Consider the following 223,771-nt stretch of genomic DNA (forward strand, 5'->3'; position numbering starts at 1 on the left):
TTTAATTTTTCAGTTAAAAAATAACAGTTAATTTAAAAAAAAGCTCATAAGGATTGCCTTATGAGCTTTTTTATTTTTTATTACTTAATTTACTAACATCGCGGATAACTATTTACTAAGCTCCATGTAAGTTGAATTTCAGTCCATCACGTTAAATCAAATTTAACCATGCTCGCCACAAATGCCGATAAACAAAAATTCCCGCGGCAGATCTGAGTTAACCCATCAGATTAACCACTGGCTAAACGTTTGACGGACTAAAGTCCGACCTACAAAAAAATCGCCACACGCTGCGCAATCACCCATAAATTTTATTTGGGCCTTTGTAGGTGCAATTTAACTGTACTCGCCACAAATGCCGATAAACAAATAATCGTTGCAGATCAGAGTTCATCCATCACGTTAACCAATGGCTAAACGTTTGACGGACTAAAGTCCGACCTACAAAACAATCGCCAAACGCTACGCAATCACCTGTAAGGTTTATGTTGGCATTTGTAGGGTGGACTTCAGTCCATCAGGTTAAATGCAATTTAACCGTGCTCGCCACAAATGCCGATAAACAGATAACCGTTGCAGATCAGAGTTCATCCATCACGTTAACCAATGGCTAAACGGTTGACGGACTAAAGTCCGACCTACAAAACAATCGCCCTTTAAGAATATACTTTATAACCTAACAACCCGGTTCTTGAGCAGAGCCATTTATTAATAGCTAAATAGTAACTAACCACTAGTCAGAAATTTTTGCCCAGGTATCACGTAAACCTACCGTACGGTTAAATACTAACTTACCTTGTTCTGCATCCTGTGCTGATATCTTATTGTCTAAACAGAAGTAACCTTGGCGCTCGAACTGAAATGCTTGCTCAGGCTTCGCCGTTGCCAAATATGGCTCTACTTTCGCGTTAGTAATAATAGTCAAGGAATCAGGGTTCATTACACTGTGAAAGTCTTCTGCTGCACCTGGATTTGGTACAGAAAACAAACGCTCATACAAACAAATTTCTGCATCAAGACTTTGCGCTGCCGCAACCCAATGAATAACACCTTTAGGCTTAGTGCCATCAGTGGGATTTTTACCTAAAGTTTCGCTGTCATATTGGCAATAAACTGTCGTTACCTTGCCGTCTTCATCTTTATCGCAACGCGTGGCGGTTACTACATAAGCACCACGTAAACGTACTGCTTTGTCTAGCACTAAACGTTTATATTTTTTATTAGCTTCTTCACGAAAATCTTCCGCTTCAATGTAAAGCTCTTTAGCAAATGGCACAATACGTGAACCAAAGCTCTCATCGCTAGGATGATTTTTAACATTAAGGTTTTCAACTGTATCAGCAGGATAGTTTTCAATGACTAACTTAATCGGGTCAAGCACTGCCATAGCACGTGGGGCATTGTCATTTAAGTCTTCACGAATACAAGCTTCTAAAACGCTCATTTCAACCGTGTTATCCATTTTCGTTACGCCAATGCGCTTAGCAAATTCACGTAACGAGCCAGGCGTAAAACCTTTACGACGAAAACCAGCGATGGTCGGCATACGAGGATCATCCCAACCACTGACTAATTTCTCTTCCACAAGGTTGTTTAGCTTGCGTTTACTCATCACGGTATATTCGAGATTTAAGCGTGAAAACTCATATTGACGAGGGGTAGTTTCAATTGAAATATTATCGATAACCCAATCATACAAACGACGATTGTCTTGAAATTCTAGCGTACATATTGAATGCGTAATGCCTTCAATGGCGTCTGAAATACAATGAGTAAAATCGTACATGGGATAAATGCACCACTTATCACCGGTTTGATGATGATGAGCAAATTTAACCCGATAAATAATAGGATCACGCATGCACATGAAGCTTGACGCCATGTCGATTTTAGCGCGCAGCGCACACTGTCCTTCTTTGAAATCACCTGCTTTCATTTTTTCAAATAAAGCCAAGTTCTCTTCAACTGAAGTTGCACGATAAGGGCTGTTTTTTCCAGCTTGCTTTAATGTGCCACGATATTCACGTGTTTCTTCAGCATTTAAAAAACAAACGTAGGCTAAACCTTTTTCGATAAGCTCAACGGCATAACCATATAAACGATCAAAATAATCTGAAGAATAATGAATATCACCGGCCCATTCAAAACCTAACCATTTAACGTCTGCTTGAATAGAATTTACATAATCAATATCTTCTTTTTCAGGGTTAGTGTCATCAAAACGCAAGTTACATAAACCTTGGTAATCTTGAGCAATACCAAAGTTTAAACAAATTGATTTCGCATGACCTATGTGTAAATAACCATTTGGCTCAGGTGGAAAACGAGTTTGTACTTGGCTATGCTTGCCACTAGCAAGATCGGCATCAATAATTTGACGAATAAAATTTGTTGGACGGTTTTCTACTTCCGACATCCACAGAACCCCTAAAAAATAAAGTTTAAATAATATAATTAACGATATTATATCAATAGAATTAACCAGAGCCCACCTAAAGAATATATATTCTGTGATGAAAGGGAAATATAATCGAACTTGTCCACTTAAAGGATGATTTTCACCCTAGCTCTCACTTAGTTAACACCAAGGCTTATACCCTGCTTAATATCATCAAAAGTGTAATACCTAGGCAAAATACATTCACATCCGATCAGTATGTTGCTATGTTATTTACAATTCTCCTTTATCGTTAACAATATTAATGTCTGAATGCTCATCTTTTGAAACAATGCTTTCATCTAACAGTTTACTACTTGAAAATACTCAACAATGGCAACAAAAATCTAACAGCGCAATGACAGTAAATGGTTATTATCGCGCGGGTGCTAAAGACGCTAAACGTATTCACTTGTTACACGGCACTGGCTTTTCAGCCATGACCTTAGCCGCCATGGCATCACAATTACCCAAAGACTGGTCAATTTGGTTAACCGATGTACCCGGTCATGGCTATTCAACACAGCCAACTACGCACATGCCCAACTGGCAAAAAATGGCCAATACCATCGCTGATGCCATTTATCTTCAGGCTAATGTTAAAGAAAATGGTCCTTTGGTGGGTATTGGACATTCAATGGGCGGTGTTATAACGCTACTAGCCGCCGTTAAATATCCAGATTTATTCAGCGAAATTATTTTACTCGATCCCGTGTTATTTCAAACTGAAATGATTATAGCGCAGCAACTCATGCGGGCAACTGGCGCATGGCGGAGAAGCTCATTAGTCAAATCGGTCGCTAATCGCACAGCAATATGGCCAAGCTTGACTAATATGAAAGAAAATATTGCTGGCAAATCTTTTTATAAAGCTTGGCATCCCCAAGTAATAAGTGATTATTGCGAGTTTTCTACTCATGTTAGTCATCAAGACTCAGTAACGCTCAGTTGTCAGCCAAGTTGGGAAGCGTCAATTTTTGGCTCTTATCCAAAGGGACTCTGGCGAGCGATATACAATATAAAGATACCCGTAGAGATATTAATGGCTAATAAAAGTTATTTCTTTATTCCAAAAGCAGTTAAAAGAGCAGCAAAAATCAATAAAAATATTCAATGGCAAAAATTTGGCCGACATCACTGTTTTCCTATGGAGCAGCCCTTAGAAACAGCAAAAGTTATTACTGATTTAATAACCTCAAAACACGGGTAGTTAACTTATTATCTTGCCTAATTTTTTCAATAGCTTAAGTGACAAAAATATATTTTGAAGATATCATCTTTGTGGTCACTTAACTTATATTATATATATACACGGATGTTCAAATGAAAAAAATTATTATTAAGTTCTTACCCGCCCTCTTACTTTGCAACAGCGCAGCCGCTATAGAGCTTTCTCAGCTTTTAAGTACCTCAACTGAACCCACGCCCAAAATTAGAGTTGAACCTAAATACCCAATTTCTGCTGCACGTAACGGTCGTGAAGGTTGGGCTACATTTAGCTTTGTCATCGAAAAAGATGGTAGTGTTTCCAACGTGATCACGCAAGAAACATCAGGCAGTAAAGATATTACCTTAGCGGCTAAAAAAGCAGTCATGAAGTGGCAGTATCAGCCAGCCATTGAAAATGGTGAACCAATACAGCAATGTGTTAATAGTGTGCAATTTGATTTTAGAATGCATAAAAATGGCACTAAAAAGGTCACCCGCCGATTTAACAGTTTGTATCACAAAACGAAAGCTGCCTTAGCAGAAAAGGATTATGTAAAAACAAAAGCGCTGCTGAGTAAGTTTACAAAGATAGAGTACATGCATTTATCAGAGCATAATTTCTTGCAATTATTAAATGCCGAATACGCAAAAGCGATAGGCAACGATGCTATGCAACTTGCTCATTTGAAAAAAATAAAAATTGCCACTGATGATAAAAATACTGAATACGAATTATCATTATTAGCTCAACGCTTTGTATTAGAACTCCAGCTAAATAAATTTAAAAATGCTTATGACATTTATAAAAGAATTGAAAAAAATTCCGTTGCAAAACCTTATTTAGCACATTATCAAGCATTGATTAAACAAGTTGATGAATTTATTCATTCAGAGAAAGAACTTATTGTTGACGCCGATATTCGCAGTGATGACTACTGGCATTATGCCTTAGTACGAAATGAATTTACCCTGACCAACATCAAGGGTAAGTTAAACAAAATTGATATTCGTTGTGCTAATAAACGTCATGTTTACTCCATTGAAAACAATAATACTTGGAAAATACCCGACGCTTGGCAACAATGTCATGTCTTTATTTTTGGCGAAAACAATACCAAATTTAACTTGATTGAGCATCCATTTAAAGTCTAAGTAAAATCAATACAGCTAGCGATGTTTTTGACATGGTTAGCTTATACGTGAACAAGCAATGTTGGATTACATCATCTAGCATTAACGGTAAAGGCCCAAGTATACATATGATGATTCGTGAGCCTAGCGGTAATCGCATCGAGTTTGCCTATAGCCCAGCAAAATAAAAGTAACACCAACAGAGTATTCAAATTTTTTAAACAAAAAAAGCGCAGATCATCTGCGCTTTTTAAAGAAGTTATTCGTTGCTAAGTGCTAAGTAAGGTTAACTAAAACTGAGCAACAACCTGTTCAATAACCATTTTAATGGCTTTACTTGGGTTGTCTTGTTCAGACGACTTAATGCGCTTAACTGCCCATCCGTGCCATACCGGTTGGTGACTTTTGACATCATATACATCTATTGCCAACTTTCCTTCAGTAATATTTCGCACGCGCGTGTCAGTACCCATGCCGCCGTAAAAACGACTGCCCCACATAAAGCTGGTGCGATACATCACGGGTAAAGAATCAACTTTTACTTTATCTCGACTACCCATGGTATATGAAATGGTGAAGTCAGCCTGCTCTACATCATTAACTAACTGATAGCCTTTAGCGATGAAAGCTTGTTCAATGGCATTATCAATTCTGACTTTCATCACAGGGTTAGCATCAACAGACTCCGCTAATATCTTGCTCTTGTTCAGCCAAGCAAATGTTTTATAATCTGTTGTAGTAATCTCACTATTACGATCAAAGTCAACTCTAGCTTGCTGGTTTGATACACAGCCAGCCATTGCACCAACAAGTGCTAACATTATGATTAGTTTATTTTTTAACATAAATCCTTCCAAATAACTTTGATGTATTTAAAACTTAAGATACAGCCTATCATAAAAATGTTAGTCCGCTGCTGAAAAATGTCATTACATTACTCTACTTACATAATAATAAAAAATAACCACTAATAACAGATCACTTACCAATAAAATTATTAATTTAACGATAAAGTATAGATAAAAAAATAATAGTATTTTAATAACTCAACCTAACTATTAATACCCGTTTTTTTAATTAGTTGCTCTACTTTGTATCCAGGAACAACAGCTAAACACAAGGCGTTTATTTAATAACTCGTTGTTCTAATTATTAAATAAATAACGCGCTAATAGGTTGTTTTAACGATGAGAAATAATCATAAAATTAGTGAGATTGCTATCAGTAACCTTGCACTATTAAGCAACGCAAACCTAATTATATGGCCAGATTAATTACAAATTAATGACCAAGTTTTATTTGTAATTCGTAAAAGTAGTAAATATTTATCAGAAATAATCAGAAATTATGAACTTTACATTGACACATCTAGACAAACCCCTTAAAACTGTAGTCATTACTTTTTACACAAATAATTTTTAACATGAACTTCGTCAATACGCTACTATCTCTCCTCATTCTCGTCTTGGTCTCAAAACCAAAGCGTGGGCGATATTGTGTGTAAAAATAAAGTAAAAAAAATAACAACAATAAACCCTCGCTCTGAAAAGAACGGGGGTTTTTTTATCGCTATTTATTTCAATTGATATTATTAACAACAGATTTTTTTTATTATAGGAATTACATATGACAAAAGAGCAATTCTCAGGTGCCGAACTAGTGGTGAAAACCCTAGCAGCACTTAAGGTAAAATATTTATTTGGCTATCCCGGAGGTACTGTATTAGATATTTATGATGCACTCTTTCGACAAGATGATGTTGAGCACATTCTTGTGCGCCATGAACAGGCTGCTACTCACATGGCAGACGGTTTTGCCCGCGCTACCGGTGAAGTAGGCTTTGTATTAGCTACATCAGGGCCAGGTGCTACTAATTGTATTACCGGCATTGCAACCGCGTATATGGACTCTATTCCTATGGTGGTACTTTCAGGCCAAGTGCCTACCGGACTGATTGGAGACGACGCCTTTCAAGAAACCGATATTGTTGGTTGCTCTCGCCCAATAGTAAAGCATAGCTTCAACTGTCGAAGTGTTGTCGACATACCTAACATTATTGCAAAAGCATTTTATATTGCCAGTACCGGTCGACCAGGTCCTGTGGTTATCGAGCTACCTAAAGATATTTTAATGCCACAACACACTGCAGAGTTTAAATTCAGCGCTGAAGTGAACATGCGCTCTTACAATCCAAACGTGAAAGGCCATCACCGTCAAATTAAGAAGGCGGTACAGGCAATAAGCCAAGCAAAACGTCTTGTGGTTTATGCTGGCGGCGGCGTAATCATAGCGAATGCAGCAGAGTTACTGACTGAATTAGTTGAAAAACTTAACGCACCTGTGACCAATACTTTAATGGGATTGGGTGCTATATCAGGTTTACATGAAAACTTTATTGGTATGTTAGGCATGCATGGTAGCTTAGAAGCGAATAGAGCCATGGCAAATGCCGATGTTATTCTCGCTTTAGGGGCAAGGTTTGATGACCGTGTTACTAACAATGTGAAGAAATTTTGTCCAGATGCCACCATTGTGCATGTTGATATTGATCCCACCTCGATATCTAAAACTATTAATGCTCATATCCCTGTTGTTGGCTTACTTGATATTGTGATTAAACAGTTGCTTGTTGAACTGGAAGAAAAGCAATTTAGTGTTAACAAAGAAGAAAACCAAACATGGTGGCAACAAATTGCACAATGGCGAGCAGTTAAAAGCTTTAGCTACGAACAAACTGATGGCGTAATAAAACCACAGCGTGTTATTGAATCCATGTATAAGGCAACACAAGGTGATGCCTACGTATGTTCTGATGTTGGACAGCACCAAATGTTTGCCGCGCAATACTATCCGTATGCGAAGCCACGTCAGTGGATAAATTCAGGTGGTCTAGGCACTATGGGCTTTGGCTTACCTGCTGCAATGGGCGTAAAACTAGCCTTTCCTGATAGCCATGTTATCTGTATTACCGGAGACGGTTCAATACAAATGAACATACAAGAGCTATCAACTTGTTTGCAGTATAATTTATCTGTGGTCATTATCTCATTGAACAACCGCTCTTTAGGCATGGTGCGTCAATGGCAAGATATGGTCTATGGTGGACGTCATTCCTCTTCTTATATGGAATCTTTACCCGACTTTGTTAAATTGGCTGAGTCCTATGGACATGTAGGCATGCAAATTAATAAGCTTGATGAATTAGACGAAAAAATTCAAGAGGCTTTTGCGATTAAAAACCGACTGGTTTTTGTCGATGTACTCGTTGATGAAAATGAGCATGTCTATCCGATGCAAATACGTACTGGTGCTATTGATGAAATGTGGATCAAAAAAGGAGTGAAAAGCTAATGCGCAGAATCTTAGCCGTATTATTAGAGAACGAAGCAGGATCACTTTCACGTATTGTCGGGTTGTTTTCTCAACGAGCATTTAATATTGAAAGCTTAACCGTTGCCCCCACTGATGATGATAGCTTATCTCGTATCACTATTGTCACCAAAGGTAATGACAAAATACTTGAGCAAATAGTTAAACAAGTAAATAAACTTATCGATGTTATTAAAGTAACTGACTTAACCGAGCGAAGTCATGTCGAGCGTGAATTACTACTGATTAAAGTCTTGGCAATGAACGAAAAGTCACGCAGTGAAGTAAAACGTATAACTGATATCTTTAGAGGCTCTATCATTGATATTGGTAAGCAAGTTTACACCGTTCAACTGACGGGTAATGCAGAGAAAATCAATGCTTTTATCTCCACACTCGCCAACGAAACAGAAATCATAGAATCAGTGAGATCTGGCTGTGTCGGTATTGCTCGCGGTGAAAAAGCATTGAGTGTGAAATAATAAGATACTTTGCTACATACACGATCTTAGGGGACTTTACATATCAAATATTTATATCAAATATTTGATATGTAATATAAAATTTAACTTGATGGACTAAAGTCCAACCTACATTGAACCTAAATAGACCCTACGAATGATCATGTAATCTTGGGCGATATTTTTTAGGTCGGACTTCATCCCGTAAACCCTTTAGGGAGCGCTCAATCTAATTAACCTACATAGGTCATAAATATTGTCTACATATCACCCAAATATGGCTTACGCGTGAACATGTAGCATTGGGGAATTTTTTTAAGATTCAGAACTAAAAAACCCGGTAACAAAATATGTTACCGGGTTTTTAAAAAGCCTAGGCTTATTTATTGCTTAAGCTTTCTCTTCCATGTCAATCTGCGCGCTAAACCGGCAAACGTTAACAATAAAATACTACTTAAACCAAAACCTGCACCTTGACGTTCTACTTTCTCTTCAACGGCACTACAATCTTCAAGCTCACCCGCTATAGGCTGCAAGGTTACTGCACGAACTACATCTTCAAGTAGCTGTTCGCCTTGCTCATCCAGCATTAACTCACCTTTTGAATCACGACGAGGCACTCTGATCAATGCGGTTGCTGAAACTTCATTGGCATCATTAATGTCACGTGCTTCAATAATCGTATAATCACTACCACAAGCTAAAAAGTCGTTAAGATCGGTAAAAGTTTCACTAGTAATATCATATAAAAAACCATGTGTTCTTCTCGGGGTACTAGTGTTGTCGTTATGCGTTTCAACCTCACCTTCACCTACTATTTTACCACTTTCATTAATAGCGCGAGCTGTACTCGAACTACCGTTGAAAAAATCTGTTGGTAAAATCATTTCCATCGTTTCAGCATTGGTATCAACATGATAAAACTTAGTTCTTTGATTACCATTAATAAAAGCATTGACATGCCCTATTGCTATACCGGCATCGTTAATGTCATAGGTACGCGAATCAAAGTACTTGCCGTGATCCTCAGTAAAGTCCATAACTTCACCGTTTTTATATACTACTGCATATATACTGCGGCGTTCTCTTGCACTGGGTTCAGTTACATTTTCATTAACCCAGCCATGAGCATAACCAACCGCTACACCTTGATTATTAATAGCTTGAGCATAGTTAGTATATTCACGTACATCATCAACATGAGGAGTAACTAACTGTCCTAATATTTCTGAGCTAATGATACCTTGTTCATCAATTGACCATTTTATTGCTTCAGTATTATAAACCTCAGCAATAATCTGCTGCACACAGACTTTAAACGGTAAATCAGCAAGTATGTCTGGATCAGCACAACCACCGGTTTCATCGTTGATAAAGTCAATGGCATTTTGATCAATACTCGTACTAGCATAGCCAACCGCAAAGTGAGATTCACTAATATCTAATATGGCTGATTCACCACCAAAACGTTGTTCTTCAGGTAAATCTGTCTCACTAGGAGGAATGACTTCGATGATACTGGCTCCACCGTCAGACGAGAAAAAACCACGGGTGGTAAATGCACGTAACCAGTGTGTTACTTCTTCAGCATCACTTTTAGTAAAATCAAGCGGTAAGTAAGGCGCTGAGGCATTGCCATATACCCAGCCTTCGTTGGTAATGCCACTAATAAATTCTTTTGTCGAACGGGTAAGAATATCTGTATTAGGAATATTTTCATCAAATACATTAAATAATTCTGTTTGACCATTAAAGTTAGTCATGGCAAAAACATCACCAACTTCTTGATAAAGGCTATTACCGGCTCTTGAACTTAAAAACCTTATAACCCATGAAAGATCATTAGCCGTTGGATTACCTGCGCGTAAAGCCACTTCATCTTCAATATTAACTAAGTCGTGCACACCTTCATGACTTCGCTCAGCTAAAAGAACGATAAAGTCATAGTCTTCTTCGTCAAGATATTGAAACTGCACGGGAAAGTTATAGATGTCAGTGCCAGAAATAGCAGCTTCACCGTTATTATTTTCCTGTTGTGAATAAGTGTATTTTAATGAAGAAACATTACCTTTATCAATAACTTGGTAAGTTGCAGCATTAACCGCGGATAGTCCTAATGCACTAGTGATACCTAATGCTAAAATTGATTTTACAAATTTGTTCATGTAACTACTAAACTCACTTTTGTTATTAATCATCTAATTCTTGCCATCTAGCGTAGGCAACTTCGAGTTTTGACTCATCTATAGCTAACTGGTTCAATATATTATTACTTTGCTCTTTGCTTTGACTAAAAAAGTCAGCGTGATTAACTTTTTCCTGCAAGTCAGCAATTGATGTTTCAAGTTCATCAATAATCCCAGGTAAGTTTTCTAACTCAGTTTTCTCTTTAAATGAGCGTTTTTTCTTAACCGGGGTATTAACCTTGCTATTGGCTTTTTCAGCCACGGCGACTTTAACAACGGCTTTAGTCGCTGTTTCACGTTGCTTCTCTTTATAAGCTAAGTAATCATCAACATCATCATAGCCACCAACGATTTGTGAAACGTGTCCGGTACCATCAAAATACAAGCAACTATTGACACAGTTATTAACAAAGTCGCGATCATGGCTAACTAAAATAACCGTTCCTGCGTAATTTGCAACGACTTCTTCCAATAGTTCTAAGGTTTCAATATCCAAATCATTGGTTGGCTCATCCAAAATCAATAGGTTACTGGGGCGTAAAAATAACCGAGCAAGTAACAAGCGATTTTTTTCACCTCCCGATAAGGCTCTAACCGGTGTTCGTGCCCGCTTAGGACTAAAAAGGAAGTCTTGCAGGTAACCTAATACATGTCGTGGTTTACCGTTTACCACAACTTCTTGCTTACCTTCACCCACAATTTCTTGCACGGTTTGGTTCAGATCTAAGGCTTCACGATGTTGATCAAAATAAGCAATATCTAAATTAACACCTGAGCGCATTTTACCGCTGGTAGCTTCAAGATTGCCCATAATCATTTTAATCAAGGTCGACTTACCCGTACCGTTAGCACCAATAAAGGCTATACGGTCATTTCGGGTGATCAATAAATCTAAATTTTTGATAATAACTTTATCATCAAAAGCGATAGTTATGTCTTCCGCTTCAAATACCAACTTACCTGAACGGTCACCTTGGGTGATATTCATCGTACTTTGATTGCGAACCTCGCGACGAGCTTGGCGTTCGCCTCTAAGTTTTTCAAGTGCTCTTACTCGGCCTTCATTGCGTGTACGACGCGCTTTTACACCTTGTCTGATCCACACTTCTTCTTCTGCTAGCTTCTTATCAAATAGCGAGTTTTGTTGTGATTCAACCTGCAAGTCATGCGCTTTTTGCTCTATGTAAAGATCATAATTGCCTGGGTAGCTTTTCAAAACACCACGATCAAGGTCAATAATACGTGTCGATACGCCACGAATAAATGCTCTATCATGACTAATAAAAAGTATCGTGCCAGCAAAGTCTTTTAAAAATGACTCTAACCATAAAACACTTTTAATATCTAAATGGTTAGTGGGTTCGTCAAGCAATAAAATATCAGGTGCGGTCACTAAGGCCTTAGCTAACGCGACCTTACGTAACCAACCACCTGAAAGGTCACAAATTTTATCATCCGGGTTCAGCGCCAAGGTTGTCATCACTTGCTCGATACGCTGTTCATCTTGCCAAGCGTTTGCCACTTCAAGTTGATCTTGAACATTGGCTAATTTATTAAGATTTTTGTCTGATGGGTCTTCAGTAACATCATGAATAATCGCATGATAACGCTTAATTAAATCTGCATTTTCCTTTACACCTTGTGCGATATGATCAAAAACACTGATATCTGAAGTTTCTGGAGGATCTTGCTCTAACATCGCGACTTGCATAGTGCTAGATTTAAGCACTTGGCCATCATCTAAGGTTTGAAAACCCATTAATACTTTCATTAATGTCGATTTTCCAGCACCATTTCTACCGACTAAACAAATTCGTTCGCCGGTTTGTACACTCAGATCCGCTTTATCTAAGACTTTGTCTTCGCCAAAGGCTAATTCACCTTGGGAAATACGAATTAATTCCATAAACTACAATAACTCCAAAACTTGTGCTTGTTCAAATGGCCAAAATAATTTTTCTTGGCTCGAAAGACGCTCTAATACAGGAATGTGAACACGATACAGCGTAACTAGCTTATCATCATCGAGTATATCGACCACGCAAATATCTGCTGCTGGCATCACGGCTAGGCATAATGCCAAAGCCTCTTCACATAAATGACAGCCTTCGCTGCCATAAAGATTAAATTTTACCGACATATTAACTCACCTTACACCTTACGTGTAATCAACCAACTGTTATGAATATGCTTGTTGCGTTGAAAGTCTTTATCTCGTGTTTTCTCGCTTATTTCTTGCACTTGTAAATTTAAGGCAGAAATAGCGTCAAAATCCATTTTAAAATTACGCTTATTATTGGTAAAAATTAACTCACCACCCGCAGCAAGTGATTTTACTCCATCAGTAATTAAACTGATGTGATCACGTTGCACGTCAAAACTTTCTCCCATGCGCTTTGAATTAGAGAAAGTGGGTGGGTCAATAAACACCAGATCAAATTTTTGCTCGTTTTTCTTCAACCATTGCAAACAATCCGCTTGAATAAAGTCATATTTATGACCACTGAGATTATTCAGTACAAAATTATCTTGTGCCCAACTTAAATAAGTTTTCGACATATCAACCGTGGTTACCGTATCCGCGCCATGCAATGCCGCTTGCAAAGAAACCGAACCTGTATAGGCAAACAAATTCAATAATGATTTACCCGCTGATTTTTTCGCCACAATTTGGCGGGTTTTACGGTGATCAAGAAACAGCCCGGTATCTAAATAATCCCAAAGGTTTACTTTTAATTTCGCGCCATATTCATGCACCACCATAGATTTTTTGGTTTGTTCAACCCGTTGGTACTGATCTTTGCCCTTTTGCTTTGCCCGCGTTTTAATAATAACTTTATCGGTAGGAACGCCAAGTACCTTAGGGGCAAAATAAACCACTTCTTGTAATCTTTTCGCCACTTTCTCAGGCTCAATAATGGCGGGCGCCGTGTACTCATGAATAACCAAGTGATCGCCATAAACATCAACCGCTACATTATACTCAGGAATATCGGCATCATATAAGCGATAACATTCTATGCCTTCTTGCTTAAGCCAGCCTTTCAAGTTTTTCTTATTCTTTAATAAGCGATTACCAAAGTCTGAGTCTTTACCATCAAATTCAGTATCAACATTACTGCTCGACACTTGCTTATCATCTAAATTATAAAGTGCAAATTGACAATCTAATGGGCCATTTTTAAACTTATAACGTTTTAAAGTCACCATTTTCATCATGGCTAACAATTCAGCATTGGCAGTTAGAACAGCCACTCGCCAGTTAACAAAATGAGATTTAAACTTCTGCCCTAATAAAGCAAAGCTTTCTACCAGTTCAGGTAATTCACCTATTCGTTCACCGTAGGGTGGGTTAAATAAGATAGTACCTTTAGGACCAAAGGCATTTTTTATGTCATTAGCATTTTTACACGAGAATTCAATAAATCTTTGCACGCCGGCATTTTTAGCATTTTGCTGGGCGGTTTGTAATACTCGGCTATCAAGGTCAAGACCAAATACTTTAGTTTTAAGCTGCGTTAAACCAACATGTGATTGTTCAATGGCAGCAGACCTTGCTGATTTCCAAGCGGCAGGCTGATGCCCTAACCAAAAATCAAAGCCCCATTGCGCTCTATCAATGCCAGGTGCATAACCCGCTGCCATTAATACCGCCTCTATCACTATAGTTCCTGAACCACACATAGGGTCAACTAAAGGCTTAGAGGTATCTTCTAACCAACCAGAACGAGTAATGATAGCGGCCGCTAAATGTTCTTTTAATGGCGCAGCACCCGAATGCTCTCGATAGCCCCTTTTAAATAAGCTACGGCCAGAGAAGTCTAAATAAATAACAACTTTTTGCTTTAACAAACGTGCTTGAAAACTTACCTGTGGCGCTGACTTATCAACTGAGGGACGTTCTTGGTTTAAATCGCGAAAATGGTCAACAACCGCATCTTTAACCGTTAAGGCACCAAATTGACTATTTCTGATTTCATCGCTTGTACCAACAAAATCAATCGCAAAGGTATTATCAACGGAGAACATTTCCGACCAAGTAATTGACTTTGCTACCGCATAAAGCTCATCTTTATTGCTGGCGTCACCTTCAGCCAATTTCAGCAGTATGCGAGTGGATAAGCGACAGCGTAAACAAATGTGATACGCATGTTCAATCGTTGAAGTGAAATAAACGCCCTCAGGCTTTTGAACAACTTGTTCGGCTTTCAAATCTTTAAGTTCTTGCGCCAGTAATATTTCTATACCTGGTGAGGTTAATGCTAAAAATTGCTGCATATAGGTTTCCCAATCTAATTTATGCCGCGATTATAAACAAAGACACGTGCTACTTATAGGTCTTTTACAAATTAGCGCAAACTATCTAACAATATCTGACAAGTTAAGCGCTGTTTATTTTAAATTCAGCCTAATTTCAACTAATCGTCTGAAATACGAGTCATTCACGCGTAAAAAAACAACAAGTCATAAATAAATGAAATTAATCGCTAAAAAAAGCATAAAACATGTTGCAAATAAGATGATGTATCCTTATTATACGCCTCGCTTTAAGGCAAGCAGTCAACCGCCACTTTAAAGCATTCTTAAGCTAGAATTAAAACAAGCTGTCTTGGCTAATGTATTAAGCCATTCGGACGCGGGATGGAGCAGTCTGGTAGCTCGTCGGGCTCATAACCCGAAGGTCGTAGGTTCAAATCCTGCTCCCGCAACCAATTCTTAAGTTTGAATTAAAACAACTTGGCTTGTTTAAGTGTTTACTTAAACCATTCGGACGCGGGATGGAGCAGTCTGGTAGCTCGTCGGGCTCATAACCCGAAGGTCGTAGGTTCAAATCCTGCTCCCGCAACCAATTTTATATACACCTCTAATATATCTATTTTATATACTCTTCTAGTTTATCTAAATTCGACGTTATTTTAATTTAACAACGATTAAAACTTCATATACGACTTAAATCTAATAGTAGCTAAATACAGCTAGATCAAAATCATCCTACTGATAACTTAAATTTAATACACTCACTGCAATTTTTAATAAATACTTTATTAATCACTTGATACTAATATCAAATCACTTTTCTTAATATAAATCACTAAATATACCTTCAGATAAGGTACTATAAACGGTGAATTTACATAAAGCTGAATAGCTAATAATTAAGAGAATATTTTTTGATGAGCGACGAATTTACTCATATCAATGCTAATGGTGATGCCCATATGGTTGATGTAACTGAAAAAATTGTTACTGAACGTACTGCCATTGCTCAAGCCTATATTGAAATGTCTGCGCAAACCCTGGCAATGATTGTCGAAGGAAAACATCATAAAGGTGACGTATTTGCCACCGCCAGAATTGCTGGCATTATGGCGGCAAAAAAAACCAGTGAGCTTATTCCGCTTTGTCACCCGCTTATGCTGACAAAAATAGAAGTCGACATAATCGCAGAGCCAAAGCAAAACCGGGTAAAAATCACTGCGCTCTGTAAGCTTTCAGGGAAAACAGGGGTAGAAATGGAAGCATTAACCGCCGCTTCAACCGCCGCCCTGACGATTTACGATATGTGTAAAGCGGTACAAAAAGACATGATTATTACCAATATCCATTTATGTGAAAAACAAGGTGGAAAATCAGGCAGCTATCTTCATACCCCTGCGACTCAAGAAAGGATCTAATCATGATAAAAGTTTTGTTTTTTGCTCGCCTACGCGAACAATTATCCACCGATAGCTTGCAAATATTGGCCAGTGAAAATATGACAACAGAGCTAATTCGACAACAACTCGCTAACACAGATGATTTATGGGCCAAAGTTATGTCGGCTGATAGCTTACTTGTTGCGGTTAATCAGCAGATCACCGATTGGTCACATAGTGTCAATGCCGGTGATGAAGTCGCTTTTTTCCCTCCTGTTACCGGAGGCTAATATGATCAACGTACAACAGAATGATTTTATTGTTGCAGATGAGTATCAAAAACTCGCAGATGACAACCAAGATGGCGCTGTAGTAACTTTTGTTGGTAAAGTTCGAGACTTTAATGAAGGGCTTGGAGTGCAAGGGTTATCGCTAGAGCACTACCCTGGCATGACAGAGAAGGTATTGAGTGAAATAGAGGCTGAAGCGCGCGACCACTGGCCGCTTAATAAGGTGACTATTATTCATCGCGTTGGCGATTTAACCCTTGGCGAACAAATTGTCTTTATTGGTGTCACGAGCCCACATCGAAGAGCGGCCTTTGCTGCTTGTGAATTTCTTATCGATTTTTTAAAAACCAAAGCCCCGTTTTGGAAAAAAGAGTTAACCAGTGAAGGCAGTAAATGGTTAGAAGCCAAAGCCAGTGACAGTAAAATTTCACAACAATGGTCGACAAAACTAACAAACTAGAAACAATGAGATTATTCATGCTAAAAATCGGACGTTATCAACATTTTAAAGGTAATTTTTACCAAGTACTACACTTAGCAACCCACAGTGAAACTGAAGAAACCATGGTGGTTTATCAACCTGAATACGGTGAAAGAGCGATTTGGGTTAGGCCACTTGCTATGTTTGATGAAATCATTGAAAGAGATGGAAAGCAGCTTAAACGCTTTCAATATGTTGGTTAAGATAGTTAAGATGGTTAACTAAAAATGTAGATTGTACTTTTATCCATCACGTTAAGTTAAATTTAACTTTCTTGCGCATCAATGCGAACGAGCAAAAAATAATACCTGCTGTAAATGTTTATTGATCCCGTCACGTTAATAGCCAGCTTAACAGTTGACAGACTAAAGTCCATCCTACAAAACACCGACAAAGCAATTGCCTAATGCTACATATCACCCGTAGGCTTTATGTGGATTCAATGTAGGTTGGACTTTAGTCCATCAGGTTAAATGAAATTTAACCTTCTTTAGCATTAATACGTACGAGCAAAAAATAATACCTGCTGCAAATCTTTGTTGGTCCCATCACGTTATTAGCCAGCTTAACATTTGACAGACTGAAGTCCGTCCTACAAAACACCGACAAAAACAAGTACCCAACATTACATTATCACCCGTAGGCTTTATGTGGATTCAATGTAGGTTGAACTTTAGTCCATCAGGTTAAATGAAATTTAACTGTGTTTGTTATAAATGCCGAGCGAAAAAATTCCTGCTGCAAATGTTTGTTGGTCCTATCTTGTTATTAGCCCGCTTAACAGTTGACGGACTAAAGTCCGACCTACAAAAAACCGACAGAAAAAATCACCCAACGCTAAATGAGGAAATCAAAGCCCTATTTGAAGGTAATTGTTGTTCTGTTATAGATGTTGGATAGACCACGCTAGTCCAAAGTGCTGGGTTTACGACACCTAGTACTTACTGTCTTGACTCTATTTATTTAGCCAGCATTTCCAAGATGTTAATAATATTGCCATTGAAGATGTTAGAGTTCATGATAGTTTGCTAATAGAGTTTGTCAGGCTAATTCATCTTTATAGGGATATATAATGTTTAAAGTAAGTAGGGTTGAAAATAGTAACAACGAACAAGTTCAGCGACTCAAACTATCGGCTTTTATACCGACATTTAAGCACTTTATAGCTTCAAAAAAATCATTATTAATCCCCGTATTATTTTTTCTGGCCTATTATAGCTATTATGTTATTTATCAAACCAATCGTGATCAACAACAAACCCGCCAAATAGTAGCAGCACCAAAAATCAATGATATTTATTTGTTTAATTTTCGTATAGTCAGCCATAACCTAAGACCCAATGAAAAATATCGTATTGCCAAAGTAGTTGATATCACAGGTGACATTATTACCTTAGTTTATGGCAGTTTTTATTATCCCAACCAACACGCGACAATCAATAGTATTTATTATGGCCAGCTAACTTATAAAGACTACTTTGAAGCTAAGCGCTTTGATTATAACCATCATGAAATTCAACAAAAATTGGCTTCCGGTGCTATTTATCAAGCGATGCGACCTATTAACGACAAACTTTTAGGACAGCGCGTAGGGCCTGAGCCAAGAAAATATCGTAGTAATATTTTTATTCAAGGTCGACGAGAGAATTTAACGGGTGAGGCTTTCCTTAACCAGCGGTTCAGTGAAACCAATTTAAAACAAGCATTTGAGTTATTTACTACCTCTGCAAACTACAACTTTGCACAAGGACAAGTGAACCTTGCACAAATGTATATTAATGGACAATACGTAGAAAAAAACCTCAGCAAAGCACTTTATTGGCTGAATCAGGCGGCACTGCAAAGTCACAAACCGGCCATTTTAAAGTATGAAATTATCTGTAAACAACTTTCATCCTGCCAAATTTATGACTTTTTTCAAAACCTAGTTACAACGGGGGTTAATATTAAAGTACGCAGTTTAAGCACTGAACTGACCGTCGAAAACTAATGCTAATAGCACTAATCTACAGTGAGTATTAGTTTACCGATATTTTCATTATTCAACATAACCTGATGGGCAACTTCTGCCTCATGCCAGCTATATTGTTGGTAAATAACTGGGCTGATTGAGCCCACATCAAGGCAATGATAAAAGTCTTGCGTAAATGCTTTAATTAACTGGGTTTTATATTCATTACTTCGGCTACGTAATGTGGTGGCATGAATATTTACACGCTTAGCAAGCATTTTAGCGACATCAATATTTTCCGCAAAACGGCCACCTAGCATGGACAAGATAACAATATGACCATCTAGCGCACATACCTTAATGTTTTTGTTAAGATACTCGCCGGCAACCACATCGATAATAACGTCATAGCTGTGTTTTTGTTGTACTGCCCAAGTCACAAAGTCAGTTTCGTGATAATTTATCGCTTCATCCGCGCCCAGTGCTTTACAAGCTGCTACTTTGTCTTCATGACCGACAGTAACGGTTACTGAGCAATTAAGCTGTTTAGCTAGTTGAATAGCCGCCGTGCCTACACCACTAGCGCCGGCATGAATAAGTACCTTAGCATTTGGCTGTAAGTTAGCGATGGAAAATAAACATTGATAAGCGGTTAAATAAACTTCGGCTATTGCCGCGCCTTGGGCATAGCTTAAGTTTTCAGGCAACTTTATTAAGTGATCGGTTTTGACTTTAACGTATTCTGAGTAGGCGCCACCAGGCACAATAGCAAAAACCTTATCGCCAACATTCCAACTAGTTTGTAGCCCGCCAATAGCCACAAGTTCACCACAAGCTTCAATGCCGAGTATGCTTGATTCACCAGGCGGAGGTGGATACTGGCCTTTTTTTTGCAAAATATCTGCGCGATTAACACCAATAGCCCTGACTTTGATTAAGCATTCATCGTCACCTATTGCTGGCTTGTCAGTTTCATCTAGACTTAACTGCTGTTGATCATTAATGGCTATATAACGCAATTTATTTCCTTTTATCCACGGTTTATTATAATAACTAGTTTGCCTTAATTAACCTTAAATACCAACGTGATAAAGGTAGAAGTTCAGCTAATCGAAAAAAAATTATGTTCCTGAAATGGTACTTGCTTAACGTCAACCTTCACCACTTGTGCTTCTGGAGGACCTTTTGCTAACCACTTTAGCATTTTATCAATATTTTTCTCTTCACCGCACAGTAGCACTTCTACATCGCCATTAGTTAAATTACGCGCGTAACCACTTAAACTATGCTCAATCGCAACCTGTTGGCTAGAAACCCGAAAGTAAACGCCTTGAACCTTGCCACTGACATGTGCCATGTAACTTACATCCATTATTTTTCACCTTAAATTAAGCTTATTGCTATTGTTATTGTTATTGTTAACTTTCATTCCCATCAAAGTTTTGAAATGAAAAATAGTTAAAATTGACCATTGCACCCTCGCCATGCATTGACTACACTCGCGCCATTATTATTGTAATTATAAGTATAGGCCTATGTCAGCAAGAATTTATTTAAAAGTTGCTCGTGAGAAATCATTACGCCGAAAACATCCTTGGATTTTTTCTCAAGCAATTAACAAAATTAAAGGTAACCCATTACTTGGTGACACGGTTGATGTCTATGACAACAAAGGCAACTGGCTCGCTAAAGGCGCATATTCTCCAGAATCTCAAATTAGAATTCGGGTTTGGAGTTTTGATATTGATGAGGAAATTGATAGCAGCTTTTTTCGTAATAAATTGTTAAGTGCGCAAAAAAGACGCGACTGGTTTATCGAAAGAGACGGTTTAACCGGCTATCGACTTATTGCTGGCGAGTCTGATGGCCTGCCCGGTATCACCATAGATAAATACGACAACTTAATTGTTTGCCAATTACTGAGCGCCGGAGCAGACTTGCACCGCTATACCTTAGTTGAATGCCTTAAAGAACTTTATCCGGGTTGCCATATTTATGAGCGTTCAGATGTTGATGTGCGCAAAAAAGAAGGTTTAGAGCCAGTAACAGGTTGGTTAACTGAACCACAAGCATCAACAGAGTGTATTATTGAAGAATACGGTATTAAAATTCATGTTGATGTGGCTAAAGGCCATAAAACAGGTTTTTATTTAGATCAACGTGAATCTCGTCTTGCTGCAGGTAAATATGCCCGTGATAAGAGTGTATTAAACTGTTTCTCTTATACCGGCACTTTTGCGCTACATTGTGCAGCGGGCGGCGCTAAAGAAGTCATTAATGTTGATGTGTCTGAATCAGCATTAGACTTAGCCAAGAAAAACGTTGAGCTTAATCAGTTAGAAGATAAAAACATCTCATTCGTTAAAGCGGATGTTTTTAAATTATTGCGTCAATACCGTGAAGAAAAACGTACCTTTGACATGATAATTCTCGACCCACCTAAGTTTGTTGAATCAAAGGCTCAACTAACAGGTGCATGTCGTGGCTACAAAGATATCAATATGTTAGCAATGCAGTTGCTTAACCCTAATGGTATTTTGTTAACTTTTTCTTGCTCTGGTTTAATGGAATCAAGTTTATTTCAAAAAGTGGTTGCTGATGGGGCATTAGACGCGAAAAGAAATGCTTACTTTGTTGATCGATTACACCAAGCCGCGGATCATCCGGTATCGTCAAATTACCCTGAAGGTTATTATCTTAAAGGTTTGGTCTGCCAAGTTGAGTAACTTGACTATATAAAGCAATATTTAGCCACTAGCTATTAGTGGCTAAATATTAGTAGCTTAATAAGAGCAGCTGGACTTTTTCTAGCTACTAATTTCCGCTGACTTAATCAATCTCAGTAATATTAACGCCAATCAAATAACAGTTTGCGCTATCTTCCGTTACTCTCACTACTTTGCCTGTAGCATTTAAGGGTAGCACAGCATTGTTGACCGACTGAACACTGATACGCACCGCTGTATTTATTTCTAATGGGTGCTGCATCTCAATCGCTATACCCGTTGCACTTAAATCACGACATGTGACTAAAGCCTTGCTATTAGCTTCATCGTCAATAATGGTCAAGGTTACTTCACTGTTTAACATCATGCGATAAAAGTTCCGTTTATCATCGTAATTAGCCATCACTACTCCATTGTATTTTTATCGTTAGTACACTTTCATTTATACTCATGGTAACGATAACTGTCAAATTATTGTACTAAAATTATGCATGTTCTTTGATGTAGTTCAATATTCTTTTAGCTGAAATTGGAAAAGGTGTTTTTAAATTTTGTGCAAAAAGTGATACCCGCAACTCTTCTATCATCCAATAACCTTGTATTAAGGCTTTACTTATTGGTTGACCCTTAGGTTGTTGAGCAATGACTGTATCTAATGATTTTTGCACTTTTTCAAGCTCTAACATTTTCAGTCGGTCTTGGTTAGAGTCTATTTGCAACTTTTCTAATCGTCGTAACATGGCGCTTAAATAACGGGCAATATCATCCAAACGCTGGTATCCCGCTTTAGTGATAAAGCCCTTAAAAACTAGGGCCTCTAATTGGCTTTTAATATCACCATGAGATTGCACAACATTTAACGACATTTTGCCTTTCATTTTTTTGCGTACATCATGTGCCAGACTTAATACTCGCTCGACTTTAATCGCCGCACTTAAGACACAATCTGCAATTTCTGCACGAACATGTTCTTTGCAGGCTTCAAACTCTGCTTGAGCACGAGGTAAGTCGCCGTATTCGTTAACTAAAAATTGACAGCCAGCAAGGATACAGTCATCTAACAAATCAGTTATCGAACCAAAGGGATTAAAATACAGCCCTAATTTAGCTTTATTGGGTAACTTTTCCTGCAAATATTTTATTGGCGACGGTATGCTCAGTAAAACAAGTCGACTGACCCCGTCAAGCATGGCTTGTTCAGCTAAACTTTCATGTTCAAATAACTCGATAGCAACAGACTTATTTTTATCCACCAAAGCTGGAAAGGCTTTTATGGTGATATTAGCGACTTTCTTTTCATAGCTTTTTGGCAAGCTTTTAAAGTCCCACTGGTCGATATTACTCCGTTCAATACCTTTGTCAGCGACCTTTTTAATCGACGCTTGCACCTTACCTTGTAAACTGTCTTTTAATTCGTCAAGCTTGCGACCTTGTTGGATCAATTTGCCATGTTCATTAACAATTTTAAAATTCATCGATAAATGCGGTACTAGCGCTAAACCTTGCCAAGCGTCTTCAGGTAGACGAGCACCGGTCATTCTTAACAACTGTTTTTCAATGGCGGTAGTTAATGCTACATCAGCGTTAGTTATTGCCGCTAAACAAGCTTCGGCGTAATTAGGCGCAGGCACGAAATTACGCCTTAATGCTTTAGGTAAAGCTCGAATTAATGCCGTAATAAGTTCAAGCCGTAAAGCGGGGATCAACCAATCAAAACCAATGTTTTCCACTTGATTTAATATCCCTAGCGGTATCAAAACACTGATACCGTCGTCGACATCCCCCGGGTTAAAATGATAACTCAGCGGTAAGGTTAAACTGCCTTGCTGCCAGGTTTCAGGATATTCAGTGGCCGATAACTTAACCGCACTTTCTTTTAACAAAAAGGCTTTGGTAAAGTTTAATAGTTTGGCGTCGGCTTGTTTTTGCTTTTTCCACCATGCTAAAAAGCTGCGTTGACAATTAACGTTCTCTGGTAGTTTTTCGGTATAAAAATCAACTAACTGTTGCTCTTCAATCAAAAAATCTCTGCGTCGAGCTTTTTGCTCTAATGCTTCAATTTCATTCACTAATTGACGATTATCTTTTAAAAATACCTCTTTAATCGTGCTTTCACCGTTAACTAACGCCTCGCGGATAAAAATTTCACGACAGGTATCAGGTTCAATTTGATTAAAGTGCACACTACGCTTAGCAACAATAATCAGGCCGTAGAGTGATACTTGCTCAAAGCCCATCACAGCGCCCTGCTTTTTCTCCCAATGCGGTTCACTGTAGCTGCGTTTAACTAAATGTTGAGCCAGGGGTTCAATCCACAAAGGGTCAATTTTCGCGGCCATACGGGCAAATAAACGGCTGGTTTCAACTAGCTCTGCCGCCATTAACCATTTAGGCGATTTTTTAGCTAAGGCAGAGCCTGGGAAAATAAAGAAGGTACTGCCACGTGCGCCTTTATATTCTCGGTTTTCATCTTGTTGACCTAGATGACTGAGTAAACCTGACAATATCGCTTGATGCACAATATCTACATTTGGATTAGTGGCGCTTTTTTCAGCTTCTTCTGATAAGTCTACTTCGATGCGGCTCATCGGAATTTTTAACTCGCGTAACGAATGCGTTAGCTGACTGTAGATGTCTTGCCACTCTCGAATACGCACATAGGACAAGAATTCTTTTTGACACATGCGACGAAATTGATTGTTGGTTAGTTGCTTTTGTTGTTCTTCAACATAACTCCACAGTTTTAATAAACCAACAAAATCAGATTCTTTGTTCTTAAAACGGCTATGTTTTTCATCTGCTGCTTGTTGCTTTTCGTGTGGGCGTTCACGTGGGTCTTGAATACTTAAGGCACTGACAATAATGAATATTTGTTCAATACAGCCTAAGTCTGACGCAGTTAAAATCATTTTAGCTAAACGGGGATCAATAGGGAATTTTGCTAAAGAGCGCCCTATTGGCGTTAAGGTCACTTTATTTGCCTTCGCGTCTATCGCGGCCAGCTCTTCTAATAACTTCACCCCATCAGTAATATTGCGATTATCTGGTGGTTGAACAAATGGAAAGTCAGCAATTTCGCCTAGATCTAAGGACAACATTTGCAATATAACGGTCGCTAAATTAGTGCGCAGTATTTCAGGGTCGGTAAATTCAGGGCGGTTTAAAAAGTCTTCTTCTGAATAAAGACGAATACAGACCCCTGACGATACACGGCCACAACGACCAGCACGCTGGTTAGCACTGGCTTGAGAAATAGCCTCTATCGGCAAGCGTTGCACTTTGGTGCGGTAACTATAGCGAGAAATTCTTGCGGTGCCTGGGTCAATAACATATTTAATACCCGGCACGGTTAAACTGGTTTCAGCAACGTTGGTGGCTAACACTATATTACGGCCAGTATGGGGTTTAAATATTAAATTTTGTTCGGCAACGGTTAAACGAGAATATAGCGGCAGCACATTAGTGTGGCGTAAGTTTGCTTTTTCTAATGAGCGTGCGGTATCTCGAATTTCTCGTTCACCGTTGAGAAACACTAATATATCGCCACTGTCATCGGCGCCTAACTCATCAACCGCATTAAGAATCCCTGAAATAATATCGCCATCATCATTGCTTTCATCACTTGCCTCGTTCAGGGGCCGATAACGCATTTCAACTGGAAAAGTTCGACCCGATACTTCAATAATGGGCGCAGGAACACCAGCAGCACTGGAAAAATGTTTGGCAAACTTTTCAGGGTCAATGGTTGCCGAAGTAATGATGATTTTTAGATCAGGACGTTTAGGGAGAATTTGGCGTAAATAACCGAGAATAAAATCAATGTTTAAACTACGTTCATGCGCTTCATCAATGATCAAGGTGTCGTATTGGCGTAACAAACGGTCTTTTTGCATCTCTGCCAACAAAATACCGTCAGTCATTAATTTGATATAGCTTTGCTTGCCCACTTGGTCATTAAAGCGCACTTTATAGCCAACGGCGTCACCTAATTTGGTGTTGAGTTCTTCTGCAATACGGTTTGCTACCGTTCTAGCAGCGATACGTCGGGGTTGAGTATGTCCAATAATACCGTCAATACCACGCCCAAGCTGCAAACATATTTTCGGAATTTGGGTGGTTTTACCTGAGCCAGTTTCGCCCGCAATAATAACCACTTGATTTTCATCAATAGCTTTAGCAATAACATCAACATTTTGTGAAACCGGTAAAGCTTCCGGGTAACTAAATTTAGGTACGTTAGCGAGACGAAGTTGTTTATTTTCTATCGATTGTTCAATCAATGCCGCTATTTGCTGTAAGCTTTTTTCTTGCTTACTCTGGTCAGTAATACTTTTAACACCCAATAAGCGCTTTTTAATGCGCGTTTTATCAGATAATTTAACCTGCTCTAAAAGGTTGAAAAGGGATTTTACGGTAACGTTTTTATTAGCTTTTTTAGTAGCAGTGGAAGTTGCGGTGATTGCAGTAGACAAGACAGACTCAAAACAGATAACAAAGAAGCTATATTAACAGGTAAGCAATGGCAAATGAATAAGTATATACCCGCTCTACTTGAAAATTGCCCGCTTAACGGTTGACGGAGTGAAGTTGGACCTAAAAAACAATTGCCCAACGCTATCTAATCACCTGTAGACCTGATGTAGGTTGAACTTCAGTCCATCAAGTTAAATGCAATTTAACCTTGCTCAACACATAGCCAAATAAAAATACCCGCGGCAGATCTGAGTTAACCTATCAGATTAACCGCTGGCTAAACGCTTGACGGACTAAAGTCCGACCTACAAAAAAATTGCCAAACGCTACGCAATTACCCGTAAGTTTTATCTGGGCCTTTGTAGGTTGGACTTTAGTCCATCAGGTTAAATGCAATTTAACTATCTTCGGCAAAATACTAAACGACACAAATCACACCTAGTTGCAGATATTTGTTAACCCATCGAGTTAATTGCCGGCTTAACCGTTGACGGACTAAAATCCGACCTACAAAAAATCGCCAAACGTTACGCAATTACCCGTAAGTTTTATCTGGGCCTTTGTAGGTTGGACTTCAGTCCATCAAGTTAAATGAAATTTAACTATCTTTGGCAAAATTCTAAACAACAAAAATCACACCTAGTTGCAGAGGTTTGTTAACCCATCGCGTTAATTGCCGGCTTAACCGTTGACGGACTAAAGTCCGACCTACAAAACAATTGCCAACGCTACGCAATTACCCGTAAGTTTTATCTGGGCCTTTGTAGGTTGGACTTTAGTCCATCAAGTTAAATGCAATTTAACTATCTTTAACAAAATTCTAAACAACAAAAATCACACCTAGTTGCAGAGGTTTGTTAACCCATCGCGTTAATTGCCGGCTTAACCGTTGACGGACTAAAATCCGACCTACAAAAAATCGCCAAACGCTACGCAATTACCCGTAAGTTTTATCTGGGCCTTTGTAGGTTGGACTTTAGTCCATCAAGTTAAATGCAATTTAACTATCTTTAACAAAATTCTAAACAACAGAAATCACACCTAGTTGCAGAGGTTTGTTAACCCATCGCGTTAATTGCCGGCTTAACCGTTGACGGACTAAAGTCCGACCTACAAAAGGTAAAAAATAGCTATACGTTAGATAAACCCCCATAAAAGCAATTTTGACTAAAGTACTAACTTTCTCTCTCCCCCTAAACCGTTGACTTCATAACCTAACAGCCCGGTCGTGCTATAGAGTCAAAACTTTTCACCTTTTTAGTTTTTTAGCTTTTGTAAATTATTCACTTACCAAAGCTAATAAGGCCGGTTGTGTCGTGCTTAAAAGTGATTGTTCAATGCTTTTATAAGCGTTAACAAAATCTTTTTTCAAATGTGACTTTAGATGGCCTTTAACATTTTTCATTGGCTCTTTTTTTAAAACGCAAAAAAGAGCCAATGCATATAAAGTTTCAGGTTCGGTTAATGCCGCTTGGCGGTTTAAACTGGCATTATTACAAGCGCCACAACCACCTTTAAATTGATAGGCTGTATTGGCAAAAATAACACCAAAGCCCATAAAACAAGCAACAAGATCTGTCGCTTGGGGTAAATATTCTTTACCTCCTGGCGGCATAACCTTGTTTGAAATCACCAAAATACTGGCCAGTGTTTGGCTAATAGCGGCAATTAAGTCTTGTGGTTGATTCACCTGGTTTGGCGTAAATCCCAGTATTAAGGCTCCATTGCCATTGCTTATGGCAACCTCAGCATGATCGCCTCGAATAATTGGCCCTAAACTCAAATCTTCAATGGCAGTATTTGATGCTGGTGTGGCTGATGAAAGTTGTATCGGCCACTTTTGCATGCCCGCATAGTTTTTGGTGTTGATGAACATAGCTTGAGCCATTTCATCAATACTGCTAACTTTGCCAGGATAAAACTCATTGGTCGGTAGTATTAAACGACTATCATTTTTAAGCACATTAATTTCAAAATTTTCAATGGCCCATGCAAAGGTATCAAATATCCAATTCTGGGTATTTTCATCAATAATTTCTTTCGGACTAAACAGTTTTGCTAACATAATTTATACTACTTTTTAAATCTTTACGCTTTGATTTTATGGGTTGTTAAGTAAACAACACTACAAATAAAATCAAAAGTTAACATGGGTTATATCCCACAAGTTAATGCTTCACTTTCATCAGTTAAAGGTCTTAAACATCTAGTTTTTCACATCTTGAGCCAAGGCCCATTGCCAAGCTTTAGTATTGTATAAAGGCACTGTTGATAATGAATGATGATGACTGCCAGACGACTCTTTCGTTGAATAAGACAGGTAAATAAGGCTTTTATTTTCAGCATCATAAATACGTCTGACTTTTAAGCTTTTAAATAAAATACTTTTTGACTCTTTAAAGACTACTTCACCATTTTTTGAACGATCAATTTTTGCTAAAGCTTGCGCGGATATTTCACCCGTTTGTCGACAAGCAATACTCATATCTGATGGATCAGAAAAATCTAAATCGGCTTCCACATGACTAATATGACATGTTACCCCAGTGACAATCGGGTCTTGCTTAGCGTTGATGACCACGTCTTTTGTGGTAAATAATCCTAGGCTAACTTTACCCACGTCATCTGAACAGCCAACAAGTACCATAGCGATAGATAAGCCTAGCAAGGTTTTCAAGTGGCTTATGTGAGGCCAATTAATAAAACGCCTTGAGGTAATTGAAGCTGTCGAAGTCACGCTATTTTTTGCAACGACTATTTTTTTTGAAGCCAATCTATTTTTTAAAACCAATCTGTTTTTTGAAATAAGTCTCGTATTCAAAATCATCAATTTTTTAATCATCTTTAAATATCCCAATAAATTCTGCACCATTTGACGATTTACTCGCGCGATACATACCTGTGCTATTAAATGGCATAGTAATATTACCCGCCGTATCAATCGCGATAATACCACCTGAGCCGCCAGCTTTAACTAAAACATCATTTATCACTACGTCTGCGGCTTTCTCAAGACTAATGCCCTGATACTGCATACGCGCACAGATATCTGCGGCGACATGATAGCGAATAAAATATTCACCGTGACCCGTTGCTGAAACAGCACAGCTGTCATTATTCGCGTATGTACCCGCACCAATAATGGGTGCGTCACCAATACGCCCAAAACGTTTCGCGGTCATGCCGCCTGTGCTAGTACCTGCTGTTAATGTACCTGATTTATCCAGTGCAACCGCGCCCACTGTGCCAAATTTATATTCATTACCTAGTGTTTGATGAGCAGCTTGAAAGTTTTCCAGCGTTTTTTCTTGCTCTACTAACTGCTTTTTAGCTTTTAATAACGACTGGTATCTTGCATCGGTATCAAAATAGCTATTTTCAACACTTGCTAAGCCTTGTTGTTGCGCAAAAACTTCCGCCCCTTCGCCACTGAGCATGACATGCACCGACTTTTCCATCACGGCTTCAGCTAACGCTATTGGGCTTTTGATGGTTTTCACTCCTGATACAGCGCCGGCATTTAAGGTTTTACCGTTCATTATAGAGGCATCAAGTTCATGCTCTCCATCAAAAGTGTAAACTGCGCCCTTGCCGGCATTGAACAATGGCGAATTTTCTAATATTTGAATAGCGGCAATAACAGCCGCTTGACTAGATTTTCCATCTGCTAACAGAGCATAACCGGCATCACGCGCTTGTTTTAACTTAGTTTCATAGGCGTTACGCTTTTCTGTAGTCATTTTACTTTTATTTATTGTGCCTGCGCCGCCGTGTATAGCGATAGCAAAAACCGGCTCTTGGTGAGCTTGCGCAGCAGCATGCATAAATAGCGGCACGCTTGCTAAGGTTAAAACAGTTGATAACAATAATTTGTTTTTCATGTGATTTCGCCGTAATGTTTGATGTAATATCGTTGCAACGCTTTGTATAATATTGCCACAATAATCAGGTGCTAAAAATATATGCTAACCCTATCGGCTAACCAGCTCAGCTAACAATGTGCGATAAATTCTCTACTTTTACAAGTTTTCAGCTTAGACAAAGCTAACTCAATGTAGACATTAATAAACGCTTTCGCTATGGTACTGGTCATACCATCAAATAACGTTAGCATAATATTTATAGCCTAATAGGCTATTGAGCTAGGACAGCCATGACTGAGCAACGCGTAAGTGTAGAGATCACCCATAATATTGCCCACGTTAAACTTAATCGTGCGGATAAGCTTAATGCCTTAGATATGCCAATGTTTATCGCCATTCGGCAGACGATAAAAACACTGCGTAAAAACCGTGACATTCGTGCGGTTATTTTATCAGGTAATGGCGACGACTTTTGCTCTGGCTTAGATGTTAAATCTATCATGAAATCGCCAATGAGCATGATCAAACTGCTATTTAAGGTCTTACCTTGGCATGCAAACTTAGCGCAAGTGGTGTCTACCGGTTGGCAGGATATTCCCGTACCCGTTATTTGCGCTATTCATGGCCGATGTTGGGGCGGCGGCTTACAAATAGCCTTAGGAGCAGATTTTAGGTTTGCTACACCAGACAGCTCATTATCTATCCTAGAAGGTAAATGGGGCTTAATACCTGATATGGGCGGCACAATAGCATTGCGCGACCTCCTCGCGATTGATCAAGCAAAAAAGCTCGCTATGACGGCAGAAGCGTTTACCGGCCAACAAGCGCTGGCCTTAAATTTAGTCACTGAAATCACAGCAAGTCCTCTAGCCGATGCACACACCTTCGCCCTTACTTTAATGCAACAATCACCTGACGCGATCGCAGCCAATAAAAAGCTTTATAACAAGAGTTGGCAAGGTAGCAAAGGTTGGGCGTTATTTCGTGAGTCTTATTATCAAATTAGAATTTTAATGGGTAAAAATGTTCATCGAAAAATTTATAATCAAACCCATAAAGCTGAACAGCACAAGCCATTTGTAGCGCGTAAAAAGTGGTAAAGTGCTGGCTGATTTTTTGTTATTTGGATTTCAATCCGTAAACTGTTAAACGAGTGATTAATCTGATGGACCAAAAAAATCTGCAGCTGTGTATTGTTTTATTGCTCAGTATCTATGCTAACAAGGTTAAATTTCATTTAACTTGATGGACTAAAGTCCACCCTACATAAGGCCTACGGGTGATAATGTCACGTTTAGTGATCATTTAGCGTTGGGTAATTTTTTGTAGGTCGGACTTTAGTCCGTCAATCGTTAAGCGAGTGATTAATCTGATGGACCAAAAAAATCTGCAGCTGTGTATTGTTTTATCGCTCAGTATCTATGCTAACAGGGTTAAATTTCATTTAACTTGATGGACTAAAGTCCACGCTACATAAGGCCTACGGGTGATAATGTCACGTTTAGTGATCATTTAGCGTTGGGTAATTTTTTGTAGGTCGGACTTTAGTCCGTCAATCGTTAAGCGAGTGATAAATCTGATGGACCAACAAAAATCTACAGTTGTGTATTGTTTTATCGCTCTGTACCTATGCCAACAGGGTTAAATTTCATTTAACTTGATGGACTAAAGTCCAACCTACATAGTACCTACGGGTGATGGTATCGCCTTGGGTACTATTTTGTAAGTCGTATTTAGTCGGTTTTAACCTTGCTAATTTTGTGCACATGTTAATAATTTATAGCTTATTATGAGCCACTATCAGTAACGCTATCCACAGCACTATCACCAACATTTTCAGGCGAGTTTTCTGTGCAATCAGCTAAATGAGTTTCAGCTTCTTTTTCTGCCACAGCCACACGGTCGGCCTTAGAAACATACTTAGGCTTGCTGGAGTTTTGCAACTTAGCATTCATTTTCTTAACTTTTGATTTTAAGGCTTGGTTAATTTTCTTTTTACGATTCATATAACTTGTTTGCTTCTCTATGACTATCAAGGATGTACTATAAAAAGTACTCTAAAAAATGTACTGTAAAAACGTTACGATGAACACGGCACTCATATCAAAGCCACTAATCTAAGCTAAGCATTATGCCCGCTAAGTTAGCGCCTGAGATAAATGCCTCGTTATTTCAGTAACGGATGATCTGCGGGTAACTGTTTGGCAATCCATAACGATAACTTATGTTTCATGCTGGCCAAGTCTTCAGCATCTTTTGGCAAAGGTTGAATAAGTTTATCATTGACCAATAATCGATATAAGCTTTCAATTTTGTCCTTTGCGGCGTTAGTGGTTGAAAAGCCTTTATAGCCACGATTTTTCGCATAACCTTCACCAATAACAATGGCTTTTTTCAATAATTCAGCTTCATTTTTTAACTTTTTCATTCGCGGTATATTTCCCTGTATTTTTATTCAATGACAAGCTCAGGTGTTAACCTTAAGATAAAAAATGAGCTTTGTTCATACTGAGTGATCATTTAATCAGTTCGTACAATTTACAGCACTGATATAAGAACCCTTACTATAAATTATGCTACGGCCTTATTAAGGTAAAAGGCTACTGTTTGGACTAGGTTATTGCGGCCTAAAGTAATCGAACCTCTCAGGGCATATCACTCACATGGGTATTTTAGTAATCTGCCAACAGTGATTTATTAAACTGATCGGTAGAGAGTGTTAAATTTTTATTTGCTATTCGCGTATTCAATTCACTAATATCTTTATCAAGTTTAGACATGGTTAAGGTGTTGTCATCTAATAAATAAATTTGCTTTAAACTGGCATAATAAAAATTTAAAATAATCAGTGCATTAACATTGTCATTGGCAGCGGCGGATTTTATTTTTTTCAGTTTACGATATATCGCGTTTTGTTGCTGCTTAATTTGCCAAACATAATACACTTCACTAAAAAATGCACTGGCTCGTAGGCGATGCAAAGCAAAAACACAGGTTAATAATGCCAATAATACCCCAATAAAATTATACCTAAAATTACTTTCTGATGCGGCGCCATCCTTTGTCAACTCACCTGCCGCTTTAACTGCCGGCTCCGGGGTTATATTGCCAACATCAGCAAATAGCATGATCAAAGCTTGTCCGTAAGCCAAAGCTAAAATAAGCAAACTAGCAATAAAGCTGACAATAATAATATTGAGGTGTTTACGGTAAACGGGTTTTTCAATGTCTTTTAATTTCATTTCTTAACTTACTTCTATAATTTCAATAAAGATGAACAATTAGGGTGATAAAAGCTAGTTTATTGCCAAGCCAGAATGGCGTTTAACTTGCTGACTTACGCCACTTTGCCAAACGCTCTGACTGCTAGCAATACTTAACTGCAGCTTAGCTCGAGTAATGCCAGTATATAATAATTCACGCGACAATAATCTATTGTCTTTTTGCTCAGGCAGCACCATAGCGACATGTTCAAACTCACTACCTTGAGTTTTATGGATAGTCATCGCATAAACCGTTTCAAATTTAGGCAAACGCGACGGCATTATCCAGTCATAACCACCCTGTGTATTCTCAAATACGGCCATTAAATGCCCTTGGCTATTACGCCATAGCAAGCCAATATCGCCATTGTATACACCTAAGCGATAGTCATTTTCACTGATCATTATCGGTTGACTGGCGTATAAGGTATTACTTGATTCAAAGCGATTAAAAGGAATTACCCCTTTATTACGCAATATATCAATCACTAAGGCATTTAGGCTTTCGACCCCTTGTGGGCCCTTACGCGTTGACGATAAAATTCTAAATTTAGCCAATAAGGCAAAAGCCTCTTCAACCTTGTCGCATTGACAAAGGCCTAGGTAATACTGCTCAACCAAGGGTGTAAGCCAAGTTTCAATAGTGCCCGATAATAAGGTGAGTTGTTTGTCGTTACTCGGTGGCTCGCTTGGTTGCAATAACTGCCAACTTTCTTGATATTGGCCTTTAATAACATAATTGGCGATTTTACCTATGCCACCTTCGCCATCAAAGCGACGACTTTTCATTAAAAAGGTGACGCAATCTCCGGCGCTGTATTGCTCATCTGCCGCTAATACGCTGCTATCTTTTGTCAGCGTTTGATAACCGGTTACCTGGGCTAAATATTGATGATTTAAAGCGCTGTAACCTAAGTGTGGACGCGGTGCAAAATCAGCTAAAACACTGCCAACCGCCACTGAAGGTAATTGATCAGCATCACCCAATAAAATGACTTTAGTGGTGGCTGGTAAGGCGCGAAAAATTCGCGTCATCATAGGTAAATCGACCATAGAGACTTCATCAATCAGTAAAATATCTATCGCGAGTTTATTTTCTTGATGATGGCGGAAATTGACCTGATCAGGAATAACGCCTAATAATCTATGTAGGGTTTGTGCTTGCTCTGGAATAAGGTCTAATACTTGATCAGCAATACTACCACGAAAACCTTGAACCGCATTGGTGATTGATTCTGATAAGCGTTGTGCCGCTTTACCTGTTGGCGCTACTAAGGCGATTCGTGGTGCCGTAAAACTTGCCCTATTTACGTTTATTTCGCTTGAGCTTTCATCCGTTAAGTTTTGGCTACCTTGACTTGAGTTTTCGCTATCTGCTATAGCTAACATGACCAAGGCAGCAAGCAGTTTAGTCACGGTATAAGTTTTGCCTGTACCCGGACCACCGGCAATAATGGCAAAGTCTTTATTCATCGCATTGGCTACGGCAACACCTTGCCAGTCAATCGCGCTACTGGGTAACTCATTCTGTGCGGCTAAGTCAGGAAATAAAGTACTGACAATGCTTTTGATGGTATCAAGTTCACATTTTGCTTGCTGGGTATTTCCAGCTGATTCAACTTGTCTTTCTCGACTGTTTCGTCGCTCTCGCACTAGCTGCTTTAGCTCTTGCTCAAATTGATAATAGCGCCGTAAATAAAGCCGTTCATGACTTAACACTATCGGTTGTTGCTCGGCCTCTATCTTTTGCTCCAAGTTTACTAAAGGAAGTTTTTCCATCAGCGCCGTAAAGGTTTTAAGGTCGGCAAATATAAAGCCCTTAGTATCTGTTGTTACCACTGTGGGGTTTTCGTTCACATCAGCACTTTGACTTGTGCCATCACTAAAGAGTCGTTTACCGGCGACTTGCGCTAAGGGTAAACAACTATGACCGTCTCGCAGACTCGCACTTAAAGCGATCAACAAATGAAACCATTGTTGTTGATTGGATAACAGTTGTTCATCACTTTGCATGTCATCAGTCTGTTTATCAGCTAAGTTATTAGTCAGGTAAAAACCCAGACATTGGCTGATTTCTTTAGCGAAAAAATAATCCACAGCAACCAAACCATCAAGTTGACTTGACGCATGTTGAAACGATGCATAAATATTTTCACTTTTTGCTTTATGGTTAATCATGACTTCAGGCATTAGTGGTTTCTCCAGCAAAAATATCATCAAGTTGATCTAATTCTGCGAGGGTAATTTGGCGATAATAAACACCACAATCTTGATGCTGAGTTTGGTTGCTCATACCACGTAAATACAAATAATAAATACCACCAAAATGCTGCTCGGGATCATAATCAGCCAAGGCATATTTTAGATGACGGTGTAATGCCAAAGCATAAATAAGATATTGTAAGTCGTAATGATTTTTCTCGATATTATGACGCATAGCCAGATCGTTATAATCACTATAGTGATCGCCTAAATGGCTAGACTTATAATCACAAACATAATATTTACCATCGGCCTGAAAAATCAAATCGATAAAACCATGCATCATACCTTTAAGTTGATGATAAGAAGGCAGATGCACTCGATGATTTTTAGCTATTTTGCTACTAGCATTACTATTTCTATGCTCGGTCAGCAGTTTTGTTAATAAACTACTACTTGCCGAGCGCATGGGGTAATAAAACTCGGTTTCTCGTAACGTATCTTGCAACTCAAGCTGAGCTAAAGACCAAGAGTTATTTACGTTAAGTGGCGTGTGTAATACCTCTTCTAACCATGTTATTAACCGTGTTTGGCCATGGTTTTGCGGCGTATTTTCGCCACTCTCTGCTGAACTCTCAATTGAACTATTTAAAGTGCTATCTGCCACACTTTCTATTACGCTATCTATAGCGCCATATTTTACCAGTGGCCAATGGCAGCTTTTTTGCCAATCAGGGGCTGAAAAGTCGGTTTGTTCTAAAATATCATGCAGTAAGTTACCGGTTTGTGCACCTTTGGTTAAGGTAAAACGTAACTCGTTAATATGACTTGATAGTGCGTTGTAGGTATTATCGCCTTGATCAGCAAGTTCGGTTTCTTGATTATCTCGATCAGGCGAAGAAACACCATTATGACGTAGATTTTTACTCAAAGCGGAGAATGAACTTAACCACCAATCACGCTCAATTTTACCCTCAAAACGCGCTACTTGAGCTTGTTTTTCAACGATAACCTTGGCATTGATTTCATCATTAGTGCTTTGGGTATTGATATTGGTATTGCCCGTGACTGAAATTTGCTTAGCTAAGGTTTCATTTGATAGCGTTTCTTTTGATAAGGTTTCTTGTGATAAGCTTTCTCCGGCTAAATAGTTGTCTAACACTGCAAGGGCTATTTCATCAGGATTGTCTTGCACTAATTGCTGCAAGCTGGTTGCCATATCAGTATCTGCCGACCATTTTAGTGTTTTACCTAAGGGAGAATTTTCATAATGGTCGAAAGCCGTGCTGAGAATATAACAGCGTTTTTCCGCGCGAGTAACCGCTACATATAACAGCCGAATAGCTTCAGCATAAGCTTCTGACGCCATGCGGGTTTTCGCATCGTCGTTACCGTCTAGGCTCTGTTGTAGCACGCCATTTTTATCATGAAATTCGATAAAACTGACCTGACGATTACCGAACTTAAGCGGGTCTTTATGACGCGTGGCAAACGGCACAAACACCACCGGATATTCCATACCCTTAGAGCCATGTTGCGTAATAATACGGATCAGGTTTTCGTCACTTTCTAAACGTAGCTCAGCTTCAACTTCTGGGTTGTCTATCTGGCTTTGTTGTTCAAACCAAAATAACAGCTCTTGCGGTTGACGATGTCGTTGACTTGCCCCTTGTAACAATTCAAACAAGTGCAATAAATTGGTTAATATTCTATCCGCATTATGCTTATCATCAGCGCTGTTATCTACAGCACTAATCTCAATATGAAAATGTTGATGCATTAACTGCAATGCCATACTGATAAAGCCTTTAAACTGCCATTCATTACGCAGTTTTTCAAAGCTAATTTTTAATGCTTGCCATTGTTGTTCGTCGTGCTGTAATTGCAATAACTTTTCACGATTAAAGCCCATTAATGGGCTGGCTAATGCGGCGGTATATAAACGGTCATTCTCTAAAAACAAAATACCTTTTAATAATTGCAGTAAATGCTTGGTTTCATCACTTTGCAATAAGTTGGCGCGATTACTCATAAACACGCTAGCTAACCCACATTGGTTTAAGGCAAATTTGATATCAGCCGCTTCGGCACCGTCGCGGACCAATAAAGCAATATCGCCACTCGCCATGTTAAGTTCAGGGCAAGCTAAGAGCCTGACAATTTCATTGGCACACCAAGCCGACATTTGCGTGCGATAGCCTTGTTTAACCGCTTTTTCTTTACCGTCTTTGCTTTTAGCATCCGCTTCAACATTAAAGTGAATAAACTGTAGGGCATTAAACTCGCGGTCTGGAAACACTTTTTCGTGCGCCTTGGCTGAGGCTTTAACCGGTAAATAAGGAATTTGATAACCAAAAACATCAACTGCATCGTCAGATAATTTATTACCGTAAAAGAAACGATTATAGCCGGTGATCATGGCAGCACTTGAGCGCCAATTGGTATCCATTAACCACTGATGGTCGCAGTCGTTTCGCGCTGAAAGGTAGGCAAAAATATCGCCACCACGAAAACCATAAATGGCTTGTTTAGGATCGCCTATCATGTAAAGTGCAGCACTTGGCTGATGATAATAAATTGCTTTTAATATCGAGAACTGTTGCGGGTCGGTATCTTGAAACTCATCAACCAGCGCGACAGGAAATTGAGCAAATATACTATTGGCCAACACCTGATCAGGCGCTTGCCCTGATTTAGGCGTCAAACAATCATTTAACGTGCTAATTAAATCGTCAAAGCCCATCACATTCGCTTGCAGTTTTTTTCGGGTGATTTCTGCGCGGATATGATAAATACCTTTTCTCACCACCAACAAAGCTTGTGCACGATTAATCTGTTTTGCTAAATCAGGATGTTGTTTTTTAACCCTATTGACCGCGGTAAAAATTTCAATTAATTCGCTTTTCACTTTCGAGCGACCGTAACGTCGACCATCAATAAAAGCATCAGGCATTTTGCCGTGCTTACCTGCAACATCAGCCGACAGCTCTGCTAACCAATGGAGTAATAGCGTTAACTCTTGTTGGCGCTTTTCTTGTTCTACGCCCTTTTTAACCTCAATGAGCGAGGTGGTTAACATGGTTATATTGGCATCTAAACTAGCAATGGCTTCCTCAACTAAGCCTTTAAATTCAACGCTAATATTTTCTGGGTCTTGCACGTTCAAGACGTTTTGTGTCGCTAACGCTTTAGAAAACTGATTAATAAAAGTAGCTGGCTCTGGCCAAAATTCGCTGACCAACTTAAAGGCTTGGCCGTTATTTTCGGCCCCTAATGCCAATACGCGATACCAGTCTTGGCAAGCTTCTAAGGTGATATCTTGGGTGTTAGTTTCCATTTGGGCATTAAAGCTAATACCGCTGGCAAAAGCATATTGGTTCAGTACACGCTTACAAAAACCATGAATGGTAAAAATAGCGGCTTCGTCGATATACAATAAGGCCTGGCTTAAGCGCGCTTTTACTTCACGACTACCAATATTTTTATCGACCAGGTTTTGGTTCAAGGTTTTAAAGTAAGCATCCTGAACAATTAATGTATCCCAGCTGTGCAGGCTTTCTCGAATAAAATCATCAATACGACCACGAATTTCTTCTGTCGCGTCTTTGGTGAAAGTCATCACCAAAATCTGTTCAATCGGTAATTCTCGCTCTAATAATAAGCGTAAAAATATTCGGGTGATATTATGCGTTTTACCTGTACCGGCACTGGCTTCAATTAAATGTTTGCCTTGCAGTTCAATAGTATTGGCGTTTAAATTTTTCATTTTTTAGCTCCCTGCCCTTTTGCTGCTACCTTTACTGACTGCAGGGCATCGAACATTGGCTGATACAAAGCAAGTAATCTGGGTGATATTTTTTGATAATCAGGACATTGTGGCCAAAAATATTGTACATAGGCTTCATCACCAAAGGCTTGAAAGCTATTACTGTCAGACCAAAACTGTTCAAACTGTGTTTGTTCAAAAACTTTGCTCTTGCGTATTTTTTCTGCAATATCACCATTAAGTAATAGTGGTTGCTGCTGGCCTAAATAAAACGTTACGATTAAGCGTAATAATTGCCCTTTGGCATCATCAATATCACTAAAGTAGAATTGGCTTGGCTTTTGGCTTTTGGTGTCAAAATAGTAGCCATGTGTAGCGGCCACATTGGCATATAATGCCGTTTTCGCTGGTGCTGACTTGCTTTGTAAAGCCTCAACTTGTGCAACTTGAACAATAAGTTGGTGTAAATACAAGGTAAATAAGTCTTTCGCTTTCGCACTACTGCTGCGATAAAACACCGCCTTGTTATCAACAATAGTTAATTTACTCTCAAGGGTTAAGCTTTTAGGTAACACAGTTTTTAAGCTGGCTAGTTCATTGCTTGAATATAGGCTGTCATCAAAAAGTACGTTATTGGTTAAAGCATCAGCTAAGTTCAGCGTGACGCTACAATCTATGGGCTCAAGGGTTAAGCCTTCATTTTGTGCTAATTCAGTGATAATGAATTGGCTGAAATCTTCGCTGTCTTTTTGCCAACCTTGTATTAGCTCATCAGTACTGGGTAAGTCGGGCAAGTTTCCTGACAGCTTAGCGCTAAGTAATATTTCATCACAGCTTTGTTTACTTTGCGCCGGTGCTAGGTAATAGCTCAGCAAGTCTTGTCTTAGCAAGTAGCTATCGAGTCGGTTAGGTACAAAAGGCTCTACGTCATTAATCAATGTATTGCTGTTGTCTAAATACAAATAAAGTGCTCGTTGAGCGTAATAACGCCCAGGATGCTGATAAAAGCGAATAACATCATTAGCTGATAAATTTTCAGGATTGCCGGCTGTATTGGCATCAACGGCTGTTATGGTGTTATTTTCTACGCTGCCTTCTAGGTTATGCTCTGTGCTATTTGTCGAAACATTTGCTGAAACATTTGTCGAAATATCTACAACACTATGTTCTGATGCATGGGTAACCGCATTGCCAAGTTCAGCTTTTGCTTGGCGCAAGTGTAACCAGTTGGCATCAAAGCTGGCAAATGCACCTAGGTAATTTTTCTCGCTAAACGCCTGCATAGGTAATTGTCTAACTTGGCCCTGTGCATTGCTTGCCGCTTCGGTATTTAAACCGAGTAACTGCCAACCATAACCGCGAGCAAGATATTCCATCAGCTCTTTTAATACCAACGACGGTTGACGGTCTTTATTGTTCTTAATATTTTTACCTTGATAGCTTAAATACAAAGCTTGGCGGGCAGAAATGATTGCCTCTAAAAATAAATATCGGTCGTCACCTCGGCGCGATCTGTCACCTAATTGCGCTGGTGTGGTGGTCATTAAATCAAAACTGAGTGGTTGGCGCTGGCGCGGAAATTCGCCATCGTTCAAGCCTAATACCGCAATTATTTTAAAGGGAATACTGCGCATAGGCAGCATAGAACAAAAGGTAACTTGCCCAATCATAAACTGTCGACCCGGATCGGGCTGACTGAAGTGACTATTTAAAAAATCACGAATAACCGCCAAACTAATCGCGCTGTCGTAAGCGCCATGCTGACAATATTCCACTAACGACTCAATGGCGGTGCGAATAATGTTCAAACCATTATCGCTTTCGTCGTCAAAAAGTTGTTGCAATAGATCAAACAAAAATTGCTGCCATTGCACGGCTGTGCGTGCTTTTGACATGCTAACAGCGGTTAGTTGTAACTGCTCAATAATCAACATGAGTTTGCCAAGTAGCTCACTGTCGCTGCCTTCGATAGTAGGCAATAACAGCTGATTTTGGTAAATCACACTATGGTCTGCAAAAGCAAAACCGCGCATTAAACGGCTTAAACCTTGTTGCCAAGTAAAACTGTTACTGGCGCTGTTGAGATCTGAAGCCACTGGTTCATTTTCTTGCTTATGAGGCTCTTCCCTCACGTCACCCGCTTGGCTTTGCGTTAACACTTGTTGTTTATGGGCTTTATCTAAACCCCAATGCACACAAGAAAGTTCAAGCCAATGGGTAATTTTTTCGATGTCGTCAAGGTTAATACCAAAACGAGATTGCATCGCCGGCAAGCGTAATAAAGCAATTAAACTTGACACTTGAAAGCGGCTATCGGGCAAGGTTAATAACTGGGCAAACGCCGCTACTAACGGCTCGGCGTCTTTACTAATGCGATCAGCAATCGAACAAGGTAGCGGTGGCACTTCGTCAGCAACATCTTGCCAGCCTCGCGTAAAAACGGCATTAACATAAGGTGCATATTGCTCAACTTGCGGGCACATTACTAATACGTCTTTTGGCGTTAAGCTTTTGTCTTGATTAAATTGATGTAATAACCAGTCGTGTAAACCCTGCACTTCACGCAACGCACTGTGAGCACTGGTGATCAAAATTGAGCCATCAACTTTTGGCGCTTGTTCAGGGCTTTGCGGCTCTTGATGACGAGCATCTGACAAAGATAAAATGTCTTGCTGAACACTCGCTAAAACATTGGCTTGTGACATGATTTTTGAAATGGCTTCAGGACTAGAGTTAGCTTGCTCAGCGCTATTTAAGTCTGCAACGGCTGATTCAAAAACCTCAATATTGATTGTGCTGTACTGGTATAAAAGCGCCATAAATTCTCGGCCTTGCTGGCCCAAGTTGGCTAATAGAGGATTACCTACTGGCTGGTTTATATCGGCTAAATCAGCATTAAGACTTTGCTTATCAACACTTTCATCACTCACCTCATTGACTTGTTCCGCCGAAAAGTCTGTGCCTTTGAGCCAAGCTTCAATGGCATTTTTTTCTGTCACCACATCGCCCCAATAAGCATAACAAGGGTTTAAATGGAAAAAATGCACATCAATTTTCTCACTTAAGGCATTAATAAACTCAAGCCAAAGTGGCGCCATGGCATTAATGCCAAAAAATGATAAGCGATGCGGTAACGCTTGTGCTGTTAATCGGTCAAGATTATTTAAGTTTTTTATCGCCAGTGCGACCAGTTCACGAGGATTATAAGGTTGTTCGCGCACCAATAAATGCCAGAGCTTGCCTTGCCAAATAGCATTACTTTCAATATCTTGTTGATTATCATCTGATATTGTTGAATGCTCACTCGCTTGTTGATCAAAAGCGCTAAATTCACCTTGGTGCCAAGCGTGGATCCATTCAGGACGAAATATTAAATATTGCTCATATAAATCAGCTAACTGACAAGCCAACTGATAACGTTTTAACTGCTCAGCATCACTGTAACTTTGACCAGCGGCGTTTTTATTAGCCGTCTTGTTAACATTTTCTGAGTTATTGGCTTTAGCTTGCCAATAATCACTAGCTACTTGAAACGAGACATCATCAATGACTTCATTTGAGGCTAATAAAGTGTCGATGCGCCAAGCAAGTACTTCTCGTGAATAAGGCGATTGCTCAGGCACGTCTTCATCGCTGGCTAAATTTCTAATTAAATTCCACAAAAATTGTGATGGTAAGGCATAACGCATATTCATGCTAATGCCTCGCTGCTCGGCCAGTGACATATTCAGCCAATGTTGCATACCGGCATTTTGCACAATAACAGTGTCTTGAGCGAAAACAGGAAGTGGGGAGAGTTGCTGAATTTTATCAAGCAGCACTAACAAATTTTCCATTTTGTTAGCGGGATAAAGATAGAACAAGTGCGCGCCTTTTTAGCCAGGTTTTTTTATAGTTAAATTTAACCACATCACGCACGATAACACTAGCGGTTGTTGTCTCATAGGTATTGAAAATCATTGAATAAAAAGCATATTAGATAAACTAAACACCTTTCGCTTCATTTGAAGTTAAAGCAAAGATATTATTTAAGAGCACTGTGATACTCAGGCCATTTTAAGGTGTAGTTTCAGCGTTAAACGAGGAAATAAGATCAAGTCGGGATACCATGATAATGGTTATTCTCTTCACAAAAATATCGGGGATATTTTGAACAGTTTTGGCTAGTCTATAGGCAAAAAGCATGATCGCCTGAAGTAATCCGTGCCTTCTGGCTAAACCTTTGTCGACTTGCAAAAGCCTGCTTCTTGAGGTGGAACGGGTATATATGCAGATCGGCGAATAACCTGCTTTAACAACAACGATTATTAGTAATTTGGCTCTGTTCCACAACACGGTTATTAGGTTATGAAGTCTAATTACAAAAGGTTATAAAAATGAGTATTGAACCAAGATTGCTTTTACCGATGATAGTCTAGCCTTTAAGCATTTTTTTGTAGATCTTTTATCGGTTTTTTGTCGGTTTTTGTAGGTCGGACTTCAGTCCGAAAAACGTTTAGCAGCCAATTAACATAATAGGTCAACCGACATCTGCAGCGGCATATTTTTTTATCAGCATTTATGCCAATAACCGTTAAATTTCATTTAACTTGATGGACTAAAGTCCAACCTACATGGAAAAAACGTTTAGTGGCCAATTAACATAATAGGTCATCCGACATCTGCAGCGGCATATTTTTTATCAGCATTTATGCCAATAACCGTTAAATTTCATTTAACCTGATGGACTGAAGTCCAACCTACATGGGACAAACGTTTAGTGATTTTTTTGTAGGTCGGACTTTAGTCCGTCAAGCTTACCGCGAATACAAAACGTAGTGGGATAAAGCCAAACAGAAAAATAAACTGAAAGCTATTTTTCTTTAAATCTGACAGCTCAAAACTTCAAACTGAGCGCTGTTTTTTTTAAAACCTGATGGACTGAAGTCCAGCCTACATGGAACAAAAAATTAGTAAAATTGGTGTTAGTCAGTGCCCGCTTTTAACTCTATAGAGATAACTTTTGGCCAGATATAAGAAAAAAGCCAATTTACGAAGAAATAAACCACAAGCAGTACAACAATACGAACGTCTGAGTCATAGCCGCTAAATTCTACCAGTTGCTTACCCGTAAGCATTAAAAATATTAATGTCGCTAAAAAAATAGCAAACCAGATACTTTTGGACTTTCCTGTTGAAACACAAAGGCTACCGCAGCTTTTACACTTTACCTCAGAGAGTCCAAACCGTTTAAGTGGTAATAACTTGTTTACATCACTTTTTGAAATAAGTGCATTTTGACAATTTGGACAAAGAATATTCATTTTAAACCTTACAGCTATTTCAGCAGGAAAATATAGCTGGCTAAAGTAAGCGACACAGCCGCAAAAAACAAATTTTATTTATCCTATTTTAGTCGATCATAGTTTTTAGCTGTAGATATCATCATTTTCTTACCACTCTCACTGCTTATTTCCGCTAATTCAAGTATCTTTAAAACCTCTACTGCATCAGCTGGATTAACTGGATTACAACCACCTAACTTTATAGCTTGAGCAATTTCTAAGTAGTATTGCTTGTAGCAACCCTGCTCAGTTTCTATCGCTGTACTCGAAAACTCAGAGTATAAACGACCATAGTTTTCCTCATTTTCGACACCATACAAGGAATTTATTGGGCTTATACCCTTTTTTAGTTGCTCTTCTTGCGGGTCAAAACCATATTTAATGAAACTTCCTTTTGTTCCTTCAATACGAAAGCGCATATTGGGAGCCGCTGAAAATGAACTTGCATGGAGAACAACTTCAAGATTTTCATAATGAAGTTGCACGTGAAAATAGTCCGTGGTTTGAGAGTTTGCTCTTAATGGTAAACATCTTGCCGTTAATGCTTCAGGCAGACCAAAAATATTGATGGCTTGATCCACTAAATGCGAGCCTAGATCAAACCATATTCCAGAGCCCTTTCCTGCTTGTTCTCTCCATCTTTGCCTAACGATAGGCCGAAAACGATCATAATGAGATTCAAAGTATCGAACATCTCCAAGTTGATTGTTTTTTAAAAGCTTTTTAACCGTTAAAAAATCGCCATCCCACCGCCTGTTATGAAAAACAGACAGTAATAACCCTTGCTTTTTAGCTAAGTCTACTAGCTCCTGCGCTTCTACACTGGTGGTAACCATAGGTTTTTCTATAACGACATTAATGCCATGTTCTAAGCACAATTTTGCCAATGAATAATGCACATTATTTGGCGCTGTGATGACAATTAATTCAAGGTTTCCACTCGTTATTAACGCTTGTGCCGTATCAAAAATGGCAATATTAGGATGTTGCTCCCTTACTAATTCTTTTTGAGAACTATTTATCGCGACTAACTCCATATATTCTGATGTTTCTATCAGGGGAATATGAAATGTTTTAGCTGAATATCCGTATCCTATTACACCCACTTTTATCATGTAAAAATAACCTGTTTTTATGACCCGATGAATTTATTGAAAACTAAGATTTTATTAAACATCATTCTAAAGTTTTTTGCCAAACTCAAGAGAAACGCCTTAGTACCAAGCCATTGATGATTCATAATAAAATAAGCGGAAAACCCATTAGACAGATTTCCCTTGTTATACACATAATTTTATCGACGGCCGTGCTCATCTATTTTGGCAGTACAGTGAAAAAATAAAATCGTTTATTTGGCCACAGTTTTTTGGTCTATGCGCTAACGAGACATAGCTTAAATCTTTTCAAATACTGTCACTCTGAGCTTTCGATCGACATTCTCATCAGGAAAGTCACACTCACTGGTAAAGCGATCAATCATTTTCAAGGTATGAGTCGATGCGGTAATAATTTCGGCATCTGACTGATCCCACGTTGCATCAAAGCGATGAAACATGCAAATCAACCAGCCTCCTGGGTTTAAAAGCTTTGAGCATAGACTGACCAATCTCGCAAAGTCTTGCCCTTTAGGTTGATGCTCTGAATGAGGTGACTTATACACTTTTGGCGGCGGATCTAAAATAATACCGTCGAAGGTCTGGCCACGCTTTATTGCTTTAGGCAAATGCTTATAGATATCACCCTGTATAAAGCTGCGCGTGCCAAGGTCAAGGCCATTTTTTTCGTAGCTTTTTTCGATACGGGGTAACAAGTCTTTCGACTTATCCAAATGAATAGCGGCTTTTGCACCACCTTTTAAAGCAGCAATACCTAGACTACCAGTAAATGAAAATAAGTTGAGAACACGGCGACCCTCACTATGATCAGCTAACCATTTTCGCACTGGACGCGCATCAAGATACAAACCGCAGTTATGCATAGCATCTGGTAGTAAACTGTAATAAACACCATATTCTTTAACAAATTCTGGAGCGTCGGAAAAATCACCATGTAGCGCAAACATTCTGTCCTTCAACCGTAATCCAAGTAATTGGTCACCTTTGGCTAGAATTAGTGTAAAGGGAAAGTGCTGTAGCAGTGCATCTTTAATCGCATCAAGATCGTCACGAATATCCTCTTTATATTCAACCACAGCCATAGTACCGAATTTTTCAATAACAACACTTTTTGCGCCTTCAGCGTAACCATGAAAAACACGCCAACAATCAAATTCATCAGACTCATGTAAAACTTTTCGATCATTCCATGCTTTTGCGATTAAATCATGCCAGTTAATTGTCAATTCTATGCCCTGCCCGTATGTGTTTTTTAGTCTTGATTCCCACCTGAAATAAAAGGATGCGGGGACTCTAACTTATTGAGCTAGCATTATAACGAACCATAGCTTGTGTTAATACTGATATCCACACAGAAACAAAGTTCCTGTAAAGGCTCCCTGTAAAAACCCTGCCAAAATACATAATTTTCACATACGTCTTACTAAACTAGTGATAATAACCTGTGATAAATAGTTGGCTATTCATATTTGGCCCATGACAGTAATCACTGGCTTTACGGTTGACGGACTAAAGTCCGACCTACAAAAAACGCCTAACGCTACATAATCACTCACAGGCACTATTTAGATTGGACTTCAGTCCATCAAGTTAAATGAAATTTAACGGTTATCAGCACAAATACCGAGCAACAAAAGTAATACACAGCTGCAAGTTCTTTTGGCCCATGACAGTAATCGCTCGCTAAACGGTTGACGGACTAAAGTCCGACCTACAAAAACGCCTAACGCTACATAGTCACTCGCAGGCACTATGTAGGTTGGACTTCAGTCCATCAAGTTAAATGAAATTTAACGGTTATCAGCACAGATACCGAGTGAGAAAAGTAATACACAGCTGCAAGTTTTTTTGGCCCATGACATTAATCACTGGCTTTACAGTTGACGGACTAAAGTCCGACCTACAAGAAACGCTTAACGCTATATAGTCACTCGCAGGCACTATTTAGGTTGGACTTGAGTCCATCAAGTTAAATGAAATTTAACGGTTATCAGCACAGATACCGAGTGAGAAAAGTAATACACAGCTGCAAATTTTTTTGGCCCATGACAGTAATCACTGGCTAAACGGTTGACGGACTAAAGTCCGACCTACAAAAAAACACCTAACGCTATATAGTCACTCACAGGCACTATGTAGGTTGGACTTCAGTCCATCAAGTTAAATGAAATTTAACGGTTATCAGCACAGATACCGAGTAACAGGGCTGCACAACAGCGCTATTTACAAATAGGTTTTTTCAGCTTTAGTTACCTTCTCTAAATAACGACGAGATTCTACCTTTGGGTGCTTTTTAGTGAGCAGATAATAAACAACTTTAGGCGATTTAGTATTGAGTACTTTCATCGCGGTTTTACGATTACCATGAAAGGTTTTTAATACATTGCCGCTGCCGCCATTATAAGCTGAAATAATGGCGTAATGACGACTGGTGTCATTGCTAACATCTTTCAAATAATTGTTATTGAGAATGTGTAAATAGGCTGAGCCAATATCAATATTAAACGCAGGATCAAAGAGTTGCTGCTTGCTTGGCATACCTTTTTTCTTTTTAATACGTTGAAAAACATCGGCTCCAGCGGTACTAGGCACAACTTGCATCAAACCATAGGCATTAGCGGTACTTACAGCAAATGGGTTAAAACTACTTTCGGTTTCAATGATGCCGTAGATCAACTCTGGTGATATTTGATAACGATTAGCCGCCGCAAGTACATGCTTACTGTATTTTTGTTCACGTAAGTGTTGATGTTTTTCAACCATTTTAATGCTAACAGCATAAATTTGTTTTCGATTTTTGTTGTATTTCTGTAAATTAAATTCTGTTAAGTACTTAGAAAATCGATTAGCACGCCATGAGTATTGAATAGGCTTATTGTCGCGATCAAGCACCTGTTGGTACAAATATGGTGTGCCGGAGAGTTGTGGCGCTTCGCTTGAAAATATATCAGTTTTTCGAGGATCTGATGTTGCTAATAAAGTAGTCACAATGGCACGCTGTAAATTGTGCAAGGTTTTAGCCTGAGACTGAGCCGCTAAAGTTTCGATTAAAATGCTGCCTTTTTCAAAATCAACAATGGCACGCGCTTGGTAGTCGTTAGTATATTTAACCAGTTTTTTATTGCTCGGTATTTGAGGCTTAGCTTCGCCCCACACATCACCTATATGCTTACTTAACTCTTTAAGCAGCACTTTGATATTATTGACATCTTGCTGAATAAGTCGATTAGTTTCAACCGCTTGATGAGCAATGGTAATAAAATCCGTATCGTTAGCATTTATTTGTTTAATTAAGCTTTCAGCACTACGAATTGAACTGAGGTTAGGTATGCTCTTACAACTGGTTAAACTTATGACTATAAATAACAACAACACTTTTTTAAACATTAAACAACGACCTTTAGTTTATTTGCTTGCCACATAGCACTATATAGATTCATCTGCTGTAAAGTACAAAATAGCTTAATAATATAAAGCGAATGCTTTGCACTCTGCTTTTTGTGACCTTTATCAAACGAGTTGGACTCACTGTACTAGCGGTAAATGCAACACTTATCGTAATGGGCTTCATTAAAATAATGCTGGTTAGTTCATGGTAATTAGACCAGGTCATTTAACCTTATTAAAAAATAATTTGCCACGATTAAACCAAGTGGCTCGCTATTATTAACCTTTGCTGTAAGTTGAAATCTAGAGCTGTGCTCTACCTCATGGCGTGTTGTTATGAGTTTTCAGACGCGCAATTCCAACATATTTCAAAAGACTGGGCATTTTTCTCTGAGCAGTTTGTGCAGGTCCAGTCCTCGCCATCAATGTCACTCTGTGATGAGTCTAATATTTCTGTCGCACGTTCCAAGTCGGCATCATCTGTAACCCAAACTTCAGGCCAAGAGTCGAAAGCGGAGATTTCTCCTATAGCGCCCTGAGAAAATTCATTTTTAATAAATGTGCTTATTCCTTGTGCTTCAATAAGGTTTTTAACATTACTAACCAGTAAAAGGCTTTCGTTGGAATATACTATTTTCATAATTAAATTCACCTAAGCATTTAATCAGAGAAACTTCCCTCTGATTTATTTTATATATTAATAACAAAACTTTGCCAGTATTACCAATGCTCGCTTATAGATAAACTAGCTATTTGTCTTATTTTTCACCTCAAAAAGAAATAATATGGCCAAGTAAATGTACCGCCAAAATTATGCAAAAAAATCTTGATACTTATATTTAGTAAATAGTAGCAAGGTGTTGTTTATAAAACACTAAAACAGTTTTTTCGTGCTACACTGCTTTAGTTTTTTTTATTGGTTAATCGCGTTTTTTGACCGCGCTTTATTAATGCTATTTTACTAGTGGCTAAGTCTAACGATGAGTATTCTTGCTGTTTTACCTCACTATAATTTTGTAACACACGCGCAGTGAGAAAATAGCTTCAAACTAGTGGCTGGCGCTTATATTGACCTAAGCATAAAAACTAGCAGACATGAGCAATGTCATAGATAATCTGTGTTAACAATAATATTTATGATCAAATATTATTGAAGTCAGATTTATTAAGCGTAATTATAAAAGGCTATTGAGTGAGTATTTTAACAGTTGAGCATATCAGTAAAAACTTTGGCGCACTGCAGGCGGTAGATAATGTTAGCTTTGAAATTAACCAAGGCGATATTGTTGGCTTTTTAGGTAAAAATGGCGCGGGTAAAACGACCTTAATGCGGATGATAACCGCTTTTCTTGCCCCCTCTTCTGGCAGAATTTTCATTGATGGCGACGACATCACTAAACACTCGTTAACTATCCGGAAAAAAATTGGTTACCTACCCGAAAATCCGCCTTTGTATACCAATATGACCGTATTGCAGTATGTAAAGTTTGCGGCCGAAATAAAAGGCGTTACCGCGAAAAAACAAGCCGTTCAGCTCGCTAAAGTATTAGAAGACTGTCAATTAGAGCAGGTTAAACACAAAACTATTTCAACCTTATCTAAAGGCTATAAACAAAGAGTGGGTATTGCTCAAGCGATTATTCATGAGCCTAAATTACTTATTTTAGATGAGCCCACCAGTGGCCTTGACCCCATGCAAGTTCAACAAGTGTTAGCACTTATTAACAACCAAAAAGAACAAAGAACCGTGTTACTGAGCACACATACCTTGCCTGAAATTGAAAAAATAGCCCAACGTATTTTAATGATTAAATCTGGGCAACTTATTATTGATCAGTCATTAAAAACCTTGCTAAAAGGCACCGATCAGCAAGCTAACATCGACAGCGATAATCTAGTTAAAGGCAATATAAATACCGCTGATGAAAACAGTGCCAAAGATGAAAATAGCCAAGCTCAAGCATTAACCTTAGAGCAAATATTTTTTAACCATCACCAAGAGTCAGCGCCTTTATCATCAAAAAAAACCATCCAAACACCCATACAAACACCAAACCAAAATGTAAGTAATTACTGATGAATAAAATTATCGCACTGACCAAAAAAGAGCTACATAGCTACTTCAGCAGCCCTGTGGCCTACATTATTCTCATTGCTTGTTTGTTGTTATTTAATGTGCTTTTTTTTATGCTGATAGAGCAAAATAGAGAAGTGTCATTACGAGACATCTTTCAAGTGATGGAGTTTATGTTTATTTTTATCATACCCTTATTAACCATGAAGTTATTTGCCGAAGAAAAAGCTAACGGCACCATGGAATTTTTGCTCACCGCTCCCTTAACACCGAGTATGATCGTGTTAGGTAAATACTTTAGTATGCTAATTTTTTACTCACTGTTAATTAGCATCACTGGCATTTATTATTTTATTGTTGAGTATTATGGCAATCCCGACCCTTACAGTATTTTATCGGGTTATGTGGGTATTTGGTTAGAAGGCGCACTTTTCATCGCCATAGGTTTACTGACTTCGTCGTGGACACGAAATCAAATTATTGCCGCGATGACCTCGTATCTGATCCTATTCTCACTGTATTTTTCAATCAGCTTTACCAAGTATTTCACCGGCTTTGCAGAAAACTTTTTGATCCAACTCAGCACTCGTAGCCATCTTGAAAATTTCGCTATGGGTATTATCACGGCCAGCGATGTTGTCTATTACTTAGCCGGCATTGTGCTCTGTTTGGTATTAACTGGCTTGAGCATCAACCATAGGTTGTGGCAATAAATGATGATTAAAAACAATAAAACTTTACTGCTTAAAAAGTTATTACCTACGTTGATTGGCGCAGCGCTCTTGCTATTTATATTAGGTTTAGCGTTATTTTATATCAATGCGCAATTTTCTTTGCTGTCATTAAGCCTTGCTAGTGGCCTTACATTAGGCGGCGGCATAGCATTTTTAGTTTTGCTCAAGCTTAACAGTCAGCTTAATCAGACTGACGCTAAGGCGATAAAGGCGGCATTCAATGCCACTAATTCACCTGATACTAATCAAGGCAAGGCTAAGCCCCGTTTTATTAGCCCACAAGGGAAAAAAGTCTGCCTTATTTTTACTATGATTATCGCGAGTATAGGTTTTCTGGCTATCAGTCATTATGCGGCCAATAGCATAACCACGCGATGGGATGTCACGGTAAGTCAACAACACACCTTAACTAAAAACACTATCGAGTTTATTAGCACACTGAAAGAAAAAGTTGAATTAACCGCGTTCTATGTCGGTTTGCCACCAAAATATTTACAAGATTTATTTAAGGAATATGAAAGGCTTTCTGCTGGCCTGATCAGCACGCAAATAATTGACCCAATAGAGAATATTTCATTCGCTGCTAAGTTTGGCAATGTAGTCAGTGGCGCCGAACGTAAGGTTATTGTCCAGTCAATTAATGGCCGCAAAGATGTTGATTTTAGCGATGACGCACTGACAGAAGAAAAACTCACTAATGCCATTGCCCGCGCTAGTAGCCCGCCAAGACAGCTTTACTTTCTCACTGGCCACGGTGAATATTCACTGGCAAACACCGACAATGTCGGTTTATCGACCTTTAAAAAATTATTGGCTGATAACAATATTAACAGTAAGCCACTGATGTTAGGTATAACTCAGTCGATCCCTGCTGATTGCGATGTGCTAGTTATTGCCGGTGCTCGCACTGAACTTACAACACAAGAAGATAAGTTAATCATTGATTATTTAAGCGCCGGTGGTGATGCCTTATTTCTGATTGAACATACCAGAGTTACCACGCCTGATAAGCCACTAACCGCAGAACAGCTACAGCAAAATCCGTCATTAAATAGCATTATTAATCAGTGGGGACTTAAGGTTAAATCCGACATTGTGGTTGATTTAACCAACCATGTCGGTAACGATGTTGGCAGTCCTGCCACCAAAAACTACCAAAAGCATAAAGCCATTACCCAAGGTTTAGATTATACCTTTTACGTTAGGCCGCGCTCCATTGAGATGTTAGCCCAACGTCGCCCAAGTATTAAGTTAGCGGTTATTGCCGCAACGGCATCAACAGAAAAAAGTTGGGCAGAAACTAACCGAAATTTAGCGATTCAATATGATCAAGGCATAGACACCCCTGGTCCAGTGCCCATTTCTTATGTGGTACTTGAAGAGCATAAAGAGATAACTGCTAGCCCGAATAAAGTGCAAGCGCCTCGTTCTGATACCCGAATGATTGTTTTTACCGATGCGGATTTCTTAACCAATGTTTATATTAATCAATACAGTAATGCCCAAATGGGGCTAAATATTGTCAACTGGTTAGCTGAGACAGATTATCAGACTTTTTTAAGTGCGAAGGTTATAAAAGTTGAACGCTTAGATTTAACCAGTAAACAAAAACGTCAGGTCATGGTAATATTATTTTTCAGCCTATTTTTCTTTGTTATTGTTGGCATAGTGGTTTGGTTAAAATCAAAACAGCATTAATATTAGCTATTGCCTTTTAACATTGCCCGTTAACATTAGCCGTTAACATTAGCCAATGAATACTAGTCAATGCCCAGCTTGGCTAGCCATAATTGCCAACGCAGTCGCCGATAGCTAAGTTGTAGTTTTATTAACTGCTTAGCATGCTCTTGTTGGCTAATATCATCAGCAAAATTTTGATAGCTTAGTTGTGCAAAGCCGTTTGATATAGCACAAAAGTTCGCTGACAACTCAGGTCGAGCTGTCGCAATAACATCAGCAAACTGTTGCGCGGTCATCGACCTTGCTTTTACCAATTGATGCTGCGCCATTAATTTTAGGGTTTTTAAATACAGGGCTTTAATTTTATCCTCAGCTTTCCCTTTAGCCTTGCCCTTAACAACTTTATAGCCATAAAACAGCAAGACGGCGCCAGCTAATATCAGCAAAAAATATAAAACATTTTTACCCTGCTTTAAACTCGCTAACAGCTGCGCCATAACACGCGATTGCTTTTGGCCAGTATAACCAATAACCCAACGTGTCCATTGGTAGTCAATGGCGTCAATTTGCATTTTAACTTGCTTATACCACCACATTGAACGTAACGCTTGCAGCGAAAAAAGTCCGGAAGATAAATCATCATACTCCTGCATTAAGCTAGTCGAAAATCCCCTTTCAACACGTTCTGGATCAACCGCTGCTGTTGGGTCAATGCGCTGCCAACCGTCGTTGGGTAACCAGACCTCAGACCAAGCATGGGCATTGCGCTGATAAACACTTAAATAATTTCCACTGAGATTGAACTCGCCGCCTAAGTAACCAACCACCATGCGAGCAGGAATGCCGGCAGCACGCATTAAATAAGTAAAGCTACTGGCATAATGCTCGCAAAATCCCGCCCGAGTGTCGAAATAAAACTGGTCTAAACTATTATTATTCAGCCGAGGCGGCTGCAAGGTGTAATAATAGTTTTCTTCATTAAGTTCAGTTAACACCTGATTAATTAACTGCCGGTCATCAGGATACTGCTGACGCAATTGTTGGCCTTTAGCGAGCAATTTAGGGTTGTTGTCAGTGCTTAATAGCAAATTTAAAGCACGGGTAGCATCAGGCAATGTCGCTGACATTTTGGCTGCTGGATAACTGGTGACTTGATAACTTAATGTTTGACTAATAATACCGCGATAAAACAAAGCAAAGTCATCACGCTGACCAATATTGCCTTGCTCACTAGTGGCAAAGTCGAGCGCAAATAACCAAGATTGAAAGCTAGGCTCAGCAATTACCTGATAGCTTAATCCTGTGCCACGTAATTCAATATCGGCTGAACTGTTCGCCTGCTCGAAGGTAGCTGAACCATAACTACTTTGAGCATTTTGACCACTTTGACTATTTTGACTATTTTGACTTAGGTCTCGACGGCTTTGTCGCCAAGTTACCCCGTCAAAATCATCTAATACCATCGCCCGCCAATACAGCTGAGCATGTTCAGGGTTACTATTTTGGAAACTGACACGAAACGCCAATTCATCCGACAAAGCTAATTGCGCAATATCACCAATTTTCACACTATCTGACAGCCCAACTTTTGCTGATTCAACACTTGGCACTTGCCAAAACGGACTTAGCTTGGGAAACCCGACAAATAACGCCACCGCTAAAGGCACTGAATATAAGCCGAGTTTAGCGACTAATTTAGCTTGTGCCAATACCGCCATTGTTGGTGCAAATAAGTTAAGTAGGATCATTAAATTGCCAAAAACTAAAACAATGACAGCCAATGAAAAATAAATAGATTGAATAAAAATTAATGAAGAGGTGGCAACAAAAATGCCTAATACCACCAGTTGATATAAATCTTTTCGCCTCGGTATTTCAAACATCTTTAAACTATAAGCGAAGCATAATAAATGCATCATGCTCAGCAAAAGCCCTAATGTTTGCCCCGCAACAGCGATAGCCACACTACCTGAAATAGCCAATAGTAGCATCAACCAAGGCGGTAATATTTTAGGTCTTACATAGCTTTTTATCGATTGGCTCAGCCTTGATACCAGAGCGCCTTTGCGAGCAATATTCAAATGCACAATAAACTGCAACGCCAAGGCAAAAGTGGCAAACAACAAATATAACAAGTGCAACTGTATAACTAAGGTTGCAAGGTTAAGTAGCTGAAAAATTAATAAACAAAAATACATTTGACTAGTAAGTTTTAGATCATTATTTTCACTAGGATTTTTACTTTTTCTGGGCTTAAATTTTTGTTTAAAACTGGGTTTAATTATGTTTTTCATCATGCACTCAATAACGTGCCAATGCGGTTAAGCATTTTAAGGTATGTTGTGCACTATGGTCATACTCAACCACTTGGTCGGGGAGTTTCAATGAAAAGGCAATTTGCTTAGTGCTACAGTCTTTAATTGCATAACTTAACCAACTTAAACGCTGTTCAAGTGTGCCGTTTGGCAGGCGCTCAAAGTCTAACTGCAACTTGCCTGATAGGGCTTGTTGATATTGTTTTGTTAACCAACCTTGTCCTTGTGCCACATGCTTCCATGCCACACGACTCAAGGGTTCACCCAGTTGATAATGTTGCAATTGGTGAAATTCATCTTGGCCCGGTTGAAAACTGTCTTGATAACTTTCAAGGTTATTTTCCGCCACTTCAATCGCCAGATTTTGTTGCTTAACGGTCCAAACATTGGCAATAGGCTTTGGATAAGCGGTAACTTGCTGAGCAAAATCTAATCGGGTCCAAGCTTTAAATAACCCAAAGCCAAATTCGCTGATAATTAACACTCGACCCAGTGGGTATTGGCCTCGTTGACAAACTCGATAAGGTATCCGAATGTTGTTTTCACCTATTTCGAGTTGTGCCAATGTTGTTTTGCTAAGCGCACTGTTGCTTGGTTTACTCTTGCTTGGTTTACGCTTGCTTGATTTATTTTCGTCCACGCTGTGATCAATTACTTGTTCGGTCTTTACCCTTGCTTGATCAAAAGAAAAACTAATAGTAAAGCGCACTTTTTTACTGGTGATCACCAGTGGAAAATACAGCGTTGAATCCACAAAACCTTGCAATGAATTTGTCGCTTTAAACTGTAAGCCAGAAAGATTAAAAAAACTATGGTGCAAAACCACAATGAAAAAACTAACTAGTAAATAGCTGATTAATATAATGACATTATTCTGATAATTGGTGCCCAGTAAAAACAGCAACAGCATAAACATTAACAAACCGGCACCAAAACGTGTGGGCATAATAAAAATATTACGATGATTAATTTGTTGTCGGCTGGCTTGTGGAATTCGACGAGTTAGCCAAGCATTAAAGTACTTATGCAGTACGCTTTTCAAGCTAGCGATTATCGAGCCTGTGCTTATCGAAGAGAACACGGTTTTTTTTCCTTTGCTTAACAACTAACGCCCCTTTTCACTCGATGGCAATCACTGAACTTAGTAACTAAAATTAATAACTTAACCTATTAATTTTAAAATATTACTAAACGCTGTGATTTAAAATACAGCCTTAAAGCAACGGGTTAGTCGGGTCAACCTGCGACAATATTTGCTGAGAAATTTCATCCGCTTGCTCAAACATATGATGATGTTGTGGCGCTAATCTATGTTCACATACTGGGGAGAATACCGCTTGAATATCTTCAGGGATAACATAATCACGATTTTGAATAAAAGCCCATGACTTTGCGGCTGCCAGCAATGATTTTCCTGCACGCGGCGATAACGCCTTAGCTTGGGATTCACTTTGTCGGCTCACTCTGCATAGTGCAATCACATAATCTACAATAGCAGGCGCAACACAAATAGTCGCAATATGCTGTTGTATTTCTCGTAATTGCTCAACACCAAGAAAAGGTTTAATAGCCATAACATCGCGGTGTGATGTTATTGATTGTAAAATTTTACGTTCGGCATCTATGCTAGGAAACCCTAAAGAAATTCGCATCATAAAACGGTCTAATTGCGACTCTGGCAATGGATAAGTGCCCGCATGTGACATGGGGTTTTGTGTCGCTATAACAAAAAATGGCTCAGGTAATAGATGGGTTACACCGTCGACACTCACTCGCCCTTCCTCCATAGCCTCTAGCAAAGCGCTTTGGGTTTTAGGACTGGCGCGGTTCACTTCATCAGCTAACACCACTTGATTAAATATTGCGCCCGGATGTAATTGAAATAACTTTGTCGCTTCATCAAAAATAGCAATACCAATAACATCGGCGGGCATCAAATCTGAAGTAAATTGAATACGTTGATATGACAAGCCTAAAGTTAAGGCTAAGGTGTTAGCTAAGGTAGTTTTGCCCATACCGGGTAAGTCTTCAATTAAAATATGGCCTTTAGCGAACAAACACGCCAAGGCTAATTTCACTTGATGGGGTTTGCCAATAACGACAGATTCAATTTGAGCCAAAACATTGGCAACCACAGTTTGCATACTTGTCGTTCCTTCTTATTGAAACATTAGCATAATTAATTATTCAACGAATACCAAGTAAAATAAAGCATCATTAGATTATGTGGACACTAGATACAGGAGTAAGTGAAGGAGTAAGTGCAGTAATAAAACCCTGAAAAATAGTATTGAAATCAAAAAATCTGTCATTGGCCAAAAAATAGCGCAAAAAAACGCCGCTTATTTGACCTTAGTCAACAAACGACAATATGGCCTTGTGGCATGCTAGCCAAATGTGTAAATCGAGACAGTAAATAAGCATGAACTTTCTCTTGATATATCGCTATTTTTTAGCTCAGTTGTGCTTTCACTCTCGAATATAGGTCGAGAATAGTGGCCTAATAATGGTCGAGTTTACCTTTATCATTAACAGCAACTGACTCAACAAACATGCGCGATTATAGATCGCATTTCGGAGATAAGTTATGGATGTCGATTTTAGCGAAATAAGCTATTTAGTTAACCCATCTAGTCTTACATTACATGCCGATCATCAGCAGTTTTTGTTATCGTTAATTGGACCTACCGTTATAGATATCCATGGCGAAAACAATAATGAATGGCGAGTTATTTCAACATTATTACAGGGTAATGAAGCGTCAGGGCTTATTGCCGTACATAGATGGCTCACCACAGGAAATAGATTACCTAGACCTAAAACGAATATTCGCATTATTATTTCATCTGTTGAAGCGGCTACTTATCAGCATTTATTTCATCACAGATACCTGCCTGAGGGGGTTGATTTAAATCGCTGTTTTAACGAAAAAGCCATTCGAGGCGGTATTGATGGAAAAAATAACAATATTGACGGCTATATTCAACGAGCGAAATTAATAGAAAATGCTATCCGCGAAGTTAACCCTACAGCCATTATTGATTTACATAATACTTCAGGTAATGGCCCTGCCTTTGCCGTCAGTACGCTGATAAATCCCAATGTGTTGTCGATTACGTCTTATTTTTGCGATACCTTGATTTTATCTGATATAAGCATTGGCGCTATGATGGAGCTGAATTTCTCCTGCCCTGTAGTTACGATTGAGTGTGGTGGTAGTTTTGATGACCAAGCGCATGATGTTGCTTATAATGGTATCAAAAAATTTACCCTTTGCGATGGCCATGCTACTTTACCACAAGATAAGGCCGTGCAAATTCTTTACAAACCTTTGCGTTTAGTCATTAAAGCAGAGCGCAAACTATCCTTTAGCAAACGTGACGAAGGCTATAGTGGCGTAACCTTGCGACAAAATATTGAACAATTTAACTATGGTGGATGCTGTGAGGGGCTGCTATTAGGCTGGCTTGATGATAAGGGTTTAGAAAACCTTGAAATGTTAAACGACCAAGGCGTAAACGTGATCGAACAGTACTTTAAAATGGTTGATAATAAATTGCTCTGTGCAACCAACTTGAAAATGTTCATGGCGTCAAATCAAAGCCATATTGTCCGTTCTGATTGCCTATTTTATGTTGTAAATAGCGTCAATAATTACCTTTCATAGCTAGCTTTATTAAAAATAAGGCAATAATCACTAGCCAATAACTTTCAAATAACGCTCAAATAACTATCAGTTTGATTAACACGATAAAAAGTCAGTTTAAGCTGGCTTCATGCAGCGCTATAAAGCCGTTAATGTTTGGCTTGATATTTTTTGATACGCTTAATTCTTTCGCGGCAACACTGATTTCATTTAACCCAAGAGAATAAAGCCTAGCTTACACTGGTTTATTTCTTTAGATTGAACATATCAACAACTCTGATCTTATTGATACTTACCCCATTGATAGACCATTTATATTTTGACCCCATTGATAGTAAAAAAAGCTGAGGGAACTAACTCATACTAAATGGTGCATCAGCTATCGCTTGTTCTAGGGCTATATTCTCTAAACCTAAGTCGCGTAGCGCGTGAATAAACTTCAAAGTTTTAAAACTATCAAACCATACCGTCAGTTGTTTGTTAAATTGTGCTTGCTTGTTCACTTTTTGCTTAGCCACAAAATTCAGTAAACCTATACTGATTAAAGCCTGCTGGCTATTTTTAGGTAAAAAAACTAGCCATAGTTCAGGTTGTTGTCGATATTGCCATAGGCATTCAAATGCTTGTAAACAGGCTTTTAATTGCACAAAAACGGCTGGATTATAGTATTGATAATCTAGCCCTTGTTCGACAAGTTGCATGATGTTTTGCACTGCTGGCCCAGTACCAAAAGGCACGCGCTGTGAAGGCCTAGCTTCTAATTTTATCGTTACGTCGGCTAAGTAAACCACCTCACCCAATTTAGCCAGCTTGTTTAACAGGTAAAAGTCTTCACCGGCATTGCGTTTAGGAAAACCTCGCGCCTGACAGTAGGCCAGCATATCAAAAGATAAAATACTGCCAATAGTAAAATAAGCATAAGGTGATTGCGCATAGTGCAAACCAGCAACGTAATAGCGTAAAGCGTTTTCGTAGCGTAAATTGGCTTGATGAATGGCTTGGTGTTCACTGTAATGATAAAAATTACAACAAGTAGCAACGGCATGCTTAAGCGCTACATTATTAACAGCATGGGCGGTAAAATAATTATCAGGTAAATAGGCGTCAGCGTCTGTTGAATGTACCCACGAAGCATTAATATGACCTTGAGTAAATAATGTTATCGCTAAGTCTGCGCCAATTTTTCTTGCTAAACCTACGCCTTGATCCTCAGGAATCGGTTGGCTGTAACGATTAACCATTAAGATTGACGCATTTACCTTTTTATAGCGACTCGAATGGCAAAGGTCAATTAAACTTAAATTACCTTGCTGCCAAATCAGTTCACCCCGTTCAGTAATACTCTGGGCTAAGTCACTTTGCGCTTGTTGATGCTGACGACCAAAATCGCTGTCGGGCTGATTAATTACGACGATTAACAAACACTGTTGCTCAACCAGTGTCGAGTCAATAAATCGGTCAATAAATTGCGCAGACTCTTCAAACGCTGGAATAACAAGCACGTGCTGATAGCTGCCCTGTTCTGGAAACGACGCCAGCAATAGTGCTTCTGGCTCAGCATAATGGGCTAAATATTTAGCGCATGTTTTATGCTGTTGTTGCGCAGCGCTGTTGTTAGTCATGGTGCTTATTACCTTAAAAGCTTACGTGCTTTTGTAGTACTTGAAGAAAAAATCAGTTTCAAGGCTATGACCTAAATGCCGCATTGCACATTAATGCAAGGCCGCACGAAAAGGTAGCGCCGCACAAATGTCTGCTTCAATGTCTAAAACTTCGGCTAAACGTTGATCAACGTCTGCTTTAGGAAAATATTCGTAAGCTAATTCAATAAATAAATTTTTATGCTTTTCTTCTGATTTAGCGATAGTTTGATAAAATTCTTTGTCTTTGCCTTCTGGTAGCGCTTGTGAAATCAAAAAAAATCGTTCATGACCACGGGCTTCAATTACGCCGCCCACGATTAATCTGTCCATAAAAAACACATCACTACCGTTACGAAAAACCTTTCTAATTTGGTTAATGTAAGGGTCTTTTTCATCCGCGCCTAATTGTCCGCCACGGGCATAAATTAATTTTAGTACCTGTTTAAAGTGAATAAGTTCTTCAATAGCTAAGTCCGCCATCGCTTTCACTACTGATTTTCGATCTGGATAATGAGAGATCATCGACATCGCCATACCTGAGGCTTTTTTTTCTGCTGCGGCATGATCAGTTAAGAAAGTGTCGAAGTCATTCAGCACTGCATCGGCCCAAGCTTTAGGGGTTTGATATTTTAATTCGAACATAGGTAAGTTTTACACAATAAACAAGAAAGAAATAATAGCGGTATTTTACACGGGTAAAAACAAGCGACAAGAAAAATACCCTGATAATGTCCAAGATAGTAGCAATAATGTTGTCATAACTTGCTCAGAGTAATTTAAATGATAATTTGCGGCTAACCTCGAGCTAAAGTTAATATTTTCAGGGGTTAACTACAGTACTAAAAATAACACTAATGACGTTAATGTTAGCAGCACTAACTAACAGCACTAATAATCACTCGCATATACTGCCACTAAACAATAGTTTCAGCTCAGTGGCTTTAGCAAAATTAGCCTTAAGCACTAGCGCAAAAATAGCTGGACCAAGCACACTTTTTTCATGGGTGATGATGTAATTAACGCCAGCTTCGAGTTGATATTTTAATCGCTATAGTGGCTGATTTTTAAGCGCTTAATTCAGTCATTAATTCACTCATTAATTACCGCATCAACTCAGGTTAAATTTTATATTTATCTGGCTCAAACATTTGTTTATTAAAGCGTAAATAAAACTAATTTTGTCTACAAAATTAAGTTATTATCAAACAAAATAAAATTACAATAATAAGAAAAAAGCTCGGTAAAAACTTGGATGTTAACTTAGTGGCCTTTTTCAATACTGACATCCTTTTAACCCTTTAAGTGTTTTTTATAGCTATGTTCAACAAACTATTAAGTCAATTATTTCAAAAAACTGAAAGTAGTACCCCCAATGTATATTTTTTCGAAGAAAGCAGACAAGATGTTGATTCAGAAAAAGAAGTTGAAAATCAGCAGGCTAATAAAAATCGTAATATAAACAATAATACAAACCACGATGGACTGATGTTTTACTCATTTGAAGATGAATATCAACAAAATTTTTATGACTACCTATTAGGCGAATCTAACCAGGTAGAGTCACCAAATGACCATGAACTATCGCAACTTATATCATCAAAAATACAAGGTTTATTGAAAAATCCAAAATTGATTTTAGATGTATTACCTATATTACCCTTATCTTTAACAAAAATTATTCAGCAGATAAATAACCAAGACTTTGATACTGAAGCTTTAATCCAATTAATTCAGCAAGAGCCTGCCATTGCCGCAAAGGTTATTGAGCTAGCTAATTCGGTTTATTATAATCGTAACAATAAAGAGATCACGGATCTTAAATCTGCTTTTTTGCTGTTAGGTGCCAACGGTTTATCAGAAGGCGTTATTAACGGCTTTGTTAATAAGCTAGTACCAAATTCAACTATTTACTTTAGACAATATGGTCAGAAAATATGGCAACATAGCTTATCTACCGGCATAACAGCAAAAGCACTGGTTGCTAAATCGTCCATAAAAGCTAGTGCAGCTCAAGCTTACTTTATCGGTTTAATTTGTAATTTAGGCGACCTTGTCATTTATCAGTTACTCACTGATGCGTTTGCTATTGTTCATCCAGATTGTCAGCCAAACTCTACCTTATTTAAAAATTTGATGGCTAAAGAATCAAAGAAATTGACTTATTTTATTGCTAAACATTGGAATTTTCCTGATTCAATATTAGACGCATTAGCCTTACAAGCAAAAGTTAAACGCGCAGCATTATTACCAACATTGCACCATAAAATGCCCCTAGCCTGTTATGTTTATGAAGCAAAAATCATTAGCCAACTTGAGCTAAGACTCGCGCATAGCGCCATTGATGATGAATATATTAAAGAAGTGTCAACCTCATTACTTTTCACGGAAGAAGCCAATAATCAGTTGCAGCAAGTATTAGCCGATAAGCAGTTAGAGAAAACTTAACATAATAGCCGTTATTTATTTTTACTGAGCTCATGGCATTGTTAAGGTAAGTAATACATCCTAAAAATTCATACCGACGATAACATCAGCACAAGTATATTATTCGCTCAACTCCATCGAAATATTATGTACTGCTGCACATTTTTGGTCACTATTCAGTGCCTATATAATGACCATAAATATGCAGCCGTAGTTGTCGTGAGCGCAAACATCAATAACAAACACTGGACTTAAAGTCAGCATTTCATCTTCTCACCCATCACTTCGGTGTTCTAAATTTTTGCGACTCAGTTGGCTTTCACCGCAAAGAAAGCTGCAGCGAATACTAGGAAAAAATCACCTTTAGTGCATCATAAATCTAACCAGGCGTTCTCTAGCGGTAATTATCAAGCACCCGACTTGACTAATGTGCTAATCCTGAAGAGGGCTCGATAATTTGCAATTAACTTTGGCTGTTGTTAATTTTGATAACGATAAGCTTGGTTATAAAAGTTATCGTTATCAATACACACTTATTATCTTTACAATATTGCTACTGTTTAATTATTTTTTTAATAGTGATCGTTATTAAATGTCACTGTCTGAGTCTCATCACCATGATTGAAATAAAAACACCCGCTTACCGCCGCGCAAGCTTCGCGTTAGCCTTAGGGTCTTTCCTCGTATTTTGCAACTTGTACATGTTCCAACCTATGTTGCCCTTGATGGCTGAAACCTTTAGCGCCAGTGCCATTGAAATTAACTGGTTACTCGCGGCATGTACGTTAACGTTAGCGCTTACTCTTGTGCCATGGGCTATCGGTTCAGAAATGATTGGCCATCGTAAGGTCATGATACTGAGTCTTTTTTTATTACCATTTACGGGTATAGCCATGTTGCTAGCCGATTCATTGCTCACGTTAACGCTAACACGCGCGGTGATGGGCATCTCTCTTGCTGGTTTTATAGCCGTTGCAGTCGCATATATGGCTGAAGAATTCACCCCAACAGCCTTAATACTTGCGATCGGTGGCTATATTAGTGCTAATTCATTAGGGGGAATTTTTGGGCGTTTATATGGTGGTTTTATCACTGAATATTGGGGATGGGAACTCGCGGTAATAGGTATGGCTATTTTCAGTTTATTCGGTGCGTTACTCGTTAACCGACTGTTACCCGAGCAGCAAAATTTCATCCCAACAAAGGGGCAGTTTCGCGTTCATAGTCGTCATGTTATTGGTCACTTGAAAGAGCGTAAATTGTGGTTGGCTATGATGATTGGTGGACTAAATTTCTCATTGTTTGTTAACCTTTACACGGTAATGGGATTTCGTCTTGTCGCACCACCCTATTCACTGTCAATTAGCTTAACCTCGATGATTTTCTTGTGTTATCTCACCGGTACAATTACCGCAAAGTTAAGTGGCCGTTGGAGCCAAATTTACAGCCCGATTAGTGGCATAGTATTAGGAACAACAATCAGTGCGATAGGCATGTGGGTTGCAGCTTATGACTCATTACCCGCAATGCTTATGGGTTTATTGCTTATTAGTTCTGGCGCTTTTTTCACCCACTCACTTGCTTATGCATGGGTAAGTCAAAAAGCGAGTACAGCGAAAGCTACTGCCACTGCGTTATACCTTGTACACTATTATGTTGGCGGTAGCCTAGGTGGTTTTTACTTAATTGCCTGCTGGCAGTATGGAAGCTGGAATGGCGTACTTACTGGAGGAATGGTGCTTTATAGTTTGATTTATCTGCTCTGTTGGCAATTACACCGCAGTACTTTTTCACCGTTGAAAACAAAGGCACAAAGCAATATATGAAGCTAGGTGTAGAAGCTGAGTAAAGTTGGAAGCATCTAAATAAAAATGGAAACACCCAATAGGAAAAATCAACTAAAGTTGGAAGCTCACCATTCTTTGCGTTAAGCGAAAGCTAGCTATCGGTCGTTTCTTAGGTTAGCTGACTAAGATTTATCGCAATAAATAGTCCGCTTAGGCACCATCAATGTCATACATTTTTGAATTATTAACAATCACTTTTTGCGCAAGGAATAAGTTAGATTTTATATTGTGAGCGTTGCTCTAGGTCAGCTGTACACCCGTTAGTTGACCTAGACAGATCGACAGCTAACTTAATCATTCTTGGTATAGCAGACGTTCCCAAAATCGGTTTTTTGAGACATTTTCTGACAATAAAAAGAAAAATATGGTTATAGGTGAGAGTACTATGTCTGTCTCCTGCAAGCTCATAGCGGTCTAAAATCACAAGTAATAATCACCTCAATTAATGGTAACTAAGATACGAAAGAAGACCTTAGCCTTGGCTTATCTAGCGACATTTTAATCGATGAAAATCAGCCCTGTGTTAGATAATAGAATTGTTCTAAATTTCATCAGAAATCTATAAAGTCTACAATTCTAATTTGATTATAAAATACCAAAGCGGACATTAGATTAATTTGATTTTCGGTATTAAATTCTATGATTCTATGGCGATTCGGGGCACATAGCGATTTATGGACTTTACTCCCTTAAGCTATGTTTTAGCTAACTATTCAGGAGAACATACAATGTTAAAATTTAATGTTATCGGTATTGATTTAGCAAAAAACGTACTTCAAATCTGTGTTATCAGCAAACATGGTGAATTAGTCAGTAATAAAATGGTCAGTCGTCAAAAATTAAAAGAGAGATTAGCCAAATCATCACCTTCGATTGTTGGTATTGAAGGTTATGTTAGTAGCCATTATTGGGGGCTGTTAGCCGAATCATTCGGTCATGATGTGCGTATCATCAGCCCTAAAAAAGTAAAAGGGTTTCTCGAAGGTCATAAAACAGATGCAAATGATGCGCTTGCTATTGCAAACGCTGCTATGCAAATAGGATTAAAATACAGTAAGCCTAAAAATGAAGAGCAACAATCACTTCAATCTCTTGAAGCTATTCGTATTTTTCTTTCTAGGAATATCACATCATTAAGTAACCACATTCGGGCAATGTTATACGAATATGGCATTGTTAGTGCTAAAGGGGCTGCTAGACTAAGAAAGGTTATTGAAGATACGTTTGAAGAAAACAATGCGCTTCCTACTTGCCTGATATCTACATTATCAATTGTGGGCACAATATCTAAACTTGAAAAAGCTAAAAACTCGATAGTTCGTCAAATAAAGCCATGCAAGCAACTGATGGCATTAGAAGGTGTCGCAGAAGTTTGTGTTGGTATGCTTTATTCTTCTATAGGTAATGGAAAACAGTTTAAAAATGGCAGAGAGGCCTCAGCCTTCGTTGGATTAACACCAAAACAATATAGCTCTGGCGGTAAAGTATTCATGATGGGTATTGATAAAAAAGGTGGGGTTAAAGAATTAAGAACCGTTTTATATCAAGTGGCTATGTCAATAGTTACACATTTGCCAGATGAACCGAAAAAAGTTAAGCAAGCCTGGCTAATTCAATTGGTAAAGCGAATCGGTATTAAGCGAACATGTCTTACGCTGGCCAATAAAACCCTTAGAACAGCTTGGGCAATGCTCAGGCATGAAAGTAAACATGAGCAACAACAATTAATTGCAGCATAATAATTCAGCATAAACGTTAAGACCAACCTATTAAAACCTGTCTATCTCGAAAGTCATAAAGACTGCCATAGCAAAAAGAATAATAGGTGCGCAAACATCATAGGCTAGAGAATAGCTCTCTCAATAATAAGCCGTATATACGACGGCATCTTACTTGGTAAGACTTACTTGACATATCGCACTTCTAGTGCTAAAGATACATTTAGATGTCTGATTTAAAATAGAATAAATAGATGTCTGATTTAAAATAGAATAAATTCTTAATATAATAGTAGTTTATGGATCACAAAGTTTCAGGCTGAATTCACTTTCTTGAACAATAATTTAATCACAGGTGCCTTTTTTCTTATTAGGCATAGTTATCTTTAAGCGAAAAATACGGTTTTCTGCCGGTAACGTGCCAACTAACCTGTATTCAATGACGAACAAATAATATTTGAGGTTCATGATGCGTATAACTATTCGATTTAAACTCCTTGTCAGTTTTGTTTTATTTTCCATGCTATTAGTTTTTTCAGCTTATTACGGTGTTAATTCATTACATGAAGTTAATAACGGTTTTAACGCTCAAAAAATTAAACTTGCGGCGCGTATAAATCAAGGAGTAATTGCAGTATCACGCGCTGAAAAAAATATTATATTATCAATAGATACCGATGAGATTGATGAGTATATCGATTTTATTCGCTTTACCACCGAAGATATGGAACAACGTCGTCAGTTGTTACGTAGCTTAGTTGATGATGAAAGTAATGTATTACTCGATAAGTTTTCTAAAACCTGGGGGGGGTACTTAAGAATAAGCAATAAAATAAACAACTTAGGAAGGGTTAACGCTAATACACATGCCAGAGAACTATCACAAGGCGAAGCACGGGAAGCATTCGATCGCGCCGCATTAGCAGCACAAAAAATTGCCGATTCAAATGAGTTACAAGCCGTTGCCGCCAAAGAGATTGAAATATTAAGAAAAGTTGTTGTTAAAATAAAACTAGGTACTCAATTAGCCTTAGCCTTAACCGAAATGCAACGGGCAGAAAAAAACTTTATTTTGGCTAAAACACAAAAAGAAATGCAAGAATATATCGCTACCGGTAAATTACGAAAAGAAGAAGTCAGTAATTTATTTGAAGTATTAAAACCTTTATTAACAGAAGAAGGACGATTACTAGGTAATCGTTTTATTCAATCCTATAACGATTATGAGCTGTTATATAACAAAGTTCAAGAATTAACCCTCCTTAATACCAATGCCAAAGCGTACAATTTATCTACTGGTAAAGGGCGTCAATTAAATGATTTAGCACAAAAGCAAATGGCTGCCATTGTTGAAAAGGCGGAATCGGACTTAGATGCCGACAAAGCCGCTAACGACCAGCGCATTGAAGATGCTCGCAACTTCCTCATTACCTTAACCCTCATTAGCCTTATTATTATCGTTTTTATCGCACTCTTTTTAACCAATACCATTAACAGTTCATTATCTGATGCCATCATTTATTTAAAAAGTATCGCCAAAGGGGATTTAACTTCTAGCCTTGAAAAAAAGCGTGATGATGAAATTGGTGAATTAATTGACAACATCAATGCTATTAACGTCTCTCTACAAGAAGTTAACGAAACCACCAATAACATTGCCAACGGCAATTATGATCAAAAAATCGTGGAACGTAGTACTCATGATGTGCTTTCCCAGTCTTTAAATGTTATGAGCAAAAGGCTAGCCTCTATCACCTTAAAAAACAGTGATAATGAATGGTTAGCTCAAGGGCAAATAGAGATTAATAAAGTTATTCGTGACGTCAAAAATGCCAAAGAACTCGCCGAAGCCATCATCAGCCACACCACACAATACATTAATGGCCAAGTAGGCACTTTCTATGAGCTTGCTGATGATACTGAAAATGAGCAAGATGAATTTTTCCTTACAGCCAGCTACGCTTTTACTCACCGTAAAGGCGACAATAATCGCATTACAATAGGGGAGGGTTTATTAGGGCAAGCTGCTTTTGAGAAAAAAATATTATCGATCACTCATCTACCGGAGCATTACACCCGTATAAATTCATCTCTGGGTGACACCTTACCCAGTAATGCGTTATTGATCCCATTACTTATTGCTAACAAGGTCGTAGGCGTCATTGAAATAGCGGCTGTTACCGAGTTTACTTCATCACACCTGAAATATTGTGAAGTGATAGCTCAAGCTATCGCGGCGGGTTTACAGGCGCGTAAAGGTAAAGACAGAATTGATAACTTACTAGCAGATGCACAAAGCCAAACTGAAGAGTTAGCATCACAATCGGAAGAATTAAGGGCGACTAATGAGCAGCTTGAAGAGAAAAATTCAGCGTTAGATCAACAGAAAAAAGATTTACAAAAACAAGCGGAGGATATCGCCGAGAAAGCCGCTGCCATTGAAGTTAGCAGCAAATATAAGTCTGAATTTCTCGCCAATATGTCTCATGAATTACGCACCCCGCTAAATAGTTTTTTATTACTGTCTAAAGCATTGAGTGATAATCCCAAAGGCAACCTGGATGAGGAGCAACTTGAAGATATCAAGATTATTTATGAAGGCGGTACAGATTTACTGCATTTAATAAATGACATTATGGATTTATCTAAGGTTGAGGCCGGCAAGTTAACACTTCAAAATGAGGAAGTTACATTAGATCACATCTGTAAAAACCTACAGAATTTATTTTCCCCAAGTGCAAAAGATAAAGCATTAGCCTTCACTGTGACACGAGACGATGACGCGCCGGCAACGATTATTTCGGATCAGCAACGCTTAGAGCAAATATTAAAAAACTTTTTATCAAATGCTTTTAAGTTTACCCCTTCAGGTACTATTGAATTTACCATTAAGAATGTTCCCAATAATGTTCGTTTTTTACATGCTAACTTACAGCCAACGAGTGCAGTGGCACTTTCAGTAACTGATACAGGCATCGGTATTGCTGCTAATAAACAACGCGAAATATTTGAAGCCTTCCAACAAGCTGATGGTTCAACCAGCAGAAAATATGGCGGCACTGGTTTAGGTTTAACCATTTCTAAAGAATTAGCACACCTGCTTGGTGGTGAAATACAACTCAGTAGTATTCCAGGGCAAGGCTCTACTTTCACCTTATATTTACCTATTGCTAATGCTGCACTGTCGAATACGACAGAGCACACGATAAACAACTACACCACACCCTCTTTGGTAAATGAACCAATAATTGAAATACAACAAAGTCTTATAGAGACCACCCCCATTAATAACGTTGAAAGCCTCATGGGGGATGATAGTCATAACATCAGTGAAGGTGATAATGTTATTTTGATTATTGAAGATGATGAAGCATTTGCTAAAACCTTATTAAAAATGGTGCGCGGTTATGGTTATAAAGGCCTCGTAGCCACTGATGGTAGAAATGGCTTGTATAAAGCGTTTGAATATAAACCTAAAGGCATATTTCTTGATCTGGGTTTACCTGACTTATCCGGTAAAGAGGTATTGGAACAATTGAAGTTCCATTTATCGACCAAACATACCCCAGTTCATATCATTACCGGTACAGAAGAAGATACCGAGCTACTGAAAATGGGCGCTCGTAGTTTTGCACAAAAGCCGGTAGACGCAGACGATATAGAAAAATTACTACAAGATATTGAATATATCAATTCCGGGGAAATACGAAAAATTCTCATCATCGAAGATGACGAGAATAGTAGGCACGCCATTAGCCAACTCATTGAAAACAAGGGCATTAAAACATCTAGCATTAATAGCGGTAATGGCGCCCTTACATACCTTCATGATAATGAGGTTGACTGTATTATTCTTGATTTAGGCTTACCCGATATCAGTGGTTTTGATTTTTTAGACATATTAGCTGATAACCTTAGTATTAAAAAGACCCCTGTTATTGTCTTTACTGGCGCAGAACTCGATGATGAGCAGCGCAGTCAACTTAACAAACACTCGGTTAGTTTAATTTTAAAAGATGCGGCTTCACCAGATAAACTATTAGATGAAGCCTTAATGTTTATGCATAGTATGAGTAAAGATTTATCCTCTACCCAGAAAAAATCCATCTACAATATTCATGATGAAAGCAAGCTACTAACCGGGCGAAAAGTATTACTGGTTGATGATGATATACGCAATACTTTTGCTTTATCAAAAAACTTGCAACGATTAGGCTTAACCATTTATGAAGCTGACAATGGCCAAACCGCACTGAATAAATTAGTCCAGCATAATGATATTGAACTAATATTAATGGATATTATGATGCCAGTGATGGACGGCTATGAGGCAATGAAAAAAATAAGACAAGACCCCCTTTATAAAGATGTGCCTATTATAGCCTTAACAGCTAAAGCCATGCCGCAAGATCGCGCCAAATGCATTCAAGCAGGGGCAACTGACTACCTCACTAAACCGATTGATTTTGACAAGTTATGTTCCATGTTAAAAGTCTGGTTATTTAAAAAATGAACCCGCATGATATAGAAGAATTTGAGTTAGATACCATACTTGACTTAATTGATAAATGTTACGGTTACAATTTTAAGGATTACTCGCGTGCGAGTATTAAACGAAGAATTCAAAACCTCGCTAGCGCCTGTAATTGCGAGCATATTTCTGAGTTGATACCTAAAGTATTATATCAAGATAACTTTTTGGATAAATTCCTAAAAGGTATGTCGGTCACAGTAACTGATATGTTTCGTGACCCATGGGTTTTTAAGATATTTAAAGAAAAAATCATTCCGCAGTTGCGTATTCACCCACAAATTAATATCTGGCATGCCGGCTGTGCTACTGGTGAAGAAGTTTACTCCATGGCAATATTACTTAAAGAAGAAGGTCTACTTAAATATTCTCGTATTTACGCCACAGACTTTAACAATCATTCTTTGGATATTGCTAAAAAAGGCATTTATCCACTTGAAAAGATGCAACGTTATAGTAAAAATTACCTAGATGCGGGGGGTAAATATTCGTTATCAGAATATTACGATGTTAAATACGATGTAGCCAAATTTAGTCGTGAATTAACTGAACGCATTACTTTTAGTCATCATAATATGGGGGTTGATCAAGCATTTGGTGAAATGAATCTAATAATATGCCGCAATGTACTGATATATTTTAATAAAACCTTACAAAACCGCGTATTTACCTTGTTTTATGACAGTTTAATGCCGAGAGGGGTTTTACTATTAGGTGATAAAGAAAGTATTGATTATTCGGAAATAAATTCTAAACTTACTGCGGTTTCTAGTAAAGCAAGAATTTATCAAGTGAGATAACATGAACAACTACGAAGCTATTGTTATTGGTGTTTCTGCTGGAGGTTTACACGCATTAAATCGTATTTTACCTCACTTTGATCAATCGTTAAAAACCCCTGTCATTATTGTACAACATCGACAAGACGAGCACGAAAATATGTTATCAAACCTGTTAAATAACATGACTACAACGCAAGTAAAAGACGTTGAGTTTAATGAAGTGATTAAACCACAAACCATTTATGTTGCCCCATCAGGATACCACCTGCAAATAGAGGCAGATAAAAGCTTTTCACTATCACGTGATCCTAAAGTGGAATATTCCCGTCCCTCTATTGATGTGTTGTTTGAAAGTGCTGCCGATGTTTTTAAAAATAAATTAATTGCCGTTATTCTTACCGGTGCCAATTATGATGGGAGTAATGGTTTAAAGAAAGTTAGAGAATTACGCGGACTAGCCATAGTAGAAAACCCCGCTACCGCAGGGTTTTCTACCATGCCTGAGCGAGCAATAACAATTGCAGGAGCCGATCACGTGTTATCGATTGATAAAATTGGTCAATACCTTAAGGAATGTTGCAATGGTCCATAACATTGATGGCAAGGCACAAGCGCCACGACCAAATTTGCTTGTTGTAGATGACAACCCTAAAAATTTGCATTCAACTAAACGTATATTACAAGAATTAGAAATCAATATTATTACGGTCGAGTCTGGTGAAGACGCGTTAAAAGCGGTGGTAAACCACAGTTTTTTCTTAATTTTAATGGATGTAAACTTACCTAATATGAGCGGCTTTGAAGCCGTGACCTGCATACATTCAAATGATAACTATAAACACATACCCGTTATATTCCTTACGGCGGTTAATAAGGATGAAATTTTTGTAAAACAGGGATACGATACTGGGGCGGTAGACTACCTAATAAAACCCATTTCATCACATATATTAATCAGTAAAGTAAAAATATTTCTAGATTTGAATGCCGCCCACGATGAAATGTATCGATTAGCGACAACTGATACCTTAACTAAATTACCTAACCGAGCTCACTTTCAAAGTTACGAATTATCGGTACTTAATTCGGCGGTTCGAAATAAAAGTATCTTTGCCATTTTATTTTTAGATCTTGATAATTTTAAAGAAATCAACGATACCTTAGGTCATGATGCGGGTGACATATTATTAAAATCTGTTGCTAATAATATAAAGGATTGCTTGCGTAATAGTGATATTGTTGCACGTATGGGCGGGGATGAATTTGCCATTATTTTGTCAACGATTACTTGTTCTGAAGATGCCGGAGTCGTCGCCCAAGAAATATTAAAGAAAATTAATGTTATTACTAAATATCTTGATGATGAAATACGAACGACAGCCAGCATAGGTATTGCCACTTACCCTAGCTGCGGTGAAAGCTGTGCTGAATTAAATAAATCAGCAGATATCGCCATGTATAAAGCCAAAGAAGCTCGTAATGGTTTTCAGTTTTATAATGCTGAAATGCAGAAGAAAATGTTGATGCGTTTATCGATAGTACAAGGTTTACACCATGCTATTGAAAATAATGAATTTGAATTGCATTACCAACCTAAGGTCGATGTTAAATCCAATGTCATTATAGGAATGGAAGCGTTATTACGCTGGAACAGTGCGAAAATAGGAGTCATAGGTCCAGATAAGTTTATTCCTATCGCAGAAGATACCGGGCAAATTATCACTATCGGCAATTGGGTATTGAAACAGGCTATTGAGCAAGCTGTACTTTGGAATAAAAATAATGCACCTCACTTACAAAAATCAATGGCGGTAAACGTTTCGGTAAAACAATTAACAAGTAAAGACTTTATTAATACTCTCAAAAAAAACCTAACAAGTTCAGGGCTTGCACCAAGTTTACTCGAGCTTGAGGTGACAGAAACAGCATTGATGGAAAACAAAGAATATGCCACTACATTATTAAACGACATTCATGAGTTAGGCGTTAAAATTTCGATTGATGACTTCGGTACGGGTTATTCTTCACTGAGTTATTTACAAAAATTGCCTATTGATACCATCAAGATAGATCTCTCTTTTGTTAGAGCGATTAATACTGATAAAGGTACCGATTTAATTATCAAAGCAATCATTGATTTAGCACATACTCTAGGGATGATTGTTATCGCTGAGGGTGTTGAAAACTTAAATCAAGTTCAGTTCTTAACCCAGCTTGGTTGTGATGTATTTCAAGGATATTATTTTGGCAAACCGAAACCCGAAAATCGATATGATGCTATTAACTTAACCGATATTACTAATCTAAATAGTGCGATATAAGTCGCTTAAAATAGGAGAGGAATTTCTTGTATTAGCTATGTATCATCAAAATCCTTGTCACTTACCTTAAATGAATTCATGAAGTTGAATGAACAAATACCGTTTATTTTACCTCCTCAAAACAGTCATAAACCTTATGTTTTTAATTAGAGAGTAATCTTTTGCTAATATAAACCTACCTTTGTATGGTGCTATGGGGCGTTAGTGCCTTAGACTTAATACTCTATATTTATTCAAAACTTAAATAATTCCAATGTCTGCTTTGGGGATTTGAGATCTAACGCCATGCAAAAGTTTTAGTCATAATTTTAGTTGTGAATGGATGTGAATTTTGAATGAAAAAGGAAGTTTTAGAATCTCTGATCTGCTGTTATTAACTCAAAAACTAATGTCAGGTAATGGCTATCAGTTGTCGTAAGGCTTAACTAATATCCTATGACCGCAATGGTGGCGAAGTTGCCAGTCAGGCTAACAGGTAATTAGCAAAAAGTTCTCATCAAATAACTCATATTCTCATCTATGGGGAACGTCCGCTATCAGGAAACGGCTAATGCAATATGGTTGTTAAGCCATGTCCGCTGTAGATCAAAACATACAAAACTTTTCAGTATAAATTCTAAAATGCTAAGGTCAGCAGTGTAGCATTTGTTAGCGTTCAGAAACAAAAAGCTATCGATGAATTTGAACTTGAAGCGGACGTTAGGGTTAACGAGTTGCTAACTTCCCCTTCGCGTACCAATAAGTCAGGTTCTATCTTTATTCACCAAAGCCCATTTTGCTCACCGGTATGAATAGACTTGCATGGAATTTTTGTTTCGATCTTTATTTAGCTTCTACACTAGGCGTTGTTTACATAGCGTAATCGTTTAAAGTTAATCAGTAATTAATTACTGATTAACAATTATGCTGCAGAATAAAGGCCGGCAGTTTCAAGTTTTAAACAAATATTTATAACTTGAAACTGAGTCACTGACTCAAGTGTATAGCAGGTAATATAACGAAAAAAATCAGGATGAAAAAAAGCGACTTTCGTCGCTTTAATAAAATTTACTTTAATACAGGGCTATTGATATTTTAGTAAGCCCTACTTAACCTCGCTAAGTGTTAAATAAATGGGCTCTATAACTGTACTAGCTATAAAACCAATCAGCTTAGCTGTTATCTCAATGGCTTAGCGTGGGCTGCAGCTCTGAAAATAGTATTCATTAACATAATATTTAGCCCATCTAAATAGGCTCTAGTGGTTGGCTCTTGGGTAAAAGCGATCACCATGCCTTGTTCCATAGGTTGATGAATAAGGTAGGGTTTATAAGCCAATTGCTTTTTATTTTCTGCCCATAAATAACCACTTGCTAACACATTTTCTGCATCAGTAAACCAAGCAAGGTTTTTACCTGACGCTAGTTTTATCGGCGCATATATATCGCTGCCATAGGCAATAGCGGTAAGCTTGTTATGTACCCCAGCCGTTAGCCAATGTTCTTGATCAACTTCAATATTAGCCAAAACGCCGGCAACAAAGTCAGGTTTTTCTTTTGGATTTTCACTGGCTGACACTAGCGCCTTTTTAGTGGTAAATAACTGCCCGTCAACCATAGACTCGCCTTCAACTTCTTTAACCTCTTTAGCTGCATTTGATTTATCATCTTTATTGTCTTTAAACGCGCGTTCTCTTTTGACATCTAACAAGGCAATATCATGCTCTGCAGCAAATTGCGTTGCACTACCCAGTGTGATCAATACGCCACCACGCTTTACCCATTGCTTGATATTTTCAGCGCCACTGATGCCCAGCAACTCTTTATAGTCACCCGAGGGTAAAATAAGCACTTGGTAATTTGATAGATTGGCACTTTTAAGCGTGTTGGTACGTATTGCCGTTACGGGGTAATTAAACTGACGTTCAATAACGAAGCGAGTATTACCTGCACTTAGCGAACTCACAGGTTCGTCCCATGCCATAGCAATATTGGGTGCTGTCATGGTAACGGTATTGCTACTACCAAAACTGGGGCCTTGAGTAACCCAACTTGAATTAACCCCTTGCACTTGCGCGCCTGAAGCTTTGGCTATTTTCATCACTTTTGTCGCTAAGTCATCGTCATTAGTTCGCTTTTCGATGATCAAGGTACCGGCATTGTATGTTTTTTCAGCTAAGGTAAAAGCTTTATCCGCGCTTTTAACAATAATGTTTTGCTGCAGTGCTGCGGTTAAAAATCGACCAGCGGCCATATCGCCCCAAGATACCAAATAGGCAACGCTAGCGTCAGGATTAATCACCTTGCCGATAAGTGGGTCATCACTTTTAACCCTATGGCTTGCTACTTTCACGGCTTTTGAACAGGCGTCAACATCAACATCGAACATTAACGGCAATGACCAACCCGTAACATCATAGATTTCATCGGCTAATTTTCTGGCGCGTCGACGCTCTTGCTCTTTAACAAAGGCAGGTGCCATATCAACTTGCTTGGTAAAGGTGGTGGTAACAAAACGACCTTTAGGCTGAGCTGTATCAATAAAATAAGCACCGGCTTGATAGCTTTTACCACATTGTTTAAAGGCCTTGTCGGCTTGTTTTACTTCAACGCCGTGCTGCGCCATCAGTGTTGCAAGGCGATGACCTCCTGCGACATTTCTGCGGTTAGGTAAAATATAGACCCGTTCTTTTTTATTTTCTTTACCTGCTCCAATCGCACTGGTTTGATAATGGTAATAGTCATTAAGTAATTTATCGTGACGGTCAGCAACACCTTCCGCCGTAGAAATTGAAGCAACAAAATGTCGTTGAACGGTATCTTTATAGGTTAACGTTTCACCGGTTTTCTTTTTAAAGATCTCACCTCTTGCAGAAGAAACCTCATAGGTTGACGCAGACGCACCATAAAATGTTGGCCAACTATCACCATAACCCGGGTAAAAAGCGTCAAAGACTTCACGGGTAAAATAATCAAAACCAAGACGGTCGAAATGTTTGCCATGGTTTTTACCAATAGCGGTCATGTTATCAATTTGAGTTTGCGTCATGTGCGGGTTAAAAGGCTGTGCTGCGGGTGAAAAGTAATAACTGCTATCACCGCCCATTTCATGTAAATCAATCACCACTAATGGCCGATAATGATTCATCACACGAATACGGCCTGCGGTTTCAGGTTGTGTTATCGCTAACCAATCTCTGTTCATGTCAAATAGATAATGGTTTGAACGGCCACTTGGCCAAGGTTCGTTATGCTCAGCGCTTAATCTGTCGGCACTGTGTTGCATGCCCACGGTGGCATAATAGCGACTGGTAAATCGGCTGCGCCCATCTGGATTTTGTAAAGGATCAATAAAAACGATGGTGTTTTTTAAAATTTTACGATTAGTCGCTTCATTGGGCGCGGCTAATAAATGATAAGCGGTCATCATCGCCGCATCCGTGCTACTAATTTCATTGCCATGAACGCCATAGCCTAACCATACTGAAGCAGGCAGTTGAGCAATTAACTGTTTCGCCGCCTCTTTATCGGTGATACGTGGATCAGAAAGTTTTTGCATTTTATTGGCAAAATCATCCAGATTATCAATAACATCACTTTTACCAATGGCGACATAAATAAGCTTACGGCCTTCCCATGTACGGCCGTATTCAAATAATTTAATTTGCTTGGGCGCTGCACGTTCGAGCGCTTCAAAGTAGCGCAGCATATCACCGTAATGAGTGATTTTTTCGCCAACGTCATAACCTAAAACGTCGGCAAAAGTTGGTATTGAGTTGTCATATTCACTGCCAGGCCACATCTGTTCGGCACTATTGGCTAAAAGTGTAAACGAGCAAACAAAGCTGATCAGGAGTGAAAAAAGTAATGGGGAGCATTTTTTTAGCATATTATTTCTCGTTCATGAGTCTGAATTAAGCTCAGAAGTTAAGTGTGTCGACTTAACGAAAATATTACGCGAAAAATAGCCTAAGTAGCGAATTTATCGATGAAATTTATAAAATATCAGTTGAATGCCCTTCTGACCCCATAACTTGTCGCTAAAACTAAAACTCTTAAAAAATTTTAGCTGACACTAAGTGCTTTAACCTATTGCCACTGAAAGCACTTAGTGAAGTGGCTATGTATATAATATATACCCCCTTCACTATAGCGTTTCAGCGCTAAGTAAAGAAAGTAGATTAAGGCGTAATAACAGGCTTAATTACGGTATAAATGTTTAAGGTAGTCATGTGCAACATCACTCCACAAGTACCTTGATTTAAAAGCATTAGTTGAGATTTTAGTCCAACTTTTTGGGCTTTTTTGTTTTATTGCTAATACCGACTGAAAACGGCTGAGCATATTTTCAGCTTGTTGTAGCGGATTATCGCCATTGAAGGTAAAACCGTTTTTATTATCGCTTATTGTGTCACTCAAGCCACCTACGCTGTGCGCTAAACAGGGTTGCCCAGCTCGCATTGCCAACATTTGACTGATACCACAAGGTTCAAATGAGCTTGGCATTAAGAATAAATCGCCAGAATTATACATACTGATTGATAACGCTTCTGAGTAGCCTTTTAAGAAAATAAAATTACTATGCTTCGAGGCTACCTGGGCTAAAAACGCTTCTAGCTTATTATCGCCACTGCCTAATAAGATAAAAACACCCTGATCAGACAAGCGTGTTAATAATTGCTCTAACGCGGTTTCGCCATTGGCCATTACTTGTTGAAAAAGCCGTACCTTTTGATCGGTAATGCGTCCAACTGACGTTAACACTAAAGGCGGTTTTTTATGCTTTTTCGTGGCCAGTTGTTTTAACCGCGTTATCGCGATTAAATGTGCGTTATCAACTAAAGGCTTATCGGCTAGCCACTTCATAACTTCCTGTTCACAAAGCGTCAGTAAATCTGTTAAGTTAAGGCGAACATTGACTTTATCTGGGTATTCGCAACCATTCAATATACCGTGCAAGCGTCCTGTAGCAGCGGCATGGCGCAAGTCATTTTCTAAACCTTCACCGCCATAATAGCCATGTTGGTCATTGCTGGGTAATAATATTTCTTTGGCGTAAGTAGGTGACACTGCATGGACTTTATCTGACAGGTTAATGCCAGAACGCATCGGGTTATAACAGTTGTGGTATCTAGGATCTTTGATTTGGTTTTCATCGAAAGCTAAGTCAGGAAACCAAGCCTTTAATGATGATTCATCGCCATCAAGGGGTCTAATACCTTGCAGTGCTATATTGTGAATAGTGTAAACGGTTTTAATGGCTTTTAAGGCTTGATATTGGGGATCGTATGCGCGCAATACTGACACCATAGCGGTATGCCAGTCGTGTAAGTGTATTACATCAATTTTACCAAAAACATCACTGATAACCGCTTTAGCCACCGCTGCGCTAAATAAGGCAAACTTGCTGGCGTCAGACGCAAAAGGTCGATTACTGGGGTCATCACAGTAAATTTCACCTATGCCACCAATGGCAAACAAAGGATGTTCAATCACCCATTGCGTCACTTTTTTTTCTGACGTGTCTGATAAAGAGCCTGATAAAGTGCCTGACGAAGTCGTTGGCGATGGTGTTAATGAAATCTTGAAAATATCAACGCTTTGCGCTTGCCCACCAAACATAACCTCTAATGCTGTCACATGTTGGGCACCGGCAAGCTTAGAAAAACTACCATAACCTGGCATGACCACATCAACCTCTTGACCTATTTTGGCTAAAGCGAGTGGAATATCTCGAACTACGTCACCAATACCACCAACTTTTCCGCGCGGTAAAGCGTCATTCTCTGCCGCCGCCATTAATATTTTCATTTCAATACCTTTCATTTGTTCTTATATTGTTGGTTTTTTTTCAGCAGTATGCTTATAACTCTATACTTAAAAAATAGGCTAACACACTAATGATAAAGCTAATTTTAGTAGGCAATTGCAATTACATTATCAGCGTTATGTGATCACGTCAGGCTTTTCTCTGCCGGTAAATTGTTTAATGCCTGCTACCGTTTCTGCTACTTGAATTAACTCACTAAGGGCTTGCTGTGTTTCTTGTGCTAACAGCGCTGGATCCTGCTGGTAACAATCTAAATAAACTCTTAACGTGGCTCCTTGCGTACCTGTACCTGAAAGCCTGAAAACAATACGTCCACCATTGTCTAAATAAAGTCGAACGCCTTGTTCAGTAGTTTTACTCTTATCGACGGGGTCGATATATTGAAAATCGTCTGCTGATGTTATTTTAACACCCGCAAATACCTGACCAGGTAAATCTGCAATTTTGGCTTTAAGTTGGCTGATCATTTCATGCGCATTCTCACTGTCAACCGCTTCATAATCATGGCGAGTAAAATAATCACGGCCATATTGCAACCAATGGTTTTTAACAATTTCACTGACTGGCTGTTGTTTTACTGCGATTAAGTTCAGCCAAAACAATACCGCCCATAAACCATCTTTTTCTCTGATATGATCAGAGCCCGTACCAAAGCTTTCTTCGCCACATAGGGTGATTTTACCGGCATCTAATAAATTACCGAAGAACTTCCAACCGGTTGGTGTTTCATAACAGGGTATATTCATCGCTTTGGCGACTCGATCAACCGCTCTGCTGGTTGGCATTGAACGAGCAACACCCGCAATCCCTTCAGCGTAAGCTGGTATCAAATCAGCATTGGCCGTTAATATCGCTAAACTATCGCACGGGTTAATATAAAACTGCTTACCCAACACCATATTGCGATCGCCATCACCATCTGAGGCGGCGCCAAAATCAAAGGGATCATCTCCATATAATAAAGCCACAAGCTCATGAGCATGCACTAGGTTAGGATCGGGATGACCACCACCAAAGTCGGTTAATGGCACACCATTAATGACAGATCCAGCTGGCGCACCTAAGCGTTTTTCAAGTATTTCTTTGGCATAAGGGCCGTTAACTGCATGCATAGCGTCGAAACATAGACGAAAATCGCCTTGTGCAAGCAAGCGCTTCATGGCCGTAAAATCAAACATCGACTCCATCAAATTGGCATAATCATTAACGGGATCAATAATATCAATTTTACACTCTGCTATTTGCACTGTACCGAGTTGGTCAAGTTCAACATCATTAGCGTCAATACTCAGGTATTGCTCCATAGATAAGGTTTGTTGAAAAATTGCATCGGTTAATTTTTCAGGCGCAGGTCCACCATTTTCGCCATTGAATTTAATCCCAAAGTCTTCGTCTGGTCCTCCGGGGTTATGACTAGCGGATAAAATAATACCACCGCAGGCTTGGTTTTTTCTGATCACACAAGAGGCTGCCGGTGTTGATAAAATACCACCCTGACCGACCAAAATATTAGTAAAGCCATTGGCAACCGCCATGCGGATAATCACTTGTATCGCTTCACGGTTATAAAATCGTCCATCTCCGCCTAATACCAGTTTTTTGCCGGCACAAGGCGCAATGGTATTAAAAACCGCTTGCACAAAGTTTTCCAAGTAACCTGTTTGCTGGAACTGCGTCACTTTCTTTCTTAAGCCCGAAGTACCAGGTTTTTGATCGGTAAATGCTTGAGTCTTTATTTGCTTGCTTTGCTGCACTTGCTTCACTTGCTCAGTGGTCATAACTTACCCTTAAAAATAATCTGTCTTTGACTAGAATCACCTGTAGGTTGAACTTCAGTCCATCAGGTTAAATAAAATTTAACTGCTCTGCTATCAATGCTGGTCGAAAAAGCTGGTCAAAAAAAACGCTGTATTTTTTTTGGCCCAGCCTATTAATGGCCTGCTTAACGGTTGACGGACTGAAGTCCGATCTACAAAACACTTGCCCAACGCCGCATTATCACTCCTAATCACTAGAAAGATAATGCTAGCTGGCGATCAATTTATGACGGCAATTTATGACTGCAACTTAGTCTTTTGCTTGCCATTCAAAAATCATGGTCGCTAAAGGAGGAACAGACATAATAAGTAGGTTTTCTTGACCTGCGTAAGGCTCATTTACCGAGTAAACACCACCGCCATTGCCGATATTACTACCGCCATAGTTGCTACTGTCAGTATTTAAACATTCTCGATAAAAACCTGACAAAGGCACACCGACACAAAAATTTTCGTAACTGCTGGGTGTCAAATTAACAACAACCAAAGCGGGTGCTGTGCCTGCTTGCCCTTTTCTTAAATAAATCAATATTGATTGTTTATTATTTTGTGAGTCTAACCATTCAAAACCGCTATTGTCACAGTCAAGCTCATGTAACGCTGGGATATTTCGATAAGTGTGATTAAGATCTTTAATCAGCGTTTGTACGCCTTTATGATTATCATGCTCAAGTAAATGCCAATCTAAACTTTGGTCATGATTCCATTCTTCACGTTGAGCAAATTCACAGCCCATAAACAATAACTTTTTCCCGGGATGAGTCCACATAAAGCCGTAATAGGCGCGTAAGTTGGCAAACTTTTGCCAATCATCCCCCGGCATTTTATTGAGTAGTGAGCCTTTACCATGCACGACTTCATCATGACTAATAGGCAAAACAAAGTTTTCACTAAAACTGTAAACTAAACCGAAGGTCATTTCGCTGTGATGATGTTGACGATGAATGGGATCACGCGCCATAAATTTTAACGTGTCATTCATCCAGCCCATGTTCCATTTAAAACCAAAACCTAAACCACCAGCGTCAACCGGTTTAGACACACCGGGCCAAGCGGTTGATTCTTCAGCAATCATCATAACACCGGGATGTTTTGCATAAGAGCGAGTATTAACCTGTTGTAATAATTCAATCGCTTCTAAGTTTTCTCGGCCGCCATGAATATTAGGTAACCACTCGCCCGCTTCTCGGCTGTAATCTAAATACAACATAGAGGCAACGGCATCAACGCGTAAGCCATCGATATGGAATTGGTCTAGCCAATAAATAGCATTACTGATCAAATAGCTTTGTACTTCTGCGCGACCGTAGTTATAAATAAGGGTTTGCCAATCGGGATGAAAACCTTTGCGAACATCTTCGTGTTCATAAAGACAAGTGCCATCAAAGTTACCCGTACCATGCTTATCCGTTGGAAAATGTCCCGGTACCCAATCCAGTAGCAAACCAATACCGGCGCGGTGACAACAATCAACAAAAAATTTAAAATCATCGCTACTACCAAAACGTGCCGTAGGTGCGAAAAGTCCAATCGGTTGATAACCCCATGAACCGTCAAAAGGGTATTCACTTACCGGCATAAGTTGCAGATGGGTAAAGCCCATTTCTACGGCATAAGGGACTAATTGCTCAGCTAATTCACGGTAAGTTAAATAACTTGGCGCGTGAATATGATCAGCATTATTTTCTTGGTTTCTTTTCCAAGAGCCTAAATGCACTTCGTAAATAGAAACCGCGCCATTATATTGATTAGATGACGTGTCGCGTTCATTTATCCACTGCTGGTCTTGCCATTGATAGTCACTGTTTTGCATCACTTTAGACGCAGTTTCAGGGGCAAGTTGCATAGAAAAAGTATAGGGGTCGGCTTTTAAAGGTTGAATTTGAAAGTTTTGATCGGCTATTTCGTATTTATAACTGGCACTAGCAGCAACATTAGGGAGAAATATTTCCCAAATGCCAGAGCTTAGATATTTGCGCATAACATGACGTCGACCATCCCAAAAGTTAAAGTCGCCCACTACAGAAACACGAGACGCGTTAGGCGCCCACAAAACAAAATGCGTTCCTTGGACATTATCTACTGTCACTTCATGCGAGCCCATCCATTGATAGGTTTGTTCGTCAGTACCTTCACAAAAAAGGTATAAGTCTTGATGCGTTAATAAAGAGGGATAACGATATGGGTCATCGACAATAATGCTTTCATTTTTATAATAAATGCGTAAACGATAATCAAATGTATTTCTTCTTCGACCTAATTTTCCTTCAAAAAGTCCAGCTTGATCAACTCTATTGAGTGTTGCCACCAATTTATTATTTTTGCTATCGATTACCTCGACACTGAGTGCTTCAGGTAGAAAAGCTCGCACAATTAACCCGCTCACTGTTGGGTGATTATGCATACCTAAGACAGAAAAAACATCTTGATGTTGCAGATTAACTATTGCTTTAACCGATTCGTTATCTAACAAGCTTTTTGCTAGGTTATCCATTGTGTCTTCCTAGTATATCGTTAACTCTTTATGTGATTACTTTTACCAAGCTAGATTTTATGACTTTAAAATAAATCATTAAAAACAAGAGATTAATTGTAATTAATCAAGATAAAACCTAAAGATTTACTCACGATAGTTCATGACAAACTAACCTTTGTAAACTGCTATAAAAGTTAAGTAAAATTGATAATAACTTAGGTAATTTCATCGATGTTCGAAATTACCCGTTAAATTAATCATGCTTATCACTAACTAGTTAGTATGCTTCTCTAGTTTTTCAAGCATATCTCTAGTGACTAAAACCACGCCTTTATTAGTAACCCTGAAGCCATTGGCACGGTCATCATCATGATTTATGCCAATTTCCATGCCTTCTGGAATAACACAGCTTCGATCGATAATGGCTTTTTTAATTTTACTGTTACGATTAATAATAACCCCAGGTAAAACAACTGCTTCATCAATATCACAATAAGAGTTAACTCTTACTTTTGAAAATAATAAAGAGCGTTTCACTGTAGAACCCGAGACAACAACGCCGCCAGATACTGTAGAGTCAATCGCTATACCGCGACGATTGTCTTGGTCAAAAACAAATTTTGCTGGGGCGGTTTGTTCTTGAAAAGTCCAGATAGGCCAGTTTTCATCGTACATATTAAGTTGCGGCTCAGGCTCAACTAATTCCATATTAGCTTCCCAGAAAGAATCTAAAGTACCTACGTCACGCCAGTAAGGTTGTTTTTCACTATCAGGGTCTTTAAATGGAAAAGCAAATACCCGATGAGATTTGATTATTTTAGGAATAATGTCATTACCAAAATCGCCACTTGAGCCTGCTTCTGCGGCATCTTTTTCTAGTTGCTCAAATAAGAATTCAGTATTAAAAACATAGTTACCCATTGATGCTAATGTAACACCAGGTTTACCAGGCACTTCAGATGGATTGGCCGGTTTTTCATCAAATCGACAAACACGACTGTCTTCATCAACGGTCATTACACCGAACTGACCCGCCGCTTCTTCAACCGAGGTTTCAATACAACAAACCGTCATATCAGCTTCATTAGCAACATGCTGCGCCAGTAATGGACCATAATCCATACGATAAACATGATCACCTGATAAAATCATCACGTATTTTGGCAATTCATGCCTGATGATATCAATGTTTTGAAAAACAGCATCTGCCGTGCCTAGATACCAACCATCACCCTTTTGCTGTGATGCCGGTAAAATTTCAATTGACTCACCTAATTCTTTTTTAAAGTGTCCCCAGCCACGGCTGATATGACGAATCAGCGAGTGTGATTTATATTGAGTTGCAATACCAACGCGCCTAATGCCTGAATTAATACAGTTAGATAAAGGAAAGTCTATGATCCTAAATTTACCACCAAAAAATGTTGCCGGCTTAGCTCTTTTGTCTGTTAATTCATACAATCTTGAACCTCGGCCCCCCGCCAAAATCAACGCATAAGTCTCTTTTGTTAAATTACTTATTCTTCTTTCTACATTATTGGGCATAACTTATCCTTTATAAACATTAATTAACGTTCAAGAAATAGCGTTTTACTTTTTAAGTAAGTAAATTACTAAAGCTTCCATATTTCATCTCGATACTGCCTGATCGTATGATCGCTCGAAAACACACCACTAGCCGCAGTGTTTAAAATACTCATTTTGGTCCACAATTTTTGATCGCTATAAGCTTTATCAACAAGGCGTTGAGCTTGAAAATAACTGTCAAAATCATAAGCGGTTAACCACATATCATCTGGATTACGAATAGCATTAATAATTGAATCGAAAATACAGGGTTCAAATAAATTAAAGTGACCACTTTCTAACAAGTGCATTACCGCCGATAACGTGGCGGAATTAGCTATAATGTCGTTAGGTTGATAATTTGCTCGAATAGCTGAAATTTCGTGAGCTTGAGCGCCGAATAAGAAAAAGTTTTCTGCGCCAACGGCATCTCTAATTTCAATGTTTGCGCCATCTAATGTCCCTATAGTTAGCGCACCATTCATCATAAACTTCATGTTACCCGTACCCGAGGCTTCTTTACCTGCCGTTGATATTTGCTCAGACAAGTCAGTTGCAGGGCAAATAATTTCCATCGCAGAAACATTGTAATTCGGTACAAAAGCAACTTTTAAGTACTTAGCGGCTTTAGGGTCTAAATTGATGGTGTCAGCGACATTATTAATCAGTTTAATAATCTCCTTCGCCATCACATAGCCTGGAGCCGCTTTACCGCCAATAAGTACGCAACGCGGTGTAATATCAGCGGTATCGCCTTTACGAATACGATCATACAAGCCAATAACATGCAAAATATTCAGTAGTTGACGTTTGTATTCATGAATACGTTTAACTTGCACATCAAACATCATATCAACAGCAAACTTAACGCCTGTTGCTTTTTCTACATAGTCAGCTAAAACGGCTTTATTGGCCTGTTTACTTGCGCGCCATTTTTCTTGAAAAGCATGCTCTTCAGCATATTTACTTAATTGAACCACATGAGCAAAATCAGCAACCCAGCCTTTATCAATTTTACTTGAGATAAGTTTAGCTAAACTGGTATTGCAATGAGATAACCAACGGCGTGGTGTAACACCGTTCGTTTTATTGTTGAATTTTTCAGGCCAAAGTTGGTAGAAGTTATTAAATAATCCAGCTTTTAACAGTTTAGTATGCAAAGCCGCCACACCATTAACTGAATAACTACCCACAATCGCTAAGTGTGCCATACGTACCTGTGGTTCATGGCCTTCTTCAATTAATGACAATGCTTGTTGCTTACTCGAATCTCCAGGCCATGCAACAGCAACCTGTTGAAGAAAGCGGGCATTAATTTCATAAATAATTTCTAAAATACGCGGAATTAACTTAGCAAATAAACTAACAGGCCACTTCTCTAAGGCTTCAGGTAATAACGTATGATTGGTGTAGGCCATTGTTTGTGAGGTAATATTCCAGGCGTCATCCCATGACATAAAATAGTCATCCATCAAAATACGCATTAATTCAGCGACAGCAATGCTTGGATGGGTATCGTTGAGTTGAAAACTATTCAGTGCAACAAATTGATCAAAGTTGTCACCACAATTTTCAACATAACTATTAATGGTATCTTGCAGAGACGCTGAAGATAAAAAGTACTGTTGTCTTAGGCGCAGTTCTTTACCATTTTCACTACTGTCATTTGGATAAAGTACCATAGTGATTTGTTCAGCTAGATTTTTTTTAGCGACTGATTCAGTATAACTACCAGCGTTAAATTCATCTAAATCAAATTCATCTGTCGCTTCAGACTTCCATAGTCTTAAGGTATTAACAATACCATTTTGATAGCCTGGAATCGGCATATCATAAGGCACGGCAAGCACGTCTTGGGTATTATTCCATTGGCGATGCTGTTGCCCATTGCGCTCTTTAATCACATCAACATGACCAAAAAATTTAACTCTGATGGTTTTTTCAGGTGCGGCAATTTCCCATGGATTACCATTACGTAACCAATTATCAGGATGCTCAACTTGCGCGCCATTTTTAATTTCTTGATTGAACATGCCGTATTCATAACGAATACCGTAGCCTATAACGGGTAAAGACAAACTTGCACAGCTATCTAAGAAACAGGCCGCTAAACGTCCTAAACCACCATTACCTAGGCCAGCGTCATGTTCTGCTTGTTCAACATCTTCTAGATCACAGCAATAACCTTTTAAAGCATCACGAACGGTATCATCTAAATCTAAATTCAAAATGGCGTTATTAAGTGTGCGCCCCATTAAAAATTCTAATGAAATATAACCCACACGGCGCTGATGACCTCGAGATTCTCTGGTGGTTCGCCATTGTGCAACTAAACGATCACGAATGGTGATCGCGAGCGCGTTATAAAGGTATAGGTGAGACTTTTGCATCTTGTCACGACCTAATGAAAAATGAAAATGTCGGGCTAAATCTTCTGAAAAGGTGTGTTCATTCATCAGAACACTTCCATCTGATGCAGTAACTTCACATTGGGTATTTTTTTTATTCATCAATCCGTACATCCTATTTGTTTTTATAAACAATCATTTAATAAAACAATTGTTGAAAATGGTGCCATGGTAATCAGTCGTTCTGCCGGTATATTTCGTACTTCTGCTTGCTCACTGCTCGACGTTGTATCAATCATAACTTGCCAGTGTTTTACGGTATCAATCTCTGGCAATTGAAATTCTATCGGCTCTGCTCCGGCATGAAAAAGGCATAGAATAACCGGCGTATCTGGCGCTTTCTCTTGTATCAAATAACCTAATGTTGCCGCATGATGAGAATGCCAATGATCTTTTTGCATGGCGAATCCTGACGGATGGAACCAGGTGATATCCACGGGAGATTTTTCATCATCTTTATGAATAAAACGATCATGGGTTAACATAGAAAAACGTTTTCTTAGTTCAGCCAAGCTAGCGGTAAATAATTTAAGTTCTTGCGCATAAAGCGCGTTTTCATCCCAATCTAACCAATTTATTTCATTGTCTTGGCAATAAGCATTGTTATTGCCCTGTTGACTACGCCCTATTTCATCTCCTGCCAGCAGCATAGGTACGCCTTGAGACAACATAAGCGTTGCCATCATATTTTTTATTTGCCGTAATCTCAGCGACAAAATAGCCTCATCGCTAGTTTCACCTTCTATGCCGTAATTATGGGCAAAATTATCGGAATGACCATCGCGATTTTTTTCACCGTTGGCTTCATTATGGCGGTCTTGATAACTGACTAAATCACGTAAAGTATTACCATCATGACTGCAAAGAAAATTGATGCTGGCAAAGGGTTGGCGACCACTGTGTTCAAAAATATCACTTGAGCCATGAATTCTGCGGGCAAACTCAGGCAACAAGCCTTTATCGCCTCGCCAATAACGTCTCATGGTATCTCGATAACGGTCGTTCCATTCAGACCACGGCGATGGAAACCCGCCTAATTGGTAGCCTCCGGGACCAATATCCCATGGCTCAGCAATCATTTTTACACTATTGAGAATGGGATCTTGTAAAACAGCGTCTAAAAAGCCATTACTTTTATCAAAACCATGTAGCTCTCGCCCTAAAATAGTGGCTAAATCAAATCTAAAGCCGTCAACACCCATCACCTGAACCCAATAACGTAGACTGTCCATCACCATTTGCAATACACGGGGATGACTAATGTTCAGGGTATTTCCACAGCCAGTGTCGTTAATGTAATATCGGGGTTCAGCAGAATTTAAGCGATAGTAAGAAAGGTTATCTATGCCTCTAAAGCTTAGCGTTGGCCCTAATCTATTCCCCTCACACGTATGGTTGTAAACCACATCAATCAACACTTCAAAACCCGCCTGATGCAGTTCATCAACCATGCGTTGAAAATCAAGTATTTGATTATGGTTTAAGTAATCTTGATGGGGCACAAAAAACGCCAATGAGTTATAGCCCCAATAATTAGACAATTTTTTGTCCGTTAAAAATTGCTCTGAAATGAATTGCTGTACCGGTAGTAATTCTATCGTTGTGATACCAATAGCACGATAATGAGCGATCATCGCCGGATGACTAATACCTAAAAAAGAACCGCGTAAGTGTTCAGGTACTTGCGGGTTAAGTGCCGTTAGGCCTTTAACATGTCCTTCATAAATAACAGTGTTTTTCCACGCAATGGGCTTTCTTTGTACAAGCGTTGCAGAAACGTCGGTAACCACAGCTTTGAGCATTACATCGGCATTATCTCTAGCATCAAACGATAAATCTTTTTTAGGATCATTGACATTATAAGCAAAGTGACGCTCTGACCATGAAAAGTTACCTGTTAATGCTTTTGCATAGGGATCTAACAATAATTTATGATGATTAAAGCGATGACCAAACTCTGGATTATAAGGCCCATAAACGCGATAACCATAAACTAAACCGGCTTTAGCACCTTTAAGAAAGCCATGCCAAATATCATGTTCACGTTGGGGTAAAACAAAGCGTTTTAATTCTTTGCTGCCATATTCGTCAAAAACACACAGTTCAATTTTTTCAGCATGAGCTGAAAAGATAGCAAAATTAACCCCAGTCTCGGTAACAGTTGCGCCTATTGGATAGACACTGCCGGGCTCCATTCTATAATGTTCCATGTTTCTCCAGTAACCTAATACAGATGGCTATCGTTTAATTTATACAGAGTGCCATCTTAATTAAAGTAATAAATTAAAGTAATAAATTAAAGTTGCTTATAAGTTGAATCATCAAAAGCTAAACTTGAAGTAGACATTAGCTTTTTATTTTTATTTTTATTTTTATTCTATTAAAATAGTGTTCGTCGTTTATAAAATAAAAGACAAAGGCTTTATTCAATACTTGCCCATCATAACCATAGTTTCAGTTACATTTTAAGGCGTAGTGACTACGACACTATTTTCACTGCCAAATTCATTGGGTAAGTATTGGTCAGCTTGATAATCATTTTCCCACTCAGTAGCATTTAACAGATAACGAAAATGAAAAATGCCCCCTTTAGGTAATCTCAGCTTAGTTTTAAAACTCTGTGTTTTTTTATTAAACTTCATTTCAATGGCTTGCCAGTCATTAAAATCACCAACGAGTGCGGCTCTTGTTACGTCACTTCTATTAAATTCAAAAGTGACTTCAGTTTCATCTTTGGTTTTAAAAAATTTCTTAGTTAGCATTGTTATTCTCCATAAATAATGCACTAATTGATCTAACATCAGTGATTGCGCTTTATTTAAGTGCTAAATCTTACAACTAATTGCCCATAATGCGCGTTGTTGATTGCAATAGTCATTTATATATCACCATGATAGAAAAGTATAAATCGAGTCAATTATAAAAACTAACCAGCATCATTAAAGTGATTTTACTATTTTGCTTATGTGTAACTTTATTTTTGTTGTAAAGTTATGTAAAAAAATTACATTTAATAAGTTAACAGCTAAAAAAGTACTATAAAAAGCTTTTATCGCTGTAATTCTAAACTATAAATTGTTAAAATTACAACAATATGTAATTTTATTTCATGATAAAAAAGAGAGTTTACATGAGTCTCATCGAACAATTAGCCGATATAGTTGGTTTTCACTCAAGTTACACAGGGACATTTGGCGATCAAGTGTATGCTAAAGACCAAGCGAAACGGGCGTTGTTAAAAGCAATGGGTTTTGAATTGGATGACAAGTCATTAACTGAATCAATCGATTCATTAAAGCAAAGTCAGTGGCTTAATATTTTACCTGTTGTTCATATTGCCAAACTTGAAGAACAACAACATGTGATTAGAGTAAGTCTGCCTAAAATGGGCAAGTTATTACTCAATTGGAAGGTCACACCTGAGGTAGGCAGTGAGATAGAGAGTGGCGTAGATAGTGGAGTAGAGAGAAAAATAGCCAGTGAAGTCATAGGCTCCATTAACGTTGGCGACATGCAAATTATTGCTGAGCAAAAAATAGCTGAAACACAATATTGCCAATATTTATTAATTTTACCTAAGGTTGAACAAGGTTATTACCAACTGACGATAAGTTTTGGTGATGTTCAAGCGAGTTGTCCGCTGCTCTATGCACCTAAAAACTGTTACAGCGCTCAAGAAGCTTCAGTGAATAAAATATGGGGCTACACTGCCCAGTTGTATTCACTGCGCAGTAAAAATAATTGGGGCATAGGTGACTTTACTGATTTAGCTAAACTGGTTGAAACCTCTGCGCAGCAACAGGCCTCTGCTATTGGATTAAATCCATTGCATCCGCTTTATCAAAAAAATCCTGCTCATCGTAGCCCTTATTCACCATCAAGTCGTTGCTTTTTAAATCCACTTTATATAGATGTCACCAAGGTAGCCAACTTTGAACACTGTGAACTTGCACAAATAAAAGTAAAAACTAAAACCTTTCAGCAAAACATTACCGATGCTAAAGCCAGTGATTTGATTGATTACTCTGCGGTTGCAAAACTTAAGTTTGAAATCACCGAGTTGTTGTTTGAAGATTTTTATCACTACGATACCAGTGCTAATCAAACCGATTTTTATAAAAAAATGTCAGTCGAGTTTGATCATTTCAAACAAATAAATGGTCAAAAATTACAGCGTTTTGCAACCTTTGATACTTTGTATGAGTATTTTAATATCGCGGATAAAAATGCTTATGGTTGGCAAGATTGGCCAACCAGCTTTCAAGATCCAGATAGTGAAGAGGTCTATAGATTTCAACTTGCTCATGCTGCACGCATTGAGTACTTTTGTTTCTTACAATGGATAGCACATCAACAATTGAGTGCCGTCACTCAATATACCGTCGACAAAGATATGGCGATTGGCTTATATCTTGACTTAGCTGTGGGTTGTGATGGCTCAGGCTTTGATGTTTGGTCTGATAAGGAACTTTATGTTGCTGGTGCTGCAATTGGCGCACCACCCGATGGTATGAACCCGCTAGGACAAAATTGGGGATTAACGCCAATTAACCCTGTCGCATTACAAAAACAGGGCTATCAGCCATTAGTAAAAGCACTTCGTAGCAGTATGCAATATGCCGGTGCTTTACGTATTGATCATATTTTAGGCTTAATGCGGCAATATTGGGTAGCGCCAGGCATGGCAGCAAATGAAGGTGTTTATATTAATTTTCCTTGGGATGATATTTTACGGGTGATCGCCTTAGAGTCTCGTCGTAATCATTGTGTTGTGATTGGCGAAGACCTGGGTAATGTGCCTGAAGGATTTAGCGAAACTATTCAAAATGCAGGTCTTTTATCTTTCAAAGTATTGTTTTTTGAGCGCTGGGAGTCTGGTTTATTCAAACGTCCTGAAAATTTCCCCACTCAATCAGTGATAACGGTTGCCACCCATGACACCGCAACATTAACGGGTTGGTGGCAAGGGCGAGATTTACAGTGGCGTCAACAGCTTAAGCTTTATCCTAATGATGAAGCCGGACATGCAGATAGAGATGCACGCGCCAGTGAACGCGAAAACCTGCTTGCGGCTTTAGACGATCTGCAAGTAATCGATATGAGCAAAGCGCCACCACTTGAACCCGCACTGATGAATAGCGAACTGAGCATTGCTGTGCAAAAATATTTAGCCACTTCGCCAAGCCATATTCAACTCATTCCATTGGAAGATGCCTTAGAAGTATCAGAACAAGTGAATATTCCAGGTACCATTGATCAGCACCCTAATTGGCTACAAAAATTACCGGTAGCGCTAGAGGATTTTTCTCAAACCAGTTCAGTGAGAAAAATAGCTCAAGCGATGAATATAGCGAGGCCGAAATAAATAAATTTTTATAGCATATAAACTCTGCTGAAAAGTTTATAACTCAGTAAGCCTAACTAAATGTTCAATAAAATATAACAGAACAAAAGCAAATATGGGTAAAGTGCAGATGACAAAGGTTCATTATTGATCTGCACCTTACTATAGTGCTAATTTCAAGCTATATGTTGGCAAAAAATATAACGTCCATTCATTCGTTCATTCTATTCTGCCATTAAGTATCACATCCTGTGACTTATTGGCTGATTTAATCTACCAATAACCACTTGATAGCAATGCTAATATCATTTAAAAACTGCTTATTTTAATGCCTCTAAAACATTTTTCATCTAACGGATTTAAGCTTAATCATCCAAGTAATAGTCATAAGATACTAATCTTAAGTAGGCCATAAAACCTAGCTTGTTTTAGTTAGTGAATCACTGCTGCATGTTGTTTTAATAAACCTTTTAGTGAGGTAAAGTTCTCTAGGCAGTTCTCACAGATTGGATGCTTTTTAGCGAACATTAAAATAGGTGATAAGGTTAGCCTAAGGCCATTAAAAGCGGTAACTTTTGCATCTTCTTCTGCGCTTTTTGAGTTAGCTATACTGAGTAAATATTCATGTGGAACTGTTAGGAATTTCAATGATAATTCCAAATGGTTGGTTGACTCGTACAAGGCTGATAAATTATGACAAGCGCAAATCCAGGCCATCAGTGTTTCGGTGCACATAGGATGATTATGATAAGATAACGCCAATAAATTATAGGCTTCACTATAAAACAACTCTGCTTGGCTCCACTGTTGTTGATGAAAGGACTCATTGCCCAGTTGTAATAATGATTGCCACTGTTTATCTTCCATTTGCGAATCCTTTATATTTTTGATATCTGTAACAACGCGTTGTTTACTTATCTCCACGACAGCTCCTTTAATTCAGTCATTAATCTCTCATCTTTTATTGTCATTCTTGCGAACAACCCACAACACAAATGATAATCATTATCATTTGTGTTGTCAAATGAAGTGATCAAACTTTTTAATAGTATTTTTCACCATCGACTTATTAAGTGCGTTTAAATACACATAAGTACAGATCAATACGCTTAGATGCTATTAAAAAACATAGATGAAAGCAGAAAGTTTTGTCAATAACTCAGCATTAAAACGACTTACAATATTGCGTATTAAGCCTTTGTATATGATTAATTATTTTTGATGATGAGGTAACTAAAAATGCGTAGATTTAGCTGAAAGGTACAGGAATAAAACCGTTAATTTATCTCAAAAAGTAGTTTACTGGTAATAAAAAAAGCAGGGTTTTATAAGTATTAAAAATATAAAACCCTGCTTGTTATTGTACCAACACGCATAATATTTAGTGAATAATGTGCAAGTTTTCGATGTTGATATTCAATGAATTAGCTACTGATTGATTTAGTTTCCAGAAAATCATCAAAACCAAACTCGCCCCACTCTCGGCCATTACCCGACTGTTTAAAACCGCCAAAGGGTGAATTAAAACCATGCGCAGCGCCATTGATACAAATCATACCTGCGCGTAATTTTCTGGCGACTTTGTGTGCTCGCTCAGGACTTGCTGATTGAATAAAGGCGGCTAATCCATAAGGAGTATCATTGGCGATACTAATCGCGTCGGCTTCATCTTCATAAGGGATCATCACCAATACTGGACCAAAAATTTCTTCTTGCGCAATAGTCATATCATTAGTGACGTCGCTAAAAATAGTTGCTTGGGTAAAGTAACCGCTTGCAAAACCTTCAGGCTTGCCTACCCCGCCAGCAACCAATGTTGCTCCTTCATCAATACCCGCTTGGATCATGGCTTGCACTTTTTCAAACTGAACGGCACTTACTAATGGGCCGATATGATTACCCGGCTCAGCAGGGTTACCCACCTTTATTTTTGCTGCAACCGCTTTTGCTACCCTAACCGCTTGTTGATATTTACTTACCGGTACCAACATACGTGTGGGTGCGTTACAAGATTGACCAGTATTACTCATGCAATGAAATACACCATGGGTTACCGCTTTATCGATATTAGCATCATCTAAAATAATGTTCGGTGATTTACCCCCTAGCTCTTGTACTACACGCTTAACGGTATTCGCTGCCGATTTTGCAATGGCAATGCCCGCACGAGTTGAGCCGGTAAATGACACCATATCGATATCTTTATGAGCAGAAATGGCTGAGCCAACCCCCACGCCGTCACCATTAACCATGTTATACACACCTGCGGGATAACCAGCATCATGTATCATTTGTGAAAACAATTGCGCTGATAAAGGCGCAATTTCACTTGGCTTAAGGATCATGGTACAACCTGTGGCTAGTGCCGGTGCTACTTTACAAACGATTTGGTTAATCGGCCAATTCCAAGGCGTGATAAAACCACAAACCCCAATAGGCTCTTTTATAATTTGAGCATTGCCAACAATACGTGAAAATTCAAAAGCTTTTAGTGTGGCTAATGCTGATTCAATATGAGCTTTACCCGCATAAGCTTGTGCCTTGGTAGAGAAGTCGATAGGCGCGCCCATCTCCAATGAAATAGCATGAGCCATGGCGTCATAGTTATCCATGTACTGGGTTAATAGCGCTTCTAATAACGAAATACGTTCTTCTACGCTGCTGTAACCAAAAGTCGCAAAAGCATTTTTCGCAGCGCTAACGGCTACATCAACATCTTGGCTTGAGCCTAAAGAAATGGTTGCAATTTCTTGTTCAGTTGCCGGATTAAGTACAGCATAGTCTTGTTTTACTAATGGCTTAACCCACTGACCATTAATATAAAATTGACGGTAATCTTTCATCTAAATCTCCAAATTAATTGTGACTGCCTATTTATAGCCCGCTTATGTTTATGTTTATAAATAAAAATGCTATCAACAGCAAGCGCATGGGTCAGTATTAATTGTCATAAAATTAATAAGGGCATGCCAACTCTCATTGACATGCCCTTAACTTATGCTGTGGCCGTTGTTATCTAGCTGATATGCTTATAACAATCTCACTCATTATCTGATCATTTTTACTGGTTAAAATAACCCACTACTGCGTTATTTATTTAATAATTAGCACAGCTATTTTTGTTATTTATGCGCTAATCGTTAACAAAAAGCCTGAAGGCCTGTAATGGCACGACCTAAAATTAGCGCATGAACATCATGTGTACCTTCGTAAGTATTAACTGCTTCTAGGTTCATCATATGACGAATTACACCATATTCATCACTAATACCATTGCCACCGTGCATATCACGAGCAACACGAGCAATATCAAGTGATTTACCACAGTTATTACGTTTCATTAATGAGATTAATTCAACCGGACATTGATCCGCATCCATTAAACGGCCCATTTGTAAGCAGCCCTGTAAACCAAGCGATATCTCAGTTTGCATATCAGCAAGTTTCTTTTGAATTAACTGATTAGCCGATAGAGGACGACCAAATTGTTCGCGATCTGCGGTGTAGTTTCTCGCTGAATTAAAGCAAAACTCTGCCGCTCCTAATGAGCCCCAAGCAATACCATAACGCGCTTTATTTAAACAACCAAAAGGCCCAGCTAACCCTGTAATTTCAGGGAACATATTTTCAGCAGACACAAACACGTTATCCATAACAATTTCGCCAGTTATTGAAGCACGTAAAGAAAATTTACCTTCAATTTTTGGCGCAGATAAACCATCCATACCTTTTTCAAGGACAAAGCCACGAATTTTACCCTCAAGTTTTGCCCAAACAACAAAAACATCAGCGATAGGTGAATTCGTGATCCACATTTTGTTACCCGTTACGCAGTAACCACCATCGACTTTCTTAGCGTGAGTGGTCATAGAGGCTGGATCGCTGCCTGAATTAGGCTCAGTCAAACCAAAACAGCCAACCCATTCACCTGAAGCAAGTTTAGGCAAATACTTCATACGTTGTTCTTCACTGCCATAAGCATAGATCGGGTGCATAACCAATGACGATTGCACGCTCATCGCGCTGCGGTAACCACTATCAACGCGCTCTACTTCACGAGCAATTAAACCATAGCTAACATAATTGACTTCACTGCCACCATATTGAGCGGGTAGAGTAGCACCCAATAAGCCTAACTGACCTAACTCACGCATTATTTCGCGATCAAAGTGTTCATGTCTATTGGCTTCAAGCACACGTGGTTGAAGTTTTTCTTGGCAATAGTCATGGGCAGAATCGCGAATCATACGCTCTTCTTCAGTGAGTTGACTATCAAGAAACATCGGATCTTGCCAGTTAAAAGCAGTTAATTTTTGGCTCATAGGATTACCCTGTATGTACTGTTTTGCAGTAATAGTTTGATTTATGATTGTACTCTATCCTTAAAGCATAAATAAATATAATATATAGTTATTATATTTTTCATAACTTTTACTTATAGCACTTACTCATATGAATTTGAAACGTCTTGAATATTTTTGTCAATTAGCCGTACTGGGCAACTTTACGCGGGCAGCACATAAAATAGGCATTGCTCAACCCGCATTAACTATTGCCATTCAAAAGCTAGAACAAGAAGTTGGGCTAAAGTTAATTAACCGTGCGGAAAAAAACGCTTTATTAACTGCTGAAGGTGAAGTGCTGTATAAACTGTCAACCCAACTATTAAGCCAAGTAAAACAAGTTGAATTAGAATTAGAAGAGTTAAAAAATCTCGAACGGGGCACCATTCGTTTTGGCGTTTCAGCCATGATGGGCTCTTACTACTTCCCAAAAATATTGACCGCATTTAAACAAAAACATCCAAAAATAAAAATACACTTGGTTGACCAAGGTACCGCAGCGCTGGAGAAAATGTTATTGAACGGCGAACTTGATTTAGCCTTAGTACGTGGTGATTTAGAAAATTCACAACTGCGTTACACTGAGCTTATTAATGAGGAAGTTGTTGCCGGCATGGCAAAGTCGCACCCACTAGCTGCTGAGCGAACCCTATCACTGGCACAGTTTTGCCAACAGCCACTGGTATTATTTCATGAAGGATATTTCTTACGTGAAGTGGTTAGTCAGTATGCAAAAAAACATCACTTAGCATTAGATGTTCGCATGGAAACTAATCTGATTGAGCTGCAAAAGTCATTAGTTCGCAATGGCGTTGGTATTACCACTTGTCTAGCGCGTATTTTACAAAACGAGCCGCAGATGACCTCCATACCCTTTGAGCCAAAAATTGAATTTAAATTGAGTTTAGCGTGGAAAAAAAATCATTCTGTTTCTCAAGCCAGTAAGGCTTTTATGACTTATTTAAGCTCAATGGTTGAGCCTTTGGATTAAGCCTAACGGTTTTATATCACTTATTTCATCTTAAAAGCAGTCGTAAGTACTGAGGCTAAGCGTACTTTAGCCACTTGTTATAACAGGGTTACAAAAGTGACACGCCGTTGATTAATTTTACGAAGGCAAGAATACTTAACTTAACTTAACTTAACGACATCTTGCTGTCACTTAACAGCATAAAACACTGATATTGCTGTTCATTGATAGTAATGAAGTTTTATCTTGATCACACGTGTAGACACAATGCTTTGATTGTTTTTTAAAGGGTCTGACTTCTTTTCCTTTTGCCCTTTTTCTCAAAGATATAAAAAACCAAACACCTGAATAAAGTCAGTGGCTAAAAAATGATTAATAACAAGGCTAAAAATAGCCAAACCCTGTAGAAACTTGCATTCCGAAAGTCATCCCCCTATGGTGGGTACTAAAAGCAAGCTAATGCTTTAATTAACCAACTACAAAGGGAGTGCGACGAATGGAAAACAACAACCAAAGCATGAATAACTTTGCCGCCATAAGAACCACCATAGCCAATAACGAAGAACAACGGCTCAAAGAATTACTAGCGGGCCAAGTAATGCAAAAACTTGAAAAAAGCTACCTCATCGACCTAGCCAAAATAGGAAATAATCACGCGATTTTGAAGATCCTAGAAGACATTCCTGTGGAAAATCAAGAACAGCAATAAGCTGTGTTTCAACTTTATAAAAGTTTTGAAAAATAGTATGAATTTGATTAGCCACAATTTGATTCGAATTTTCAAGCTTTGTTATCATACTGCGACCTGCCTCAAAACTTACATTGCTATCTAACGCCTAAGTTCAGGGGCATTTGAGTCGAAGCCTGTTTTTACGACAGCCAAAATGGGTGGCAGGTAAAATGTACGCTTCAACGATTTGTTAGGTACAGTAAACTCTCAATGGTCCTGCCTGATTGAAACAATGCCTAGGTATTCATGGAAAGGTCGCTCAATAAGTCAATCTAATCGTTAGATCAAGGTTTTGCCCATCGTACGAAAAGCTGGCGGTTTCAAACGATGGCGCGCTCATCAAGGCTTTTGCACCGCTTGAAAAACCGTAGCCTTCCGTCGGGACCCCTAGCAAGTTAGTGCCAAGCTTACCGTCCATATTTTTATCATGAATGACAACCAACGCATACCTTCCCGGCGGGATATCTAAAAAGTTGCAACGCGCCTGCGTATCTCGAATTTTCATCATCATTATATTGGTTGCGGAGTGCAAAAATTCAGTTGGAAAACCTGCTGAAGATTCGAAAAGCGCACAAGCTACAACCCCAGTGCTATTTTTAATATTCGGAATTTTCACTTGAATTCCAGAGCACGTTGATTGAGCAAAGACCATAGCGGGAAGATGCGCAAACACCAGCACGATCCAGCATACTAAACACCGAATCCCTTTACAGAAGCGCCTCACCGGACGCCTGACAGTGGAGGCAAACGCAGACTTCCTATTAATTAATTCACTCATTAGTTCCCTCATAGCTTTTATTCCCCTAACCTGGTTGGATCCGCCATTAGACGCCTAACGTCTTGATAACCCGCGACGGGTAGCCAGCAATGAAGCTGATCACTGACGGAACCTTGGCAAAACCAATGAACTTCGATTTGCCTCAGTGGCCATGGTCAGCGTTTATTAAATTGCTCAGCGATTTTTGCTGTTTGAGTCCAATATTGTCCATTTGGCCTCAAAATCGACAATGCGGCCTAGGAATATCAAGTACTACATGATACGTCAACCAGCATTGCATTGAAATATTAGTTACCCAACGTGGCCATATCCCAGACTTGATAACGTTTCCCCTGGATTAATTTTTTAGGTTGATAAAAAATATTGATGCCGATAACTAGGTCTTTTCTTGTATCATTGTACTATTTTTATATCATTTGTTTTCACACAAGTATTGTTGAAGTCGTCAAACTTATCGCATCTGGTTCGCACAAACGACTTCTGCCCTGAGTCGAAAGAACACTTAGTCTGATAATGACAGCTGCTGTTGAACTTTTCCCAGTACTGACATTCTTCAACGCATTGGAGATTTTTGTATGTATAAGTCTTTTTTTCAAACAGGCACTTTTTATTAAAATCGTCCCAGTACTGACAGTCTTTGAGAGCCTGCGGTACATCCTCAGTTAAGGTTAGGCCGCAGGTGACGGTGAGGTTTCCCTGGCGAAATGTTTCTCCCGTTTCAAGACTTACCTCTTTTGCGCAGACACTAACGGCTAAAAACGTCACCGCTCCAATGAAAGCCATTAAAAAAATTTTATTCATGATCTGATTCCTTATTAACTTAATTTTCTATAATCTAACAACACAACTGCAAAGACTGTAAGGTTTTGTTTCATATATCAAGGTTTCAAGTCGTTTTTATTTTTTAGCACTAACTGTGTAAAACTAACATCCCACTTAAAGAATTCAAATTGAATCATTTAGGATTTCCTTACTACTGAACTGAGTTGTCACAAATAAAAGGATCATTCAATGACAGCTGTAGCGGCGAAGCAGACTATTTATTATGATGGTTTTGTACCTAAATTAGGTCAATTTTGTGGCGTAAGTGACCGTTAAAGCAAATTTTCCAAGTAATTGCCATTTGGCCTTAAGAATTATTTATTGCTAACGACTTTTCAGTTCGCATTGAAAACATTAGAATAGTTAGTCTTAATGGAAACTATTCTCAACGAAAAGTGAAAATAATTAAAAAAATAGTCTTGTAGGAGAGGCAATAAATGAAGTCGTGGTTAAAACAAATCTCTTTTATTGTCATCGTTTTTCTCATCACGAGTTTTGCTGTAGATACGTGGCGAACTTGGGGGATTGATCGACAATCACTGCCCGATCTACAAGGAAAGACAATCTATAATAAAACCATTAATTTAAAGGAGCTAAGTTTTGAACAACCCATCTTAGTGTACTTTTGGGGGACTTGGTGTCCAGTTTGTTCCTTTGTTAGCCCTTCTATAGATACTATGTCACAGCATTACCCTGTTTACAGTATTGCCATGCAATCTGGTGATAATAAGACACTACAAACATACATGGAAATAGAAAGTTATCAATTTAATGTCATTAACGACGATAATAATCGCATAGCTAACTCGTTAGGTGTTCAAGTTACGCCATTAGTGATGGTGATTGACCAAGGTGAACTCGTTCACTTCACAACAGGTTATGTGAGTTTATTTGGTTTATGGTGGCGCATTGCTTTTTAAAGATCTCAGGGCGTTAAGCGGAAGGTAGCAGCTATAATCTAGGGATAACGTAGCGATAAATTTTCTAATGCTTTGTTTTTTATGCGAGATAGGATATATACTTTTATCCTAATCTGATAATTTGTCAGTCATAAACGTTAAACGCTAAGGGAAATATCGATGGTCATAAATCAAAGACCTGATCCCGCAGGTTTATTGGCGATGGCAGACAATCCCTGATATTTCGGGACTGTCGCAAAAACAACATACTGAATAGGACCTCTTTAGTAGCGCTGACAAAATAAAGGTAGATTATCTCGTTACTGCTTTGCTTATTAGCGCTGTAAACAGTGATAGTCGAATCCTTTAAATCACATCTATTAATTGTCCTATGTTGGCCAAACAAAGGGAGCGGGCTTGGTGGAAGTCGTTTCTGATACGGCTGTTTTCTGAGAGAGTATCCCCCTGATTACTTTCCCCGTTGCTTTATGCTTACTACAAAATGTTTTTAGGTATAAAATTTCAACTCTACTGCGTGCCCAAGGGGTTGTACGAAGAAATTTTAAACTTGATTTAAGACGTGGTTTATTAGTGAAACAACGAATATTAAGTAATTCACCCATCTTATCCCAACCAACTTCCTTCTCCAGTTCGGTTAGAATCTGTTCAAGTTTAATGCCGTGTAGAGGCTCATTACTGTTATTCATAGACCACCTAAAATCAAAAATAGCATTGTAACAAGTTTCCTAAATATTGACAGACTTATGCGTTTAACTCAGGTAAAGCTATACGAAATGCCTATCTATGGTTTATTTTGACGGCATTTATTGCTTCGTTGTCATTTTACTGGCTACTAACATATCAACATGATCAATCATCCGCTCAACCTCGTTTGTGAAGTTGAACCAGAAATAATAATCTATTTCATAATTTTTATTTCTATAATCGCTAGAGCTACTACTTTTAATGACGAGTATAAATTACCTTGATTTTATCTTACCTTACAGTAGACTCGTGAAATAACTGGCAACTATTAATGAAAATTAATAGGCGCAAAGCTACCAGCCTAAGTGCATTGCATAAGGTCGTGGGGTTGCAATTTATATGGATATTTTTACAACCTTTACTGTGATTTATTAATTACATCATTTATTAGAGGTTGTGGATGTTTTTCTCAAACAAGTATTTTATTCAATTCGTTGTTATTTTTCTCCTAAGCGCCTGTGGCGGAGGTGATAGTAGCGATACCGTCTCAAATCCACCACCAGTAACAACGCCTCCTGTAGCCACGTCACCTGTAACGGCTTCATGCGTCAATCCTCATTCTGCTGACTACCCTGAATTATATAAGGGTAAATTTGAAACCCCCTCCCCCAGAGGTAAACTTTCTAGCCATATAGTGAGAGGTATTAGTTTTAAAGACTACTCCCCTAGTTGGATTTATGATGGCCTATCCCAGTCTCAACGGGATAATTGTTCCAGAGATGAATATGTAAAATTAATGTATCTTGAAGCATTACAAGCAATGAATGCTTCTGGTGCACAAAGGGTTTGGGTTTACAATTATGGTCAGTGGAACGATAGCCAAGAACCATGGGTAGTCGCCGAAGCTAATTATCATACGCCTAAAAAATATATAGAATATATTGTCGAGCAAGCACGTTTGCTCAACATCGATATTTATTTTTCTTGGCAGTTTACTCAAAACAATGTCGATGGCGATATTATTGTTGAGCAAGGTGAGAAACTCACGTTGGACAAGCTTAAAATCATATTAGATGCCCATCAAAACAATATGATTATTCAGGCAAAACATGCCCAAAAAATAGCTATAAAAGGTATTTCTGCTGACTGGAATGCGATGTGGCTCACCTTGCATACCGACGAATTAAAAGAATATTATATTGAGCGATTTGCCGAAATTATCGATGATATCAGAGCCAATTTTGACGGTGAGATTACTTGGGGTCAAATAGGCACTGTAATTAATGATCAACGAATATTTTCCAGAGTAGATAGTATTTTAATCAATGCGTTACAGTGCTGCGGAAATCAATTTAACGCCGAAGAAGATGCCAAGCTAACAACGGAACTGATCAAGCAGAAAACCTTTGAGTCACTGACCAATCAGCATATGCAAATATATTGTGGTGATATTAACCAACCATGCTGGCACGGTACGTCAAATATAGAATTACCAGTAACACTTATTATTCAAGTACAAAGTCGTGAAGACTTTTTTCTCAATGGCTGGAAAGAAGATGGTTTCTGTACCCCAGGAAGTTTAGAAGACGGGACTGAAGTCAGTTGTATTCAAAAAAGTTTTGTCACTGACTTTTCTGTGCAATCAGTGGGTATAGAAGGCATTATGCAAGCGATTGAAGAGCAAGATACCTTTATGATTAACAGCGTCGATATTCATACCGGCTATTGGCTTTCACCCACGTTAACTCCCAATTTTGAAGGTTTCCCTAACACCTCTCAATCTATCCGCGGTAAACCGGCAGAGGATATTGTTAAGTATTGGTATACCGGACAAGAATAATTCACCTTATGTTAACGTAATGGCCGGTAAATTTACCGCTCATTACTTTTAAATCCACCATGTGCTAAAAGTAGATAAAAATCGACTGTTGATTATTCTTAGTTATTTTATCAGCGTAAATAAAACGAATTATCCATCATGCGCTTAACCTCACCTTTAACACTTAGCCATTAATAGTGGTTGAATTGCCATTTTTATAAATATTATTTAAGCAGCGACTAAAAAACAAACGGAGAAACATACTCATCGTAAATATAAACTGCAATTTCTAGTCCGCCAAATATGATAGCGATATCACGTACCAAAACGAGTGTTTTATTTTCTTTTTTTGCATTAATCTCTTCGTCCAATGGCATTGGAAATAGTTCGTCAAGATGATCAAAATCCACATATTTACCTTCCGCATTAATAGCCAGTAGCGCTTCTTGTTTTTTTAAGGTCAGGTCATTGTTTGCGTCTTTAATCCAGCTGTTAATGATATTTGAAGGCATAGTCATTGCGAAATAAGTAATGATGAAGAAAAATATCTTTTGAATTGCTCGCCATGCTTCAGGCCACCAGCCCTGTGAAACGTCATATGATAAGGTGGATACCACCCCTGCTAACGCCATGAAGTAAATGGCGGTCCAAGGTACGTAAATGACATATTTTAATCGAGTGAAATACTTTATAGCATCTTCATGAACCCAATATTGCTCACGTATTTTTTCAGCCGTCTTAGCTAAAAGAGCCTCTTTTTGATGCTGCTCAGCAAGTGCATGACATGCTTCTGCATTTAATTTGATATAGTCCGCGCATCCTCTGCCATATGCTGCTTTCATATCTGCATCTTGAAATGGCGGATAAATCATAGAAATAACGTCTCCAGCATCGTTAAAGACAAAGTGTACTTTTGGGTAGGCGGTAAAGAAGAAAACAAATTCTTTGCTTTCATGTCGGATACTGAAACTATCATGACAGTTCCCATCCGCACCGGCATTATAGGCCATATCAAGCATATATTGGCTTGTTGCGCCGATAATCCCTACGTCTTTCAACCTAGCTAAAAAGCCTTGAATGATAAGGTCGCGTATTCGAGAATCATAGCCATAATCTGGCTTGCAGCTATATGTCAGGCTACCATCTTCATTCAGGACATAGCGGTATGTAGCGACCTCAAAATCTATATTGTAGCCCCAGCCATATGCGTACCTGAATTGCGCATTCAACCTAGATTGATTTTGTCGGTCTTCCTGATCCAAAAGGCTGCGGCGACAACTATGGCAGTACTTCCAAAGCATGCCAGAGTTGTCGCTATAATAATTATAAAAATATGAATCAGAACAACGTTCACAGGTACGCATATCAGACATTTAGTAAACTCCACATTTTTCATCGTGTTGATAGGTGAAGAAAAAACACCCGAATCAAGTCCAATGTAAATAGTGCTTTTGGTGGGCGTGGGCAGGATTTTGTATAGATAAAATAAAACATTATTTTTCATAAAATCAAATAACATCATGCCTCATATTTTCCATCTTGACATCTATTTTATGTTTTTAAGGGAGTGAAACCTGGCTTTTTTCGTCTGTTATTTAACCGCCCTCACGTAATTAATAATTCAAAAAAAGCACTTTCTGCTGTTGTTAAAACCAGCGCTGAATATTGTTTATGATGATGAACGGCTTTTATTCAAACAGACTTATCTGAGGAGGCGATCTACTTTGTGGGGGCTATATGAGGCCAATAATTCAAGGCTAATAATTCAACGACTTCGACATTTTTTGCCTTCAGGTGACTGAGTATCTTTTGGATCACCAATGGATGTTCATTAGACACATCTCTGTGTCTACCCCTTAGGGTGGCACTCGCTATGCATATTGCTTTACGAATTCAAGACTTAATCCACGGTTTGCACCGGTAATAAAAACAGTTGCCATTACTATCTATCTATCCATTAAAGTATAAAAAATGCGAAAAAAAAGAAGCGGTATTTTTATAAATATCGCTTCTAATGATGATGTGGTTAGACTCTATTAAGAATTAAGCGGTTCGCGTCATCAATGCCTTCTTCTGCGCTTTCTTGTCTAATGCGCCGCTAAAGCGTGTTAACACTAGCGCAAATAACACCACAATCGCGCCAATCCAAGGTGTGTTCATTAGTCCTGCTTGTTCGACGATTAAACCGCCTCCCCAAGCACCCAGTGCAATACCCACGTTAAATGCGGCAATGTTAAGGCCAGATGCAACATCAACTGCATCAGGTGTATGTTTTTCAGCCAGTTTTACGACGTAAACTTGCAGGCCAGGGACATTACCGAAGGCAAATGCGCCCCAAACTAAAATAGTGGCTACCGCTGCAATAGGATTCACCGCAGTGAAGTTGAACACCAGTAGCACAGTAGCAAGGCCTGTAAAAATAATGCTTAGCGCTTTAATTGGCCCCATTTTATCCGCCATTTTTCCGCCCCAGATATTACCTACAGCAACCGATACTCCATAGACCAACATAATCAGACCGATAGCGCTTGAATCAAAACCAGAAATCTGTTCCAGAATAGGTGCTAAGTAGGTAAAGGCAATGAAGGATCCGCCGTAACCAATCGCTGTGATTGCGTATACCAAGAGTAAACGAGGCTCCGATAGTACTTTCAATTGCGCGGAAATTTTAGTCGCTGCTGCCTGCTTTAAGTTATTTGGCACTAACAGCGCGCTGCCGATAAGTGCAATTAAACCGAGTAGTGCCACCGCTAAAAAGGTTGCCTGCCAGCCGAACGTTTGGCCAATATAGGTCCCCAGCGGAACGCCCGTCACCAGTGCGACGGTTAAGCCCGTAAACATGATGGCAATCGCACTCGCCGCCTTGTCTTTTGAGACTAAACCTGTCGCAATAGTCGTGCCTATTGAAAAGAACACACCATGCGCCAAACCCGTTAATATACGAGCGGCAATCAGTGTTTCATATCCGGGAGCTTGCCACGCCAGTAAGTTACCCGCGACAAAAAGCGCCATTACACAAAGCAATACATGCTTGCGGTTCCAGTTCCCTGTCAGCGCGGTTAAAACAGGTGCACCAATGGCAACACCCACTGCGTACAGGCTAACCAACAGCCCCGCGGAAGGCAGTGATACACTTAAATCCTGTGCCATGGTGGGGATTAACCCTACAATGACAAATTCGGTCGTTCCGATGGCAAAGGCGCTGAGCGCCAATGCGAGTAATGCTAACGGCATTATTTTTCTCTCTTTTTCTGCTTTAATATTGGAACACAATATGTGTTTTCGTTTGATGTGCGCATTATTGTTGATTTTTAAGTCGTGAAAAACCGTGTTATTAACAAATTACTTTTGTTAATATTGCAAAAATAAACTTTGAGATTGAAGAGAAAAAACGTGCTGACTCGTTCCGATGATTTAGAAATCCTACTTACGGTAATCGACAGTGGCGGCTTTTCTTCTGCAGCTGATAGCTTAGATATTCAGGTCGCTAGAGTGTCCCGCGCGGTGAGCAAAGTTGAAAAACAGCTAGGTGTCACCATTTTAAACCGCACTACAAGGCGGATCGAGCTGACTGATGAAGGGCGGCAGTTTGTTGAGTCTGTCCGTGTGGGACTGTTACATATTCGTCAGGCCGAAGAGCAGCTTATTTCTCGTGGAGAATTACCTGCAGGCAGGTTGCGCATTGATGCGGCAAGCCCTTTTGTATTTCATCAACTTGTTCCACTTATCCAATCGTTTAAAAAAGCGTTCCCTGACATTCAACTCGAGCTCACCTCTAATGAAGGTTTTGTGGATTTATTGGAGAAAAGAACCGATCTAGCGATTCGCATCGGTAAATTAAACGATTCCACTTTACACGCCCGCCCGTTAGGAAAAAGTCTGCTGTATATGGTGGCTTCCCCTGAGTATCTCGCTAAAAGAGGTGTGCCAAAAAAAGTCAGCGACTTATCTTGCCATGACCTGATTGGTTTTACGGGTTCAAAAGTATTAAACCGCTGGCCATTAGCCGGGATTGACTATATTGAACCGAATTTGACCGCCAGCAGCGGTGAAACCGTGCGTCAACTAACACTTGCTGGAAATGGCGTTGCCTGCTTATCCGGCTTTATGATCAATGAAGATATTGCAGCAGGTAGACTTATTGCTGTTTTAGAGCAAGGAAAACTCACCAATACGGATCGCGAGCAGATCAATGCCGTTTTTTATAAGTCTTCTTCGGTTGCTAGACGAATCTCGGCTTTCATTGACTTCATCCAACCCAGGCTCACTCTAAACTAATGTTATAATTATATTTTTTTAAAAATAGCCTTACACTTATCGCACTATCTTCTAGCCAGAACACACATACAATAGTAGTTTTAACGTCATCTAATATGACCGTAAATTTACCTACGATGGGCATGTATTACTATGAAAAGTAAAAATATATCCGCGTGGTCGTATAAAACTTCCGCGCATTCACTTCTCGGGTCAGCATCAGTCTCTGTGGTGCGGCAATACTTACACCACCCGCTTCGGACACCGCTAACATCATTTGATTGATTCATTGCTGGCATTCATCGGCCAGTATATTATCAAGCTAAACCGCTCTTTGTCTTAACACCGTATGACCTAGTTGAGCAATGGAAGAGCTATTATTTTTGGCTACCGTTTTAGTTAACCTGAACTTTGGTTAGTTAATAAAATTTTGTTTTTCATCTAATAACCATTGCTTAAAGCAGTTAATGGCTGAAGAAGAATGGTGTTGGATCAGGTAATAACCCGCATTTGCTTCTATGGGATTAAATGGCGAAACCAGTTTTCCTTGTTTAAAATCTTCTTCAACTAAGGCATATCGAGCCATGGCTATCCCTAATCCTGCTTCGGCTGCCGCCATAGCCATATCAGTTCGATTAAAATAATGTCCCTGATGACTGTCTGCTATAATGCCCATGTGCTTGAACCAATATTGCCACTCGGTATTTTTGCTTGCGCCATGCCATGGCTGAGCATCATGTAATAGGGTGACCGACTGCCAAATAGTTTGTTGGTTTTCTACAGAGGTATCTTGCCATTTAAAGGCTTTAAAATATCCAGGACTCATCACAGGAAGCAATTGTTCAGATAAAAATAAGTCACTTTTTTGCTGAAAATTAGCCGATTGGCTGTAATCAATGGCTAAGTCAAAGTTATTGCTTTGATGGTCAACTAGCGCACCTTCAGCAAATGTTTGAATGCTAATATTGGGATAACGATTGTAGAATCTCTCAAGGCGAGGCACTAACCATTTGTATGCAAAAGAAGGCGTTAATTTTAATCTTACCTCGCCATCGAAATTTTCTTCTTGATGTAACGCTGCAATTACCTCGCTTATATCTCCAAGACTGCTTTTTACTACTTTATATAATTGTTGGCCCGCTTGAGTTAATCGAACGCCTCGCGAGTGCCTTTCAAACAAGATTATTGAAAGTTGTTCTTCTAGTAAGTTTATCTGCTGACTTATCGCACCTGTTGTAATGTTTAAATAAATGGCAGCCTGAGTAAAACTGCCTAATTCGGCCGCTACCTCAAACGTCACTAAACCCGATGCTATGTTACCTTTTAATTTCATCAACACTCATAGCCTTTAGAATTACTAAACACAGAGATTAATTAATATCGATTGTAGAAGATAGGTATTTTTCACATAGTAGTTAACTATTTTATGATTTAACAACATTTAAGTGATGAGTATGAAAGTTATCGTTTTAGGCGCTGGCGTAGTCGGGCTAACCTCTGCATGGTATTTGGCTCAAGCAGGGCATCAGGTAACGGTTGTTGATCGCCAGAGCCGAAGTGCTGAAGAAACCAGTTTCGCTAATGCAGGCCAGTTATCTTATGGTTATTCATCTCCTTGGGCTGCCCCGGGTATTCCGCTAAAAACGTTGAAATGGTTAACCCAAAAACATTCGCCACTTATTGTAAAGCCAAGTGCTTCACCGATGTTTTATCTTTGGATGATGAATATGCTAAAAAATTGTAATGAGAGTCACTACCAGATTAATAAAAATCGTATGTTGCGCGTGGCGAATTACAGTCGAGCATGCTTGTCAGATTTAGCTAAAAATCATGACATAAAATATCAAGGTCGTCAGCGGGGAACGCTACAAGTTTTTCGTCACCATGCACAAGTTGAGGCGGTGCAAAAAGATATGAAGTTATTAGCCGAGAGTGATGTACGATTTAATCTATTAAATGTTGATGAGTGTGTTAAAGCTGAGCCAGGCCTTGCTTTGGTTAAAGATAAGCTTGTTGCTGGCCTGCACTTACCCGATGATGAAACGGGCGATTGTTACCAATTTTGTCAGCAACTTACTGACATGGCTAAAATGGCGGGTGTTGAATTTAAATTCAATGTTCAGGTAAATAAATTACACTTTGATAATGCTAATATTACGGGGGTAGATACCTCTATTGGTGAGCTTAAAGCTGATGCTTATGTTGTCGCACTTGGTTGTTATTCGGTGCACTTATTGAAGCCAGTAGGTATTAATTTGCCCGTTTGCCCTGTAAAGGGCTACTCACTCACTATTCCAATGACGAATGAAAAATTTTCGCCTGTTTCGACCGTGATGGATGAAACTTACAAGGTTGCTATAACACGTTTTGATAATCGAATTCGGGTGGCTGGTACGGCAGAATTAAACGGCTTTAATTTAGATCTACCTGAAAAAAGAAAAGCCACTATCGCTATGGTGGTTCAGGACTTATTTCCTAAAGCAGGTAACTTAGCCGAGGCAGAGTTTTGGACGGGGCTACGTCCTATGACGCCAGATGGCACGCCTATTATAGGTAAAACTAAGCTAGCTAATTTATATACCAATACGGGGCACGGTACCTTGGGTTGGACTATGGCTTGTGGCTCGGCAAAACTATTAGCCGATATAGTCTCGGGCAATGAGCCAGATATTGACGCAAGTGGATTAGATTCATTTAGGTATGTGTAAAGTAATAGCAAGGCCAATAGCCGGCGATTTCTAGTCTATTACTCAAGGGTTTTCACATAATTCAGAATTCAAAACAATCGTTTTCTGCTGTTGTTAAAAAAAACTCTAAATATTACTTATGATGATGCGGTGCTTGAGGCTTTTGATGGCGAACAAAGTCTTTAATAAAAAAAATAGTCACAACTGGGCATGTGGTGGCAGATAAATCTCCCCCCCCCCCTCTGCCTTACCTGGAAATTAAATACCTTTAATATTTTTCTTACAAATATCAGAGGTTTTTTTATCCGATATCCTCAAAACATAAAAAATTCTGTTAATATCTTTGGCCATATCATCCCTTCAAATTTTCAGTGAGTCGAATAATATGAGTGTTTCAATTTTTGGCAGTGCAAAAGCGAATAGTGCGACAAAAGCCCTTCTTTTAGGATCTGGAGAGCTGGGTAAAGAAGTTGCGATTGAATTGCAACGCTTCGGTATTGAAGTGATTGCGGCAGATAGTTATAAAAATGCACCGGCAATGCAAGTCGCGCATTCGTCCCATGTGGTCAGTATGCTCGATGGTGAAAAATTAGCAGAAATTATTCGCGCCGAAAAGCCTGATTTTATTATCCCAGAAGTAGAAGCAATCGCCACAGATACCTTACTTGCCTTAGAAGCAGAAGGTTTTAATGTGGTACCCACAGCCCGTGCGGCAAAACTCACCATGGACAGAGAAGGTATTCGCCGCCTCGCAGCTGAAACATTAGGTATAAAAACGTCACCCTATATATTCGCAGACAGCAAAGAAGAATATTTATCCGCGGTCGACAAAATAGGTAAACCTTGTGTGGTAAAACCTGTCATGAGCAGCTCTGGTAAAGGCCAAAGTGTTGTAAAAAGCGATGCTGATGTAGACAACGCATGGACCTATTCTCAAGTTGGCGGTCGTAGTGGTGAAGGTCGCATTATTATTGAGGGTTTTGTGCCCTTTGATTATGAAATAACGCTATTAACAGTGAGTGCCGTTGACGGTATTCATTACTGCGCCCCTATCGGTCACCGTCAAGAAGACGGCGATTACCGTGAATCTTGGCAACCACAAGCAATGTCAGCGCTAGCGCTGCAGCAAGCACAGGATATCGCCAAAAAAGTTGTCACTGAACTGGGCGGATATGGTTTATTCGGCATGGAGTTTTTTGTCAAAGGCGATCAGGTTTATTTTAGCGAAGTATCCCCTCGCCCGCATGATACCGGATTAGTGACCTTGGTGTCACAGGATGCTTCAGAATTTGCCTTGCATGTTCGCGCCATTTTAGGTTTTCCTATTGGTCGTATTATTCAATATGGACCAAGCGCATCGAGTGTTATTTTAGGTAATGGCGTATCTGATGATATTAAGTTTGCCAACCTGGGTAAAGCACTCGGCAGCGTTGCCGGTGCGCAAATTCGATTATTTGCCAAACCGGATATTAATGGTCATCGGCGTTTAGGTGTCGCAATTGCACGTGGTGAAACAGTTGAAGAAGCCATTGATAATGCCAAGACTGTCTCGAATAACGTTAATATTATTTATTAAATAACACCGCTTAAATTTTTCTTCAGTATAAAGGGTAACTTCGGTTACCTTTTTTATGCCTGCCAGCTCACAAAACACATCCATCGCTTAAGTAAAGTACAGATAGTTATGTGTTACCTAACTACATGCAAGCTAAAAATAGCATCAACTCAGTAGATAATGAATCACAACAATTAAGCCGCAAAAACCAGCTCAATGTCAGTTATCATTTAGCGAACTATCATGGATTGTTCGCCTATATGAATAATGTTCAGAACCGACGCTGGATATTATTTATCGCCCCCTCCCGGCAAGCCTAATTTTAGTTTTTTACAACGCTCAGGTATTCACCAAAGTCCCGTATTGACACTCGATGCCCATAAAGTAAAAATATTCACAATCGCTGCTTAAAAACACACTGCAAAATAGCAACTATTCAACCGCTATAACCTAAGCGTCAATTTCAGGGATATTGCCAGGTAAGTAGAACAAACTGCTTTGTTTACTGTAAACAATAAGATCAACTTTCTAAAATTTATTATGCCCAAACTAGATGCGGATTAAGCGTTCCCCAAAATGCAAGAGCAGGACGTAACATGATGATGGTGGTTACTCCCTGCTAACGTGTTAAATGCAGTGCTATTCTTGGCTTTAATCTAATCCCAAAAAACCACCCGTTTGGTGAGCCCAGAGTTGCGCATAGATCCCACTGGCATTAATGAGCTCTTGATGGGTGCCTTGTTCAACAATACGACCTTGATCTAATACGATAAGTCTATCCATGGCCGCAATGGTCGAGAGTCGATGAGCTATGGCTATCACCGTTTTTCCTTCCATTAATTCATACAATGACTCTTGGATCGCCGCTTCAACTTCAGAATCTAATGCTGAAGTGGCCTCATCTAATAACAAAATAGGGGCATTTTTTAATAACACACGTGCAATGGCAATCCGTTGACGTTGGCCACCTGATAGTTTTACCCCACGTTCGCCGACTTGAGCATCAAGCCCTTTATTACCAAAGGGATCAGATAAGCTTTCAATAAAGCCAGCCGCTTGTGCTTGAGTGATTGCCGCCATTAATTGCTCATCACTTGCATCTGGGTCGCCGTAAAGGATATTTTCACGAATCGAACGGTGCAACAGCGATGTATCCTGAGTCACCATACCAATATTTGCCCGTAATGAATCTTGAGTAATATCGGTTATAGGTTGATTATCAATGAGTATTTGACCTTTTTCAACGTCATAAAAACGCATTAATAAGTTCACTAAAGTCGACTTGCCTGCACCAGAACGCCCGACAAGACCCACTTTTTCACCCGCTTTAATATTCAGGTTTAGCTGTTCAATGACACCCGCTTTTTCGCCATAATGAAAACAAACCTGATTAAATTCTATTTTACCTTGATTAACAACAATGTCTTTGGCGTCGGGTTTGTCTTGAATGGCAATGGGTTTAGACAGAGTATTCATCCCATCTATCACAGTGCCTATATTTTCAAACAGTGAACTAATTTCCCACATGATCCATTGTGACATGCCGTTTAGGCGTAATGCTAAACTTACTGCAATGGCAATAGCACCGACAGTAATCGCACTGTCAGCCCATAACCAAATAGACACAGCGGTAATGGTAAATGCTAAAAGATAATTGATGATTTGTACCAAAACATTAATGACAGTGACCAAGCGCATTTGGCCATAAACGGTTGTTAAAAAACGCATCATACTGTCTTGAGCGTAGTCAGCTTCTTGGCTGGTATGTGAGAATAGTTTTACCGTTGATATATTGCTATAACTGTCAACAATGCGGCCGGTCATGTTTGAACGCGCATCGGCTTGTTCTGTTGATATCGCTTTTAGCTTGGGGACTAATTTCCATTGGATCAATACGTATGCCACGAGCCACGCAAGCATGGGTAACATTAAACGCACATCAGCAGCGGCAATCATGACCAGCATAGAAGTGAAATACACTAAAATATACATAAGTACATCCAGTAACTTCATCACCGTTTCACGCACCGCAAGCGAGGTTTGCATAACCTTTGTGGCAATTCGGCCAGCAAAGTCATCTTGATAGAATGACACACTCTGCTTGAGTAAATAACGATGCGCTTGCCAGCGAATGGCCATGGGGTAGTTACCCAAAAGCGTTTGATGCACGATAGAAGAATGTAACCAGACAATTACAGGAATGACCACTAACACCATCACCGACATAGTGATAAACCTTGTGCCTTCATCTTGCCACAATGTTTGCGGATCTTTGGTCACTAACAAATCCACTAATTGGCCCATAAAACCAAACAGCGACACTTCTAAGATAGCCAGTACCGCCGTAAGTACCGACATGATAATTAATGGTAAACCAAATCCGCGGGTATAATGGCGGCAAAAGGCATATAAGGTGTTAGGTGGTTGAGTGGGTTCTTCTTCTGGTAATGCTTGGGTCAATGATTCAAAAAATTTAAACATCTAATGCTCTGACTTCATGATGATAATTCTGCCGCCTAGGATAACGTAAAATGGCCACATGTCATGGGTTAAATTGTTACTATATACGAAACGAATGAGTTCAGTTTCCCGCGAGTCGTGGTGGTTGTACGGCTGTAAAGTAATAATATTAAAACGCAGTGAAGAGTAAATGGTTCAGTTTTACGATTAAACATCTTGAAGATGATAGAGATGAATAGACCAATAGCGAACATTAACACCGAGTTTATTACGCCAAAAGAGTCGATGCTCAACGGATGTTACTCAACCTCATAAAGATAACCAAGTGAGTACTAACATAAAACTAATCACCTTAATATTAGCCTCTCGGCCCCCTCTTAACTGGTCAAAAACACTGAATTTTCATGCCTTTCGTCAAGTCGACAATATGGAGGTCATTGATAATGTTTCGGGCCGCTACGCTCAAACGTTTTCAATAATGGTGTGAAATGATTGTGTTACATTTCTGCGAATGCGGATAAACCTCAGCTTGATGTGAGTATTTACTTGCTTGATACCAATGATATTAAGTGCTTACACAATATTGTGATGCAATTACGCCATATGTTCGATTTGGATGCCGACATGAATGTTATCCAGCAGTATTAGCCGCCTCAGCAGGATAATTTCTCAACTCGCTTGCTTGAAATCTATTTAATATTCGCATGCTAACGGGCTTGGTAATTTCATACATTGCAACCTTAGCTCGGCTAAAAAATGTCTTGCCGCAGGGCCAAGGCTATCAACATCTTTAAAAATCAAATGAAGTTGTGATGAGCGTTTACTACTATGGCTTAATCGCAACGGTTTTAGCTGAACCGCTTCAAGTTGTTTTTTTATCGAAGTACCTGGTAGCCATGCAAAGCCCAACCCCTTACAAATCATGTCAATAGATGTTTGTTTATGGCTTACTGTCCAGCGCTGATTTGCCCCCAGCCAACCTTCATCTTTTTTAGTGGCAAGTGCAGAATCTCGGACAACGATTTGGCGATGGCCTTTTAGATCTTCTAGCGTTAACTCGCGATCAAGTGCATGTAGCGCATGCTCAGGGCTGGCAACCGCAATAAATTCGATGTAACACAAAGACTCACTAAAACCATCACGCAAGGTAATAGGTGATATAGCGATATCAACCTCAGTATTTTCTAGCAGTTCACTCGCGCCGTTGAGCACAGATTCAATCAATTCAATTTGCAGCATCGGGTATTGCATCGAGACATTTTCCAGCACTTGATAGAGTACCGACTGGGGGAAGATCTCATCAACAGCAATTCTTAACTTACTTTCCGTTCCTTGCCCTAAGGTTTGACCGACAGCTTCTATTTTTGCTGCTTCATCAAGTAAAAAATTTGCCCGCCTTAACATTAACTCGCCCACTTCAGTTAATAGCGTTTTTCGACCTACAATTTTGAACAGCTTAATTTTCAAAGACTCTTCTATTTTTCCAACCGCATTGTGGATACTCGACTGACTTTTATGTACACCTTGTGAAGCTTGGTTAAAGCCGCCAAACTCTACAACAGAGCGAAACATCCGCCATTGCTCTAACGAAATTCTTAACATTGACGATTTCCTTTTTTATTTTAATTTTTTAACTTTTTAACTTTTTAACTTTCTAATTCTGTTAAGCAAACAGCCTTCCACCTGACACCTGTTCACCCTATTCTAATGACTTTCGTTAACGAGTTATCAATAAGTCATTTGCGTCAGTGAGATTATTTCAACGTCTATCTTGCATAAAATAACCTATATTCGTTTAAATATAACAATATTTATTAAAATAAAACTATTTCTTGGTTTTTTAACCGTATAACTTTACATATAATATTATTAACAAAGGCTATAAACATTCTATTTAATAGAATGAAACGTGCGTATTTTAATAATTTTACTTTACTCAAAATTAACTAATACTTACGGCTACATCTTCAACTTTAGTTTTATTTCTCTAGGTAGGTTTTTAATTATGAAAAATATTTTATTAATTAATTCATCATTAAACGGTGAACAAGGCAATTCAACAATATTAGCAAAAGAACTTTTATCAACGTTAGAGGCAAAATCTAAAGTTAATATTATTGAACGAGATTTAGCCAAACAAGCATTGCCTCATTTAAGCCAACAAGAAATGCTCGCTTGGATGACACCAATTAACGAGCGCAATGAAGAGCAAATACAGCTAGCAAGTACTTCAGATATTCTGGTTGAAGAGCTACAAGCCAGTGATATGATTATTATTGGTATGCCCATGTATAATTTTGGTATTCCATCAAGCTTTAAAGTATGGATTGATCGCATAGCCAGAGCTGGTATTACCTTCAAATATACAGAACAGGGCCCTGTCGGTTTGCTCGAAGGAAAAAAAGCTATCATTGTCGCCGCCCGAGGCGGAATGTATGTTGGAACACCAAAAGATACCCAAAGCCAATACCTTAAAGACATACTAGCTTTTATCGGCATTTCCGATGTTGAATTTATTTATGCCGAAGGTTTAAGTATGCCAACAAAAGTAGCAAGTTTACAACAAGCTAGCGTAGATATATCAGCATTAGCGAACAAGTTATTGGCTGTTTAAGCTATAAACTATTTCATCTGAGGGGTGTCAGGTGTAGCCCCCATAATTACAAACTTACGTGTATAGGCAAAATAAAACGTCATTTTTCATACAATCAAAATACATGATGTCTGATATTTTCCATCTTGACATCTATTTTATCTTCTTGAGGGAGTGAACGTCGGTTATTTCAGTCTATTACTCAAGGGTTTTTACATAATTCAAAGTAAGCACTTTCTGCTGTTGTGAAAACCAGCACTGAATATTGTTTATGATCATGAACAGCTTTTATTCAAACAGACTTATCTAAGGCTGTGCTCTACTTTGTGGCGGCAATAATTCGACGACTTCGTCATTTTTTGTCTTCAGCTGACTGAGTATCTTTTCGATCAACAATAGATGTTCATTAGATACATCCTTTTATCTAAACCCTGGGGGCAGCATTCGCTGTGCAAATCGTCTTTCCTGACGATTTTTCAATGCTTGCTATAGCCTTAACCGCACCACCGCATTGCTCACAGGTTTCTATTGCTATCCCAAAACCCGTTTAAGTCTTTGTGCCCAGATCATCGACTGGTGTTTTTGTGCCCGTGTTCCCACCGCCCTGTAGCCAATGCTTGTTTAGCCTTATTTCGTTTTGCCGGCGTTATTATCACGCGGTGCCGAGAGTTCGCAAGCAAGCCATTTGATGATTTGTACCAAGACATTAATGACAGTGACCAAGCGCATTTGGCCATAAACGGTTGTTAAAAAACGCATCATACTGTCTTGAGCGTAGTCAGCTTCTTGGCTGGTATGTGAGAATAGTTTTACCGTTGATATATTGCTATAACTGTCAACAATGCGGCCGGTCATGTTTGAACGTGCATCGGCTTGTTCTTTTGATATCGCTTTTAGCTTTGGGACTAATCTAAGATAGCGAGTACCGCCGTAAGTACCGACATGATAATTAATGGCAAACCAAATCCGCGAGTATAATGGCGGCAAAAGGCATATAAGGTGTTAGGTGGTTGGTTGGGTGGGTTCTTCTTGTGGTAATGCTTGGGTCAATGATTAAAAAAATTTAAACATCTAATGCTCTGACTTCATGATGAAAATTCTGCCGCCTAAGATAACGCAAAATGCCCAGATGTCATGGGTTAAATTGTTACTAAATACGAAACGAATGAGTTCGGTTTCCCGCGAGTCTGTTGGTTGTGCGGCTGTAAAGTAATAATATTAATACGCAGTGCAGAATATGTTGTGATGCCTTAACCAGTTGCTTCAAAAACCTGTAGCTCTCTGTGTCGGTCACCATCTGTATGTTAATAGTAATTTTTGAGCTGAGTCTTGTTTATTGATATAACCTAGCACAGCACAATGTAATATTATTGCTGCAGACAATTCATCATCGTGCATTGATAAGACGATAATCCCCATTTGTGGTCACCAACAATAAAAATGTTTTGTACTTTTAGTCCAGACACTGACAAGATGGAAAGCATGAAGAATCATATTTTTTATTAACTTATGAAAAATAACGTTTTATTTTACCTATACACCATGTAGTATTTTTAAAATAAATATTGTGGTTGTTTGGTGTTTGAGTCATTTGCGCTATAATTTTTATATACATAGCCCCCACACACGGGATGGCAAAACCACGTCAACTTACCACAATATATTTTAGCAACAAAAATACCCTTCGCACTTGATTTTTATGTAGCTTATAGACCAAGGATTTGAAAAATAGATGTTTATGCTCCTTTCAACCATGAGATAAAAACCACGATGAATATCATCAATAGGAACAATGTCAGAGTATACGGTAAAGGCGCTAAAACAATCGTTTTTGCCCATGGCTATGGTTGTGATCAGTCTATGTGGCGGAGAGTCAGTCCGTCCTTTGAAGATGAATATAGGGTGGTATTATTTGACTATGTCGGCGTAGGTTTGTCTAATGCAGATGCTTATGATCCTCTGCGTTATTCAAGTTTGGCCGGTTATGCCAAAGATATTGTCGAAATTTGTACAGCACTTGATTTGCAAAATGCGATCTTGGTAGGGCATTCGGTCAGCAGTATGATTAGCTTGTTAGCTGCAATCGAAATTCCCCATAGAATCTCAACGTTGATCATGATTTGCCCAACCCCACGCTATTTGAACGACCGACCCGATTACATAGGCGGCTTTGAACAGGCCGACATTGAAGGTTTGCTCGATACAATCGATCGCAATCAACCAGGTTGGGCAGCTCATCTCGCCGGTATTGTTGTAAATAACCCCGATCAACCAGAATTGGCACAAGAACTGGAAGACAGTTTTTGTGCCATGGATCCCGCCATAGCTAAGCGTTTTGCCAAAGCAACTTTTTTGGCGGATAACCGTTCTGATCTGGTTGGTTTTGACAAGCCCTGTTTGATCCTCCAGTGTCAGAACGATTTAGTTGCACCGAATGTCGTAGGCGATTATTTACATCAACATTTGCTTAATAGTCATTTGCAGCAGATGAAAGCGACCGGACACAGTCCTCATATGAGTCATCCGCTTGAAACCATCAAATTGATCAAAGAATACCTTGCCAGTCATGTAAAGCAGAACTAAAGAGTGAATATTTAGAGTGGATATTTCAAAATTTAATCTTATGGAGGCACCCTGCGGCTTGTTTATCTTTGATGACAGCTTAAGGGTAATGACGGTTAATCAAACCTTAGCCACTATGCTTAACCTTACGATACAAGACTTAGTGGGTAAAAATTTGGATGTAATGCTGACATCATCCAACCGTTTGCAATTTCATCTGCAAGTGATGCCAATATTGCATCTTCAGGGGCATATTGAAGAGATTTCCATGTCTCTGGCTGGCGCAAAAGGGATCGAAATCCCGGTCATTTTTAATGCCGTGCGACGAGAAGTTCAGGGGAGTGCCTATACTGAATGTGTGGTCATGGCTATGAACGAACGTAAACGTCTGGAAGATGAGTTGTTTAATATAAAAAAAGCAACCGAACAAGTGCCCGGTTCCCTTTATCAATTTCAGCTTTTTGCCGACGGGAGTACCTGCTTTCCTTACACGAGTGAGGGAATACGTGATATCTATGAGTTAAGCCCGCTACAGTTAAAAAAAGACGCAGATTTAGCGTTTAAACGCATTCACTTGGATGATGTAGAGGTGCTCAAACAAGACATGGTGGATTCTGCCAAAAAGCTCACTGTATGGCATCAACAATATCGTGTGATTTTACCCAAAGCGGGCATCCGCTGGCTGGAGGGTAATGCCACCCCTGAAGCCCGCGCCGATGGCAGTACAATATGGCATGGTTATATTAACGATATTACCGAGCGAAAAGCGTTAGAACTTTCGTTGTCCAACGAATTTGAACGCTCGCGAGTGACGCTAAGTTCCATCGGCGATGCGGTTATTACCACCAATGAGCGCCAAGTGGTCGAATACATCAACCCCATTGCAGAGCAATTAACTGGCTGGAAATTGGCCGATGCCATAGGTCAACCCGTAACTAGGGTGTTTAACATCATTAATCAACATACTCGGCTGGTGGCAAAAAGCCCTATTGCCCATGTTTTGGACGATGGTGCCATTGTTGGGCTAACTCGCGACACAGTCTTGCTCAGTAAGGATGGAAGTGAGTATTCGCTGGAATGCTCAGCAGCACCGATTTTTACCCTTGGTGATGTAATAACGGGTGTCGTTATGGTTTTTCGTGATGTAACCGGCCAAAAAAGACTGAAGGAGGAAGTGGATCATCATCGTGCCAGTCATGATCATTTGACTGGACTGGCGAACCGCAGAGAATTTGATCGTAAATTACTTGAAATGTTTGATTCATCAATTTCTACTGGTGTTGCACATGTATTGTGTTCCATCGATTTGGATCAGTTTAAGATAGTCAATGACAGCTGTGGACATTCTGCTGGCAACACACTATTAAAAGAAATTTCGGCGATACTTACTCTAAACGTGTGTGACAAAGATCTGGTGGCGCGAACCGGGGGGGATGAATTTTCTCTTTTACTTGAGGGCTATGATCTCAAAGCGGCTCAACGAATAGCACAACAGGCTTGTGACAAAATTGCGAACATTCGTTTTTATCACAAAGGTAAATTTGTTCACGTCAGTGCCAGCATTGGCCTAGTAGCTTTCGATGGGAAATGGGAAAATGCCCAGGCAGTGCAACTGGCTGCCGTTAGCGCCTGTTTAGCTGCGAAACATCAAGGTGGCGGTCGTGTACAAATATATTCAGATACAGATTTAACGGTAATGGAGCTGCGAGATCAGATGCAGTGGGCTTCTCGCTTGCAACAAGCCATTAATGAAAATCGCTTTGAACTTTTTGCCCAACCCATCATGGCACTTGATCAACAAGCAGAACAAGGACTACATTTTGAAGTGCTATTGCGCTTACGTGATACCGATGGAAGTCTGGTCTCGCCTGCGTTATTTATGGCTTCCGCTGAACGATTTGGCTTAGCTGGGCAAATCGATCGTTGGCTAGTAAATCGAGTCTTAGAGTGGATGAAAACCTATGCTCATGAGTTGGATAAAATTAATATAATCGCCGTAAACTTATCTGGAAAGTCGGTTGGTGATCGTGATTTTCATCACTTTTTGCTCGAGGCATTGGATCACGCTCAGGTACCGGTACAAAAAATTTCATTCGAAATTACTGAAACAGCAGCAATCGATAACCTAGATATCGCCACTGAGTTTATTACTATGCTGCATCAGCGCGGTGCGAAAATATCCCTCGATGATTTTGGCAGTGGTATGTCATCAATGGCTTATCTTAAAAAACTTGCGGTTGATTATTTGAAAATTGACGGACAGTTTGTGAAAGATATGGCAAACGACAGAGTTGATTGTGCGATGGTTCGTAGTATTAATGAAATTGCGCATTTAACCGGAAAAGTCACTATTGCTGAGTTTGTTGAAAATGCCGATATATTGATGTTATTAAAAGATATAGGTATTGATTTTGCCCAGGGATATCACATTGGCAAACCACAGCCAATCAATGAAATTTTTGCCTGGAAAAATATAACGAATACAAGACTAAGCGGTGAAGATCAGTAGATGGAATTTTCGTCGACAAAGGACTCATAGCGTTGAACGTTGTTAACGCATCTAGTTGAACGTTCTTAGCGCACTACTTTAACGTTTCTGACCCGTTGATTATTGAAGATAAACCCTGTGTTGATAGACATTGAAAATATTGTAACGCATCTAGACAGTCATTCAACCGCGACTCGAACCGCCTTGCGTGTTCGTGTGTTGTAGGCAACAATCTCGCCGGACGAAGCCCCAATTCCAGATACAGCCTGGATGACCACTTGATGCGTGACCATTAGTGTAAGACTATTTTGGCTGAGCGCTGCAAGCTTTTCTTGCAGCAACTTAAGTGTTTCATTACGATCAGCATGCTCTTCAAAAAATGAGTTAAGACCAGCAAATCTTTCAACTTCGCCAAGTTGTAAAAGTTTGGCTGTTTCGAGGCAACGACACCAATAGCTTGAATAAATTTTATCAATCACTATAGCCGACTGCTTTAACTGCTGCCCTAATGAGATAGTTTGACTTCGACCAACGGCATCCAGATTTCGCTGTGTATTGCATTGGTTAATAACAAAATTAGCGGGATCACCAAAACCCGGAGCAATAGCATGGCGCATCAATAGTACGTTGGCATCGATTTTCCGTAGCTTATCCATAATAGAATCAACATTTGTCGTGGCAAAGGCGTTCTGCACGCTAGCTGATAATATGACAAGAACTAATAATAAATTACCTACTAGCATGTATTTTGAGCCACTGTTGGTTAATATTATGATTAATACAGTCACCTGATGTAACATATATTACATCAGGTGACTTAGCACTGAGTTTAAACGATTTATAGCGTCCCTTTATAAAAAACTATAAAAAAACTAATCCTAATGATATAACAATGCCAGAATAGACAAGTATAACTAAGCAATAACCCATAATATCTCTTGCTCCAAGTTTAGCAATCCCCAACAATGGTAAAGCCCAAAATGGTTGTATCATGTTTGTCCAAGCATCTCCCCAGGCAATTGCCATTGCCGTTCTGGCCGTATCTACGCCAAGTTCAATGGCTGCTGGCATCATAATAGGTGCTTGAACAACCCACTGTCCTCCACCCGAGGGGACAAAAAAGTTCACAACGCCTGCACTTAAAAAAGTAAATAAAGGAAAAGTATTTACTGTAGAGATATTAACAAAACCTTGTGAAATATATCCAGCAAGTGAAACACCATCTGGACCCATAAATTTCATCAGTCCCATTATTCCAGCATAAAAAGGGAATTGTAGTAAAATACCACCGACATTTTTTGACGCATCAGCCACTGCACGTACTACTTTAATGGGTGTGCCATGTAAAATAATGGCAGTAAATAAGAAGATAAAATTAATTATATTCAAATTTAAAGCAAATCCATTTTCGATAAAATAAGTGAAAATAAAACTATATCCTAAAACACCCAGTGCTCTATTTATCCATTTAGAATTTTCAAGCTTTTGCGCTGGCGTCATATTATTTTTATCTAATGTTTCCACTATTTCAGCTTCAAATAAGCGGGTATCCACTTCAATGGTTTTTTCTTTTGAAGGATGCATAAACTTTAGAATAAAAGGTAATGTAAGCACAAGTATGGCGACAATAATTAAATTATATGACGAAAATATGGTTTCGCTTGTTGGAATAGCTTGTGTTAATGCCCCATTGGTTATTTCTGCTAGACCAGTAGATGAGGCAATCGTTAATGGAATAGAGCCTGAAAAGCCTGCATGCCAAATCAAAAAACCAACGTAGGCAGAAGCGATTAATAATGGATAATGAACACCTTTTACTTTATGAGCGACTTCTCTCGCAAAAATTGCCCCAATAACTAAACCAAAGCCCCAGTTAATAAAACTGGCAACTAATGCAACAAAACTGACCAGAAGTATCGCTTGTCCTGGTGTTTTTGAAAATCCAGCGAGTTTAGATAAATATTTTTTAAAAACATCTGTTGTTGCTAATATGGTGCCAGTGACCAGCACCAGTGCCATCTGCATTGCGAATGACAAAATAGACCAAAAACCGCCATACCAAGCTGTGACCAAATCCATAGGAGAGCTTTGTGTAAGAGGTATAGCGGCAATAAACACAACAAATGTTAATATAACGGCAAAAACAAATGGATCAGGAAGCCAATTTTTCACCAAACTAACAGAGCTGTCAGTAAACTTAACAAATATGTTTTTCATGTTATTCCTTTTTTTAATATCTGATTTTTAAGCACTTAACAAATACTACTATTTTACGCCCCTTCATTCGAATTTAGTGTCACTTCGTATGAAACTGGTGTTACATTTTTGACATCTTTAAAGCTAGCAGAGTAGATGCTTGATACCAAGTGCTTTGGTACTTTCTTTAGCAACAACTGATTGATACTGCCAATATAGTGTTTTATTTTTCGCGGCAATAACTATTGCCAATCCACTTGAAGATGATAAACCATCATTTAGCACACTAAGCAGCATTAACTATCGCCACTCAAAAGCTAGAATAAGAAGTTGGGCTAAAGTTAATTAACCGTGCGGAAAAAACGCGTTATTAACCGCTGAAGGTGAAGTGCTATATAAATTGTTACTTAACTATTAAGCCAAGTAAAATAAATTGAATTAGAAGAGTTAAAAAATCTCGAACGGGGCCATTCTTTTTGGCGTTTCGGCCATGATGGGCTCTTACTACTGCCCAAAAATATTGACTGCATTTAAACAAAAAAATCGAAAAATAAAAATGCACTTGGTTGACCAAGGTACAGCAGCGCTGGATAAAATGTTGCTAAACGGCGAATCAAACCCCCTCATTATTAATGAAAGACAAGTGTTGTGGTGAGTAAAGTAATATTGCAATAAGTGATTGCCAACGCCCACTTGTTGGCTGCAATGGCTTGCATTAACAGCACTTGGTGCCAGCGCCACTAAATGTCAGTTTAGTGGCGCCTGTGCAAAATTCGACTAATGGAATAGCTTCAGTAATCGCTAAGACTTATAAATATGCATGTCTCGTTGGGGGTAAGGAATGGTAATACCTTCCTTGTCGAAGGCTTTTTTCACTTTTTCATGCATGTCCCAGTAGTATGGCCACAGGTCATCGGTAGCAACCCAAGGTCGGAACATCAGATTGACTGAGTTATCGCCAAGGCTGCCAACACAGATTCTTGGCTCAGGATCTTTCAGAGAGCGTTCGTCCTCCTCAAATAGCCGTTGGAGAATGGCCTTCGCTTTGTCGATGTCGTCGTCGTAGTGGATGCCAAAGGTCATGTCGCAGCGACGATTTTTGTAAATACTGACATTTACCAAGGTGGCGTTAGATAAACTGCCATTTGGAATGACAATACGCCGGTTGTCGAAAGTATCCACCACAGTATAGAGGATCTGGATTTCGGTGACAGCACCATGAAAACCTTGAGCTTCGATGGTATCGCCCACTTTGAAAGGTTTAAAAATCAGGATCAGCACACCGCCAGCAAAATTGGCTAGGCTTCCCTGTAACGCAAGTCCTATCGCCAGACCAGCAGCACCGATCACCGCAATAAACGAGGTCGTTGCAATACCGATCATCGAGGCGACTGAAATAAGTAGCATAACTTTCATAACTGCACTAGTTAGTCCACACAGAAACTTATTCAGTGTTGGGTCTTTAGCGCCAATCTTTTTATCTAGAACCCCAACAAAGCGGTTGATCAGCCATAGACCAACAACTAATGTAATAATAGCAAGCACAAATTTAGGTGCGTAAGTGATCACTAGCGATATACCTTGGTCTATTAACTGCGAAACGTTTATGTTTGTTCCAATAATTTCTTCCATTCAGTGGTTCCCTACTTGTGATGAGTTACTAGTTGAATATTATAATGACAAACACGGTAACACATCTATGCAACAGACCTAGACTGCAGTGAGTTTAGAGTATGTGACCTGATGATTAAAACAAGGTCATAAAAAGTAAGATCTGACTTTAGATGGTCTTTTGGCTTGGTAAGGTTAGACACAGGTGAATTACGCTGAAGAGGTATATTGACGCTAGCCCTTGTCAATAATCTATAAACGACGGTATAAACGACAGAAAGTGGATTTTAGCGGCTAAAGATGAGTAACTTATGGCGCTATTGTTGGAAATTCTAACCTTAAATAAACAACAGTTAACGTCCGCTTTAGCCTATAAATGAATATTAGCTAGGATGATTTTAATAACAAAAATCAGCCCTTTTGTGTCGGTAGTCAACTTTTTTAGCACCAGTGAAGATCATTTTTATATCTGGAAATATTACCCGAGATGTCTATTAATACCCCTTGGATTATGGCGTTTATCAAGCAAGGCTATAAAAAACCGCGTTAAAATATCTCTAGTACAGTTACCGAATTGTTCGTTATCCAAACTGCAAAAAAACTTGATAACACCCCACAGGTAAGACAGAAAATTTAATTTCTAAAGCGCTTTTTTATGCTTGCAGCACCTTGTTTGTTATTGTACAGTAATGAACTTTAGCGGCCCACAAGTTCCGCCAAGCGAAACGCAGGATATTATTTTGAAGAGTCATCACAATGAATAAGATTAGCAAATTTTTCAAAGTAGCCACATTCACAGCCGCTGCTTTGAGTGCAATTCCTGCGGTTGCAGCAACTGTGCTCACTTATGGTGAACCTGGGCCAAACCGAGGCGCCCGTGCAGGTGCCACTAAATGGTTTGCACAGGAAGTTGACAAGCGCTCTGGTGGTGATTTAAAAATTGATATTATGTGGGGCGGCGCCTTATTTAAATCAAATGCCTCACGAGAATCTATTGCTGCTGGCGTGGTTGATATGGGCACCATTATCCCAGATTACTTTCCTAAAGAAATGGTTTCTGCTTCACTGACTAACTTGCCCTTTGAAAATTTAGATCCCTGGGTAGGACTAAAAGCGAACTATGACCACATGCAATCGCCTGAAGTGATACACAGCTTGGCTGAACAAAATTTAGCCTTCGTCACTTCGTACATGCTTTCTAGCGTTATTATCTTATGCAAAGGCGACGCTGTTCGTTCAATAGATGATATAAGAAATAAAAAAATACGTGGCGTCGGTACCTTCGGGAAAATATTTGGCGACTTAGGCGCAAACTTGGTTAGCATGAGTATTTATAAGGCTTATCAAGGACTAGGTAACGGTTTACTTGATTGTAGTCAAGGTTATATGAACGCCACCATCGCCCTGAAACAACATGAAGCGGCAGACAGTTTAACCAAACTCAATTGGGGGATTTATACCGGATTGGGCATGTATATTAATAAAAAGTCACTAACAAAATTGAGCCTCTCTCAGCGTAAAGTGTTAGATGAAGTCGGCGCTGACTTTATCAACCATATTGGTCAAAATGTAGTGAAAGCTGACAATAAAGCAGAGCGATTATTAACCCAAGGGATTAATGGCCACAAATTGGAAATTATTAATCTCCCTCCTGAAGATTCTGCGAAATTATATTTAGCCAGCCAATCTCACATTAGTAAATGGCAAAATGAAGCCAATAAAAGTGACCTTGATGGCAAGGCCATGGTTGAAAACTATAAAGCACTACTCACTAAATACAGCCAAGAACGCGATCTAAAAGGCTACCCTTGGACACGTTAATTTAATTACATCTGTTTCATTAATAAGCTGATGAACTTTATACACAATAAAAATGGCCAAATATAAGGCCTTTATTTTAAACTGTATAAATATTCACAACGAAGTGAGATAGGTACTACATAGAGTTTATTATTATGTTGAAAAAAATGGAACAGGGAGCATTGATTGTCGCTGGGGTATGTATTGTCACTCTCGGACTCATGATCACTCTAACGGTAGTGACGCGTAACCTTTTTGGCTGGGGCGTTACTGATGATGTTGTTATCGTTCGAGAACTCATGGTAGGTGCTGTTTTTCTACCATTAGCATATGTCACCGCAGATTATAGTCACATTACTATAGAGTTCTTATTTAAACGCTTGGGTAAACACAGCAAATTATGGTTGCTTGCCATTGGCTCTTTCATCAGTTTATTAATATTAATGCCACTTGCCTTCGCCGCTTGGAAAGGTTTTTTTCATGCGGCCAGCAGTGGTGCCTATTTTTTTAGCGAGTTAGACCTACCTGAATGGCCGGGGAGATTGGCCTTTTTCGTTGGAGCTGCACTCTTTATTATCCGTTTATTAGTGATTTTTATTGCTGATTTTCGAGCCGCTATTTCTGGTAATACTGAACATCTTGTGCAGCGCTCTGACGCTGCATACAATACAACTGAAGAGGATTAATCTGTGGATCCATTGATGCTTGGGCTAGTCGGGTTTGCCTGTACCTTGCTTTTACTTATGTTCCGTGTGCCAATCGCCTTCAGTTTGGCTGGTGTATCATCGGTATTTATCTTTTTATTTTTTGCCATGCGCTCTGGTGGTTTTGATATTGAATCAGCTGTAGCACCGACACTGACCATGATTTCATCCAATGCGTTTGACTTGGTGCATTCTTATGATCTGAGTATGATACCGCTATTCGTGCTGTTAGGTCATATCGCCTTCCATACCGGTATCACTACTGATATATATCATGCGGCACGCGTTTGGCTAAAACGCTTACCTGGCGGTGTGGCTATGGCCTCTGTTTTTGGCTGTGGTGGCTTCTCCGCCATTACCGGCTCCAGCATAGCTTGCGCGTCGGCTATGGGTAAAATCTGCGTGCCAGAAATGTTACGTATGGGTTATGATAAGCGCCTAGCAACTTCTACCGTCGCTGTTGGCGGCACGCTAGGTTCGCTGATCCCGCCCAGTGTGCTATTTATTGTTTACGGTATTTTTACCGAAATGTCTGTCAGCCGCCTGTTCTTGGCAGGTGTCATCCCAGGTCTAATATCACTAGTCGGTTTTTTAGTGGTGATCTACATCTGGGTAAAGCGTAATCCCAGTGATGCGCCCGCCGATACCACCCTACTGATAAAGGGAGACCGCCGCAAAGCCGCCATAAGATGTTGGCCCGCTGTGTTACTTTTTACCATTATTATTGGCGGTATTTATGGTGGTTTATTCACCGCGACCGAAGCCGCAGCGATCAGCGCATTTTCGGTGATTATCATAGGGTCATTGCAAAAACGTCTTAATTGGCAGCAATTTATGCAATCAATTAAAGAAACCTGTACGCAAACCACGTCTATCTTCTTTATCGCCGCTGGCGCAAAAATATTTGTCGGCTTTGTTGCGCTAACCGGTATGGCGCCGGCACTGGTCGGCCTTATCGAAGCTGCCGATGTTTCTTTATGGCTATTGCTGATAATGATCGCAGGGGTATATTTTCTCCTGGGCATGTTTCTTGACCCGCTAGGTATTATGGTACTTACCTTACCTTTTCTAATCCCTATGGTAGAAGGTTATGGCTTAGACTTAATTTGGTTTGGCGTAGTGATAATAAAGTTGCTTGAAATAAGCTTGATCACCCCGCCGGTAGGATTAAACGTTTTTGTTATCGCCAGTGTCACTAAACCTTCAGTCGCGGTATATGACATTTTTATGGGCGTGACAAGATTTTTGGTGATGGACATCTTGGTACTGGTGGCGATTATCGCCTTCCCTATCCTATCCTTGCTATTGCCTAATCTTATGATGTAACACTTATTATTCGCACTTTGGCCAATATATTAAAGACGAAAGCGAACATACTAGGTTACTAGCTTATGTTCGCTGTTCAAATATTAAAACATTAAAATATTGAAAAATAGGTACATCAGATTGTATTTACCATTTCAGCATAACCCTTTTCAACGGGTGTTCACGTAGAGGCAATATCACCAGATAAAATAGCGGGTTAGGTCTATTAGCGCTAACTGACAGGGGTGTTCTTAGGCATATAACAGCAACGACAAAGGCCGATTTTCAGCCAAGTAATACCCATATATTACGTGAGCTGCTCGGCCTTGTTATTTATTTTCACCTTTGTGCTGAATTCTTTCTGGTGCAATTGCCCACCATACAAACCAAATAAATAATAATTGCATGGGTAGGCGAAGATATAAAAAGAACACTGAAATATCGTGATATTTTTCTGGCTGCAAAGCCATGTTTATATTAGCCGGATAAACAGCAACAATTAAGGCAATTAACCCATAGCCCGCTAACAAACGAGTTTTAGGCACCAAAAGGCCTATCGCACCCAAAACTTCAAATACACCACTGATGAGAACAAGTTCTTTGTGATAAGGCAAATAATCTGGCATCGCCATTATAAAAAAGTCAGCCGAAATAAAATGGCCGATACCGCCGATAAGAAAGAACAAGGCAATAATTAAAAGTGGCATGCGAGGCATCAGTTATTCTCCGTATTCATTTTTCCAAAGCTCAAATCAAGGCGATTAATAGTTTACTTAAAGCTAAAGTGAAGCCGAGCGAAGTAAACGCTTAGCACTTTGCTTTAATTATTTTTTATGCGGCTGTTTTTACCCATGACTTTGCTATCGATATTGTATTGCTATCAAGATGGTATTTCATTGACATTGTATTTCATTAACATAACTACCTGACACATAGCAAAAAGCCTTTGCAGTAAACAAAGGCTTTTTAGCATTCAATCATGTCAAACACACCATCATGTCAAAGGATGAAACTAAGATATAATCTTAAAATTGAATTAACGTGGCTTCAATATTACGCACCATGCTTTTTAATTGCGGCGCAACTTCACCCGCCAAGAATTCTTTCGACAATCTAAATGCCGGACCACCCGCATTGAATACGTAGATTTGACCTTGAGTAAGTTTTAACGGTACGGCAATAGCATTGGTATCTCGCTCCCAATCGCCCCAAGAATGGCAATAACCAAATTCTTTATAGCTTTCCAACGCTTGATCAATACCCACTTTAACCGCGTCAAACTTATCACCAAGCTTTTCTTTGAAATGTCGTAAAAAGAAGTCACGTTCTTCTTCTGATAATGCCACTAAATAAGCTCGCCCTGCCGCCGTAGTGGCCATAGGTATTTTATCGCCAATATCTTTTTTAAAGGTAACAATATCTTTTGGCGCGCAATGATCAACATAAATCATGTCTAGTCGGTCGCGGTCTGCGAGGCCTATTGATGTACCTGTTTCAATTGACAGCTCTTTCATTTGGGGGTTCGCCACTTGGCGAATGCCAAGGTTAGAAACAAAGGCATAACCCAATGCCAACACACCAGCGCCAAGCTGGTATTTTTCTAAGCGCTTTGAATAAGTTAGGTAGCCTAGGCTGGTCAAGGTATAGGTTAAGCGAGATATACTTGATTTGGGTAATCCGGTTCGTTGAGCAATTTCCTGGTTACCAAGAAATCCGTCTCCGGGGTTAAATGCTCGTAATATATCTAACCCTCTGGCAAGCGCTTCGACAAACTTACGATCTACTTCCCCATTTATTTCTCTTGGCATACCAGTTAATGTATTCATTTTGAGCTACTCAGTTGTTAATCACACTAGACGTAGTGACTTATTGTAACTGTCAATACTTTTCAAATAATGGCGCTATAATCTCATTTTTTGCTCTAAAAATAAAGATGATAGATAGCTTTAAGAATAAATTTATAGACTAATAGCAGCAAGTTAGCTTAATAGCTTTAAACATATACTGTCACATATCGCCTTATTTTATTTGTTATTGAGATGTAAACACTGAAAATCGACAAACAAAATCAACACTAAAGTAGATTTTAACGCTTAGCAAACCCACGGCTTAATAAGAAAAAAACAGATAAAAGCGCTGACCTTTTTTATCAGGTTAGGCACAGTTATTGGTAAATACGATAGCAAGCTTGTACCCAGCGTAATGAATTTATTATCCATATTCAGACATATTTTGACTAAAAAACTTCAAGTTATAGCAGATGATTTTTGCTGGCTTTGTTGATGTGATTGTTGTTGATGGCTTTGATAGTGATAGTTTTGACACAGAAGATATTAGCTGACAAGTATGCCAACTAAAATACCAGCGAAAGTAAATCTAAAGCATTTTTGCTAAATCAATTAAAAGCCAGCATCATTTAACCTGCTTGGCTTTTAATTCATGGCATTAGCATTAAGCTCAACATAAATCTCACCATTGAGCTCACTGGTGAGTTCTCCATTGAGCTATCAGTACTTACAAAGCACTTTCTAATTCAGGTAAGGCTTCAAATAGATCCGCTACCAGACCGTAGTCAGCCACTTGGAAAATAGGCGCTTCTGGGTCTTTGTTAATCGCGACAATAACTTTTGAGTCTTTCATACCGGCAAGATGTTGAATAGCTCCCGAAATACCGACCGCTATGTATAAATCTGGCGCGACAATTTTACCCGTTTGCCCTACTTGCATGTCGTTAGGCACAAAGCCCGCGTCGACAGCCGCGCGTGATGCGCCAATGCCAGCCCCTAACTTATCAGCAATGCCGTCTAATAAGGTAAAGTTATCACCATTTTGCATGCCACGACCACCGGAAATAATCACCCTTGCGGCACCTAAATCAGGACGTGCTGAAACCGTTAACTCGTCACTAACATGGCTTGAAATACCGGCGTCTTTAACCTTATCTAATAAGATAATTTCTGCAGCGCCATCAGTGGCAACCGCATCAAATCCGGTTGAACGCACGGTGATCACTTTTTTAGCATCTAAACTTTGTACGGTTGCAATAGCATTGCCGGCATAGATAGGACGCACAAAGGTGTCAGCACTTTCAACCGCAACAATATCTGAAATTTGAGCCACATCTAATAAAGCGGCAACGCGAGGCATAAAGTTTTTGCCTGTGGTTAATGCGGTTGCCATAACGACACTGTAATCAGCCGCTAATTCAGTCACTAATAAACTGATATTTTCTGCCAGTTGATGCTCGTACACCACATTATCAGCCACCAGTACCTTAGCAACTCCATTAACTTTTGCCGCTTGTTCTGCAACACTTTGACAGTGATGCCCTGCAACTAAAATAGTGATGTCTCCGCCTATTTGTTGAGCCGCCGCTACTGTTTTTAAAGTATCAGCTTTTAACGCGCTGTTGTCGTGTTCTGCGTAAACTAAAATACTCATGAGATCACCTTGGCTTCATTTCTTAACTTTTCAACTAATGCATCAATTGATTCAACCATAATGCCGGCTTGACGCTCTTTCGGAGGAGAAACCTTTAATAACTGAGTACGTGGGGTTAAATCAATACCAAAATCACTCGCCAACTTCACCACTAATGGCTTACGTTTAGCTTTCATAATATTAGGTAAAGAGGCGTAACGGGGTTCGTTTAAACGTAAGTCCGTAGTGACAATAGCGGGTAAGTTTAGCGCCACAGTTTGCAAGCCGCTGTCGACTTCACGTGTGACCTTAATTTTGTCGCCTTCAACCTTAACTTGGGAGGCGAAAGTACCTTGGGCAAAACCGGTTAGTGCGCCCAGCATTTGGCCAGTTTGGTTGTTATCGCTGTCGATAGACTGCTTACCTAAGATAACTAATTGAGGCTGCTCTTCTTCAACAATTTTTTGTAATAACTTGGCAATATGTAACGCGTCGAGCGTTAGCTCGGTATCGATATGAATCGCACGATCAGCGCCTAAAGCCAGTGCGGTTCGCAGTTGTTCTTGACAACTTTTCTGACCAATAGAAACCACAATAACTTCAGTGGCTGTGCCCGCTTCTTTAAGACGAACAGCTTCTTCTACCGCAATTTCACAAAACGGGTTAAGGGCCATCTTAACGTTGGCTAAATCAACGTTTGAGTTATCTGGTTTAACACGCACTTTGACGTTGTAGTCGATGACACGTTTGATGGGGACTAATACTTTCATGAAATTTACTGCTCCTCGATGAATTATCTGAAATAATTTTTTTTGTTATTACTTTTTAATTTGGTTCTTTTTTAATTTGGTTCTGCTGTAGTTAATTGTCATCGTCTTAGATAAAATTAACTTGGCTATTCATATTGAATCCATTGCATTAATTGCCCGTTTGACAGTTGACGGACTGAAGTCCGACCTACAAAAAAATTTAGCTAACATGCTAATTTTCTTTCTAACCCTTTAAGAGATCGGCATCATAACCTAGCAACAGTTTTGTAAAACTTCGCCTTAAATTGATGCACCACCACGGGCTAACTCTTTTTCTAACAAGGTTAATGCCGTGCTAGGAAGGTTAATCTTACTTTGCAGTTCATGGCTAAAAGAAACAATAATGCTTTCACTTTTAGCGGCAACCTTTTGATGGTTTTCACTATAAATAATTTGACTTAAAGTAAACCTATCCTTGCTTATTTGCTCAACTTTGGTCGCAACAATAAGGTTATCAGGATAAGTTACTGGAAACTTAAACTTACAATCGATATAAGCCACAACAAAGCCGAGTTTGTCTTCGCCAAGTGCGGCTCTAATATGACTATCAGTAAAAAAATTCACCCGGCCTTCTTCACAGTAACGAAAATAATTAGTGTTATTAACATGGCCTAACATATCAATATCGCCCCATCTAACCGGATGTTTTATTTGATGAGGATAATGTTGTAATGGTTCGTTCAAAAAATTCTCCACTTGTTTGCTGGTCTGCTGGGGCTCTGACTAACGCCCAACCAGGTTTAACAGTATAATTGGCTGAAAATTAACTCACGCTTTTCGATAACGAAATACGCCTTGCCCTGAAGCAATGATATTGTCAAAAGAGTCGAATACCTCGGCCGAGCCATAATAGATATTTCGCCCCGACGCGGTCACTTTGCCAATAGCATAAAGGCTGTTGGACTGCGCTTGTCCTAAGTAATTTATGTTTAAAGATAAAGTTAATGCTTTTCTATAATCAAGCGGATCGTCACTATGGGCGCCCGATAGTGCCGTGGCGGCATCTAATAAGGTCGAAATAAAGCCACCGTGGGGGATCCCTGAACGGTTAAGATGTTCAGGCTTAAGCTCAGCACTAATTTTAATATGATTTTTATGCCATTCTTCGACCACAAAACCTAAATGGTTATTGAATGCCGGCATGGTTTTATTTGCCCAAGGTTTCATTGTAAACTCTTATTTTTTTGTTCTGGCGGCTATAGATTCTTCACTTTGCAGTAGCTGTGCAAAGATCACTAACTCATTTTTAATCACATCGTGCAGTATTGCCTGCCCAGAGGCTTTCAGAAGTTTTTTGCTAGCACGCAAAGCATTTTGCGGTTTCAGCGCTAAGGCTTTGGCTTTACTTAAGGCAAAATCAAATACCTCAGACTTGTCTAATTGTTGATTAACTATGCCGATATTAATCGCCGTTTCAGTATTAAAAGCCTCGCCAAGCATTAATAACTCAGCGGCTTTACGATGGCCAGCTAACTGAGGAATAAGCAGGCTTGAACCACCTTCAGGGCAAACACCTAAATCAACAAATGGCATTTTAAAATAAGTCTCTGAGGCGTAAACCAAATCAAAATGCAGCAACATAGTTACGCCTATACCTACGGCAACACCAGATACTGCACCAACAATCGGCTTAGGATAGTTATACAGCTCATACAATAAAGTGGCGGCTGGTGAGGGTTCATTGGCATCACGATTATTGAAATCGTTTAAATCATTACCGGCTGAAAAAGCCTCTTGTGTGCCATGTATCAGTACCACTTTGATACTTTCATCAGTCACACTGTCTTTTAGGGCTTTAGCCATAGCGGCATACATTACACTGCTTAAGGCATTTTTTTTCTCGGGGCGATTAATCGCTAAGTGTAAAACACCACTGTCCTGATGAATTAAGATGTGTTCTTGAGCTTTCATATGAAGAGTACCTATTTTTTTTGTAGACTATTTAAACGCGATAGCGCCACATCGTATTCTGTTTTAAAGCGTTCCACGACAGTAGCAACAGTCGCAATATCGGTAATACTGCCCAAGCCTTGTCCTGCACCCCAAATGTCTTTCCAAGCCTTAGTTTTACTGCCCCCTGATGAGCCAAACTTCATTTTACTTTTATCACCTTCTTCTAAATCATCAGGATTTAAGCCGGCATTAGTAATACTGGGTTTAAGATAATTGCCGTGAACACCGGTAAATAACGAACTATAAACAATATCTTTCGCGCTATGCTCAACTAACATTTTTTTGTATGCTTGATCGGCATTAGCTTCTTTAGTGGCAATAAAAGACGTGCCGATATAAGCAAAATCTGCCCCCAAAGCTTGCGCTGACAATATAGAAGCGCCATTAGCAATAGCGCCTGATAAGGCAATAGGGCCATCAAAAATTTGTTTAATTTCACTCACTAAAGCAAAAGGGCTTAAGGTACCTGCATGGCCACCTGCGCCAGCACACACTAATACTAAGCCATCAACTCCGGCTTCTATGGCCTTTTCAGCATGGCGAATATTAATAATATCGTGAAAAATAATGCCGCCATAAGCTTGAATACGTTGCACTAATTTAGGATCTAACGCGCGTAAGCTGGTAATAATCACCGGTACTTTATATTCAATACAGGTATTTATATCAGCCTCTAAGCGGTCATTACTCTTATGCACAATTAAATTAACCGCATAAGGCGCAACGATGGCGTTAGGGTTCGCAACTTGATAGCTATCTAACTCAGTTTTAATGGTGGTGAGCCATTCAGCCAACAATGATTGTGGACGGGCATTAAGCGCTGGAAAAGAGCCAACAATACCGGTTTTACACTCTGCGATAACCAATTCTGGTCCCGAGACGATAAACATAGGAGCGCTGATAACAGGCAAAGATAGTTTGTTTTGTAATGTTTTTGGAATTGGCATCTTGATCCCCTAAAAAGTATTTGTTGTGATGAAAAAAATGAGCTGTGCTAAACACTGGCATAATACCCATATCACTAACCTTGTGATCATTTCACCTGATTAAAATAAGCCACTGCTGGTTATTTATCTCATTATTAAAACATAAGTATTTAAAATAAATGCCCTCTATTTGGCGATTTTTACGGCGTATTAAGTAAAAGCTTTGTTGTCGTTAATTGTCGTCGTCTCAAGTGAAACTAATTTGGCTATTTATATTTGGCCCATCACGTTAAGCACTGGCTAAAAGGTTGACGGACTAAAGTCCGACCTACAAAACAATCGCTAAACGCTACGCGATCACCCGTAAATATTATCTGGGCCTTTGTAGGTTGGACTTTAGTCCATCAAGTTAAATGCAATTTAACCGTGCTCGGCACAAATACCGAGCGACAAAAATATCCGTTTCAAATCTGTGTTAACCCATCACGCTAACCACTGGCTTAACGGTTGATGGACTAAAGTCCGACCTACAAAACAATCGCTAAACGCTACGCGATCACCTGTAAATCTTATCTGGGCCTTTGTAGGTTGGACTTTAGTCCATCAAGTTAAATGCAATTTAACCGTGCTCAGCACAAGTGCCGATTAACAAAAATACCCGTTTCAAATCTGTGTTAACCCATCACGTTAAGCACTGGCTAAAAGGTTGACGGACTAAAGTCCGTCCTACAAAACAATCGCTAAACGCTACGCGATCACCCATAAATTTTATGTGGGCCTTTGTAAATTTTATCTGGGCCTTTGTAGGTTGGACTTTAGTCCATCAAGTTAAATGCAATTTAACTGTCATCAGCACAAATGCCGATTAACAAAACTTATAACTTTTTTAGCTATTAGAAGACCACTCAGATAAGGTTTTACCTTCTGCAACAAGTTGTTTTAATAACGCCGCAGGTTGCCAAAAATCTTCACCATAAGTAGCACCAAATTGACAAATGGTTTGATAAACTTTCTCTAAACCTATGGTTTCAGCATAAAACATCGGACCGCCTCGAAAAGCCGGAAATCCGTAACCGAATGCGTAAACTACATCAATATCACTTGAACGTTGGGCAATACCTTCTTCCAATATTTTAAAGCCTTCGTTGATCAAGGCAAAAGTCAAACGCGCTAATATAGTTTCGTCACTTATCGCTTTGCGCTCAACTCCCCTTTTTTTGGCTTGTGCTTCAATCACTTCAAGTACTATGGGGTCAGCTATACGCTGCCTCGTCTCGGCGTCATAACGATAATAACCTGCACCGGTTTTTTGACCTAAACGGCCCATCTCATATAAAGCATCAGCAATACAATAGCTTCTAACATCGCCTTTTTCTTCATCCGTTAAGCCTTCACGCGCTTTATAGCCAATGTCTATGCCCGCTAAATCGCCTACCGCTAGCGGTCCCATTGCCATACCAAAATTTTGCATAACCCTGTCTATCGCTTCCGGGCTTGAGCCTTCAAGCAAACACAGTTGTGCTTCACGGGCATATTGACGCAACATACGGTTACCAATAAAACCATAACAAACACGCGACAATGCCGGGATTTTTTTAATGGTTTTAGCCATTGCCATCGAGGTGGCTAATACTTGCTCAGAGGTTTTATCGCCACGTACAATCTCAAGTAATTTCATCACATTAGCTGGGCTAAAGAAATGCAGACCAATGACATCTTGGGGACGAGAAGTAGACTCGGCAATTAAATTAACGTCTTGATAAGAGGTGTTGCTGGCTAAAATAGCGCCGGGCTTACACACGCTATCGAGCTTGGCGAAAACTTGTTTTTTAATCGCAAGATTTTCAAAAACGGCTTCAATCACCAAGTCCATGTCAGCGAGATCGTTATAATCGGTTGTACCTGTGATCAGCGCTTGACGTTCAACGGCGAGCTCAGTGGTCAACTTACCTTTTTTAACCGTCATCGCGTAATTTTTAGCGATAATGTCTTTACCACGTTGCAATGCTTCGTGGTTAATTTCCAATAAGGTCACGGGAATATTGGCATTAACAAAATTCATTGCAATACCGCCGCCCATAGTACCGCCGCCAATAATACCAACGCGCTTAATATCTTTCAGCTGGGTGTCTTTGGGTAGGCCTTTAATTTTTGAAGACATCCGTTCAGCAAAAAACAGATGACGCAAAGCGGCCGACTGTGTTGATTGCATGCACTCGACAAACAGACGTCGTTCAACTTTAAGACCTTCATCAAAAGATTGACTCAAGGCGGCTTCAATACATTCAACAATACGTTGTGGTGCTTCTTGTTGGCGAAAACGTTTATTTAAATGGGCTCGATATTCAGCAAAAAAATCAGCTGAAATACCTTCATTATCAACGGCTATATCTCTGACTCTTTTAAGTACCGCACCTTGGGCAATAATGTCTTGGGCAAAATCAAGTGCGGCGCTAAGTAAATCACCTTTAACCACTTTATCAATTAAGCCAATCTTTAACGCGTTAACTGCCGTGATGGGCGTGCCTGTGGTGATTAAATCAAGTGCCGCTTTCACACCGGCTAATCTAGGTACTCTTTGGGTGCCACCCGCGCCAGGTAACAAGCCTAATTTAACTTCTGGTAAGCCAACCTTGGCGCTAGATAAAGCACAACGATAATGACAAGCCAATGCCGTTTCTAAACCACCGCCAAGTGCCGTGCCATGAATCGCGGCGATAATAGGTTTTGTTGACGCTTCTATAATATCAAGCAGCCCAGGTAATGATGGCAACATAGGGGCTTTGCCAAATTCTGAGATGTCTGCCCCGGCAATAAAGGTACGGCCCTGACAAATTAACACTAAGGCTAAAGAAGCATCGTTTTGTGCTTGTGCTACCGCGTCTTGAATACCTAAACGTAATGCATGAGAAAGCGCGTTAACTGGTGGGTTATTTAGACTAATAACACCGATGTCACCCTCTAATTGATAACTAACAACTGACATAAATTCATTCCTTACTTTGAGAAGTTAAACACGCTCAATAACGACAGCGATACCTTGACCGATACCAATACACATGGTGGCTAATGCATAACGGCCACCGGTTTTTTCTAATTGGCGTAATGCCGTCATCATAATACGCGTACCACTAGCGCCTAAAGGATGGCCAATGGCAATAGCACCGCCATTTTGATTAACCCGTGGGTCATCAAAAGCGATACCTAATTGTTTCATGCAACCTAGCGCTTGTACGGCAAAGGCTTCATTAAATTCTAAAACGTCCATATCCGCTAACGTTAAACCCGCTCGCGCTAAGGCTTTTTGTGAAGCGGGAACTGGCCCTAAACCCATAACACGTGGTGGTACACCGGCTATAGCGCCGGCTATAATTCTACCACGCGGTTTAATACCCGCTTTTTCACCCACTTCTTTGCTACCAATAATCATCGCTGAAGCACCATCGTTGATGCCTGAAGCATTACCTGCGGTAACTACGCCATCAAATAATGGTCTTAATTTACTTAAAGCTTCTGCGGTTGAAGCAGGACGTGGGTGTTCATCAGCGGTTACCGAAAGTGCTGGCAACTTACGCCCTTGTGACACTTCAATGGCAATAATTTCATCATCAAAATATCCTGCTACTTTGGCTGCTTCATACTTAGCTTGAGAGCTGGCAGCAAATACATCACAGTCTGCTCTGCTGATATTTAAATCACTGGCAATGTTGTCGGCTGTTTCTGGCATAGAATGGCCGCCATAGGCTTTAATAATCTCAGGATTAGTAAAACGTGCCCCCATAGTGGTATCAAACATTTCTTGCTGGCGAGCAAAGGCTGAGCTTGCTTTAGCCAAAACAAAAGGCGCACGACTCATAGATTCAACACCACAAGCAACAAATAATTCACCTTCATTGGCTTTTACACAGCGAGCAGCATCTAACGCGGCTGATAAACTTGAACCACACAAACGGTTCACCGTTATGCCACCTGTTTCAATCGGTAAACCCGCTAATAGCCCGGCAAAACGCGCAACATTTCGGCTGTCTTCACCTGCTTGATTAGTACTACCAGCAATAACATCTTCATAAAGGCTTAAATCAAAGTCGTTGCGTTGTACTAGAGTTTTTATAAGGTGGGCAAGCATATCATCGGGTCGAACAGAAGATAAAATTCCGCCATGACGTCCAAAGGCTGTTCTTGCGGCATCGTATATATACGCGTCTTTCATAATTTTTCCTAAGTTATAAAGTTGTTTGATAATCAACCAAGACAGGAACGGCGATTAATAATGCTGCCACTTTGTCTTTGTCTTGAGTATTTGATAATTGAATATGAACGACCTGACCTTTTTCTGGATCAAATGCTGCGCTAACTTGAGCGGTAATATTATTGGCTTTGAATAAGGCATTGACGCTAAATTCGGTCGCTTTATTACGTAAGATAGGCTTGAACACTTTACCCACCGCCGTTAGCGGAAAGCTATCAAGTATTTCGATACGTTTTGGAATGGCCGCTCTTTCGTTAATATGTGTTTGGCAATGGAGCAATAGTTCAGCGGCTGTGGTTTGCTGGGGATCTTTTACCACCACGTAAGCAACCGGTATTTCTCCTGCATGTGCATCAGGTTGACCAATAGCCACTGCTTGAAGAACACCGGCATGCGTCATTAAGGCATCTTCAATAATCTGGGGATCAATATTATGCCCACCACGGATAATCAAGTCTTTTGCTCGGCCCGTTAGCTGAATATGTCCTAGGTCATTAATTAAACCTAAGTCACCAGTATTGAACCATTCACCGTCAACCCATGCTCCTTCATTATCGCTTTCGTTCAAATAACCCTGAAAGATATTAGGCCCTTTGACCAGAATAATGCCAGGTTCATTGGCGCTACAAACACGGCTAATTTTATTATCAATAACGTGGGCAGCAATCACTCGGCTATAAGGTATGCCATTACCCACGGAAACCCCTTCAACATCATAACCAGGTAATACTCTAGCCACCACGCAAGAAGATTCGGTCATGCCATAACCATTGGTAACATTACAATTAAAGCGACGCTGAAAAGATAATTTCAGTTCAATAGGTAAAGGCGCTGAGCCACAAGCCGCATGTTCAAAACAGCTAAGATCAATGTCTTCATCAGGTTGCTGCAGTAAAACAGAAATAATAGTAGGTACGGTAGGAAACCAGCACACTTGATATTTATTAACAAAAAACCACCAGTTCTTCACCGTATTAGGATTTCTGAATCCTTCTGGGGTCATAATAACGACCTGACGACCAACAAAAAACATCGATAAACTGGCCGCAATAACACCAAAAACATGAAATAAGGGTAAGGCATTCAAGACCGCAGATTTACCTTGAAAAGCATTAAACCCGGCATAAACTTGCACGACAAAACTAATGTTGTAATGCGATAGTTTCGCTACTTTAGGGCGGCCGGTTGTGCCTCCCGTATGAAAGTACATCGCAATATCATCAGCCTTGGGTTGAGAGGTTTTTGTTAATCGTTCACTTGATTGAGTCGATATCGCCTGATTAAAATCAGTGATGGTGATGCGGTTATTATTGCTTGGGCCATAGCGGTTATCGAGGACAAGTATGTGCTCAAGTGATGGTACGCGGGCAATAATCTCATGCACTTTTTTACCTAATTCTGTGCTTTGATCAAGCGAAACAGTGACTAATACTTTGGATTTTACTTCGTTTAATATTTCAACAATGTGATCAACCTGCAACAGGTAATTAATCGGGTTGGCAATACCTACCGCTTGGGCAGCCCACATACTGAGATGAGTTTCAGCCAAATTAGGCAGTAAAATAGAAATAACGTCTGTACGCTCAACGCCAAATGCTTGATAAAGCTTTGCTGTTTGATTCAGTTTTTTAGCTAAAGTAGCAAAAGTAAGGGTATTAGCCACTTCATCTCGATCAGCGGTTAAATGCTCAACTATGGCGATATCAGCAGCATATTCATCGGCTGCATGGCAAAAAATATCGTAGGTTGTTTTACAATGATATCTGTCTTGGTCGTTTATTTTTTCTAAATCAGCAAGTAACTCTACTTCTGTTAGTTTGGACATTAAGCGCTCACTCTAATACAATTTTCAATCATTATTACCACAAAATTAATTACGCAGTAAAACAGTACATACATTCTGCAATGCGGAACTTAATTTTGCAAGTCATTTTAAAACCCTCGCCAATGTACTTGATTAAATAATGAAATCATAGGTATTCACATAGGTATTCAGTTGAAGAGAAATCAAGAAACCCGCCGCTAAATACCGGGTTTAATTCATCATATTAATAAAGCTAGATAACCTCAACTATGTAAAATATAATTCCGCCAAGCGGTACTGTGTGGTATTATTTTAAATGTAGTTGCCTGGAAATTTATTACCACGCTAAATAAAGTCCAGAATAAGTAATAATAACTATCCCTATCAAGCGTTAGTGGGAGCTTCAACAAGGTTTGTCGCCAACAGTGTAAAATGGAACTGTCTAACACGAGTTTTATAAAGCAATGAGTTTTATAATACTGCTTTTAATGTCAACCACTTATGTAAAAGAACATAGCTATGAATAATATTTCTGATCTAGAGCAAAGTGGCAAAATAACTCACGCCTTTGCTTGGTTGTCACCCCTTTGCCTAGTGATTATTTTTTTTGCCACCTTAATCACTGAATGGACAGGTTACCAGCCACCTGCCCTATTAGCTGTATTCATGTTGATATTATTTATGGCTATCGAATGGAGACAGTTAGATTTATCAACAAAGATCATTGCATGGGTTGCTATGGGTTTAACACTGGTCTTGTTATTCTTCTCACAGATATCATTTCATCAACTAGCTAGCCTATCTAGCAGTGTCGTTTTTTTTGCTTTTTTCTTAATTTCCCTCGGCCTATTAAAAGAAGCGGCTTTAAGCTCAAATTCGGTTAACCTTACCGGTCTAGTGCTATTACAACAACACCCCGTTAGACGTTATGCGCTGCTAACCTTTGCCAGTCATGTTTTGGGGATATTAATGAGTGTTGGTGCTATTAATTTATTAGGCACCATGATCCAAAGAAGTTTAGATAACAATAAAGATACCGTTGACGCACGCATCAATCGCGTTAGGCAGCGCCGTATGATGCTAGCGGTTATGCGAGGATTTTGCAGCATACCGCTTTGGGCGCCCACTTCAATTACTATTACGCTGTTAGTCACCACCATTCCTGATCTAAAGTGGATAGATATTATTCCTTATGGTTTGTACCTCACCCTAGCGCTACTGTTGTTTGGCATTTGGCTCGATCATGTTCAAGCACCGAAAAACCTGAGTCATCTTGTACCGACAATTTCTAACGATTTATCCGCCTTAAAGGTCAGTTACCCTATTATTGTTGTTGTTATCACCTTGGCTATCATATCTGCGCTACTGATATTTTCCTCGCCGCTACGACCTATTGCGGCGGTGTTAGTCAGTGCGCCGCTTGTCAGCATAGCTTGGATATTTAGCCAGTATCATAAAACAAATAATAAAGTAAACGCCATGCGATTAACGGTAAAACGTTTTCGCACAGACATATTTTTTAGATTAGCCTTACAGCGTTCAGAAATCGTATTTTTTGCTGGTTCTGTGCTCATTGGTCGCTTGTTATTAACCGTGTTAGACCTTGACTGGTTTGCGCAACAATTAGCCCATTTACATTTATCTGCTGCGCTAATATTAATTGCCGCTTCATGGCTAATTTTTATCGCCGCGCTGTTATTTATCAGCCCAATGATTTCTGTCACCTTGATGGCTGGGGCTTTAGCTCAATTACCTGGTGTTGAGAATATGCCAGTCACTATTGCACTCGTCATGATGGTCACTTGGGCCGTGGTTGCCGGTAGCTCGCCTTCTACTACCTCGGTACGTATTAGCGCTAAAATCACTGGAATTTCTTCTTTTCAAATGGGGGTAAAGTGGAATGGTTTATATAGCATATTAGTACTATTGGCCTTAGATTTTTTTCTGCTTGTCATGGTGTAATTAAAAAGGGATGTAAACACTATTTATTATATTTTTCATAGTTTTTGCTGAGCTTGTAATTTTTAACAACGTGCACTGGTCTGGTAAATAATATTATGATCTTAACCACAAAGTTTTTCGTATTTTTAAATTAGCTTTAAATTGCGATATAACCATAAAGGAATACAAATGAAGCATAACCTCATTACCTCAAGCCTTACTGCTTTTTTTCTCCTGGCAGGCGCAACATCGACTGCAAGTGCAAGTGACAAAAAAATTGAAGCAAATGATCTCGTTGAAATGTTCGAAAAGCTAGGTGGTAAACATCCAGGCTACAGAAAGGCACATGCTAAAGGTCTATGTGCCTCTGGCACTTTTGTGCCCGCGCCCAATAAGTACTTTACAGGAGCGGCCTTGTTATCAAACGGTGAATTACCCGTATCTATGCGCTTTTCAGTAGGTGGTGCTAGCCCAAGTAGTGATGAGAAAGCCCCTGGTACGCGTGGTATGGGTATGCAAATTCAACTACCTGATGGCGCTTTGCATACTTTTACCGGTAACAACTTTCCCGTATTTGCCGGCAAAAATCCAGAAATTTTTCATGGCTTTTTATCGACTTTACTTCCTGATGAAAATGGTAAATCTGACCCAGCTAAAACCATGGCATTTATCCAGCAGAACCCTAGCTTACAAGCTCACGTTATGTGGAATAAAAACGCTAAAACAGCCGCGTCATTCGCCAATACTGAGTTTTTTGGTTTGCACACCTTTTACTTTGACCAAGCCAATGAACAACAAACTAAGTTTCGCTGGAATATTAAGCCAAACTTAGGGGTAAAAACACTAGAAAAAGCTGAGGCTGATAGCATGCCGACTGAGTTTTTAGCTAATACTTTTGCACAACAACTTAAAGATGAAACCGTTAGTTTTACCATTATGGCGAGCTTAGGTGAAGCACAAGATAGCGACATTGACCCCTCACAACAGTGGCCTAGTGAACGCCCTCAAGTAACGCTTGGCACGGTAACCGTTAAAACAAGTGGTGGCGATGCCTGTAATAATACTAACTTTGATCCTAATGTGATGTCGGCAGGCTTTACACCCAGCGCTGACCCTATATTAAGAATGCGTTCACCGGCTTATGCTATTTCTTTCGGTAAAAGATTGAGTGGTCAATAAATAATTTTCTCAGTGTTAAAAGCCTTTATTACAAAATCGCTGTACTGAAAAATTAATGAGGGGGTAGTTTACGCTACCCCCTTTTACTCTTGAAATTCAATACGTAAAACTCAAGAGCAAAGGATGATAGCCGCTTGTAGATAAATTAAAAACAAGCTATAAAAAAGCCAAAATGTATCTTTTGAAATTGAGTGAAAATTGAGAGGGAATTAAAAGTGACTTAGTCAATTTAACATTAGATTTCAATACGAATACTACATTTACATATAACTACAAGTTATTACAAAATATAAAAACAATGTTTTTATATTATATGAGACAATCATATTAATGACTGAGATCTACATCTAGTGACCTATTAACGTGACTTATGAAATAGGTTTCTACATAAATGAATAAGGAAACAATAACGTGTCTACACCTACAATTTTTTCGACAACAACATTTGCTAAGAACCCCCTCAAGAATCGTTTTGTTCTTGCCCCGTTAACTCGCGGTCGTGCAGGTCCAACTCGCGTCCCTAATGAATTAATGGCAGAGTATTATCAGCAGCGCAGTACTGCTGGCTTAGTGATTGCAGAAGCGACCGCTATATCTGAAGAAGGCAATGGTTGGGTAAACTCACCTGGTATTTATACCCAAGAAATGGTCGAGGGTTGGCAGACAATTACTGAGCGTGTACATCAGCAAGGCAGTCAAATTATTCTTCAACTTTGGCATACCGGACGAGCATCTCATAGTGACTTTCATGACGGTGAATTGCCGCTATCAGCTTCAGCATTAAAAATTAATGGCGATCAAATTCATACCCCTGAAGCTAAAAAAGACTATGAAGTGCCACGCGCTATGACAGTGCAAGACATCAGAAGAACAGTGGAAGACTTCCGCAAAGCAGCTGAAAATGCAAAGGCAGCAGGCTTTGATGGCGTTGAAGTTCATGCCGCAAACGGCTATCTGATTAATCAGTTTCTTGATGCTAGCACCAATCAGCGTGACGATGAGTATGGCGGTAGCATTGAAAATCGTACGCGCTTTTTAAACGAAATACTTGAAGCGGTATTAACGGTATGGCCTGCGGAAAATGTTGGCAGCAGAATTTCGCCCAATGGCGTATTCAATGATATGGGCTGTGATGACTACAGAGAATTATATACTCATGTTATACAGCGTTTTACTCATTACCAGCTTGGTTTTGTGCATATTATGGATGGCTTAGCTTTTGGTTTTCACGAACGTGGAGAACCAATGACGCTGGAAGATTTCAGAAGTTTATATCATGGACTTATTATCGGTAATTGTGGCTACGACCAGGCAAAAGCTGAAGCGGTAATAGGTTCAGAAAAAGCGGATCTGGTGGCTTTTGGTCGCCCCTATATTTCTAACCCAGACTTACCTCAGCGTATGCTTAATAACTGGCCATTGGCGCCATCTGACGATGCGAGTAATTGGTATGGTGGCGGCGCTAAAGGTTATACTGATTATGAAACCTACAAGTCCGCTTAGGTTTACAACATAATCGCAGGGATAAGTTTGCCGATTGTAGACCTGCCCCTGTTGATACTGCTTAGGCGCTACATTATTAATAAATCCTAAGGGGTAAGTTCATTGTGTGGTATTTGTTGTTTAACGTAACAAATACCACCTTTACTACTGACCGCACCGCGACAAAAGTAATAATATAACTGGTGCCACATTCGTACAATGCAAGAATAAGCCCCAATGAGTCAGAGCGAAAGTACAGGCTAAACTACAAAACCGTGGCCAATTTTACTTGACCACTTTAGTCATTAAAAGAAAGGTAGAAACCCTTTCAACACTTTAACCACCGCAGATATTTAATCTCTTATATTTAGCGAATGCAAATGTGCTGATCATTAACTAGCTAATGTTCACTATGATAAGGTTTATTGATGAGGTTTATTTGAGCTTTGGTACTGAGTATGTGCCAACCACATGTGCAACCGCTTTTTCATCACCTTCAGAATATAAAGAAACTTCACCTACGATCAGTGACTTCCCCACTTTTAACAAAGTACATTTAGCAATAATATCTTTCGTTGATGAGGGCTTTCTCATAAAGTTAATCGTCAGACTGGTGGTAACCGCAAGTGCAACTATGCCTATTTCACCTAGAATAGCGACGTATAAAGCACAGTCAGCAACCGTCATTAAAACGGGGCCAGATACAGTACCACCTGGCCTTAATTCATCAAATCCAACCCTGTGTCTTACCCTTGCTGACTGTGCTCCAACAGCATCAACAGTGCACTTAGCCTGAGGAAATTCTGTTTTCATAAAATCTTCAACTTCTTGCTTAGTGGCCAAAATAGTTCTCCAAAATAGTTCTTTAAAATAGTGTTTTAAAATAGTGCTTTAAAAAAGCCCAGCCAAGGGCGAATAATAACTTAAAGTGTCAAGCCTAGTCTGTGCCTACACCTTGAAATAATTTCGCTGTATTGTCTTACTAGCGGTAACTAATAATAGCCAGCAAGAATAGACAGTAATAATAGCCATCAATAATAAACAGTAAACATTTTAAGGACGCTTAAGTTCTATATTTTTAGCTGTTAGGCTAAAGTGATTTCCACCCATCTTACCAACAGAATCAATTAATTTTTGGTTTATATTGCCATCTTCATATAAGTCATCTCTGACATAAACGCACTTTACATCCAAAAGAATAACAGTGCCGCCGGTAGGCAAATCACTAATCGGAATTATTTCTCTTAAGCTACACTCGTAACGTATGGGTGAGTCTTTTACTGAGCGAGGCATTACTTGCTCACTAGCGCAGCGCTCAACATTAGCGAAATCGAATTCACTTTCATCTTTATTAAGACTGGCACTGGTCAGGTTCATTTTTTCTAATAAAGCGGAGTTAACTATATTGACCACACATTCGCTGGTTGCCATTAAGTTTTGTAAGGTATCTTTTTCAATACCACTTCGCTGCTTTACCTCAGTATAAAGCAGCACAGGAGGATTACAGCTGGCAACAGTGAAAAATGAATAAGGGGCTAAATTATCAATACCCTCGGTTGAACGGGTACTAATCCATGCAATGGGTCTGGGCGTTACGCCGCCATTGAGGAGACGATATTTTTCTTGGTTTTCTAATACTGAAACATCAAAAATCATTTGTTACTCCATCTCCTAGTGTTCAAGTTTAACAGTAGATACTCTACGCTTTCTTTACCGCTAATGCGCTGTTTTCCCGCTAAAAAAAATAAGTGACTATGATAAATTAAGACTATAAATTACAACAAGAAATTACAACAAGAAATTACAACAAGAAATAACTAAAGGTTTTGCAGCGCTACCGCTAGCAAAACCTATAGCAAACTTATTGCTGTTTTACTTTCAATGCTTAAGCTAGTCACGTTGGTACAAGGCCTCAATCGTACTTGATTCTATGGTGTGTAGATTTATCATGTAACCTGCTAATGCACCAGAAGCGTTTTCTGGTAAGTCAATTTTCGCTACCGAAAGTGCATGTATTGTAAAGCGGTAGTGATGTAAACCATCGCCTTTAGGCGGGCAAGCGCCACTAAAAGCGGCAATACTAAAATCATTTTCTATTTGAGTACTACCGGTAGGGGTACTATTTTTTTTATTCGCTGCCCCTCTTGGTATTTCCAACACAGTCAGCGGAATATTTATTACCTGCCAATGCCACCAACCACTGCCTGACGCTGTATCAGGATCATAAGCGGTAATGGCAAAACTTTTTGTGCCTTCGGGCGCGCCAGACCATTTAAGGTGTGGCGACAGATCGTCTCCTGAACAACTATAGCCTTTAAATTCATGTGTTTTAGGCATAAATTCTCCTTGCGCAATATCCTGACTAGATAATGTCAGCGGCGCTGAAAATGCCGTTGATGAAATGCTAAGTGATAAAACTGAAAAAAATTTAAGTGTATTAAACATAATAACCCTTTTTTATAGTTATGTAATTTGCTTGAAAATGCCATGTAAAGGCATTCGCCACTCTTTGACATCGACCTGATCTTGGCATTGTCTACATGGATGTAGGTACTTATTTTTTGTCTAGAACAAAAAATTCCCCCTATACCCTATACATAAAAAATCCGATGATTAACGTCATCGGATTTTGTCTCCTTAGTCAATAAAGCCGGCATCAAGCCTTTACTACTAAAATGCCTTAGTGCTTAAAGTTTAGGACTTAAAGCTTAGTGCTTTATACTGCCTTTAAAGATTATTCTCCAAATTTATGCACAACACTTAATTTAAAAGTACGACCTAAAGGATTATGTGTGAACGGGTCATAGTTTAAATCTAAACGAGCAAAAGAAGGGTCTTCATCCGTTAAGTTACTCACGGTTAGGTTCAATTTGGTCTGATCTTCATTAAAGCGATAGTTATAACTTAAATCAAACTGTACTTGGCTATCAATGACTTGACCTCGAGTGTTAGTAGTAAATAACTCCTCTCGTTCATCTTTATAATCACCAACATAATAAGTAGATAAGCTAACATTATGATTGTCAAAATCAAAACTATTGATCATAGTCGCTTTATACTTGGGTATTGGACGATTCGAGTTAGTCTTATTTAGAAAACCAGCCGCGTCAAAAGTTTCAGACAAACCATCGGCACTTACTTCGTATTCAGCCGTATAGGTTCCATTCATGTTTAAGGTCCAGTAGTCGGTAACATTTAACCGTAATTGCACATCAACACCACTGGTTTTAACATCAGAACCATTGATTATATTAGTTTCAATTCGCTCTACTGTCTTTGCGTTACCAGGCTCTGTCCATCGCACTTGGTCAACATAAGGTTGCTTACCGGCAACGGCAGCTGATAATACCGCATTATAATTTTCAACAATAATAGGGTCGCTTAAATCAAATGACCAAAAATCAACTGTTGCGAATAAACGGTCGCCCCAAAATTCACCAATAATGCCAAAGTTTAACGCAACCGCTGATTCAGGCGCCAAAGCATTATTACCTTGAGTATCTACGGCTTTAAAAGCACCCGCAGCCCCCACATAAGAAAGGGTTGTATTAGTCCCTTCTAATTGATTTAGTGTTGGACCTCTAAATGTAGTACTGGCAGAGCCACGTAATGAAAAATTATCATTTATGGTATATTGCGCTGATACTTTTGGATCTATGGTATTACCGACTTCTCCGCCGTAATCCTCATATCGCAAAGCAACTTGCATATTTAAATCGTCTGATACCGGTAACGCTAGTTCACCAAATACGGCAAAAATACTTTGAGATGAATCTTGATTTAGCTCACCACTACGAAAATGAAAAACACCAGTAGGGTTTGCACAATCTGTTTCTCCAAGCACTGGACATGGGTTTATTGCTAAATTACCTAAGTCATTAACTTCATTAGTAAAAGACTCATTTCGATACTGAGCGCCTACGGCAAACTCAACAATGCCACCGTCCAATTCAAAACCTGTGTCTCCCGACACTAAGCCATCAAGCACAAATAATTCTGTGGCTTTTTGTGAAGTTCTTGTGCCTGAAACATAATCTAATACTTCTTGAGAGTTGGCTAATGCCGGATTGAAATTTGGATTAGTGACGCCATTAGAAGCCGATGTTTCAATGCCGTTAGAAAATGGATTAAAGTATAAACAGCCATTGGCACCTGGCACACCGGCTTCCATATCACAATTATCGCCGCCATAACCTAATAACGCATTCTTTAATGGCACAATTAATGTATCTGGGTTACTGGCATAATCAAGTTTTGAATTTGAATAAGCAAAACCAGTTTCCCAGTTATAGCCATTATCAAATTTACCTTCTAGATCTGCAGCAATACGGTAAGTTTTATAGTCTAGACCACCTTCACTTGAGGGTCCCTCAACACCTACAGTACGACCAATATAAGCGACACGGTCTAACGACGGATGAGGAGCACTAGCAAATTCTGGATTGCCAGCCACTAATGCTTGCCATGCAGGATGATAAGTTGGTACATAACGGTCGGAAAAATCAACGAGCTTTTGTGGTGGGTAAGATGGTGAGCCATAAGTGGTAGGCACCTCAGTCTCTGAGTACAAAACTTCAACATGCAGATTAACGCCACTTTTAAAGTCGTGAGTTAATTCGCTAAATATTTTCAGATGTGTATCACCGTCATTTAACGCTGAGAATGGCGTATATTGTAATTTACATGTACCGGCTATAGTTCCCCCTAATAATTCACAGCCAGGATCCATCAAGTATTTAGGTTGTGAATTATCACCGAGCCAAGCCGCATTAAATATCGATGGTGGATTACCGATTGATGACCAACCCCCTTGTGGGTTAGTGGCAAAGTCTTGTACCGCCCAATCTTTATCTCTGGTGTTGATGGTATTGGTTTTATCATAACTAACAGAAGTTACCCAATGAGTATCATTATTGCCTAGTCCCCAGATTACGCCTAAGCCGTAATCGCCGTCACTATCTTGTAAGCTTTTATAGTCAGCTTTTACTTCTAGGCCTTCGAAATCACTTCGGGTTGAAAAGTTAACTACACCTGCAATGGCATCAGAGCCATATATAGCGGCTGCACCTTCTTTTAACATGTCGACTCGTTTAACCGCCATAGAAGGAATGTCTTGGGTGTTAACATAAAGCATTTGTTGATCAACAATAGCGTAAGGGTTGAAGGTATGCCTTTTGCCGTTAATTAACACTAAGGTACGGCCTGCTCCTAGCCCTCTTAAATTGATATTGGAAGTACCTTCAGTACCATTAGAACCATATTGATTTGAGTTACCTTGAATACCAGAGCTGATTGACAATTTCTGAGTCAATTCAACAATAGAGGGAGAGCCAATTTTTTCTAAATCAGCTCGACTAATCGTTTGCACAGGTGCTGAGGTTTCTAGTGCCGAACCTTTTAAATGAGAACCAATAACTTGTATTTTCTCAATATCATTTTTATTTGTCTCTTTTACTTCTTCAGCATACAAAGCACTACTTGCCATAATTCCAAGCGCTGCGCTAATAGCGATAGTTATGGAGTTTCGTTTTAGTCTGGTATTTTTCATCGGTTTCCCCTGTTATTCATTTTATTTTATTTTATTTTGATTATAATATTTTCAATTAATGACTGTTTTTCCTCCAACAGCTATTAATTGTTCTGCTTACTGCACTAAATCACCCTTAAGGTTTTGCTTGCATAGTCATGATAATTCACCCATTCAATCGTTATAAAGGCTCAGTAAAAAAGCCTATACCGCACTGCATTGACCATATTCTGCGTTACAAAATTACTTATTAACCTGACTGAATAAGGCCAATACCTAAGCCAGTCAAATCAAAAACATCCTAAAAAAATACTGCATTCAGAAATGAATTTAACTGATACTAATTCTGCGTAGCGGAATATGCAAGTACTTTATTTGGACAGTAATTCCACTGACCTCAATTTAACCTACATTAACAAAAATAATATAAAGCTAAAAATAAAACTAATAACATTACACTAATGAGAATCTAGTAAGAGAATATTTAGTCCGCGAATATAATGTAATTAGCTGCAATTACATCTTGATATTTACTTAACCCTATGTTCCACTGTGCGGAACCCGTAGCTTTTATGATAGAGATTAAAAAATGATTCGAGATCAAGAAATGTTGGATCAGTTTCTAGACAGTATTTCAAAATTTGTTAGAGAGCGGTTAGTTCCTGCGGAAAATGAAGTGGCAGAAAACGATGCTATTCCAGATGATATTGTTCAAGAAATGAAAGCGATGGGTTTGTTTGGTATGACAATCCCAGAAGAATATGATGGCTTAGGTCTAACGATGGAGGAAGAAGCGCTGGTTGCTATTGAGTTAGGTCGAACATCACCTGCTTTTCGCTCCCTCATTGGTACTAACAACGGTATTGGCTCGGCCGCTATTGTGTTTGATGGCACTGAAAAACAAAAAAAAACTTATTTACCTAAATATGCCTCAGGTGAAATTATCGGTGCTTTTTGTTTAACTGAACCCGATGTTGGCTCTGACGCCTCTGCCGTAAAAACCTCGGCAATAAAGCAAGGCAATGAGTATATTATTAATGGTACCAAGCGTTATATTACTAACGCGCCAAGAGCGGGAACCTTTACCGTGATGGCTCGCACCGATCCATCGATTAAAGGCGCTAAGGGAATATCAGCTTTTATAGTCGACGCGTCGACTCCTGGTATTACCCTTGGGCCTAAAGATAAAAAAATGGGTCAGCAAGGTTCTCATACCTGTGATGTTATTTTTGAGAATTGCCGTGTCCCTGCCGAAAATATTATTGGTGGTGTTGCAGGCAAAGGCTTTATAACGTCAATGAAAGTACTAGACAGAGGTCGCCTGCATATTTCAGCATTAAGTGTCGGTATTGCCGAGCGATTAATTGACGATGCCTTAAGATACGCCATAGATAGAACGCAATTTGGTAAAGCCATTGCTGAGCACCAAATGATTCAAGTGATGTTAGCGGACAGTAAGGCTGAAGCTTACGCGGCTAAATGCATGGTACTTGATGCCGCAAGACAAAAAGATTTAGGCAAAAAAATAACCACAGAAGCTTCTTGTTGTAAGTTATTTGCCACAGAAATGGTGGGAAGAGTCGCTGACAAAGCCGTACAAATTCACGGCGGTGCTGGCTACATTTCAGAATACGCCGTAGAAAGACTTTATCGTGACGTCAGATTATTTCGATTATACGAAGGCACGACACAGATCCAACAAATGATCATTGCCAAAAATATGATCAAAGACATTCAATAAATTAAGACCAACGAAGGATTTGCACAATGAATTTAAACTTTACCGTCCAAGAAAAAGACTTTCAACAAGAAGTGCAGCAATTTTTGCAAGAAAAGTTACCGAAAGATATCGCTGAAAAAACCAAAAACGCATTACATTTATCTAAAGATGAATGTAATCAGTGGCAAAAAATACTCTACAAACAAGGCTGGGCCGGTGTTAATTGGCCAGTTGAGCATGGTGGAACGGGTTGGACACCAACGCAAAAATATATTTTTGCCAATGAATGTGCCAAAGCCGGTGGCCCCGATGTGATCCCTTTTGGTCTAAAAATGGTGGCCCCTGTTATTTATACCTTTGGTAATGAAGAACAAAAGCAACGTTTTTTGCCTGACGTATTAGCCAGTAATGTTTGGTGGTGTCAGGGTTATTCAGAACCAGGTGCAGGCTCTGATCTTGCATCGGTTAGAACAACAGCGGTAAAAGAAGGCGATGAATATGTTGTTAACGGCACTAAAACATGGACAACTTTAGGTCAACATGCCGATTGGATATTCTGTTTAGTAAGAACCGGTGAGCCGAGCGTTAAAAACCAAGAAGCCATTAGTTTCCTATTAATTAACATGAACGACCCTAAAATAACGGTATCACCGATTATTACCATTGATGGTCGACATGAAGTTAATGAAGTTCATTTTGATAATGCCCGTGTGCCAGCGATTAATCTTATCGGTGAAGAAGGTCAAGGTTGGACCTACGCTAAAGTGCTATTAACTCATGAGCGAACCGGTATCGCTCGTGTGGCTATCTCTAAAGATCGCCTCGTACAATTAAAAGCCTTGGCTCAAACATCGCCTGATGGCGATAATAAATTAATTGAAGACGCTATTTTTGCGCAAAAAGTTGCACAAGTAGAAATTGATTTATTAGCCTTAGAATATACTGAATTACGCACACTTTCTGCTATCAGCACAGGCCAAGCGCCAGGGCCAGAGTCTTCTATTTTAAAAATTGTTGGGACACAAATTATCCAAGCCATTGACGAATTGTATGTCGAAGCCGCTGGATATTACGCAATGCCATTTGTTCCTCATCAGTTCCATGATGACTTTGACGGACAAAGCATTGGCCCTGATATGGCAACGAACAGTGCATTACGTTACTTTAATAATCGCAAAGCTTCCATATATGGCGGTAGTAACGAAATTCAAACTAACATTATTAGCAAAGCCGTTTTAGGCCTTTAAATTAGCATTAGGAGTTTACTATGGACTTTTCGTTAAACAACGAACAACAAATGATTCAAGATAGTGTATCAAAGTTTATTCTCAACGATTACGATTTTGATACGCGTCGAAAAATACTGGCATCAAAGACAGGTTTTAGTCAAGAAAATTGGCGTTTATTTGCTGAACTGGGTTGGTTAATGCTGCCATTTACCGAAGAAGACGGCGGTTTAGGCGGCTCTATGGTCGACCTTATGTTGGTCATGGAAGAGTTTGGCAAAGGCATGGTCGTTGAACCTTTCCTTGCAACGGCTGTTATGTCTGGTGGTTTAATTGCCTTGGCCGGTGATAAAGAGCAAAAAGACGATTACTTACCCAGAATAATGGCAGGTGAGCTGCAAATGGCTTTTGCCTATGCCGAGCCACAAAGTCGTTATCAATTAAACAACGTAAAATGTCGTGCTATCGAAAACGAGGGTGAATTTGTTATTACCGGTCAAAAGTCGGTGGTATTAAATGGTCATCATGCTGATACCTTAATTGTTGCCGCGCGTACTTCTGGTGCAACAAATGACGACAATGGCATCAGCTTATTCCTTGTTGACGCTAATCATCCGAGCGTGAAACGTGAAGGTTATGCCAATGTTGACGGCCATCAAGCGGCTGACATTTGGTTTGACAATACCCCTACCCTAGGATTGTTAGGTGAGCTAGATAATGCCTTGCCTGCCATGAACAATATTATTGATAAAGCGACATTAGCGATTTGCGCCGAAGCCGTTGGCGCGATGGAAATCGCCCATCAGCGTACCTTAGAATATGCTAAAACACGTAAACAGTTTGGCCGTACGATTGGCTCTTTCCAAGCGATTCAACACCGTTTAGTTAATATGTTTATCGAGCATCAACAGGCTAAATCTATACTGTTAATGGCGGTATTAAAAATGGACAGTAATAATGGCAGTGATGCAAAAGCATTGTCAGCGGCAAAAAGTCGTATTGGCAAAGCAGCGAGCTTAGTCGGTCGTGAAGCAATACAACTGCACGGTGCTATAGGCATGACAGACGAGCTTGATGTGGGTCATATCTTTAAACGTTTAACCACCATTCAATTTTTGTTTGGTAGCACTGATGCTCATACCAAGCGCTTTGCCGCTTTGTAACGCTTTCTCGTTAGCGCCTTAGTCGCTAGCATTTGTCGTTACCATCGTTGTTAGCCATTAACTCAGCCGCTAATTATCTCTTAACGATTAGCGCTATAAAAATGCCTTGAATTGATTATATCCAATTCAAGGCATTTTTTTTCATCTCAGCGTAGTTATACCAATCTCACTAATTACTTGATCATTTTTACTGGTTAAAATAACCCACTACTGCGTTATTTATTTAATAATTAGAACAACTAGTTATTAAAATAAATGCCTTATATTTGGCCATTTTTCCTGCGCATAAAGTAGACCACCTAATTAATGAAATTGGTATGACTAAATTCGCCAACAACCTTTATTTGAACATGGACTAAGGCAAAGAAAAATAGGGGTAAATACCGGATCAAAATAGAATTCGCTTTATTTTACTTTGCTTTACTTTACTTAGGTCAGATGAGATTAGGTTTTAATTATCCTGTATAAAAGCTAAACATTGCGCGTTGTTACCTTGAAAAACAACTCGGTCAGCTTTTAATCCTAACTGGTATTGGTACATAGGATCATAATACTCACTAAGCAAGGGTTTTAACCAATCTAAGTGATACGCTAGTTGACCTTTTTGCTGCTGAGATAAGGCCATACTCTGTATTTGCTTTAATTGACCATAACGTTCTGTACCTAAGCGTTTACGTACTTTGAATAAACCTTGGGCCAAATACTCACTAAAGGCAACAAAACCTTGTTCTTCACCATAGGCGAGTTGGTATTGGGCAGTCATTTTGATGATATATTCTTGGTATATCTGCTCAAGTCGATAATCTAAACTTTCTTCAATCACCACCACTGGCGCTAACGTCATTGCTTGGCGTAAACTTTCTGGTAAATGCACGCTACCAATTAATCTGCCTTCATCTTCCAAGACTAACCTTTGCGATAAAGAAAACTTACCTTGGATGTATTGTTCAGCCAATTTGTTTTCAAAATTTATTTGATTGGCTTGCGCGGTCACAAAACCGCCAAAACTTGAGCCTCGATGACCGGCCGCGCCTTCTAAATCTAAACTGTTTGCACAATGGGCCAGAAAAGGCGTTTTTCCACTGCCGGTATTTCCCGCTAAAATCGTTAAGGGATGTAAGGCAAGTTGCTCCAATTCGTTCAATAAAAACTGACGCAGTGCTTTGTAGCCTCCGGTAATCAATGGGTAGTTAACCCCTGACTCTTTTAACCAGCCTTGCACCGTTTGTGAACGTAAACCACCACGAAAGCAATATAAGTAACCTTGTGGGTTTTCCTGGGCAAAGTTTTGCCAGTGTGCCAGTCGGCTTGCTTTACTCTGTCCACAAACAAGGGTATTACCCAAAGTAATCGCGGCGGCTTGGCCTTTATTTTTATAACAAAGACCAACTTCAGCGCGTTCATCATTATTCATTAACGGATGATTAATCGACTGACCAAAAGCGCCCTTTTCAAATTCAATCGGTGCGCGTACATCCATTAAAGGCAGTTTATTAGCAATAATAGTGCGAAAATCAGCGCTATCGGCGCGCGCTGTTGCTGAACTCTTGATGGCCATTACAATAAGCTTACCGTGGGTGAAGTGGTTGTAACAACTTCGCCAATAGGTTGAAGATTCAAACCATTTTCTTGACATAAGGCTTCAAAAGCTTGCTTACCTGCTGGCTTAACCGCAACCAGTAACCCGCCACTGGTTTGAGGATCGCACAAGAGTATTTTCTGTTTTGGGCTTAACGGCCCAACATGTTCGCCATAACTGGTAAAGTTTCGTTCACAGCCACCAGGTACACAGCCTTGGTCGATGTAGTCATCAACAAAATCAAGACGGGGTACTCGCTCAAAATCAAGCACAGCCGAAACCTTACTGCCTTGACACATTTCCAAAAGATGCCCTAACAGCGCAAAACCTGTCACATCTGTCATGGCAGTTACTGTGTCTAGTGCTGCAAATTCTTGCCCAATAGTATTTAAAGTTTTCATCACTTGCGGCGCTATATCGGCATGTTCAGGTAACAATTTACCTTGTTTTTCTGCTGTGGTTAAAATACCAATACCTAAGGGTTTAGTTAAATATAAAAGGTCACCGACCTCAGCAGTATTATTTCGCTTAATCTGCGCGTTATTAATCAGGCCAGTAACCGCTAAGCCAAAAATAGGCTCTGGTGCATCAATTGAATGACCGCCCGCTAACGGAATACCGGCTTCAGCACAAATAGCTCTAGCGCCATCCAGTACTTGTTGGGCGATTTCTGGTGCTAAAAGATTAACCGGCCAACCCAAAATAGCTATCGCCATTAGGGGTTTTCCGCCCATGGCGTAAACATCGCTAATAGCGTTACAGGCAGAAATTTTACCAAAGTCAGTTGGGTCATCGACAATAGGCATAAAAAAATCTGTGGTGGAGATCACGGCTTGGTCATTGCCAATATCGAAAACGGCTGCATCATCTTTGGTGCTATTACCCACTAACAGTGCGTTATTCACCGGTAAAGTAAGTGATGACTTTAGCATCACGTCAAGTACCGATGGTGAAATTTTGCAGCCACAGCCTGCGCCGTGTGAGTATTGAGTCAAGCGAATTTTTGTCATGATGTCTCGTATGAAAGAGTAAGCAGGTGCCTAATTTACAGTAATACCTGCCCTGTTACACCTGCCGATTACTATTTATAACCTGCCGCTTAACTTGCAGACATACTTTGTTTAACTAATAGCGCCGCTATTTCGTGTTGTGCATAGACAAACGAGCTAATGTTAATGCCTGCCAATTCGCTTTTTTCTTCTAAGGTGTTCACTTTCACTATTAAGTTTGCCTTAGGATAGTAATTAAGCACAGCTTCACAAATAATTTGTTTGTTTCTCAAAGAATTGGCAGTAACAATAATGCTACTGCTTTGTTCTACCTTTAATGACTCTAATACGGGCTTTTTGTCTAAGTGACCAAAATAGGCATTATAACCACGCTTTCTTGCCAGTAATACATGCTGTAAATCATCAGAAATAATTAAAAAATCAATGCCTTTACTGCTCAGTTCTTTCGCAACAATTCGGCCCAAAATAGCAAAACCACAAACAATAGTATGGTTGCTTGCATCTACCGCGGTTATTTTGTCTGCTTCAAAATATTCAACCACAAAAATGGCGGCTAACTTATAAATATTACTGACCATAAAAGGCGTTAATATCATAGATAGCACGGTGATCAATATGAGGAAGCTGCCTAAATTTTCTGAGAGAATATTTTGACTGATCGCCAAGGCAAAAATAGCGAAAGAAAACTCTCCTACTTGGCACAAAGCAATAGCCGATTTTATCGATTCACTTTTATTCGCTTTTGCTCTCATTAGAAAATAAACGATAATGGCTTTTATTATCATCACCAAGGCTAATATACCCAGTACCCAATGTAAGTTGCTGATAAAAAATAACACATCGATTTTTGTGCCAATAGAAAAGAAAAACGCGCCTAATAATAAATCTTTATATGAGGATATATCTGATTCTACTTTTATGTGAAATTTAGTTTCTGCGATGATCATACCCGCAATAAATGCGCCTAAAGAATAAGTAAAGCCCATTTCATGAGCAATCAGTGAAGCACCCAACACAATAGTAAATACCGAACTTAAAAATAACTCTTCCATGCGCGCATTTGCTGAGAAATGCAGTAACCAAGTAATGATTTTTTTGCCAATAGTAAACATGAAAATAATGATAAGGCTGGCATAAAAAAGCGTTTTTAATAAAATATCAACTAGCGATAATTCATTATTGGATAAAAAACCCATTAATAATAAAATAGGGATCACCGCCAAGTCTTGAAAAACTAAGATAGCAACTGACTTTTTACCATAAGGGGTAACAATATCTTTTGATTTTTTCAAATAGGGTAATACGATAGCCGTTGAGGATAAGCTAAATGAAAGCGCAATAATTAATGACGATATCGGTTCAACATTAAAACCATAAAAGGCAATAATAAAAATAACAATAGAGCTAAAAGCAACCTGTATAAAACCATTAAAAAATATCAGTTCTTTCATTTTACCCAGCTTAGAAAATGACATTTCCAAACCAATAGTAAACATAAGAAAAACAATACCAAATTCTCCAATTAGCTCAAGAGAGTGAGGTGTGGTGCTGCCATTAAAATCAAAAAAATTACTGACAATAGTGCCAGTAATAATATAACCAATAATATGCGAAATAGAGAATTTGGTTAATACAATATTGATAACGCTCGCCAGCGCCAAGGATACAGCAATAATAACAAGTATGGAGTCCATCTAAGCCCTTAAATTAACCTGACTATTTATATCAGTAATTAAAAATTTATCTGATAAGTTATATGCACATTACAGACCACTAAAGAAACAAAAGCAATACACCAGCAATGCACTAAGTGATAAAAATAATTATTTTAATTCAATAAGTTAAAAATAAATAGTAATAATTCTGTGCATTAAATTTTTATCTGATGCTTACTCTTAATGCACGCGCACCATTATAGTGCAACTAGAGGGCTATATTAATCATTAATTAACTGAGGAGTTAAGCACAAAGCTTAAGCCAAAAAGCAATAAATTGATCGATGGATGGGTAATAAAATGAATGAATATCGATATTGTCTTGAAGTTAGGTTCAAGCGAAAACTACAAGCCTGTAACAAAATCTGTTACAGGCTCGAAACTAGTTATTATTAATCTAAGCACTGGCTATTTTCAATGACTCCTGCGTAAATCACCTAACACGTAGCGCATTGAAAAAAGTGTTGTCGACCATTAATTGAAAGCTGTTTTTCAGCATAAGTATCAGTTTATGAAAAAGCCATTAACCGGTTATCGCTATGGTTTTAGCTAAGAGCATCATTTTACCCTATTGCAATGCTCAACTAGGATGCTTCTGCGGTTGTAATATTAAGGTTTTAACTCCAATTCAATAAATAGCCGCAAGTTTCCATTTATATCTGTTTTTATGTTTTTTCATTTCAGTTTTCTAGCTAAGCTTGTTATGCCTTAACTGAAGTAGTGGAATGCATGGTGCTGCGACAAAATTAATCGCCTATGTTAATTATATTAATCGCCTATATTAGCAACAGTACTTAGACACTGAGCTGACTGTGCTCAACATTAGTGTCTAAATGACTGATATCTGAATGACTAATATTTGAATAACTAATATTTGAATGACTAATATTTGAATAAATAGGATCTAAGTACTTTTCAATGGTCTATTTTCAACCCTTTTTGAATTCATGATAAAAATTAATTAGACCAACTGTTGAGCTATCATACGAGTCATTAACATAGTTTGATTCAAGCTCTGCCTGTATTTTAATCGCTAATCCTTTACCCAACTCAACCCCCCATTGATCAAAAGAACAAATTTGCAGAATAATCCCTTGAACAAATATTTTATGCTCATAGAGTGCAATCAAACTCCCTAATGAACGAGGAGAAATACGCTTCATTAATATCGTATTGGTTGGGCGATTACCCTGATGAATTTTATGAGGAGCGACTTTATTGATGTAATCTGGTGTTCGCCCTTTAGCTTTTAAGTCTGCCCTTACCTGCTCTTCATTTACCCCTTGCATTAATGCTTGTGTTTGTGCAAAAAAGTTCGCCATTAAGGTCTCATGGTGTCCTTCAATCGGCGTAACACTTTCAACTGAACCAATGAAGTCAGCAGGCACTACATTATTACTTTGGTGTAAATATTGGTAAAAAGCATGCTGCCCATTAATACCGAGTTCACCCCAGATAGAAGGAACCGTTGGGTAAGTGATGGTTTCGCCATTCATCGTAACCGACTTACCGTTACTTTCCATTTCAGCCTGTTGTAGATAAGCTGAAAGCATATGTAATGACTGATCGTAGGGAAGAATAGCCTGTGATCTTGCGCCTAAAAAAGTACAGTTCCAAACACTTAATAGGGCGAGAATAACCGGGGCATTTTTTTCTAGTGGCGCACTACAAAAATGATTATCTATTTCATGAGCACCTTCAAGTAATTCGATAAAACGCTCGAAACCTAAATCTAACGCTATCGGTAAGCCAATTGCCGACCATAATGAAAAGCGGCCGCCAACCCAATCCCACATATCAAAAATATTTTCAGGGGCGATACCAAACTCTGTCGCATTCTTCTTATTAGAAGAAACGGCTACAAAATGTTGTGCGATAGCTGATTGATCAAATGACGAGGCAACTAGCCAATTCATTGCAGTTTTCGCATTGGTCATGGTTTCTTTGGTGGTAAAGGTTTTGCTCGAGACAATAAACAACACTGTTTCTGGATTTAACGGCCTTAGCACGTTGGCAATCTGGGTCCCGTCAACGTTTGAAACATAGTGAACGTTAATACGGTTATCGCTATATTGCTTTAACGCTTCAGTAACCATTTGTGGCCCCAGATTAGAGCCACCAACACCGATATTGACTACGTCAGTTATTCGTTGTCCAGAATAACCTTTCCATAACCCTTCGCGCACTTTGTCGGTAAAAGACTTCATGTGCAGCAAGGCATTATTTACTTGTTCACTAACCTCCTTGCCGTCAATAATGATTGATTTATTTGAACGGTCGCGCAATGCTGTATGAAGTACGGCACGATCTTCAGTATAATTAATCGGCTCGCCACTAAACATTTTTTCTCGCCAGCCTTCAATATCGCAATCTTTCGCTAGCTCAATTAAATTATCGACTGTTTCTTTTGATATTAGGTTTTTCGAATAGTCCAACATAAATGGTGACAGCTTAATAGAAAACTGCTCAAAGCGGGCACTGTCATTGGCAAACAATTCACTCATATGTTGTTGTTTCATAAAGCTTGCATGGCTGACCAATTTTTTCCAACTCGCCAGTGAAGTTCTAGGTGTCATTTTTATCTCCGTTTCTCGTGTACAGCTAATATCAAAAGAATTTTTCTATTTATTATTTATTGCTTATTACTTATTGCTTATTGCTTATTACTTATTGCTTATTAATTATTGCTGAAAAATCACCTATTGGAGCTCAACAGCGCTATTGCGGTATTAACCACGTGCTCTACGGTAAAGCCAAAGTGATTAAGGAGCTGATTACCCGGCGCAGATTCACCAAAGCTGCTCATACCAATAACCTTGCCGTTTCTGCCAACATATTTATACCAAAAATCAACATGTGCTGCTTCTATGGCTATTATTGATTTAACGTCACTGGGCAGCACAGACTCTTGATATTTATCGCTTTGTCTGTCAAAAATATTAGTACTGGGCATAGAAACGACTCGCACTTGTACACCTGATTGGCTTAAACGTTCTGCGGCGTCTACCGCTAAACTGACTTCAGAGCCGGTTGCGATTAAAATAAGTTCAGGCTTGTCCTGGCAAGCTTTTAATATATAGCCACCTTTGGCAATATTATTTACCTGTGCGTTATCACGGTGTTGGTGTGACAAATTTTGACGGCTAAAAATTAATGCTGACGGGCCATTTTGTTTGGTGATCGCTGATTTCCAAGCCACCGCTGACTCAACCGCATCACAAGGTCGCCAAGTTATTAAATTTGGCGTCATGCGCAAGTTAGCTATTTGCTCTATGGGTTGATGAGTTGGCCCATCTTCTCCTTGTGCAATAGAGTCATGGGTGTAGACAAAAATATTTTGAATAGACATCAAAGCTGACATTCTTACCGCATTACGGGCATATTCCATAAACATCAGGAAAGTTGCCCCATAATTAATAAAACCGTTATGTAATGAAATACCGTTCATGATGCCGCTCATCCCGAATTCGCGAACACCGTAAAAAAGGTAATTTCCATCCGCATCATCTGCCGTAATACCTTTAGAGCCTGACCATAAGGTGAGGTTTGAACCAGCTAAATCTGCTGAGCCACCTAATAGCTCAGGTAACAATTTTCCGTATGCTTCAATCGAATTCTGTGATGCTTTTCGACTGGCTATATTTTGACCATCTTTTTGACATTGAGCGATAAACAGATCAGCATTTTTTTCAAATAACGCGGGTAAGTTTTGTTCAATAACACGACGTTGATATTCATTGCCCAATTCGGGATGGGCTTGCTTATATTTTGTAAAAAGTTGTTGCCATTGTTTTTCTTGCTCAACCCCTGATTTTTTTGCGTCCCAGCTAGCATAAATATCTGCAGGGATTTCAAAAGGAGCATGCGGCCAGTTTAAAAAGTCGCGGGTTGCTGCTATCTCATCTTCCCCTAACGGTGAGCCATGACAGTCGTGTGAGCCTGACTTGTTAGGTGAGCCAAATCCTATAATAGTTTTACAGCAGATCAGCGTTGGCTTATCAGTGACAAGTTTAGCTTGTTCAATCGCTTGTTGAATTTGTACTGGGTCATGGCCATCAACATCAGCAATAACATGCCAGTTGTAAGCGGCAAAGCGCGCTGGGGTGTTATCGGTAAACCATCCCTTTACATCGCCATCAATCGAAATACCGTTATCGTCCCAAAATACCACTAATTTACCTAGGCCTAATGTACCCGCTAACGAACAAACTTCATGAGATATACCTTCCATTAGGCAACCATCACCTAAAAAGCAATACGTATAATGATCAACAATTTCAAACGTTTTACGATTAAAATGTGCCGCTAGCGTTTTTTCAGCAATCGCCATACCAACGGCATTTGATAAACCAGCGCCTAACGGACCTGTTGTGGTTTCTACGCCTGGGGTATAGCCATATTCTGGGTGACCAGGAGTTTTAGAGTGTAACTGTCTAAATTGTTTTATTTGCTCAATGGGTAAGTCATAGCCAGATAAATGTAACAATGAATAAATTAACATCGAACCATGGCCATTACTTAAAACAAACCTGTCTCGGTCTGACCAATTGGGGTTATTTGGGTTATGTTTTAAAAAGTCATTCCATAATACTTCAGCAATATCTGCCATCCCCATGGGGGCACCTGGGTGACCAGATTTTGCTTGTTGTACAGCATCCATGCTTAACGCACGAATAGCATTGGCTAACTGTTGTCGAGTAGTCATTTTGTGATCCTGTTTTGATAATGAATTGCTTACTTAGTTACTATCTGTCGGCAAGAGGTAAGCTATGGAATGTGGGATGAAAAAGCAGTATGGCCAAATGACGATAAGGGGATTTATCACTTGACCATACAAGCCATAATTATTTTATTACACGGCAGTTTTTTGAGATATTAATGAAGTAACCAGTGTTTCCAACGACTTTTGGTCCGCCGAAAACTGGGTAATTCCACTGACAAGTTTCTCTTTTGCCATCGGATCATTTTCGTGTTGGCAAGTAAAGCGCTCTTCATCTAGCGGCTCTATCTCAGTACGAGGTTTAACGGCAATATCATCGGCATTTAACTTAACAACAAGTTCGCCTTCTGTTTCTTGTAGTTGCGTTAACAAGGTAGGAGAAATCGTTAACAAATCACAACCAGCAAGTTCAATGATTTCACGAGTATTTCTAAAGCTTGCGCCCATAATTACTGTGCTATATCCATAAGATTTATAATAATGATAAATACGTGTTACCGATTGAACGCCAGGATCATCAGCACCGATAAAGTCTTTATTTTCGTTCTGTTTATACCAATCTAATATTCGTCCGACAAAAGGCGAAATTAAAGTAACCTTTGCTTCCGCACATGCAATCGCCTGAGCCATACTAAATAACAGTGTTAAATTACAAGAAATACCTTCTTTCTCTAACTGCTCAGCGGCTTTAATGCCCTGCCAGGTTGCCGCTAACTTGATTAAAATTCGATCTTTGTTAATACCGGCGGCTTGATATAAGGCAATTAACTTTCGACCTTTTTCAATACTTGCCTGCGTATCATAAGAAAGTCGAGCGTCAACTTCGCTGGAAATTCTCCCTGGAATAATTTTCAGTATTTCACAACCAAAATTAACAATCAGTTGATCGCAAACATCATCCACCTGACCCTGAGTTTTAGCTATCGCGTCATCAATTAGATGTTGGTACTGTGGTAACTTTGCTGCTTGTAAAATTAATGATGGATTGGTGGTTGCATCAATAGGGTTTAGTTCTTTGATTGAATCAACATCGCCGCTATCAGCGACAACTATCGTTACTTTTTTCAATTGTTCTAATAAGTTCATGTTAGTCCTATAAAAGAGTTAATTTGATGATTTTACTAACGGCTTTATCACTGAGTTTTAACCGTTTAATTAATTACATTTTTGCTGAAATTTTGTTGCAATTATAAAGCGTTAATAGCGGGTGTTTTTGCTTTTAACGCTAAATATTATCGACACTTCACAGTGATTTTTTGTGGTTTTGCCAAGCAAACGCTAAGCTTTTTTATTTACTACAGGCTAGTTACTTGATTAAAAATAACCTTTCAAACTAGTGTAAAGCTTGCGATATGTTTGATATTGCGGCTGATAGTAAGTAGACATGGCACTATCACTCTCAATAACTTTAGTGATCTTGCCTGGCTGACAAACACTTTGCGGTGACTCTTTTGATATGGCTATTCGTGCTAAGCGCGCAGCACCAAAAGCAGGACCCACTTCCCCCCCTTCCCGGTAGATCAGTGGCTGATTTAGTACACTTGCTAATATTTTTCCCCATAATTGACTTCGAGCACCACCGCCAATTACCGACACTTGACCTATTTCAGTACCACCGTCCAACAACACTTGCTGTGCGTCGGCAAAAGCAAATGCAACGCCTTCTAAAACGGCACGCCCTAATGTGCTGCGCGTAGAATTATGTGATAAACCAAAAAATACACCTTTAGCATTAGGATTATTATGGGGCGTACGCTCACCAGATAAATAGGGTAAAAAAGTAACCGCACAGGGTTTAGTAAAATCCTCAGTTTCCACTTCATCTAATAAAGCTTTTTCATTAGCGGCACCGGTCAGTTTAGTTACCCAACTTAAACAACTCGCTGCGCTAAGAATAACTGACATTTGATGCCAAGTTTCAGGAATACAATGACAGAAAGTATGAACTGCACCATCAGTATTCGACTGATAGTCTTTATTAGCGACAAAGAAAACGCCTGACGTGCCTAAAGACAAAAAGGCTTCGTTCGGATTAATCACACCAATACCGGCTGCTCCTGCGGCATTATCACCCGCACCCGCCGCTACCGGCACCTGCTTAACACCCCACTGCTTAGCCACGCTAGCACGCAATATTCCAGTAACTTCTGTGCCTTCAAATAATTCAGGCATATGAGACTTATCTAAATCAGTTGCCGCTAGCATTTCATCTGACCACTGTCGATTTGCAACATCTAGCCATAGCGTGCCAGAGCTGTCTGACATATCTGAGGCATAATCACCGGTCATTAATAGACGAAGGTAGTCTTTGGGTAAGAGAACTTTTTTGATTTTATCAAACAGATGAGGTTCATTTTTTTTCACCCATGCCAGTTTCGGTGCTGTAAAGCCAGGCATAGCGATGTTGCCGGTAATATCACGACTATTGGTTATTCTTTGCTCTATTTCAGCACATTCAGTATAACTACGACCATCATTCCATAAAATGGCTGGACGGATAATATTGTCATTATCATCGAGTAAGGTTGCACCGTGCATTTGCCCCGACAAGCCAATGGCCTTTACGTCAGAGAGTGCTTTACCATGCTCAGCTTTTAATTGAGCCATCGCAAAGTTTGTTGCCTGCCACCAATGTTTAGGGTCTTGCTCTGACCATAAGTTTTCTAGACGAGATATTGTTAATGAGGACGAAGCTTGCCCGATAAGCTGCTCATCCTCTGCAAGTATAACAATTTTAACGCCAGAAGTTCCTAAATCGATTCCTAAATACATAAACCTATCTCTTTGTTTTATCGTTGTTTTTATTGTTGTCTTTTATAATGCAACTCTAATTGCTTTCCCTTTTAAGATAAAGGATTAGTTACCTTTAATCGTCAAACGGGGACGTTTTTATAAAATCAAAACGAATACTGCTGATAAGCATAGAAAACCAAAAAATTCTAAGCCTACAAAACGTGTCACATTGCCAAGGCAGCCGTTACTGCAATAAATTAAATAAAATGACAAAAAACCTGTGAAGCTCTGCCTATACGTTATTGGCGATAACGCTAGGTTGTGCTTTATTTATTAAATAATGTTCAATTTCCTCAAGCGAAGTAAAAATACCATCAGCAATACTAAACTTAGGATCGGTAATGTCTTCAGGTATGACATAAGTCGTAATTGCTGCTGCTTTTCCTGAGATCATGCCAGTAACGCTATCCTCAATAATTATGCATTGCTCTTTGTTTGACTTTAGTTGTGTCATAGCGCTTAAATACACATCTGGATGGGGCTTTCCATACTTTTCGTTATCCGCACTACAAATCACGGTAAAAAAATCCCTAATCGACAAGTGATCTAGCACTGCATTAATGACGGGAACGCTAGAGGATGTTGCTAAACCAATGTTGAAATTATTTTTTTTCAAATAGTTCAGTAAGCTGTATAAACCGGCTTTAGCTTGTCCTTGCTCACGAATATGGCTAATTACCGAATGCATAATATTTTGTTGTAGCTCAATATTCGATATCGGCAGATCAAAACGTCGGCACCAAGTATCAGCTAAGTCGTCTAATTTTCGCCCCATAGTATAATTAATACAGTCATCTATAGTAATTTTGACCTTGTATTTACTAAGTTCTTCTATTTGCGCCTGACGCCAGAATGGTTCTGAGTCAATCAGTACACCGTCCATATCGAAAATAACAGTTTTTACATTCATAAATTAATATCCATAAAATTTGTACCATCATATATAGTGAGCCAAACCCGTTACTAAAACGCAATTAAGCATGTGGATTACTATTTTTTTGATTTCAGGAACTACCGCAAGAATTATAATAATTCCTTTTACAAGCTTTTGCAGATAACCAAAAATATTCATTAACGTTGAAATAATAGCTAAAATTAAAACTCCAACCCTGCTATTAAATAAAGCCCTGCGCCCTAAAGTTAAACTTGCAGCACCCATAGCAATCAGCCCACAAGTCATAACAATCACTAATATAAAAGGAGGACAGCACTGCGTTTAACTATTTTAACAACACCTGTAGCTGTTATAAATCTGCTAACTTAGTACTGTACAATCAATAGGTTGAGAGACTAAGCTTAGTTTCATTTCGCTTAATATGCTGTAGTTCAACTAGCCCTAATGATTTATTTTTAAATATAATTCATTAATTTTATCTCGCAACATGATCTCAAATTCAGCTTTCTCAGCAAGCTTGCCAAAAAGCATGCTGTTCTGAGAGTAAACTTTAATAGGATCGTCACTTGCGTACATATTAGTCACTAATTGCTTATCGATAATGCCATCTTGGTATTGATAAGGTAGCGCACCTTCATGCCATTTCTTTAAGAAAATAAAGAATAATGCCGGTAACATTGCGGTTGCTTCAGGCGATTTATTATTTTGATAACAGTCAATTAGTGTCGGTGTAATCATTGCTGGTATTTTAGAAAAACCATCCGCCGCAACCCGTTGATTCGTATCTTTGATATTAATATTCGCAAAACGTTCAAGCACAATATCACGGTAGCTAAACAAATCTATTTCATTACTATTTAAACTTGGAATAACATCTTCAGTGATATAATCAAAGGCCATATTATAAATAAAATCGATAGCAACACTTTCATATATAAAGGATTTACCTAATAATGTTCCTGCCCATGCGATGCAGCTGTGCGAGGCATTTAAAATCCGAATCTTAGCTTCTTCATAAGGCACAACAGATTCAACCACTTCTACCCCTACTGAAGCTAAATTAGGCCATGGTGTAATAAAGTTATCTTCAATCACCCATTGTATATATGACTCCGCCATCACAGGCGCATTGTCATCTATACCGGTTTTTTCTTTAATACGTTGTGGCAAATCTTCAGTTGGCCGTGGCGTTATGCGGTCAACCATAGTGTTTGGACAAGTTATGTTATCACCGAGCCAAGTTAGTAATGTCTCGTCTTTTTGTAATTGTAAAAACTCCACTAATCCATTATAAAAACGCTGGCCATTATGGCGTAAATTATCACAATTTAATAAGGTCACAGGGCCATGATTACCTAGCATTCTTTTACGAAGAATACTGGCCACTACACCGTAAATGGTTTTTGTATCACCAGACAAGTCAGCTTTAACCGCCTCGTTTGATTGATCGAGTTTATTATTGGTATCTAAATAATATCCCGCTTCAGTGACAGTAAAAGAAATCACTTTAGTTGCCGCTAAAGCCCCAACAGTAATTAACGGTGCCAAGTCTTCCTGCCACGGAACTATATTTTTTATTGAGGTGATTTTTTCGTACTTACTTTCGCCTTGCGGTGAGATAGTTTCAAGTACATATTCCCCTTGTTGTTCGCGAAGGCACTTTGCTATGGCTTCATCTTCGCCGCGCATATTACCAGCGGTAATAGACCACGTATTATCACCTGCTTCTATAAGCTTGTGCATATACCAAGCTTGGTGAGAACGGTGGAATGCCCCTAAACCAATGTGTAGCCATGTGTAACTATGTGAATTACTCAAACCATTAACCTTTAATAGACATTTCGTTGAGAGGTACTATATTCCAAGATCGAATAAATGTCCATAGCCTGAGCAATTATTTGAATACAATCAAAAGATTTTTATTTAAAATAATATCTACAGGTAAATAACCTACTTTATATTGATGCCCATACTGTTTATTCATGCTTGATTAACACCATATTAAAGTGGACAAAAACATGAATTTAAACATTAGTTTTTAATGCGAACCTTAGGTCTGGTCCCTAAAACTGGCTTAAACAACGATAGAACCCTGCTTACCTATCGGCCAATAAATCAATAATAATTCGTTAACGATCCTATGCTACTGTATGACCTAAAGTGTTAATTTTTAATATATTATTAAATAGACGAATACTTGATACATTAGTACAATAGTCAGGCTGTTCTTTGATAAACCCCTACATTGAATGGTTAAGTATCGTATTTCGATTACGTTAATCAAGGCTAAAAATTTACACAAAGAGATTACTAATGACAGTAGATTATAAACATGACAACCTCGTTAGAGCTGCTTGGCTATATTATGTATTGGGTAAGAATCAAAGTGAGATAGCTACTATCCTAGGTGTTTCTAGACCTTCAGTACAGCGTATGATTGCTTCTGCGAATGATAAAGGTTTAGTGTCAGTTGATATTAAACACCCGGTCTCTGTTTGCCTTGAATATGAATTATTGATTAGTAAAAAATATGACTTATCACTTTGCCGTATCGTGCCTTATGCACAAGACAGCAAATCTGATCATAAAAGCTTAGTTTCTTACGGGGCTTCCCAAGTTATTTCTAGATATATAAAACAAGAAAAATCATTAAACATAGGCATTGGCTCTGGCTTAACGTTAAAACGCTCTATTAACTATCTTGAGAAACTTAACCAGCCGCAACATAAATGTATCGCTTTAATTAGCCAAATGAATTTCGAAGGTTTATGTAATTATTATGATGATGTGCCGCTGTTGTTTGCAGATAAAATTAAAGCTGGTTATTATCAACTGCCTGCTCCTTTTTACTCTAAGAATGCAGAGAATCACAAAATGTGGTGCAACACCGACCTATATCAAGAGCTGGCAGTAAAAGCGAGTAATGCTGATGTTATCTTTATCGGTATTGGCTCCATTGGTGATTCAAGCCCTATCGTATCTAATGGTTTTATTACTAATAATGAATCTGAAGCCTTGCAAAAGAAAGGGGCTGTAGGTGAAATTTTAGGTCGTTTCTTTGACTGCCACGGAAAAGTTATCAAGCACGCAATCAATGAACGCGTGACCAGTTACGATCTTAGAAAAAGTAAAAAAGCGAAAATAATAGGAATTGCCTCAGGAGAAGATAAACAAGCGGCAATATTAGCCTCATTAGAGGGAAAATGGATTAATGGTTTAGTCACTGATGAACAAACCGCCAGATGGTTACTTACTCAGTAGGTTAAGCTATAAATACCCACAAAAAATCTATAGATTAATGTGTTTCGAAGATCATTTATAATCGAATACCGGCAGGATTTTCGTTAAATGCAGAGTCGAACACGTTAATATTCATATCAAAAGCCCAAGCTATCAATCCCCTGCCGTTTCGCTTGTCTCATGCTTTTAACCCTCCATCAATCTAGATGAAAGCAATTTTAAGCTCAGTTGGCTAGTAAAGTAATCTTGCTGATAGATATGATACTTTGTGCCCTTACGCACAAAGTATCATTAGTTACAAACATGATAGAGGGATTAGCCTCAACATATTATTGAGACAAAGTAAGACCTGCGGCATCAAAATGTAGCATCTTGTTTTCTACGGCACTTAAATAAATATTGTCGCCATAAACATAAGGGCAATCGCCACCGGCTTTTACGGTAAAGGTGGCTTTACCTTCAACATGCACATGTAAAAAAGTTTCAGAGCCAAGATGTTCGATAACCCCTACTTTTCCAGGCCAGGTACCTGACGTTGTTGATATAGTAATATGCTCAGGCCTTATGCCTAAGCAACAAGTGGCATCGGTAGCCGTTGGCTCAATATCTATAAAGTTCATTTTTGGTGAGCCAATAAAACCCGCCACAAATTTATTCACTGGCGTGTTGTAAAGCTCAAGTGGGCTGCCCACTTGCTCTATGATGCCGGCATTAAATACCGCAATACGATCGGCCATTGTCATGGCTTCTACCTGATCATGGGTAACATAAATCATGGTAGTGGCGAGGGTTTTATGCAGCTCAGAAATCTCTAAACGCATATTGACCCGCAAAGACGCATCTAAATTAGATAAGGGCTCATCGAATAAAAAAGCAGAAGGCTGACGCACGATGGCACGACCAATAGCAACACGTTGGCGTTGACCGCCAGATAATTGCCCGGGTTTACGGTCAAGGTAATCAGATAAGTTTAATGTTTTGGTGACACTTGCTATTTTTTTCTCAATCTCTGCTTTGCTAACTTTCGCACGCTTTAAGGGAAAAGCGATATTGTTGCGCACCGACATATGCGGGTACAAAGCATAAGATTGAAACACCATAGCTAGCCCTCTTTTAGCCGGTGGGGTATCAGTCGCATCTTGGCCATCAATTTCTATGTTGCCGCTGGTGGTGTCTTCTAAGCCCGCAATCATTCTTAATAAGGTGGATTTGCCACAGCCTGACGGCCCCACAAAGACAATAAACTCACCATCTTTAATGGCTAAATCAATCGGTTTAATGACGCTAACATCACCAAAATCTTTTGTTACTTGTTTTAAATTAATACTGCCCATTTTGAAATTTCCTATTTAACGGCGCCGAAACTTAATCCACGCACTAATTGTTTTTGACTAAACCAACCCAAAATCAGGATCGGCACTATCGCCATCATTGACGCGGCAGACAACTTGGCATAAAACAAACCTTCAGGGCTTGAATAGCTAGCAATAAAGGCGGTTAATGGTGCGGCGTCGGCGGCGGTTAAAATCAGCGTCCAAAAGGCTTCGTTCCACGCTAAAATGACCGTTAACAATAATGTTGATGCGATACCCGGTAACGCGATAGGTAAAAGTACATACCAAATTTCCTCAGCAATATTGGCCCCATCCATGCGCGATGCTTCAAGCACTTCACTGGGGATTTCTCTGAAATAGGTGTAGAGCATCCACACCATGATAGGTAAGTTAATTAAGGTCATCACAATCACCAAACCTACTTTAGTATCGAGTAAACCAAAATCACGAAACAACAAGTAAATGGGAATAAGCACACCCACCGGCGGTAACATTTTGGTTGAAAGCATCCACATTAATAAATGTTTAGTGCGTTTCGTTTGTACAAATGCCATGGACCAAGCCGCAGGGATAGCAATGAGTAGCCCTAAAATACTTGAGCCCAGTGAAATCACGATAGAATTCCAAAAGTGGTTAAAGTAAGGCGATCGGGCTAATACCTCTTCATAATTCTCCAGCGTCCAGTCAAACATAAATAAACTTGGGCTAGCAGAGATAGCTTCCGCTTCTGTTTTAAAGCTAGTGATCAAGGTCCATAATATGGGGAAAAATATTAAGCTACTGATCGTCCAAGCTAAAAAGGTATAAATAATTTTTGATCTATGACTATTTTTTATCGACATTGCTTAATCCTCCAAGTTCTTACCAATTAATCGCATTAAGAAAATAGCAACTATATTGGCGATAATAACAGCAACAATGCCGCCTGCTGAGCCACCACCGACGTCAAATTGTAATAATGATTGGGTGTAAATCAGATAGGTGATATTGGTTGATTCATAGCCTGGACCACCGCTGGTGGTGACTAATATCTCGGCGAAAATTGACAGTAAGAAGATGGTTTCAATTAAAATTACCGCGGTAATAGCGCGCGATAAGTGCGGCAAAACGATGTAATAAAACTTACTGAAGGGACCCGCACCATCTAAATCGGCGGCGTCAAGTTGCTCTCGATCTAATGATTGAATTGACGTCAGTAATATCAGCGCGGCAAACGGTAACCACTGCCACGAGACAATAATAATGATGGACAATAAGGGTATTTGAGCAAAGAAATCAATCGGCGACATGCCAAGCCAAGTCGCAAAATGTGCAAATAAACCATTCACCGGGTTCATCAGCATATTTTTCCACACTAAGGCAGACACCGTCGGCATAACAAAGAAGGGCGCTAAGACCATAATACGGACGTAGTTACGACCCCAAATAGCTTGGTCGAGCAAAATAGCTAAACCAATACCACCGCCCAGGGTGATCAGTAAAACACCCCCCACCAGTAATATTGTATTGAAAAATGAGGCAAAAAATGCCGGATCGGTCAGGAAAAATTCATAGTTTAAAAAACCAATGAAGGCATTATTGCCCGGGGTAAGTAGATTGTAATCTAAAAATGAAAAATACAATGTCATGCATAGCGGTACCAACATCCAAGCCAACAGTAAAACAACTGAAGGAAATAACATTAACCGAGCGAGTGTTCTTGAATTTGAAGTCGCCAACAGTAAAACCTCTTATAAGTAAAGCTTAGGGCAAGCACTTACGTGCTTGCCCACCAATAACTAATGAACTATTTTGGATAACGCGCTTTGCGCATTGTACGCTCTACTAAACGCTGAGAGGCTTTTAACGCTTCCTTCACCGTCATGTTGCCGGTCAGTGCCGCCGCAAATTGTTGTCCAACTGCCGTGCCGATACCTTGAAACTCAGGGATAGCCACAAATTGCACACCCACATAAGGAACAGGTTTAACGGTTGGGTTAACAGGATCAGCCGATTGGATAGAATCTAAGGTGATTTGTGCAAAAGGTGCCGCACTGAGGTATTTAGGATTATTGTAAAGTGACGTTCTAGTACCCGGTGGTACTTTTGCCCAGCCTTTGTTTTTAGCCACTAAAGCTGAATATTCTTTAGACGTTGCCCAACTGATAAATTTCATCGCCGCGTCAGATCTCTTACTACTTGAAGGAATCGCTAATGTCCAAGCCCACAACCAGTTTCCGCGTTTGCCTAAACCTTTATCCGGGGCTAAAGCAAAGCCGACCTTGTCTGCTACGGCAGAATCTTTTTCGTTAGTCACAAATGAACCTGCCACCGTGGCATCAATCCACATACCGCATTTACCGGTTTGGAATAAGGCTAAGTTTTCATTAAAACCATTAGCGGATGCGCCCGGAGGACCAGACTCTGCCATCACATCTACATAGTATTGCAAGGTGTCATGCCATGCTTGGGTGTCAAATTGTGGTTGCCAGTTTTCGTCAAACCAACGCGCACCAAAGGAGTTAGACATAGCCGTTATTAGGGCCATATTATCACCCCAACCGGCTTTACCCCGTAAACAAATACCATAAACACCGGCTTCTTTGTCTGTCATGGCTTTAGCTGCTTGACGAATAAAGCCCCAACTTGGCTTTTTAGGCATTTCAAGTCCCGCTTTTGCAATCAAGTCGGTGCGATACATCACCATCGAACTTTCACCATAAAATGGGGCGGCAAAAAGCTTTTCGTCTACGGTTAAGCCACTTCTTATCGCGGGTAATAAATCATCAACATCATAGCTGGCGCCTAGGTTATCAAGTTCAGTTAACCAACCTTGTTTGCCCCAAATTGGCACTTCATATGTGCCTATGGTCATCACGTCGTATTGCCCACCACCGGTGGCCACATCAGTCGTGACACGTTGACGAAGGATATTCTCTTCTAAAGTCACCCACTTTAAGGCGATATCAGGGTTTTGGCGGGTGAAGTCATTGCTGAGTTCTTTCATGGTGATCATGTCACCATTGTTAACTGTGGCGATGGTGATCGTCTCTTTTGCGGCGACTGCGGCACTCATGGTCATCACGCCACAAGCTAGCATCATTAATTTATTTTTCATCAGGTGTTCCCCATATTCAACGTTAATGTCTCACCTAAGGTGTTAGATGAGACTTTTATTATCATTATAATTGTAAGTTATCAAAGTCTATAAAAAGTAAAATAGACTTGCCATACTCCTTGGGTCTAGGCCCAGTTGCACACGGCCATATTAGATATCTTAGAACTTAACCGAAATTTCTGATGTGAAGCCGTCAAAGCCTGTGCCGATTTGGCCACCTGAATTAACGCCTTCTTCTTGATCAACATATTCAAACTTCAACAATGTTTTGTCATTAAACCAGTAACCTGCAGCGACTTGAATACGCTCAACCTTGTTGTCCGTTTGTGCGATTAAATCTGAAGTGTTTTCCGCTTCTGAATAACGTGCCGCTAGATAAAACTTGTTCGGTATTATGTAGTGCTGTGCTTCAAAGGTGTAGTACTCAACAGAAGAGTCGCCTTTAATGACACTATTTGAGTCGAAAGTTGTACCATTAGCATCGGCAATACCGTCAACACCAAAGTAAGTAATGCCTGCTACGGCGTTACCGGCAGCATCGGCGAAAGTGTAATCATCAGTCGACTTACCTAACATGAAAATTAGGCTAGTTTCTGGTGTAGGTTGATACGCTAGGTTTAACTGAATAATTGACTGTTCAACCCCTGGCATAGCGCCAACATGGGTATCACGCTCACTTGAAGCACCTGCAGAGAAGTTGTAGTTTTCACCATCACCAAAGCGATAGTTAGTTGTTGTAACACCAGCAAGACTGGCTACACCATTTTCAAAGCGTAGTTGGTCGCCTTGGTTGGCTTGGAAATAATTTAAACCCGCTTTAAAACCGCCAGCAAATTCAAGTGTTCCTTGTAGTCGAAAGTTAAAGCCGCGATCTTCTTGGAAGGCTTCACCAAAACTTGACGTAGTGACATGGCCGGCAACATTATAACCGCGGATCATACCGCTATCGCGTGTCTCGCTGTAGCTTAATTGCATCCCATTTTCTGCGGTTGCATAGTCTGTAATACCGTTACCAATAAGTGCATTACCTTGGTTATCAGCGCCATCTTGAAAACCTTTAAATTGGAAAGGGGCTGCGCCTATGTTACCTAAACGAAGTGTTAGGTTAGCGTTATCGCGCGCTGCGCCAGAAAGGCCGAGTAGTTCAAATTCAATACCGGCGAAATCTTGGTGAAAGGCGAAATCTCGGTCGCCGTTATTACCAAAATCATTTGGCTCTTCTGCGATGTCGACATCAGCGACGATATACTCGTTGATGTGAAATTTAAATTGTAAATTAACTCTTAGACGACCAAAGCCTGAAGACTGTTCTTCATCTACTGGACGAAATGCACCCTCTTTCGCTTGAATGGCTTGGTAGTTTTGCAAGGCTAGAAAGTTAACTTCTGCAAGGCCGTCAAGAAATTCGGCAGATTGAACGTACGCCGGTGCTGATGCCGCCATAACAGCTGCTGCGAGTAAGCCAAACTTATGAGTTTTGCGGATTATTGCTTTAGACATGGTAATTCCCCTTTCGTTGTTTGATGAAACTAATGTTTTTTGTATATCTTGTATATTTTTCAACATAGTTAACCTGTTATATTTCGGATGTTATTTGTAAACTTATTAATTTGCTTACATTTACTGCTCTTGTTGGCATAAGGTCCGGTATGAGCATATGCCCAACAGATGTTTATAATCCCACGGTAATTTATTGTCGTCAACCAGTTTGTTTGAAAAATAGGCGAGATTTTAAATATAAATTATATTAAGCTTTTGATTCATTAACTTAGTGTGATTAATTAATTTGTTTTATGCAGTGAAAAGGTTTTTTTGCTGTGTAAATAGCTTGTTTTTGTTCTTTTTAAGGTATTAAAGAGCCATTACTTCAAAGTATTTAATGAGCGTGAATGAAGGCTGATGATGTAAGGATTCTTCTTTAGGCATGATTTTTAGGCATGATTTCTAGGTATGTTTTTCAGTGTGAATAGCGTCGTTTGTTACGAATATAAAGTGGCAGTATGTCAGCGTCTAGCATCATAGAAAAATACATTTATTTCGCAGGTTATTGATAATTTTTATCTTCATATTCGTCAATGCGGATGACTCAATTAGGTTTAAGTCAGCTTATATATGCTTAAGGACACTTTATTTAGACAAAGCTTAGGCAAAGCTTTTATCTTAAAGTAAAAAGGGTAGAGAGCTTAAGCGTGAATTTGCTGTTATGCCTAGCGATACAATATTTACTTAAGAGCATACTATTTACAGGTCATTTTTAGGTGACAAAATTAATTGAAAAACCTGATTGAAAACCTATGTGTCATCATTTAGTTGGATTGAGCATTATTAATGCTAGCGAGTTATATTGGAATAAAGTGTACTTTTGCCACTATTTTCAAGCTTAAGCGTCTGACCATTTTAATTTCGCCATGGTAAACTTGAGCATAATTTATCGTATAGAAGGAAGAGTAATGCATTTTGTTATCGTGGGTTGTGGTGCTGTGGGTGGTTATTTTGGTGGCCGTTTAGCGCAGCATGGTGAAAATGTTACCTTTGTTGCCCGTGGCCAGCAATTTCAACGCATGCAAACCTCGGGCTTAACCATTAAAAGTATTGAAGGCGATGTGCAGCTTGATCAGGTTAATGTGGTTAATGCACAAAGCCTAACGGCAGAAACTTTGCCAACGCCTGCCGATGTTATTTTTCTCTGTGTAAAGTCGTTTCAGTTACCGGCGGCAATTGCCCAAATAAAAGCCCTGATTTTACCTCACACGCGGGTAATACCCTTATTAAACGGTGTTAATGCTGTTGATGTTATGCAAAAGCACGGTATTGCTTTAGAAAATATTTTTGGTGGTTTAGCAAAAATTATTGCTGAGAAAACAGCTGATGGCGTGATAAATCATACCGGTTCAAAGCCTCATATCACCTTAGGCGCTTTTAGTGATGAAGTGTTAGTGGACTCAAGAGTTGAACAACTTGATGAAGTAAAAGCTGATCAAGTTAAGGCAGAAGAAACAGAGCGGCTTAGTGCGATAGCGAAATGTTTTAAATTAGCGGGCATTAGCGTCGGGGTAACCAGTGATATTAAGCTGGCATTATGGCGAAAATTTATACTTGTTGCTGCTTGGGGGGCATTGGCTTCGGCAAGAAAACTGAACTTGGGCGAAATTCGTGCACAAAGCCATATTACATTTTTATTAGAACGTATTGTTAATGAATATGCCGATATTGCGCGCAAAGCAGGGGTAAAGCTTGGCGATAAGCATATAAAGGAGACTTTAAGTTTTTTATCACGCTTACCTGATAGTAGCGAAACATCAATGCAACGAGATTTGGCCGCTGGACAGCATTCAGAGTTTGATGTGTTAATGGCTTATCCTATGACCTTAGTGACCGAATTTAATCTCTCAGTCCCAGTGTTAACTCAGTGTTATCAAAAAATAATGCCAAATTCTCCATAGCGAAATGAGATGGCTAGCGATGAGTTCTCTAGCTGCATTAAAGTTAAAAAATTATAATAAATAACAAATTCACCCGTGCTAGCACTACAGAGAAGGTTAAATTTGTGCTATTGTATCGGCGAATTTTTATCGTATCAATTAAGTGAAGATTAAATAATGTCTGAAAATAAACTTGAATCAATCGAACAACGCGTAAGTTATGGTGTAGGTCGTCAACTAGGTGACCAACTACGTAACAATCCTTTTAAAGATTTTGACGTATCTGCTGTGCAAGCTGGTTTAGCTGATGCAATTGCTAATACTGCAAGCCAAGTATCTGACGAAGCACTTAATGAAGCATTTGGTGTTGTATCACAAAAGATGCAAGAGCTAGAGCAAGCAGAAGCTAAAGAAAAGTCAGCTGAAGGCGAAGCTTTCTTAGCAGAAAATGCAAAACGTGAAGAAGTCACAACAACTGAATCAGGTTTGCAATACGAAGTAATAGCAACAGGTGAAGGCGAAAAGCCAACAGCTGCTAGCACAGTTCGTGTGCATTACCACGGTACATTTAGCAATGGCGATATCTTTGATAGCTCTGTTGATCGTGGCCAACCTGCTGAATTTCCAGTTAACGGCGTTATTGCTGGTTGGACTGAAGCATTACAATTAATGACTGAAGGTACAAAATGGCGTTTATATGTGCCTTACGGTTTAGCTTACGGTGAGCGTGGCTCTCAAGGTGCAATTCCTCCGTATGCTACCTTGGTATTCGACGTTGAGTTATTAGCGATTATTAGCTAAGTAAACTATTTTTTAAAAGCCCTCAAATGAGGGCTTTTTTATAAGTATAATTTATATAAAGTAAATCCAGTTTGAGTTATATATCACGGATGCATAAATCAGCTATCGAACAATTTTTCCAGCGCTACCTAACAGCGTTTCATCAGCAAAACATGTCAGATATGCAACAATGCTATCAGTTGCCTTGTACTTTGCATACGCCCGATAAAGTGGTATTAATTGCGAGTAACAAAGTATTTGAACAAGAATTTTTAGATATATTTACCGTACTAAGTCATGCAGAGATAAAGCGTTTTGTCGCCTTAAAAGCCAGTTTTAGTCAGTTGAGTGAAACCCTGATACTAGCTTGTGTTGATTGGCAGTTTATTGGCCCTCAAGCCGAAGTTTTTACCGATTTTTCAGCATTTTATCATCTAGCTTTGAGCGAAGGGCAATGGCGAATTTTTAATGTAGTGTCACAAGACCTGAGCCAATCAATTGATTTAAAGCACGCTTTTAATATTTTTTATAATAAAGTATAGAACACCCCTTATAACATTATCGAGTAGGAAGACGTTGTCATGAAAGTGAAAGTAGCCATATTAGGTTGTAGTGGGCGCATGGGCCGAAATTTAATACAAGCGGCAATTGAGCACAAATCAGTTGAACTTGTAGGTGGTAGTGTTCGTGCGGGTTCATCATTTGAAAATTTTGATTTAGGTGAAATCGCTGGTATCGGTGCGATTGGTCAAAAAACTACGACAGACTATAAAGCATTGTTGGCTGCCGATGTGCTAATTGATTTTACCTCGATTGAAGCTACGCTTGAGCATCTTGACTGGTGTCAGCAGCACAACAAAGCCTTGGTCATTGGCACTACAGGTTTTTCTGATCAGCAAGTAGAAACGATCAAAATGGCAGGTAATAACATAGCCGTTATTTTGGCCCCTAATACCAGTGTTGGTGTAAATTTATTATTCAAGTTGCTTGAAGTTACGGCCAAAGCGATTGGCAACCATACTGATATCGAAATTTTTGAAGCACATCATAGATTTAAGAAAGATGCACCATCAGGCACAGCGGTGAAAATGGGCCAAGTTATTGCTGATACCTTAGGCCGAGACCTCAATAAAGTGGCGGTGTATGGCCGAGAAGGTATTACCGCAGAGCGCAGCCGAGAAACTATTGGCTTTGCTACTGTCAGGGCGGGTGATATTGTCGGTGAACATACCGCTTATTTTGCTGATATTGGTGAGCGCATTGAGTTGACTCACAAAGCAAGTTCAAGAATGACTTTTGCTTTAGGTGCAATGCGGGCGGCGTTTTGGTTAAGCGAAGCCCATGCCGGATTTTACGATATGCAAGATGTTTTGGGTTTTAAAGATAACTAAAATCCTACAGTAATTTAGCCAAATATTAGCGGGTTAATTTGTGCTATTTGCGAGTTAACTTTATAGAAAAGTGTTGTTTTTGGGGTCTTTACATCAATAACGTCAAAAACAGAGAGTTTTTACAATTATTACTAGACGAAAGACGCTTACAAGCGTATTATAAGTGGATTTTGTCAAAAATTTACTGTTCATGACGAACTGGTTAATATTTTTGACATTTTTTGTGCGTATCGCTTTTTATCGTTAATGGTTAAATTCTTAGTTATTTTACCATTAATTTTCTTTCTTCTTAACGGAGGTTACATTGACTAAATCTGCCATTTTAGTGCTTGAAGACGGCACTGTATTTAAGGGCACCGCTATCGGTGCAGAAGGGGCTGCTGTAGGTGAAGTAGTATTCAATACTTCAATGACAGGCTACCAAGAAATTTTGACAGATCCCTCTTATGCAGAGCAAATTGTTACCCTTACCTATCCACATATAGGTAACACAGGTACCAATAGCGAAGATGAAGAGTCTGACACTATTTGGGCAAAAGGTTTAGTAATTCGTGACTTACCACTGTTAGCAAGTAATTTTCGCAGTGAACAAAGTTTAGGTGACTACCTAAAAGCGAAAAATATTTTAGGCATTGCCGATATCGACACCCGTAAACTAACGCGCATTCTACGTGAGAAAGGCGCACAAAACGGTTGCATAATCGCGGGTGACTTAGTTGACGCCAGTGCAGAAGAAGCCAAGGCGCTAGCACAAGCACAAAGCTTTCCTGGCCTTAAAGGTATGGACTTAGCCAAAGTTGTTTCTACTACAACAGCTTACCAATGGCATGAAGGGAGTTGGGAACTAGGCAAGGGCCATAGTTCTTTTCAAGATAAGCCTGAAAAACTGCCATTTCATGTCGTTGCTTACGATTTCGGTGCTAAACGTAATATTTTACGTATGTTAGTAGACCGCGGCTGTAAAATAACGGTAGTACCGGCGCAAACTTCTGCTGAAGAAGTATTAGCCATGAAGCCCGATGGTATTTTCTTATCAAATGGCCCTGGTGACCCAGAGCCGTGTGATTATGCTATTACAGCAATCAAAAAATTCTTAACCACAGATATTCCAGTGTTTGGTATTTGTTTAGGCCATCAATTACTGGCGTTAGCCAGCGGTGCTAAAACGGTTAAAATGAAATTTGGCCATCATGGTGGAAATCACCCAGTTAAAGACTTTGCGCGAAATATTGTCATGATCACAGCGCAAAATCATGGTTTTGCTGTTGATGAAAATAGCTTGCCTGAAAACTTGAAAGTAACTCATACCTCATTATTTGATGGTTCAATTCAAGGTATTCATCGTACAGATAAAGCTGCATTTAGTTTTCAAGGTCATCCTGAAGCTAGCCCTGGCCCTGCAGATGCCGCACCATTGTTCGATCATTTTATCGATTTAATCGTTGCTGCTAAAAAAGCGTAGACCCTAGACAAGAGAAGAGAGAATATAAAATGCCAAAACGTACTGACCTAAAAAGTATCTTGATCTTGGGCGCGGGTCCAATTGTAATTGGTCAAGCATGTGAATTTGATTATTCAGGTGCACAAGCCTGTAAAGCACTTCGCGAAGAAGGCTACCGAGTTATTTTAGTTAACTCAAACCCTGCAACCATTATGACTGACCCAGAAATGGCCGATGCCACTTACATCGAACCTATTCATTGGGAAGTTGTTCGCAAAATTATTGAAAAAGAACGTCCTTGTGCGGTGTTACCGACAATGGGTGGTCAAACAGCGTTGAACTGTGCTTTAGAGCTTGAAGCAAAAGGCGTATTGAAAGAATTTAATGTTGAGATGATTGGCGCAACAGCTGATGCGATTGATAAAGCAGAAGATCGCTCTCGTTTTGACAAAGCAATGAAGGCAATTGGTTTAGACACGCCAAATGCTGAAATTGTACATACGATTGAAGAAGCACACGCCGCCAGTAAAATTTTAGGTTTCCCTTGTATCATTCGTCCTTCATTTACCATGGGCGGCACGGGTGGTGGTATTGCTTATAATATCGAAGAGTTCACTGAAATATGTACGCGTGGCTTAGACCTTTCTCCAACGTCAGAATTATTGATTGATGAATCTTTAATTGGTTGGAAAGAATATGAAATGGAAGTGGTTCGCGACAAAAATGATAACTGTATCATTATTTGTTCGATTGAAAACTTTGACCCTATGGGTATTCACACCGGTGATTCTATTACGGTTGCTCCTGCGCAAACGCTAACCGATAAAGAATACCAAATTATGCGTAATGCCTCGATTGCGGTATTACGTGAAATTGGTGTTGAAACCGGTGGTTCAAACGTACAATTTGGTATTTGTCCTGATACTGGCCGCATGGTTATTATTGAGATGAACCCTCGTGTTTCTCGTTCATCAGCACTTGCTTCAAAAGCAACGGGTTTCCCCATTGCCAAGATTGCTGCCAAATTAGCCGTAGGTTATACACTTGACGAGTTAACTAACGATATTACTGGCGGCGCAACACCAGCGTCATTTGAGCCGACTATCGATTATGTTGTGACTAAGATCCCACGTTTTAACTTTGAAAAATTTGCGGGTTGTGAAGACAGATTAACCACTCAAATGAAATCAGTTGGCGAAGTTATGTCAATTGGTCGTAATCAACAAGAATCACTTCAAAAAGCATTACGTGGCTTAGAAGTGGGCGTAAATGGTTTTGACTCTATGGTTGATGTAACTCAACCGGGTGCTAAAACTAAAATCATGCATGAGCTTCAAGAAGCGGGCGCTGACCGTATTTGGTATATTGCTGACGCGTTTCGCTTAGGCTTAACGGTTGACGACATTTACCGCTTAACCATGATTGACCGTTGGTTCCTCATTCAAATTGAAGATATTGTTTTAGAAGAAGCAAAAGTCGCTGAAGGCGGTTTAAAAGTATTAACAGCCGATTATTTACGTAAATTAAAACGTAAAGGTTTCGCTGATTCTCGTCTTGCTGATTTAATTGGTATTGCTGAAGCTGAAGTGCGTAAGAAACGTCATAAAGCGAATATTTTTCCAGTATACAAACGTGTTGATACTTGTGCGGCAGAATTTAGTTCAGACACCGCTTATATGTATTCAACTTATGATGAAGAGTGTGAAGCAAATCCGACAGATAAAGAATCAATTATGATCTTAGGTGGCGGTCCAAACCGTATTGGCCAAGGTATTGAATTTGATTACTGTTGTGTACATGCGGCATTAGCATTACGTGAAGATGGTTATGAAACCATTATGGTGAATTGTAACCCTGAAACGGTTTCAACGGATTACGATACATCAGACCGTTTATATTTTGAATCTATCACTTTTGAAGATGTGTTAGAAATTGTACGTATTGAAAAACCTAAAGGTGTCATCGTGCAATATGGTGGTCAAACACCACTTAAATTAGCCCGTGCTTTAGAAGCGGCTGGCGTACCCATTATTGGTACATCTCCTGATGCCATCGATAGAGCAGAAGATAGAGAGCGTTTTCAACAAGCGGTAGACCGTTTAGGTTTGTTACAACCTGAAAATGCTACGGTAACGTCACTAGAAGAAGCCATGGCTAAAGCTGAATCAATTGGCTTCCCATTAGTTGTTCGTCCATCTTATGTATTAGGTGGTCGTGCAATGGAAATTGTTTATGACCTAGATGATTTACGTCGATACATGACAGAAGCTGTTAGCGTTTCAAATGACTCGCCAGTATTGCTTGATCACTTCCTTGATGATGCGATTGAAGTTGATATTGACCTAGTTTGTGATGGTACCGATGTAGTTATTGGCGGCATTATGCAACATATTGAGCAAGCAGGTGTTCACTCAGGTGATTCTGCATGTTCATTACCGGCATATAGTTTAAGTCAAGAAGTACAAGATGTTATGCGTCAGCAAGTTACTGACTTAGCTTTTGAACTTGGTGTTATTGGTTTAATGAATACGCAAATGGCTGTAAAGGATAACGAAGTTTACATCATTGAAGTGAATCCTCGTGCTGCCCGTACCATTCCATTCGTTTCAAAAGCGACAGCAGTGCCTTTAGCGAAAGTTGGTGCGCGTGTTATGGCTGGCACAACATTGAAAGAACAAGGGATCATTAAAGAAATTATTCCTCCATACTTTTCTGTGAAAGAAGTTGTTATTCCGTTTAACAAGTTTCATGGCAGTGATCCTTTAGTAGGACCTGAAATGCGCTCTACGGGCGAAGTAATGGGTGTAGGTAATACGTTTGAAGAAGCGTACGCAAAAGCTTGTTTAGGTGCTGGTGTTTCAGTACCTAAATCCGGCCGAGCGTTAATTTCTGTTCGTAACAGTGATAAAGTACGTGTAGTTGAATTAGCAAAACAGTTGGTTGCTTTAGGATACGACGTAGATGCTACTCATGGCACTGCAGTGATATTAGGTGAAGCTAATATTCCTTGTCGCCTGGTGAATAAAGTGCAAGAAGGTCGACCGCATATTCTCGATAGAATCAAAAATGGTGAATATAACTATATTATTAACACCACAGAAGGTCGTAAAGCGATTGAAGATTCTAAAGTTTTGCGTGGTGGTGCTTTACGTTACAAAGTCGCATATACTACAACCTTGAACGCTGCATTTGCCGTTTGCCAATCGCATGCTGCAGATGATCGCAATACCGTAACTTCAATACAAGAGTTACATAAACGCTGCAAATAAACGGCTAAATAATGAATTTGCTCATGGTGTGAAAACATGAATACAGAGCAAATTCATTTTAAACTTTATTTAAGCGAATTATTTTCTAAAGGTGGTTAACCTACTCATAGTAGTTAGGGTAAGCCGCCTTTCTTGCTAGAAAAAGAAGAGTGAAATGACAAAATACCCAATGACACTTCTTGGTGCTGAACAGTTAAAAGAAGAATTAAGAATTTTAAAAACAGAAAGACGCCCACGTATAGTCAAAGATATTGCTACTGCTCGTGAGCATGGTGACTTAAAAGAAAATGCTGAGTACCATGCGGCGAAAGAAGAACAAGGTTTCTGTGAAGGCCGAATTCAAGATATTGAAGGCAGGTTATGTAACGCACAAGTCATTGACGTAACAAAAATTCCTAATACCGGCAAAGTTATTTTTGGCACAACAGTGAAACTGCTTAATCTTGATACTGACGTTGAAGTAACTTACAAAATAGTGGGTGACGATGAAGCGGACTTTAAAACCGGACGTATCTCATTAAACTCGCCAATTGCTCGCGGTTTAATTGGTAAAGTAGTTGATAGTGAAATTGAAATTACTACCCCTGGTGGCGTGGTTGAATATGAAATTATTTCGGTAGATCACCTTTAGCATCTATGGTCATTTAACCTTATTTGACATGAGTTACCTATGTTAAATGAAAGCTATGTTAAATAGTGAAATGGTTAAATTTATTAAATAATAAATATGTTAACTGAAAAGCAAACCCACTTAATAGTAGATAAGTGGGTTTAAGGTGATTAAAACCAGTGACATTAATTTATAATATGTTACTGGTTTTTTTGTGCTAGACAAACATTGTTATGATCGCAACTAATCGCTTTAACATTAGTATAGCCAATGCGTTGCAGCTGCTCAGCAGCCAATGTGGCACGACCACCAGAAGCGCAATGGAGATAAATTTCCATATCCGCGTTAGTACAATATTTAGCAATGTTCATCTCTAATACACCACGTGGAATGTTTATTGAATTTGTTACTGGTGAGGCAGCCGTCTCAGCAGGCTCTCTAACATCAATAAATGTGGCATTTTTGTGCGTAAATGCTTGTGCGGCGCTAACACAATCAACAGAGTTTTTAGCTTGTGCAACTAACTCAGGTACCGATAAAATCATTCTAAACCTTACATAAATTTATGTGATAGCTATAGTCTATGCTAAGCATAAAACTTTGTATATTAGTTTTTTCTAATATTTGCTTTTTCTAATGTTTAGTTTGGTGGTTCGTTTCATTAGCAGCAAGCTAGTCATTTATGGATGAGTTTGGTTTTAACAAAATATAAAGTCCAAGACATAAAAAAAGAGCCGAAGCCCTTTTTTACATTACCAAAGCATTTAAATTAATTACATTTTTGGTATACGAATTTTCTTTTCTTCTGTTTGGCGAAAGATAACTAAGGTTTTACCGATCACTTGTACTTGAGTTGAATTAGTTTCACGACCAATAGCTTCAATAATAAGTGCTTTGGTTTCACGATCTTCTGTAGGGATTTTAATCTTAATTAATTCATGGTGGTTTAACGCGTAGTCAATTTCTGCAACTACTGCTTCGGTAAGGCCGTTATTACCTAGTAATACAACGGGTTTAAGGCTATGTGCCAGACCTTTTAAATACTGGATTTGTTTTTTATTTAAGTTCATTAACAATTATCATTACAAGTTAGCTTGAATTTTTGCTATTTTAACTCCATCTAGTGTGTATTACTAATTTTGTTTACGAAGTGTCAGCTTTTTACCGTATTTTTATGGTTTTTTTTTGGTTAATATAGTCATGTCGTTATTTTATTGGCAAATAAGACAAATCGGTATCTCGAAATGCAAGCAAGCTTTAAACAACAAAAATATATAAGTGGATTGAATGAGTAAGAATAAAGTCAGTGTCAGTAGTGCCCGATGGCTAAAAGAGCACTTTGATGATGAATATGTAAAAAAAGCACAAAGATTGGGCCTACGCTCACGTGCTATTTTTAAAATTGAAGAGATAAATAATAAAGATAAATTGATCAAGCCTGGTATGAAGGTGGTTGATTTAGGTGCGGCTCCTGGCGGTTGGTCTGAATACGCCACGAAAGTGGTTGGTGATAACGGGCAAGTTGTTGCATGTGATATTTTAGCAATGGCCCCTATTGCCGGTGTTGATTTCCTGCAAGGTGACTTTCGCGAAGAAGCGGTACTCAATGCTTTATTAACTCGCATTAATGGTAAGAATATCGACGTTGTTATGTCTGATATGGCAGCAAATTTTACTGGTAATGATACTGCAGACGCGGCCCGTAGCATGTATTTAGTGGAACTAGCACTTGATATGTGCAATCAAGTTTTAAAGAAAGACGGCGCTTTTGTAGTGAAAGTGTTTCAAGGAGAGGGCTTTGAGCAATTTATGAAAGATGCTCGAGTCGCATTTAAAACCGTTAGAACTCGCAAGCCTGAATCATCACGTGCTCGTTCACGTGAAGTTTATCTTGTGGCGACTGGCTTTAAATTGTAGTAAATTATAGTATATTGGGTGGAATTATTTCATCGCACCATTTTGAACATTAGCAAGAGGTCATTAAGTTGAGCGATATGGCAAAAAATCTTATTTTATGGTTAGTTATTGCAGTTGTATTGATGTCTGTCTTCCAAAGTTTTACCCCTGGAAGCGGCAAAGAACAACAAGTGGATTACACACAATTTGTCCAAGACGTACGTCAAGGTCAAATTAGAGAGGTCGACGTTGATAGAAACGGCGTCATTAATGGTATTAAACGTAGCGGCGAAAATTTCGTTACCGTTATTCCTGGTGGCTATGATCGTGATTTAATCAACGATTTAGTGAAGCAAGGTGTTAATGCATCAGGTGAGTTACCGGAAGAAACTAGTTTTTTAACTACTATTTTTGTTTCTTGGTTCCCCATGATATTGCTTATTGGTGTATGGATTTTCTTCATGCGTCAAATGCAAGGTGGTGGTGGTAAAGGCGCGATGAGCTTCGGTAAATCGAAAGCGCGTTTATTAGGTGAAGATCAAGTTAAAACTACTTTTGCCGATGTTGCGGGTTGTGACGAAGCAAAAGAAGAAGTTGCTGAATTAGTAGATTATCTAAAAGAGCCTTCACGCTTTCAAAAATTAGGTGGTCGCATTCCATCAGGTGTTTTACTGGTTGGACAGCCAGGTACGGGTAAAACCTTGCTAGCTAAGGCTATTGCGGGTGAAGCGAAAGTACCTTTCTTTACCATCTCTGGTTCAGACTTTGTTGAAATGTTTGTCGGTGTGGGTGCTTCTCGTGTTCGTGATATGTTTGAACAAGCGAAGAAAGCTGCGCCTTGTATTATCTTTATCGATGAAATTGATGCTGTAGGTCGCCAACGTGGTGCTGGTATGGGTGGCGGTAATGATGAGCGTGAACAAACACTAAACCAAATGCTAGTTGAAATGGATGGTTTTGAAGGTAATGAAGGCGTTATTGTTATTGCCGCCACTAACCGCCCTGACGTATTAGATCCAGCATTATTACGCCCTGGTCGTTTTGACCGTCAGGTGACTGTTGGTTTACCTGATATTCGTGGTCGTGAACAAATTCTTAAAGTGCATATGCGCAAAGTACCTTTAGGTGATGATGTTAAAGCATCAGTTATTGCTCGTGGTACCCCTGGCTTTTCAGGTGCTGATTTAGCTAATTTAGTTAACGAAGCCGCTTTATTTGCTGCACGTTCAGCACGTCGCGTTGTTGGTATGGCTGAATTTGAAAAAGCAAAAGATAAAATCATGATGGGCTCTGAGCGCCGTTCTATGGTGATGAGTGAGTCAGAGAAAGAAATGACCGCATATCATGAAGCAGGACACGCCATTGTGGGTCGTTTAGTGCCAGATCATGATCCAGTGTATAAAGTCAGTATTATGCCGCGTGGTCGTGCCCTAGGTGTTACTATGTACTTACCGGAACAAGACCGTTTTAGTCACAGTAAGCAGCATTTAGAAAGTAATATCTCATCTTTATATGGTGGTCGTATTGCAGAAGAACTTATTTACGGTTTTGACAACGTATCAACGGGTGCTTCAAATGACATTGAACGTGCAACACAACTTGCACGTAAAATGGTCACGCAGTGGGGCTTTTCTCAAAAAATGGGTCCTATGCTATTTGCTGAAGAAGAAGGTGAAGTATTTTTAGGTAGATCATCGTCTAAGTCGTTAAATATGTCTGATGAAACTGCCCGTGCTATTGATGACGAAATTAAAGACTTCATTAATCGTAACTATGAACGTGCGTCAACTATCTTAAAAGAAAATGAAGATATTTTACATGCGATGAAAGATGCCTTAATGGAATATGAAACTATTGATGCATTGCAAGTTGACGATTTAATGAATCGCACTAAAGTTCGTCCACCAGCTGATTTTGGTGCCAATGACTCTGATGGTAAATCAGATAATAATGCCGATTCTAGCAAACCATCAGAAAAAGCAGATGAAGATAAAAAACCATCAGTTGAGCCTACTAGCGCCGATGATGCTTCAGATGCTCCTGCTAAATAATTAGCAAGATAGCATTAAGAGCCCCAATGGTTTAAATCATTCGATTTATTAACTATTGGGGCTTTATATTATGTAAAGTTTGATTATTTATTTCCATTGCTATTAATTAACAAAAATCAACAGAGAGAATGCGGTGTTAAATCGTCTTAATTTTTCAAATTCATTAGTAGATTTATCAACACCACAGGTAATGGGTATTCTTAATGTTACGCCTGATTCCTTTTCAGATGGTGGCAAATATACGCAATTCGATTATGCGCTTGAGCAAGCTGAGCAGATGATTGCTGATGGCGCTATCATTATTGATATTGGCGGCGAGTCAACACGGCCTGGCGCTAAAGCGGTTAGCGAAAGCGATGAATTAGCACGGGTTATTCCGGTATTAAAGGCAATTAAACAACGATTTAATATTGTAGTCTCTATTGATACCAGTAAAGCCTCAGTGATGAGTGCTGCGATAGACGCGGGCGCTGATATGATCAATGACGTGCGTGCATTGCAAAACGATGGCTGTTTAGCCGCTATTGCCAACAGTAATATTCCGGTTTGTTTAATGCATATGCAAGGCATACCTAAAAACATGCAAAATAGCCCAAGCTATGACGATGTTATTAATGATATTATAGTGTTTTTTCAACAACGTATTGACACTTGCATAAGCGCGGGCATCGCCCGAGAGCGGCTCATATTAGACCCAGGTTTTGGCTTTGGAAAAACCCTAGAGCAAAACTTTTATTTGCTGGCCAATTTGTCTAAATTTAATCAATTAGGTTTACCTTTACTTGCCGGTTTGTCGCGTAAGTCTATGATTGGAAATTTGTTAAACCGAGAGGTTGAACAACGTCTTGCGGGCAGTTTAGCTACTGCAATTATTGCAGCCCAGCAAGGAGCCCATATTATTCGCGTTCACGATGTTCAAGAAACGGTGGACGCATTAAAAGTATTAAAAGCGGTAACTGATCAGCAATAAACGGTTACGTTAAACAGTGATGTATTAAAAAGGCTAATGCTAAAGCGATTAGCACAAGGGAGAAAGTAATGTCAGAAAGAAGATATTTTGGTACCGATGGAATTCGTGGCTTAGTCGGTCAATACCCAATTACCCCAAAATTTGTGATGAAATTAGGTTATGCCGCCGGTCGTGTTTTGGCTGCACAAGGCACTAAAAAGGTCTTAATTGGCAAAGATACTCGTATTTCAGGCTACATGCTGGAATCTGCATTAGAAGCGGGCCTTTCTGCCGCAGGTATCGATGTAGGCCTATTAGGGCCAATGCCAACACCCGCTATTGCTTATTTAACCAAAACTTTTCGTGCTGAAGCCGGTATTGTGATTAGTGCTTCGCATAATCCATATTACGATAATGGTATTAAGTTTTTTTGTCAAAACGGCCAAAAGTTACCTGATGATGTTGAATTAGCCATTGAAGCTGAATTAGACAAAGACATGGGCTGTGTTGAATCAGCGCACTTAGGCAAAGTTACGCGTATTGCTGATGCAGCAGGTCGCTATATCGAATTCTGTAAGAGTAATTTTCCAAGTCACTACTCATTAAAAGGTATGAAAATTGTAGTCGATTGTGCGCATGGCGCAACATACCATATTGCCCCTAGTGTTTTTCGCGAGCTAGGCGCCGAAGTGATTGAAATAGGTACTTCACCTAATGGCACCAATATTAATCATGAATGTGGAGCCACATCGATGGCAGCCATCAGTGCTGCGGTTATTGAGCACCAAGCTGATTTAGGTATTGCACTCGATGGTGATGGTGACCGCTTAATGATGGTTGATCACACAGGTTATGTGATGGATGGTGATGAAAGTGTTTATGTTATCGCTTGTAACGACTTAAAAAATGGTAAAATTGACGGTGGTGTTGTTGGTACTTTGATGAGCAACATGGGCTTAGAGCTTGCCCTTGCTGATTTAGATGTGCCATTTGCCCGCAGTAAGGTGGGTGACCGCTATGTCATGGAAATGCTAAAGCAAAAAGGCTGGAAATTAGGCGCAGAAAACTCAGGACATGTCATTAACTTAAATCATACCTCAACAGGTGATGGTATTATTGCTGCATTGAATGTATTAACGGCTGTGTGTAATACCGGTAAAACATTATTTGAATTACGCCAAGGCATGAAAAAATTACCACAGATTTTAGTCAATGTAAGGTTTTCAGGTAACAGCGATCCTTTAATTGATCGTGATGTTGTTGCCGCGGTGAATAAAGTTAATGAAATATTAACGGGTCGCGGTCGTGTGCTATTAAGAAAATCAGGTACTGAACCCTTAATTCGTGTGATGGTTGAAGGCCCTGAACATCATGAAGTTACTGGCTTAGCACATGAAATTGCCGAGGCTGTAAAACAAGCTTTTTAGTCAAGAATGTTAGTTGATTTTAACGGTCGAGTGAATAATGAGCAATTAAACATGATATTGCTTGAATTACTTGTATCTTGCCGGCAGGTTAGTTAATATCTCGCCGCTTTGATTTAGGAATGAAAAATGAATAGACGTGCAATAGTTGCAGCAAACTGGAAAATGAATGGCAGTTTGGCATTAGTCAACTCAATGGCTTCAGAGTTAAGTAAGGTTACGTTAAATAAAAATGTTGAAGTTGTCGTTTGTCCTAGCTTTCCATATTTAGCGGCATTTAGTTTGGCAAGTTCGAAGGCGAACTTAGCAAGCACGTTTAGTTTAGGTGCGCAAAACCTAAGTGAACATGCTAAAGGCGCTTTTACAGGTGAAGTATCAACATCAATGTTACAAGAAGTTGGTGTTAACTACGTTATTGTTGGACATTCTGAACGTCGTAGTATTTATAAAGAATCAAGTTCATTGGTTGCAGAAAAAGTTCAGGCGGCATTAGCTGCTGGCCTTAAACCTATTTTGTGTGTAGGTGAAAGTGAAGAAGAACGTGTAGCTGAACAAACCGAACTCGTTTTAGCCGCGCAATTACAGCCGGTTATTGATGAAATTGGTATTGAGAAATTTGTAGATGTTGTTATTGCGTACGAGCCTGTTTGGGCAATAGGTACTGGAAAAACAGCATCGCCAGAAATGGCACAAACAACCCATCAGTTTATACGCGAATTTATCGCGAAAATTGATGAAAACGTCGCAGTTAAAGTGCCATTGTTGTATGGTGGCAGTGTCAATGCGACAAACTGTGAAGAATTATTTGCACAAGCTGATATCGATGGTGGATTAATCGGCGGTGCTAGTTTAAAAGCCGAGGAATTTAAAATAATTTGCTCGGCAGCAAAGGGAAAATAAAATGTTGTATCAAGTGTTAATTGTAGTGTATTTGATCGTTGCGTTGTGTTTAATTGGCTTAGTGCTGATGCAACAAGGTAAGGGCGCAGATATGGGCGCATCATTTGGCGCTGGTTCATCAGCCACTATTTTTGGTTCAAGCGGTTCTGGTAACTTCTTAACAAAAGCGACAACTTACTTAGCGATAGCATTTTTTGCCATCAGCTTAGTTTTAGGTAACTTAACTGCTAACCGCGTTAATGCAACTGACGAGTGGAATAATATTGAAACTCCTGCTGGGCAAATAGCTCCAGCGACAGATGCTATACCTACTGAGAGCGTTGAGCCTAAAGCTGAAAACGCTGACGTACCTGGTAGTGACGCTGCTGTAAAAAAAACTAGCGACGTACCAAACTAGTTTTAAGATATTTGCAGATTTGGCGGAATTGGTAGACGCGCCACACTGAGGGGTTGTAGCCTCAAAAAGTTAACTTGTTAATTAACCTCATTATTAGCAAGCTAGCAAGTTAACTTAGTAAAACAGATAGTATAGTTTAGTATTGCGCGGTTGTGGCGGAATTGGTAGACGCGCCAGCTTGAGGGGCTGGTGATTTAGGTCGTGGGGGTTCAAGTCCCCCCAACCGCACCACTAAACTTATACAAATAGACATTTAAAGGCCGATTCGTAATGAATCGGCCTTTTTTCGTTTGGTGCTAATTGGTATTTATTTGGTTGCTAATTATTCCTGGCGGGTTAGCAATATCGGCAGATACTTCCCTGACATAGATCTTATATTTGTCTTCATCTTAGATAAAATTTATATTTTTAATCTGATATGTCACTCAATTAGTCGGCTTTCAAATAACCATCAAACCATCAAATCAATGCACTTAAACTAAATGATGTATATTGTCATTAATGTTCGGGAAAGTGTCTAATAATCGCTGTTTAGAGTGTTCTGATGGGAAAGAACTACTTTAGCTATTGGTATTATTACGAATACTAACTTTGTGCGTAGTGCTGACATTACAGCTAAAAATCTTGCCATATATTTTCTAATAAATTAACTACTAGCGTAAACGATGTAATGCCCTTTTATATGGAAGCCAGTATGATTTTTCGAGGTGTGTTACTAAGACGTCTTAGTAACACACCATTTATTATAATAAACACTAAATAAAACCACTTAACCATATGAACTTAATGTGTTTTATTTGTTTTTTGTTTAGGTTGTATTACTGAGAGGTCTTAGTAACACGCCCTAATATATATGTGATTTAGCATTACTGGTTTCTAATGCTTTGAAAGTATGGGATATTGATGTTAATTAAATGTTATTTACGGTGCGTCTATCGCTAAGGCGTGTACATAATAAGCTGTTAGTTTGAAAGGGAAGTATGGAGTTAATTATCACCTCAGAGTATAAGGAAAGGCTTCACAATATTGTGAGTAGCTATCAAATACCAGTTGAGGGAATTGAAATTATTTCTGATATACAAGCTTGGTGTAAGGAACGAAATATTCCTGAAAAAAATGCACTTCTAACAGGTAAATGTCTAAAAAATAATAAAACAGGAAAACACTTAATTCTATTACGCTCGGAGATTAGTGAAAGTATGCAGCGTTCAATTATCCGAGCAATAAGCATTCGAGGTTTCAGCGAAAAAATTAATTTACTTGAAACATCTTGGGGTTTCCTAAAACATTTATTATTCCACGAACTTGGTCATGCAAAAGATAATAGTTGGTCAGAAACTCAATGTGACGAGTGGGCATTTTCAATGATGGAGCAAGTTTCAAACTATAAGTCATTAAAACAGGACAAAAAATAGTTGGTTTTGTCCTGCGTCGCTTATTTTAACCAACTATTTTTTGCCTCTTAATGAGGCGTTAGCTAATAAGGAATTTATGAGCATTAATTGGATCTCTGCATTTAATCGATTATTCCCTGTCATCGATAAAAAAGGAGACACTTACTTTAGTGGGCCTAGCTTTATCAAAATGGCACAACAAGTCACGTATGATTTGCCTGATTATCAAATTTATATTGATCGTCGTAATAGGCTGGGTAAAAGCTCGACTAGGCGAGTCTTCTATTGGGATATAATTGAATCTCTAACAGAAGATCAAAGATATGATCTATTTCGTCTATTTATCGAATCACTCGAACCTCATGCAAGAGAAGCAATGAATGACTTAAAAGAGTTCATTTTTGGTGGTAGTTCTGGTGTTCCCAAAGTAAATATTCCAGCTGAGTTTTCAAGTGCGGAAAAACTCTCGAGATCTCTGGCAGAAATAGATAAAGCAATTGAATCTGGTCAGCATAATCGTGCTGTCACTATGACTTACACTTGTTTGGAAGGTCTTTACAAAGCTTACATAAATAAAAATTTACCTGAATCGTCTTCTATAAATGATTTATTACCGATGGCTAAGTTAGTGAAAAATGACATACTCGATAAAGTTAAAGGTACTAGCCAAGCTCCAGAGCAAATAATAAACTCTATCCCTACAATCACCAATGCTATTGCCAACTCGCGGAATAGTTTTAGCGACTCACATTTTGATGAAGATGCGCAAAATTGGTTATCTGTTTATACAAGAGACCTTACTAATTCAATTGGTCGCCTGTTGTTGCATTTTATTTGATTTATTCAACCAAATAACTAATGCCTTGCGCTGAATATAGATTGTGGTTAACGGGAATCTCAACACCAATATGTTTTAGCGGTGCTTATATATTCCAAAATTCATCTCCTGTATTTGAAATACTCATAAGTGTAGGTACTTTTCCTATTATTAGTGCTTGTTTAGGCTTTATTTTCTTTGCCATATTTAAACCTGAAAAACTACAATCGGAAGACTATCAAATTAGGCATGAATCTCTTCAAATAATTCAACAAAAGTCAGGTTCTATTGAATTACCATCAGTTTCCCTTGAAAATATTGCTAACCCAGCGGCAAGAACATTAACAGATAGTGGAGTTGAAAAATGAAAACATATTTAATTTCATTTACTTCTGCTAAGTATCCTTCGATTCAAAGAAAAGATATTTTGGACTTTTTAGATACGCAATTTATTATTAAAAATTGGTATGGAATCATGCCATACGCGATACTTGTCTCTTCGGAAGACGATATTAATTCCAGCGATATATCTAAGATATTAACCGGAAGATTTCCATCTAATTTACATTTCTTGTAACTCAGACAACATATGCCGACGGTATGGCAAATAAAGAAGTTTGGGACTTTATTAATAAACCTAAATCTTCAGGTCGGTGGAAGTGATTTATAAGTCATTTAAGCAGGACTAAATAGAGCGGGCTGTTCGCTTCGCTCCATTTTAGCCCACAATATTTAGCTTCTTAATGAGGCGTTGCAGTTAACAGGACACCCATGATAACGAGCAGCCCAAAAAAATAGTTTTGTGATTTATTACGATAAATGTCTTTGTAATTTTACAGCTTGGATAGCGCGCCATATTTGGTTGGCAAGCAAAACAAACTGGTCAGTTAGTTTTGATTTACCTATCAACAGTTCTGATCCTAGATTTCAGCGGCATTTCTGCTACCGGTAAAATGGCCAGCGGTTGGGCTGCGATCAACTTTCGCTAGTGGACAGCGGCTGGTCCAGATTACGCCATTGTTCAATGCCACCTACTATTATTAATGGGCAGCTGTCCGCAGTCTTCTCATCCATGCCCAGGAAGAAGGTCAGTGCCGGCGCCGTTAATATTGAGCCACCCGCCCCAACAAACCCAAACTTAAACCTATGATCACGGCGCTTAACAGCAACATTACTAACATTAAGTGGTAGATACCTTGATTTATATCAAATATTACGAATATATGATATAAAGGGTAATTTAATCAAGGAGTTAATTATGGCGGTTCAGGTTAAAGTTTTTTTTCATCAGGACACCGGCACATTAAGTTACCTGGTAGTCGACAGTCAGGCGCAACATGCGGTAATCATCGACAGCGTGTTGGATTTTGATATTGGCTCAGGGGAGGTTAAAGCAGAGTTTGCCAATCGGCAGTTGGCATATATTGCTGATAACAACCTTAAACTAGTGTGGATCCTGGATACTCATGCCCACGCAGATCATCTCAGTGCGGCCAATTACTTACGCACGAAAACTGGGGCCAAGACCGTAATAGGCCAAGGGATCACCGAGGTTCGATCACGCTTTTCCAAGACTTTTAATCGAGCCACTAGTGGGCCTGGCGAACAGCCTGATTTTGATTGCTTGTTAGCAGAGGGGCAACAACTGGTGTTTGGTTCAGCTGCTTTGTCTGGCATCAGTACCCCAGGTCACACTAGTGATAGCCTCAGTTATCTGATTGAAGACAATGTATTTGTTGGCGATACCCTGTTTATGCCAGATGCAGGTACGGCCCGTTGTGATTTCCCTGGCGGTGATGCAGATATTTTATGGGATAGCATCGCTCGCCTGCATAGGCTTCCGGATGATTATAAGATTTGGGTATGTCACGATTATCAGCCGGATGGGCGTGAACTGCGCTATCAAACCACGGTAAAAGAAAGTCGTGAATCCAACATATATGTGGGTAGTCACAGGCAAAAAACCGAGTATGTCGCATTACGTAAAAAGCGTGACGCAACACTCGGCGCGCCCAAACTGTTGTATCCGTCTTTACAAGTTAATTTGTGGGGCGCATCTTTGCCTGAATGTGAAAGTAATGGTGTTCGATATATCAAGATCCCCTTAACCGATAGAGTAACAAGCTAAAAAGGAAATAAAACTGATGGAAAATATTTATATACAGGCCTTGATGGGCGGGGGCCTCATAGGTGTCGCGTCTTTGCTGCTGATGTTATTTAACGGCCGTGTCGCAGGGGTATCTGGGATTACCCACGGTGCGATCACCTCATTGGCGCCCGCGAATTGGTGGCGCTGGTTGTTTTTAGTAGGATTAATTATCGCGCCGTTAATTACCGCCCTGTTTGGTTATGGCTTACCCACTAGCATGCCAGTTGGCTTACCGCAATTGGCTATCGCCGGATTAATCGTTGGCGTTGGCACCCATTACGGCTCAGGGTGTACCAGTGGGCATGGGATATGCGGTATTGGCCGCTTATCTAAACGCTCGTTGGTCGCCACATTAACCTTTATGCTCAGCGCTATCGTTACTGTCGCTGTGATCAATCACGTCATTGGATAACTGTCATGAAACATAATTTAACTGCCTTGATTGCGGGCCTGCTATTTGGAGCGGGTTTAACCATTTCAACTATGGTCGACCCAGCCAGAGTTCTGGGGTTCTTAGACATATTGGGCGCTTGGGATCCCACTTTAGCCTTCGTCATGTTAGGTGGTATAGCGGTCTACTTACCCGGTTACCATTTTCTAATCAAGCCTCGTCAAAGTACTTTATTAGCAGGCGATTTTCATGTGCCGCAAAAAAAAGGGGTAGATAAACCCTTGCTTATTGGCTCAACTTTATTTGGAATTGGCTGGGGATTAAGCGGCATTTGCCCAGGGCCAGGATTAGCCAATCTTTCCGGCGGTTTGCCCGCTATTTGGGTCTTTGTGTTGTGCATGCTGCTTGGTATGTTAGTGGCATCCAAGTTAAAATAAGCACTATTAATGGAAATCAACGACATGTATGCCAACGCTGGAAAGGCCGCCATATGGTTAAAAGCCATGGCGAATCAGCATAGGTTGATGATTTTTTTGTTAAATGACGGGGAGCGCTGGGTCTTAGAGTTAAACAAACAGATAGCGATCCCACAATATAGCTTGTCACAACATCTCAGCCAGTTTTGCTGGAAAAAGTTAGTGGCCACCAGACGTGACGCGCAAACTATCTATTACTCGTTGGCCATCGCAGCAGTGCAAGCGATCATTGCCACCCTCTATCAAGTGTATTGTGCGCCAAAGCAAACAGCATAGAAAAAGGGGACTGACAGAGAGGAAACGTTTTCAACAGAAGTTTAGCCGTGACTCAGAGCATGGAATAGAGCATGGAAATTTTAGCTTCAGGTTTGGAAAGGTTAGGGAATGTAGCTAAAGAGCATGTCATCGTACTTTATTCTAGCTATAAACAAGAGCGGCTTAAGGTAAATATTATCTAGGATTTATAGCCTCGAACGTCCTTGTGAAGCTATAGTAAAATCCTCTGCCCTACGATTACCACATGTGCTAAAAGTAGGGCAGAGGTCAGCGTCACGTTGCTGATTTTGTTTGTCAATAATACCTTAAGATGACGGTTGCTCAGTCAAGGGCTTCGCTTCGAATGTTAGTATCCAAAACGAAACTGCCCCTTAATCGCTAATCTTCTTCATCTAAGGTCATCAGTGACGTATTACCACCAGTAGCTGTGGTATTAATACTGATCGCTTTTTCTGTTAATAATCGTTGCATTAAATTATCAAAATATTTTGAACTGATCACAGGTAAAATTGCACCTTGACGTTCTGCTAATTTTTCACTGATATAATGTTTACGGTCGCAATGACTATCAACAACAACACCTGATAATCCAGGCTGTGCCAGCAAGGTTGTTAAATGGCATAAACGGGCAATTTGAAAAATATTCTCATCTTCGCCTGTGGCAATAAGTTCATCTCTAAAAGCTATTGCTTGATCATAAAACAAGTCAGAAACAACCGAGATCACCGTATTACCAGTTGCCAAAGCCGTTACGACAGAAAGTAACCAAAAGTGAAAAGTAACATTTTCGTCCGCAAAACAGATGATGTTGCCACGATTTTCTAAATATAGCATATTAGACTCACCCGTCGGACCCGGTAAAACGCTTGGCTCCTTCAAGTGTTTTTCAATATCAATTAATTGTGAGCGCGCCGCTTCTAAAGTATGCGTTAAATCGTCTGCTAAATTATCAATGATATCGATATGAGCTATTTTTTCTAATACTTCGCTAACACAAGATATACGGGTATTTAACTCGCTTAAGCGCCAGATTTTTTCTGCTGTACTCGCTCTGTCCATAAATAATACGGCTTGTGCATCGGTATCGCTGTTTGAGGCTTGTGCTTGCTGTGGTATTAAATTAAGTTTCTTGGCATCGGGCGTTGTTATTTCTTTAACTAAACGCGTTAAATAATATGGGCCACCTGCTTTTGGCCCTGTACCTGAAAGACCACGACCACCAAAAGGTTGCACACCGACAATAGCGCCAATCATATTGCGATTGATATACACGTTACCTGCTCGTGATAGCTTCGCCAAATTTATTGCTCGCTGTTCAATGCGGGTATGTATACCCATAGTTAAGCCAAAACCTGTGCCGTTAATATCATCAACGGCTTTTTCTATTTCATCGCCTTTAAAGCGAACAATATGTACACAAGGACCAAATACTTCCTGCTTCAGCACGCTAATATTCTCTATTTCATAAAGTCGTGGCGCAAAAAAGAAATGTTCGTTATCTGCTATTTCATTTGTTATCTCATCAGCAATATCGCATTGGTATAATAGTTGACCATGGGTTTTCATATAGTCACTGTGAGCATTGAGTGAATCTAGCGCTTTTTGATCAATAACAGGACCTACGTCAGTACGCAGTTTTTCTGGGTTACCCACATGTAATTCTGCTAATGCGCCTTTAAGCATGGTAATAACATCATCAGCAATATCTTCTTGTAAAAATAATACTCGAAGTGCAGAACAACGTTGACCTGCAGATTGAAATCCTGAAGAAATAACATCATCAATGACTTGTTCAGGTAGGGCGGTAGAGTCAACTAACATACAGTTTTGACCACCCGTCTCAGCAATAAAGGGCACTTGATCGCCGCCTCTCTCAGCCAATGTTTGCGAAATCATAGTTGCTGTTTTACTAGAACCGGTAAAAATAACCGCTTGTATACCTGCATTAGGAATAATAACGCTACCCACATCACTACCCTTTGCAATAACGGCTTGTACAACGCCATGGGGTAATCCAACAGAGGTCATTAATTCAATAGCGCGCAATGCAATTAAACTTGTTTGCTGGGCTGGTTTAGCTAACACAGTATTACCCGTAGCAATGGCAGCAGTTACTTGCCCTATAAATATAGCTAACGGGAAGTTCCAAGGGCTGATACATAACACCACACCACGGGCTTCTGAACGATCATCTTCTGCAATTTCAATCGCTTGTTGTGCATAGTAGCGACAAAAATCAACTGCCTCTTTAACTTCATCAATACCATCTTGTGCCGTTTTCCCTGCTTCTTTGATGCATAAGGCAATTAACTCGTCGATATGATGTTCAAGAACATCGGCGACACGGCATAATAAGGCCGCGCGTTCAGATACAGGCGTTTGTGACCATGAAGCGAATGCGTTTTGAGCGGTTTCGACCATCGCGAGCATTTCATCCTTGCTGTGATGTCGTTGAAAACCAATAATTTCACTATGCTTTGCTGGATTTCTAATAGCGATTGACCCTTCTGGCAGATCATTTTCAGAAAACAAGTGATTCACAAGCCAGTTATCCAGTGATTTTTTTAAAGGGGTTACTGTATTGATATCGGTTAAATCTAGGCCCTTGGAATTATCTCGACCGAGACCTTTTTCATCATGGTATAACGCGATGGGTTTGATTATTTGGCCGTTATATTTGTCTTTTAAGCGATGTATTTTTTCAATGGGATCGACAAGTAAAGATTCGACCGGTTGTGACTCATCAATAATAGCATTAACAAAAGAAGAGTTAGCGCCATTTTCTAACAAACGACGCACTAAATAGGCGAGTAGATCTTTATGAGGACCCACAGGTGCGTAGACGCGACATTGAACATTTTCATTGGTAACAACTTGGTCATATAACGAGCCACCCATGCCATATAGACATTGAAATTCAAAACTTGTTTTGTCATTGCCCGCCAGTTCAAGAATAGTAGCGACAGTATAAGCATTATGCGTCGCAAACTGTGGAAAGATGGTATCTCTATATTCTAATAATTTTTTCGCACAGGCAATGTAAGATACATCAGTAGAAGCCTTGCGAGTATATACCGGAAAATGCGGATAACCCCCTTTTTGGCTGTTTTTAATCTGAGTATCCCAATAAGCACCTTTTACTAAGCGCACCATCATTTTTCGGTCAACACGCATGGTTAGTTCACGTAACCAGTCAACTATAAAGGTGGCGCGTTTTTGATAAGCTTGCAGGGCCATTGAAAAGCCATTCCAACCTGCTAACTCATCATCACTAAATACCGCCTCAATAACATCAAGGGATATATCTAATCGCTCAGATTCTTCCGCATCAACAGTTAAGCCAATATTGTAGCTTTTGGCTTGCAAACAAAGTGCCTTAAGTTTGGGAGCAGCTTCAGCCATTACCCGTTCTTTTTGGGCAAATTCGTAACGAGGATGGATAGCAGAAAGCTTAACTGAAATACCAGGCAATTTGCGCGGGTCGTTCTCACCTGACGCACGAGCAACTGCGCCTATGGTATCTATGGCAACTTGATAAGCTTTAAAATACTTTTCAGCGTCGACCATAGTTCGCGCACCTTCACCTAGCATGTCGTATGAATATACGAAGCCTTGCCGCTCTTTCTTGGCCGCATGATCAGTTGCTTCTTGAATCGTTTCGCCCATAACAAACTGCTCACCCATAATTTGCATGGCGTAGTTCATTGCCTTACGAATGACAGGCTCACCTAATCGACCAATAACCTTCTTCAATAAACCAAAGCTATCTTTTTCCCGTTCATCAGCATAGTCAACCATGGTTCCGGTCACTAATAACCCCCAAGATGAGGCATTAACGAATAGTGAATCACTGCTGCCTATATGACTGTCCCATTGCCCTTTAGATATTTTGTCACTAATTAGGGCATCTTGAGTATGCTTATCTGGTACACGTAATAAGGCTTCGGCTAAACACATTAACACCACACCTTCTTCACTTGATAATGTGTATTCTGCCAGTAAGGCATCTATCGCACCGTTTCCTGATTCGTCTCTACGTATTTTCAGCGAAATTTTACGGGCTTTTTCCCACGCTCTGCTGACAGCATCATCGTTAACTTCAGCTAAGGGTAAAATATGCGCTACCGCAACACTTTCATCAATACGATAGAACTCGCGAATTTTTTGACGCGTAGGGGACTCTGTGATGTTTGAATTATTAAAAAGCATATACTTCACCTCAAATTTTTTAAAAATGTTTTGCAATTACATAAGTTAATTACAATTTAATTTACTGGTTCGATTGCATGTAAAACTCAGTAGGTGTGAATCCACAGAAGCTCACATTGTCATTAGGGTACTCTTCATCATTTTTATGCAGATTAAGTTAATATTTTTCGCTCATCAAAATAGCGCTAGACTGACCACTGAAGCCTAGTTCACTAAAATATCTGAATACACTTTGACCCATAAAAAAGCACCTAACCTAAACACTTGTTTTGCGCTGAATAAAATTGAATTTTTGCCCTAACTTTGACAGTCACTTTTTAACTCTTCAGTCTTAAATAGGCGCATGACCCATATAAAGAAGAAGGGTGCGAAAAATAAAACCAATATTGTTGTAGCCGTAATACCCCCTAGTACACCAATTGATATCGCGTTTTGCGCTCCTGACCCTGGCCCTGCGGCAAATGCCAAAGGCATCACACCTAAAATAAATGTCAGTGATGTCATCAAAATAGGGCGAAGTCTTTGTTTAGCCGCCATCACAGCTGAATCATAGGGATTCATGCCTTCTTCGAGGTTGGTTTTTGCAAATTCAATAATCAAAATTGCATTTTTGGCCGCCAAGGCAATGGTCATTAATAAGCCCACTTGAAAGTAAATATCATTTGCTTGTCCAGACCACCATGTGGCCAAAACAGCACCAAATATACCCAGTGGAACCGTTAGGATAATGGCTAAGGGAATTGTCCAACTCTCATATAAAGCTGCTAATGCTAGAAACACCGCTATGATTGAAATCATATAAACAATCCATGCCTGACCACCCGATTGTTTTTCTTCATAGGATAAGCCGGTCCACTGCAAACCAATTCCACTTGGCAAGCTTTCAGCGAGTTTTGATATCTGGTTAAGGGCTTCACCTGAACTAATGCCTTGTGCGGCCTCACCTTTAATTTCAAGAGAAGAATTGCCGTCAAACCGCGTTAGCTTGGATGCGCCATATGTCCATTCACCTGATCCAAACGTTGAAAGAGGCACCATTGCACCCGAGGCATTGCGCACGTACCATCGTTTTATATCAGTTGGCAGCATCCGATATTCAGCGTCCGCTTGCGCGTATACTCTCTTTATGCGGCCGTTTTCTATGAAGTCGTTGATATAAGAACCCCCAAGAGCGGTACTTAAAGTTTGATTAATTGTTGCCATTGACACACCTAATGCTAGCGCTTTGCCGGCATCGATATCAATATCATATTGTGGACTAGGCGGCAGTCCATTGAAACGAACCCTATTTAGCAGATCGCTTTGATTTGCCTCTCCAATGAATTGCTGCATTGCCTCATTAAAGGCGACTTGTCCCAAACCGGCCCTATCGACTAGTTGAAATTCAAAACCACTTGAGTTTCCTAGCGCTGATACTGCTGGCGGCACAATTGGAATGATCATGGCGTCTGGCACAGTTGACAATGCCTTGCCAGCTTGTTCACTGATCTGGAAGACGCTTTGATTTTCTCCGCGCTCCGCCCAAGGTTTCATTTTAATAAAACCGATACCCACATTTTGACTGTTGCCAGAAAAGCTGAAACCCGCAGCAGTGAATATTCCTTCAACCGCACCGTTTGTCTGGTCTAAATAGAAGTCCTCGACTTGCTTATTTTTCTCAACGGTTTGTTGTAGCGTTGAACTTACAGGCCCGCTAACTAGGGTGAACATGCGTCCTTGATCTTCATCAGGCAAAAATGAAGTGGGTATTTTAACGAATAAACTAATTGCAGCCGCAATCATGGCTAAGAAAACTAATGGTAAAATAATTCGACTTGCCAATAACTTCACTAGTAAGTTTTCATGTCCTCTCTTCAACTTTTTAAAGCCCCGATTGAACAAGCCAAAAAATCCTGTTTTCTTTTCTGTCTTGCCTTGTTTTAAAACGATGGCGCACAAGGATGGGGAGAGACTGAGCGCAATAAAAAGCGAAATACCCATGGCTACGGAAATTGTCACCGCAAATTGTCGATAAATTACGCCTGTTGAACCTTCAAAGAAGGTAATCGGAATAAACACCGCCCATATTACAACCGTTGTGCCAATAAGCGCCCCTGAAATTTCTTTCATGGCTTTAATTGAAGCAGCCTTTGGCGTCATATCAGGATTATTTTCCAATTTGTTTTCAATGTTTTCGGTAACCACTATCGCATCATCAACCAACATACCAATGGCTAATACCAGCGCGAATAATGTTAGAATATTGATGGAGTAACCAAAAACATAAAGAAACGCAAACGTGCCGAGTAACACAACGGGTATTGCCACTGTTGGGATCAAAGTCGCACGTGATGTTTGTAAGAATGCGTAAAGGACTAAAATAACCAATAAGGCAGCAATCACCAGCGTTTTGATTACTTCATAAATTGACGCTTGTACAAAAGGTGAAATATCTACTGGATAGGCGATTTCTAATTGCTCAGGAATGATGTCGCTAAATTCTTCAATTCTGTCTTTCACCGCTTGAATGGTTTGTAAAGCATTGGCATTAGGAGTCAACTCGATCGCAATTCCTGATGCAGGCCGGCGATTGTAGCGTCCAATGACACTGTAACTTTCTGCACCAATTTCAACGCGGGCAACATCACCTAAGGTTGCTTGGGAGCCATCCTGATCAACCGTTAGTAAAATTGCTTCGAATTCCGCTACGGTTTCAAGTAATGACTGCGACGTAATTGTAGCGTTGAGTTGCTGTCCTTTAACACTCGGCGCACCACCAATTTGACCGGTAGCTAGCTGTACATTTTGCTCCTGAACGGTATTAATGACATCTTGTGTTGTAATGTTGAGATTGTACATTGATTGTGGATTGAGCCAAATACGCATAGCGTGCTCAGGGCCGAATGTCCTAATTTGTCCTACGCCATCAATCCGGCTGAGTGGTTCTTCTAGATTAGACGCCAAGAAGTCAGAGATTTCATTTCGTCCATATGAATCATCCGTTGAATAAAAACTAACGATAAGGGCGTAACTGCTGCCCGCTTTTCTGACCGCAACGCCTTGTCTCTGGACGGCTTGAGGAAGCGATGATTCTGCTTGCGACACTTTATTTTGTGTTTGTACCTGCGCGATATCAGCGTCAGTTCCTGGCTCAAAAGTAAGATTGATATTTGCACGTCCTGATGAGGAACTTTGAGATTGGATATAACGTAAATTATCGATACCCGTCAGATTTTGCTCGATTACTTGTGTCACCGTATTTTCGAGTGTTTGCGCCGATGCGCCTGGATAAGTAACCGATATTGATATCTTAGGTGCGGCTATATTTGGATATTGTTCAACCGGCAGTGATGTAATGGCTAGAGAGCCTAAACCCATAATAACGATGGCAATAACCCACGCAAAAATGGGTCTGTTAATAAAAAATTTAGAGATCATTAATTCGAGCTCGTTTTGTTATTTTCAGCATTAGCGGTAGCATGGTCATCAGATTTCGTTGCTCCAGAGGACGTATTAGTTGAATCCTTCGATTTGATGTTTTTAGGCGCGACTTTGGCGCCCGGCTGCAACATCATTGCCCCCACTACAATAACGGTATCACCCGTTTTAAGACCGTTTTTGATTACCCAATTATTTTTGTAAGTGCCGCTGGTGACCACTGCACGCTTGTTTGCTATATTATTAGCATCGACAACCCAAACCACCTTTGAGCCATCGGCCTCTATACTGACGGCTTTTTGCGGCACTATGATTGTTTCTTGAATTCCTATTTCCTTAATGGTTCCACGCACGAACATGCCAGGTAACAAAGCCCCATTTGGGTTTGGAAAGACAGACCTCAACCGAATCGTACCTGTGTTTTCATCTACGGCTAAATCAGTAGCATACATGCTACCCTTGTGGGGATAGATAAAATCGTTATTGCCAAATAAAAGCGTTACCTCAAATTTTGCGTCCTCGCCTTTGGTCATGCGACTGGTCATCAAACTTTGCTGCAAAGTCTTCGCATCGGCGGCCGACTGAGACAAGTCGACGTAAACTGGGTCAAGTTGTCTGATTGTTGCTAAAGCTGTTTGTTGTTGCGCAGTAACGAGGGCACCTTCTGTCACCGTCGATGGGCTAATATAGCCTGAAATGGGGGCATGTACTTTTGTGTAATCAAGGTTGATTTTTGCTTTTTTTACCTCAGCCAGCGAGAGGGCAACAGCGGCGTTGGCTTTTGCCACACTTGCCTTTGCGCTATCAAACGTTTGCTCGCTTACTGTGTTGGTTTTTATCAGGCTTTGATAGCGGCTTTGGAATGCAAGGGCAAGCTCAAGTTCAGCTTTGCTATTTTGCAAACTCGCCTTTGCACTTTGATAATCGGCCTGATATCTTGCTGGATCAATCTGGTAGAGTTGCTGACCTTCTTCAATAAGGCTACCTTCTTCAAAAAATCGTGATTGAATGATACCGCTCACTTGAGGACGAATATCAGCCGTCATAAATGCTTTCACGCGGCCAGGCAACTCATGATTTAAAGCGATTGCTTGCTCTTTTATTGTTACCACGCCTACTTGGTGTGCAGGGCGCTCTTTTGTTTGCAATTCATTATCTTGAGAAGCCTCTGATGTGCTTTTATCAGCGTTATCTCCACAGCCGGCAGTTATAAGTAAGCCAAGCGCTGCGATGAAAAAGAAATACTTCATCTTCCTCCTTAAGTTTTTATTAATTACGAATTTTTTAAGTCTTAGCAGAAATCGAGTCGAGATAAATTTTAGATAAGACCCCACACCATCTCATGTTTAAAGACTCAATGATACCGGTGCAAGTGACCTGGACTCATGCTACTTGTAAGGATGTATTAATTTTTGAAGCTGAAAGGTCTTGCAACCCTGGATTTATCGTACCTATTATCTTACCTATAATTATCTTACCTATAATTTTGTAAAATCGCTTAAAGTTTGAAACTGAGAAAGTCAAAGCTTATGGACTATAAATGAGACAAATTAATCTTTGGAACTTAGTCGTCTTATCCCACTTTCGTGGACAGACAATAATCGTTGTACGGATACATCAGGAGATGTTTTATGACAAAAGGTAAACGTTATCAAAGATACTCTGTTGAGCTTAATCGTATGGCGTTACTCAAAGCTTAGGAAGATGGTGTTACTGCTGAAGCGTTTGTGAAGAACTAGGGCTCAGTTTGTCTATAGGTAGAATAAAACGTCATTTTTCATAACATGAAAATATATGATTCCTCATTTTTTTATATTTACCTCTCTTTGATATCATTGAGTGAGAGAAATCGGTTATTTTCGTCTATTAATCAACGGATTTCACATAATTCAGAATTTAAAAAGAACAATAGATAAAGTGGTAAAAGTTATTTTAATATTAATTGCTTTCAAGATTTTAGTTTTTTAAGCGTTCCATTTATTAATTAGCGGAATACAAAATAACACTGTTTTATGTGCTGTGTTAGTTAGAATAGGTTGGGCCTCAATCAGTATGGGTCATGGCACTATTACTTAGACAACGTGACGCAACAAAAAGAAGTAAAAGTTTAAATGAGTAAAGCTAAAGGAGGATCAACTATCGCCCCAAAGAAAGTAAATAGCGTCCCTTGTGATGCTGAACACTGTGTTCAAGTGCGCGGAGCTCGCGTTCACAACCTGAAAAATATCAATATAGACTTACCCCGCAACGCACTCGTTGTATTTACGGGCATCTCTGGTTCTGGAAAGTCATCGCTTGCTTTCGGGACTCTGTTTGCAGAATCACAGCGCCGCTATCTTGATTCAGTCTCTCCTTTTGCTCGCCGATTAATCGATCAAGTAGATGAACCAGACGTCGACTCAATCGACGGTCTGCCACCAGCGGTCGCACTGCAGCAGCAAAGAGGCACACCCTCTGTTCGCTCTTCTGTAGGGAGTGTGACAACAATTTCCAATGCATTACGCATGCTTTATTCTCGTGCTGGGCAGTATCCGCAAGGGCAAAAAATTCTGTATGCAGATTCTTTTTCTGCAAACACACCAGAAGGTGCTTGCCCCAAATGTCATGGCATTGGGCGAGTTTTTGAAGTCACAGAAAAGATGCTTGTTCCTGATGATACTAAGACGATTAGAGAGGGTGCCATTGCAGCATGGCCACCTGCGTGGCAAGGTAAGAACCTTAGCCGCATACTGGTTTCTCTTGGACACGACATTGATAAACCGTGGAAGATGCTACCGAAGAAGACGCGTGACTGGATCCTGTTTACTGAAGAAACACCAACCGTGCCGGTTTACCCCGAATATGATTTTGCGCAAACGTTAGAGGCGATTGATAAGGGTGAAAAGCCTCATTATATGGGCACGTTTGCGAGCGCTAAACACTTTATTATGCACTCCTTTGCGACCACCCAAAGTCTAAGAACTAAAAAACGTGTTTCCCAATTCATGTATATTTCTGAATGCCCAGACTGCAAGGGAAAGAAATTAAAACGAGAGTCTTTAAGGGTTAAATTTGCTGGACTTGATATTGGTGAACTGTCGCGCTTAACTTTAAATGAGCTAGCTAAACGCTTGCGCTATGCTGCCAATAAAGCCTCAAAAAAAAGTGACCCGCATCAAGAAAAAAATATTGTTGTTCAGCGAATTACCCGAGATATTTTGGTTCGCGTTGAAGCGCTCACAACGCTTGGTTTGGGCTATCTGTCTTTGGAGCGCAGCACACCAACCTTGTCAGGGGGAGAACTACAGCGCTTGCGCTTGGCAACACAGATCCGTTCACAGCTGTTTGGCGTCGTTTATGTATTAGATGAACCTTCGGCAGGTCTGCACCCAGCCGATACTCAATCCTTGTTAGGGGCATTGGATGAACTGATTCGAGCTGGCAACTCCTTATTCGTGGTTGAGCACGATGTCAGCGTTATTCAACATGCTGACTGGATTGTAGACATTGGCCCGAACGCGGGCAACCACGGTGGCGAAGTGATTTACAACGGACCGTTAGAAGGTTTGCGTGCAGTGACAGGATCACATACCAGTCGCCATCTTTTCTCACCCCTTGCTAGCGCAAAACAGTTGCCAAGAAAGCCTACAGCATGGTTGAAGTTAGAAGGGGTTGAACGAAACAATCTTCAGGGGCTAAATATTGAGTTCCCTCTCGGTGTTATGTCAACTGTTACTGGCATTTCAGGTTCGGGTAAATCTAGTCTAGTGAGTCAGGCACTTGTCGAACTGGTTTACGATGCGCTGGGTCAAAAAAAGACCGTTGAGGTGCCCAGTGGCGAGACGGCCTTACTTGAACGAGAGTTAGAAACATCAACCAGCGGACAGATCGTTGCGGGCATGGAACTGGTGCGACGATTAGTCAGCGTTGATCAGAAGCCAATTGGTCGCACTCCGCGCTCAAACCTTGCAACCTACACCGGCCTGTTTGATCATGTGCGGAAGTTATTTGCCTCGACTCGAAAATCGAAAGCACGCGGTTATGACGCTGGTCGTTTTTCTTTCAACGTTGCTAAGGGACGCTGCTCGAATTGTGAAGGCGTGGGATTTGTTAGTGTGGAATTGTTATTTCTCCCTAGTGTCTACTCCCCTTGTTCAGTGTGTCGAGGCCAGCGTTATAACGACAAGACACTTGAGGTAACATATCGCGACAAAAACATCGCCGAAGTCCTTGCTTTGACGGTAGAGACTGCGCGCGAATTCTTTGAAAATGAACCTTCAGTAGTGCGGGCACTAGATGCGTTGCTGCAGGTTGGACTAGGCTACCTCAGACTTGGTCAGCCTGCCACAGAACTGTCGGGAGGTGAAGCTCAGCGGGTTAAACTTGCAACAGAATTGCAGCGGTCACAGCGCGGCGATACGCTTTATGTGCTTGATGAACCAACTACGGGCCTGCATCAAGAAGATGTGTCGATGTTAATGCTGCAATTAAATGGATTGGTTGACTCAGGTAACACCGTTATTATGGTTGAGCACGATATGCAGGTTGCTAGCAGCAGCGATTGGGTTATCGACATTGGACCTGGCGCTGGTGATGAAGGTGGATTAGTTGTCGCACAAGGACCACCAGCACAAGTAGCAAAATCGAAGACCAGTCTGACGGCGCCATTTATGTTGTCGTAGAGTCAGGAGAATGTGCGAGCATATTAATGTATGAAACTGGCTATTAATGTTTGCAACAAGACATTAAAGTTTGAAACTCACACTAACATTATAAAAGCGCTTTCAAGTGATTTTTGCTTTATTTTTAATATAACTTTACTTGTCTGTCGCTGTTTTAAAATGTCATAAAAACTATGCACTCGGCGCGGCAAAAAAAACCAGCTCTGCTTACAGTGCTGGTTTTAGTTATTAATTACTCATTAAATAATTATGCGCTTAACGACGCCATATCAATAACAAAACGATAGCGAACATCAGAGCGTTCCATTCGCTCGTAGGCGGTATTAATTTCGTCAATATTGATCATTTCACACTCTGGCAATACGTTGTTTTCACCACAAAAATCAAGCATTTGCTGAGTTTCTTTAATGCCACCAATTAATGAGCCTGCAATACGACGACGACCCATTAATAATGGTACCGTGTTAACTTCGTCAACTGGACCTATTTGTCCAACAATAACAAGTGTCCCGTCTATATCGAGTAGGGGTGTATAAATTGATAAATCATGTTTTACAGGGACGGTATCAATGATGATATCAAATGCAGACTTCGAACCTTCCATTTCATCATCGTTTGTTGATACTAAGTAATGTTGTGCGCCTAAGTTTATCGCATCATCTTTTTTAGACTCACTACGGCCAATGACGGTGACGGTTGCTCCCATAGCGACAGCGTTTTTAACTGCCATATGGCCAAGTCCGCCTAAGCCAACGACTGCAACACGGCTACCTTCTTTAACGTCCCATTTGTGTAGTGGAGAATACGTAGTAATGCCAGCACATAAGAGTGGTGCAACGCGTGATAGCTCTAAACTTTCAGGAACGGAGAGTACAAACTCTTCACGCACAACAACATGTTTTGAATAACCGCCTTGGGTCATTTCTCCACTTATTCTGTCTTTACCCGAGTAAGTTCCAACCATACCCTCGCGACACAGTTGTTCTTCGTGGTTATCGCATTGGTCACAGCTTTTACATGAGTCGACCATACAACCAACAGCGACTGTATCGCCTTGCTTGTATTTTGTAACGCCGCTACCTATCGACATTACTTTACCTACAATTTCGTGTCCAGGTACTAGAGGGTATTCGCTGCCGCCCCAATCGTTTCGTACGGCGTGTAAATCTGTATGGCACACACCACAGTAAAGAATTTCAATTTCTACATCATTATCGCGTAAATCGCGGCGCTCGAAAGAAAACTCAGTGAGTTGAGAGCCTTGGCTCTTTGCTGCATATCCTGTTGTTTTCATCATAACTCCATAGTCTTTTAAAAATTTAAGACCATGGAGTATGGTACATGAGTTCTGAATGTAAACCCCCCCCTTGTATCAGGATAGTGGTTGCCTCAATTAATTTATAAATACACAGGGTGCGGTAAGTTAACGTTCGTGAATTATCAAAGGTATTCAAGCAAGCTTAAAGAAACAATATTAAACAAACTCAGTCAAAGGGGTTTGTCGGTCACAATGGACTTCCAGTTAGACGCTTTTTCTTGTTGAGTGTATAGTTTGATTGGGTTTGTAATTACACATCTACCTATTGTTGTAGCTTACTTTTAGACTTTAACGCCCTTAATCAATGTTAAGTTAATATTTATTATTTATTTAATTCAAGGTTTAATGGTTTTTTATTGAATTGTGATAGCATTTGTATGTTAATAAATTAACCTTTAACTAATGTTAGAAGTTTTCTGTTTTAGATTGCATTTGTCTGAGCCAAAAAAGGTGTTCGGGGAGTTATCTTCACGAACAACAAAGTGTAAGGTCAACAATAAAAGGGCGAATTGATTTGAGCGTAAACATAGCGCTGATTGCTGAAGGTGGTGGTCAACGAGGAATATTCACTGCAGGTGTGTTAGATGCTTGGTTAGAGAATGATTTTGATCCTTTCGATTTATTTATAGGGACGTCATCGGGCTCGCAAAATATCACGAGCTTTTTATCTCGTCAAAAAGGCTATGCCAAACAATTAATCCGTGGTTTATCACGTCAAAAGCGTTTTTATAAGCTAGGCCGTGGATTAGTTGGGGGCAATGTTGTGGATTTGGATTGGTACTTTGATAACACCATTCAAGGTAGGTTTGCCTTAGACTTTGCGGCGGCAAAGAAATCATTGGGAAAACGAGAATTATTGATCACCGCAACAAATTCACGTGATAGGCAAGGTTATTTTTTGCGCCCAAACGGCAATAGTACTCATTGGCGAAAATTGCTTAAAGCCTCGAGTGCATTACCTTTTTTATATAAAGAAGGAGTTAAACTTACGCCTAGGTTAACTGCTCGTTCGTTTAATAAGGCACAAGCACCTCAAGCTGATTATTACCTTGACGGTGGCCTGGCAGAGCCGTTACCCGTGCGTGAAGCCTATCGCCGCGGTGCTCGAAAAATAGTTATTATTCGCACTGTTAATGCTGATCTTCATGCTCAGTCGGTTTGGATAAACAAACTAAAGTCATGGATTTACTCGTCTGGACATTGCCCAAAAACCATTGATTATTTGGTTCAGCATGAGCAAGCTTATCGCCAAGAGCTCGCCTTTATCGCTGACCCTCCTGACGATGTTGAGCTTATTCAAATTTTTGCTAAAGACCATCTTCGAAGTAAAAGCTTAGGCAGTTCGGATATGGATTTACAGCATGATTATCGTGCCGGTATCGATGCGGGTAATGCTTTTTTGCAGACATCATAAATGTTTCACTCGTGATATCCAAGACGGTTTCTGTTGTTTGACAAAGGGTTTGCACATTTGATAGTGTGGATGAGTCAGGGAGGGGCACTTTATGCCATTTTTGGCTAGCTATACCTCTCCGGTTATGTTGAAGCATATAGGAGAAATAATGACTATAAGTAATCAAATAAATCAGCAAAAAACAACTAAATTTACAGTGCCAGGCATGGATGAAGCGTCTGCTAACCGAGCAATATCGACTTTAGACAACCGTATGGTAGCACTGATCGATTTGGCCCTTACGCTAAAGCACGTTCATTGGAACGTTGTTGGCCCCAATTTCATCGGCGTTCATGAAATGCTAGACCCTCAAGTAGAAGCTGTGCGTGAGATGACCGACAGCATCGCAGAGCGAATAGCTACTTTGGGCGGATCACCGGTAGGAACTCCGCAATCTATTGCTGACCGTCGTACTTGGCATGACTATTCGCTAGGTAAGGCATTGGCCATCGAGCATTTGGCCGCCCTTGATTTAGTGTATAACGGGGTAAACAGTGATCATCGCAAAGCAATGGGTGAAATGGCAGAACTTGATCCGGTATCGGAAGACATGCTAATTGGTCAGTTGACTGATCTTGAGCAGTTCCAATGGTTCATTCGTGCGCATCTTGAATCCTCTGATGGTGATTTACTCACTGCCAACAGCCAAACCGAGTTGGCTGCAGCAAAATCTGCACTTTCTTAAACCCAGCGGATCGAATTACATTTATCTATGATGGCGCCTTTGGCGTCATCAATCTCTTCTACATATATTTCAATACGGTATCAAATTCCACGAATTCATCCGACGCTTAAATAACTAAGCTATAACTAAAATTTGCTCTTTTCTGACTCGTCATTGGCATCCTAGTTCTCAGTGCCTGTATCTTCGTCTACAATTTTTGGTGTACCATCAGCATTAAATTCGGCTATCGCTTCACCAGAGGATTTCCAGCCTTCTCTTTCTTCGTCAGTTGCTTTGGGCGAGAATAACCCAGTAAAAGCATAGAAAATTCCAATCAGGGGAGCAGTCCAGCAGGCAAAAGCAAGTGGTATGTACAAAAGATTTTCTATATTGCCATCAGCAATGCCAAGACCTAGGGCTGAAATTACAAATGCGCCACCCGCATTCCAAGGAATTAGCGGAGACATTAATGTACCGCCTTCTTCAATCCCACGTGATAAATTTAACGTTGAATAACCCATACCACGGTAAACTGGAGAGTACATTCTTCCTGGTAAAGCAATCGATAAGTAGGGATCACCGGCTACTAGGTTAGTCGCAAACGCGGTTCCAATAGCGGCGGTTTGAATGCCAGAAAAACTAGTGACTTTACTCTTAATAGCATTAATAATCGACCTCAAACAACCTGTTTTCTCTAGCGCTCCGCCAAAGCCCAAAGCAATCAATATTAAAGAAATTGTCCACATCATGGATTGAATACCACCTCGATTTAACAGGCTGTCAATTTCTTCAATACCGGTATTTATTGAATAACCATTGTTCGCAAAATCAAAAATTGATTGTAAACTCTGTCCCTGAACAATCATTGCTGTCGCCCCACCGGCTACAACGCCGGCGAATAGTGATGGCATGGGGGGGTATTTCTTTATAGCTAAGCCCATCACAATCAAAGCTGGCAATAATACCCATCCTGAAATATAAAAGTTTTCATCTAAGACACTAGTGATACCATCAATTTTTTCAAATGAAATGCTTTGGGTGTCGATGACGAAAAATCCAACTAGTAAATATATAATAAGTGCGATCAGCATTGCTGGGATGGTTGTTGCCATCATATTTTTTATATGAGAAAAAACGTCGGTGCCAGTAACCGCAGGGGCTAAATTAGTGGTGTCGGAAAGTGGTGAAATTTTATCACCAAAAAATGCACCTGAAACTACAGCGCCAGCAGTCCAATATGCAGGGATGTCGAAGCCTTCTCCAATCCCCATTAAGGCCAAACCAACAGTACCTACACTCGCCCAACTAGTGCCAAGAGCAAGGGAAACTATGGCGCAAATTACCATACTAGCAGCCAGGAATAGTTCAGGCGAAAGTACTTTTAAGCCAAAATAAATAATACTTGGTACCGTACCACTGGCAATCCAAACTCCTATGATCATCCCAACTGTTATTAAAACCGATACCGAAGGTAAAGCGACGTGAATAACGTGAAAAATACCTTTCTCTATGTCCTTCCATTTCAGTCCTAGCTTAATTCCAACAATACTAGTAATAGCTAAGCCAATGGCAAGAGGGATGTGAGGCTCGAAAATGCCAAAGTAAAATATTTGCGTCCCAAGAATAAACAGAGTTAATACGACGGGTGTCAAAGCAAGTAATAAGCCTGGTTTTGCATGTTCTGACAGTTTCATTTAAATACCTCATGTTTGTTATCCCTAACTATTATCCGTCATTGCGCGTTCGGATAATTACTATTGCTGAAATGGAAAGAATCAAGATAGCTATTGCCTCGTACAGAATATTCTCAGGTGCCATATCTTTACCTTGCAGAACAATCAATCGAGCGATTGCTGTGATAGCAATAAAAATAGGGTAAACAAACGCCGAGCGTGGATCCGAGTAGAATACAGCTACCATGCCGATAACTTCGAGATAAAGAAACATTAGTAGTATGTCTGCAAGAATGATGGTTTGGGCTACATAAATTGTATGGATTTCAAATGCCACAGCTCCAAGCGTCATCACAGCGACGATCATTAATATTATTCGCTCAATTATGTGAAAAATACCAAGCGCTAAAGACCTCTCAGCTTTTCCTGCACTGGGGCCTTCTTCGTGATTTACTTCATCAGAGTTATGCTTTATTGCATCCGAGTTGCCGTTTTCGTCACTTTGTTTGTTTGAAGTCATAAATAAGATTCATTCATCTAATTAGAGAAAATTTTTGATCGGATTGAATTGGGACCGATTTTTTGTAAGGATTGTTATGGATAATAATATTTCGTTCCAAGTATAAAACAGTCTAATAATTTCACGCAGAATATCTTCTCAAGAGAATATTATTGCTGAGCAGAGCGTCCGTTAATTCGCTTTCAAGTTGGAGCAGTTGAGCCCTGAAATAACTCTCTATTCATGATAAACGATGTATTAGATCTATTCAACAAGCATCGATTTTGTAGGGGGAGTGAAAGCTGCTAAGTCCAGTTTTATCTAATTCGGAACAGGATTTTCAGCAATTAAAATTATAATTTCAACTAGCTAGTTCGAGTGTTGCTGGTCGTTGGGTAAGTCTAAGTTCTGAAGCAACAGTTAGTTAAGCTGTGAAAAAAGATATGTGTAGTTAGGAACATTAATCAGTCACAGGCTTATACTAGCAGTGTTGTACTTTTAAATTTGAACTTGAAATTGGTTGCTAATTCAGATGTAAACTATTGATCTTAAATTGACATTTAAAGGCTGATTCTTGATCAATCGGCCTTTTTTAGTTTGGTTGCTAATTGGTTGCTAATTATTCCTGGCGAGTTATCAATCTCGGCAGATATTTCCCTGATATAGATTTTATATTTGTATTCATCTTAGATAAAATTTATATTTTAATCTGATATGCCACTCAATTAGTCGACTCCCAAATATCAATCAAATAAATACACTTAAGTTAAATAAAGTACTCTTGTCGTCAATGTTCGGGGAAGTAACTAACAATCGTTGTATAGCGTGTTCTGATGGGAAAGAACTTCGTTAGCTGTTTGTATTATTACGACTGTTAACTCTGCTCGTATCGTTTACGTTACTAGTTGAAAAGGTTAAGGTCTTCTTAGAAATAATGAACGGTGATTAAGTTTATCGAACCTTCCATGACCGTGTTAAGAAACGTTATATAGCACTGAATTGGCTTTACATTAATTATAGACTTTTTTGCCTTTAAATCGGTATTAGTGACCTTTACTCGTGCGTCATGACCCATTTAGTCATATCAGAGGATTGATAAAGTACATATTTTATGAAAGGTAGAGTACTTTTTTTGGTAAGCTTGCCGCTGTTGTCAATTTTCCATGTAGCTCTGCAAAGGTATGTGAATACAAGCTAGAGCTAGTTGAGTGTGATCATCGTGATCTTTCTGGTATTTTCTGTGGTGAAATACTTTGTGAGTAATATGAGGTGAAGCAACATTGTTAGCGCGTGATTTTTTGATGAGGGTTTAATTACGCTAGTATTTTTTGGTATAACTTGTTTAAAATTTATTCCAAGCTTACTAACTTTATGATTATTTTACTTGGTTAAAGTAACTCTCTATTTTGGTATCTACTTCGTTATCTACTTCGTTATCTATTTTATTTTAATCAATGATTAGAAAAATTACTGATTAAAATAAAACTCTTATATCTGTTTTTTTCCTGCGTATACAATAGCTCACCTAATTAATGAAGCGGATACTATTTGTCTTTTACTTTTTAGCGACAAAAAAAACCAGTATCAAGATACTGGTTTTTCATTAACAAGCACAAATAAGCTTATTTATTAGTCATAAATTATTTAGCAGCGGTAGTCGCTTTTGCCATAGTTTCTTTAGCAGTGCTGGTCGCTTTTGCCATAGAATCTTTAGCTGTGTTAGTCGCGTTCGCCATAGAATCTTTAACTAAGTTGGTTACTTCTTCAGACGTTTTAGTGACAACATCATAAGTCTCTTTAGCTGAAGCAGTAACTTTCGCTTGAAGCGCTTCAGTGTAAGCTTTTTGTGACTCAATCGCTGCGGCTAAATCTTTCTGAGCTGACAATGCTTTAGTTTGAGCTGCACTGTCGTTCAGGATCGTAGTCATTAATGCTGATTGCTGATTGATTAATTGCTCAACCGTTTTAGTATTAAGTTCTACAAGGGTATTAAATGGCTTCATTGCTGCAGTGAACTGGTCTGTATTGTTTAATGATTTCATTGCAGTAGTAAATTGTTCAGTTAATTGTGTAAACATAATGATAGTTCCTATTTAGTTTTATATTATACTGCGGTGCAGCAATTCAATTCAAATTGAGTATAAGTGCTCACAACAGAGTCGTCAATGTTTTTTTGCTGCTATGCAGCATAAAGTTTTAATACCAGTTCAAGTCATTGTAAAATAATAGTTATAATTTAAAAGTAAATCTTTGATTCAGTTTAAATCTATAGCGTTAATACAAGTTTTAGTTATTTTTTAGATATAATGTTAACTTCAGTTTTTGGCGTAGCTTTAACTTCAGTTTTTGGCGTAGCTTTAACTTCAGTTTTTGG

General features: G+C 39.5%; 160 protein-coding genes, 3 tRNA genes, 2 pseudogenes and 1 riboswitch. Of the genes and pseudogenes, 73 read left to right on the forward strand and 92 right to left on the reverse strand.

Going from position 1 to position 223,771, the window contains the following annotated elements; genetic code table 11:
* Positions 1-733: 733 nt before the first annotated feature.
* A complete protein-coding gene (gene glnS / locus H4J41_RS00665; protein ID WP_182135542.1) occupies positions 734-2,416 on the reverse strand; it encodes a glutamine--tRNA ligase in 1,683 nt (560 codons plus the stop codon).
* A 286-nt stretch (positions 2,417-2,702) separates the two neighbouring features.
* Between glnS and H4J41_RS00670 the strand changes: the two genes are divergently transcribed.
* Both H4J41_RS00670 and H4J41_RS00675 read left to right on the forward strand, forming a co-directional pair.
* The gene (locus tag H4J41_RS00670) at positions 2,703-3,647 is read left to right on the forward strand and encodes an alpha/beta fold hydrolase (RefSeq protein WP_182135541.1); all 945 of its coding nucleotides are present in this window, start codon (positions 2,703-2,705) and stop codon (positions 3,645-3,647) included.
* Between the two features lie 113 nt (positions 3,648-3,760).
* Positions 3,761-4,798 (forward strand): energy transducer TonB, encoded by a 1,038-nt coding sequence (locus tag H4J41_RS00675; RefSeq protein WP_182135540.1) that lies wholly within the window; start codon positions 3,761-3,763, stop codon positions 4,796-4,798.
* Between the two features lie 269 nt (positions 4,799-5,067).
* Here the strand turns inward: H4J41_RS00675 and H4J41_RS00680 are convergent, their stop codons facing one another.
* A complete protein-coding gene (locus tag H4J41_RS00680) occupies positions 5,068-5,622 on the reverse strand; it encodes a DUF4136 domain-containing protein (RefSeq protein WP_182135539.1) in 555 nt (184 codons plus the stop codon).
* Positions 5,623-6,403: 781 nt separating this feature from the next.
* Between H4J41_RS00680 and H4J41_RS00685 the strand changes: the two genes are divergently transcribed.
* Together H4J41_RS00685 and ilvN are read left to right on the forward strand one after the other, a co-directional pair.
* Positions 6,404-8,128: an acetolactate synthase 3 large subunit gene (locus tag H4J41_RS00685; protein ID WP_182135538.1), complete on the forward strand. Its 1,725-nt coding sequence runs from the start codon at positions 6,404-6,406 to the stop codon at positions 8,126-8,128.
* Positions 8,128-8,628, forward strand: coding sequence for an acetolactate synthase small subunit (gene ilvN / locus H4J41_RS00690; protein ID WP_182135537.1), 501 nt, complete (start codon positions 8,128-8,130; stop codon positions 8,626-8,628). The genes H4J41_RS00685 and ilvN overlap by 1 nt, the downstream gene beginning before the upstream one ends.
* Positions 8,629-8,990: 362 nt before the next feature.
* Here the strand turns inward: ilvN and H4J41_RS00695 are convergent, their stop codons facing one another.
* From H4J41_RS00695 to rlmKL, 4 genes are read right to left on the reverse strand one after another with little or no spacing between them, the layout of a single operon-like run.
* Entirely contained in the window at positions 8,991-10,772 is a 1,782-nt protein-coding gene (locus H4J41_RS00695; protein ID WP_182135536.1) for a DUF3466 family protein, read from the reverse strand.
* 25 nt (positions 10,773-10,797) lie between these two features.
* Positions 10,798-12,699 carry an ATP-binding cassette domain-containing protein gene (locus H4J41_RS00700; RefSeq protein ID WP_182135535.1) on the reverse strand — a complete coding sequence of 634 codons (1,902 nt, stop codon included), beginning with the start codon at positions 12,697-12,699 and terminating at the stop codon, positions 10,798-10,800.
* Positions 12,700-12,702: 3 nt separating this feature from the next.
* Positions 12,703-12,933, reverse strand: coding sequence for a glutaredoxin family protein (locus tag H4J41_RS00705; protein ID WP_182135534.1), 231 nt, complete (start codon positions 12,931-12,933; stop codon positions 12,703-12,705).
* An 11-nt stretch (positions 12,934-12,944) separates the two neighbouring features.
* Entirely contained in the window at positions 12,945-15,071 is a 2,127-nt protein-coding gene (gene rlmKL, locus H4J41_RS00710; protein ID WP_182135533.1) for a bifunctional 23S rRNA (guanine(2069)-N(7))-methyltransferase RlmK/23S rRNA (guanine(2445)-N(2))-methyltransferase RlmL, read from the reverse strand.
* A 357-nt stretch (positions 15,072-15,428) separates the two neighbouring features.
* On the opposite strand from rlmKL, the gene H4J41_RS00715 reads away from it, so the two are divergent.
* The 7 genes from H4J41_RS00715 to H4J41_RS00745 all read left to right on the forward strand — a co-directional run bounded on the left by H4J41_RS00715 (position 15,429) and on the right by H4J41_RS00745 (position 19,190).
* Positions 15,429-15,505 (forward strand) — tRNA-Met (locus H4J41_RS00715).
* 60 nt (positions 15,506-15,565) lie between these two features.
* Positions 15,566-15,642: transfer RNA gene (locus H4J41_RS00720), tRNA-Met, on the forward strand.
* Between the two features lie 325 nt (positions 15,643-15,967).
* The gene (gene moaC / locus H4J41_RS00725; RefSeq protein ID WP_182135532.1) at positions 15,968-16,468 is read left to right on the forward strand and encodes a cyclic pyranopterin monophosphate synthase MoaC; all 501 of its coding nucleotides are present in this window, start codon (positions 15,968-15,970) and stop codon (positions 16,466-16,468) included.
* Between the two features lie 2 nt (positions 16,469-16,470).
* Positions 16,471-16,719, forward strand: a complete 249-nt coding sequence (gene moaD, locus H4J41_RS00730; RefSeq protein WP_182135531.1) for a molybdopterin synthase sulfur carrier subunit — start codon at positions 16,471-16,473, stop codon at positions 16,717-16,719.
* 1 nt (position 16,720) lies between these two features.
* A complete protein-coding gene (gene moaE, locus H4J41_RS00735) occupies positions 16,721-17,179 on the forward strand; it encodes a molybdopterin synthase catalytic subunit MoaE (RefSeq protein WP_182135530.1) in 459 nt (152 codons plus the stop codon).
* A gap of 17 nt (positions 17,180-17,196) precedes the next feature.
* A complete protein-coding gene (locus tag H4J41_RS00740) occupies positions 17,197-17,403 on the forward strand; it encodes a DUF1653 domain-containing protein (RefSeq protein ID WP_182135529.1) in 207 nt (68 codons plus the stop codon).
* A gap of 869 nt (positions 17,404-18,272) precedes the next feature.
* Positions 18,273-19,190, forward strand: coding sequence for a tetratricopeptide repeat protein (locus H4J41_RS00745; RefSeq protein WP_182135528.1), 918 nt, complete (start codon positions 18,273-18,275; stop codon positions 19,188-19,190).
* 11 nt (positions 19,191-19,201) lie between these two features.
* Here H4J41_RS00745 and H4J41_RS00750 read toward each other — a convergent pair whose 3' ends face one another.
* Both H4J41_RS00750 and H4J41_RS00755 read right to left on the reverse strand, forming a co-directional pair.
* Positions 19,202-20,170 (reverse strand): NAD(P)H-quinone oxidoreductase, encoded by a 969-nt coding sequence (locus tag H4J41_RS00750; RefSeq protein ID WP_182135527.1) that lies wholly within the window; start codon positions 20,168-20,170, stop codon positions 19,202-19,204.
* 83 nt (positions 20,171-20,253) lie between these two features.
* The gene (locus H4J41_RS00755; RefSeq protein ID WP_182135526.1) at positions 20,254-20,523 is read right to left on the reverse strand and encodes an acylphosphatase; all 270 of its coding nucleotides are present in this window, start codon (positions 20,521-20,523) and stop codon (positions 20,254-20,256) included.
* A gap of 163 nt (positions 20,524-20,686) precedes the next feature.
* Here H4J41_RS00755 and H4J41_RS00760 point away from each other — a divergent pair, with 163 nt between their 5' ends.
* A complete protein-coding gene (locus tag H4J41_RS00760; protein ID WP_182135525.1) occupies positions 20,687-21,877 on the forward strand; it encodes a class I SAM-dependent methyltransferase in 1,191 nt (396 codons plus the stop codon).
* A 103-nt stretch (positions 21,878-21,980) separates the two neighbouring features.
* Here the strand turns inward: H4J41_RS00760 and H4J41_RS00765 are convergent, their stop codons facing one another.
* The 5 genes from H4J41_RS00765 to H4J41_RS00785 form a co-directional block, all read right to left on the reverse strand.
* Positions 21,981-22,280 (reverse strand): PilZ domain-containing protein, encoded by a 300-nt coding sequence (locus H4J41_RS00765; RefSeq protein WP_182135524.1) that lies wholly within the window; start codon positions 22,278-22,280, stop codon positions 21,981-21,983.
* Positions 22,281-22,362: 82 nt separating this feature from the next.
* On the reverse strand, positions 22,363-26,349 hold the full coding sequence (hrpA, locus tag H4J41_RS00770) for an ATP-dependent RNA helicase HrpA (RefSeq protein ID WP_220460833.1): 3,987 nt from the start codon (positions 26,347-26,349) through the stop codon (positions 22,363-22,365).
* Positions 26,350-27,629: 1,280 nt separating this feature from the next.
* Positions 27,630-28,415, reverse strand: a complete 786-nt coding sequence (locus tag H4J41_RS00775) for a hypothetical protein (RefSeq protein WP_182135523.1) — start codon at positions 28,413-28,415, stop codon at positions 27,630-27,632.
* A 141-nt stretch (positions 28,416-28,556) separates the two neighbouring features.
* A complete protein-coding gene (locus H4J41_RS00780) occupies positions 28,557-28,997 on the reverse strand; it encodes a CreA family protein (RefSeq protein ID WP_182135554.1) in 441 nt (146 codons plus the stop codon).
* A 187-nt stretch (positions 28,998-29,184) separates the two neighbouring features.
* On the reverse strand, positions 29,185-30,231 hold the full coding sequence (locus tag H4J41_RS00785; protein ID WP_182135522.1) for an isoaspartyl peptidase/L-asparaginase family protein: 1,047 nt from the start codon (positions 30,229-30,231) through the stop codon (positions 29,185-29,187).
* A 272-nt stretch (positions 30,232-30,503) separates the two neighbouring features.
* Here H4J41_RS00785 and H4J41_RS00790 point away from each other — a divergent pair, with 272 nt between their 5' ends.
* Positions 30,504-31,313 carry a crotonase/enoyl-CoA hydratase family protein gene (locus tag H4J41_RS00790; RefSeq protein ID WP_182135521.1) on the forward strand — a complete coding sequence of 270 codons (810 nt, stop codon included), beginning with the start codon at positions 30,504-30,506 and terminating at the stop codon, positions 31,311-31,313.
* Between the two features lie 687 nt (positions 31,314-32,000).
* Here H4J41_RS00790 and H4J41_RS00795 read toward each other — a convergent pair.
* The 11 genes from H4J41_RS00795 to H4J41_RS00845 all read right to left on the reverse strand — a co-directional run bounded on the left by H4J41_RS00795 (position 32,001) and on the right by H4J41_RS00845 (position 49,910).
* Entirely contained in the window at positions 32,001-32,219 is a 219-nt protein-coding gene (locus H4J41_RS00795; protein ID WP_182135520.1) for a DUF2986 domain-containing protein, read from the reverse strand.
* A gap of 161 nt (positions 32,220-32,380) precedes the next feature.
* The gene (locus tag H4J41_RS00800) at positions 32,381-32,641 is read right to left on the reverse strand and encodes a DUF5062 family protein (protein ID WP_182135519.1); all 261 of its coding nucleotides are present in this window, start codon (positions 32,639-32,641) and stop codon (positions 32,381-32,383) included.
* Between the two features lie 244 nt (positions 32,642-32,885).
* Positions 32,886-33,455, reverse strand: coding sequence for a DUF3087 family protein (locus H4J41_RS00805; protein WP_182135518.1), 570 nt, complete (start codon positions 33,453-33,455; stop codon positions 32,886-32,888).
* A 54-nt stretch (positions 33,456-33,509) separates the two neighbouring features.
* Positions 33,510-35,666 (reverse strand): exodeoxyribonuclease V subunit alpha, encoded by a 2,157-nt coding sequence (gene recD, locus H4J41_RS00810; protein WP_259364432.1) that lies wholly within the window; start codon positions 35,664-35,666, stop codon positions 33,510-33,512.
* Positions 35,659-39,444 (reverse strand): exodeoxyribonuclease V subunit beta, encoded by a 3,786-nt coding sequence (recB, locus tag H4J41_RS00815; protein ID WP_182135517.1) that lies wholly within the window; start codon positions 39,442-39,444, stop codon positions 35,659-35,661. Before recB ends, recD begins: the two co-directional genes overlap by 8 nt.
* A complete protein-coding gene (locus H4J41_RS00820; protein ID WP_182135516.1) occupies positions 39,441-43,307 on the reverse strand; it encodes an exodeoxyribonuclease V subunit gamma in 3,867 nt (1,288 codons plus the stop codon). Before H4J41_RS00820 ends, recB begins: the two co-directional genes overlap by 4 nt.
* A gap of 1,101 nt (positions 43,308-44,408) precedes the next feature.
* Positions 44,409-44,747, reverse strand: coding sequence for a hypothetical protein (locus tag H4J41_RS00825; protein WP_182135515.1), 339 nt, complete (start codon positions 44,745-44,747; stop codon positions 44,409-44,411).
* Positions 44,748-44,830: 83 nt separating this feature from the next.
* A complete protein-coding gene (locus H4J41_RS00830; RefSeq protein WP_182135514.1) occupies positions 44,831-45,883 on the reverse strand; it encodes an oxidoreductase in 1,053 nt (350 codons plus the stop codon).
* Positions 45,884-46,161: 278 nt separating this feature from the next.
* Positions 46,162-47,109: a class I SAM-dependent methyltransferase gene (locus H4J41_RS00835; protein ID WP_182135513.1), complete on the reverse strand. Its 948-nt coding sequence runs from the start codon at positions 47,107-47,109 to the stop codon at positions 46,162-46,164.
* Between the two features lie 997 nt (positions 47,110-48,106).
* The gene (locus tag H4J41_RS00840; protein ID WP_182135512.1) at positions 48,107-49,270 is read right to left on the reverse strand and encodes a murein transglycosylase domain-containing protein; all 1,164 of its coding nucleotides are present in this window, start codon (positions 49,268-49,270) and stop codon (positions 48,107-48,109) included.
* A 334-nt stretch (positions 49,271-49,604) separates the two neighbouring features.
* Entirely contained in the window at positions 49,605-49,910 is a 306-nt protein-coding gene (locus H4J41_RS00845) for a DUF2007 domain-containing protein (protein ID WP_182135503.1), read from the reverse strand.
* Positions 49,911-50,462: 552 nt separating this feature from the next.
* Here H4J41_RS00845 and H4J41_RS00850 point away from each other — a divergent pair.
* The 3 genes from H4J41_RS00850 to H4J41_RS00860 are packed head-to-tail and all read left to right on the forward strand — an operon-like array spanning position 50,463 to position 53,776.
* Positions 50,463-51,347 carry an ABC transporter ATP-binding protein gene (locus H4J41_RS00850; RefSeq protein ID WP_310649783.1) on the forward strand — a complete coding sequence of 295 codons (885 nt, stop codon included), beginning with the start codon at positions 50,463-50,465 and terminating at the stop codon, positions 51,345-51,347.
* A complete protein-coding gene (locus H4J41_RS00855) occupies positions 51,347-52,057 on the forward strand; it encodes an ABC transporter permease (RefSeq protein WP_182135501.1) in 711 nt (236 codons plus the stop codon). The genes H4J41_RS00850 and H4J41_RS00855 overlap by 1 nt, the downstream gene beginning before the upstream one ends.
* Complete coding sequence (locus H4J41_RS00860; RefSeq protein WP_259364431.1) at positions 52,058-53,776, forward strand: GldG family protein; 1,719 nt, start codon at positions 52,058-52,060, stop codon at positions 53,774-53,776.
* 62 nt (positions 53,777-53,838) lie between these two features.
* Here H4J41_RS00860 and H4J41_RS00865 read toward each other — a convergent pair whose 3' ends face one another.
* The 3 genes from H4J41_RS00865 to H4J41_RS00875 form a co-directional block, all read right to left on the reverse strand.
* Positions 53,839-56,055: a DUF3488 and transglutaminase-like domain-containing protein gene (locus H4J41_RS00865; RefSeq protein ID WP_182150442.1), complete on the reverse strand. Its 2,217-nt coding sequence runs from the start codon at positions 56,053-56,055 to the stop codon at positions 53,839-53,841.
* 4 nt (positions 56,056-56,059) lie between these two features.
* On the reverse strand, positions 56,060-57,154 hold the full coding sequence (locus H4J41_RS00870) for a DUF58 domain-containing protein (RefSeq protein ID WP_182135497.1): 1,095 nt from the start codon (positions 57,152-57,154) through the stop codon (positions 56,060-56,062).
* 133 nt (positions 57,155-57,287) lie between these two features.
* A complete protein-coding gene (locus H4J41_RS00875; protein ID WP_182135495.1) occupies positions 57,288-58,217 on the reverse strand; it encodes a MoxR family ATPase in 930 nt (309 codons plus the stop codon).
* 443 nt (positions 58,218-58,660) lie between these two features.
* On the opposite strand from H4J41_RS00875, the gene H4J41_RS00880 reads away from it, so the two are divergent.
* Positions 58,661-59,740 (forward strand): succinylglutamate desuccinylase/aspartoacylase family protein, encoded by a 1,080-nt coding sequence (locus tag H4J41_RS00880; RefSeq protein WP_182135493.1) that lies wholly within the window; start codon positions 58,661-58,663, stop codon positions 59,738-59,740.
* 332 nt (positions 59,741-60,072) lie between these two features.
* On the opposite strand, the gene H4J41_RS00885 is transcribed toward H4J41_RS00880, so the two are convergent.
* Positions 60,073-61,341, reverse strand: coding sequence for a hypothetical protein (locus tag H4J41_RS00885; RefSeq protein ID WP_182135491.1), 1,269 nt, complete (start codon positions 61,339-61,341; stop codon positions 60,073-60,075).
* Between the two features lie 90 nt (positions 61,342-61,431).
* Complete coding sequence (locus H4J41_RS00890) at positions 61,432-62,004, reverse strand: tRNA-(ms[2]io[6]A)-hydroxylase (RefSeq protein WP_182135489.1); 573 nt, start codon at positions 62,002-62,004, stop codon at positions 61,432-61,434.
* 675 nt (positions 62,005-62,679) lie between these two features.
* On the opposite strand from H4J41_RS00890, the gene H4J41_RS00895 reads away from it, so the two are divergent.
* The 7 genes from H4J41_RS00895 (at position 62,680) to H4J41_RS00925 (ending at position 74,985) form a co-directional block, all read left to right on the forward strand.
* Positions 62,680-63,807, forward strand: coding sequence for an HDOD domain-containing protein (locus H4J41_RS00895; protein WP_182135487.1), 1,128 nt, complete (start codon positions 62,680-62,682; stop codon positions 63,805-63,807).
* Between the two features lie 596 nt (positions 63,808-64,403).
* Positions 64,404-65,612, forward strand: coding sequence for an MFS transporter (locus H4J41_RS00900; protein WP_182135485.1), 1,209 nt, complete (start codon positions 64,404-64,406; stop codon positions 65,610-65,612).
* Positions 65,613-66,361: 749 nt separating this feature from the next.
* On the forward strand, positions 66,362-67,372 hold the full coding sequence (locus H4J41_RS00905; RefSeq protein ID WP_182135483.1) for an IS110 family transposase: 1,011 nt from the start codon (positions 66,362-66,364) through the stop codon (positions 67,370-67,372).
* Between the two features lie 448 nt (positions 67,373-67,820).
* A complete protein-coding gene (locus H4J41_RS00910) occupies positions 67,821-71,864 on the forward strand; it encodes a response regulator (RefSeq protein ID WP_182135481.1) in 4,044 nt (1,347 codons plus the stop codon).
* A complete protein-coding gene (locus tag H4J41_RS00915) occupies positions 71,861-72,682 on the forward strand; it encodes a protein-glutamate O-methyltransferase CheR (RefSeq protein WP_182135479.1) in 822 nt (273 codons plus the stop codon). The genes H4J41_RS00910 and H4J41_RS00915 overlap by 4 nt, the downstream gene beginning before the upstream one ends.
* A gap of 1 nt (position 72,683) precedes the next feature.
* Complete coding sequence (locus H4J41_RS00920) at positions 72,684-73,256, forward strand: chemotaxis protein CheB (RefSeq protein ID WP_182135477.1); 573 nt, start codon at positions 72,684-72,686, stop codon at positions 73,254-73,256.
* Entirely contained in the window at positions 73,246-74,985 is a 1,740-nt protein-coding gene (locus H4J41_RS00925; RefSeq protein ID WP_182135475.1) for an EAL domain-containing protein, read from the forward strand. The genes H4J41_RS00920 and H4J41_RS00925 overlap by 11 nt, the downstream gene beginning before the upstream one ends.
* Positions 74,986-76,143: 1,158 nt before the next feature.
* Here the strand turns inward: H4J41_RS00925 and H4J41_RS00930 are convergent.
* The 8 genes from H4J41_RS00930 to H4J41_RS00965 all read right to left on the reverse strand — a co-directional run bounded on the left by H4J41_RS00930 (position 76,144) and on the right by H4J41_RS00965 (position 91,822).
* Positions 76,144-78,852: a M14 metallopeptidase family protein gene (locus H4J41_RS00930; RefSeq protein WP_182135473.1), complete on the reverse strand. Its 2,709-nt coding sequence runs from the start codon at positions 78,850-78,852 to the stop codon at positions 76,144-76,146.
* A gap of 311 nt (positions 78,853-79,163) precedes the next feature.
* Positions 79,164-80,774, reverse strand: coding sequence for a glycogen synthase (locus H4J41_RS00935; protein WP_182135471.1), 1,611 nt, complete (start codon positions 80,772-80,774; stop codon positions 79,164-79,166).
* A gap of 135 nt (positions 80,775-80,909) precedes the next feature.
* Positions 80,910-82,571 (reverse strand): alpha-D-glucose phosphate-specific phosphoglucomutase, encoded by a 1,662-nt coding sequence (locus tag H4J41_RS00940; protein ID WP_182135469.1) that lies wholly within the window; start codon positions 82,569-82,571, stop codon positions 80,910-80,912.
* A gap of 289 nt (positions 82,572-82,860) precedes the next feature.
* Positions 82,861-85,104 (reverse strand): 1,4-alpha-glucan branching protein GlgB, encoded by a 2,244-nt coding sequence (gene glgB / locus H4J41_RS00945; RefSeq protein WP_182135467.1) that lies wholly within the window; start codon positions 85,102-85,104, stop codon positions 82,861-82,863.
* A 255-nt stretch (positions 85,105-85,359) separates the two neighbouring features.
* Positions 85,360-86,631 carry a glucose-1-phosphate adenylyltransferase gene (gene glgC, locus H4J41_RS00950; RefSeq protein ID WP_182135465.1) on the reverse strand — a complete coding sequence of 424 codons (1,272 nt, stop codon included), beginning with the start codon at positions 86,629-86,631 and terminating at the stop codon, positions 85,360-85,362.
* 68 nt (positions 86,632-86,699) lie between these two features.
* The gene (locus H4J41_RS00955; protein WP_182135463.1) at positions 86,700-89,162 is read right to left on the reverse strand and encodes a glycogen/starch/alpha-glucan phosphorylase; all 2,463 of its coding nucleotides are present in this window, start codon (positions 89,160-89,162) and stop codon (positions 86,700-86,702) included.
* 23 nt (positions 89,163-89,185) lie between these two features.
* Complete coding sequence (glgX, locus tag H4J41_RS00960) at positions 89,186-91,270, reverse strand: glycogen debranching protein GlgX (RefSeq protein ID WP_182135461.1); 2,085 nt, start codon at positions 91,268-91,270, stop codon at positions 89,186-89,188.
* Between the two features lie 255 nt (positions 91,271-91,525).
* Positions 91,526-91,822, reverse strand: coding sequence for an isoamylase early set domain-containing protein (locus tag H4J41_RS00965; RefSeq protein WP_182135459.1), 297 nt, complete (start codon positions 91,820-91,822; stop codon positions 91,526-91,528).
* A 368-nt stretch (positions 91,823-92,190) separates the two neighbouring features.
* On the opposite strand from H4J41_RS00965, the gene malQ reads away from it, so the two are divergent.
* On the forward strand, positions 92,191-94,425 hold the full coding sequence (malQ, locus tag H4J41_RS00970; protein ID WP_182135457.1) for a 4-alpha-glucanotransferase: 2,235 nt from the start codon (positions 92,191-92,193) through the stop codon (positions 94,423-94,425).
* Positions 94,426-94,836: 411 nt separating this feature from the next.
* On the opposite strand, the gene H4J41_RS00975 is transcribed toward malQ, so the two are convergent.
* The 3 genes from H4J41_RS00975 to H4J41_RS00985 all read right to left on the reverse strand — a co-directional run bounded on the left by H4J41_RS00975 (position 94,837) and on the right by H4J41_RS00985 (position 98,726).
* A complete protein-coding gene (locus H4J41_RS00975; protein ID WP_182135455.1) occupies positions 94,837-95,328 on the reverse strand; it encodes a hypothetical protein in 492 nt (163 codons plus the stop codon).
* Between the two features lie 500 nt (positions 95,329-95,828).
* Positions 95,829-97,247: an aldehyde dehydrogenase family protein gene (locus H4J41_RS00980; RefSeq protein WP_182135453.1), complete on the reverse strand. Its 1,419-nt coding sequence runs from the start codon at positions 97,245-97,247 to the stop codon at positions 95,829-95,831.
* Positions 97,248-97,544: 297 nt separating this feature from the next.
* Positions 97,545-98,726 carry an acyl-CoA dehydrogenase gene (locus H4J41_RS00985; protein WP_182135451.1) on the reverse strand — a complete coding sequence of 394 codons (1,182 nt, stop codon included), beginning with the start codon at positions 98,724-98,726 and terminating at the stop codon, positions 97,545-97,547.
* Between the two features lie 130 nt (positions 98,727-98,856).
* Here H4J41_RS00985 and H4J41_RS00990 point away from each other — a divergent pair, with 130 nt between their 5' ends.
* Entirely contained in the window at positions 98,857-99,738 is an 882-nt protein-coding gene (locus H4J41_RS00990; protein WP_182135449.1) for a LysR family transcriptional regulator, read from the forward strand.
* Between the two features lie 475 nt (positions 99,739-100,213).
* On the forward strand, positions 100,214-100,426 hold the full coding sequence (locus H4J41_RS00995) for a hypothetical protein (protein WP_182135447.1): 213 nt from the start codon (positions 100,214-100,216) through the stop codon (positions 100,424-100,426).
* 280 nt (positions 100,427-100,706) lie between these two features.
* Here the strand turns inward: H4J41_RS00995 and H4J41_RS01000 are convergent, their stop codons facing one another.
* The gene (locus tag H4J41_RS01000) at positions 100,707-101,225 is read right to left on the reverse strand and encodes a DUF2141 domain-containing protein (protein ID WP_259364430.1); all 519 of its coding nucleotides are present in this window, start codon (positions 101,223-101,225) and stop codon (positions 100,707-100,709) included.
* A gap of 393 nt (positions 101,226-101,618) precedes the next feature.
* A complete protein-coding gene (locus H4J41_RS01005; RefSeq protein WP_182135443.1) occupies positions 101,619-102,026 on the reverse strand; it encodes a hypothetical protein in 408 nt (135 codons plus the stop codon).
* Positions 102,027-102,484: 458 nt separating this feature from the next.
* Between H4J41_RS01005 and H4J41_RS01010 the strand changes: the two genes are divergently transcribed.
* Positions 102,485-102,967 carry a protein disulfide oxidoreductase gene (locus H4J41_RS01010; RefSeq protein WP_182135441.1) on the forward strand — a complete coding sequence of 161 codons (483 nt, stop codon included), beginning with the start codon at positions 102,485-102,487 and terminating at the stop codon, positions 102,965-102,967.
* 368 nt (positions 102,968-103,335) lie between these two features.
* Here the strand turns inward: H4J41_RS01010 and H4J41_RS01015 are convergent, their stop codons facing one another.
* The gene (locus H4J41_RS01015) at positions 103,336-103,653 is read right to left on the reverse strand and encodes a VF530 family DNA-binding protein (RefSeq protein WP_182135439.1); all 318 of its coding nucleotides are present in this window, start codon (positions 103,651-103,653) and stop codon (positions 103,336-103,338) included.
* 308 nt (positions 103,654-103,961) lie between these two features.
* A riboswitch (cyclic di-GMP riboswitch) is annotated at positions 103,962-104,047 on the forward strand.
* Between the two features lie 64 nt (positions 104,048-104,111).
* Here H4J41_RS01015 and H4J41_RS01020 point away from each other — a divergent pair.
* Positions 104,112-105,491 carry a hypothetical protein gene (locus tag H4J41_RS01020; RefSeq protein WP_182135437.1) on the forward strand — a complete coding sequence of 460 codons (1,380 nt, stop codon included), beginning with the start codon at positions 104,112-104,114 and terminating at the stop codon, positions 105,489-105,491.
* 218 nt (positions 105,492-105,709) lie between these two features.
* On the opposite strand, the gene H4J41_RS01025 is transcribed toward H4J41_RS01020, so the two are convergent.
* Both H4J41_RS01025 and H4J41_RS01030 read right to left on the reverse strand, forming a co-directional pair.
* Entirely contained in the window at positions 105,710-106,843 is a 1,134-nt protein-coding gene (locus H4J41_RS01025; protein WP_182135435.1) for a hypothetical protein, read from the reverse strand.
* Positions 106,844-107,513: 670 nt separating this feature from the next.
* Positions 107,514-108,704: an MFS transporter gene (locus H4J41_RS01030; protein WP_182135550.1), complete on the reverse strand. Its 1,191-nt coding sequence runs from the start codon at positions 108,702-108,704 to the stop codon at positions 107,514-107,516.
* Between the two features lie 159 nt (positions 108,705-108,863).
* On the opposite strand from H4J41_RS01030, the gene H4J41_RS01035 reads away from it, so the two are divergent.
* Positions 108,864-109,748: a LysR family transcriptional regulator gene (locus tag H4J41_RS01035; protein ID WP_182135433.1), complete on the forward strand. Its 885-nt coding sequence runs from the start codon at positions 108,864-108,866 to the stop codon at positions 109,746-109,748.
* 394 nt (positions 109,749-110,142) lie between these two features.
* Here H4J41_RS01035 and H4J41_RS01040 read toward each other — a convergent pair whose 3' ends face one another.
* Positions 110,143-111,060, reverse strand: coding sequence for a LysR substrate-binding domain-containing protein (locus H4J41_RS01040; protein WP_182135549.1), 918 nt, complete (start codon positions 111,058-111,060; stop codon positions 110,143-110,145).
* 121 nt (positions 111,061-111,181) lie between these two features.
* On the opposite strand from H4J41_RS01040, the gene H4J41_RS01045 reads away from it, so the two are divergent.
* The gene (locus H4J41_RS01045; RefSeq protein ID WP_182135431.1) at positions 111,182-112,435 is read left to right on the forward strand and encodes a D-amino acid dehydrogenase; all 1,254 of its coding nucleotides are present in this window, start codon (positions 111,182-111,184) and stop codon (positions 112,433-112,435) included.
* A 364-nt stretch (positions 112,436-112,799) separates the two neighbouring features.
* The gene (purT, locus tag H4J41_RS01050) at positions 112,800-113,990 is read left to right on the forward strand and encodes a formate-dependent phosphoribosylglycinamide formyltransferase (protein WP_220460830.1); all 1,191 of its coding nucleotides are present in this window, start codon (positions 112,800-112,802) and stop codon (positions 113,988-113,990) included.
* A 630-nt stretch (positions 113,991-114,620) separates the two neighbouring features.
* Here the strand turns inward: purT and H4J41_RS01055 are convergent.
* On the reverse strand, positions 114,621-116,450 hold the full coding sequence (locus H4J41_RS01055; RefSeq protein ID WP_182135429.1) for an ABC transporter ATP-binding protein: 1,830 nt from the start codon (positions 116,448-116,450) through the stop codon (positions 114,621-114,623).
* Between the two features lie 304 nt (positions 116,451-116,754).
* On the opposite strand from H4J41_RS01055, the gene H4J41_RS17690 reads away from it, so the two are divergent.
* Both H4J41_RS17690 and H4J41_RS01065 read left to right on the forward strand, forming a co-directional pair.
* Positions 116,755-116,916 carry an AlkA N-terminal domain-containing protein gene (locus H4J41_RS17690; RefSeq protein WP_182135427.1) on the forward strand — a complete coding sequence of 54 codons (162 nt, stop codon included), beginning with the start codon at positions 116,755-116,757 and terminating at the stop codon, positions 116,914-116,916.
* Positions 116,917-116,921: 5 nt separating this feature from the next.
* Entirely contained in the window at positions 116,922-117,077 is a 156-nt protein-coding gene (locus H4J41_RS01065) for an AlkA N-terminal domain-containing protein (RefSeq protein WP_182135425.1), read from the forward strand.
* A gap of 45 nt (positions 117,078-117,122) precedes the next feature.
* Here the strand turns inward: H4J41_RS01065 and H4J41_RS01070 are convergent, their stop codons facing one another.
* The gene (locus H4J41_RS01070; protein WP_182135423.1) at positions 117,123-118,031 is read right to left on the reverse strand and encodes a LysR family transcriptional regulator; all 909 of its coding nucleotides are present in this window, start codon (positions 118,029-118,031) and stop codon (positions 117,123-117,125) included.
* Between the two features lie 403 nt (positions 118,032-118,434).
* On the opposite strand from H4J41_RS01070, the gene H4J41_RS01075 reads away from it, so the two are divergent.
* The gene (locus tag H4J41_RS01075) at positions 118,435-119,043 is read left to right on the forward strand and encodes an FMN-dependent NADH-azoreductase (RefSeq protein ID WP_182135421.1); all 609 of its coding nucleotides are present in this window, start codon (positions 118,435-118,437) and stop codon (positions 119,041-119,043) included.
* A 657-nt stretch (positions 119,044-119,700) separates the two neighbouring features.
* Here H4J41_RS01075 and H4J41_RS17775 read toward each other — a convergent pair.
* Positions 119,701-119,931 (reverse strand): annotated as a pseudogene (locus H4J41_RS17775) (ABC transporter ATP-binding protein); the annotation flags it as partial.
* Between the two features lie 861 nt (positions 119,932-120,792).
* Between H4J41_RS17775 and H4J41_RS01085 the strand changes: the two are divergent.
* Positions 120,793-121,605: an alpha/beta fold hydrolase gene (locus H4J41_RS01085; protein WP_182135419.1), complete on the forward strand. Its 813-nt coding sequence runs from the start codon at positions 120,793-120,795 to the stop codon at positions 121,603-121,605.
* A 16-nt stretch (positions 121,606-121,621) separates the two neighbouring features.
* A complete protein-coding gene (locus H4J41_RS01090) occupies positions 121,622-124,093 on the forward strand; it encodes an EAL domain-containing protein (RefSeq protein ID WP_310649782.1) in 2,472 nt (823 codons plus the stop codon).
* Between the two features lie 158 nt (positions 124,094-124,251).
* Here the strand turns inward: H4J41_RS01090 and H4J41_RS01095 are convergent, their stop codons facing one another.
* The 3 genes from H4J41_RS01095 to H4J41_RS01105 form a co-directional block, all read right to left on the reverse strand.
* The gene (locus H4J41_RS01095; RefSeq protein WP_310649781.1) at positions 124,252-124,860 is read right to left on the reverse strand and encodes a histidine phosphatase family protein; all 609 of its coding nucleotides are present in this window, start codon (positions 124,858-124,860) and stop codon (positions 124,252-124,254) included.
* A gap of 73 nt (positions 124,861-124,933) precedes the next feature.
* The gene (locus tag H4J41_RS01100; protein ID WP_404842441.1) at positions 124,934-126,280 is read right to left on the reverse strand and encodes a short-chain fatty acid transporter; all 1,347 of its coding nucleotides are present in this window, start codon (positions 126,278-126,280) and stop codon (positions 124,934-124,936) included.
* Positions 126,281-126,412: 132 nt separating this feature from the next.
* Positions 126,413-126,565 (reverse strand): hypothetical protein, encoded by a 153-nt coding sequence (locus H4J41_RS01105; RefSeq protein ID WP_182135415.1) that lies wholly within the window; start codon positions 126,563-126,565, stop codon positions 126,413-126,415.
* On the opposite strand from H4J41_RS01105, the pseudogene H4J41_RS17780 reads away from it, so the two are divergent.
* Positions 126,562-126,881, forward strand: a pseudogene (locus H4J41_RS17780) (LysR family transcriptional regulator); the annotation flags it as partial. The gene H4J41_RS01105 and the pseudogene H4J41_RS17780 sit on opposite strands and share 4 nt — an antisense overlap.
* A 188-nt stretch (positions 126,882-127,069) precedes the next feature.
* Here the strand turns inward: H4J41_RS17780 and H4J41_RS01110 are convergent.
* Positions 127,070-127,900 carry a mechanosensitive ion channel family protein gene (locus H4J41_RS01110; protein WP_182135413.1) on the reverse strand — a complete coding sequence of 277 codons (831 nt, stop codon included), beginning with the start codon at positions 127,898-127,900 and terminating at the stop codon, positions 127,070-127,072.
* Positions 127,901-128,635: 735 nt separating this feature from the next.
* Between H4J41_RS01110 and H4J41_RS01115 the strand changes: the two genes are divergently transcribed.
* From H4J41_RS01115 to H4J41_RS01125, 3 genes are all read left to right on the forward strand, one after another.
* Complete coding sequence (locus H4J41_RS01115; RefSeq protein ID WP_259364429.1) at positions 128,636-129,700, forward strand: C4-dicarboxylate TRAP transporter substrate-binding protein; 1,065 nt, start codon at positions 128,636-128,638, stop codon at positions 129,698-129,700.
* Positions 129,701-129,834: 134 nt separating this feature from the next.
* The gene (locus H4J41_RS01120) at positions 129,835-130,365 is read left to right on the forward strand and encodes a TRAP transporter small permease (protein ID WP_182135411.1); all 531 of its coding nucleotides are present in this window, start codon (positions 129,835-129,837) and stop codon (positions 130,363-130,365) included.
* A gap of 3 nt (positions 130,366-130,368) precedes the next feature.
* On the forward strand, positions 130,369-131,709 hold the full coding sequence (locus H4J41_RS01125) for a TRAP transporter large permease (protein ID WP_182135409.1): 1,341 nt from the start codon (positions 130,369-130,371) through the stop codon (positions 131,707-131,709).
* Between the two features lie 308 nt (positions 131,710-132,017).
* Here H4J41_RS01125 and H4J41_RS01130 read toward each other — a convergent pair whose 3' ends face one another.
* The 11 genes from H4J41_RS01130 to H4J41_RS01180 all read right to left on the reverse strand — a co-directional run bounded on the left by H4J41_RS01130 (position 132,018) and on the right by H4J41_RS01180 (position 144,870).
* Positions 132,018-132,404 carry a DoxX family protein gene (locus tag H4J41_RS01130; RefSeq protein ID WP_220460829.1) on the reverse strand — a complete coding sequence of 129 codons (387 nt, stop codon included), beginning with the start codon at positions 132,402-132,404 and terminating at the stop codon, positions 132,018-132,020.
* 309 nt (positions 132,405-132,713) lie between these two features.
* Entirely contained in the window at positions 132,714-133,514 is an 801-nt protein-coding gene (locus H4J41_RS01135; protein WP_182135407.1) for an IclR family transcriptional regulator, read from the reverse strand.
* Positions 133,515-134,202: 688 nt separating this feature from the next.
* The gene (locus H4J41_RS01140; protein ID WP_182135405.1) at positions 134,203-135,129 is read right to left on the reverse strand and encodes an electron transfer flavoprotein subunit alpha/FixB family protein; all 927 of its coding nucleotides are present in this window, start codon (positions 135,127-135,129) and stop codon (positions 134,203-134,205) included.
* The gene (locus H4J41_RS01145; RefSeq protein ID WP_182135403.1) at positions 135,126-135,878 is read right to left on the reverse strand and encodes an electron transfer flavoprotein subunit beta/FixA family protein; all 753 of its coding nucleotides are present in this window, start codon (positions 135,876-135,878) and stop codon (positions 135,126-135,128) included. Before H4J41_RS01145 ends, H4J41_RS01140 begins: the two co-directional genes overlap by 4 nt.
* A 279-nt stretch (positions 135,879-136,157) precedes the next feature.
* On the reverse strand, positions 136,158-136,601 hold the full coding sequence (locus H4J41_RS01150) for a thioesterase family protein (RefSeq protein WP_182135401.1): 444 nt from the start codon (positions 136,599-136,601) through the stop codon (positions 136,158-136,160).
* Positions 136,602-136,685: 84 nt separating this feature from the next.
* Positions 136,686-137,084 (reverse strand): PaaI family thioesterase, encoded by a 399-nt coding sequence (locus H4J41_RS01155; RefSeq protein WP_182135399.1) that lies wholly within the window; start codon positions 137,082-137,084, stop codon positions 136,686-136,688.
* 9 nt (positions 137,085-137,093) lie between these two features.
* Positions 137,094-137,828 carry an enoyl-CoA hydratase-related protein gene (locus H4J41_RS01160; RefSeq protein WP_182135397.1) on the reverse strand — a complete coding sequence of 245 codons (735 nt, stop codon included), beginning with the start codon at positions 137,826-137,828 and terminating at the stop codon, positions 137,094-137,096.
* 11 nt (positions 137,829-137,839) lie between these two features.
* A complete protein-coding gene (locus H4J41_RS01165) occupies positions 137,840-138,817 on the reverse strand; it encodes a nitronate monooxygenase family protein (protein ID WP_182135395.1) in 978 nt (325 codons plus the stop codon).
* Between the two features lie 865 nt (positions 138,818-139,682).
* A complete protein-coding gene (locus tag H4J41_RS01170; RefSeq protein ID WP_182135393.1) occupies positions 139,683-141,782 on the reverse strand; it encodes a 3-hydroxyacyl-CoA dehydrogenase NAD-binding domain-containing protein in 2,100 nt (699 codons plus the stop codon).
* A gap of 24 nt (positions 141,783-141,806) precedes the next feature.
* A complete protein-coding gene (locus tag H4J41_RS01175) occupies positions 141,807-143,006 on the reverse strand; it encodes a 3-oxoadipyl-CoA thiolase (RefSeq protein ID WP_182135391.1) in 1,200 nt (399 codons plus the stop codon).
* A 13-nt stretch (positions 143,007-143,019) separates the two neighbouring features.
* Positions 143,020-144,870, reverse strand: coding sequence for an acyl-CoA synthetase (locus H4J41_RS01180; protein ID WP_182135389.1), 1,851 nt, complete (start codon positions 144,868-144,870; stop codon positions 143,020-143,022).
* A 498-nt stretch (positions 144,871-145,368) separates the two neighbouring features.
* On the opposite strand from H4J41_RS01180, the gene H4J41_RS01185 reads away from it, so the two are divergent.
* From H4J41_RS01185 to H4J41_RS01195, 3 genes are all read left to right on the forward strand, one after another.
* Positions 145,369-146,811, forward strand: coding sequence for a hypothetical protein (locus H4J41_RS01185; RefSeq protein WP_182135387.1), 1,443 nt, complete (start codon positions 145,369-145,371; stop codon positions 146,809-146,811).
* A 168-nt stretch (positions 146,812-146,979) separates the two neighbouring features.
* Positions 146,980-147,969 carry a catalase family peroxidase gene (locus H4J41_RS01190; RefSeq protein WP_182135385.1) on the forward strand — a complete coding sequence of 330 codons (990 nt, stop codon included), beginning with the start codon at positions 146,980-146,982 and terminating at the stop codon, positions 147,967-147,969.
* 411 nt (positions 147,970-148,380) lie between these two features.
* Positions 148,381-149,472, forward strand: a complete 1,092-nt coding sequence (locus tag H4J41_RS01195) for an alkene reductase (RefSeq protein ID WP_182135384.1) — start codon at positions 148,381-148,383, stop codon at positions 149,470-149,472.
* A gap of 414 nt (positions 149,473-149,886) precedes the next feature.
* On the opposite strand, the gene H4J41_RS01200 is transcribed toward H4J41_RS01195, so the two are convergent.
* From H4J41_RS01200 to H4J41_RS01215, 4 genes are all read right to left on the reverse strand, one after another.
* Positions 149,887-150,297: a PaaI family thioesterase gene (locus H4J41_RS01200; RefSeq protein WP_182135543.1), complete on the reverse strand. Its 411-nt coding sequence runs from the start codon at positions 150,295-150,297 to the stop codon at positions 149,887-149,889.
* A gap of 207 nt (positions 150,298-150,504) precedes the next feature.
* Positions 150,505-151,107: a flavin reductase family protein gene (locus tag H4J41_RS01205; RefSeq protein WP_182135383.1), complete on the reverse strand. Its 603-nt coding sequence runs from the start codon at positions 151,105-151,107 to the stop codon at positions 150,505-150,507.
* Positions 151,108-151,341: 234 nt separating this feature from the next.
* On the reverse strand, positions 151,342-151,896 hold the full coding sequence (locus tag H4J41_RS01210) for a YbhB/YbcL family Raf kinase inhibitor-like protein (RefSeq protein ID WP_182135382.1): 555 nt from the start codon (positions 151,894-151,896) through the stop codon (positions 151,342-151,344).
* A gap of 289 nt (positions 151,897-152,185) precedes the next feature.
* Positions 152,186-154,999: a TonB-dependent receptor domain-containing protein gene (locus H4J41_RS01215; RefSeq protein WP_182135381.1), complete on the reverse strand. Its 2,814-nt coding sequence runs from the start codon at positions 154,997-154,999 to the stop codon at positions 152,186-152,188.
* A 568-nt stretch (positions 155,000-155,567) separates the two neighbouring features.
* Between H4J41_RS01215 and H4J41_RS01220 the strand changes: the two genes are divergently transcribed.
* Genes H4J41_RS01220 through H4J41_RS01230 form a run of 3 tightly spaced genes read left to right on the forward strand, consistent with a single transcriptional unit; the run spans position 155,568 to position 159,087 of the window.
* Positions 155,568-156,719, forward strand: a complete 1,152-nt coding sequence (locus H4J41_RS01220) for an acyl-CoA dehydrogenase family protein (RefSeq protein WP_182135380.1) — start codon at positions 155,568-155,570, stop codon at positions 156,717-156,719.
* A gap of 26 nt (positions 156,720-156,745) precedes the next feature.
* Positions 156,746-157,945 (forward strand): acyl-CoA dehydrogenase family protein, encoded by a 1,200-nt coding sequence (locus tag H4J41_RS01225; RefSeq protein WP_182135379.1) that lies wholly within the window; start codon positions 156,746-156,748, stop codon positions 157,943-157,945.
* Between the two features lie 20 nt (positions 157,946-157,965).
* Positions 157,966-159,087 carry an acyl-CoA dehydrogenase family protein gene (locus tag H4J41_RS01230; protein ID WP_182135377.1) on the forward strand — a complete coding sequence of 374 codons (1,122 nt, stop codon included), beginning with the start codon at positions 157,966-157,968 and terminating at the stop codon, positions 159,085-159,087.
* A 451-nt stretch (positions 159,088-159,538) separates the two neighbouring features.
* Here the strand turns inward: H4J41_RS01230 and mnmH are convergent, their stop codons facing one another.
* The 10 genes from mnmH to dalD all read right to left on the reverse strand — a co-directional run bounded on the left by mnmH (position 159,539) and on the right by dalD (position 173,617).
* A complete protein-coding gene (gene mnmH, locus H4J41_RS01235) occupies positions 159,539-160,645 on the reverse strand; it encodes a tRNA 2-selenouridine(34) synthase MnmH (protein ID WP_182135375.1) in 1,107 nt (368 codons plus the stop codon).
* Positions 160,645-161,679: a selenide, water dikinase SelD gene (gene selD, locus H4J41_RS01240; RefSeq protein WP_310649784.1), complete on the reverse strand. Its 1,035-nt coding sequence runs from the start codon at positions 161,677-161,679 to the stop codon at positions 160,645-160,647. Before selD ends, mnmH begins: the two co-directional genes overlap by 1 nt.
* A gap of 86 nt (positions 161,680-161,765) precedes the next feature.
* Complete coding sequence (locus H4J41_RS01245) at positions 161,766-163,370, reverse strand: cation:proton antiporter (protein ID WP_182135371.1); 1,605 nt, start codon at positions 163,368-163,370, stop codon at positions 161,766-161,768.
* A 950-nt stretch (positions 163,371-164,320) separates the two neighbouring features.
* Complete coding sequence (pgi, locus tag H4J41_RS01250; protein WP_182135369.1) at positions 164,321-165,967, reverse strand: glucose-6-phosphate isomerase; 1,647 nt, start codon at positions 165,965-165,967, stop codon at positions 164,321-164,323.
* Positions 165,968-166,086: 119 nt separating this feature from the next.
* The gene (gene tkt, locus H4J41_RS01255) at positions 166,087-168,096 is read right to left on the reverse strand and encodes a transketolase (protein ID WP_182135367.1); all 2,010 of its coding nucleotides are present in this window, start codon (positions 168,094-168,096) and stop codon (positions 166,087-166,089) included.
* 147 nt (positions 168,097-168,243) lie between these two features.
* Positions 168,244-169,197, reverse strand: coding sequence for a transaldolase (gene tal / locus H4J41_RS01260; protein WP_182135364.1), 954 nt, complete (start codon positions 169,195-169,197; stop codon positions 168,244-168,246).
* 228 nt (positions 169,198-169,425) lie between these two features.
* Positions 169,426-170,883 carry a xylulokinase gene (gene xylB / locus H4J41_RS01265; protein ID WP_182135362.1) on the reverse strand — a complete coding sequence of 486 codons (1,458 nt, stop codon included), beginning with the start codon at positions 170,881-170,883 and terminating at the stop codon, positions 169,426-169,428.
* Between the two features lie 253 nt (positions 170,884-171,136).
* Positions 171,137-171,814, reverse strand: a complete 678-nt coding sequence (hxpB, locus tag H4J41_RS01270; protein WP_182135360.1) for a hexitol phosphatase HxpB — start codon at positions 171,812-171,814, stop codon at positions 171,137-171,139.
* A gap of 27 nt (positions 171,815-171,841) precedes the next feature.
* Positions 171,842-172,063: a hypothetical protein gene (locus tag H4J41_RS01275; RefSeq protein ID WP_182135358.1), complete on the reverse strand. Its 222-nt coding sequence runs from the start codon at positions 172,061-172,063 to the stop codon at positions 171,842-171,844.
* 177 nt (positions 172,064-172,240) lie between these two features.
* On the reverse strand, positions 172,241-173,617 hold the full coding sequence (gene dalD / locus H4J41_RS01280) for a D-arabinitol 4-dehydrogenase (protein WP_220460827.1): 1,377 nt from the start codon (positions 173,615-173,617) through the stop codon (positions 172,241-172,243).
* A gap of 495 nt (positions 173,618-174,112) precedes the next feature.
* On the opposite strand from dalD, the gene H4J41_RS01285 reads away from it, so the two are divergent.
* Positions 174,113-175,060 carry a sugar-binding transcriptional regulator gene (locus H4J41_RS01285; protein ID WP_182135357.1) on the forward strand — a complete coding sequence of 316 codons (948 nt, stop codon included), beginning with the start codon at positions 174,113-174,115 and terminating at the stop codon, positions 175,058-175,060.
* A gap of 308 nt (positions 175,061-175,368) precedes the next feature.
* Here the strand turns inward: H4J41_RS01285 and H4J41_RS01290 are convergent, their stop codons facing one another.
* From H4J41_RS01290 to H4J41_RS01310, 5 genes are all read right to left on the reverse strand, one after another.
* Positions 175,369-176,373, reverse strand: coding sequence for an ABC transporter ATP-binding protein (locus H4J41_RS01290; RefSeq protein ID WP_182135355.1), 1,005 nt, complete (start codon positions 176,371-176,373; stop codon positions 175,369-175,371).
* 11 nt (positions 176,374-176,384) lie between these two features.
* Positions 176,385-177,215 carry a carbohydrate ABC transporter permease gene (locus H4J41_RS01295; protein ID WP_182135254.1) on the reverse strand — a complete coding sequence of 277 codons (831 nt, stop codon included), beginning with the start codon at positions 177,213-177,215 and terminating at the stop codon, positions 176,385-176,387.
* 3 nt (positions 177,216-177,218) lie between these two features.
* Positions 177,219-178,091 carry a carbohydrate ABC transporter permease gene (locus H4J41_RS01300; RefSeq protein WP_182135256.1) on the reverse strand — a complete coding sequence of 291 codons (873 nt, stop codon included), beginning with the start codon at positions 178,089-178,091 and terminating at the stop codon, positions 177,219-177,221.
* Positions 178,092-178,159: 68 nt separating this feature from the next.
* Positions 178,160-179,470 (reverse strand): sugar ABC transporter substrate-binding protein, encoded by a 1,311-nt coding sequence (locus H4J41_RS01305; protein WP_182150443.1) that lies wholly within the window; start codon positions 179,468-179,470, stop codon positions 178,160-178,162.
* A 159-nt stretch (positions 179,471-179,629) separates the two neighbouring features.
* Positions 179,630-180,970: a hypothetical protein gene (locus H4J41_RS01310; protein ID WP_259365552.1), complete on the reverse strand. Its 1,341-nt coding sequence runs from the start codon at positions 180,968-180,970 to the stop codon at positions 179,630-179,632.
* Between the two features lie 950 nt (positions 180,971-181,920).
* Between H4J41_RS01310 and H4J41_RS01315 the strand changes: the two genes are divergently transcribed.
* The 7 genes from H4J41_RS01315 (at position 181,921) to greA (ending at position 190,404) form a co-directional block, all read left to right on the forward strand.
* The gene (locus H4J41_RS01315; RefSeq protein ID WP_182135261.1) at positions 181,921-182,913 is read left to right on the forward strand and encodes a ketopantoate reductase family protein; all 993 of its coding nucleotides are present in this window, start codon (positions 181,921-181,923) and stop codon (positions 182,911-182,913) included.
* Positions 182,914-183,069: 156 nt separating this feature from the next.
* Positions 183,070-183,693, forward strand: a complete 624-nt coding sequence (locus tag H4J41_RS01320) for an FKBP-type peptidyl-prolyl cis-trans isomerase (RefSeq protein ID WP_182135263.1) — start codon at positions 183,070-183,072, stop codon at positions 183,691-183,693.
* 71 nt (positions 183,694-183,764) lie between these two features.
* Complete coding sequence (locus H4J41_RS01325) at positions 183,765-184,214, forward strand: hypothetical protein (protein WP_182135265.1); 450 nt, start codon at positions 183,765-183,767, stop codon at positions 184,212-184,214.
* A 39-nt stretch (positions 184,215-184,253) separates the two neighbouring features.
* Positions 184,254-185,063, forward strand: a complete 810-nt coding sequence (gene dapB / locus H4J41_RS01330) for a 4-hydroxy-tetrahydrodipicolinate reductase (RefSeq protein ID WP_182135267.1) — start codon at positions 184,254-184,256, stop codon at positions 185,061-185,063.
* A gap of 304 nt (positions 185,064-185,367) precedes the next feature.
* Entirely contained in the window at positions 185,368-186,525 is a 1,158-nt protein-coding gene (carA, locus tag H4J41_RS01335; RefSeq protein WP_182135269.1) for a glutamine-hydrolyzing carbamoyl-phosphate synthase small subunit, read from the forward strand.
* A gap of 29 nt (positions 186,526-186,554) precedes the next feature.
* On the forward strand, positions 186,555-189,773 hold the full coding sequence (carB, locus tag H4J41_RS01340; RefSeq protein ID WP_182135271.1) for a carbamoyl-phosphate synthase large subunit: 3,219 nt from the start codon (positions 186,555-186,557) through the stop codon (positions 189,771-189,773).
* 154 nt (positions 189,774-189,927) lie between these two features.
* Positions 189,928-190,404: a transcription elongation factor GreA gene (gene greA / locus H4J41_RS01345; protein WP_146878345.1), complete on the forward strand. Its 477-nt coding sequence runs from the start codon at positions 189,928-189,930 to the stop codon at positions 190,402-190,404.
* Between the two features lie 179 nt (positions 190,405-190,583).
* On the opposite strand, the gene H4J41_RS01350 is transcribed toward greA, so the two are convergent.
* Positions 190,584-190,928 carry a rhodanese-like domain-containing protein gene (locus tag H4J41_RS01350; protein ID WP_182135273.1) on the reverse strand — a complete coding sequence of 115 codons (345 nt, stop codon included), beginning with the start codon at positions 190,926-190,928 and terminating at the stop codon, positions 190,584-190,586.
* 228 nt (positions 190,929-191,156) lie between these two features.
* Positions 191,157-191,453 (reverse strand): ribosome assembly RNA-binding protein YhbY, encoded by a 297-nt coding sequence (gene yhbY / locus H4J41_RS01355; RefSeq protein ID WP_182135275.1) that lies wholly within the window; start codon positions 191,451-191,453, stop codon positions 191,157-191,159.
* A 217-nt stretch (positions 191,454-191,670) separates the two neighbouring features.
* On the opposite strand from yhbY, the gene rlmE reads away from it, so the two are divergent.
* The 15 genes from rlmE (at position 191,671) to H4J41_RS01430 (ending at position 203,503) form a co-directional block, all read left to right on the forward strand.
* A complete protein-coding gene (rlmE, locus tag H4J41_RS01360; RefSeq protein WP_182135277.1) occupies positions 191,671-192,300 on the forward strand; it encodes a 23S rRNA (uridine(2552)-2'-O)-methyltransferase RlmE in 630 nt (209 codons plus the stop codon).
* A 68-nt stretch (positions 192,301-192,368) separates the two neighbouring features.
* Positions 192,369-194,330, forward strand: a complete 1,962-nt coding sequence (ftsH, locus tag H4J41_RS01365) for an ATP-dependent zinc metalloprotease FtsH (protein ID WP_182135279.1) — start codon at positions 192,369-192,371, stop codon at positions 194,328-194,330.
* 190 nt (positions 194,331-194,520) lie between these two features.
* Positions 194,521-195,300, forward strand: coding sequence for a dihydropteroate synthase (gene folP / locus H4J41_RS01370; RefSeq protein ID WP_182135317.1), 780 nt, complete (start codon positions 194,521-194,523; stop codon positions 195,298-195,300).
* Positions 195,301-195,368: 68 nt separating this feature from the next.
* Positions 195,369-196,706, forward strand: a complete 1,338-nt coding sequence (gene glmM, locus H4J41_RS01375) for a phosphoglucosamine mutase (protein ID WP_182135281.1) — start codon at positions 195,369-195,371, stop codon at positions 196,704-196,706.
* Positions 196,707-196,832: 126 nt separating this feature from the next.
* Positions 196,833-197,603 (forward strand): triose-phosphate isomerase, encoded by a 771-nt coding sequence (tpiA, locus tag H4J41_RS01380; protein ID WP_182135283.1) that lies wholly within the window; start codon positions 196,833-196,835, stop codon positions 197,601-197,603.
* 1 nt (position 197,604) lies between these two features.
* Positions 197,605-198,000, forward strand: coding sequence for a preprotein translocase subunit SecG (gene secG / locus H4J41_RS01385; RefSeq protein ID WP_259363052.1), 396 nt, complete (start codon positions 197,605-197,607; stop codon positions 197,998-198,000).
* A gap of 146 nt (positions 198,001-198,146) precedes the next feature.
* Positions 198,147-198,231: transfer RNA gene (locus tag H4J41_RS01390), tRNA-Leu, on the forward strand.
* Positions 198,232-198,980: 749 nt separating this feature from the next.
* On the forward strand, positions 198,981-199,415 hold the full coding sequence (locus tag H4J41_RS01395) for a hypothetical protein (protein ID WP_182135285.1): 435 nt from the start codon (positions 198,981-198,983) through the stop codon (positions 199,413-199,415).
* A gap of 76 nt (positions 199,416-199,491) precedes the next feature.
* Positions 199,492-200,232: an abortive infection family protein gene (locus tag H4J41_RS01400; RefSeq protein WP_220460861.1), complete on the forward strand. Its 741-nt coding sequence runs from the start codon at positions 199,492-199,494 to the stop codon at positions 200,230-200,232.
* A 20-nt stretch (positions 200,233-200,252) separates the two neighbouring features.
* Complete coding sequence (locus H4J41_RS01405; protein ID WP_182135287.1) at positions 200,253-200,579, forward strand: hypothetical protein; 327 nt, start codon at positions 200,253-200,255, stop codon at positions 200,577-200,579.
* Positions 200,576-200,788, forward strand: a complete 213-nt coding sequence (locus H4J41_RS01410; protein ID WP_182135289.1) for a hypothetical protein — start codon at positions 200,576-200,578, stop codon at positions 200,786-200,788. The genes H4J41_RS01405 and H4J41_RS01410 overlap by 4 nt, the downstream gene beginning before the upstream one ends.
* Before the next feature lie 681 nt (positions 200,789-201,469).
* Positions 201,470-202,339, forward strand: a complete 870-nt coding sequence (locus tag H4J41_RS01415) for an MBL fold metallo-hydrolase (RefSeq protein WP_182135291.1) — start codon at positions 201,470-201,472, stop codon at positions 202,337-202,339.
* Between the two features lie 16 nt (positions 202,340-202,355).
* Positions 202,356-202,772 carry a YeeE/YedE family protein gene (locus tag H4J41_RS01420; protein WP_182135292.1) on the forward strand — a complete coding sequence of 139 codons (417 nt, stop codon included), beginning with the start codon at positions 202,356-202,358 and terminating at the stop codon, positions 202,770-202,772.
* Positions 202,773-202,777: 5 nt separating this feature from the next.
* Complete coding sequence (locus H4J41_RS01425) at positions 202,778-203,188, forward strand: YeeE/YedE family protein (protein WP_182135294.1); 411 nt, start codon at positions 202,778-202,780, stop codon at positions 203,186-203,188.
* A 9-nt stretch (positions 203,189-203,197) separates the two neighbouring features.
* Positions 203,198-203,503 (forward strand): winged helix-turn-helix transcriptional regulator, encoded by a 306-nt coding sequence (locus H4J41_RS01430; RefSeq protein ID WP_182135295.1) that lies wholly within the window; start codon positions 203,198-203,200, stop codon positions 203,501-203,503.
* A gap of 378 nt (positions 203,504-203,881) precedes the next feature.
* Here the strand turns inward: H4J41_RS01430 and putA are convergent, their stop codons facing one another.
* The 3 genes from putA to H4J41_RS01445 all read right to left on the reverse strand — a co-directional run bounded on the left by putA (position 203,882) and on the right by H4J41_RS01445 (position 212,379).
* Positions 203,882-207,712, reverse strand: a complete 3,831-nt coding sequence (gene putA, locus H4J41_RS01435; protein WP_182135297.1) for a bifunctional proline dehydrogenase/L-glutamate gamma-semialdehyde dehydrogenase PutA — start codon at positions 207,710-207,712, stop codon at positions 203,882-203,884.
* 297 nt (positions 207,713-208,009) lie between these two features.
* Entirely contained in the window at positions 208,010-211,129 is a 3,120-nt protein-coding gene (locus H4J41_RS01440) for an efflux RND transporter permease subunit (protein ID WP_220460860.1), read from the reverse strand.
* On the reverse strand, positions 211,129-212,379 hold the full coding sequence (locus H4J41_RS01445) for an efflux RND transporter periplasmic adaptor subunit (RefSeq protein ID WP_182135300.1): 1,251 nt from the start codon (positions 212,377-212,379) through the stop codon (positions 211,129-211,131). The genes H4J41_RS01440 and H4J41_RS01445 overlap by 1 nt, the downstream gene beginning before the upstream one ends.
* An 861-nt stretch (positions 212,380-213,240) precedes the next feature.
* On the opposite strand from H4J41_RS01445, the gene H4J41_RS01450 reads away from it, so the two are divergent.
* A complete protein-coding gene (locus H4J41_RS01450) occupies positions 213,241-215,790 on the forward strand; it encodes an excinuclease ABC subunit UvrA (protein WP_182135302.1) in 2,550 nt (849 codons plus the stop codon).
* 247 nt (positions 215,791-216,037) lie between these two features.
* Here the strand turns inward: H4J41_RS01450 and H4J41_RS01455 are convergent, their stop codons facing one another.
* The gene (locus H4J41_RS01455; RefSeq protein ID WP_182135303.1) at positions 216,038-217,084 is read right to left on the reverse strand and encodes an NAD(P)-dependent alcohol dehydrogenase; all 1,047 of its coding nucleotides are present in this window, start codon (positions 217,082-217,084) and stop codon (positions 216,038-216,040) included.
* A 520-nt stretch (positions 217,085-217,604) separates the two neighbouring features.
* On the opposite strand from H4J41_RS01455, the gene H4J41_RS01460 reads away from it, so the two are divergent.
* Positions 217,605-218,522 carry a patatin family protein gene (locus H4J41_RS01460; protein ID WP_182135325.1) on the forward strand — a complete coding sequence of 306 codons (918 nt, stop codon included), beginning with the start codon at positions 217,605-217,607 and terminating at the stop codon, positions 218,520-218,522.
* A gap of 148 nt (positions 218,523-218,670) precedes the next feature.
* Positions 218,671-219,246 carry a DNA starvation/stationary phase protection protein Dps gene (dps, locus tag H4J41_RS01465; protein ID WP_182135305.1) on the forward strand — a complete coding sequence of 192 codons (576 nt, stop codon included), beginning with the start codon at positions 218,671-218,673 and terminating at the stop codon, positions 219,244-219,246.
* Between the two features lie 161 nt (positions 219,247-219,407).
* Here the strand turns inward: dps and nhaC are convergent, their stop codons facing one another.
* The 3 genes from nhaC to phaP all read right to left on the reverse strand — a co-directional run bounded on the left by nhaC (position 219,408) and on the right by phaP (position 223,475).
* On the reverse strand, positions 219,408-220,919 hold the full coding sequence (gene nhaC, locus H4J41_RS01470) for a Na+/H+ antiporter NhaC (RefSeq protein ID WP_182135307.1): 1,512 nt from the start codon (positions 220,917-220,919) through the stop codon (positions 219,408-219,410).
* 31 nt (positions 220,920-220,950) lie between these two features.
* Entirely contained in the window at positions 220,951-221,418 is a 468-nt protein-coding gene (locus H4J41_RS01475) for a phosphate-starvation-inducible protein PsiE (RefSeq protein ID WP_182135309.1), read from the reverse strand.
* A 1,619-nt stretch (positions 221,419-223,037) separates the two neighbouring features.
* On the reverse strand, positions 223,038-223,475 hold the full coding sequence (phaP, locus tag H4J41_RS01480) for a TIGR01841 family phasin (protein ID WP_182135311.1): 438 nt from the start codon (positions 223,473-223,475) through the stop codon (positions 223,038-223,040).
* Positions 223,476-223,771 lie beyond the last annotated feature (296 nt).

It is taken from the genome of Colwellia sp. MB3u-45, from assembly GCF_014077005.1.
Taxonomy (GTDB): domain Bacteria; phylum Pseudomonadota; class Gammaproteobacteria; order Enterobacterales; family Alteromonadaceae; genus Cognaticolwellia.

Coding starts and splice junctions, on each gene's coding strand:
- H4J41_RS00955 (WP_182135463.1), bottom strand. CDS start 89,162: ATGAATAAAAAAAATACCCAATGTGAAGTTACTGCATCAGATGGAAGT.
- H4J41_RS01180 (WP_182135389.1), bottom strand. CDS start 144,870: ATGTCCAAACTAACAGAAGTAGAGTTACTTGCTGATTTAGAAAAAATA.
- H4J41_RS00795 (WP_182135520.1), bottom strand. CDS start 32,219: ATGAATCGTAAAAAGAAAATTAACCAAGCCTTAAAATCAAAAGTTAAG.
- H4J41_RS00765 (WP_182135524.1), bottom strand. CDS start 22,280: ATGGCTAATTACGATGATAAACGGAACTTTTATCGCATGATGTTAAAC.
- H4J41_RS01140 (WP_182135405.1), bottom strand. CDS start 135,129: ATGAGTATTTTAGTTTACGCAGAACACGACAACAGCGCGTTAAAAGCT.
- H4J41_RS01030 (WP_182135550.1), bottom strand. CDS start 108,704: ATGCCGTTAGCATTACTCGCATTGGCGCTCAGCGCCTTTGCCATCGGA.
- putA (WP_182135297.1), bottom strand. CDS start 207,712: ATGCTTTTTAATAATTCAAACATCACAGAGTCCCCTACGCGTCAAAAA.
- H4J41_RS01000 (WP_259364430.1), bottom strand. CDS start 101,225: ATGAGTGAATTAATTAATAGGAAGTCTGCGTTTGCCTCCACTGTCAGG.
- H4J41_RS01015 (WP_182135439.1), bottom strand. CDS start 103,653: ATGAATAACAGTAATGAGCCTCTACACGGCATTAAACTTGAACAGATT.
- H4J41_RS00980 (WP_182135453.1), bottom strand. CDS start 97,247: ATGAAAGATTACCGTCAATTTTATATTAATGGTCAGTGGGTTAAGCCA.
- moaD (WP_182135531.1), top strand. CDS start 16,471: ATGATAAAAGTTTTGTTTTTTGCTCGCCTACGCGAACAATTATCCACC.
- H4J41_RS01190 (WP_182135385.1), top strand. CDS start 146,980: ATGAAGCATAACCTCATTACCTCAAGCCTTACTGCTTTTTTTCTCCTG.
- tal (WP_182135364.1), bottom strand. CDS start 169,197: ATGAACTTATTAGAACAATTGAAAAAAGTAACGATAGTTGTCGCTGAT.
- rlmKL (WP_182135533.1), bottom strand. CDS start 15,071: ATGCAGCAATTTTTAGCATTAACCTCACCAGGTATAGAAATATTACTG.
- H4J41_RS01075 (WP_182135421.1), top strand. CDS start 118,435: ATGAAAAATATTTTATTAATTAATTCATCATTAAACGGTGAACAAGGC.
- recB (WP_182135517.1), bottom strand. CDS start 39,444: ATGAAAAATTTAAACGCCAATACTATTGAACTGCAAGGCAAACATTTA.
- H4J41_RS00845 (WP_182135503.1), bottom strand. CDS start 49,910: ATGAAAATAGTATATTCCAACGAAAGCCTTTTACTGGTTAGTAATGTT.
- H4J41_RS01055 (WP_182135429.1), bottom strand. CDS start 116,450: ATGTTTAAATTTTTTGAATCATTGACCCAAGCATTACCAGAAGAAGAA.
- H4J41_RS00890 (WP_182135489.1), bottom strand. CDS start 62,004: ATGTTCGAATTAAAATATCAAACCCCTAAAGCTTGGGCCGATGCAGTG.
- H4J41_RS00740 (WP_182135529.1), top strand. CDS start 17,197: ATGCTAAAAATCGGACGTTATCAACATTTTAAAGGTAATTTTTACCAA.
- moaC (WP_182135532.1), top strand. CDS start 15,968: ATGAGCGACGAATTTACTCATATCAATGCTAATGGTGATGCCCATATG.
- nhaC (WP_182135307.1), bottom strand. CDS start 220,919: ATGAAACTGTCAGAACATGCAAAACCAGGCTTATTACTTGCTTTGACA.
- H4J41_RS00900 (WP_182135485.1), top strand. CDS start 64,404: ATGATTGAAATAAAAACACCCGCTTACCGCCGCGCAAGCTTCGCGTTA.
- H4J41_RS01440 (WP_220460860.1), bottom strand. CDS start 211,129: ATGATCTCTAAATTTTTTATTAACAGACCCATTTTTGCGTGGGTTATT.
- H4J41_RS00790 (WP_182135521.1), top strand. CDS start 30,504: ATGACTGAGCAACGCGTAAGTGTAGAGATCACCCATAATATTGCCCAC.
- H4J41_RS00680 (WP_182135539.1), bottom strand. CDS start 5,622: ATGTTAAAAAATAAACTAATCATAATGTTAGCACTTGTTGGTGCAATG.
- H4J41_RS00860 (WP_259364431.1), top strand. CDS start 52,058: ATGATGATTAAAAACAATAAAACTTTACTGCTTAAAAAGTTATTACCT.
- H4J41_RS01025 (WP_182135435.1), bottom strand. CDS start 106,843: ATGTCTGATATGCGTACCTGTGAACGTTGTTCTGATTCATATTTTTAT.
- H4J41_RS00885 (WP_182135491.1), bottom strand. CDS start 61,341: ATGACTAACAACAGCGCTGCGCAACAACAGCATAAAACATGCGCTAAA.
- dps (WP_182135305.1), top strand. CDS start 218,671: ATGACTATAAGTAATCAAATAAATCAGCAAAAAACAACTAAATTTACA.
- H4J41_RS00930 (WP_182135473.1), bottom strand. CDS start 78,852: ATGCTAAAAAAATGCTCCCCATTACTTTTTTCACTCCTGATCAGCTTT.
- H4J41_RS01295 (WP_182135254.1), bottom strand. CDS start 177,215: ATGTCGATAAAAAATAGTCATAGATCAAAAATTATTTATACCTTTTTA.
- H4J41_RS01010 (WP_182135441.1), top strand. CDS start 102,485: ATGAAGTCGTGGTTAAAACAAATCTCTTTTATTGTCATCGTTTTTCTC.
- hxpB (WP_182135360.1), bottom strand. CDS start 171,814: ATGAATGTAAAAACTGTTATTTTCGATATGGACGGTGTACTGATTGAC.
- H4J41_RS00995 (WP_182135447.1), top strand. CDS start 100,214: ATGGAAAACAACAACCAAAGCATGAATAACTTTGCCGCCATAAGAACC.
- H4J41_RS01275 (WP_182135358.1), bottom strand. CDS start 172,063: ATGGGTGCTGCAAGTTTAACTTTAGGGCGCAGGGCTTTATTTAATAGC.
- H4J41_RS00780 (WP_182135554.1), bottom strand. CDS start 28,997: ATGGTACTTGTTGGCTGTTCAGATGACGTGGGTAAAGTTAGCCTAGGA.
- greA (WP_146878345.1), top strand. CDS start 189,928: ATGACAAAATACCCAATGACACTTCTTGGTGCTGAACAGTTAAAAGAA.
- H4J41_RS01165 (WP_182135395.1), bottom strand. CDS start 138,817: ATGCCAATTCCAAAAACATTACAAAACAAACTATCTTTGCCTGTTATC.
- H4J41_RS01245 (WP_182135371.1), bottom strand. CDS start 163,370: ATGGACTCCATACTTGTTATTATTGCTGTATCCTTGGCGCTGGCGAGC.
- pgi (WP_182135369.1), bottom strand. CDS start 165,967: ATGACACCTAGAACTTCACTGGCGAGTTGGAAAAAATTGGTCAGCCAT.
- H4J41_RS01020 (WP_182135437.1), top strand. CDS start 104,112: ATGTTTTTCTCAAACAAGTATTTTATTCAATTCGTTGTTATTTTTCTC.
- H4J41_RS01215 (WP_182135381.1), bottom strand. CDS start 154,999: ATGAAAAATACCAGACTAAAACGAAACTCCATAACTATCGCTATTAGC.
- H4J41_RS00745 (WP_182135528.1), top strand. CDS start 18,273: ATGTTTAAAGTAAGTAGGGTTGAAAATAGTAACAACGAACAAGTTCAG.
- H4J41_RS01130 (WP_220460829.1), bottom strand. CDS start 132,404: ATGCCTCGCATGCCACTTTTAATTATTGCCTTGTTCTTTCTTATCGGC.
- H4J41_RS01170 (WP_182135393.1), bottom strand. CDS start 141,782: ATGTCAGTTGTTAGTTATCAATTAGAGGGTGACATCGGTGTTATTAGT.
- H4J41_RS01085 (WP_182135419.1), top strand. CDS start 120,793: ATGAATATCATCAATAGGAACAATGTCAGAGTATACGGTAAAGGCGCT.
- H4J41_RS00940 (WP_182135469.1), bottom strand. CDS start 82,571: ATGACCACTGAGCAAGTGAAGCAAGTGCAGCAAAGCAAGCAAATAAAG.
- glgC (WP_182135465.1), bottom strand. CDS start 86,631: ATGCCCAATAATGTAGAAAGAAGAATAAGTAATTTAACAAAAGAGACT.
- H4J41_RS01135 (WP_182135407.1), bottom strand. CDS start 133,514: ATGAATACATTAACTGGTATGCCAAGAGAAATAAATGGGGAAGTAGAT.
- ilvN (WP_182135537.1), top strand. CDS start 8,128: ATGCGCAGAATCTTAGCCGTATTATTAGAGAACGAAGCAGGATCACTT.
- H4J41_RS00700 (WP_182135535.1), bottom strand. CDS start 12,699: ATGGAATTAATTCGTATTTCCCAAGGTGAATTAGCCTTTGGCGAAGAC.
- H4J41_RS00965 (WP_182135459.1), bottom strand. CDS start 91,822: ATGCTAACTAAGAAATTTTTTAAAACCAAAGATGAAACTGAAGTCACT.
- H4J41_RS00670 (WP_182135541.1), top strand. CDS start 2,703: ATGTCTGAATGCTCATCTTTTGAAACAATGCTTTCATCTAACAGTTTA.
- H4J41_RS00985 (WP_182135451.1), bottom strand. CDS start 98,726: ATGAGCCAAAAATTAACTGCTTTTAACTGGCAAGATCCGATGTTTCTT.
- H4J41_RS01205 (WP_182135383.1), bottom strand. CDS start 151,107: ATGATTTTTGATGTTTCAGTATTAGAAAACCAAGAAAAATATCGTCTC.
- H4J41_RS00865 (WP_182150442.1), bottom strand. CDS start 56,055: ATGATGAAAAACATAATTAAACCCAGTTTTAAACAAAAATTTAAGCCC.
- H4J41_RS01160 (WP_182135397.1), bottom strand. CDS start 137,828: ATGAAAGCTCAAGAACACATCTTAATTCATCAGGACAGTGGTGTTTTA.
- tpiA (WP_182135283.1), top strand. CDS start 196,833: ATGAATAGACGTGCAATAGTTGCAGCAAACTGGAAAATGAATGGCAGT.
- H4J41_RS01455 (WP_182135303.1), bottom strand. CDS start 217,084: ATGAAAACAACAGGATATGCAGCAAAGAGCCAAGGCTCTCAACTCACT.
- secG (WP_259363052.1), top strand. CDS start 197,605: ATGTTGTATCAAGTGTTAATTGTAGTGTATTTGATCGTTGCGTTGTGT.
- H4J41_RS00805 (WP_182135518.1), bottom strand. CDS start 33,455: ATGAAATTAAAAGACATTGAAAAACCCGTTTACCGTAAACACCTCAAT.
- H4J41_RS00705 (WP_182135534.1), bottom strand. CDS start 12,933: ATGTCGGTAAAATTTAATCTTTATGGCAGCGAAGGCTGTCATTTATGT.
- H4J41_RS01210 (WP_182135382.1), bottom strand. CDS start 151,896: ATGTTTAATACACTTAAATTTTTTTCAGTTTTATCACTTAGCATTTCA.
- H4J41_RS00880 (WP_182135493.1), top strand. CDS start 58,661: ATGGATGTCGATTTTAGCGAAATAAGCTATTTAGTTAACCCATCTAGT.
- H4J41_RS00825 (WP_182135515.1), bottom strand. CDS start 44,747: ATGAATATTCTTTGTCCAAATTGTCAAAATGCACTTATTTCAAAAAGT.
- H4J41_RS01040 (WP_182135549.1), bottom strand. CDS start 111,060: ATGAAATTAAAAGGTAACATAGCATCGGGTTTAGTGACGTTTGAGGTA.
- H4J41_RS01220 (WP_182135380.1), top strand. CDS start 155,568: ATGATTCGAGATCAAGAAATGTTGGATCAGTTTCTAGACAGTATTTCA.
- H4J41_RS01115 (WP_259364429.1), top strand. CDS start 128,636: ATGAATAAGATTAGCAAATTTTTCAAAGTAGCCACATTCACAGCCGCT.
- H4J41_RS01110 (WP_182135413.1), bottom strand. CDS start 127,900: ATGGAAGAAATTATTGGAACAAACATAAACGTTTCGCAGTTAATAGAC.
- H4J41_RS00685 (WP_182135538.1), top strand. CDS start 6,404: ATGACAAAAGAGCAATTCTCAGGTGCCGAACTAGTGGTGAAAACCCTA.
- H4J41_RS00990 (WP_182135449.1), top strand. CDS start 98,857: ATGAATTTGAAACGTCTTGAATATTTTTGTCAATTAGCCGTACTGGGC.
- H4J41_RS01410 (WP_182135289.1), top strand. CDS start 200,576: ATGAAAACATATTTAATTTCATTTACTTCTGCTAAGTATCCTTCGATT.
- rlmE (WP_182135277.1), top strand. CDS start 191,671: ATGAGTAAGAATAAAGTCAGTGTCAGTAGTGCCCGATGGCTAAAAGAG.
- dapB (WP_182135267.1), top strand. CDS start 184,254: ATGAAAGTGAAAGTAGCCATATTAGGTTGTAGTGGGCGCATGGGCCGA.
- moaE (WP_182135530.1), top strand. CDS start 16,721: ATGATCAACGTACAACAGAATGATTTTATTGTTGCAGATGAGTATCAA.
- carB (WP_182135271.1), top strand. CDS start 186,555: ATGCCAAAACGTACTGACCTAAAAAGTATCTTGATCTTGGGCGCGGGT.
- H4J41_RS00895 (WP_182135487.1), top strand. CDS start 62,680: ATGTTCAACAAACTATTAAGTCAATTATTTCAAAAAACTGAAAGTAGT.
- H4J41_RS01415 (WP_182135291.1), top strand. CDS start 201,470: ATGGCGGTTCAGGTTAAAGTTTTTTTTCATCAGGACACCGGCACATTA.
- H4J41_RS01430 (WP_182135295.1), top strand. CDS start 203,198: ATGGAAATCAACGACATGTATGCCAACGCTGGAAAGGCCGCCATATGG.
- H4J41_RS01475 (WP_182135309.1), bottom strand. CDS start 221,418: ATGACTTCAAACAAACAAAGTGACGAAAACGGCAACTCGGATGCAATA.
- mnmH (WP_182135375.1), bottom strand. CDS start 160,645: ATGGCCATCAAGAGTTCAGCAACAGCGCGCGCCGATAGCGCTGATTTT.
- H4J41_RS01445 (WP_182135300.1), bottom strand. CDS start 212,379: ATGAAGTATTTCTTTTTCATCGCAGCGCTTGGCTTACTTATAACTGCC.
- H4J41_RS01155 (WP_182135399.1), bottom strand. CDS start 137,084: ATGAAACCTTGGGCAAATAAAACCATGCCGGCATTCAATAACCATTTA.
- H4J41_RS01395 (WP_182135285.1), top strand. CDS start 198,981: ATGGAGTTAATTATCACCTCAGAGTATAAGGAAAGGCTTCACAATATT.
- H4J41_RS00800 (WP_182135519.1), bottom strand. CDS start 32,641: ATGAAAAAGTTAAAAAATGAAGCTGAATTATTGAAAAAAGCCATTGTT.
- phaP (WP_182135311.1), bottom strand. CDS start 223,475: ATGTTTACACAATTAACTGAACAATTTACTACTGCAATGAAATCATTA.
- H4J41_RS00830 (WP_182135514.1), bottom strand. CDS start 45,883: ATGATAAAAGTGGGTGTAATAGGATACGGATATTCAGCTAAAACATTT.
- H4J41_RS01070 (WP_182135423.1), bottom strand. CDS start 118,031: ATGTTAAGAATTTCGTTAGAGCAATGGCGGATGTTTCGCTCTGTTGTA.
- H4J41_RS01400 (WP_220460861.1), top strand. CDS start 199,492: ATGAGCATTAATTGGATCTCTGCATTTAATCGATTATTCCCTGTCATC.
- glgB (WP_182135467.1), bottom strand. CDS start 85,104: ATGGATAACCTAGCAAAAAGCTTGTTAGATAACGAATCGGTTAAAGCA.
- H4J41_RS00935 (WP_182135471.1), bottom strand. CDS start 80,774: ATGAAAATATTAATGGCGGCGGCAGAGAATGACGCTTTACCGCGCGGA.
- H4J41_RS01105 (WP_182135415.1), bottom strand. CDS start 126,565: ATGCTGCTTAGTGTGCTAAATGATGGTTTATCATCTTCAAGTGGATTG.
- H4J41_RS00875 (WP_182135495.1), bottom strand. CDS start 58,217: ATGCAAACTGTGGTTGCCAATGTTTTGGCTCAAATTGAATCTGTCGTT.
- H4J41_RS01320 (WP_182135263.1), top strand. CDS start 183,070: ATGTCTGAAAATAAACTTGAATCAATCGAACAACGCGTAAGTTATGGT.
- H4J41_RS01450 (WP_182135302.1), top strand. CDS start 213,241: ATGAGTAAAGCTAAAGGAGGATCAACTATCGCCCCAAAGAAAGTAAAT.
- purT (WP_220460830.1), top strand. CDS start 112,800: ATGAGTGTTTCAATTTTTGGCAGTGCAAAAGCGAATAGTGCGACAAAA.
- H4J41_RS00905 (WP_182135483.1), top strand. CDS start 66,362: ATGTTAAAATTTAATGTTATCGGTATTGATTTAGCAAAAAACGTACTT.
- H4J41_RS00840 (WP_182135512.1), bottom strand. CDS start 49,270: ATGTTTAAAAAAGTGTTGTTGTTATTTATAGTCATAAGTTTAACCAGT.
- H4J41_RS01145 (WP_182135403.1), bottom strand. CDS start 135,878: ATGAAAGTATTAGTCCCCATCAAACGTGTCATCGACTACAACGTCAAA.
- H4J41_RS00675 (WP_182135540.1), top strand. CDS start 3,761: ATGAAAAAAATTATTATTAAGTTCTTACCCGCCCTCTTACTTTGCAAC.
- H4J41_RS01230 (WP_182135377.1), top strand. CDS start 157,966: ATGGACTTTTCGTTAAACAACGAACAACAAATGATTCAAGATAGTGTA.
- glnS (WP_182135542.1), bottom strand. CDS start 2,416: ATGTCGGAAGTAGAAAACCGTCCAACAAATTTTATTCGTCAAATTATT.
- H4J41_RS00775 (WP_182135523.1), bottom strand. CDS start 28,415: ATGTTAGCAAAACTGTTTAGTCCGAAAGAAATTATTGATGAAAATACC.
- H4J41_RS01305 (WP_182150443.1), bottom strand. CDS start 179,470: ATGAAAAATAAATTAATGATGCTAGCTTGTGGCGTGATGACCATGAGT.
- H4J41_RS00755 (WP_182135526.1), bottom strand. CDS start 20,523: ATGGATGTAAGTTACATGGCACATGTCAGTGGCAAGGTTCAAGGCGTT.
- H4J41_RS01405 (WP_182135287.1), top strand. CDS start 200,253: ATGCCTTGCGCTGAATATAGATTGTGGTTAACGGGAATCTCAACACCA.
- H4J41_RS00920 (WP_182135477.1), top strand. CDS start 72,684: ATGAACAACTACGAAGCTATTGTTATTGGTGTTTCTGCTGGAGGTTTA.
- H4J41_RS00785 (WP_182135522.1), bottom strand. CDS start 30,231: ATGAAAAACAAATTATTGTTATCAACTGTTTTAACCTTAGCAAGCGTG.
- glmM (WP_182135281.1), top strand. CDS start 195,369: ATGTCAGAAAGAAGATATTTTGGTACCGATGGAATTCGTGGCTTAGTC.
- H4J41_RS00855 (WP_182135501.1), top strand. CDS start 51,347: ATGAATAAAATTATCGCACTGACCAAAAAAGAGCTACATAGCTACTTC.
- H4J41_RS01120 (WP_182135411.1), top strand. CDS start 129,835: ATGTTGAAAAAAATGGAACAGGGAGCATTGATTGTCGCTGGGGTATGT.
- H4J41_RS01175 (WP_182135391.1), bottom strand. CDS start 143,006: ATGAAAGACGCGTATATATACGATGCCGCAAGAACAGCCTTTGGACGT.
- malQ (WP_182135457.1), top strand. CDS start 92,191: ATGAGTCTCATCGAACAATTAGCCGATATAGTTGGTTTTCACTCAAGT.
- H4J41_RS00760 (WP_182135525.1), top strand. CDS start 20,687: ATGTCAGCAAGAATTTATTTAAAAGTTGCTCGTGAGAAATCATTACGC.
- H4J41_RS01185 (WP_182135387.1), top strand. CDS start 145,369: ATGAATAATATTTCTGATCTAGAGCAAAGTGGCAAAATAACTCACGCC.
- recD (WP_259364432.1), bottom strand. CDS start 35,666: ATGCCTGAAGTCATGATTAACCATAAAGCAAAAAGTGAAAATATTTAT.
- H4J41_RS01285 (WP_182135357.1), top strand. CDS start 174,113: ATGACAGTAGATTATAAACATGACAACCTCGTTAGAGCTGCTTGGCTA.
- tkt (WP_182135367.1), bottom strand. CDS start 168,096: ATGACTACTCGACAACAGTTAGCCAATGCTATTCGTGCGTTAAGCATG.
- H4J41_RS01315 (WP_182135261.1), top strand. CDS start 181,921: ATGCATTTTGTTATCGTGGGTTGTGGTGCTGTGGGTGGTTATTTTGGT.
- H4J41_RS01290 (WP_182135355.1), bottom strand. CDS start 176,373: ATGGGCAGTATTAATTTAAAACAAGTAACAAAAGATTTTGGTGATGTT.
- H4J41_RS01310 (WP_259365552.1), bottom strand. CDS start 180,970: ATGTCTAAAGCAATAATCCGCAAAACTCATAAGTTTGGCTTACTCGCA.
- yhbY (WP_182135275.1), bottom strand. CDS start 191,453: ATGAACTTAAATAAAAAACAAATCCAGTATTTAAAAGGTCTGGCACAT.
- H4J41_RS00910 (WP_182135481.1), top strand. CDS start 67,821: ATGCGTATAACTATTCGATTTAAACTCCTTGTCAGTTTTGTTTTATTT.
- H4J41_RS01420 (WP_182135292.1), top strand. CDS start 202,356: ATGGAAAATATTTATATACAGGCCTTGATGGGCGGGGGCCTCATAGGT.
- H4J41_RS01005 (WP_182135443.1), bottom strand. CDS start 102,026: ATGAATAAAATTTTTTTAATGGCTTTCATTGGAGCGGTGACGTTTTTA.
- xylB (WP_182135362.1), bottom strand. CDS start 170,883: ATGTATTTAGGAATCGATTTAGGAACTTCTGGCGTTAAAATTGTTATA.
- H4J41_RS01350 (WP_182135273.1), bottom strand. CDS start 190,928: ATGATTTTATCGGTACCTGAGTTAGTTGCACAAGCTAAAAACTCTGTT.
- H4J41_RS00925 (WP_182135475.1), top strand. CDS start 73,246: ATGGTCCATAACATTGATGGCAAGGCACAAGCGCCACGACCAAATTTG.
- H4J41_RS01045 (WP_182135431.1), top strand. CDS start 111,182: ATGAAAGTTATCGTTTTAGGCGCTGGCGTAGTCGGGCTAACCTCTGCA.
- H4J41_RS00915 (WP_182135479.1), top strand. CDS start 71,861: ATGAACCCGCATGATATAGAAGAATTTGAGTTAGATACCATACTTGAC.
- folP (WP_182135317.1), top strand. CDS start 194,521: ATGGGTATTCTTAATGTTACGCCTGATTCCTTTTCAGATGGTGGCAAA.
- glgX (WP_182135461.1), bottom strand. CDS start 91,270: ATGGAACATTATAGAATGGAGCCCGGCAGTGTCTATCCAATAGGCGCA.
- H4J41_RS01425 (WP_182135294.1), top strand. CDS start 202,778: ATGAAACATAATTTAACTGCCTTGATTGCGGGCCTGCTATTTGGAGCG.
- H4J41_RS01225 (WP_182135379.1), top strand. CDS start 156,746: ATGAATTTAAACTTTACCGTCCAAGAAAAAGACTTTCAACAAGAAGTG.
- H4J41_RS00695 (WP_182135536.1), bottom strand. CDS start 10,772: ATGAACAAATTTGTAAAATCAATTTTAGCATTAGGTATCACTAGTGCA.